The 230,686-nt window shown below is 45.3% G+C and carries 196 protein-coding genes and 1 tRNA gene (2 of these 197 cut by a window edge); 89 read left to right on the plus strand and 108 right to left on the minus strand.

Annotated elements, in window-relative coordinates; all coding sequences use genetic code 11:
* From V7S65_RS19445 to V7S65_RS19465, 5 genes are all read right to left on the minus strand, one after another.
* Positions 1-45, minus strand: the 5' portion of a protein-coding gene (locus V7S65_RS19445) for a HesA/MoeB/ThiF family protein (protein ID WP_336387859.1). 1,041 nt of this gene lie to the left of the window's left edge; 45 of the gene's 1,086 nt are visible here — the first part of the coding sequence; the start codon lies at positions 43-45; the stop codon falls past the left edge of the window.
* Between the two features lie 117 nt (positions 46-162).
* Complete coding sequence (locus V7S65_RS19450) at positions 163-705, minus strand: GNAT family N-acetyltransferase (protein ID WP_143313563.1); 543 nt, start codon at positions 703-705, stop codon at positions 163-165.
* Between the two features lie 132 nt (positions 706-837).
* Positions 838-2,106 carry a serine--tRNA ligase gene (serS, locus tag V7S65_RS19455; RefSeq protein ID WP_079469724.1) on the minus strand — a complete coding sequence of 423 codons (1,269 nt, stop codon included), beginning with the start codon at positions 2,104-2,106 and terminating at the stop codon, positions 838-840.
* A gap of 38 nt (positions 2,107-2,144) precedes the next feature.
* On the minus strand, positions 2,145-3,812 hold the full coding sequence (locus tag V7S65_RS19460; protein WP_336387858.1) for an NAD+ synthase: 1,668 nt from the start codon (positions 3,810-3,812) through the stop codon (positions 2,145-2,147).
* 34 nt (positions 3,813-3,846) lie between these two features.
* Positions 3,847-4,533, minus strand: coding sequence for a porin family protein (locus tag V7S65_RS19465; RefSeq protein ID WP_111576976.1), 687 nt, complete (start codon positions 4,531-4,533; stop codon positions 3,847-3,849).
* Positions 4,534-4,606: 73 nt separating this feature from the next.
* Between V7S65_RS19465 and gldB the strand changes: the two genes are divergently transcribed.
* Entirely contained in the window at positions 4,607-5,641 is a 1,035-nt protein-coding gene (gene gldB, locus V7S65_RS19470; protein WP_079469726.1) for a gliding motility lipoprotein GldB, read from the plus strand.
* 31 nt (positions 5,642-5,672) lie between these two features.
* On the opposite strand, the gene apaG is transcribed toward gldB, so the two are convergent.
* From apaG to V7S65_RS19495, 5 genes are all read right to left on the minus strand, one after another.
* Positions 5,673-6,059, minus strand: coding sequence for a Co2+/Mg2+ efflux protein ApaG (gene apaG / locus V7S65_RS19475; protein ID WP_079469727.1), 387 nt, complete (start codon positions 6,057-6,059; stop codon positions 5,673-5,675).
* Between the two features lie 72 nt (positions 6,060-6,131).
* Positions 6,132-6,395 (minus strand): DUF4157 domain-containing protein, encoded by a 264-nt coding sequence (locus V7S65_RS19480; protein ID WP_200817233.1) that lies wholly within the window; start codon positions 6,393-6,395, stop codon positions 6,132-6,134.
* Between the two features lie 50 nt (positions 6,396-6,445).
* Positions 6,446-7,390, minus strand: coding sequence for a DUF5777 family beta-barrel protein (locus V7S65_RS19485; protein WP_336387857.1), 945 nt, complete (start codon positions 7,388-7,390; stop codon positions 6,446-6,448).
* A gap of 12 nt (positions 7,391-7,402) precedes the next feature.
* Entirely contained in the window at positions 7,403-7,951 is a 549-nt protein-coding gene (locus V7S65_RS19490; protein ID WP_079469730.1) for a YceI family protein, read from the minus strand.
* A 17-nt stretch (positions 7,952-7,968) separates the two neighbouring features.
* Positions 7,969-8,340 (minus strand): hypothetical protein, encoded by a 372-nt coding sequence (locus V7S65_RS19495; protein WP_336387856.1) that lies wholly within the window; start codon positions 8,338-8,340, stop codon positions 7,969-7,971.
* A gap of 129 nt (positions 8,341-8,469) precedes the next feature.
* Between V7S65_RS19495 and V7S65_RS19500 the strand changes: the two genes are divergently transcribed.
* Together V7S65_RS19500 and V7S65_RS19505 are read left to right on the plus strand one after the other, a co-directional pair.
* On the plus strand, positions 8,470-9,750 hold the full coding sequence (locus V7S65_RS19500; protein WP_111576981.1) for a UDP-N-acetylmuramoyl-tripeptide--D-alanyl-D-alanine ligase: 1,281 nt from the start codon (positions 8,470-8,472) through the stop codon (positions 9,748-9,750).
* Between the two features lie 120 nt (positions 9,751-9,870).
* A complete protein-coding gene (locus V7S65_RS19505) occupies positions 9,871-13,215 on the plus strand; it encodes a carboxypeptidase regulatory-like domain-containing protein (protein ID WP_227024422.1) in 3,345 nt (1,114 codons plus the stop codon).
* Between the two features lie 694 nt (positions 13,216-13,909).
* On the opposite strand, the gene mce is transcribed toward V7S65_RS19505, so the two are convergent.
* A complete protein-coding gene (gene mce / locus V7S65_RS19510; RefSeq protein ID WP_079469734.1) occupies positions 13,910-14,311 on the minus strand; it encodes a methylmalonyl-CoA epimerase in 402 nt (133 codons plus the stop codon).
* 132 nt (positions 14,312-14,443) lie between these two features.
* Here mce and V7S65_RS19515 point away from each other — a divergent pair, with 132 nt between their 5' ends.
* From V7S65_RS19515 to V7S65_RS19550, 8 genes are all read left to right on the plus strand, one after another.
* Positions 14,444-15,637, plus strand: coding sequence for an IscS subfamily cysteine desulfurase (locus tag V7S65_RS19515; RefSeq protein WP_336387855.1), 1,194 nt, complete (start codon positions 14,444-14,446; stop codon positions 15,635-15,637).
* A 173-nt stretch (positions 15,638-15,810) separates the two neighbouring features.
* On the plus strand, positions 15,811-16,551 hold the full coding sequence (gene gldF / locus V7S65_RS19520) for a gliding motility-associated ABC transporter permease subunit GldF (protein ID WP_079469736.1): 741 nt from the start codon (positions 15,811-15,813) through the stop codon (positions 16,549-16,551).
* A 21-nt stretch (positions 16,552-16,572) separates the two neighbouring features.
* Positions 16,573-18,276: a gliding motility-associated ABC transporter substrate-binding protein GldG gene (gene gldG, locus V7S65_RS19525; RefSeq protein ID WP_079469737.1), complete on the plus strand. Its 1,704-nt coding sequence runs from the start codon at positions 16,573-16,575 to the stop codon at positions 18,274-18,276.
* Between the two features lie 125 nt (positions 18,277-18,401).
* Positions 18,402-19,355: a TerC/Alx family metal homeostasis membrane protein gene (locus tag V7S65_RS19530; RefSeq protein ID WP_336387854.1), complete on the plus strand. Its 954-nt coding sequence runs from the start codon at positions 18,402-18,404 to the stop codon at positions 19,353-19,355.
* 57 nt (positions 19,356-19,412) lie between these two features.
* Positions 19,413-21,917, plus strand: a complete 2,505-nt coding sequence (locus V7S65_RS19535; protein WP_336387853.1) for a bifunctional UDP-N-acetylmuramoyl-tripeptide:D-alanyl-D-alanine ligase/alanine racemase — start codon at positions 19,413-19,415, stop codon at positions 21,915-21,917.
* Between the two features lie 60 nt (positions 21,918-21,977).
* Positions 21,978-22,631: a lipoprotein signal peptidase gene (locus V7S65_RS19540; protein WP_079469739.1), complete on the plus strand. Its 654-nt coding sequence runs from the start codon at positions 21,978-21,980 to the stop codon at positions 22,629-22,631.
* A gap of 663 nt (positions 22,632-23,294) precedes the next feature.
* Positions 23,295-26,153, plus strand: a complete 2,859-nt coding sequence (locus tag V7S65_RS19545; protein ID WP_336387852.1) for a TonB-dependent receptor — start codon at positions 23,295-23,297, stop codon at positions 26,151-26,153.
* Between the two features lie 73 nt (positions 26,154-26,226).
* A complete protein-coding gene (locus V7S65_RS19550) occupies positions 26,227-27,156 on the plus strand; it encodes a sulfite exporter TauE/SafE family protein (protein ID WP_336387851.1) in 930 nt (309 codons plus the stop codon).
* Here V7S65_RS19550 and V7S65_RS19555 read toward each other — a convergent pair.
* The 7 genes from V7S65_RS19555 to V7S65_RS19585 form a co-directional block, all read right to left on the minus strand.
* Positions 27,139-28,128, minus strand: a complete 990-nt coding sequence (locus V7S65_RS19555; RefSeq protein ID WP_111576987.1) for a 2-hydroxyacid dehydrogenase — start codon at positions 28,126-28,128, stop codon at positions 27,139-27,141. The genes V7S65_RS19550 and V7S65_RS19555 overlap by 18 nt on opposite strands.
* Before the next feature lie 87 nt (positions 28,129-28,215).
* Positions 28,216-29,616, minus strand: a complete 1,401-nt coding sequence (gene fumC / locus V7S65_RS19560) for a class II fumarate hydratase (RefSeq protein WP_111576988.1) — start codon at positions 29,614-29,616, stop codon at positions 28,216-28,218.
* 52 nt (positions 29,617-29,668) lie between these two features.
* Positions 29,669-30,445 (minus strand): enoyl-CoA hydratase/isomerase family protein, encoded by a 777-nt coding sequence (locus V7S65_RS19565; protein ID WP_336387850.1) that lies wholly within the window; start codon positions 30,443-30,445, stop codon positions 29,669-29,671.
* Positions 30,446-30,488: 43 nt separating this feature from the next.
* Entirely contained in the window at positions 30,489-31,664 is a 1,176-nt protein-coding gene (locus tag V7S65_RS19570; protein WP_079469745.1) for a S41 family peptidase, read from the minus strand.
* A 26-nt stretch (positions 31,665-31,690) separates the two neighbouring features.
* On the minus strand, positions 31,691-32,437 hold the full coding sequence (locus V7S65_RS19575) for a porin family protein (protein WP_336387849.1): 747 nt from the start codon (positions 32,435-32,437) through the stop codon (positions 31,691-31,693).
* Positions 32,438-32,533: 96 nt separating this feature from the next.
* On the minus strand, positions 32,534-33,364 hold the full coding sequence (locus V7S65_RS19580) for a hypothetical protein (protein ID WP_111576991.1): 831 nt from the start codon (positions 33,362-33,364) through the stop codon (positions 32,534-32,536).
* A 93-nt stretch (positions 33,365-33,457) separates the two neighbouring features.
* Positions 33,458-33,877: a cobalamin B12-binding domain-containing protein gene (locus V7S65_RS19585; RefSeq protein WP_079469748.1), complete on the minus strand. Its 420-nt coding sequence runs from the start codon at positions 33,875-33,877 to the stop codon at positions 33,458-33,460.
* A gap of 93 nt (positions 33,878-33,970) precedes the next feature.
* On the opposite strand from V7S65_RS19585, the gene V7S65_RS19590 reads away from it, so the two are divergent.
* The 3 genes from V7S65_RS19590 to vapC all read left to right on the plus strand — a co-directional run bounded on the left by V7S65_RS19590 (position 33,971) and on the right by vapC (position 36,339).
* Positions 33,971-35,641 carry a glutamine--tRNA ligase/YqeY domain fusion protein gene (locus tag V7S65_RS19590; protein WP_111576992.1) on the plus strand — a complete coding sequence of 557 codons (1,671 nt, stop codon included), beginning with the start codon at positions 33,971-33,973 and terminating at the stop codon, positions 35,639-35,641.
* Between the two features lie 96 nt (positions 35,642-35,737).
* Positions 35,738-35,932: a type II toxin-antitoxin system VapB family antitoxin gene (locus tag V7S65_RS19595; protein ID WP_111576993.1), complete on the plus strand. Its 195-nt coding sequence runs from the start codon at positions 35,738-35,740 to the stop codon at positions 35,930-35,932.
* Positions 35,929-36,339, plus strand: coding sequence for a type II toxin-antitoxin system VapC family toxin (gene vapC, locus V7S65_RS19600; protein WP_336387848.1), 411 nt, complete (start codon positions 35,929-35,931; stop codon positions 36,337-36,339). Before V7S65_RS19595 ends, vapC begins: the two co-directional genes overlap by 4 nt.
* Before the next feature lie 62 nt (positions 36,340-36,401).
* Here vapC and gltX read toward each other — a convergent pair whose 3' ends face one another.
* Positions 36,402-37,931, minus strand: coding sequence for a glutamate--tRNA ligase (gene gltX / locus V7S65_RS19605; RefSeq protein WP_336387847.1), 1,530 nt, complete (start codon positions 37,929-37,931; stop codon positions 36,402-36,404).
* A gap of 147 nt (positions 37,932-38,078) precedes the next feature.
* Between gltX and V7S65_RS19610 the strand changes: the two genes are divergently transcribed.
* Complete coding sequence (locus V7S65_RS19610) at positions 38,079-38,702, plus strand: polysaccharide deacetylase family protein (protein WP_079469752.1); 624 nt, start codon at positions 38,079-38,081, stop codon at positions 38,700-38,702.
* A gap of 52 nt (positions 38,703-38,754) precedes the next feature.
* Here V7S65_RS19610 and V7S65_RS19615 read toward each other — a convergent pair whose 3' ends face one another.
* The gene (locus V7S65_RS19615) at positions 38,755-39,669 is read right to left on the minus strand and encodes a hypothetical protein (protein WP_336387846.1); all 915 of its coding nucleotides are present in this window, start codon (positions 39,667-39,669) and stop codon (positions 38,755-38,757) included.
* A 104-nt stretch (positions 39,670-39,773) separates the two neighbouring features.
* Here V7S65_RS19615 and V7S65_RS19620 point away from each other — a divergent pair, with 104 nt between their 5' ends.
* From V7S65_RS19620 to V7S65_RS19640, 5 genes are all read left to right on the plus strand, one after another.
* Positions 39,774-40,544 carry a TatD family hydrolase gene (locus V7S65_RS19620; protein WP_336387845.1) on the plus strand — a complete coding sequence of 257 codons (771 nt, stop codon included), beginning with the start codon at positions 39,774-39,776 and terminating at the stop codon, positions 40,542-40,544.
* Positions 40,545-40,585: 41 nt separating this feature from the next.
* Entirely contained in the window at positions 40,586-41,623 is a 1,038-nt protein-coding gene (locus tag V7S65_RS19625; RefSeq protein ID WP_079470075.1) for an asparaginase, read from the plus strand.
* A 144-nt stretch (positions 41,624-41,767) separates the two neighbouring features.
* On the plus strand, positions 41,768-42,460 hold the full coding sequence (gene aqpZ, locus V7S65_RS19630; RefSeq protein ID WP_079469755.1) for an aquaporin Z: 693 nt from the start codon (positions 41,768-41,770) through the stop codon (positions 42,458-42,460).
* A gap of 90 nt (positions 42,461-42,550) precedes the next feature.
* Positions 42,551-42,637: transfer RNA gene (locus V7S65_RS19635), tRNA-Ser, on the plus strand.
* A gap of 243 nt (positions 42,638-42,880) precedes the next feature.
* Positions 42,881-43,630 carry a hypothetical protein gene (locus V7S65_RS19640; protein ID WP_336387844.1) on the plus strand — a complete coding sequence of 250 codons (750 nt, stop codon included), beginning with the start codon at positions 42,881-42,883 and terminating at the stop codon, positions 43,628-43,630.
* A 42-nt stretch (positions 43,631-43,672) separates the two neighbouring features.
* Here the strand turns inward: V7S65_RS19640 and V7S65_RS19645 are convergent, their stop codons facing one another.
* The 6 genes from V7S65_RS19645 to V7S65_RS19670 all read right to left on the minus strand — a co-directional run bounded on the left by V7S65_RS19645 (position 43,673) and on the right by V7S65_RS19670 (position 47,487).
* Positions 43,673-43,981: a DUF3817 domain-containing protein gene (locus V7S65_RS19645; RefSeq protein ID WP_079469757.1), complete on the minus strand. Its 309-nt coding sequence runs from the start codon at positions 43,979-43,981 to the stop codon at positions 43,673-43,675.
* Between the two features lie 2 nt (positions 43,982-43,983).
* Positions 43,984-44,448 (minus strand): hypothetical protein, encoded by a 465-nt coding sequence (locus tag V7S65_RS19650; RefSeq protein WP_336387843.1) that lies wholly within the window; start codon positions 44,446-44,448, stop codon positions 43,984-43,986.
* 54 nt (positions 44,449-44,502) lie between these two features.
* Positions 44,503-45,420: an AraC family transcriptional regulator gene (locus V7S65_RS19655; protein WP_111576999.1), complete on the minus strand. Its 918-nt coding sequence runs from the start codon at positions 45,418-45,420 to the stop codon at positions 44,503-44,505.
* A gap of 49 nt (positions 45,421-45,469) precedes the next feature.
* Positions 45,470-46,021, minus strand: coding sequence for a GNAT family N-acetyltransferase (locus V7S65_RS19660; RefSeq protein ID WP_336387842.1), 552 nt, complete (start codon positions 46,019-46,021; stop codon positions 45,470-45,472).
* Positions 46,022-46,224: 203 nt separating this feature from the next.
* Positions 46,225-46,614, minus strand: coding sequence for a type VI secretion system tube protein TssD (tssD, locus tag V7S65_RS19665; protein ID WP_079469761.1), 390 nt, complete (start codon positions 46,612-46,614; stop codon positions 46,225-46,227).
* A gap of 180 nt (positions 46,615-46,794) precedes the next feature.
* A complete protein-coding gene (locus V7S65_RS19670; protein ID WP_079469762.1) occupies positions 46,795-47,487 on the minus strand; it encodes a helix-turn-helix transcriptional regulator in 693 nt (230 codons plus the stop codon).
* A gap of 282 nt (positions 47,488-47,769) precedes the next feature.
* Here V7S65_RS19670 and V7S65_RS19675 point away from each other — a divergent pair, with 282 nt between their 5' ends.
* The 5 genes from V7S65_RS19675 (at position 47,770) to V7S65_RS19695 (ending at position 51,369) form a co-directional block, all read left to right on the plus strand.
* Entirely contained in the window at positions 47,770-48,348 is a 579-nt protein-coding gene (locus V7S65_RS19675) for a Crp/Fnr family transcriptional regulator (protein WP_159454287.1), read from the plus strand.
* A gap of 71 nt (positions 48,349-48,419) precedes the next feature.
* Complete coding sequence (locus V7S65_RS19680; RefSeq protein WP_111577001.1) at positions 48,420-48,830, plus strand: ester cyclase; 411 nt, start codon at positions 48,420-48,422, stop codon at positions 48,828-48,830.
* A 636-nt stretch (positions 48,831-49,466) separates the two neighbouring features.
* A complete protein-coding gene (locus V7S65_RS19685; protein ID WP_079469765.1) occupies positions 49,467-50,351 on the plus strand; it encodes an AraC family transcriptional regulator in 885 nt (294 codons plus the stop codon).
* A gap of 113 nt (positions 50,352-50,464) precedes the next feature.
* Positions 50,465-51,094 (plus strand): class I SAM-dependent methyltransferase, encoded by a 630-nt coding sequence (locus tag V7S65_RS19690; RefSeq protein ID WP_227024424.1) that lies wholly within the window; start codon positions 50,465-50,467, stop codon positions 51,092-51,094.
* Positions 51,095-51,120: 26 nt separating this feature from the next.
* Positions 51,121-51,369 (plus strand): hypothetical protein, encoded by a 249-nt coding sequence (locus tag V7S65_RS19695; RefSeq protein WP_079469766.1) that lies wholly within the window; start codon positions 51,121-51,123, stop codon positions 51,367-51,369.
* Here V7S65_RS19695 and V7S65_RS19700 read toward each other — a convergent pair whose 3' ends face one another.
* Complete coding sequence (locus V7S65_RS19700) at positions 51,370-51,987, minus strand: redoxin domain-containing protein (protein ID WP_336387840.1); 618 nt, start codon at positions 51,985-51,987, stop codon at positions 51,370-51,372.
* 363 nt (positions 51,988-52,350) lie between these two features.
* Between V7S65_RS19700 and V7S65_RS19705 the strand changes: the two genes are divergently transcribed.
* Genes V7S65_RS19705 through V7S65_RS19720 form a run of 4 tightly spaced genes read left to right on the plus strand, consistent with a single transcriptional unit; the run spans position 52,351 to position 58,742 of the window.
* The gene (locus V7S65_RS19705; protein ID WP_079469768.1) at positions 52,351-53,259 is read left to right on the plus strand and encodes a bestrophin family protein; all 909 of its coding nucleotides are present in this window, start codon (positions 52,351-52,353) and stop codon (positions 53,257-53,259) included.
* Positions 53,260-53,313: 54 nt separating this feature from the next.
* Entirely contained in the window at positions 53,314-54,777 is a 1,464-nt protein-coding gene (locus V7S65_RS19710; protein WP_111577003.1) for a DUF3375 domain-containing protein, read from the plus strand.
* A 4-nt stretch (positions 54,778-54,781) separates the two neighbouring features.
* Positions 54,782-55,372: a DUF4194 domain-containing protein gene (locus tag V7S65_RS19715; protein ID WP_079469770.1), complete on the plus strand. Its 591-nt coding sequence runs from the start codon at positions 54,782-54,784 to the stop codon at positions 55,370-55,372.
* Complete coding sequence (locus V7S65_RS19720) at positions 55,353-58,742, plus strand: ATP-binding protein (protein ID WP_079469771.1); 3,390 nt, start codon at positions 55,353-55,355, stop codon at positions 58,740-58,742. Before V7S65_RS19715 ends, V7S65_RS19720 begins: the two co-directional genes overlap by 20 nt.
* A gap of 78 nt (positions 58,743-58,820) precedes the next feature.
* Here the strand turns inward: V7S65_RS19720 and V7S65_RS19725 are convergent, their stop codons facing one another.
* Entirely contained in the window at positions 58,821-59,201 is a 381-nt protein-coding gene (locus V7S65_RS19725) for a winged helix-turn-helix transcriptional regulator (RefSeq protein ID WP_336387839.1), read from the minus strand.
* Between the two features lie 117 nt (positions 59,202-59,318).
* Here V7S65_RS19725 and V7S65_RS19730 point away from each other — a divergent pair, with 117 nt between their 5' ends.
* The 6 genes from V7S65_RS19730 to V7S65_RS19755 all read left to right on the plus strand — a co-directional run bounded on the left by V7S65_RS19730 (position 59,319) and on the right by V7S65_RS19755 (position 66,041).
* The gene (locus tag V7S65_RS19730) at positions 59,319-60,329 is read left to right on the plus strand and encodes a zinc-dependent alcohol dehydrogenase family protein (protein WP_336387838.1); all 1,011 of its coding nucleotides are present in this window, start codon (positions 59,319-59,321) and stop codon (positions 60,327-60,329) included.
* Positions 60,330-60,543: 214 nt separating this feature from the next.
* The gene (locus tag V7S65_RS19735) at positions 60,544-61,935 is read left to right on the plus strand and encodes a cytochrome ubiquinol oxidase subunit I (RefSeq protein WP_079469774.1); all 1,392 of its coding nucleotides are present in this window, start codon (positions 60,544-60,546) and stop codon (positions 61,933-61,935) included.
* A gap of 3 nt (positions 61,936-61,938) precedes the next feature.
* Complete coding sequence (gene cydB / locus V7S65_RS19740) at positions 61,939-62,973, plus strand: cytochrome d ubiquinol oxidase subunit II (RefSeq protein ID WP_079469775.1); 1,035 nt, start codon at positions 61,939-61,941, stop codon at positions 62,971-62,973.
* A gap of 268 nt (positions 62,974-63,241) precedes the next feature.
* Positions 63,242-64,204, plus strand: a complete 963-nt coding sequence (locus V7S65_RS19745; protein ID WP_336387837.1) for a helix-turn-helix transcriptional regulator — start codon at positions 63,242-63,244, stop codon at positions 64,202-64,204.
* A gap of 75 nt (positions 64,205-64,279) precedes the next feature.
* Positions 64,280-65,311: a DJ-1/PfpI family protein gene (locus V7S65_RS19750; RefSeq protein ID WP_336387836.1), complete on the plus strand. Its 1,032-nt coding sequence runs from the start codon at positions 64,280-64,282 to the stop codon at positions 65,309-65,311.
* Between the two features lie 49 nt (positions 65,312-65,360).
* Entirely contained in the window at positions 65,361-66,041 is a 681-nt protein-coding gene (locus V7S65_RS19755) for a GyrI-like domain-containing protein (protein ID WP_336387835.1), read from the plus strand.
* Between the two features lie 35 nt (positions 66,042-66,076).
* Here V7S65_RS19755 and rnc read toward each other — a convergent pair whose 3' ends face one another.
* Genes rnc through V7S65_RS19770 form a run of 3 tightly spaced genes read right to left on the minus strand, consistent with a single transcriptional unit; the run spans position 66,077 to position 68,320 of the window.
* Positions 66,077-66,796: a ribonuclease III gene (gene rnc / locus V7S65_RS19760; protein WP_079469778.1), complete on the minus strand. Its 720-nt coding sequence runs from the start codon at positions 66,794-66,796 to the stop codon at positions 66,077-66,079.
* A gap of 10 nt (positions 66,797-66,806) precedes the next feature.
* On the minus strand, positions 66,807-68,060 hold the full coding sequence (gene fabF, locus V7S65_RS19765) for a beta-ketoacyl-ACP synthase II (RefSeq protein WP_079469779.1): 1,254 nt from the start codon (positions 68,058-68,060) through the stop codon (positions 66,807-66,809).
* A gap of 23 nt (positions 68,061-68,083) precedes the next feature.
* Entirely contained in the window at positions 68,084-68,320 is a 237-nt protein-coding gene (locus tag V7S65_RS19770; RefSeq protein WP_012788038.1) for an acyl carrier protein, read from the minus strand.
* Between the two features lie 450 nt (positions 68,321-68,770).
* On the opposite strand from V7S65_RS19770, the gene V7S65_RS19775 reads away from it, so the two are divergent.
* From V7S65_RS19775 to V7S65_RS19790, 4 genes are all read left to right on the plus strand, one after another.
* On the plus strand, positions 68,771-69,859 hold the full coding sequence (locus tag V7S65_RS19775) for an efflux RND transporter periplasmic adaptor subunit (RefSeq protein WP_111577008.1): 1,089 nt from the start codon (positions 68,771-68,773) through the stop codon (positions 69,857-69,859).
* 78 nt (positions 69,860-69,937) lie between these two features.
* On the plus strand, positions 69,938-73,069 hold the full coding sequence (locus V7S65_RS19780) for an efflux RND transporter permease subunit (protein WP_079469781.1): 3,132 nt from the start codon (positions 69,938-69,940) through the stop codon (positions 73,067-73,069).
* 78 nt (positions 73,070-73,147) lie between these two features.
* Positions 73,148-74,437, plus strand: coding sequence for a TolC family protein (locus V7S65_RS19785; RefSeq protein ID WP_336387834.1), 1,290 nt, complete (start codon positions 73,148-73,150; stop codon positions 74,435-74,437).
* Between the two features lie 220 nt (positions 74,438-74,657).
* Positions 74,658-75,248, plus strand: a complete 591-nt coding sequence (locus V7S65_RS19790; protein WP_079469783.1) for a family 16 glycoside hydrolase — start codon at positions 74,658-74,660, stop codon at positions 75,246-75,248.
* 78 nt (positions 75,249-75,326) lie between these two features.
* On the opposite strand, the gene V7S65_RS19795 is transcribed toward V7S65_RS19790, so the two are convergent.
* Entirely contained in the window at positions 75,327-75,551 is a 225-nt protein-coding gene (locus tag V7S65_RS19795; RefSeq protein ID WP_336387833.1) for a hypothetical protein, read from the minus strand.
* 24 nt (positions 75,552-75,575) lie between these two features.
* Positions 75,576-76,226: a hypothetical protein gene (locus V7S65_RS19800; protein ID WP_336387832.1), complete on the minus strand. Its 651-nt coding sequence runs from the start codon at positions 76,224-76,226 to the stop codon at positions 75,576-75,578.
* A gap of 459 nt (positions 76,227-76,685) precedes the next feature.
* Between V7S65_RS19800 and V7S65_RS19805 the strand changes: the two genes are divergently transcribed.
* The 4 genes from V7S65_RS19805 to V7S65_RS19820 all read left to right on the plus strand — a co-directional run bounded on the left by V7S65_RS19805 (position 76,686) and on the right by V7S65_RS19820 (position 83,721).
* Positions 76,686-78,509 carry a type VI secretion system Vgr family protein gene (locus V7S65_RS19805; protein ID WP_336387831.1) on the plus strand — a complete coding sequence of 608 codons (1,824 nt, stop codon included), beginning with the start codon at positions 76,686-76,688 and terminating at the stop codon, positions 78,507-78,509.
* A gap of 11 nt (positions 78,510-78,520) precedes the next feature.
* Positions 78,521-78,706 (plus strand): hypothetical protein, encoded by a 186-nt coding sequence (locus tag V7S65_RS19810; protein WP_133256116.1) that lies wholly within the window; start codon positions 78,521-78,523, stop codon positions 78,704-78,706.
* A gap of 15 nt (positions 78,707-78,721) precedes the next feature.
* Positions 78,722-82,582: a PAAR-like protein gene (locus V7S65_RS19815; protein ID WP_336387830.1), complete on the plus strand. Its 3,861-nt coding sequence runs from the start codon at positions 78,722-78,724 to the stop codon at positions 82,580-82,582.
* Positions 82,583-82,653: 71 nt separating this feature from the next.
* Positions 82,654-83,721, plus strand: coding sequence for a hypothetical protein (locus tag V7S65_RS19820; RefSeq protein WP_336387829.1), 1,068 nt, complete (start codon positions 82,654-82,656; stop codon positions 83,719-83,721).
* Between the two features lie 54 nt (positions 83,722-83,775).
* Here V7S65_RS19820 and V7S65_RS19825 read toward each other — a convergent pair whose 3' ends face one another.
* Complete coding sequence (locus tag V7S65_RS19825) at positions 83,776-84,453, minus strand: carboxypeptidase-like regulatory domain-containing protein (protein WP_336387828.1); 678 nt, start codon at positions 84,451-84,453, stop codon at positions 83,776-83,778.
* 216 nt (positions 84,454-84,669) lie between these two features.
* Between V7S65_RS19825 and prs the strand changes: the two genes are divergently transcribed.
* From prs to V7S65_RS19850, 5 genes are all read left to right on the plus strand, one after another.
* Complete coding sequence (gene prs, locus V7S65_RS19830) at positions 84,670-85,602, plus strand: ribose-phosphate diphosphokinase (protein ID WP_111577016.1); 933 nt, start codon at positions 84,670-84,672, stop codon at positions 85,600-85,602.
* Between the two features lie 157 nt (positions 85,603-85,759).
* Complete coding sequence (locus V7S65_RS19835; RefSeq protein ID WP_227024427.1) at positions 85,760-86,158, plus strand: GNAT family N-acetyltransferase; 399 nt, start codon at positions 85,760-85,762, stop codon at positions 86,156-86,158.
* Positions 86,159-86,291: 133 nt separating this feature from the next.
* Positions 86,292-89,813 carry a SusC/RagA family TonB-linked outer membrane protein gene (locus tag V7S65_RS19840; protein WP_336387827.1) on the plus strand — a complete coding sequence of 1,174 codons (3,522 nt, stop codon included), beginning with the start codon at positions 86,292-86,294 and terminating at the stop codon, positions 89,811-89,813.
* An 11-nt stretch (positions 89,814-89,824) separates the two neighbouring features.
* Positions 89,825-91,315 carry a SusD/RagB family nutrient-binding outer membrane lipoprotein gene (locus V7S65_RS19845; protein ID WP_336387826.1) on the plus strand — a complete coding sequence of 497 codons (1,491 nt, stop codon included), beginning with the start codon at positions 89,825-89,827 and terminating at the stop codon, positions 91,313-91,315.
* 110 nt (positions 91,316-91,425) lie between these two features.
* Positions 91,426-92,142 (plus strand): DUF2490 domain-containing protein, encoded by a 717-nt coding sequence (locus V7S65_RS19850; RefSeq protein WP_336387825.1) that lies wholly within the window; start codon positions 91,426-91,428, stop codon positions 92,140-92,142.
* A gap of 12 nt (positions 92,143-92,154) precedes the next feature.
* Here the strand turns inward: V7S65_RS19850 and V7S65_RS19855 are convergent, their stop codons facing one another.
* The 3 genes from V7S65_RS19855 to V7S65_RS19865 all read right to left on the minus strand — a co-directional run bounded on the left by V7S65_RS19855 (position 92,155) and on the right by V7S65_RS19865 (position 97,008).
* Entirely contained in the window at positions 92,155-92,643 is a 489-nt protein-coding gene (locus V7S65_RS19855; protein WP_079469795.1) for a YcxB family protein, read from the minus strand.
* A gap of 20 nt (positions 92,644-92,663) precedes the next feature.
* Positions 92,664-93,164: a hypothetical protein gene (locus tag V7S65_RS19860; RefSeq protein ID WP_079469796.1), complete on the minus strand. Its 501-nt coding sequence runs from the start codon at positions 93,162-93,164 to the stop codon at positions 92,664-92,666.
* 547 nt (positions 93,165-93,711) lie between these two features.
* A complete protein-coding gene (locus V7S65_RS19865; RefSeq protein ID WP_336387824.1) occupies positions 93,712-97,008 on the minus strand; it encodes a vitamin B12-dependent ribonucleotide reductase in 3,297 nt (1,098 codons plus the stop codon).
* A 326-nt stretch (positions 97,009-97,334) separates the two neighbouring features.
* Between V7S65_RS19865 and V7S65_RS19870 the strand changes: the two genes are divergently transcribed.
* On the plus strand, positions 97,335-98,090 hold the full coding sequence (locus V7S65_RS19870; RefSeq protein ID WP_079469798.1) for a geranylgeranylglyceryl/heptaprenylglyceryl phosphate synthase: 756 nt from the start codon (positions 97,335-97,337) through the stop codon (positions 98,088-98,090).
* Between the two features lie 82 nt (positions 98,091-98,172).
* On the opposite strand, the gene V7S65_RS19875 is transcribed toward V7S65_RS19870, so the two are convergent.
* Both V7S65_RS19875 and V7S65_RS19880 read right to left on the minus strand, forming a co-directional pair.
* The gene (locus V7S65_RS19875) at positions 98,173-98,901 is read right to left on the minus strand and encodes a LytR/AlgR family response regulator transcription factor (protein WP_079469799.1); all 729 of its coding nucleotides are present in this window, start codon (positions 98,899-98,901) and stop codon (positions 98,173-98,175) included.
* A gap of 91 nt (positions 98,902-98,992) precedes the next feature.
* Positions 98,993-100,021 carry a sensor histidine kinase gene (locus V7S65_RS19880; RefSeq protein WP_079469800.1) on the minus strand — a complete coding sequence of 343 codons (1,029 nt, stop codon included), beginning with the start codon at positions 100,019-100,021 and terminating at the stop codon, positions 98,993-98,995.
* 222 nt (positions 100,022-100,243) lie between these two features.
* Here V7S65_RS19880 and dxs point away from each other — a divergent pair, with 222 nt between their 5' ends.
* The 3 genes from dxs to V7S65_RS19895 all read left to right on the plus strand — a co-directional run bounded on the left by dxs (position 100,244) and on the right by V7S65_RS19895 (position 104,538).
* Complete coding sequence (gene dxs, locus V7S65_RS19885) at positions 100,244-102,169, plus strand: 1-deoxy-D-xylulose-5-phosphate synthase (protein ID WP_336387823.1); 1,926 nt, start codon at positions 100,244-100,246, stop codon at positions 102,167-102,169.
* 82 nt (positions 102,170-102,251) lie between these two features.
* Entirely contained in the window at positions 102,252-103,298 is a 1,047-nt protein-coding gene (locus V7S65_RS19890; RefSeq protein WP_336387822.1) for a flavin reductase family protein, read from the plus strand.
* 133 nt (positions 103,299-103,431) lie between these two features.
* The gene (locus tag V7S65_RS19895) at positions 103,432-104,538 is read left to right on the plus strand and encodes a PAS domain-containing protein (protein ID WP_159454292.1); all 1,107 of its coding nucleotides are present in this window, start codon (positions 103,432-103,434) and stop codon (positions 104,536-104,538) included.
* On the opposite strand, the gene V7S65_RS19900 is transcribed toward V7S65_RS19895, so the two are convergent.
* The 12 genes from V7S65_RS19900 to V7S65_RS19955 form a co-directional block, all read right to left on the minus strand.
* Entirely contained in the window at positions 104,539-104,916 is a 378-nt protein-coding gene (locus V7S65_RS19900) for a hypothetical protein (protein WP_079469804.1), read from the minus strand.
* A gap of 147 nt (positions 104,917-105,063) precedes the next feature.
* The gene (locus V7S65_RS19905; RefSeq protein WP_336387821.1) at positions 105,064-105,777 is read right to left on the minus strand and encodes an HAD-IIB family hydrolase; all 714 of its coding nucleotides are present in this window, start codon (positions 105,775-105,777) and stop codon (positions 105,064-105,066) included.
* A gap of 120 nt (positions 105,778-105,897) precedes the next feature.
* A complete protein-coding gene (locus V7S65_RS19910; protein ID WP_336387820.1) occupies positions 105,898-106,611 on the minus strand; it encodes a pirin family protein in 714 nt (237 codons plus the stop codon).
* A 176-nt stretch (positions 106,612-106,787) separates the two neighbouring features.
* Positions 106,788-107,198, minus strand: coding sequence for an OsmC family protein (locus tag V7S65_RS19915; protein ID WP_079469807.1), 411 nt, complete (start codon positions 107,196-107,198; stop codon positions 106,788-106,790).
* 160 nt (positions 107,199-107,358) lie between these two features.
* Complete coding sequence (locus tag V7S65_RS19920; protein ID WP_336387819.1) at positions 107,359-108,006, minus strand: NAD(P)H-dependent oxidoreductase; 648 nt, start codon at positions 108,004-108,006, stop codon at positions 107,359-107,361.
* A gap of 41 nt (positions 108,007-108,047) precedes the next feature.
* Positions 108,048-108,575, minus strand: coding sequence for a YceI family protein (locus tag V7S65_RS19925; RefSeq protein WP_079469810.1), 528 nt, complete (start codon positions 108,573-108,575; stop codon positions 108,048-108,050).
* Positions 108,576-108,610: 35 nt separating this feature from the next.
* Entirely contained in the window at positions 108,611-109,483 is an 873-nt protein-coding gene (locus V7S65_RS19930) for a pirin family protein (RefSeq protein ID WP_336387818.1), read from the minus strand.
* Positions 109,484-109,586: 103 nt separating this feature from the next.
* Positions 109,587-110,495, minus strand: a complete 909-nt coding sequence (locus V7S65_RS19935; protein ID WP_111577029.1) for a helix-turn-helix domain-containing protein — start codon at positions 110,493-110,495, stop codon at positions 109,587-109,589.
* Positions 110,488-111,282: a segregation and condensation protein A gene (locus V7S65_RS19940; protein WP_079469813.1), complete on the minus strand. Its 795-nt coding sequence runs from the start codon at positions 111,280-111,282 to the stop codon at positions 110,488-110,490. Before V7S65_RS19940 ends, V7S65_RS19935 begins: the two co-directional genes overlap by 8 nt.
* Positions 111,283-111,404: 122 nt before the next feature.
* On the minus strand, positions 111,405-112,349 hold the full coding sequence (locus tag V7S65_RS19945; protein WP_336387817.1) for a DUF3078 domain-containing protein: 945 nt from the start codon (positions 112,347-112,349) through the stop codon (positions 111,405-111,407).
* A gap of 89 nt (positions 112,350-112,438) precedes the next feature.
* Positions 112,439-112,867 carry a large conductance mechanosensitive channel protein MscL gene (gene mscL / locus V7S65_RS19950; RefSeq protein ID WP_336387816.1) on the minus strand — a complete coding sequence of 143 codons (429 nt, stop codon included), beginning with the start codon at positions 112,865-112,867 and terminating at the stop codon, positions 112,439-112,441.
* A 76-nt stretch (positions 112,868-112,943) separates the two neighbouring features.
* Positions 112,944-113,690, minus strand: coding sequence for a PPK2 family polyphosphate kinase (locus V7S65_RS19955; RefSeq protein ID WP_079470079.1), 747 nt, complete (start codon positions 113,688-113,690; stop codon positions 112,944-112,946).
* Between the two features lie 118 nt (positions 113,691-113,808).
* On the opposite strand from V7S65_RS19955, the gene V7S65_RS19960 reads away from it, so the two are divergent.
* Positions 113,809-114,696: a DMT family transporter gene (locus V7S65_RS19960; RefSeq protein WP_336387815.1), complete on the plus strand. Its 888-nt coding sequence runs from the start codon at positions 113,809-113,811 to the stop codon at positions 114,694-114,696.
* An 86-nt stretch (positions 114,697-114,782) separates the two neighbouring features.
* On the opposite strand, the gene frr is transcribed toward V7S65_RS19960, so the two are convergent.
* On the minus strand, positions 114,783-115,346 hold the full coding sequence (gene frr, locus V7S65_RS19965) for a ribosome recycling factor (RefSeq protein ID WP_079469817.1): 564 nt from the start codon (positions 115,344-115,346) through the stop codon (positions 114,783-114,785).
* Between the two features lie 107 nt (positions 115,347-115,453).
* Positions 115,454-116,596: a glycosyltransferase family 4 protein gene (locus tag V7S65_RS19970; RefSeq protein ID WP_336387814.1), complete on the minus strand. Its 1,143-nt coding sequence runs from the start codon at positions 116,594-116,596 to the stop codon at positions 115,454-115,456.
* Between the two features lie 162 nt (positions 116,597-116,758).
* Here V7S65_RS19970 and V7S65_RS19975 point away from each other — a divergent pair, with 162 nt between their 5' ends.
* Positions 116,759-117,595, plus strand: coding sequence for a transketolase (locus tag V7S65_RS19975; protein WP_079469819.1), 837 nt, complete (start codon positions 116,759-116,761; stop codon positions 117,593-117,595).
* An 80-nt stretch (positions 117,596-117,675) separates the two neighbouring features.
* Here the strand turns inward: V7S65_RS19975 and V7S65_RS19980 are convergent, their stop codons facing one another.
* Together V7S65_RS19980 and rbfA are read right to left on the minus strand one after the other, a co-directional pair.
* Positions 117,676-118,899, minus strand: a complete 1,224-nt coding sequence (locus tag V7S65_RS19980) for an FtsX-like permease family protein (RefSeq protein WP_079469820.1) — start codon at positions 118,897-118,899, stop codon at positions 117,676-117,678.
* Positions 118,900-118,942: 43 nt separating this feature from the next.
* Positions 118,943-119,323, minus strand: a complete 381-nt coding sequence (rbfA, locus tag V7S65_RS19985) for a 30S ribosome-binding factor RbfA (RefSeq protein WP_079469821.1) — start codon at positions 119,321-119,323, stop codon at positions 118,943-118,945.
* 197 nt (positions 119,324-119,520) lie between these two features.
* Here rbfA and V7S65_RS19990 point away from each other — a divergent pair, with 197 nt between their 5' ends.
* Entirely contained in the window at positions 119,521-121,353 is a 1,833-nt protein-coding gene (locus V7S65_RS19990; protein ID WP_111577033.1) for an ABC transporter ATP-binding protein, read from the plus strand.
* Between the two features lie 216 nt (positions 121,354-121,569).
* On the plus strand, positions 121,570-123,084 hold the full coding sequence (locus V7S65_RS19995) for a glycosyltransferase (protein ID WP_111577034.1): 1,515 nt from the start codon (positions 121,570-121,572) through the stop codon (positions 123,082-123,084).
* A gap of 76 nt (positions 123,085-123,160) precedes the next feature.
* On the opposite strand, the gene V7S65_RS20000 is transcribed toward V7S65_RS19995, so the two are convergent.
* Together V7S65_RS20000 and ileS are read right to left on the minus strand one after the other, a co-directional pair.
* Positions 123,161-124,204 (minus strand): TraR/DksA C4-type zinc finger protein, encoded by a 1,044-nt coding sequence (locus V7S65_RS20000; protein WP_111577035.1) that lies wholly within the window; start codon positions 124,202-124,204, stop codon positions 123,161-123,163.
* A 6-nt stretch (positions 124,205-124,210) separates the two neighbouring features.
* A complete protein-coding gene (gene ileS / locus V7S65_RS20005) occupies positions 124,211-127,537 on the minus strand; it encodes an isoleucine--tRNA ligase (RefSeq protein ID WP_336387813.1) in 3,327 nt (1,108 codons plus the stop codon).
* Positions 127,538-127,794: 257 nt separating this feature from the next.
* Between ileS and V7S65_RS20010 the strand changes: the two genes are divergently transcribed.
* Complete coding sequence (locus V7S65_RS20010; protein ID WP_079469825.1) at positions 127,795-128,259, plus strand: PepSY-like domain-containing protein; 465 nt, start codon at positions 127,795-127,797, stop codon at positions 128,257-128,259.
* 726 nt (positions 128,260-128,985) lie between these two features.
* Here V7S65_RS20010 and V7S65_RS20015 read toward each other — a convergent pair.
* Positions 128,986-129,837, minus strand: coding sequence for a hypothetical protein (locus V7S65_RS20015; RefSeq protein WP_336387812.1), 852 nt, complete (start codon positions 129,835-129,837; stop codon positions 128,986-128,988).
* A 141-nt stretch (positions 129,838-129,978) separates the two neighbouring features.
* On the minus strand, positions 129,979-130,941 hold the full coding sequence (locus V7S65_RS20020) for a helix-turn-helix domain-containing protein (RefSeq protein ID WP_336387811.1): 963 nt from the start codon (positions 130,939-130,941) through the stop codon (positions 129,979-129,981).
* 118 nt (positions 130,942-131,059) lie between these two features.
* Here V7S65_RS20020 and V7S65_RS20025 point away from each other — a divergent pair, with 118 nt between their 5' ends.
* The gene (locus tag V7S65_RS20025) at positions 131,060-132,730 is read left to right on the plus strand and encodes a hypothetical protein (protein ID WP_336387810.1); all 1,671 of its coding nucleotides are present in this window, start codon (positions 131,060-131,062) and stop codon (positions 132,728-132,730) included.
* 123 nt (positions 132,731-132,853) lie between these two features.
* A complete protein-coding gene (gene gyrB / locus V7S65_RS20030; RefSeq protein WP_079469829.1) occupies positions 132,854-134,836 on the plus strand; it encodes a DNA topoisomerase (ATP-hydrolyzing) subunit B in 1,983 nt (660 codons plus the stop codon).
* 86 nt (positions 134,837-134,922) lie between these two features.
* On the opposite strand, the gene V7S65_RS20035 is transcribed toward gyrB, so the two are convergent.
* Complete coding sequence (locus V7S65_RS20035) at positions 134,923-136,143, minus strand: tetratricopeptide repeat protein (RefSeq protein WP_079469830.1); 1,221 nt, start codon at positions 136,141-136,143, stop codon at positions 134,923-134,925.
* A 5-nt stretch (positions 136,144-136,148) separates the two neighbouring features.
* Entirely contained in the window at positions 136,149-137,477 is a 1,329-nt protein-coding gene (locus V7S65_RS20040) for an AAA family ATPase (RefSeq protein ID WP_336387809.1), read from the minus strand.
* A 288-nt stretch (positions 137,478-137,765) separates the two neighbouring features.
* On the opposite strand from V7S65_RS20040, the gene V7S65_RS20045 reads away from it, so the two are divergent.
* The gene (locus V7S65_RS20045) at positions 137,766-138,224 is read left to right on the plus strand and encodes a hypothetical protein (RefSeq protein ID WP_133256120.1); all 459 of its coding nucleotides are present in this window, start codon (positions 137,766-137,768) and stop codon (positions 138,222-138,224) included.
* A 315-nt stretch (positions 138,225-138,539) separates the two neighbouring features.
* Complete coding sequence (locus V7S65_RS20050; RefSeq protein WP_336387808.1) at positions 138,540-141,764, plus strand: TonB-dependent receptor; 3,225 nt, start codon at positions 138,540-138,542, stop codon at positions 141,762-141,764.
* An 81-nt stretch (positions 141,765-141,845) separates the two neighbouring features.
* Here the strand turns inward: V7S65_RS20050 and V7S65_RS20055 are convergent, their stop codons facing one another.
* Together V7S65_RS20055 and mfd are read right to left on the minus strand one after the other, a co-directional pair.
* Entirely contained in the window at positions 141,846-142,550 is a 705-nt protein-coding gene (locus V7S65_RS20055) for an SIMPL domain-containing protein (protein ID WP_079469834.1), read from the minus strand.
* A gap of 191 nt (positions 142,551-142,741) precedes the next feature.
* Entirely contained in the window at positions 142,742-146,113 is a 3,372-nt protein-coding gene (gene mfd, locus V7S65_RS20060) for a transcription-repair coupling factor (RefSeq protein WP_111577043.1), read from the minus strand.
* 165 nt (positions 146,114-146,278) lie between these two features.
* On the opposite strand from mfd, the gene V7S65_RS20065 reads away from it, so the two are divergent.
* Entirely contained in the window at positions 146,279-146,998 is a 720-nt protein-coding gene (locus V7S65_RS20065; protein ID WP_079469836.1) for a ferredoxin--NADP reductase, read from the plus strand.
* A 172-nt stretch (positions 146,999-147,170) separates the two neighbouring features.
* On the opposite strand, the gene V7S65_RS20070 is transcribed toward V7S65_RS20065, so the two are convergent.
* The 4 genes from V7S65_RS20070 to dtd form a co-directional block, all read right to left on the minus strand.
* On the minus strand, positions 147,171-148,598 hold the full coding sequence (locus V7S65_RS20070; protein WP_336387807.1) for a glycine--tRNA ligase: 1,428 nt from the start codon (positions 148,596-148,598) through the stop codon (positions 147,171-147,173).
* 69 nt (positions 148,599-148,667) lie between these two features.
* The gene (locus V7S65_RS20075) at positions 148,668-149,609 is read right to left on the minus strand and encodes a YihY/virulence factor BrkB family protein (protein ID WP_111577045.1); all 942 of its coding nucleotides are present in this window, start codon (positions 149,607-149,609) and stop codon (positions 148,668-148,670) included.
* A gap of 43 nt (positions 149,610-149,652) precedes the next feature.
* Complete coding sequence (locus tag V7S65_RS20080) at positions 149,653-149,982, minus strand: nucleotide pyrophosphohydrolase (protein WP_336387806.1); 330 nt, start codon at positions 149,980-149,982, stop codon at positions 149,653-149,655.
* A gap of 37 nt (positions 149,983-150,019) precedes the next feature.
* Entirely contained in the window at positions 150,020-150,472 is a 453-nt protein-coding gene (gene dtd / locus V7S65_RS20085; protein ID WP_079469840.1) for a D-aminoacyl-tRNA deacylase, read from the minus strand.
* 98 nt (positions 150,473-150,570) lie between these two features.
* Here dtd and V7S65_RS20090 point away from each other — a divergent pair, with 98 nt between their 5' ends.
* From V7S65_RS20090 to V7S65_RS20105, 4 genes are all read left to right on the plus strand, one after another.
* Entirely contained in the window at positions 150,571-151,041 is a 471-nt protein-coding gene (locus V7S65_RS20090) for a hypothetical protein (RefSeq protein WP_336387805.1), read from the plus strand.
* An 81-nt stretch (positions 151,042-151,122) separates the two neighbouring features.
* Complete coding sequence (locus V7S65_RS20095) at positions 151,123-151,578, plus strand: hypothetical protein (RefSeq protein ID WP_336387804.1); 456 nt, start codon at positions 151,123-151,125, stop codon at positions 151,576-151,578.
* A 127-nt stretch (positions 151,579-151,705) separates the two neighbouring features.
* Entirely contained in the window at positions 151,706-152,104 is a 399-nt protein-coding gene (gene arfB / locus V7S65_RS20100; protein WP_346805668.1) for an alternative ribosome rescue aminoacyl-tRNA hydrolase ArfB, read from the plus strand.
* 78 nt (positions 152,105-152,182) lie between these two features.
* Positions 152,183-153,718, plus strand: a complete 1,536-nt coding sequence (locus tag V7S65_RS20105; RefSeq protein WP_336387803.1) for an oligosaccharide flippase family protein — start codon at positions 152,183-152,185, stop codon at positions 153,716-153,718.
* 1 nt (position 153,719) lies between these two features.
* On the opposite strand, the gene V7S65_RS20110 is transcribed toward V7S65_RS20105, so the two are convergent.
* Positions 153,720-154,361 (minus strand): MBL fold metallo-hydrolase, encoded by a 642-nt coding sequence (locus V7S65_RS20110; RefSeq protein WP_079469845.1) that lies wholly within the window; start codon positions 154,359-154,361, stop codon positions 153,720-153,722.
* Between the two features lie 61 nt (positions 154,362-154,422).
* Here V7S65_RS20110 and V7S65_RS20115 point away from each other — a divergent pair, with 61 nt between their 5' ends.
* Complete coding sequence (locus tag V7S65_RS20115) at positions 154,423-157,830, plus strand: hypothetical protein (RefSeq protein WP_079469846.1); 3,408 nt, start codon at positions 154,423-154,425, stop codon at positions 157,828-157,830.
* A 165-nt stretch (positions 157,831-157,995) separates the two neighbouring features.
* On the opposite strand, the gene V7S65_RS20120 is transcribed toward V7S65_RS20115, so the two are convergent.
* From V7S65_RS20120 to V7S65_RS20140, 5 genes are read right to left on the minus strand one after another with little or no spacing between them, the layout of a single operon-like run.
* Positions 157,996-158,667, minus strand: coding sequence for a DUF1361 domain-containing protein (locus V7S65_RS20120; RefSeq protein ID WP_336387802.1), 672 nt, complete (start codon positions 158,665-158,667; stop codon positions 157,996-157,998).
* Positions 158,668-158,686: 19 nt separating this feature from the next.
* Positions 158,687-159,049 (minus strand): diacylglycerol kinase family protein, encoded by a 363-nt coding sequence (locus tag V7S65_RS20125; protein ID WP_079469848.1) that lies wholly within the window; start codon positions 159,047-159,049, stop codon positions 158,687-158,689.
* Positions 159,050-159,057: 8 nt separating this feature from the next.
* Positions 159,058-160,377, minus strand: coding sequence for a cell envelope integrity protein CreD (gene creD, locus V7S65_RS20130; RefSeq protein WP_336387801.1), 1,320 nt, complete (start codon positions 160,375-160,377; stop codon positions 159,058-159,060).
* Positions 160,378-160,431: 54 nt separating this feature from the next.
* Complete coding sequence (locus V7S65_RS20135) at positions 160,432-160,728, minus strand: winged helix-turn-helix domain-containing protein (protein WP_079469850.1); 297 nt, start codon at positions 160,726-160,728, stop codon at positions 160,432-160,434.
* An 8-nt stretch (positions 160,729-160,736) separates the two neighbouring features.
* Entirely contained in the window at positions 160,737-161,375 is a 639-nt protein-coding gene (locus V7S65_RS20140; RefSeq protein WP_111577049.1) for a hypothetical protein, read from the minus strand.
* A 136-nt stretch (positions 161,376-161,511) separates the two neighbouring features.
* On the opposite strand from V7S65_RS20140, the gene V7S65_RS20145 reads away from it, so the two are divergent.
* Positions 161,512-164,019, plus strand: coding sequence for a DUF5686 family protein (locus V7S65_RS20145; RefSeq protein ID WP_111577050.1), 2,508 nt, complete (start codon positions 161,512-161,514; stop codon positions 164,017-164,019).
* Between the two features lie 10 nt (positions 164,020-164,029).
* A complete protein-coding gene (locus V7S65_RS20150) occupies positions 164,030-164,422 on the plus strand; it encodes a hypothetical protein (protein ID WP_113965270.1) in 393 nt (130 codons plus the stop codon).
* Between the two features lie 17 nt (positions 164,423-164,439).
* Here V7S65_RS20150 and V7S65_RS20155 read toward each other — a convergent pair whose 3' ends face one another.
* Positions 164,440-165,621, minus strand: coding sequence for an aspartate aminotransferase family protein (locus V7S65_RS20155; RefSeq protein WP_336387800.1), 1,182 nt, complete (start codon positions 165,619-165,621; stop codon positions 164,440-164,442).
* A gap of 92 nt (positions 165,622-165,713) precedes the next feature.
* Here V7S65_RS20155 and V7S65_RS20160 point away from each other — a divergent pair, with 92 nt between their 5' ends.
* The 3 genes from V7S65_RS20160 to V7S65_RS20170 are packed head-to-tail and all read left to right on the plus strand — an operon-like array spanning position 165,714 to position 166,602.
* A complete protein-coding gene (locus V7S65_RS20160; protein WP_336387799.1) occupies positions 165,714-166,253 on the plus strand; it encodes a gamma carbonic anhydrase family protein in 540 nt (179 codons plus the stop codon).
* Positions 166,254-166,296: 43 nt separating this feature from the next.
* On the plus strand, positions 166,297-166,446 hold the full coding sequence (locus V7S65_RS20165) for a hypothetical protein (protein WP_159454294.1): 150 nt from the start codon (positions 166,297-166,299) through the stop codon (positions 166,444-166,446).
* 9 nt (positions 166,447-166,455) lie between these two features.
* Positions 166,456-166,602, plus strand: coding sequence for a hypothetical protein (locus V7S65_RS20170; RefSeq protein ID WP_159454295.1), 147 nt, complete (start codon positions 166,456-166,458; stop codon positions 166,600-166,602).
* Here V7S65_RS20170 and rsgA read toward each other — a convergent pair whose 3' ends face one another.
* The 5 genes from rsgA to V7S65_RS20195 form a co-directional block, all read right to left on the minus strand.
* Positions 166,603-167,538 carry a ribosome small subunit-dependent GTPase A gene (rsgA, locus tag V7S65_RS20175; RefSeq protein WP_079469856.1) on the minus strand — a complete coding sequence of 312 codons (936 nt, stop codon included), beginning with the start codon at positions 167,536-167,538 and terminating at the stop codon, positions 166,603-166,605.
* Between the two features lie 91 nt (positions 167,539-167,629).
* On the minus strand, positions 167,630-168,640 hold the full coding sequence (locus tag V7S65_RS20180) for a vWA domain-containing protein (protein WP_336387798.1): 1,011 nt from the start codon (positions 168,638-168,640) through the stop codon (positions 167,630-167,632).
* Between the two features lie 29 nt (positions 168,641-168,669).
* The gene (locus V7S65_RS20185) at positions 168,670-169,665 is read right to left on the minus strand and encodes a hypothetical protein (RefSeq protein ID WP_111577052.1); all 996 of its coding nucleotides are present in this window, start codon (positions 169,663-169,665) and stop codon (positions 168,670-168,672) included.
* A 24-nt stretch (positions 169,666-169,689) separates the two neighbouring features.
* Complete coding sequence (locus tag V7S65_RS20190) at positions 169,690-170,556, minus strand: DUF58 domain-containing protein (RefSeq protein ID WP_079469859.1); 867 nt, start codon at positions 170,554-170,556, stop codon at positions 169,690-169,692.
* A gap of 60 nt (positions 170,557-170,616) precedes the next feature.
* Positions 170,617-171,618, minus strand: coding sequence for an AAA family ATPase (locus V7S65_RS20195; RefSeq protein WP_079469860.1), 1,002 nt, complete (start codon positions 171,616-171,618; stop codon positions 170,617-170,619).
* Between the two features lie 245 nt (positions 171,619-171,863).
* Between V7S65_RS20195 and V7S65_RS20200 the strand changes: the two genes are divergently transcribed.
* The 4 genes from V7S65_RS20200 to V7S65_RS20215 all read left to right on the plus strand — a co-directional run bounded on the left by V7S65_RS20200 (position 171,864) and on the right by V7S65_RS20215 (position 173,863).
* Complete coding sequence (locus tag V7S65_RS20200) at positions 171,864-172,202, plus strand: hypothetical protein (RefSeq protein WP_079469861.1); 339 nt, start codon at positions 171,864-171,866, stop codon at positions 172,200-172,202.
* A 9-nt stretch (positions 172,203-172,211) separates the two neighbouring features.
* Positions 172,212-172,874 (plus strand): peptidylprolyl isomerase, encoded by a 663-nt coding sequence (locus tag V7S65_RS20205; RefSeq protein ID WP_079469862.1) that lies wholly within the window; start codon positions 172,212-172,214, stop codon positions 172,872-172,874.
* A 101-nt stretch (positions 172,875-172,975) separates the two neighbouring features.
* A complete protein-coding gene (gene gcvH / locus V7S65_RS20210; protein ID WP_079469863.1) occupies positions 172,976-173,356 on the plus strand; it encodes a glycine cleavage system protein GcvH in 381 nt (126 codons plus the stop codon).
* Between the two features lie 114 nt (positions 173,357-173,470).
* A complete protein-coding gene (locus V7S65_RS20215) occupies positions 173,471-173,863 on the plus strand; it encodes a VanZ family protein (RefSeq protein WP_111577053.1) in 393 nt (130 codons plus the stop codon).
* 69 nt (positions 173,864-173,932) lie between these two features.
* Here the strand turns inward: V7S65_RS20215 and V7S65_RS20220 are convergent, their stop codons facing one another.
* The 3 genes from V7S65_RS20220 to prfA all read right to left on the minus strand — a co-directional run bounded on the left by V7S65_RS20220 (position 173,933) and on the right by prfA (position 176,667).
* Positions 173,933-174,538, minus strand: coding sequence for an OmpA family protein (locus V7S65_RS20220; protein ID WP_227024429.1), 606 nt, complete (start codon positions 174,536-174,538; stop codon positions 173,933-173,935).
* Positions 174,539-174,838: 300 nt separating this feature from the next.
* Entirely contained in the window at positions 174,839-175,432 is a 594-nt protein-coding gene (locus V7S65_RS20225; protein WP_079469865.1) for a hypothetical protein, read from the minus strand.
* Between the two features lie 170 nt (positions 175,433-175,602).
* Entirely contained in the window at positions 175,603-176,667 is a 1,065-nt protein-coding gene (gene prfA / locus V7S65_RS20230; protein WP_079469866.1) for a peptide chain release factor 1, read from the minus strand.
* Between the two features lie 97 nt (positions 176,668-176,764).
* On the opposite strand from prfA, the gene V7S65_RS20235 reads away from it, so the two are divergent.
* Positions 176,765-177,910, plus strand: a complete 1,146-nt coding sequence (locus V7S65_RS20235) for an amidohydrolase family protein (RefSeq protein WP_336387797.1) — start codon at positions 176,765-176,767, stop codon at positions 177,908-177,910.
* Positions 177,911-177,919: 9 nt separating this feature from the next.
* Positions 177,920-179,026 carry a mechanosensitive ion channel family protein gene (locus V7S65_RS20240; RefSeq protein ID WP_079469868.1) on the plus strand — a complete coding sequence of 369 codons (1,107 nt, stop codon included), beginning with the start codon at positions 177,920-177,922 and terminating at the stop codon, positions 179,024-179,026.
* A gap of 225 nt (positions 179,027-179,251) precedes the next feature.
* Here the strand turns inward: V7S65_RS20240 and V7S65_RS20245 are convergent, their stop codons facing one another.
* The 3 genes from V7S65_RS20245 to V7S65_RS20255 form a co-directional block, all read right to left on the minus strand.
* Positions 179,252-179,746: a thioredoxin domain-containing protein gene (locus V7S65_RS20245; protein ID WP_079469869.1), complete on the minus strand. Its 495-nt coding sequence runs from the start codon at positions 179,744-179,746 to the stop codon at positions 179,252-179,254.
* A 10-nt stretch (positions 179,747-179,756) separates the two neighbouring features.
* Positions 179,757-180,125 (minus strand): MerR family transcriptional regulator, encoded by a 369-nt coding sequence (locus tag V7S65_RS20250; protein ID WP_227024430.1) that lies wholly within the window; start codon positions 180,123-180,125, stop codon positions 179,757-179,759.
* Positions 180,126-180,414: 289 nt separating this feature from the next.
* A complete protein-coding gene (locus tag V7S65_RS20255) occupies positions 180,415-181,386 on the minus strand; it encodes a M23 family metallopeptidase (protein ID WP_079469870.1) in 972 nt (323 codons plus the stop codon).
* 350 nt (positions 181,387-181,736) lie between these two features.
* On the opposite strand from V7S65_RS20255, the gene alaS reads away from it, so the two are divergent.
* Together alaS and V7S65_RS20265 are read left to right on the plus strand one after the other, a co-directional pair.
* Positions 181,737-184,358: an alanine--tRNA ligase gene (gene alaS / locus V7S65_RS20260; RefSeq protein ID WP_336387796.1), complete on the plus strand. Its 2,622-nt coding sequence runs from the start codon at positions 181,737-181,739 to the stop codon at positions 184,356-184,358.
* Positions 184,359-184,751: 393 nt separating this feature from the next.
* Entirely contained in the window at positions 184,752-185,774 is a 1,023-nt protein-coding gene (locus tag V7S65_RS20265) for a PDZ domain-containing protein (RefSeq protein ID WP_336387795.1), read from the plus strand.
* A 1-nt stretch (position 185,775) separates the two neighbouring features.
* On the opposite strand, the gene V7S65_RS20270 is transcribed toward V7S65_RS20265, so the two are convergent.
* The gene (locus V7S65_RS20270) at positions 185,776-187,158 is read right to left on the minus strand and encodes an aldehyde dehydrogenase (protein WP_336387794.1); all 1,383 of its coding nucleotides are present in this window, start codon (positions 187,156-187,158) and stop codon (positions 185,776-185,778) included.
* Between the two features lie 104 nt (positions 187,159-187,262).
* On the opposite strand from V7S65_RS20270, the gene gatB reads away from it, so the two are divergent.
* Positions 187,263-188,714, plus strand: a complete 1,452-nt coding sequence (gene gatB, locus V7S65_RS20275) for an Asp-tRNA(Asn)/Glu-tRNA(Gln) amidotransferase subunit GatB (RefSeq protein ID WP_336387793.1) — start codon at positions 187,263-187,265, stop codon at positions 188,712-188,714.
* 68 nt (positions 188,715-188,782) lie between these two features.
* Entirely contained in the window at positions 188,783-189,934 is a 1,152-nt protein-coding gene (locus V7S65_RS20280; protein ID WP_079469876.1) for a TlpA disulfide reductase family protein, read from the plus strand.
* Between the two features lie 76 nt (positions 189,935-190,010).
* Here V7S65_RS20280 and V7S65_RS20285 read toward each other — a convergent pair whose 3' ends face one another.
* The 8 genes from V7S65_RS20285 to V7S65_RS20320 all read right to left on the minus strand — a co-directional run bounded on the left by V7S65_RS20285 (position 190,011) and on the right by V7S65_RS20320 (position 208,982).
* A complete protein-coding gene (locus V7S65_RS20285) occupies positions 190,011-191,639 on the minus strand; it encodes a RagB/SusD family nutrient uptake outer membrane protein (protein ID WP_200817235.1) in 1,629 nt (542 codons plus the stop codon).
* A gap of 12 nt (positions 191,640-191,651) precedes the next feature.
* A complete protein-coding gene (locus tag V7S65_RS20290) occupies positions 191,652-194,783 on the minus strand; it encodes a SusC/RagA family TonB-linked outer membrane protein (RefSeq protein ID WP_336387792.1) in 3,132 nt (1,043 codons plus the stop codon).
* 619 nt (positions 194,784-195,402) lie between these two features.
* Complete coding sequence (locus V7S65_RS20295; protein ID WP_336387791.1) at positions 195,403-196,818, minus strand: SusD/RagB family nutrient-binding outer membrane lipoprotein; 1,416 nt, start codon at positions 196,816-196,818, stop codon at positions 195,403-195,405.
* Between the two features lie 11 nt (positions 196,819-196,829).
* Positions 196,830-199,910: a SusC/RagA family TonB-linked outer membrane protein gene (locus V7S65_RS20300; protein WP_336387790.1), complete on the minus strand. Its 3,081-nt coding sequence runs from the start codon at positions 199,908-199,910 to the stop codon at positions 196,830-196,832.
* Positions 199,911-200,616: 706 nt separating this feature from the next.
* A complete protein-coding gene (locus V7S65_RS20305; RefSeq protein ID WP_079469881.1) occupies positions 200,617-202,029 on the minus strand; it encodes a RagB/SusD family nutrient uptake outer membrane protein in 1,413 nt (470 codons plus the stop codon).
* A 29-nt stretch (positions 202,030-202,058) separates the two neighbouring features.
* A complete protein-coding gene (locus tag V7S65_RS20310; RefSeq protein ID WP_336387789.1) occupies positions 202,059-205,151 on the minus strand; it encodes a SusC/RagA family TonB-linked outer membrane protein in 3,093 nt (1,030 codons plus the stop codon).
* Positions 205,152-205,630: 479 nt separating this feature from the next.
* On the minus strand, positions 205,631-206,320 hold the full coding sequence (locus tag V7S65_RS20315) for a hypothetical protein (protein WP_079469883.1): 690 nt from the start codon (positions 206,318-206,320) through the stop codon (positions 205,631-205,633).
* A gap of 253 nt (positions 206,321-206,573) precedes the next feature.
* Complete coding sequence (locus V7S65_RS20320; RefSeq protein WP_079469884.1) at positions 206,574-208,982, minus strand: efflux RND transporter permease subunit; 2,409 nt, start codon at positions 208,980-208,982, stop codon at positions 206,574-206,576.
* Positions 208,983-209,172: 190 nt separating this feature from the next.
* Here V7S65_RS20320 and recO point away from each other — a divergent pair, with 190 nt between their 5' ends.
* Positions 209,173-209,910, plus strand: a complete 738-nt coding sequence (gene recO / locus V7S65_RS20325; RefSeq protein WP_079469885.1) for a DNA repair protein RecO — start codon at positions 209,173-209,175, stop codon at positions 209,908-209,910.
* Here the strand turns inward: recO and V7S65_RS20330 are convergent.
* The 4 genes from V7S65_RS20330 to rsfS form a co-directional block, all read right to left on the minus strand.
* On the minus strand, positions 209,882-210,706 hold the full coding sequence (locus tag V7S65_RS20330; RefSeq protein WP_336387788.1) for a UDP-2,3-diacylglucosamine diphosphatase: 825 nt from the start codon (positions 210,704-210,706) through the stop codon (positions 209,882-209,884). The genes recO and V7S65_RS20330 overlap by 29 nt on opposite strands.
* 107 nt (positions 210,707-210,813) lie before the next feature.
* Entirely contained in the window at positions 210,814-211,449 is a 636-nt protein-coding gene (locus V7S65_RS20335; RefSeq protein WP_079469887.1) for a LutC/YkgG family protein, read from the minus strand.
* Between the two features lie 8 nt (positions 211,450-211,457).
* Positions 211,458-213,485 (minus strand): ATP-dependent zinc metalloprotease FtsH, encoded by a 2,028-nt coding sequence (ftsH, locus tag V7S65_RS20340; RefSeq protein WP_079469888.1) that lies wholly within the window; start codon positions 213,483-213,485, stop codon positions 211,458-211,460.
* 76 nt (positions 213,486-213,561) lie between these two features.
* Positions 213,562-213,966 (minus strand): ribosome silencing factor, encoded by a 405-nt coding sequence (gene rsfS, locus V7S65_RS20345; protein WP_079469889.1) that lies wholly within the window; start codon positions 213,964-213,966, stop codon positions 213,562-213,564.
* Between the two features lie 158 nt (positions 213,967-214,124).
* Here rsfS and V7S65_RS20350 point away from each other — a divergent pair, with 158 nt between their 5' ends.
* Positions 214,125-214,868 carry a biotin--[acetyl-CoA-carboxylase] ligase gene (locus V7S65_RS20350; protein WP_079469890.1) on the plus strand — a complete coding sequence of 248 codons (744 nt, stop codon included), beginning with the start codon at positions 214,125-214,127 and terminating at the stop codon, positions 214,866-214,868.
* Positions 214,869-214,871: 3 nt separating this feature from the next.
* Here the strand turns inward: V7S65_RS20350 and V7S65_RS20355 are convergent, their stop codons facing one another.
* Positions 214,872-216,440 (minus strand): glycosyltransferase family 39 protein, encoded by a 1,569-nt coding sequence (locus tag V7S65_RS20355; protein WP_336387787.1) that lies wholly within the window; start codon positions 216,438-216,440, stop codon positions 214,872-214,874.
* Between the two features lie 345 nt (positions 216,441-216,785).
* Here V7S65_RS20355 and V7S65_RS20360 point away from each other — a divergent pair, with 345 nt between their 5' ends.
* Entirely contained in the window at positions 216,786-217,724 is a 939-nt protein-coding gene (locus V7S65_RS20360; protein WP_336387786.1) for a helix-turn-helix transcriptional regulator, read from the plus strand.
* An 87-nt stretch (positions 217,725-217,811) separates the two neighbouring features.
* Positions 217,812-218,804 carry an aldo/keto reductase gene (locus V7S65_RS20365; protein WP_336387785.1) on the plus strand — a complete coding sequence of 331 codons (993 nt, stop codon included), beginning with the start codon at positions 217,812-217,814 and terminating at the stop codon, positions 218,802-218,804.
* Positions 218,805-218,849: 45 nt separating this feature from the next.
* On the opposite strand, the gene V7S65_RS20370 is transcribed toward V7S65_RS20365, so the two are convergent.
* The 4 genes from V7S65_RS20370 to V7S65_RS20385 form a co-directional block, all read right to left on the minus strand.
* A complete protein-coding gene (locus V7S65_RS20370) occupies positions 218,850-219,188 on the minus strand; it encodes a translation initiation factor (protein ID WP_079469894.1) in 339 nt (112 codons plus the stop codon).
* A gap of 20 nt (positions 219,189-219,208) precedes the next feature.
* Complete coding sequence (locus V7S65_RS20375; protein WP_079469895.1) at positions 219,209-220,090, minus strand: diacylglycerol/lipid kinase family protein; 882 nt, start codon at positions 220,088-220,090, stop codon at positions 219,209-219,211.
* 10 nt (positions 220,091-220,100) lie between these two features.
* Positions 220,101-220,952 (minus strand): carboxylating nicotinate-nucleotide diphosphorylase, encoded by an 852-nt coding sequence (gene nadC, locus V7S65_RS20380; RefSeq protein WP_111577067.1) that lies wholly within the window; start codon positions 220,950-220,952, stop codon positions 220,101-220,103.
* Between the two features lie 136 nt (positions 220,953-221,088).
* Positions 221,089-221,502 carry a DUF4783 domain-containing protein gene (locus V7S65_RS20385; protein ID WP_336387784.1) on the minus strand — a complete coding sequence of 138 codons (414 nt, stop codon included), beginning with the start codon at positions 221,500-221,502 and terminating at the stop codon, positions 221,089-221,091.
* A gap of 293 nt (positions 221,503-221,795) precedes the next feature.
* Here V7S65_RS20385 and gpmI point away from each other — a divergent pair, with 293 nt between their 5' ends.
* The 3 genes from gpmI (at position 221,796) to uvrC (ending at position 226,072) form a co-directional block, all read left to right on the plus strand.
* Positions 221,796-223,319: a 2,3-bisphosphoglycerate-independent phosphoglycerate mutase gene (gpmI, locus tag V7S65_RS20390; RefSeq protein WP_111577068.1), complete on the plus strand. Its 1,524-nt coding sequence runs from the start codon at positions 221,796-221,798 to the stop codon at positions 223,317-223,319.
* Positions 223,320-223,673: 354 nt separating this feature from the next.
* Positions 223,674-224,258: a hypothetical protein gene (locus V7S65_RS20395; protein ID WP_079469900.1), complete on the plus strand. Its 585-nt coding sequence runs from the start codon at positions 223,674-223,676 to the stop codon at positions 224,256-224,258.
* Positions 224,259-224,260: 2 nt separating this feature from the next.
* Positions 224,261-226,072: an excinuclease ABC subunit UvrC gene (uvrC, locus tag V7S65_RS20400; RefSeq protein WP_079469902.1), complete on the plus strand. Its 1,812-nt coding sequence runs from the start codon at positions 224,261-224,263 to the stop codon at positions 226,070-226,072.
* A 9-nt stretch (positions 226,073-226,081) separates the two neighbouring features.
* On the opposite strand, the gene V7S65_RS20405 is transcribed toward uvrC, so the two are convergent.
* The 5 genes from V7S65_RS20405 to porL all read right to left on the minus strand — a co-directional run.
* Positions 226,082-226,675, minus strand: coding sequence for a DinB family protein (locus V7S65_RS20405; RefSeq protein WP_079469903.1), 594 nt, complete (start codon positions 226,673-226,675; stop codon positions 226,082-226,084).
* A gap of 66 nt (positions 226,676-226,741) precedes the next feature.
* Positions 226,742-227,317 (minus strand): Crp/Fnr family transcriptional regulator, encoded by a 576-nt coding sequence (locus tag V7S65_RS20410; RefSeq protein ID WP_336387783.1) that lies wholly within the window; start codon positions 227,315-227,317, stop codon positions 226,742-226,744.
* A gap of 75 nt (positions 227,318-227,392) precedes the next feature.
* Positions 227,393-228,418 (minus strand): type IX secretion system ring protein PorN/GldN, encoded by a 1,026-nt coding sequence (gene porN, locus V7S65_RS20415; protein WP_079469904.1) that lies wholly within the window; start codon positions 228,416-228,418, stop codon positions 227,393-227,395.
* A gap of 21 nt (positions 228,419-228,439) precedes the next feature.
* On the minus strand, positions 228,440-229,978 hold the full coding sequence (gene porM, locus V7S65_RS20420) for a type IX secretion system motor protein PorM/GldM (RefSeq protein ID WP_079469905.1): 1,539 nt from the start codon (positions 229,976-229,978) through the stop codon (positions 228,440-228,442).
* 55 nt (positions 229,979-230,033) lie between these two features.
* Positions 230,034-230,686, minus strand: the 3' portion of a protein-coding gene (porL, locus tag V7S65_RS20425; RefSeq protein WP_079469906.1) for a type IX secretion system motor protein PorL/GldL. Its footprint extends 91 nt past the window's final position; only the last 653 of its 744 coding nucleotides appear in the window; the start codon falls outside the window, past its right edge; its stop codon occupies positions 230,034-230,036.

Consider the following 230,686-nt stretch of genomic DNA (forward strand, 5'->3'; position numbering starts at 1 on the left):
GGAGCCAAATCCTTCCAGTCGTGTTTGCCTGTCATATCTGTCCATACTGCTTCATTTAGACCTTAAAATTAATTGTATTCGGGAGAAATTTTACGGGTGTTTTTCCGGGAGAAGGGGAATCCGGCCGGGAGCCGCGGTGCAGGTGATCAGGCCATGTGCCCGTCAGCGTTTCAGATCCAGGTACATGGTTACCAGGTCTACATAGTTGCCGTTTTTCTGCATAATACCATTGGGCAGGCGGCCACATTCCATGAAGCCGAAATTGCGGTATAGCTGCATAGCCTTTTCGTTCGTGGAAAAAACATGCAGGTAGATCAGGCGTAATGCGGCGCGCGATTCTGTCCAGCGCAACATGGCGGTGAGCAGGCGCCGGCCGATACCCATATTATTCCATTGCTTTTCCACGGCAATACCTATTTCCGCGGTATGCGCCTTTTTGTGTAAACCGGTATGGTTTACGTTGATAGAGCCAATGATCTGGTCCCTTACAATAGCTACCAGCAGGAGCTGATTGGGATTGTCGGTATACGACTGGATATAATCCTCTTCAGACGCAATATCCAGCTCCATTGATTCGCTGCGGGTAAAGAGCAGGTAATCCGTTTCCCGGGTCAGGCGCTGGAAACTGGCCAGCAAGCCTGCTGCATCATTGTGTTCGGGAGGGCGAATGATGAGTTCGTCGCCGGTGGGCAGGAAATGTTTCATAATAGAATACCGGGTGGAAATTACGAATTCCAAACGACGAATGACGGATTTCAGGCAGCTGTCAGCGGATATCATTCCGTTTACAATCTCCCTGCGAATCCGTCATCCGTTAAAGATTATCCGTAATAGTGCTTATATCTTGTGGCTGCCGAAATAGCTCTGCAACACGGTCGGTATCTGTATACCTTCCACGGTCTGGTTGTTTTCCAGGAGGCAGGCCAGGATACGCGGCAATGCCAGGGAGCTTCCGTTCAGGGAGTGCAGCAGCTGCGGCTTACCATTGTTTTCCTTGAACCGTATTTTCATACGGTTGGTTTGGTAAGCTTCAAAGTTGCTCACAGAGCTTACTTCCAGCCATTTCTGCTGGGCAGCGCTGTATACTTCAAAATCGTAAGTGATGGCAGAAGTAAAGCCCATATCGCCGGCGCATAAACGAAGAATGCGGTAAGGCAGCTCCAGCTGGTTCAGCAACGCTTCTACGTGTGCTACCATTTCATCCAGCGCTTCGTAAGATTTATCAGGATGTACCAGCTGCACAATTTCTACTTTATCAAACTGGTGAACACGGTTCAAACCACGTACATCTTTACCGTAAGAACCGGCTTCTCGGCGGAAACAAGGCGTATACGCGGTCATTTTCACCGGCAGGTCTGTATCTTTTATGATCTCATCACGGTAAATATTGGTCACCGGTACTTCTGCAGTAGGAATGAGATAGTAGTTATCCGCGGTAGCATGATACATCTGGCCTTCTTTATCCGGCAGCTGGCCGGTGCCATAGGCAGATGCTTCATTTACCAGGTAAGGCGGCGCATATTCCGTGTAGCCGTTGGAGGTATTGTAATCCAGGAAGTACTGGATCAGGGCGCGTTGTAAACGGGCGCCCCTGTTTTTGAAAACAGGGAAACCGCTGCCGGTAATTTTGTTACCCAGCTCAAAGTCAATCAGGTCGTACTGTTTGGCGAGGTCCCAATGCGGAACGGCGCCTGCATACAGGTCAGGAATTTTACCCCCCTTGCGGATTTCCACGTTTTCTTCCGGTGTTTTACCAGCAGGAACCATGGCAGCGGGCAGGTTCGGGAGTTTTACCAGGGCATCCTGCAATGCCTTTTCGGTGGCATTCAGCTCTTCATTCACGGGGCCGAGGCGGTCTTTCAAAGCCGCTACAGCAGCACGTTGCGCTTCGCCTTCTTCCTTTTTCCCCTGGGCCATCAGTTTACCGATTTCTTTGGATAAACTATTTACCTGGGCCTGTGTTTCATCGTATTCGAGGGTTAACTTCTTACGCTTGTCGTCCAGTGCCAGCACTTCTTCCACTACTTCCAGCTCCTTGAAATTCTTAAATGCCAGGCGCTCCAATACCAACTCTTTATTTTGACGTATAAACGGTACTTGTAACATGTTGTATGATCAAATTTTAGCAAATATATTAAAATAGCTTAACTCAGGTACTTCCCTACAATCGGCACTCTGCGGCCTACACCAAAGGCTTTGGAGGATACCCGTATAATAGGGCAGAATTGATTTCTCTTGTATTCATTCGTATTTACCATCTTTAAGGCCCGCGAAACCAACGCGGCATCAAAGCCCTGAGCAACTATTTCGCGCGGTCCCTGACGGCGCTCTATATACTGATAAAGTATCCTGTCGAGGATGGCATAATCCGGTAAACTGTCGCTGTCCTTCTGATCCGGCCGCAGCTCTGCAGAAGGCGCCTTATCAATAATATTGGCCGGTATAATTTCTTTCTCCCGGTTAATATATCTTGCCAGTGAATACACCTGCATCTTATACACATCTCCCAAAACACTCAATCCGCCCGCCATATCTCCATATAAAGTACCATAGCCGGTAGACAGCTCACTTTTGTTAGACGTATTCAGCAGGATATAACCAAACTTGTTGGATAAGCCCATCAGCAGGTTACCCCGTATACGGGACTGCGTATTTTCCTCCGCCACATTAAAAGGCAATCCTTTGAAATAAGGCTCCAGTGTGGTTAAGAACGTTTCGTAAATGTCGTTAATGCGGATAATATCATACGGGTTATCCAGGTTTTTGGACAACGCCACAGCATCATCTACAGAGTGACTGGTAGAGTAGGGAGAAGGCATCAGGATGGCCCGTACATTTTCTTTGCCCAACGCATCGCAGGCAATAGCCAGTGTAACGGCGCTGTCGATACCGCCTGAAGATCCCAGAATGGCCTTTGTAAAGCCCATCTTGCCAAAATAATCCCGGATACCCAACACCAGGGCATCATAGATGCGATCAATGTTATGGTCAAACACCAGCTCGGTGAGTGGCGTAAAATCAGCAGGTTTCACCGGCGGCAAGTGGCTGCCAACCAGCTTTTCCAGCTCCATACCATCCATTGCTTCTTCAAAGTAAGGAAGCTCCTTGGCAATGTTACCCTGCGCATCATAAATGAGGGAACCGCCGTCAAACACAATCTCCGTTTGAGAACCCACAGCATTGCAGTAATACATCGGGATCTTATACTTCAATACATTGGCGAGAATAATTTCTTTCCGGTCCTCATCATGATCATAATCAAACGGAGAGGCAGAGAGGTTAATCATCACATCCGGCTCCTGTGCAATCAGCTGATCCATCGGGCAGATACGGTACAGGGGATTATCTCCCAGGTTCCAGATATCTTCACAGATGGTCACTGCCAGCTTCTTCCCTTTAAACGGAATGATATTCCATTCGTAAGACGGCTCAAAGTAACGGTACTCATCAAACACATCGTAGGTAGGCAGCAGGGTTTTATGTACCACCTGTTTTACTTCGCCTTCGTATAAAAACCAGGCGGCGTTAAACAGGTCTTTCCCTTCCCTTTGCGGGTTACGGGCAGGGCCACCTACCAGCACCGCGATATCTTTGGTATGCGTTTTTATAACATCTATCGCGTGATAGCATTGTGCAATAAAATCTTCAAATTCGAGGAAATCGCGCGGGGGATAACCGCATACGCATAATTCTGGAAACACCACCAGGTCAGCACCCTGGGCCTTTGCCGCATTAATCCCGTCGATGATCTTTGCTACATTCTTTTCAAAATTGCCAATATGATAATTCTGCTGTGCCAGTATAATATTCATGGTAAAAATATTCGATTCAAAAAAAGTGGGAAAACTAGAAGAATACACCCAGCCGGAGTGCAAAGCTATTCATATTTACCCTTCCGTCGTCCCATTTGCCGTTACGGGTTACATCCACAAAACCGTTCTGGTAGGTAATGCCGGCCATCCCGGTAAGATTGGCGCCCAGCGGGTATTCTATCCCTGCTCCCAATAACATCCCGATGTTGATACGGTTCATTTCCGGTAAGATATTCACCTTATCATAGGTTTGCCCCATAGACACTACATCTGCGCGGCCGGTTATCGGGAAATCGAGATAGGTGCCAAACTGCCCCCAGAAACCAATACCACCTTCATCCGGCGAGGTTTTCAGCTTCAGGGCCAACGGTATTTCTATATAGGTAAGCTTCATATTATATTCAGCAGGATTGGCTTTATAATCGCTCAAACCCTTACCAGCATCATATTTCAGCTTACTGCCGGCCAGTAATACCTGGAACCCCGACGAAAATGCGTAAGTGCCTTGTTCGTTCAGCTTAAAATCGGCCATCAGACCGAAGTTCAGCCCGGCTTTGGCGCTGTTCCTGTTTACCCCCGATTCCTGTGGCTTCAGGATGGAAACCATCGGGCTCACCGTAAACCCAAGCTTCACTTTATCCCTGAAAGAATTACCGCCATATTGAGCCATTCCAGTTTTCGCTACTCCTATTATCGCCAGTAAAAAGATGATCTTCTTCATAGATGATGCTAATTCTTAATTTTTTATAATACAAGGTAAATAATAATTTTACCTTAGATGAGTTTTAAGAGTGATGCAAAGTTACATTAATAAATATACCCTGCTGATAAGTTGCGTGGTAGCCCTGCTGGGCACCGCAGCCTGTAATTCCGGTAATAAAGCGCCGGATGTTAGTCATATAGCCATGAACGTTAGTTTGTCGCGTTTCGACTCTGCCCTGTTCACTATTGATACCAACAATATACAACCCGGACTGGCAAAGCTGCATGAAGCATACCCGGTATTCCTGCCCCTGTACATTACGGATATCCTTAACCTGGGCGCGTATTCCGACAGCAACGCAGCGGTACTGCAACAACTGCACCTGTTTTTAACCACGCCGGATTTCCGGCAGCTGGAAAAAGCTGTATCCGCCAAATACGGCAGTAATTCAACATTGCAATCAGAACTGGAACAAAGCTTCCGGTACGTCAAATACTATATCCCGTCTTTCCATCCGCCTAAAGTGGTCACTTTTATTTCCGGTATCGCCAACTATGGCGCTATCACCGTAGATTCCATCCTGGGGATTGGTTTGGATATGTATATGGGAGAAGACTTTCCACCCTATGCCCAAATCCCTGATTACCCGGATTATATGGTTCACCGTTTTGCTCCTCAATACATTACCACCAATTGTATGCAGGTAATCCAGCAACAGCTGTATCCCCCTGCACGTAAAAACGGTAACCTGCTGGAACAGATGATGGAAGCCGGCAAGCAACAGTATTTCCTGGATAAAGTATTGCCGGAAACACCGGATACTATCAAGCTGGGATATACGAAAAGCCAGCTGGACTGGTGCCGGGAAAACGAGCGGATGATCTGGCAGTTTTTTGTACAGAATAACCTGGTGTATTCCAGCGACTGGCAGCAGATCAATCATTTTATTGGCGATGGCCCATCTACACAGGGGATGCCCGAGGGTGCGCCTGGTAAAATTGCCAATTTTGTAGGATGGCAGATCATAAAAAAGTATATGAGTGAGCACAAGGAGATGACCTTGCAGCAATTAATGGAGTCAAAAGAAGTGACGGAGATCTTCAAAGCCTCGAAGTACAGGCCCTGACAAGAGAATTACAGGCTAAACGAAAACGGAATTAATTCAGCTTAAAAGGAACGACCATCTGGAACTCAGGAATTTTCACTTCCAGTATTTTCTTGTCCAGCTGGTTTTCCATTTGATAAGTACCGTACATCTTGCCGATCTCAGTCCGTAGATTGGATCCCGAGACGTACTGATAAGTTTCACCCGGCGCCAGCAGTGGTTGAACACCCACAACACCTTCTCCTTCTACTTCACGGTGTGTGCCATTGGAATCAATAATGTACCAGTGACGGCGAAGCAGTTTGATCGGGAAAATGTTGTTGTTCTCAATGGTAATACGGTAAGCAAACATGAATTCGCTTCCAATAGGATTTGAATAATCCGGCTGGTAGAATGTTTCCACGCTGATGGTGATGCCCTCTGTTACCTTCTTAACCATAAAATCAACCTTTAACGTAAAAATAAGAAAAATAAAACCAGTGACTGGAAAATTTCTGACTTTAACGATTCTTTAGACTATTTCAACATCATCCAGTATAGCGGGATCTTCCTCTGAGGCCCTGGCAGCCACCTCTAATGCGTTGTTATAGTAGCCTCTCCGCAGGTATTCAGACAAATATCTCCATAAAAAGCCAAAAAAGCCCAGATGCTGGTATTGTTTGATATGACAAGCTTCATGCCGCATCCAGGCTATATCCGCTAAAAAGCGCTCCCGGGACGCTCCATGCAAATGGATAGTGCGTCCCAGGACCATGGCTACAGACTGCACCCGCATGAAGCGGGCGGCTATTTTGGCTAACCATGAATTTTCACGTATGCGGCATTTTATTTTTTCCAATCTTTCTTCCCGAATAACGTAAATCTACGGGAAATATTGAAACCCCACCGGAATTGACCCTGTAACCAGGAAGTAGTGGTTTCAGGAATAAACTGACTTTCCTGTATGGCAGTGGAATTGGTAAAAGTAATGCTGAATACGTGCCCACCGGTTTCTATTTCCAGTCCAACGGCCAGCGGGTTGTAAAAAGAGATACCCCGGGCAGATTTGAAATAGTCCTTGCTTTCCTGGGAACGGAACGGATAATAGTATTCTGCCAGGAATCCCATTCTTTTGCTGAGCTTCAATCTGCCGGCGGCTCCCAGGGCAAACATATTATTCATGTCCATGTATGCCACATGGTTACGGTGTACATAAGTAGGCGACAGGGTAAGCGATAACTTATCGCCAAATTTCCTTGATACAATCGCCTGGGCTACATACATGAGCCGGTCGGCGCCATCCTCGAAATAAGCCGCCGACGTTTTATCCGTGGCAGAAGGCATCCCGCTGATCACCGCATTGCCAAATACCGCCAGCGATAATGGCACATGATTGTCGGTGGTTTGCTGTAAAAAGCGGTACTTCACCAGCCCTTCGTACAACTGCTGCAAATCCCCGCTGCCTTTAGTCCGGCTGATACCCACCATCAGGTTGTCGCTCACGCCGTATTCAAAAGCAATGCGGATATCCGTAGAATTATCCGTACCGAAAAATGTTTTGGTACCGCCAAACTCACCGCCGGCATCGCCAAAGCGGTGTGTAACGCGAAAGTCCAGTTCATGCTTGCGCAGCATTTCAGTCGACTGCCCCTGCACAATGCGGGTACTTTTATACGTATCCCTCACTTTGGTATGACCGGTGGCCGTAGAATCAAAAAGTTTGTCGAGGCCCTGTGCATGTGCAAATACAGAGAGCACGCAGCATAATAAGATGGTTGATATATACTTCATGGATTGATGTTATTATTTACTGTAAGGTGTATAAACTGCATTCACCGTAACGGCTACCACTTCGGCTACATTCTGTATTACCAGGGACGGTATTTTTATACCGTGATCGGCTACACGTACATTAAAGGTGGATGCAACGGTAAGCGTTGTGCCCTGGGTAGTAATAGTGCCTTTGGCAGTGTAGCTTTTTTCTATCCCGTGAATATTCAGTGTGCCCGTAACCGTTACCGGGTAAGTGCCGTCTTTACTGAATTCCGGTGATTCATTGATCTTTCCTTTGAACTCCGCAAACGGGTATTTATCACTTTCCAGGTAATTTTCGTTGAAGTGCTCCTGCATCAGCTTCTTCTTAAACTGGAAAGAACTGATAGGCACTTTAAAGAAAACTTCCTTCGTTTTTGTATTGAGTGCAGAAGCGCCCTTATCTGTTTTTGCTTCTATATCTTCCAGTGGAGAAGACGAAAAAAAGGATAAACGGGTGTTTTTACAGGAGTAAACATCCTGTGCAGATGCGGCAACAGCCGATATTACGGCAACTGCAAAAAGCAATAAGTATTTCATGTTTATCTTTTTTCAGGTTATTGATCCGGAAGTCCTTTTGCGATCCAGCAGGCGATAGAGTCCTTTAAGCCCTGGCTGAGTGCAGGAAAAGACATCGATTGTGGCATATCTGCCTGTGGGCCGGTAACACGGGCTTCAAAAACAGCGCGGTTGGTGTTGATATACGCTTTCAACCTGGCTTCAGTGGAAAAATCTGCCACTGCGGGGGAAAAACCGCCCGGATGGCAGCCACGGCTGGTACAGTTAGCCTGTATGGTAGCAAAAACGGTGGCTGTTGTGATATGGGCCGCATCGCAGTCTAAGCCGCCGCTTACCGGCGCAGGGGCCTGTTCATTTTTACAGGCGGCCAGCAGCACGCAGGCCAATAAAAAAAGCTTGTTCCTTGTCATTGGTTTTTCAAATTTGATTGCAGATAGAGAGTACGGGATGATGACAGAATTGGTTGCTTTCACAGGCAGATAAAATTCTGCTATATTACATGATTAACCACTTATTTTTGTACCAAATAAGATCCGACCGTGAATATTGAACAACTATACAGCATCTACGAGCAGCATCGCTCCGTACAAACAGATACCCGTAAACTGAAAGCCAACGATATTTTCTTTGCGCTGAAAGGAGGCAACTTCAACGGTAATGAATTTGCAGCCCGGGCGCTGGAATTGGGCGCCGCCTTTGCCGTGGTAGATGAAGCAGCTTATTTCACCATGCCGGACAAAATGATGCTGGTAGACGATGCCCTCACCGCTTTACAGCAATTGGCTTTACACCACCGCAAACAATTAAACATCCCGTTCCTGGCCATCACCGGTACTAACGGTAAAACCACTACGAAAGAACTGATCAACGCGGCATTGTCTGCCGGGTTAAAAACATATGCTACTGTTGGCAACCTCAACAACCACATCGGCGTACCCCTTACTATTTTAAGTATCCTCCCCGGTGTGGAAATTGCCGTGGTGGAAATGGGCGCAAACCACCAGAAAGAAATAGCCGGTTATTGTGAAATTGCATTGCCTACCCACGGTATCATTACCAACATCGGGAAAGCTCACCTGGAAGGCTTTGGCAGCGAAGAAGGCGTTAAAAAAGCCAAAGGGGAACTGTATGATTTTTTACGCGCCAACAACGGAACCGTTTTCGTATGCAATGATTATGATTACCTTCTTGAAATGGCACACGGCATCCCGGAAATTATTACCTATGGCAGCAGCGAGGCCGATTACGTAGGCGAAGCCATCGCCGACAGCGCATTCCTGGCCGTGGAAGTACGGGGCAGCAGCCAGGTAGGATTTATACAAACCCAACTGGTAGGCGCTTATAACTTCCCCAATGTAATGGCGGCTGTAGCAGTAGCCAGCCACTTTAACGTGCCGGAATCAGCTATTGCACCGGCCATTGCACATTATACACCTTCCAACAACCGCTCACAGGTAATAAAGCAGGGCAGCAATACCATTATCATGGATGCATATAATGCCAACCCTTCCAGCATGAGAGCCGCTATTGAAAATTTTGCCGGCATCCAGGCCGATAAAAAAATACTGCTGCTCGGCGCCATGATGGAACTGGGAACAGACAGCGTTAAAGAACACCAGGAACTCGTAAACTTACTGGAACGTTCACATTGGGAAGCAGTGGTATTAGTTGGCGGCGACTTCAAAAAAGTAACCCACCCGTATATCTTCCTGGAAAATTCCACGGAAGCCGGAAAATGGCTGCAGCAGCAACAATACCAGGATGCACATATACTTATTAAAGGCTCCAGGAGTACCGGTATGGAAAAAGTGCTGGCCTGATAAATAAAGCGATTCAGTGAGTTGACAGGAACCGTTCAAAATATTTGTTAACGATTTCATAATTGTATTATTTTTAATACTTCAATCTGTCATTTGAACTTTACCAAAATCTGAATCGCAATGCACAAAAAAATCTGGCATTCCCTTATTAGTATGCTTTGCTGCGTGCTAATAATCCCTGCTGCCCTGTTTGCCCAGGAAACAACCGCCGACATAGCCGGTACTATTCTAAGTAAAGAAGGTCCGGTTCCCGGCGCCAGCATTACAGCTATCCACGTGCCTACCGGCACAAAATATAACACCGTTTCACGGAAAGACGGCCGTTATAATTTACCCAACCTCCGCGTTGGTGGCCCCTACACCCTGTCTGTTTCCTACATCGGCTTCAAAGACGAAAAGCGCGACAACATTTTTCTTTCACTGGGACAGGATTTCAAATCAGACATCAACCTGCAATCCAGTACCAGCACGCTCACAGAAATAGTGGTTACTTCTGTTAGTCAGAACAAAGTGATTAACAGGGCCCGCACCGGTAGCCAGGAAGTGATCACCCGCTCGCAGATGGACCGCCTGCCAACTATCAGCAGGTCCATGCAGGACTTCACGAAACTCACACCTTCTGCCAACGGACTGAATATCGGTGGCAGAAGCAACCAGCTGAACAATATCACCGTTGATGGCGCCAACTTCAACAACTCATTTGGTTTGCAGGCCACACTTGGCTCCCAGACATCATCCCAGCCCATCAGCCTCGAAGCGCTGGAGCAGATCCAGGTAAACGTATCTCCATATGATGTAAGACAGGGTGGCTTCTCAGGCGCCGGTATCAACAGTGTTACCAAAAGCGGCACCAACACGTTCAAAGGTGCCGTTTACACCTACATTCAAACACCCGGATTACAGGGACTGAAAGTAGGCAACGCTACCGTTCCAAAACCCGACTTCAATTATAACCTGCGTGGCTTCAATGTAGGCGGTGCCATCATCCCCAACAAATTGTTCTTCTTCGTAAGCGCTGAACAGGAAAGAATTAAAGCGCCCGCTACCAGCCTCGTAGCCAACAAACCCGGTGGAGTGGCCGGTGGTAACGTATCCCAGGCCGTAGCAGATACACTGGATGCACTGAAACAATTCCTGATAAGCAAATACGGATATGATCCCGGCGATTACCAGAATTATACCTACCGCACGCAAAGTGATAAAGTAACTTTTAAGGTCGACTGGAACGTAAATGAGCACAACACGTTTACCTTTAAATACAGTTACCTGAAATCATTTAAAGATATTCCCGCCAGCAACAGCGGCGCTCCCGGTGGCGGTGCTGTTGGAAGTGGCCGCCAGCCCAGCGCTACAGGTCTTCCTTTCAGCGGAAGCGGCTATACCATCAACAACAATTTCAACATCTTCATTGCTGAACTGAATACCCGCATCGGTAACCGTGCCTCCAATAAACTGCAGATCGGCTACTCCGCCATGCGCGATTTCAGAAATGCTTTGTCACAAAGCAATTTCCCGCTGGTAGATATTATGAACGGCCAGGGCGCCAGCTATACCGCCTTCGGTTATGAGCCGTTTACCTACAACAATAAGCTTAATACCGATGTATACCAGCTGTCTGATATCTTCACCATGTACAAAGGGAAGCATGAAATCACGATTGGAACGCAGAACTATTATAAAACATTCGTGAATGGCTTTGCGCCGAACTACAACGGTAACTACCGCTTTAATACACTCTCCGATTTTTATGCCAGCGCCAACAGCAACCTGGCAACGGCTTCACGCTACGCAGTGTCTTATGCAACTACCAAAGACGGCTCCTTTCCATACGCAAAAATCAACATGCTGGAACTGGGCGCGTTTATCCAGGATAAGTGGAGTGTTACCAACTTCTTTACCTTTACCTATGGCTTACGTATAGACGTACCAGTTATAGGCAGCACTTTCTCCAAAAATGATTCGCTCGCTGCGCTGACTTTCAGAGATGGTGTGAAGATAGATGTGGGCCAGGCGCCAAAAACAACACCGCTCCTGTCGCCGAGAATTGGATTTAACTGGGATATTACGCATGATGGCAAAACACAGCTCCGTGGTGGTGCTGGCTTATTTGCCGGTCCGCCGCCCGCTGTTTGGCTGAGCAACCAGGCGGGTAACAATGGTGTACAGTTCGGATCGTTTGTAGCGCAAACAAGTGCTACGGCGCCTACCATTCCTTATCCCTTCAGCTCCGATCCCAATACTTACAAAGTGGGCACAGAAGGAAAGCTATCTTATCAATATAATATAGCCGTTACCGATAGGAACTTTAAATATCCGCAGGTATTAAAAGCAACACTGGCGGTTGACCGTCAGTTGCCGTGGGGCGTAATAGGTACCCTGGAATTCAACTATTCCAAAGATATCAACGCTGTATATTTCCAGAACGTAAACCTTCCCACTGCAGGGTTCCAGCTGGATAGCACCCCCGATCACCGCACACGCTATAATTCTTCCAAAATATACGCAGGCAACAGCCTGAGCAATCCGAATATCAGCGATGCCATCCTGATGCGCAATACCAATAAAGGCTATTCGTATTTTGCTACTATCCAGTTACAGAAAAATCTGCCTAATCTTTACCTGAGTGCGGCCTATACTTACAGCAAGTCGCGCAGCGTAAATGATGGTGGCAGCATTGCACAAAGCAACTGGCGCGACCGCCCCGTTGCCGGCGATCCCAATGCCAATGCACTGGGCTACTCCAATTACTACATGCCGCATCGTGTAATTGCAGCCGCTACCTACCGCTTTACATGGGCCAAACATTTCGCTACATCTGTAGGCGTAGTGTATGAAGCCGCTCCAAGTATAAACGTACTTTACAGCAACACTTCCTATACTTACAACGGCGACGTGAACAACGATGCATCCGGTGGTAACAACGACCTGATCTACATTCCAAAAACCAGGAACGATATTAAACTGGTGCCGGTTGGTTATGGTGACAAAACCTATAACCCCGCTACCAATGCAGATAAACGCACTGCAGATATCATCTGGAATCAGCTCGATAATTTTATTAAACAGGATAACTACCTGAGTGGTCACCGCGGACAATATGCAGAACGTAACGCCGTGGTATTACCATTCGCCAAACGGATGGACCTGAATATTACGCAGGACATCTTTGTATTCAGCGGCAAAGAGAAAACAAAACACACCCTGCGTATCAGTTTTGATATTATCAACTTTGGTAACTTCCTGAATAAACGCTGGGGTATTTCCAAAATCCCGAACCTGCCTTCTTTCCTGAAGTACGAAGGACAATACAAAGATGCTTCGGGCAATGCTACTGCAGCAGCAGCTTACTCTTTCCCTTACCTGGATGCGGCGAACCAGATTCCGCTCACCAGTTCATGGAGAGACAATACCGGCACCATTTCCAGGTGGCAGGGCCAGCTCGGTATCAGGTATATGTTTAACTAACGCGAATTTTGTCTTTCCCAGGATTAGACTGATTATACTGCTTCCTGGATTTTATTTTGGGGATTTTAAAAAGATGAAGGGAGATAAAAGCGGATCTATGCTTTTATCTCCCTTCATCTTTTTAAATCAAAACGTAATCAAATCAGTGTAATCACGGTTAATCAGTCTAATCCTGCTCCAAGATAATTTAACATCGCCTTCGGCGATCTTCCGCAAAATTTTTTGCACAGAAAAACAATTTATTGAAGTAATTGAGCGTTAATGAAATACAGAAAGAAACATCTGTACTATCCTGCCTGAAGTAATTTCCCTGATATTTTTGAAATTGATCCCTCTATTTATGTAGAAGTGGCTTTAAAAAAAAGACCTGCAAGCTAAAAAACCCGCAGGTGTTCATAACCTATGCCAACTTTAGAGTAATCGTTAAAACTTAAACTGTTAATAATCTATAAAGCCTAAGTCTTGTAATATTTTGAGTATTGATGTTTTTTCTATTTTGTATATAAGAGATAACGTAATGGAAAATGTATTTGTTCAAAAAATCCTAAAAATTATTTTGGTCTTAACATTTTGGGCCCTTCTTTCCGGGGTGTTTCTCTATTACTTACGGATGATAAATTCCTTTGGATTGCTAAAATGGAAAAAAAATTAAAAAAAATATTATTATTTATATTTTAAATATATAAGTAAATGCTTACTTGATATCCTGACAAATTTCTATCAAAACCCCGTTACTATGCTTAGGATGCAGGAAACAGATCAGTTTGTTATCGGCTCCCTTTTTAGGCGTTTCCTGCAATAAGACAAACCCTTCTTCCTGTAACCGTTTCATTTCCGCATAAATATCCGTTACCTCAAAAGCGATGTGATGCATCCCTTCTCCTTTTTTATCCAGGAACTTTGCAATAGCACTGTCTGGTCCTGTTGCCTCCAGCAACTCTATTTTGGTTTCGCCCTGCCGGAAAAAAGCCGTCTGCACCTGTTCACTATCCACCTCTTCCTGCTTATAACACGGAGTGTTCAGCAGCTTTTCAAAAAGCGGAATGGACACAGATAATTTATTAACGGCAATGCCTATATGTTCTACCCTGAGCATGTTTACAGCTGTTTAACAGCTGCACGGAATCGGTATCCGTACAGCTTTTTCGGAATATGCTTAACCCGGTAAAAATAGAACTTATGTCGTAAATTTGTTAGGCCCGGATTTTAATATAAACAGAAAGACATTATGCTACAGCTGCCCGTTTACCTCGATAACAATGCTACCACGCCCTGCGACCCCAGGGTAGTAGCTGCTATGTTGCCCTATTTCACCGAAATATTTGGGAACGCAGCAAGCCGCAGCCACCCGCTGGGATGGGCTGCAGAGGAAGCGGTAGACAATGCCCGTGAACAGGTAGCCAAACTGATTGGCGCCACACCCAAAGAAATTATCTTTACTTCCGGCGCCACAGAAGCCGTTAACCTCGCCATCAAAGGAGTATATGAAACATATACCACCAAAGGCAATCATATTATTACCGCCGTCACCGAACACAAAGCAGTAATAGATACCTGCAAACACCTCGAAAAACAGGGCGCAAAGGTAACCTGGCTTCCGGTAAACCACGAAGGACTTATTGACCTCAGCGAACTGGAAGCGGCTATTACGCCCCAAACTATCCTGATCAGCCTGATGTACGCCAACAACGAAACCGGCGTGATCAACCCTGTACGCGCCATCAGCGATATTGCCCGGAAACATGGGGTATTGTTTATGACAGACGCTACCCAGGCAGCAGGAAAAATTCCGGTAGATGTAAACAACGACGGCATAGACCTGCTTACCCTCAGCGCCCATAAAATGTACGGACCCAAAGGCACAGGCGCTTTATACGTCCGCAGACGCTCGCCCCGCGTAACGCTCACCGCGCAGATCGACGGAGGCGGCCACGAAAGAGGCATGCGCTCCGGCACCCTGAATGTGCCCGGTATAGTAGGACTGGGAAAAGCATGCGAGCTGTGCATGGAGGAAATGGCTGCCGACACGCAACGCATCCTCCCCATGAGAAACCGGCTGGAAAAGGCTTTGCTGGAAATAGAGCAAACGTATTTAAACGGAGCCCCCGGCCAGCGCCTGCCACATACCTGTAACCTTTCGTTTAAATACGTGGAAAGCGAAACCCTCATGATGGGCTTTAATAAAAAGATCGCCCTATCCTCCGGATCGGCCTGTACTTCGGCTTCCCTGGAGCCCAGCTATGTGCTGAAAGCAATGGGCCTCAGCGACGACCTCGCGCACGCCTCCCTCCGCTTTGGCCTGGGACGGTTTACCACAGATGAACAAATAGATTTTACCATCCAAACCATTACCGACGCCGTTACCCAGCTGAGAACCATCAGCCCCATATGGGAAATGTATAAAGATGGCGTGGACCTTTAAGTCCACCTTTACTCCGGGGCAACGTCGTGGATGCTTCGTAGATGCCTCGTAGATACGTCGTGGATACTTCGGTATAAAGCCCCTTAAAAACCTCCCATACAATAGCCGGAAAGGTAATAGCGTTTACCCTATATTTGTATCTTTACTAATATCCTAATCCTTACAAACTGTTCATGCTAGCCATCTTTAAGAAAGAGATCAACCAGTTTTTCAGCAGTGTTACGGGCTATGTAGCCATCATACTGTTTTTGCTGGCGAATGGATTAATGTTGTTCGTGTTTCCGGAAACCAGCTTACTCGATACCGGGTATGCCAACCTGGATCCGCTGTTCAACCTGGCGCCGCTCATTTACCTGCTGCTCATTCCAGCCATTACCATGCGCTGCTTCGCAGATGAATTCAAAACCGGTACAATGGAATTACTAAGCACCAAACCACTCACCGGCTGGCAGATTGTAATGGGCAAATTCTGGGGTAGCCTGCTCATTGTAGCTATCTCCCTGCTTCCTACTATCGTTTATTATTTTGCCATAAAACAATTAAGTGTAGATAACCAACTGCTCGATACCGGCGGTATTATCGGTTCCTATATCGGCCTGTTACTACTGGGAGCAACGTTCACGGCCACCGGCATCTGGTCTTCTTCCTTAACCAATAATGCCATGATTGCCTTTCTCATCGCACTGTTTACCTGCTTTATACTTTACAACGGCTTCGATGCCGTTAGCAAAATACCGGCCTTCAGCGGTGGAGCCGACTACTACCTGCAAATGGCAGGGATCAAATTTCATTATGCCTCCATCAGCCGCGGCGTAATAGATAGCCGTGATATTGTTTATTTTATCAGCATCATTGGCCTGATGCTCTATCTTACTAAATTATCCCTGCAAAGAAAACTCTGGCAAAACGGTTAATAACCGTCCTTACTAAACAACATGGCTACACGAAAAAAATACATACAACGTGCAATAGCAGTAATACTGGTACTCACGGGCATCAATATAGCAGCAGCTTACTTTCATGGCAGATGGGATCTGACAGCAGAAAAAAGATATACCCTCACCGCCAGCACCCGGCAAATGCTCCGCAAACTGGACAGCCCGGTGGAAATCGAAGTATTCCTCAAAGGCGACTACCCCGCCAGCTTCCGCCAGCTGGCACAGTCTACGTCAGAACTGCTGGAAGAGTTCCGTGAATACGGAAAACAAAACCTCCGGTTTACATTTATCAATCCGGGACAGGGCCTTACAGACTCTGCACGCATGAAGTTCCTCGGTGAACTCACCGCACAGGGCATCATGCCTTTTAATATGAAGGTACAGCAGGAAGCCAACGACGGCTTCGCCGAGAAGCTGATCTTTCCCGGCGCACTGGTGCATTACAAAGGCAAAACAATAGGAGTGAATCTCCTGAAAAACCAGGGCGGGCAAGATCCCCTGCAAACTATGAACAGCTCGGAAGCCTTGCTGGAATACCAGTTTGCCTACGCGATCCACAAATTGCAGGAAAAAGAAAAGCCACTCGTAGGGTATATGCTGGGCCATGGCGAATCGCTCGGCGCCGAAGTATACGACGCACTGAGCACCCTTCAAACCAGCTATGGGCTGGATACCCTCACCCTGCAGGCAGCATCTTACATACCCCGCGATTTTAATGTCATTCTCTTTGCCAAACCCGCAGGCGCCTTCTCGGATGCAGATAAGTTCAAGATAGATCAATATGTAATGAACGGGGGCAAGGTGCTGTGGTTCCTCGATGAATCCAGCGCCAGTATGGACAGTCTTCATGAACATCCTGAATTTTTTGCGATGGATCGCGGACTGAACCTGGAAGATCTCCTCTTCCGCTACGGTGTGCGTATCAACCAGGACCTGGTGCTGGATCTGCAAAGCGATGTAGTGCCGCTGGTAGTGGGCAATGTGGGCAACCGGCCGCAGATACAGCCCATGCCGTTTCCTTATTTCCCGATGCTGATGCCTACCAAAGCGCATCCCATTGTAAAAAATCTGGATATGGTGCTGAGCCGCTTTGTAAGTTCTATCGATACCATAAAAAACGACGCCATCCGCAAAACCATACTGCTCACCACTTCCAGGAACAGCCGTACTACGCGGCTGCCGGCGCAGGTGAGCTGGGACATCGTGAAAACGCAACCCAATCCGCGGGAATACCGCCAAAAATACCTGCCCACAGCCGTTTTGCTGGAAGGGAAGTTCACCTCCCTGTTCCGCAACCGGGAAAACCCTGATGCGGTGAATCAGCTGTTTCACGCATCCGGGCAGTCTTTCAAAGAATCCGCTGATACTATCAACAAAATGATTGTGGTCAGCGATGGCGATGTAATTGCCAATGCCGTATCCCGCAAGGAAGGCCCGCTGCAAATGGGCATCAACGAATTTAACCCGGGCTTTGCCTTTGCCAATAAAGAGTTTTTTCTCAACTGCCTGGAATATCTCAGCGGTAACAGCGGTATCATGGAAGCCCGGAACAAGGAGCTGACACTGCGTTTGCTGGATGGGGAAAAAATCCGGCAGGAAAAAACCAAGTGGCAGGTGATCTGTTTCCTGGTGCCCGTTGGACTGGTTTTATTATTTGCAATGGTATTCCAGTTTATACGTCAACGTAAATTTACTGAATAGCCTGAAGTGCTGTAAGCCACTGGCTTTCAGGGCTTATAGCAGTGGATACTTAATGGAAATGGCAACCTTAAACCGGAAACCTAGCTGCCGTTTTCCTATCTTTGCTGCTCATAAAATGCAATCACGTGGGAAAAACAGAGGTAACATATCTGGTATTTTTTATTGTGATCATCCTGGCGTTAGTATTTGACCTTGGCTTTTTTAGTAAGAAAAATACAAAGACAAGCCTCAAAACAGCGCTGTGGCAAAGCATTTTCTGGGTAGTTTTATCTATGCTCTTTTTTGGGTTCATGTGGCTGGAAGACGGCGCAGAACCCGCCATCAGCTTTTTGAGCGCGTACCTGATGGAGAAATCCCTGTCGATAGATAATATCTTTGTGTTTGTACTCATCTTTAGTTTTTTTAAGATAAAAGAAGAGTACTATTCCCGGGTATTACTGATAGGTATACTGATGGCCATTATTTTCAGGGCCATATTTATCTGGCTGGGAATTGCGCTCATACAAAAGTTTGAATGGATATTATACATTTTCGGTGCGTTTCTCATTTACACCGGTATTAAAATGTTTATCACAAAAGATGATGATGAATTTAAACCGGAGGAGAATGCGATTTACCGTTTTATGAATAAATACATGCGGGTAACCACGGAAGAGCCGAAAGGCAGGTTTGTGATCCGTAAACATAATAAGGCATATCTTACTACGTTATCACTGGTTGTAGTGATGTTGGCAGTAACAGATATCTTATTTGCGGTAGATTCTATTCCGGCTGTATTTGCCATATCACGTGATCCGATGGTAGTATATACCTCTAACATATTTGCGGTTTTGGGACTCAGGTCCCTGTTCTTTTTACTGAGGGGAGCGGTAGATAAATTTGAATACCTGCCCCAGGGTATTGCCATCGTCCTGGTTTTTATAGGACTGAAAATGCTGGCTGAGTATTTTTTGCACAAGCACGATATTCAAATACCGGTATATGTATCATTAATAGTGATAGTGCTATGCCTGGGAGGTTCCATCCTCTATTCTCTCTATCATCAGAAAAAAGAAGTACCGGAAGGAGAAGCGAAGTAAAAAGCAGCGCAGACATTAGTTTTGCAGCAGCTAAGTGATTATTCAAACCTGATAAACGTGTATAACGCAGCAAGCATCAACAAGACTTTGAAAGGGGAATTGTTGCAAGAGACCGGATTTTCTGAAATTGACCATCTTTTATTGGACAGCAGGAAGCTCAGCTTCCCCGAAACATCTCTGTTTATTCCATTGGTTAGCCCGCGGCGCAACGCGCATCAATACATTGAAGAATTGTACCGCAAAGGGGTAAGTAATTTTGTAGTGAGTGAACCAGTGCCACTGGAGAAGTATCCTAAAGCCACCTTCATTCTCGTAAAAGACACCCTGCAGGCGCTGCATGCACTGGTAGCCTTTCACCGGCAGCAGTTCCACATACCCGTTATTGGCATCACCGGCAGCAACGGCAAAACCATTGTAAAAGAATGGCTGTACCAACTGCTGGAAAAGGATTACAATATTGTTCGCAGTCCTAAAAGCTATAACTCCCAGATAGGAGTACCGCTTTCTGTATGGCAAATGAAACCGGAACACCAGCTGGCCATCTTTGAAGCCGGTATTTCACAACCCGGTGAAATGGTGAACCTCGAAAAGATTATCCGCCCCACCATCGGCATCTTCACCAACATCGGGGAAGCCCACAGCGAAGGGTTCTTAAATATCCGCCAGAAAATAAATGAAAAGCTGGTGCTGTTCGCCAAAAGCGATATTCTCATTTACTGTAAAGACTATCTTGCCCTCAATGAGTGTGTGCTGGCCTTTCACAACCAGGTAGGCAAAAAGGAAAACCAGGAAGGCGGACCGGAATTATTTTCCTGGTCACGGAAAACAGATGCCGACCTCCGGGTTACCAATGTGGATAAACTGGATAACCATACCCGCATAGATGCCCTCTACAAACAGGAACCACTGCATTTCCAGATCCCTTTTGTGGATGAAGGCTCTATCGAAAATGCCATTCACTGCCTGGCACTCATGCTGTACATGGGCAAGGAGCAATCCGTTATCCAGCAACGGATGGATCAGCTCAGCAATATTGCCATGCGCCTGGAACTGAAACAGGGGATCAATAACTGCTCCGTGATTAACGACAGTTACAGCCTGGATCTCGGCTCCTTAACCATTGCGCTCGACTTCCTCCAGCAACAGCAGCAGCACGCCACCCGCACCGTTATCCTCAGCGATATCCTGCAAAGCGGTAAAAGCGATGCCACCCTGTACGAAGAAGTAGCAGACCTCCTGCAAAAGAAAGGCATCAATAAATTAATTGCCATCGGTAAAAATATAGGCCGGGAGAAAAAAAGCTTCCAGCAGATAGAAGGACTGAAAACACAGTTCCTCACCACTACCGACGAATACATACAACAATTCAATGCGGATGACTTCCAGAATGAAACCATCCTGGTAAAAGGCTCCCGCATCTTCCAGTTTGAGCGCATCGGCAAACTACTGGAACAAAAAGCGCATCAAACCATCCTGGAAATCAATCTCACCGCTATTTCCCATAACGTAAAGCTGTACCAGTCGCTGCTAAAGCCCAACACCAAATTAATGGCAATGGTAAAAGCGTTCTCCTATGGCAGCGGCAGTTTTGAAATAGCCAATCTCCTCCAGTTTCACGGAGTAGACTACCTCGCAGTAGCCTACGCAGATGAAGGGGTAGAGCTGAGAAGGGCCGGCATTACCATGCCTATTATGGTCATGAACCCCGAACCCGCCAGCTTTGATGCCATCCTCCACTGGAACCTGGAGCCGGAAATCTATTCCATGCAGATCCTCCTGCAGTTTATGGAAGAAATCACCACAGCAGGTAAAACGGAATTCCCTGTTCATATAAAGCTCGACACCGGTATGCACCGCCTGGGCTTTGTGAAAAGTGAAATTGCCGAGCTGGCACAAATACTCACCGCCACCCCGCTGATGAAAGTACAATCCATTTTCAGCCACCTGGCAGCCAGTGAAGATCCCGCCAAGGATGCCTTTACGCAGCAGCAGGGCCGGTTGTTTTATGATATGAGCCATGAGCTGCAAAAGGCACTGGGCTATACCGTGATCCGCCATATTGCCAACAGCGCCGCTATCAGCCGCCATCCTGATCTGCAGCTGGATATGGTACGCCTCGGCATCGGCATGTATGGAATCGACAGCAGCAACGGGATCCAGGACCAGCTTCGCAATGTAAGCACCCTGAAAACAACCGTGGCCCAGCTGAAACACCTGGTAGCCGGCGATACCGTGGGTTATGGCGCCAAATGGGAAGCCAAAGGCCCCGCAGTAACCGCTACCGTACGCATTGGCTATGCCGATGGCTATCCCCGCAGGCTGGGTATGGGCGTTGGCAAAATGTTGGTACGGGGCAAACTGGCGCCTGTGGCCGGTGTAGTGGCTATGGATATGCTCATGCTCGATGTAACAAACATCCCGGATGTAGAAGAAGGGGATGAAGTCATTGTTTTTGGCCAGGACTTGTCCGTACAGGACCTCTCCAACTGGGCTGAAACCATTCCCTATGAAATATTAACAGGAATTTCACAGCGCGTAAAAAGGGTATATTTCCAGGAATAATGATATTGCAGGCTTCGACTTTGAAATAAACTATTATTTTTGATAAAATTCTAATATCAGTTGAAATATCGTCACGTAGTATTTATCGTTATCCTGATCCTGGTTATTGACCAGACACTGAAATTCTGGATCAAAACGCATATGTTTATGCAACAGGAGTTTGTGATTTTCCCCAATTGGTTCCGGATCCATTTTATTGAAAATGAAGGAATGGCTTATGGTCTTAAATTCGGAGGCGACTTCGGGAAGATTCTTCTTACCCTGTTCCGCCTGGTGGCTGTAGTGGTGGGTTTTGTGTACATGAAAAAGCTTATCAAAGAAAAATACAGCACGGGCCTCCTGATTTGTGGATCCCTGATCCTGGCAGGAGCAGCCGGCAACCTGATAGATAGTATGTTCTATGGCCTTATTTTCAACGATAGCATAGGGTATGAAGTATCGAAGTTTATGCCTGCCGGCGGCGGTTACGGTAGCTTTTTACACGGCCGCGTGGTGGATATGTTGTACTTCCCCATTTACGAAGGTTACCTGCCTAAATGGGTGCCGTTTAAAGGCGGCGACTACTTCGTGTTTTTCCGCCCGGTATTTAATGTAGCTGATGCAGCTATTTCTATCGGCGTAATCACTATCCTGCTGTTCCAGAAACGGTTTTTCGGAAAACATATGCAGCCTAAAGCCGTTGAACATCCCGTGGCAAAGGATCACGTAGTTTAAATTATTATCTTACTTATATGTAAAAGCGTTCGCCGGTGGTGAACGCTTTTTTTATGCCGGGCCCTGCTGGTATTTTTATGGGCTTAGGGAGATGACAAACAAAATATCCGTCTTTCATTTTGTCGATTATTCGATTTTTTCCGGAAAATGCCCAAAAATAGAATTTGCCAGGCATCTGCAAATACCCCTAAGTGTATGGGGAGTGTATGGGAAGTGTATTGTGAGTGTATGGGGAGAGTATGGGAACAGTATAGGGACTGTATGGGGACTGTATGGGGACTGTATAGGGAATACGACACATAGACGACTCCTAAGTATCCAAGAAGTATCGGAGAAGTATGCGATAAGTAACAGGGGCATATTCATTCAATGCTGCAACAATTCTTCTTCAAAAAAAAACACAGCCCGCAAACCCTTCACCCTGAAGAGGTTATAAGTTCAACTGCGCTCCTGGCCGCAGTTCCCGGCCCTGCTTTTTCCAAATAATCCCCCCATTTGCTTTGAAATGAAAAATACCCGGATTATATTTGTCTACTAATTCTATAGACTATATGATAATCGTTTTTACAAATCATTCATTTTCAGCACGATGTTGCGGCACGGCATCGTAAAAGGTCCCCTTATCATTTTTTATCATTCCAGAATCAATAATGTTTACAGCACATGCAAAAGTTTTTAATGCTGGCAAAATACCTGTTTTTAATTTTGGTATTCAGTCCGGTACTGGTACACGCTCAACTTAACGGGTCTTATGTAATTCAGGGTAAAATTACAGACGATCACGGGGTAGCGCTTCCCGGTGCCTCTGTACAAATCAAAGGCACTTCATTTGGCGCTCAAACAGATACCACCGGCCGCTTTGAAGTTACCACCAACTCCAAATTTCCGCTGAAGCTGGTAATCAGGCTCATAGGCTATCAACCCCAGGAGTTTGAAGTAAAAAGCAGTAGCAGCAAACTGGCCATCCAGTTATATACACAATCACTGCTGGTGAATGAAGTAGTAGTGTCCGCTTCCCGTCAGCAGGAAAAAATGCTCCGGTCGCCGGTAGCCATCGAAAAGCTGGACATCAGGGCGCTGAAAGAAACCCCTTCGTCTACTTTCTACGACGCCCTCGGTAACCTGAAAGGCGTACAAATGACCACTGCGGGCCTTACCTTCAAAGTATTCAACACCCGTGGCTTCAACGTTCCCAACAACTTCCGCTTCATGCAGCTGGTAGATGGTGTGGATAACCAGGCCGCTACCCTCGGCGTACCGCTGGGTAACGCCATCGGCCCCACGGAGCTTGATATTTCCAGCGTGGAAGTTACCCCCGGCGCATCTTCCGCCCTGTATGGCATGAACGCCATCAACGGAATGTCCAACCTCATCACTAAAAACCCCTTCCAATACCAGGGCGTAAGCGTATACCAGAAAGTAGCCGTAAACCACGTTGGCGACGACGGTGGCGCCAAATTACTCACGGAAACGGCTGTACGCTATGCACAGCAATACTCTTCCTGGTTTGCATGGAAAATTAACCTGAGCTACATGCAGGGTACCGACTGGTACGCTGACAGCCATAACGACTTTTCCCCGCAATCCAAAGCCAACCCCGACTTTCCACAACTCAGCGGCGCTAACAACATCGCCAACGACGCCTGGAACAAATATGGCGATAACTCCAACCTCCAGGTAATTGATAAAGACGGACGCGCTTACAACGTGCACCGCACCGGCTACTGGGAAAAAGATATCGTGGGCGACTTTACCGTTAAGAATAAAAAAGCCGACGTTTCTTTCAACTTCCGCTTACCGCACAAACTGGAACTGTCTGCTTCCTACCGCTACGGCGAAATGGACGGCTTCTTCCAACGTGGTAACCGTATCGGCCTCAGAGGCGTAACCGTACAAAACGGTAAACTGGAACTCGTACACCCCGACTTTACCGTGAGGTCCTACATCTCCATTGAAAATACCGGCGATTCCTATAACATGAATCCCCTGGCTGACAACCTCGAAAAATCATTCAAAACAGATAAAAAATGGCTGTCTGATTATACTTCCGGCCTGAACAACGCGCTCACCGCAGGTTCCGACCTGGTGGCCGCACACGCCGCTGCCCGCGCCTTTGCAGACGCCGGCAGATGGACACCTGGCACCCCCGCATTTGATGCACAGGTAGCCAAAATAAAAAGTATCAACGACTGGGATATTTACCCTACTTCCAAAAACCCTGAAAACACCAGTGGCGGCGCCGCTCTCCTCCAGAAGAGCCGCTTCTACCACACGGAAGGTACCTGGAACCTGCGTAAATACATCCACTTCGCAGATGTATTGGTAGGCGCGGATTACCGCACTTACGAAATTATCCCCGATGGCAACAACTTCGTGGATTTCTCCCGCCCTGCCGACAAACGCAATGAGCCAGGTGGTAAACACATCTGGTACGGCAAATACGGTGGCTTCGCACAAATCAGCAAAACGTTCTTCAACGACGCATTAAAGCTCACCGGCTCCCTGCGCTACGATAAAAACGAACAGTTTGATGGTAAAGTAAACCCACGTATCGCGGCAGTTTACAGCATCAAAGACAAACATAACTTCCGCCTCTCCTGGCAAAACGGATTCCGCTTCCCATCACTGTTTGAAGCTTACTCCTTCGTAAACAACGGCCAGGTAAGACGTGTAGGCGGACTCGCTTTCATTGAAGAAGGACTCGGTTACTTTAAAAACTCTTTCCTCACCAGCTCAGTAGATGCATTTGGCGTAGCAGTAAATAAAACCATCAACGCCGAGCACATCTCCAAAGATGCCGCCGCTGCAAAAAATGCAGGCATATTAAAAGTAGCGAACCTCGATCCCATCGTTCCGGAACAGATCACTTCGTTTGAAGCCGGCTATAAAGCAGTACTGCTCGATAACAAACTCTTTGTCGATGTAGATGGCTACTATAGCTCCTACAAACACTTCATCGGTCAGATTGAAGCTGTAGTACCTAAAACAGGTAACGTTAACAATCCCGATCAAACAGTGCTGAACCAGATGCTGGATAAGTCTTTACAGAATCGCTACCGCGTATGGACCAACAGTAAATCCACTGTAAACAACTACGGATTCGCAGTGGCTGTTACCTACGATCTGTATAAAAACTACACCATCAGCGGTAACGCCAACTACAACAAACTGGCGCAGGATAAAACAAAAGATGATGCGTTGATCCCCGGCTTTAATACACCAGACTGGTTCACCAACGTAAGCTTGGGTAACCGCAACGTGTACAAGAACATCGGCTTCAACGTGGTTTGGCACTGGCAGAATACTTTCTACTGGCAGAACCTCTTTGGTAACGGCGACGTGCCTTCCTACAACACAGTAGATGCACAGATCACCTATCGCGTACCAAAAATCAAAACATCCTTTAAACTGGGTGCTTCCAATATTCTCAACTCTAAATACTTCCAGTATGTAGGCGGTCCAACCATCGGTGGATTATACTACCTGGCGTTAACATACGACAACGTTTTTCAGAGGAAATAATAGTTGCTGAGATACAGGGGTGCAGTAATATAACTGCATCCCCTGTTTTTAAAAACTACATAAAATAACTGGTATGACTACACGAACAACAGCCGTTGCAGGCACCGTCACCGAAAAGCCGCAGTCCTCCTTCAAATGGTGGCAGATCGCTGTTGTATCGTTGTTACTGGCTACCGTACTCATTGCTCTCTATTACTACGAAGTACCAGACGCCGTACAGGGAGATGTACGCCGGTTCTTTCACTCTCTTTTTACAACAGAGCTGCTGTTTTATATTGTAGTGGGGTTATGCGCACAACTGGTAGATGGCGCGTTGGGTATGGCTTACGGCGCTACCTCCTCTTCTTTATTGCTGGGACTGGGCGTATCTCCTTCAGTAAGCAGCGCCAGTGTACACGTGGCAGAAGTATTTACCACCGGCGCATCGGGATTCGCACATTTTAAACTGGGTAACGTTAATAAGAAACTGTTTTTGTGCCTGCTGATCCCCGGAATGATCGGAGCCATCTCCGGCGCCTATCTGTTATCCGACAAGATTGACGGAGATGTAATAAAACCCTTTATCAGCGCATACCTGCTGGTACTCGGCATTATCGTGATCCGGAAAGGCATCCAGAAAAATAAAAGAAAAACCAAAACAAAAAGACTCGGACCGCTGGCTTTTGCAGGCGGATTTATGGACGCCATCGGCGGCGGAGGCTGGGGCCCCATTGTTACTTCCACCTTGTTGAGTAAAGGCCGTACCGTACATTATACCATTGGTTCTGTAAATGCAGCAGAGTTCTTTATTTCACTTTCCAGCGCCGCCACCTTCCTGATCTTCACGGGTATCTCCAGCTGGCAGGTAATTGTAGGCCTGGTAATCGGCGGGGTGATCGCTTCTCCGTTTGCAGCCATCCTGGTGCGGAGAATAAAGCGCAAACCATTGATGATTATGGTAGGCGTCCTCATTATAATACTGAGCCTGCGTACAATTATCGCTACCCTACTTCACCTCGTTTAGCAATACGCCTTCTTTTTCAAAACTACGTATATTGCTCAACGTTACCTCTGCTATCTGTGTGAGCGCTTCTTTTGTAAAAAAGCCCTGGTGGGCGGTTACCAGCACATTCGGGAAAGTGGTTAATCTTGATAATACATCGTCCTGGATAATACTTCCGGAGAAATTCTGAAAAAACAGGTGTTCTTCCTGCTCATACACATCTATTCCAAGCGCGCCTATATGGCTGTTTTTAAGCGCTGCTACTACTGAAGCAGTATCTATTAATCCGCCACGGCTGGTATTGATCAGCACTACGCCCATTTTCATGGACGCAATGGAGTTTGCATTAATCATATGCCGTGTACTCTCCATCAGCGGGCAATGCAGCGATATCACATCCGACTGCGCAAAAATAGTATCCAGCGATACATACTTTACACCTAACTCCACCAGCTCTTCGTTTTCATAAATATCATGTGCATACACCTTACAGCCGAAGCCCAGCATAATCCTGCAAAACACTGCGCCTATGTTACCCGTACCCACTACGCCGATCGTTTTACCAAAGAGATCAAAACCTTCCAGTCCGCTCAATGTAAAGTTGCCATCACGTACACGATTATACGATTTATATATTTTCCGGTTCAGTGCCAGGAGTAAGGCCACCGCATGTTCTGCCACCGCATGCGGCGAATAGGCAGGTACCCGCACTACTTTAATCCCTGCTGCTGCGGCGGCTTTCAGATCTACATTATTGAAGCCGGCGCAACGTAATGCAATAAGACGTACCCCTTTTTGCTGAAGCTCGTTGATGACGGTCGCATTCACTTTATCATTCACAAATACACAGATCACCGCTTCATCTTTTATCAGGGCAGCATTATCTTCATTTAACTGCGCCTCGAGGAAACGGAAACGGTGCGCTCCCTGCTGGTTGCTCTGGTTGAAGTAATGAATATCGTATGGCTGCGCGCTGAAAAAGAGTATATCCATGATCGTTGGGCTTGTTTGCATTGAAGGTAACAAAAAAAGAGCCCCGTTATTAGCGGGACTCTCTTCTTCCATAAATATGATCTGTTATTACTTGATTTCTCCTACCATGTGTGCAGGCACTACCCACTCATCAAATTCAGCCGGGGTTACATAACCCAGTTTCACGGCCATTTCTTTGAGGGTAGTTCCTTCCTTGTGGGCTTTCTGCGCAATTTCAGCTGCTTTGTAGTAGCCAATTTTGGTATTCAGTGCAGTTACCAGCATCAGGGAGTTTTCCACATGTTTTTTGATATTGGCTTCAATAGGTTCGATGCCTTCCGCGCATTTATCGTTGAAGCTTACGCAGCCATCGCCGATAAGGCGTGCAGAGTGCAGGAAGTTGAAGATCATTACCGGCTTAAATACGTTCAGTTCAAAGTGACCGTTGGAACCGCCGATACTGATGGTAACATCGTTACCCATTACCTGGGCCGCAATCATGGTGAGGGCTTCACACTGGGTTGGATTCACTTTACCCGGCATGATAGACGATCCCGGTTCATTGTCGGGAATATGAATTTCGCCGATACCTGCGCGTGGGCCTGAGCTGAGCATGCGTATGTCGTTGGCTATCTTCATTAAACTCACAGCAACTGTTTTCAGCGCGCCATGTGCTTCCACAATGGCATCGTGTGCTGCCAGGGCTTCAAATTTATTTTCTGCAGTAATAAAAGGCAACCCGGTTAACAGGGCAATATTCTTTGCCACGTTTTCAGAATACCCTTTAGGCGTATTGATGCCGGTGCCTACCGCAGTACCACCCAATGCCAGCTCGCTCAGGTGAGCCAGTGAATTGTTGATCGCTTTCAGGCCATGATTCAGCTGGGCTACATAGCCGCTGATTTCCTGTCCCAGTGTAAGCGGCGTAGCATCCATGAAGTGGGTACGGCCAATTTTTACTACGTTTTTAAACGCTTCTGCCTTTTTCGCCAGCGTATCGCGGAGCTTTGTAATACCGGGAATGGTTACTTCCTGCAGCATTTTGTAAGCAGCGATGTGCATAGCAGTAGGGAAGGTATCGTTGGAGGACTGCGATTTGTTCACATCATCATTCGGGTGAACAAATTTGTCCTTATCAGTAAGCTGACCGCCATGAATTACGTGAGCGCGGTAAGCCACCACTTCGTTTACGTTCATGTTAGACTGGGTACCGGAGCCTGTTTGCCATACTACCAGCGGAAACTGGTCGTCCAGTTTACCTTCCAGGATTTCATCGCAAACCTGACCAATCAGATCACTTTTTTCCTTAGGCAGTACACCTGCTTCGAGGTTGGTGATAGCTGCCGCTTTCTTCAGGTAAGCGAATGCCTTGATAATTTCCTTCGGCATTTTGTTGATATCCTGTGCGATCTTGAAATTTTCAATGGAGCGCTGTGTTTGAGCGCCATAATAGGCATTTACAGGCACTTTGACCTCGCCCATTGTGTCTTTCTCTATTCTGAATTCCATGACTTAAACTTTTAAGGCTACAAAAGTACGGCTTTACGGGTTGGGCAGCAAGCTATTCCCCGGTAAAATTCGCCTGTCTTTTCTGAATAAAGGCGGCGGCGCCTTCCTGCAGATCCTTTGTAGCGAAGCAGGCCCCGAATTCTTTCAGCTCCATCTCAAAGCCATCCTGGTCCTTATCCAGTGCGGCATTAGCGCATTTAATTACACGGGCTACTGCCAATGGCGCTTTTGTTTGTATTTTTTGTAAGATGGAAGCGGCTTTGGGCAGCAATTCTTCGGGCTTTAAAACATGGTTTACCAGTCCCCATGCCTGTGCCTCAGCGGCATTGATCATATCCCCGGTGAGCATCAGTTCCAGGGCTTTCCCTTTTCCTATCAGCTGCGTAAGGCGCTGGGTGCCACCATAGCCGGGAATGAGCCCGAGGTTTACTTCCGGCTGGCCAAATTTTGCATTTTCGCTGGCAATCCGGAAGTGGCAGGCCATCGCCAGTTCGCAGCCCCCGCCCAGTGCAAAGCCGTTTACCGCAGCTATGATGGGCTTAGGGCTGTTTTCTATACGCTGGAAAATTACATGGCCTTTCTTGGCCAGCTCTTCTCCCTGTTTATCTGATAAAGTAAGGAACTCGCTGATATCTGCACCTGCCACAAAAGCTTTATCACCTGCGCCGGTAATAATGGCGCCCTTGATTTGCCGGTCGCTGTATATTTCATCCACAGCCAGCGCCAGATCAGCCAGCACCTGCTGGTTGAGGGCATTCAGCTTTTCCGGGCGGTTGATAGTGATGGTGAGGATATTGTTTTCCAATTGTGTGCTTAACGTCTGATACATGTGCCGTATTTTAGTTTATCAATATTAAGCAATATTCAATAACCTAACGAATCAGCCCGATAGCCGCCTCCAATTGCTTATCCCGCCCGGTTTCCAGGGAGGCAGCATCATATTTCACTTCTACATCCGGTGGAAATCCGACCCCTTCATAAATCTTCCCATCGCGGTATTTCAGCATCAGCGACGAAGTATATACCAGGTTGATATAATCAGTGGAGAACTGCCCGCCATTGTAATATATGTTGCTGGTCAGCGGGCCATTGGCGCCCCAGGTGCGTTCCCCTACAAAATGTCCGTTGGGCAGCGATTTCACGGCCATAGTGGTCATTTCCGCCATGCTTACAGACCAGGCGTCAGCCAGCATCACAATAGGCGCCGTAATATTCCGTGCGCCTGCCTGTGGCGTTACAAAAGCCGGCGCCCACGGCGAATAATCCAGCCGGCCATTGCCCTGCTTGGAGCGGGTATAACCAAAATCCAGCTGCTTGTCGATCATTCTTCCCAATAAAAAATTAAGATCTGCCAGATCTCCGCCGCCATTACCGCGTACATCGATGATCACTCCTTTAATGTTGGCAGTATTTTTCAGCTTATCAAAGAAATACTGCTCTACTGTTTTCACACCGTTGGCGGTATCTGTGTTATACAGTGTTTTCAGGTTAAATCCGCTGAAAAAGAAATACAGGATGTCCTGGTTGATAGTACCGGAAACCGCTACATACTGCGCGGTTGTACCCACATTGGTAAAGCCTCTCACAGCGCCGGCATCAAGATACCCACGTGGCACATCGTTGTAGAAATGGAAGATGCTGATAGGATCATGATAATCCGGGCTGGCCACTTTACGCTGGTATGCCGGATTAATACTGAAAGAATCCGCTAACCAGGCATCTTTGAATGTAAGATCGTAGTGGGAGTCCACCAGGCCGGCGGTCATCTCCTTAAAATAAGTATATCCTTTTCTGACATCTGTTGAATCATTGAGATTTAATTTTGCAAACAGCGGTTTATACTGTTTATACACCCGGTCCCAATCGGTGGTATCTATATCCCAGAACACATAGTTATTATTCATTCCGTTCCAGTAAGAATCAAATACTTCGCTGAAATTTCCGGAGATGGTGTTGGCAGGATCGTTTATTTCGGGTAAGTCTTTGCGGCAGGAAGCGGATACGCATACTGCGATCAGGGCAATAATATATACATTAAGATGTTTCATCTCAGTAAGATTAACTGTTAACAAATTTATTCTGCGGAAGAACCGTGGAAGATGTTTCGGATGTTAAACATGCATCCGGCCTGGAGCACGTAAGTATCGTTGTAGCGGGGGATCTGGTTGATCATGTAATTTTTCTGCTGATCCGATAACCCGTAATAATAGCGGGCTTCTACAAAGAAACGGTATTTCTGCTGCAGCCGGTATTCTATACCGGCGCCTGCCAGCAGCCCGAGCTCAATACGACGATCACGGCGGCTGTCGAAGGAATACTTCTCATCATATTTGTAAGCCTGGTTAAACTGCAAATAATCGTACACCTGTTCATTGTCCGGGATCTCCGGGCCATCGTCAAAAACGTTGGCCATTGCGCCTTTAATGCGGTCGCTCATCCAATAGGCGGCATAACCACCGGCATTAAAAAATCCTCTCAGTTTACTGCCTCCGAAAGAGAAATGCGCCATCAATGGCAGCTGGATATAACTGTTGGTATTTTTTTGATAAATACCTTCAAAGAAATGATCCCTGCTTTGCTCATAATTTTTCTGAATGTAAGAAGGATCGGCTTCAATGGCGAACCAATCGTTGAAATGGTATTGAATAGGAATCCCTACTACAAACCCACCCAGGTCATCATACTTTGTAAAGGCCCTGTACCCGGTGCTGGTATGCAGGTAGTTCCGGTTGTAGCCTCCTGAAATCCCGACTTCAAATTGCGCATGGGCGCCATACGCGCACAGGAATAGCGCGACGAATAAGCATAGTTTCCGTTTCATATGGTTCTTATTTTGGTGATAACTGCTGTCGACAAAAAAAAACCGGAACTAATTTTACAATTAGTTCCGGTTTGCCAAAAATAGCGGATATATTTCTTAATAATTTACTTCAAACTCTGCTTTGCCGTTTTTCATCTTCATATAGTGTCTTTTTCTCTTTACTTTAAAGTAATCGATACCGCTGAAATTATATCCGAGGGTAACGAACACCATATTTGCCTCTAGGTTCTTATAAGGATAAACGGAGTTACCGGCTTTATCTTTTGTTTTAAAGTCCTGGTTAAAGAAATTCTGCGGGTAGTATTGCACTTTCAGTCCGAAACCGGGGTTAATGCGGAACCCGGCAAACAGGGATGGCATCAGCAGCGGCGTACGGTCGCTGAACCATTCATTGAATTTATGGACCTTATCGCCATCTACAAATTGTTTCTCTTTATAATTAACAGCCATATCTATTTCTCCACCGGCAAAAAAGAAGAAGCTGCCGGAAGTAACATCGCCGATCTTTATCCCTACCGGAATACCGATGGTATATACGCGCTGCTTCAGTTTCAGGGAGTCGGCAGGTTTTGAGATCAGACCAATATTTTTAATGTTGATGCCTGTAAACACACCAAAGTTTTTGGAGAAGTCTTTATTAAAGTTAGAGCCCACATTAAAAAAGAGGGTAAACCGCGGGATATTGCGCATGTGCTCCCCGTTTTCTTTCATAGAAGCAAAGGACAGCAGGGGACCGTCGCCACCGTGGGTTACGTATATCCCTTCCCGGTGTTTGGGATATTTTCCGAAAATGATGGAAAAAACGGTTTTTGCGCCGGTGGTATCGGCGGGGGCAGCAGCATTGGCTGAATCTTTTTTATCCTGGGCAAATGCACTACAACACAACGTCAACAGTAGCAGGAATAACGGGCATAACTTACATTTCATAATACGGGTGTTATGGTTTTTTAGATATTTGGTGGACTATTTCCACTAAAGACGACCCGGTTCAGAAAATGTTACGGCAATAGGGAAATATTTTTAAAAATTCCTGTGACTGGCCACCCAGCCGGTGATATACTCGGAAATATCTTTGGTATTGGTGCCGGGAGGGAACAGTTTTCCTACCCCCATTTCCTGCAGCGTTTCCATATCGGCATCGGGGATAATACCGCCACCGGTAAGCAGTACGTCGTTCATACCCTTTTCTTTCATCTGGGCAATGATCTTGGGGAATACGGTCATATGGGCGCCGGAGAGGATGCTGATGCCAATAGCGTCCACATCTTCCTGCAGGGCGGCATTCACCACCATTTCCGGGGTTTGGCGTAAGCCGGTATATATTACCTCCATTCCGGCATCCCGCAGTGCTGCCGCAATTACTTTTGCGCCCCTGTCGTGGCCATCCAGGCCCACTTTAGCTACCAATACACGAACAGGACGATTTAACGGGTTGACCATACCATTATCATATTAAGGAAGTAAATGTACGAAAAAGCAGAAAGCTTAAGCTCTCGGCTTTTTTGTACATTTGCCGTCCAAGATAAAATCATTATGAGCGAAGAAAGATCCCTCAACTTTATAGAACAAATTGTTGAAGAAGACATAGCGAACGGCGTTAATGACGGAAGGGTACTGACCCGTTTTCCGCCGGAACCCAATGGCTACCTGCATATAGGTCATGCCAAATCCATTGTGCTGAACTTTGGACTGGCCCAGAAATACAATGGGAAAACCAATCTCCGCTTCGATGATACCAACCCGGTAACAGAGGATACTGAATACGTGGATTCTATCAAAGAGGATATCCGCTGGCTGGGATTTGAGTGGGAGAAGGAATTGTATGCCTCCGACTATTTTGAACAACTCTACGCATTTGCCGTAAAAATGATAGAAAAAGGACTGGCCTATGTAGAAGATGCCAGTGCCGATGAAATTGCCGCTGCCAAAGGTACCCCCACCGTACCCGGCACCCCCACGCCGGCCAGAAGCCGCTCTGTAGCGGAAAACCTGGACCTGTTTGAACGGATGCGCAAAGGTGAATTCAAAGACGGGGAAAAAACACTCCGCGCCAAAGCAGACCTGGCTTCGCCTAACATGCACATGCGCGACCCGCTCATGTATCGCATTAAACATGCCCATCACCACCGTACCGGCGACAAATGGTGCATCTACCCGATGTATGATTTTGCGCACGGACAAAGCGATAGCATCGAACATATTACCCATTCCATTTGTACACTGGAGTTCATTCCGCATCGCCCGCTGTACGACTGGTTCATCAAAGAACTGGACATATTCCCCAGCCGCCAGTACGAGTTTGCCCGTTTAAACCTCACTTATACGGTGATGAGTAAACGAAAACTGAAACAACTGGTGGAAGAAGGTCATGTAAACGGATGGGACGATCCCCGCATGCCTACCATCAGTGGCCTGCGCCGCCGCGGTTACACTCCCGCCAGCATCCGCCAGCTCTGCGAACGGGTAGGCGTACAGAAACGTGATAACATGATTGAACTCGGCCTGCTGGAATTCTGTATCCGCGAAGAGCTGAACAGAACCGCCAACCGCGTAATGGCAGTACTGGACCCGGTAAAACTGGTGATCACCAACTACCCCGAAGGACAGGTAGAAGAAATGGCCGCCGACAATAACCCGGAAGATGAAAACGCAGGCTCCCGTACCCTGCCTTTCAGCAATACCCTGTACATTGAGCGGGAAGACTTCATGGAGGCGCCTCCTAAAAAGTTCTTCCGCCTCGGCCCCGGCCTGATGGTACGTTTGAAAAATGCCTATATCATCAAAGGCGAAAGCTTTGAAAAAGATGCCGACGGCAACATCACTACCATTTACGCCACCTACCTGCCCGAAAGCAAAAGTGGCGGCGACCAGAGCGGCTTAACCGTTAAAGGCACCATTCACTGGGTAAGCGCAGCACATGCTGCCACCGCCGAAGTACGGATTTACGACCGCCTCTTTACCGTGGAAAATCCACAGGCAGAAGAAGCCGACTTCAAAACGCTCATCAACCCGGATTCGCTGCACGTCATCAAACAGGCGTATGTAGAACCAGGTTTGCTGAAGGCTACTCCCGGTGAACGTTTCCAGTTCCTGCGCAAAGGTTACTTTGTAGTGGATAAAGACAGCACTTCTGAAAAAGTAGTGTTCAACAGGACTGTAACGCTGAAAGACGCATGGGCTAAGGAAAGCGCCAAAGGAAAATAAATATTTTTTTAAAAAATAGTGAAGGCCGGGCAGTTACTGTCCGGCCTTTTTATGTGTATTATTATATGTATTTTTATTTATAGTAAATCACTTTATATGGCTAAAACCAATATAGATTTAGATGATAAGCTGATCAAAGAAGCGATGAAGCTTAACAAGGGTAAAACCAAAGAGGAAGTGGTAAACGAGGCGCTGAGGAAATATATTCTGGGAATCAACCAGCGCAAATTTTTAGACCTGAAGGGAAAGATTGAATGGGACGGAGATTTAAACGAAATGCGAGGTAAATGATGCAACCACTACTCTTCGACACATCCGTATGGATTGATGCTTTACGGCGGAAAGAAACGCCACAAACCAATCTGTTAACTCATTACCTCGATAATGATTATGAAATTCCGCTTATTCCCATTGTTGTGCAGGAGTGTTTACAGGGAATAAGAGATGATGCCCAGCACCATAAAGTAAAAGAAACATTCCGCCGTTTTACAAGACTGGAAATAGCGCCTATGGCTGTCGCTATGGGCGCCTCTGCATTATTCCGCTCACTCCGCAAAAAAGGTGTTACTATTCGTAAAAGCAACGATTGCGTAATCGCTTTTTATGCATTGAGCTTTGATCTGGAAGTGGTGCACAACGACAGCGACTTTGAGCTGATCAGCACGCACTCGGAATTAAAAACCTGGAAAAATAACTAAATAATTAAGGCTAAGCGACTCTTCATCGCTTAGCCTTAATCTATTTGAAACTAATAACAATTCTACTTAAACGCCTCCAGTCCCTTTGCAATCCTGTTACGGGTTTCCGCTACACCGAGCGTAGCCACAATATCAAATACAGGAGGGCCGAATTTACCACCGGTCAGCATAATACGGAACGGCAGTTGCACATCTCCCATTTTAAGATTCTTTTCAGCAGCCAACGCTTTGAACGCGGCTTCCAGATCGGCTGCAGGAGCGGCAGACAATGACTCCAGCTGTTCAGACCATGCATGGAAAAATGCTTCTTTATCGGCATTCCATTTTGGTTTCACTGCAGCTTCATCATAGCTGTCAGGGCTTTGGAAGAAGAAAAATCCATGATCCCATATTTCATTTACAAAATAGCAGCGTTCTTTTACTAACCCTGCTACGGTAGCTACATAAGCCGGATCGGCAATAACGCCCTTTTCGTCCAGCACGGGCTGGAACAAGGCTGCCAGGCTTTCATTGTCTTTGTGATGAATATACTGATGGTTAAACCATTTGGCTTTTTCAAAATCGAATTTAGCGCCGGCCTTATGCACACGTTCCAGGGAGAACTTCTGAATCAGTTCATCCAGGGAGAAAATTTCCTGTTCAGTACCATCGTTCCAGCCCAGCATAGCCAGCATATTAATAAATGCTTCCGGCAGGAAACCGCGTTCACGGAAACCTTTCGTTACTTCTTTGCTCACAGGGTCTGTCCAGTTCATGGCGTATACGGGGAAGCCTAAACGATCGCCGTCGCGTTTGCTCAGTTTACCATTGCCATCCGGTTTCAGGATCAGTGGAAGATGCGCCCATTGCGGCATATCCGCTTCCCAACCCAGGAACTTCCACAGCAGGAGATGTACCGGCGCCGATGGCAGCCACTCTTCTCCGCGGAAAGCATGGGTGATTTTCATGAGATAGTCGTCTACTACCACAGCAAGGTGATAGGTAGGCATACCATCTGCTTTCAGCAAAACTTTATCATCTACCTGCGAGGTATGAAAGGTTACTTCTCCACGAACCAGGTCGGTAAAAGTAATTTCTTCATTGGCAGGCATATTTATGCGGATCACATGCGGCGTATTCTTCACCAGCAGTTCCTGTACTTCTGCATCGGAAAGTGTAAGGGAATTACGCATTTTTGCCCGTACAATATGGTTGTACTGGGGAGAAGGATTCTCCGGCGTTTTCAGGCGCTCACGCATACTTTCCAGTTCTTCCGGGGTATCGAAAGCGTAGTAAGCATGCCCGGCTTTTACCAGCTGTTCTGCATATTGACGGTATAAATGCTTACGCTCACTCTGACGGTAAGGCGCAAACGGTCCGCCTGCTTCCGGACTCTCATCAGGAGTAAGGCCGCACCAACGCAAGCATTCATTGATATACTCTTCCGCTCCGGGAACGTAACGGGTTTGGTCTGTATCTTCTATACGCAGCACAAAATCGCCTTTATGCTGCTTCGCAAATAAATAGTTGAACAATACAGTGCGTACACCTCCAAGATGTAGGCCACCAGTAGGACTGGGCGCAAAACGCACTCTTACTTTTTTGTGATCCATAGGCCGCAAAGATAAGGATTTAGCTTTTAGGTGGGAGTTATTGTACCGGAGATATTGGGAGATTAAAATTTTTTAATACGAAGTCCTGCTAACAGACATTAAGTATATTGCGGTACTAAAGCTCATCGCTAAAAAGCCAAAGGCTATATGTTCTATCTTACTAAAACTCCCGGCATCCTGAAAGCCTTATATAAAAGCTGTGTCTGGAATCTGTCTCCGGCAGGTAATAAGGTATATCTTACTTTTGATGATGGCCCGCATCCGCAGGCAACGCCCTTTGTGCTGGAGCAACTGGCAAAGTTCAACGCCAAAGCTACTTTTTTCTGTATCGGGAAAAACGTGGTGGAGTATCCCGCTATCTATCAGCAGATCCTGGAAGCAGGGCATACCACCGGCAATCATACCCATAACCATCTGAACGGGTGGAAAACCAACACCGAAAAATATCTTGAAAACGTGCTGGAAGCGGCAAAATATATTGCCTCCCCGTTGTTCAGACCACCCTATGGCAGGATTACTCCCTTCCAGATCCGTCAGATCAGGAATAAAATTCCGGGCGCTAAAATTATTATGTGGGATATCCTCAGTGGTGATTTCGATACGCAGATCAACGGGGAAGCCTGTGTGCAGAACGTAGTATTCAAATTGCAGCCGGGATCTATTGTGGTATTTCACGACAGCACCAAAGCCTGGGACCGGCTGGAGTATGCGCTGCCGCGGGTGCTGGAGTATTGCAGGAAGCAAAAATTTGAAGTAGCAGCAATCTTATAATTATAATAACTGTTGCTGATAAATGAGTTTATCAGCAACAGTTGAGCAGGTTTTATAACTTGATCTCTTTGGTTTTATCTCCCACTGTAATCGTAACAGGATCGGTACATTTACCATTTCCATAATCAATTACCCCGGTTACTTTATCAAATTCAACCTTCAGTTTCCCTTTAACGAAATGCTGGCAATCAAATATTTTTACCAGTGCTTCCTGTGTTGTAAAAGTGGCTGTAACACCGGTTACAGGACCTTTCTCATAAGAAATGCTGGCATTTCCTTCTACAGTAAACACGTCATCAGACGGATTTAACAAGGGTGTTACCGGGTCAAATCCTGCTGTTTGCTTAATGGTTTTCTTACTGGCGTAGTTGATCACAACAGTATCGCTAAGCGTTACTTTTCCGCCGGTTAATTCAGTGGTATACTGGATACCGGTTGTTGGGCTGTAGCTAACGCCACTGATGGTAAACAGTCCTTCTACGGATTTGCCGTTGATTTTATAACCATCGGGCTCCACCCGGATGATAGAAGCAGGGCTAAATAACGGACCGCTGAAAGTAACATTCAACACGCCGCTACGGCTCACACCATAATTGTCGAGGCACGACTGTCCAAAATCGATCTTTACTTTTTTGGGCCACTGGTCAGGATTGGTGGCATCCAGTAGCTCAGCTACCGGGCAGGAGGGCGAGGTGGTAACAGCCAGCGCATTGTTTATATTATCCGCCTTGCGGGCAGTAAACAACCCTTGTGTAATGGCTACTTCTGCCACGGTTTCAAAAAGTCCGCTGTACATGGCGCTGGCAGCCGCTTCGTGTTGCGCAGCAGCAATAGTATTATTATCTGATTGGTTATTCGGCGCCGTATCTGTGGTTACTTCTTTCTTACAGGCAAAGAAAATGGTGACTACCGCCACGCTGGTGAAGGTCCACGCCAGCACACGATTTGTACTGAAATAGCTTTTCATAGTTTAGGTTTTATTAGCAATTAGGTTTTTCGGTCTTTACCTTTGTAGTAATAAAGATACTGCTTAAATATTAAAGAAATTACAAATTTAATAAAATAATTATTATGCTTTGGATAGATACCCACACGCACCTTTATTCTGAAGAATTTGAGGCAGACCGGGAAGAGATGGTAGCGCGTGCCTTAGCAGCGGGGGTAGATAAACTGTTTTTGCCGAATATAGATGAGAGTTCTATCGAAGGGATGCTGGCGCTGGAGGCGAAGCACCCGGATCATATTTATGCGATGATGGGGATACATCCCTGTTATGTGAAAGAAGCCGTAGATGAGCAGCTGGACTTAGTAAAAGCCTGGTTACAGCAGCGTTCTTTCAAGGCCATCGGGGAAATAGGACTGGATTTTTACTGGGATAAATCCCTGCTTATCCAGCAATACAAGGCTTTCCAGGAGCAGCTGATGCTGGCGCGGGAGTATGGGCTGCCGGTATCCATCCACAGCCGGGAAGCTACACGGGAATGTATCAACGAAGTAAAAGCTTTGCAGGACGGCCGTTTAAGCGGGGTTTTCCACTGTTTTTCGGGTACCCTGGACGAAGCAAAGGAAATCATTGACCTGGGCTTTTACCTGGGCATAGGCGGGGTAGTTACTTTCAAGAAATCCGGTTTGGATAAATTGCTGGAGGAAATAGACCTGGCGCACATCGTAATGGAAACAGACGCTCCCTATCTGGCGCCGGTTCCTTATCGCGGTAAACGCAACGAAAGTGCGTACCTCCCGCTGGCAGGTGAAAAGGTGGCAGATATAAAAAATCTAAAAATTGCAGACGTTGCAGATATAACAAGCAGCAATGCCCGGAAATTATTCAAAATGCTCTAACTGTTTAGTGAATACCTTTGCAGGCAATGGCTAATAGCACAATGAGTAAAATTCTGATTATTTACACGGGCGGTACTGTAGGTATGATCTACGATGATAAAACCAAAGCACTGCGCCCGATCGGCTTCAATGAAATAAGGAATAATTTACCGGAACTATACCGGATGGGCATCGATTTTTATGTGTACGCATTTAATCCGCCTATAGATTCATCAGACATGCAGCCGGAGATATGGGTGGAACTGGCCAGTATTATTGAAGACCGGTACGACCGGTACGATGGCTTTGTAATCCTGCACGGCTCGGATACAATGGCCTTCACGGCATCTGCCCTGAGCTTTATGCTGGAAAACCTGTCGAAGCCCGTTATCTTAACCGGTTCCCAGCTTCCCATCGGCAAAATACGCACAGATGCCAAAGAGAATATTATTACGGCAATGGAAATAGCCTGCAGCCGGCATAATGGCACTACCATCTCTATGGTACCGGAAGTATGTATTTACTTTGATTTCTCCCTGTTCAGAGGCAACCGTTCCAAAAAATATAACGCGGAAAAGTTTGAGGCATTCTATACCATGAACTATCCTCAGCTCGCGGAAGCCGGCATCGATATTAAATTCAAGCACCAGTTTATTTTACCGCCACCTACGCTACCACTGAAGGTGCATAAGGAACTGGAAACAAATATCACCGTACTGAAATTATTCCCGGGCATTACCAGGAGAGCGGTAGAAGCCACGCTTGGCGTATCCGGTTTGAAAGGTGTGATCATGGAAACCTTTGGTAGTGGTAACACCAATACACAGCCCTGGTTTATTGAAAGCATTAAGAAGGTGATCGATCACGGCGCCATCGTAGTAGATATCACTCAATGTGACGGGGGCTCTGTGGAGCTGGGCAAATATGAAACCAGTCAGCACTTAATGGAAATTGGTGTAGTGAGCGGGCATGATATGACCTTTGAAGCAGCGGTCACCAAATTGATGTTTGTATTGGGTCAGGGCTTGTCTGTGGCCGATGCAAAGGTAATGCTGGAAACGTCGCTGCGGGGTGAATTAACGCCAATCGAAGTATACTAAATATCTTTTTCCGGAAGCTTATACAGGCGGGAGATACAATCAGTTGTACTTCCGCTTTTTTTTTATCTTGAATATTTAAGGTAAATTTAAATATCACCAAATTCTCTTTCCCCATTTTCTATTCACCACAAAATTCATTATTCTATGGGAGTTTCCTTATCACAGAAATGCATTGCTGAATTCTTTGGCACTTTTGTCCTGGTATTTATGGGTTGCGGCAGCGCCGTGTTAGCCGGCACGCACGTAGGGTTTCTGGGTATCGCTTTTGCATTTGGATTATCAGTTGTGACGATGGCTTACGCAGTAGGTCACATTTCCGGATGTCATTTAAATCCGGCTATTACTATTTCCCTGTGGTCTACAGGCAAAATATCCGGTAAAGATGCAGGCGGGTATATTGTAGCACAGATCATCGGAGGTATTGTAGCTGCTGCACTCCTGTATTTTATTGCGCAGGGAAAAGCTGATTACAGTCTTGCTGCCAACGGCCTCGGCGCCAATGGTGTGGAAGATGGCTCACCAGACCACTATTCGCTGATCAGTGGGTTGATTGCTGAAATTGTCCTTACCGCCATTTTCCTCGTGGTAGTTCACGGCAGCACCAGTAAAAATAATGGCAACAGTGCATTTGCCGGGTTGGCGATTGGTCTCTGCCTGACCATGATCCATATCGTAGGCATCCCGGTTACAGGCGTATCCGTAAACCCTGCGAGAAGTATCGGACCGGCTCTGTTTGTTGGCGGCGGCGCTATTTCCCATTTGTGGGTGTTTATTGTAGGCCCCATTGTAGGCGGGCTTCTGGGCGGAGGAATATGGAAGCTGTACGATAAGAATTAAACTTTTTTTTGAAATATAAACTAAAGGATTATCTTTGCAACCCTGAATTGGAAAATCAACCCTTCCGTTTGTTCAGGAAAAGATAATCACGGAGAAGTGCAGGAGTGGTTGAACTGGCACGCCTGGAAAGTGTGTATAGGTGAAAGCCTATCAAGGGTTCGAATCCCTTCTTCTCCGCAAGCTTTAAAGCTCTGGTAACGCAAGTTATCAGGGCTTTTTTGTTTTATGTCCTACGGTAAATAAATACCTGCTTTCAGGGATAATCCCGTTTTAGATTACTACTACTTTTGTATAATACTTTATTGCCCTTAATTATGACAGATAAAGAATTTTTAAAGTCTATATACAATATTTCCATTCTATTGAGAGAATCAATTAACGAAGCTTAAATTAAAAGCCCTCTTTTCAAAAGACAGATATATGAAGTACCTGCTCATTTTACTGTTGCTTATGGTAACGCAGCGCATATTTGCCCAAAGCATTTGTGCTGTTGATGATTTTTCAAGGGGTTACCATGATAAAATTTTTATTGGCGATACTTCTCAGCCAACTGGAGATACCTTGCTGCTAGCCAATGATGGCGATTCGCTGGTAATGAGTAAAGAAGATTGGGATAACATTACTAAATACTATCCCGAACTCCTACACCAGGATTTTCCGGAAAGCCCTGGTCTGTTATATGCGGCTCATAGCAGACAGTCGATTTATTTTGACAGTGAAGCGGGTAAAGATTGGTATTACCAGGTGTATGGCTTCTTTTTAAAGCGGCAAAATGGCGCCGCTAAATATGCCGTTACAAGAAAAAAACTAGATAACCTGTTTCGATTCCTTAATACGCTTTATGGGCGGTTGCACTGCCCCTTTGGTACTTACTATGGCCATAGGGAAGAACGAATATCGGGCTATGTAGAATATAGCGTATACCTATACACTTTGTATGAAAGCAATAGTACAATACAGGGCAATATTGCAGCGCAGAAAAAACTTTATATCGCCATGTTGCGGCAAGTGATTGCTGATGAGATGGAGGTAGACAACGATGCTGTAGATTGTGCCATGGGCCGTAAAAAGGAACTGCTGGCTTTGGTAACTCAAATTGACCGGCTAATTACGGATAAATTTTACCTGAGGCAGGCACAGTCTTTTCAGTATGCTACTTATAATTATTGATTTTACCAATCCATCGTAACAACAGGACATCTTATCTAAACTTCACGCCATCATCCGCGACAAAATAACCCTGTCCACATAAAACGTTCCGAAAGGAATAATACACGCCAGTAAAACCTTCCAGGTAGTAGTGCTGAATTTCCACTTATAAGCAATTCCCACACTCAGTGTGTTCAATATAAAGAACAGAAACAATATCCCATGTACCGGTCCTATTGCCTTCACCAGGGAAGGATCATGATATACATACTTCAGCGGTACTGCGATACCAGTTAGTATCAGCAGGGAAATTCCTTCTAAAAAGGCGATCAGCCGCAATCTTCCGATTTTTGTATTAAAGAACTTCAGCATAGTTAAAATGATCTTATGTATGGCCGGTTCGCCAGTGGAGAGAACGGCCATGGTATTGCAATGAAAATAATAATGAGCGCGAGGGAAAACCAGATGGTCATAGTACGGAACTTTACCGTAGCAGTACCCTGCCGTTTGGCCACGGATGAACCGATAGTTATAAACACAATGGCGATCGTCATCAATACAATATGTATCAATCCGAAAAACAGGAAATCAAACTGCCGGATGGCTTCATGAAAATGAGATCTGAAATAAGCCACCACCGGGCTTTTAAAGTACAGCACATAACCAATTGCCAACTGGATATGTGCAATAGTGGCGGTGCTATGTCTTACCAAATCATCCCGCCGTGTAAATATATTCTTGTGGCGCCATCCGCGTATACCACGGTAAACAGCGTATAAGAGACTTATCACCACCGCCCAGCGGAATAGTGAATGTGCGAATAACAAAAAGAAATACATGCCTGCAAAGCTCTGATTAAAAGCATTGGGCTGTTAGGACAAATAAGGGGAGTTTTAGGATAATTCAATCTTCCTGCGGAAGTCGGTAGGCGTAATGCCTTCATACTTTTTAAAGAGCCGGGTGAAGTACGACTGATCCTCAAAACCCACTTCCTCCGCCACTTCACTGATGGCGAGATCACTTTGGCTCAGCAGTACTTTTGCTTCCAGCACGATGGCCTCATCGATCCACCGCGCAGGTGATTTAGCGGTAACGGCTTTCACCGATTTGTTTAAATGATTCGGTGAAATATTCAGCAGGGCAGCATAGTCCGTTACCAGGTGCCGCGTCCGGATATTGGTAAATACCAGTTCCTTAAAACGGTTGGTGATATTGATCGCGGCTGTTTGATGACTATCCGTCAGTGGTTTATAAAGCTGCTTCACCTCAAACAGCAATGTAGTCAGGTATGGCTGGATAATTTCAGGATTACGCAGCCCGTTCCGGCTGTAATCAAACAACAGGCGCTTGAAAAGATGCACCACAAATCCGGCGGTTTGCTTATCGAGACTCACCATCGGGTTACCCCATACTCTTAAAAATTCAAATGCTTTCAGTGGCTCTTGTGTATTGTATTTCCCGGTAAGGATATCGGTATGAAAATTACACAGATATCCCTTGTTCACTTCGCCGCTTTTAAAGGAAAAAACCTGACCCGCCGGCACAAACAACATTTCATTTTTGTGGATCGTATATAATTCACTGCCAATTTTCATACTGGCTTCTCCACTGGTAATAAACAAACAACTATGATTGGTTGACCGGGAAGCGGGTACAGACTGCGTTACCAGCCGGTACATATCTTCCACTTTCACAATAAAAAACTTATCAAAATCAGGTCTTAATATGCTGTCAAGCTCCTTCCTGGGTTGCATAAACCTGGCAGTAAATGAATCCGGACCATATACCTTTATTCCTTTTTTCACCGGCATGATCAATTTTCTTTTACCTTGAAAGATAGTGCTTCCGGAGCAGAAGACATTATGCCGGCCGGGTGAGTGAGTAACACAAAAGCCCCGTCAGGTCTTCTTCCTTTTCAAGTTTTTCTCTCAATGCCTGATCTGTTTCAAAGTGATTGCGTTCCAGGAGTTTGATGGATTTCTCATTCCCATCAGCGAGGAAGGCCGTAATTTTCCGAAGATGTAATTGTTCAAATCCAAACTTTATTACTACCGGAATCACTTCCTGCATAATGCCTTTTCCAAAGAAAGCCGACTGAAGTTCATATCCTATTTCAGCCTGCTCCAGCTCAGGTTCCATGTTCCAGTAGCAGATGGTGCCAACGAGGTGATCACTTTCTTTGGTAGTAATTATCCAATACAGCGATTGGTTGGCGGCAATGTTGGCCTGGACCTTTTCAATAAACTGCCGGGCCTCTGCAACTGTAGTGGTAGCAGACCGGTTCAGGAACTGGTTCACACGCGGATCCGACCGCAGAATGGAAAGGGCTTCGTCATCATACAATGCAGGAGCCCTCAGGATAAACCGCTCGGAAACAAGCGTCGGAAAAGGGTTAAAATTAAGTACTGGCATACGCGTAAATTAATCATTATTCAGTTGTCCGATCTCATGCGGGAAAAACACCAAAGGGACGGTGGCGCTCTGTGGATAAAAATAATAAACCGGTGAAAGAAACACGGATGAAACGGCCATCCGGCGAACAGGTACAACCCGCATGTAACGGGTGTTCATGCAGGTTGTTACTTTTTCTTAAAAAGATGTATAACGGGGTAGTGCTATGCAGGCCACGGATTCTGGTAAGTGGAATTATTTAATTTCACCTCCCTCGATGACAAGGTCAGCTGTATTTGCAGGGGTTGCTCATTGGCGGAATTAAACGTCTCTTCGTATTCTACACAATAGGCGTCTGTAAACTTCAGCTCTTTGAGCCTCGACATGGAATCCCGCCGGAAAAAGGTAATACTGCCGTTTTTCGTCTGGGTGTTGGAAATCATCCAGTCAAACAAACTGGTTTCACCGGCAGACTCAATCAGCAGGTTAATAGTGCCTCCTTTGGGGCGGGCGGCAGGTTTCCCGTTATGATCTGTATTTTGGGTAAATGAAAACCTGCATTCCAGGATGTTCATTTCCTCCCCGTCGATGTTGAGAACAGCTTTAAAAGACATAATTAATCTGGTTAACAGGTCCGTTGCAAGGCACAACAGACAGGCACAAAAATATGGTATACAGAATGAAAATACACATTTCTGTTTACATGCCGAAAAATTGAGGGTTATTTTTGAGGAAAGCCGCCGGATATTGCAGGGACGGGCCTTTCAGCCAGCCTTTGATATACTGTTTAATATCTATATAAGATCAAATGCCTGGGCAAAACTGGTCAGGTCGTAGCTGGATTGTGCCCCGATCTTTGCTTTGATATTCCGCCGGTGCGTAACGGCAGTCTTTTCCGAGATCCCTGCTTCCTCGGCAATTTCAATAGCGCTGAGGCCCAGGGCCAGCAGCCGCAGGATTTCTTTTTCCCTTTTGGTAAGGGAAGCAAAAATATGCTGGTTGCGGCGCAGGAAGTTATTTTCTTCCAGCAGGCGGTTCACCTTACTGGTAACGTGGTGCAATGGATCAATGGGAATGACGCAGGTAATTACATGCGTAGGAACCCCTTCGGCATCCCGCATAAATACCCGTGTAGAACCCAGATGCCAGGTCCAGTCCCGCGAAGCCGTAGTGCGTACCTGCTGGAAAAAGGTAACCGTTATGTTGGCTGCTGCCGGCGCATCCAGCATATTGATGATCTTTGGAAGATAATCTGCTACATCGTGTGGGTTAAAGAAGGTGTCGTAATACCTTGCGCCCATTTCCTGCAAGGCCTCCAGCGTAATATCCAGTTCCCGGCAGCCCCGCGGCGACATATACTCCACGTAGCTCTTTACCACATTCATTACTATCACCACTACGGGAAGCTCCTGATCAATGGCCTTTAAAGCGTTCAGCTTCTCTTCCAGCCCTGATCCGTCATTATTAAATGCAGCGTGCTCAATCATGTACGTGATATAAAATCGTGTATAGGAATCCTCTGTGATGTTGGTTGACTACTTACTTTAGTGCTCTTTCTGGTAGCAAATGTAGTAAAAATAAGAAAGGGTCCCATCACAAAGAAGAGACCCTTTTTTGGGGATAGAAAATACGGTGATTGACTAAATCAGGTGGATGACTTTATATATAATAAGGTAAAATCAGATTATTTTCACAAAGATATGTTAAAGCTAAAGGGAAACAAATACCTACATGTGAGTATTTTTGAAAAAATAAATGACCTTCCTGTCATGAAATCCAGCCCGGAACATTTCCTTGAAAGCCTCTCGTACATTGCTCCCCTTAGCCATGAAGCAATGGAATTATTTGCCGCGCATACCACTTTACAAATGGTAAAAAAGGGTGACTACCTGTTGCGCGAAGGACAACGCTGCCAATACATATGGTTCATTGAAACCGGCGCCTGCAGAGCCTTTCAGCATCATAATGAAAAGGAGATCAACACCGGTTTCTACTTTGAAAATACATTCCTCACTAACCTGAACAGCCTGCGAAACAACGTTCCAGCCGATTACAATATACAAACTATAGAAGCCGGTACCTTATGGCAATGGCATAAAGACGATCTGTTTTCACTCTATCAGCAATCCCCCGAAATCACCGCCTTTGGCCGCCAGTGGCTGGAACATCTGTTCATTGAACAGGAAAAACACAATCACTGGCTTAAAAGAAACAGCCCGGAAGAAAGGTACCAGTCAATACTAAACAACCAACCCGAACTCCTGCAACGTGTATCTCTTACACAACTCAGCTCTTACCTGGGCATCTCCCGCGAAACCCTCAGCCGCATCCGCCGCCGCTTACCCTGAACTATTATGTGACGTTTGACACAATCGCTTTATAGCATGGCAGCTACCTTTATCCGGTAAAACTAACGGTCATGACTATACAAGAACAGAAAGATTTCATCACACAGTACATTGCCACCACCTGGAACCTCGGTGATACCAGCCGCCTGGAGCAATTCCTGCATCCGGACTATGTGGATCATTCATTGCCGCCGGCACTACCCGCCAACGCCACCGGGCTAAAACAATGGATTGCATTAACGCATGAATCCTTTCAACCCGAAACAATTATAGAAGACCAGGTAGCCGAACCTGGTAAGTGTATGATAAAAGTAACCATGCGCATGAAACACATCGGACTATGGCGGGGAATAAGCGCCACCGGCTTAACAGTAAGTATTCCCGGCTATCGTTGCTTTCGATTGCAGGATAACCGGATCATTGAACATTGGGCTTTAATAGACGGAAATACACTCGAAAAAAAACTTACCTCCCAACCTTAAATACGCCGTAGGCCCATACCCGTTATAAACATCCAATGATGATTTGTTGCTCCCCTTCCACAGGCAACAAATCATCATTGGTAACCCGGTAATAAAACGTGAAGTGGAATAAAAAATGTAAGCGGTCCGTCTGTGAAAAGACATACAATGAAAAATCCAGGTGTTACGGCCGGCTATGTTCCCTTCCGGAACCACTGTAAAATCAACTATCCGCGCATCCGGATCGTTGATTCCAACAGCCGGCTCCTTCCGGTAATATTCATCTCCCCATTACAATATCACACCGGCTGTAACCCCTGGAAATAATTTTAAACAGTATCCCTTACAGATACTTTTCATCACAAAAAGGCTTGTGTTACACAAATATGCCTCTTATTCAAACATATACTTAATACTTTTTTATCTTTTAATTATACTTTGATAGTCAAATTCATGATAAAATAAGTGTAATAATAACACCTATATAACCAGATCGCCCGGTAGTTAATACTATTGGTAAAAAAGTAAAAATTGTATTTTACGACTGATAACCTTACATTTATAATGCTTTTTTAGCAACCAGGTCATATAAATCAACAGTTAATACGTTACATTCCACTTCAGGGCTTCCGGTATGTTATAAAAACTATGCTCATTATGAAGAGTAAATTATTAAGGGAAATCACTCCTCTTACGCAAAGCGACTGCTTTACGTTGTTTGCCCGGGAGAAAAAAGTATTCGATTTCCCGTTGCATTACCACGACGAATTTGAGTTGAACTTTATCCAATACGCCAGTGGCGCCAAACGGATCATCGGGGATCATATTGAAGAGATCGGCGACCTTGAACTGGTACTGGTTGGTCCCAACCTGCAACACGGCTGGTTTGCCAACAACCATGAAGGCGGCAACGTTAAAGAAATAACCATCCAGTTTCACCGGGACCTGTTTGACGATAAGTTCCTGCAGCGCAACCAGATGAACTTTATCAAAAACATGTTTGAACGCTCCCTGCGGGGCATCCTCTTCTCTACCGAAACCACCCAGCAGATCATGCCCCGCCTCATCCGGCTGCCACAGCAACAGGGCTTCGATTCCGTGCTGGAACTGATGTCTATTTTGCACGACCTGTCTATCAGCCGGAATATGCGCATCCTGTCGGATTCTACTTTTGGCAACACGGAAACCTTCTCCTACAACAGTCGCCGCGTAGAAAAGATCATGACTTACCTGAATGCCAACTTCGATAAAAGTATTTCACTGGGAGAAGCGGCCAGGCTCGCGGCCATGACAGAAGTGGCTTTCAGCCGCTTCTTTAAAGCCAAGATCGGCAAAACCTTTGTGGATACCCTCATAGAAATCAGGCTGGGACACGCCTCCCGGCTGCTGATAGAAACCACGCACACCGTGAATGAGATCGCTTATAAGTGCGGTTTTAATAATATCTCCAACTTCAACCGCATCTTCAAAAAGAAAAAAGATTGTACACCCAAGGAATTCAGGCTGGCCTATACTTCCTCCGGAACAAGAACTTTCGTGTAGCGCTGTTAGCAGGTAAAATGTAACATTAACACATCAGGAATATGGTGTTACCGGCTACAGCAGCTATTTATATGCCCTGTTTTGCATATATATAAGGGTTAAAATCTCTAAAAATGCCGGTAAATGCGTACCTTTGCGCCTTCATGCAGACTTCTACTTTATTAAAGCCGAATTGCTACGTAAATGATGCCGGGTTTGACTGGTTGTATCCTGAAAAAATACAGCAACTATCAAGACGGCACTGGACGCCACTCAGTATTGCTAAAGCAGCAGCCCGTTTTCTTGCAAATGAACCCGGGAAGAAAATTCTGGACATCGGCAGCGGTGTCGGGAAATTTTGCCTGGTAGGCGCCCGTTTTTACCCGGAAACCAACTTTTACGGTATTGAACAACGGGAAGAACTCTATCAATATGCCCTCGAAGCAAAGGCTGCCACACAAACCAGGAACGTGAGCTTTATTCACGGCAATTTTACGCAGGAAGATCTTTCTGCGTATGATGGCTTTTACTTCTATAATTCTTTCTTTGAAAACCTGGTAGATCAGGATCAGATAGATAACAAGGTAGAATATTCAACAAGTTTATATAATTATTACAGCCGCTTTTTATTTAAAAAACTGGAAAGCAGTGCAAGCGGCACAAGACTCGTAACATACCACAGTCTTGAAGATGAAGTACCTCCCTGTTACCAGATGGTGGATGCTTCTACGGATTTAATGCTAAAAATGTGGATCAGAAGATAGGACTAAGTAATACAAAAATTAATACAATGACTACAGACGGACATGCTTTAGAGATCATAGCACAATTAGGCACCATAACGGATTACCAGCAGGCAGACCAGTTACTGGCCACCGTAAAAAAGGAACATGCCGCTTTATATAAAGAAATCTTCACCTCCCTCCAGGAAAAAATAGAAAGCTTGTCGCCATTGGAATGTAACAGTTTACAATGGAGCATTTACCGTTATGCACTGATGCATGTACGTAAATGCACAACAATGGAACCAGCCTGCTGATCAGGCGCTGATGGCCAGCTTTTTGCCAATGGCAGCCACTACGGCTTCCGGCGAAAATTCTTCCTGTAAATACAGATCAACAAAATCGTAACTGATTTCCAGTGAAGGCGTAATAAGATATGCTGCCGGCACAGGTACGTCTGCATTGACACCGGAAACAAAACCCCAGATCGGGTCTGATTCCCTGTAAATGCCTGCTTTCCTGGCTATGCGGTATTGTGCGTCATGCACTACATCAAAGGGCAGCGTCTCCGGATATACTGAAGTGAACTGCTTCTTATCTTCACTGGATAATACCAGCAAACGGGCTCCGGCCGCAGTAATAGCCGCATGGCTTTCCTTCAGCCGCTCTATCAGCTGATCCGCGTAATTGTTCCAATGCCAGGAATAAAAAACCACTACCAGCGGCTGCAAAGTAAGACTGTGCAACGACGCGCCGGAATGAGCATTATTCAGCAACGGACCCGCGTTGATCACACGCGCTTCTTCAATAAAAAATTCGGGGAAAAAGCTACCTGCTTTTAATGGGTTAATCTTTTCCCTGTTCCTCACAGGGCTGGGGAAGTTTTCCGGTGTAGGCTGCGGTAAGTAATCGGCGTATCTGTATAGTGATGACATATTAAAGGCTTTTATAATGGCTGATAAAATGGCCGCTGTTATAGGTTTGGTGAATATCTTTTGCTTTCGTAGAACAAATATAGGGAGAATATTTCAATTACCCTACTATTCCTATAGACTATTAGGTGTATAAAGTCTAAATAATTGGTTCCTAATAACTTTGATTGAAAAATATTTTTCCGGGGAGATGAAAATAAGGGGATATTTAGACCAGTGCTAAACATTCAAAGCGTGTACCCGTTATTGTTATAAAGTCATGGAAAACCGTGGCAACCTGTCTTTAAAAAAATGAATAAAAATTTGCCAGGATAAACCCGGATGACATAATTTACAGGGAAGCCATAAAAGAATAAATAACGACATATGCTGCTGAAACACAGACTATCACTCGGCCAGATCTTCTCCTTTACCTGGAAGGTAGACCTCATGCTGCTGGGATGTTGTACCCTGGTATATTTCCTCGACTCACGCTGGCTGGCAGCACATATCAACATTCCTATAGCCGTATCTACCGTACTGGGTACCGCCATTGCCTTCTTTATCGGCTTCAATAACAACCAGGCATACGACCGCTGGTGGGAAGCCCGCAAAATATGGGGCGCACTGGTAAACGACTCCCGCACCTGGAGCCGGTCGATGCTCAATTACCCCTCCCCGGATGCTACCCCCGAAACCAAAGCCCTCGTCCGTCACATGATTTACCGGCACCTCGCCTTTATCTATGCACTCAAAACCGTTCTCCGCAAACGGCCGGACGACTACTACACCCGCTACCTCACTACCGAAGAAATTGAAGAAGTACAAAAACAAAGCAATATCCCCAATGCCATCCTCAACCTCCAGACCCGCGACCTGCAACAACTCAGGAACTCGGGCAGTATCGATGGCTTCACTTTTATAGAGCTGAACCAGATCCTGGTAAAACACTGCGATTCCATGGGCCAGTCTGAACGGATCAGGAATACCGTATTCCCTCCCAGCTATGTGTATTTTACGCAGATGTTTATCTGGTTTTATGTGATCATGAATACATTGATGATGACGGAATCCATCGGCGCATGGGCCATTCCCTTCGGATGGATGTTCGGCTTCGTATTCCATGTAACCCACCTGAACGGCATCACCCTCATGGATCCTTTTGATTTCCAACCCCTCGCCATTCCGCTCGACAGCATCGCGCGGACCATCGAAATCAACGTGATCCAGCTGCTGGGAGATGAACCGGTACCCGCACCGGTACTGCCGCGGCAGGAAGGTCTTTACGTAATGTAAGCCCACAGGGAAACGTATTTACTTTGTAATACGTAATTCCTTATTTTTACACCTATGACGTATGACCAATTATGTAATCTATATGCCCAGTCAGTTACCCTCAAGATACTACGGGCACGTAGCGCGCCAATGATGCTGTCATTTTTTCATTACACATTCAAGGAAAAGAACCATACTACCATTTCCAATGTGGAACTGGTAACCCGTTTGTCCGATTACCTCGGCGTAACCGGCTACCAGGCCACAGATGATGAAATAGACGCTACCAGCCTGCTGGAACATGATGATGTGAAAGCCAGGAAATATATCGATCAATGGAGTAATAAAGGCTTCCTCCGCAAATATCCCGACGACGACGGACTGGATATCCATGAGCTGAGCAGCGACATGGAAAAAGTAATGCACTGGGTATCCACCCTCCAGAAAAGAGAATTTGTGGGCACAGAAAGCCGCTTCAAAGACATCTTCTCCAAACTAAAAGAACTGATTGACCAGAGCAATAAAGACCCGGAACAAAGGATCCAGGAACTGGAGAAAAAGAAATATGAAATAGAACAGGAAATAAAAGCCATCACCATCACCGGTAAAGTACAGGTGTTTGATGATACCCAGATAAAGGAAAGATTTTACGACGTCAACCGCATGTCGCGCGAACTCCTGAGCGATTTTAAAGAAGTGGAACAAAACTTTGAACAGATCACCCAGGAAATTTATCGCAAACAAAGCGAAAAAAATATCGCCAAAGGTGCCCTGCTGGCTTATACCCTCGATTCCTTCGAAGCCCTCCGCCAGAAAGACCAGGGGAAAAGCTTCTACTCCTTCTGGCAGTTCCTCATGGATGAAAACAAACAGGAGGAGATGCGGGAGCTGATCGAAAAATTGTACCTCCTGCTGGAAGACCGGAACATCGAATACAAAAATGACCGCTTCTTAAAAAAACTCAAACAATTCCTTCACGCCTCCGGTAAAAAAGTAATTGATGCCAATAAAAAGCTGAGCGATAAACTTAGCCGCGTACTCAGTGAAAATAATCTCACCGATCGCAGGAAAGCCGTGGAACTCATCAATGATATCCGGCAACTGGCCTTTCAATCGCTGGAGCAGCCACCCGGTGAGGAATTTTTTATAGAGATAGAAAGCGATCCTGAATTAGACCTCCTCGACCGCTGGGATATGGCAGACGAGAAAAAACCCAACGTAGAGGTGGAATTCCCCGAAGGGATGGGTGGCACTGAGTTTGACGACAATGACCTTAATGCATTATTTAACCATTTTAATATAGATCGCGCCCTGCTGGAAGACCGCATTTCCACACAACTGCAAAATAAAAAGCAGGTAAGCCTGAAAGAAATGGTAGAAATTTACGGCGCCGAAAAAGGGCTCACGGAACTCATTACCTATTTCTCTATCGCCAGCCAGTCGGCACACCATATCATCCTGGAAACCCCGGACCCGGTGATGCTGGGCAGCCGCACCATCAATATGCCGATGGTGCTGTTCACAAATTCACAAAACTAATATCATGGCCGAGAAAAATATATCTCCCTTTGCACACGTGTTTCTAAAACTCATGCAGGGACCTGTATACGAAGAAGATAAATCTTACTGGAAAGACCTGCTGGGATGGCAAACAGAACTCAGCAAATACCTGCAGCAAACAGGTCTGCAACTGGTGGTAAATGAAGCCGACGGATTTGCACGTATCGTACAACCGGAAGCAGATGAAACCAATGAGAAACCACTGCCACGCCTCATGCGCAAAACGCGGCTTACCTACGAAGCCACGCTGCTGTGCATAGTACTCCGCGAGGCCCTCGATGAATTTGATATCCAGGGCAATGGCACCCGTCTTTTTATGACACAAAAAGAAATCAAAGAAAGACTCGCACTCTTCTTCAAAGAACGACACAACAAATCCAAACTACTGAAAGATCTCAACAAACCCATCAACAGCCTCTTAAATGTAGGTGTGCTGAAAACTACCCGGGAGGACGCTGCCAATAAGGAACTGCATCAATACGAGGTAAAAAGGATTATCAAAGCACTGGTGAATAACGAGAAACTGGAAGAAATAAAATCAAAATTAAAACTGCATGTCCACCCTGTTCAATAGTGATTCAAAAGAAAGTGGATTCCGGTTGCAATATTTTGAAATATACAACTGGGGAACCTTTCACAATAAAATATATCGCGTCAATACCAACGGTAATACTTCCCTGCTCACCGGCGCAAACGGTAGCGGTAAAACCACCCTCATCGATGCACTCTTAACACTGCTGGTACCCGCCGGTAAAAGATTCTATAACCAGTCGTCCGGTACAGAACAACGCCGCGACAGAGGAGAAGAATCCTATTTCTGGGGCTACTACGGTAAAACTTTCTCCGAAGAATCCCAGCAGTCAAAAACAGACCAGCTGCGTCATAAGGAAAACAACCCTTACTCCGTACTGCTGGCCTATTTCTACAATGCCGCTACCATGCACCAGATCACGCTGGCACAGGTAAGATGGTACTCCGGGGAAATGAAACGGCAATACATCGTTTCTCCACATAAACTTAATATCAACGACCATTTCGGTAACGGAAAATTTGATGTAAAAGGCGACTGGAAAAAAAGACTGCGCCTCGAATTTCCGAAAACAGAAATCACCGATAGCTTTAAAGAATACGCAGCCCTGTTCAGCAACATCTTCGGACTGCGAAGTGAAAAAGCCCTGTCTCTCTTTAACCAAACCGTTGGTATCAAAGTACTCGGCGATCTGAACACGTTTATCCGCGGACAGATGCTGGAAGAAACAGACAGCGAAAATGAATTCCTGAAACTGCGCGAAAACTATGATAGTTTGCTCACCAGTCACCGCGCTATTCAGAAAGATGAAACCCAGCTGAAACTGCTGGAACCCATCATCGAAAACCGCGCTTCCTGGCAACAACTACAGGACAGGAACCGGGAATTGCAAATGCTCCAGGACATCCTGCCCTCGTGGTTTAATAAACAGGAAAAAGATATCCTGGAAAGAGAACTGGAATCTTTACAGAAAGAACAACAAACAACTACCCGCAGTCTCACCGCTATCAATGAACAACTTCAGTCGCTTCACCTGCGTAAAGACGAACTGATAGCCCAGAAAGCCAACAACAGCGTGGATGAACAACTGCGCTCTATTGAAAAATCCATCCATTACGAACAAAAAGCCTTAGAGGCCAAGCGTAATAAGATGGAAGAATACAACATGCTCACAGACCGGCTGGAACTCGCTCCCAATCCGGATGAGCAACAGTTCCACGAAAATATTACCGGCGCCGAACAGATGAAAACAGCGCACGATAAACAGCTGGAAACATTACAGGAAGAAATTTTTCATCACAAAAGCAGCCTCGCCGCTGAAAGATCACAGGTATCAAAACTGGAAGAAGAAATAGATTCCTTCCTCCACCGGAAAAATAATATTCCCTATGAGCTGATCCGTATCCGTCAACAGCTGGCAAATATGCTGGATATCCAGGAAGATGACCTGCCGTTTGCCGGTGAATTGATCAAAGTAAAAGACGCAGAAATCCATTGGGAAAGTGCTATTGAAAAAGTATTGCACAACTTTGGCCTGCGCCTCCTCGTGCCGGAAGAATATATCCTGGACATCAACCGGTACATCAATTCCAACAACCTGCAAACCCGCCTCGTATACCACAAAGTAGAAGAGGAGAGTTATACCATGTTGCGGATGCCTTCTGAAAAAGAAAGCCTGTTACAAAAGATAGATATCAAACCCGGCACCATCTTCAAAGAATGGCTGCAAAACCAGCTGCTTGATCAGTTTGATTATACCTGTACCGACGACATGACCGTGTTTAACCGTTGCCGGAAAGCAGTTACTTCCAACGGACTAACGCGGCAGGCTACACGCCATGAAAAAGATGACCGTCCTAACCGCTCCCAGAAAAACAATTATGTACTGGGATGGAACAATAAAAACAAATTACGCCTGTTAAAAGAAGAACAGGATGAATGCAATAACAACATCGAAACACTACAGCATAGCATTTCCCAGCTGGAAGACAGCAGGAAAGCCATCGCCAATATCAATGCGCTGCTGAACGCATTGCTGTCGCTGCGCAACTACAGTGAAATCAACTGGCAAACTCATGCCGGCGTCATTGAATCGTTCGCGCGTGAAAAAGCAACGCTGCTAAAAACCAGCGACAAATACCAGGCGATCTGTGATCAGCTGGACGAAATTACCTTGCAGATACAAAGCAAGGAAAAAGAGAAAGAAGGAACGCTCCAGGAAAAAGGCCGGCTGGACGATAAAGCCGCAGAGAAACTACGTCACTTCAATCAACTGAAGGTTAATAAACTGGACGATGTTTCTCTCCAATACATACTGGAATATCTTACTGACCTGTCGCTGACCGAACCGGCGGAAACAACCCTTGAGCTGGCATCCTACCGCAAACGGGCAGATGATAACATGAAGGCAACCCTGCACGACGCCATGCGCCTCACCGCGGAAAAAGAAGCAGAAATCACCCGGCAGCTGGCAGCATTTGTAATGCCGCCAAAATCTATCCACGATACTTTCCCGGACTGGCTCGGTGATGTAACGGATCTGCAGCCACATGTGAAATACCTCGACGAATTTACTTCCCTCTATGAGCGGATTAAATTCCAGCGGCTCATTGAGCATAAAGAACGCTTCCGCAAATACATGGACACCAGCATGCTCAATGCCATCACCAACTACCGGGCATGGATATACGGACAGGAAGACGTGATCCGCGAAGTAATGGAAGATCTCAATGAACCATTACGCAACATCACCTTCAATAAAAACCCGGATACCTACCTCCAGCTGGAATGCCGCCATGTACGCGATGTGGAGATCCGTAACTTCAAAGAGAAACTCAGTAACGCAGTACCGGACTCTTATAAATACCAGCTCGAAAAAGATGAAGCCTACGGCGACCAGCTGTTTGAAAATATCAAACTGCTCATCACCGAGTTGCAGCAAAACGAAGCATGGCGCCGTAAAGTAACGGATGTACGCAACTGGCTCGACTTCGGTGCAAAAGAATTTTATGTGGCCGATAATAAGGCGTTCAAATATTATGAGGATACTGCCAGTCTTTCCGGTGGTGAAAAAGCACAGTTCACTTACACCATCCTGGGAGCAGCCATTGCTTACCAGTTTGGTATCAATGAAGCTAACCGCCAGCACCGCAGCTTACGCTTCATCACAGTGGATGAAGCCTTCAGCAAACTGGATCCTGAAAAGAGTCACTACCTCATGGAATACTGCGGACAGCTGAACCTGCAGTTACTGGTAGTAACGCCGCTGGATAAACTGAATATCGCAGAACCTTATATACATGCCTGTCACTTTGTAGCGAATAAAAATAAACGTGATTCGGTGGTGTATAACTTTACGATGGAAGAGTACCGCGACAGGAAGAAGGAGTTTGAATCAATGGCTGTGATGTCGTAAGCGGCAACACCGCGCAATAAAAAGGCTGATACATCATCAACAGGTGTATCAGCCTTTTTTATGTATTTTAAATTGGCGTTACGCCGGCATGCCTGGTTGTCCTGCCAACACCGGCTGGCATTGCGGCTCCCGTCCCATTTGCCTGGCGCCCCATTCACTCAGCAATGTAATAAACGGCAGCAGTTCCCGGCCCGTATCTGTTAGCTGGTATTCCACGCGTGGCGGCACTTCCAGGTACACATGCCGGGTTATCAGCTCATCGTCTTCCAGTTCACGCAATACCTGTGTGAGCATTTTAGGGGTTATACCGGTCATGATTTTACGTAGTTCTCCATATCTCCTTACCCCATTTCTCAGGTGATAAATAACACGTCCTTTATGCTTTCCGCCAATCCGTTGAAAAGCGTAATCAACCGCACAAATCGTATCAGTATGAATATTTTTTCCGGATTTCTTCATTTTTCTGGTATTGATTATCAGCAATAGTATCCATCTGGTACCTACATTCCCAAATGGTGCATACTTGTCTTATATGAAGTTAGGGGGCAATTTTGTGAAAGAAAAAAAATAGTTCTTATGAAAGCAATACAACAAGTGGCATTCGGACTGGAAAGTTTACAGCTTAAAGAAATACCTACACCCACACCCGGCCCCGGTGAAGTATTGGTAAAAATAGAAGCCGCGGCACTCAATTACCTCGACGTAGCCCTCGCTACCGGCACCTATAGCAAGGAGTTGCCGCTACCCCGCATTCCCACTTCTGATGGCGCCGGCGTGGTAGAAGCTATCGGCGATCAGGTAACCAAATGGCAACCGGGCGACCGCGTAGCCATTCATTACAACCAGCTCTGGCAGCATGGCCATGCCACCGCCGCTACCAATCATATCAGAACAGGCGTAAGCACGCCCGGCCTGCTGGCAGAATATGCCGTGATCCCTGAATATGCACTGGTGCGCACTCCTGCCAATTTAACCAGCGTGGAAGCCGCTACATTGCCCATTGCCGGCGTTACCGCGTGGACGGGCCTGATGGGCTACGCCGGCATCAAAGCAGGACAAACAGTGCTCACACAGGGCACTGGCGGCGTATCTCTTTTTGCCATGCAAATCGCATTGGCAGCAGGTGCGAAGGTGGTTGCCACCAGCAGCCATCCGGATAAGCTGAAGAAATTACAGGAGCTGGGCGCCCACGAAGTGATCGATTATAAAAAATATCCCAACTGGCACGAAGAAGTAAAACGTATCACCGGTGGAGAAGGCGTGCATGCTACACTGGATATTGCCGGTGCCGCCACCATTGTTAATTCTGTTAAGTCGGTAGGATTCAATGGCTTTGTGGGCCTGGTAGGCTTTATTGAGGGCGCGCAGCTGCCAATAGACTTGTTTACTGTAGTAGGCAGCTATATCAGGTTGCAGGGTTATTCTGTAGGCAGCCTGAAAAGTTTCCAGGAGCTGGCTGCTGCGGTGGAAATAAATAATATCCATCCGGTAATAGACAGCGTATTCCCTGTAAGCGAAGCGCAGGAGGCATTTAGATATATGGGTAGCGGTAATTATTTCGGGAAAGTAGTAATAGAAATGAAGTAAAGTGGCTGACATATAAACGTCCTGCGCATCGGCAGGACGTTATACCAAGTAAACCATTACACTAAAATTATTGTTTCAAGATAGTAAAAACAAGTTGAAAACAGGGTTATTTACTTGTTAAGGTGATGATAACATTATATTTTTATCAATACATGACAAACATCAGTTTCATGGATATCTTCACCTGCTACCTTTGCATCAATAATCGAACATTATGCCTTCAGTAGAAATACTATCCAGAATACAGTTTGCGTTTACCATTGCCTTTCACTACATCTATCCTCCGCTGAGCATAGGGCTGGGCCTCTGTCTTGTGATCATGGAGGGCCTGTATCTTAAAACAGGTTTGTCGCTTTATAAAGACATTACGCGATTTTGGATTAAGATATTTGCGTTGATCTTCGGGATCGGTGTAGCCACCGGCATTGTAATGGAATTTGAATTTGGCACCAACTGGGCCACCTATTCGCATTACGTAGGTGACATTTTCGGAAGCGCCCTGGCAGCGGAAGGCATCTTCGCCTTTGCCATGGAATCTGCCTTCCTGGGGGTATTATTATTTGGCTGGAACCGTGTTCATAAAGGGGTTCACTTCTTTTCTACCTGCATGGTGGCGCTGGGTTCTATCTTTTCTGCATTGTGGATCGTTATTGCCAATTCCTGGCAGCAAACGCCAACAGGTTACCGTATAGAAGGACATGATCTGCAGGCACGCGCAGTAGTTACGGATTTCTGGGAAATGGTGTTTAACCCTTCTTCAGTAGACCGGTTTTCACATGTGATCATCGGTTCCTTTCTCGCAGGCTCTTTCCTGGTGATGAGCGTTGCCGCCTGGTACATCCTGAAAAACCGCTCTGCCAAACATGCACAAGCCATGTTTAAAGTAGGTTTGGGCGTAGCCGTAATAGCAGCACTGATGCAGCTTTTCACCGGTCACCGTTCCGCTCATTATGTGAGCAAATATCAACCCGCCAAACTGGCCGCTATGGAAGGCCATTACGATAGTTCTGCGGTAGCACCGATGTACATTGTGGGTTGGGTAGATAACAAAAATGAAAAGACAACCGGTATAAAAATACCCGGAGGACTTTCTTTCCTTACGCATGGCAGCTTTTCCGCCCCGGTAGAAGGGCTCAGGGCTACTCCCAAAGCAGACAGGCCCGGCGCAGTGAACTTTGTGTTCCAGATGTATCACATTATGATCTCTATCGGCATGATACTCATAGCGCTTACACTCCTGGCCGTTTTCCTTTTATGGAGAAAGAAGCTGTTTAACCAGCGCTGGCTGATGATCATATTTGCATGGGCAGTGCTGCTGCCGCAAATAGCCAACCAGGTTGGATGGTATGCCGCCGAAGTGGGCCGCCAGCCCTGGGTGGTGTACAAGCTGTTGCGTACATCCGATGCGCTGTCGCGTAAGGTAACGGCCGACCAGGTAATGTTTTCACTGATATTATTTACGCTGGTATATATGCTGCTGTTTACGTTGTTCATCTATTTACTAACCCGGAAAATACAGCATGGACCGGATGTTTCAGAGAATGCGGAAATTGAATACGACGGCTATTATCACGATAATATAACTTACCATCCTACTAAATTATAACTCATGGAAACAATTCTCGGACTGGACCTTCCCACCTGGTGGTTTTTAGTGATTGGCGGATTGATCACCGGTTATGGTGTGCTGGATGGCTTCGACCTGGGTGCCGGTGCTTTGCACCTGTTTTTTAAAAAAGAAGAAAGCCGGCGCCTGGTGCTGAATGCGATAGGACCGGTATGGGATGGGAACGAAGTATGGCTGGTAATTGCCGGTGGTGCATTGTTTGCCGGGTTCCCGCTGGTATACGGCGTGGTATTATCTACCTTCTATATTCCCTTTATGTTATTCCTCGTAGCCCTCATCTTCAGGGCTATTTCAATAGAATTCAGAAGTAAGGAAACCTGGCTGTGGTGGCGCAAAATGTGGGACATCAGTTATACTGTGTCCAGCACCGGCATCACGCTGTTGCTGGGACTGGTACTGGGCAACCTTATTCACGGCCTTCCGATTAATAAGGAACATGAATTTACCGGTACGCTGCTCACGTTTTTTAATCCTTATGCGATACTGATTGCTTTTACCACCTTGTCGCTGTTCATGCTGCATGGCTCTATTTACCTGGTGATGAAAACGGAAAACAGGCTGTACACCAGGCTCACAGTGATTGTGAACAACTGCAGCAAGTTCTTCATTCTCTGCTTTATTCTAACGTCAATGGCTACCCTTATTTATGTGCCGCACATGACCTTGCAGTTTAAGTCACATCCCCAGCTGTTCCTGTTGCCGATGCTGGCTGTGCTGATCTTGTTGAATATCAAAAGAAATGTAGATGCCCGCAGGTATTATACTGCTTTCCTCTATTCTTCCATTATCACGGCCTGCCTGCTCATCCTGTTTGCCGTAGGGTTATATCCCAATATTGTGATATCTACCACTGATCCGGCTTATAGCATCAGCATTTATGCAGCGGCGTCTTCTGTTAAGTCGTTGAAAATTATGCTGCTCATTGCAGCCATAGGTACCCCGATGGTAATTGGATATACTACTTTCTTATTCTGGACATTCCGGGGTAAAGTGAAGCTGAACGAAATGAGCTATTAGATATCAGAAAGGTTAACAGCCATTGACTAAAAAAACAGGTCCCCGCAAGAAATTGCAGGGACTTACCATTTAACCTATATTCTGTACTGTAGCATTGTGTTGATGATCTCCCGAAAGTCGCCAGTTGTCGTTTTCCCGGTATCCTATCTTTTATCAGGAGATTTGTATATTTAAGACCGCCTGCTTTGATAAAAGTTTAACCGGTTTAAAAAAATTTCTGAAAATAATTCCGGGAAGCCGAAATTAGTACCCAGAATTGATTCATTCCATGAACCGTATCGACCGGCTTACCGCCATTCTCATACAATTACAGGGTAAAAAAATAGTAAGGGCCTCCGAAATTGCCGACCGCTTTAACATCAGTTTAAGAACGGTATACCGGGATGTAAAAGCCCTGCAGGAAGCCGGCGTGCCTATTGGTGCGGAGGCTGGTACCGGCTATTACATCGTGGAAGGATATCACCTGCCCCCTGTAATGTTTTCCAAAGAAGAGGCGGCGGCACTCCTTACCGGGGAAAAACTGATGGAACAGTTCAGTGACCACAGCAACCGGAAACAGTTCAGCCTGGCAATGGAAAAAATCCGTTCCGTACTCCGTGGAACAGAAAAGGACTACCTCGAATCACTGGATGAAAACATCGCCGTACTGCGGTACCGCCCTATGGTCACGGACGCGGCCGAGTTCCCCAACCGGTTCCTCACTGACATTCAACAAGCCCTGGGCATGAACCAGGTGATCAGTATGGAATACTTTTCTTTCCAGGAAGAAGTGGCCACCCGCAGGGAAGTAGAGCCAATAGGCATTTTTCATAGCAGCGCCAACTGGCACCTGATCGCTTTCTGCCGGCTCCGGCAGGGTTACCGGGATTTCCGGGTAGACCGTATCCGCAAATTAACCGTGCTGCCGGCCACTTATAAGAAAAACAAACACCTCTCTTTGCAGGACTACCTGGAGCAACAGCGCAGCAGCCACAGCGAAAATACCTATCTCATTAAAATAGCGGTAGACAATGATCTGATGCGGTATGTAAGAGAGCAGAAGTACTACTATGGCCTTATGGAAGAAAAGGTAGTGGGCGATAAAACAGAGCTTACCTTCCTGCAATCCTCCCTGAATTATTTTGCCAGGTGGCTCATTATGTTTGGAAGCCGGGTGGAAGTGCTTCAGCCTGAAGAGCTCAAAACCGCTATCGGAGAGCTTGTAACAGAACTCCACGGACATTATTTATAAATTTTGGAATGCTGCTGACATAAGGTTGTCACTCCCTGGCTGTTCTTTTGTACTGTGATCAAAAACAATACAAATATGAATAAGCTCAGCAATTGCTATGTATTCCTCTTCGACGGCTACTCCGATTGGGAACCTGCCTTGACCATGTATGGCATAGGAAGCTTTACAGATACCAACATCGTTACCTTTTCGTTTACCGGCGAAACTGTTACTTCCGGCGGACATCTGAAGATACAGCCTCATACAAGTCTCGATGAGGCATTGAAAGCGGATATCGACCTGCTGATTCTTCCTGGTGGAGAGGCAATGGAAAATGGCTCCAATGCGGCAATCATTCCACTTGTTAAACAACTGCTGGCACAGCAAAAAACAATTGCAGCTATCTGCGGCGCCACCGTGCTGCTGGGGCAACACGGCTTCCTGGACAATATTGCCCATACCAGCAATCACCCCGAAGTATTAAAGCAACAGGCGCCCACTTATAAAGGCGCTGATAAATACCTGCATGAACCCGCAGTAGCTGATAAACAGATTATCACTGCCAGCGGCACCGCAATGATCGCATTTGCCAAAGCCATCTATCAGCATTTTAATTTACTGGAGATAGACCCCCTGAAGTTCTGGTTTGGCTTCTTTGATCATACAGCTGTTCTTCCGGAGATGTTATCCGCAGTGCCTTTCCATTTCTTCTATCAGCGCTACGAAACTAACTATGCCGGTATGCTGTCCCTCGTACGCACCGCTATTAAAGACGTATACCAGGAAGCCATCAATGCCGGGCTGGAAATATGCGGCGCTCCCGAATGGCACTACCGCAACTTCGACGGGAAACCGGATACGGTATTCACCCTGGATATCGGCCTCCCGGTAACAACAGTGAAACCTGTTTCAGCGCCGTGGCACTGCGAAACACTACCAGCCTTCAAATGTGTAAGCATGCACCACAAAGGCCCCTGGGAGCAGCTCATCACTACGTACGAACAGCTGTTTACAGGTATCGGTATGCTGGGCCTGCCCGTAACCGGCTACACGCGGGAACAATACCTGCGCTATAATTTTGAACAACCGTCGCAAAATATCACCAACATACAGATTGGTGTGCTTTAACCGGTATAAACATCCCCCGGTACTCCCGGTGGATTTTAACTCTTAAACAATGAAAGCCTATATCATCATGGGATGGCTGTTGCTCATCACCTTTGCTTTTGATATACAATTAACACTGAAAAATATGAGTAAACTGGATTTAACAAAGGAATTTAAACAGTACTATACCGCTGCTTTAGTACCTGAAGTGGTTACCATAGAAAAGGGACTGTTTGTAACTGTCACAGGTAAAGGTGATCCCAATGGTCCCCTGTTCGCTGAGGTAACTGCTGCCCTGTATGCAGTGGCATATGGCATTAAGTTCAGCAGCAAGCAAAAGGGCCGCGACTTTACCGTGAGCAAGCTGGAAGGCTTCTGGTGGGTAAATGGCGATTATGCAGATCCGCGGCAGGCGCCGCGTGATCAATGGAATTACGAACTGGCCATCAGGATGCCAGACTACATTACCCGTCAGCAATTTTCAGAAGCCGTGCTTGCTGCGGAGAAAAAGAAGAAGTCTGTTTTTATCAGGCAGGTGGATTTAAAACATATAGAAGAGGGACTGAGCGTACAGCTAATGCATATTGGTCCCTATAGTGAGGAGCCGGCATCGTTGAAAAAGATGGATGACTTCATGCAGCAGCAGGGATTGCGCATGAATGGGCGGCATCATGAAATTTATTTGTCTGACTTCCGGAAAACTGCGCCGGAAAAGCTGAAAACGATATTAAGACACCCGGTGAGTAAGTAGTTGATGAGGGGCAGAGCGCATCTTGCTAAAAACAGTTAGTCGGTTAACCCCAGCTGTATAATGGCTTGTTGTGCGGCGATCTGGCTGGCATCTTTTTTATTGAAGGCTTTGCCGCTGCAGATGAGTTCCCCGTCTACCACAGCGCCTACGGTGAAGATGCGCCGGCCGTTGTCCATCTGTTCTTCGAGGAGTTCGAATTCCAGCGTTTTACCATTTTTATTGGCCCAGCCGTATAATTTGTTTTTGTGGTTCATTTCCACGGTTTCCAGCAGTTCCATGTCTATATAAGGCATGATAATGCGTTTATGCACAAACTGTTGGGTTTTATTATAGCCGCGGTCGAGGTATACAGCACCTACGAGGGCTTCGAGGGTATTGCCGAATATCTGGCTTATTTTGAGAAAGCTGTTGTATTTGTCGTAGATGGTGAGCTTGCGTAAGCCCATCTTGATAGCGATATCGTTCAGTTGTTGCCGGTTAACGATCTTGGAGCGCATCTCTGTTAAATATCCTTCTGTTTTATAGGGATATTTTTTAAAGAGGTAGTCACCCACAATGGCGCCGAGAATAGCGTCACCGAGGTATTCCAGCCTTTCGTTGCTTTCCAGGAATTTTTCTTTACTGGAACGATGGCTCAGGGCCACTTCATAAAGGGCAAAGTTACCAGGCGGGAAGCCCAGCAGGTTGTGCAGCTCTTTATATAAGTGCCTTTTTTTGGAAACTAGTCGATATAAAAAACCTGGCAGTAAACTCACACAATCAAGATCAAGGAACAAATTTTTTGAAAATCACGGAAGCATTATGTCCGCCAAACCCAAAGGTGTTGGACAATGCAGCGTTTACTTCTCTCCTTTGTGCGATATTAAAAGTAAAATTCAGTTTCGGGTCTAACTGCGGGTCGTCAGTAAAGTGGTTGATCGTAGGAGGAACTATGCCATCGAGGATAGACATAATTACGGCTATGGATTCAACGGCGCCGGCAGCCCCGAGTAAGTGCCCTGTCATGGATTTTGTAGAGCTGATGTTCATTTTATAAGCATGCTCTTCAAAAACGCGCTGAATGGCTTTTACTTCGGCAATATCTCCCAACGGAGTGGAAGTACCGTGAACGTTGATGTAATCGATTTCGTTGGCCTGCATTTCGGCATCTGCCAAAGCGTTCCGCATTACATTTAAAGCGCCCAGTCCTTCCGGATGTGGAGCGGTGATGTGATATGCGTCTGCAGTAGCGCCGCCGCCGGCTAACTCTGCGTATATCCTGGCGCCTCTTTCCTGTGCGTGTTCTAACGACTCCAGTACCAATGCGCCAGCTCCTTCACCCATTACAAAACCATCGCGGTCAAGATCAAAGGGTCTGGAAGCAGTTTTTGGGTCTTCATTCCTTTCTGACAGGGCCTTCATGGCGTTGAAGCCGCCAACACAAGGCTCATTGATCACATTTTCCGATCCGCCGGTAATCACCATATCGGTTTTGCCGTAACGGATGCTGTACATTGCCTCAATAATGGCATTGGTAGCAGATGCGCAGGCTGATACAACGGAAAAATTAGGCCCCCTGAAACCGTGACGGATAGAAATATACCCGGCTGCGATATCAAGAATAAGCCTCGGAATTAGAAAAGGACTGAAGCGGGGCGTACCATCCCCTGTATGGAAATCTCTCAGCTCGTGACTGAAATTGATCATACCTCCAACACCAGTGCCCCATATCACCCCAACACGATCAGCATTGATCTTGTCTTTATTGATATTGGCGTCCAGTATCGCCTGATCTGCGGCAATTACAGCCGTCTGTGTAAAGGGGTCCATTTTACGGGCCTCTTTTTTGTCCAGGTAGTTAGCAGGATCAAAATTTTTCAGTTCGCAAGCAAAACGGGTTTTGAACTTGGAAGCATCAAATTGCTTGATATAATCCGCGCCGGATACACCGTTCGTCAATCCGTGCCAAAAATCGGCTACAGTATTGCCGAGCGGTGTAAGAGCGCCTAAACCTGTAACGACAACTCGTCTTGGTTGCATTAAAACAATTCTGATTAGTAGGATTATTTTACATGTTCTTCCAGGTAAGCAACTGCCTGGCCAACAGTAGTAATAGTTTCAGCTTGTTCGTCAGGAATGGAGATGTTGAATTCTTTTTCGAATTCCATAATCAGTTCTACCGTATCCAAAGAGTCAGCGCCTAAGTCATTGGTGAAGCTGGCTTCAGGAGTTACCTCGGCTTCGTCAACGCCCAATTTGTCAATGATGATCTTTTTAACTCTTGATGCAATGTCTGACATAATTTTAAGTGTTTTTGGTTTAAAACTTGACTGCAAAAATATAATTTTTATTGAATTGCCAACAGATAGCCCGAATTTTAAGGACGCTCTAACCGGGTCAATCCTACCAAACCCAATACAGTAAACATATTCATAGCTTTGTTAATAAAAGAATTTATATATTTTTGATACTGGTTGGATTACAGATTTGCATATTTTACCACAAAAGTCGCCTTTTTCGGGACAATTACGCCATTCTCTGAAATCCAAAACATATAAATCTTAAAATATCTCCATTCAACCGGCTATTTAGCCACTTATCTAAAGCATTAACGCTATTTAACAGTTGCCCGGAGCATTCAGCCTCCTCAATGCGTAAATTTGTCCGGCTTGTGAGATAGTATCCCTTTAGGAGCCTGTTTCTCTGTTATGAATCAGTAGCAAAAGTTAGAAAAACACATATAAAAAGATATGGCCATCACCAAAAAGACCGTTCGCACAATAGTTATATTGGCCGCAGCCGGTATCGTCATTTTCCTCGTTTATAAGAAAATAGCCGGCAACAAATCAGCCGGAGAGCCGGCTGCTGCCGCATCCGGCGCAAAAGGAGGCGCTTCCCGGCTACTGCTTACAGACGCCTGGATCGTTAAAACCTCCCGGCTCGATCAATCTATTGAAGCAAGCGGCACCTTGCAAAGCAATGAAGAAGTAGAGGTGAAACCGGAAATTAATGGCCGCATCATACACCTTTATTTTAAAGAAGGAACCACCGTAAGAAAAGGAGACCTCCTGGTTAAACTATATGATGAAGACCTCAGAGCACAGCTTCAGAAGCTTAAATTACAGCAACAACTGGCCAAAACAACCCTGGAACGCCAGGAAAACCTCCTTAAAATAAATGGTATCAGCCAGCAGGATGTGGATGTAACCCGCAACCAGGTGAGTGCCTACGGCGCTGATATGGAATATACCCAAACCCAGCTGCAGAAAACAGAACTACGCGCCCCCTTCAGCGGTAAACTCGGTTTACGTAACGTAAGCGAAGGCGCCATCGTGTCTTCCCTTACCATTATTACGACCCTCCAGCAGATAGATCCGCTGAAAATGGACTTCTCCGTGGCCGAGAAATACCGCAATGCCATTAAAAACGGTGACCAGGTGAACTTTTTAGTATCCGGTGATAATAAAGAATATAAAGGCAGCATTTATGCCATCGACCCTAAAATAGATCTTACCACCCGTACTGTAAAGCTCCGGGCTATCGTTCCTAATAATAACGGTATCCTCTTCCCCGGTTCTTTCGCCAAAGTAAAAATTCTGTTGAAAGACCTCCCGGATGCCATGCTGATACCGTCCCAGGCCGTTATTCCCGGTACCCGTGATAAAAAAGTAATTATCGCCGATAAAGGCCAGGCCAAGTTTGTAACAGTAGAAACAGGCATCAGAACCGAAAGCAGCGTACAAATCACCAGTGGCCTTCAACCTGGTGATACGGTTATTATCACTGGTATTCTCCAGCTGAAACCAGGCATGCAGTTGAAGTATAATAAGATACAATAATAGTTTTCCCAACGGCACCGTCCCCGGCAGTACCACTGCCAACAGGAAACCCGGCAGGAAAATCTGAAAATAATTATCATGAGTTTACCTTCATTATCTCTCAAACGCCCGGTATTTGCTATCGTGATGAATATCATTATCGTGATATTCGGCCTGGTGGGCTTTACTTTTCTGGGGGTAAGGGATTTCCCGGCGATCGATCCGCCTATCGTGAACGTGCGCACCTCCTATGCAGGCGCCAACTCCGATATCATCGAAACACAGATCACCGAACCATTGGAAAAACAAATCAATGGTATCGCAGGGATCAAAAATATTTCCTCCAGCAGCAGCCAGGGAAGCAGCAACATCACCGTGGAATTTGAACTGGGGCAAGACCTCGAAGGCGCTACCAACGACGTGCGTGATAAAGTATCACAGGCATTGCGCCAGCTGCCACCCGATATTGATGCCCCTCCCGTTGTATCCAAGCAGGACGCCAACTCCGATCCGATCATCTCCATGACGGTGCAGAGCAACACCCGCAACCAGCTGGAAGTAACGGAATACGCTTCCAACGTACTCCTGGAAAAACTGCAAACCATTCCCGGCGTTAGCGCCATACAGATATGGGGAGAAAAAAAATACGCCATGCGTATCTGGATGGACCCCGCCAGGTTATCGTCTTACAGTCTTACCCCCGGCGATGTACAGGCCGCCCTGTTACGCGAAAACGTGGAACTTCCTTCCGGTAAAATTGCCGGTAACGCCACCGACTTTACCGTGCGTACCTTCGGGCGGCTGGTATCTGAAGACGATTTCAACGGCCTGATCATCAAAAATGTAAACGGCAGCGAAATACGTATCCGTGACATCGGCCAGGCAGTGCTGGGACCCGAAAATGAAGAAACCGTACTGAAAGAATCAGGCAGCCCGATGATTGCACTCGCCCTCATCCCGCAGCCCGGCTCCAACTACGTAGCCATTGCAGAAGAATTCTATAAAAGATTTGAACAACTGAAAAAAGATATCCCGGAAGATTACTCCGTGAATATTGCAATGGATAACACCCGCTTCATCACACAATCCATCGATGAAGTAGAGGAAACCCTGATAGTAGCACTGGTACTCGTAATTATTATCGTATACCTGTTCTTCCGCGACTGGCTCATGGCGCTCCGTCCGCTGATAGACATCCCGGTATCTTTAATCGGCGCCTTCTTTATTATGTACGCCTGCGGCTTTACCATTAATATCCTCACCCTGCTGGCTATTGTACTGGCCACCGGCCTCGTGGTGGATGATGGTATTGTGGTAACGGAAAATATTTATAAGAAGATAGAACAGGGGATACCCCGTATGAGGGCGGCCCGCGAAGGATCTGAAGAAATATTCTTCGCTGTAATCGCTACGTCGATCACACTGGCCTTTGTATTCTTACCGATCATCTTCCTCCAGGGATTCGTGGGACAACTGTTCCGTGAGTTTGGTATCGTGGTGGCCGGCGCAGTAATCATCTCTGCCTTTGTATCACTCACGTTAACGCCTGTACTAAACGTTAAACTCGGACGTAAAACACATACCCACTCCTGGTTCTATACCAAAACAGAACCTTTCTTCCGCTGGATGGAAGATGGTTATAAACGCTCACTGGAATCGTTTATGCGTTTCCGTTGGGTAGCCGGGCTAATCATTACCGGCTGCCTGGTAATGATTTACTTCCTCTTTAAAACACTTCAGTCGGAACTGGCGCCACTGGAAGACCGCAGCACTTTCCGCCTGTCTATTACCACACCGGAAGGAACCGCGTTCGACTACATGGACAATTACGTGGATAAGCTTACCAAGTTCATGATGGATTCCATTCCTGAAAAGAAGATCATCCTCAGCGTAACCTCTCCCGGCTTCAGTGGCTCCGGTGCGGTAAACACCGCCTTTGCCAACGTGATGCTCACGGATCCGCATGATCGTACCCGCTCGCAGAAGGATATTGTGAATATGGTAAACCGGAGTATGAACAAATTTCCGGAGGGTAAAGTATTTGCCATTGAATCCCAAACAATCCAGGTGGGCCGCCGCGCCGGGTTACCCGTATCTTTTGTGCTGGAGCACATCAACTTCGACAGTCTTACCAAGGTATTGCCTAAGTTTATGGAAGAAGTAGGCAACAGCCCCGTATTCCAGGGAACGGATGTGGATCTGAAATTCAATAAACCGGAACTGCGCATACATATCAACCGCGATAAAGCAACACAACTTGGCGTTTCGGTACAGGATATCTCCTCCACCTTACAGCTGGCATTGAGTAACCTTCGTTATGGTTATTTTATCAGGAATGGTAAACAATACCAGGTAATGGGACAGGTGTTCCGCGCCGACCGTGATGATCCGATGGATCTGCAAAACCTTTATGTACGCAACTCCCGCGGTGAAGCCATACAGCTTGATAACGTGGTAAGTATTGAAGAAGAAACCAGTCCGCCGATCATTTATCACTTTAACCGTTACAAATCCGCTACCGTATCTGCCGGACTGGCGCCGGGCAGAACCATCGGCGATGGCATCAATGAAATGTACCGGATCTATAATAAACTGCAAAAGGAAACCGTGCTGAATGAATCGTTTAACACGGCTTTGTCCGGCTCTTCCCGCGACTATGCAGAAAGTGGCTCCAATACTATGTTTGCGTTAGGACTGGCACTAGTACTCATTTACCTGGTACTGGCCGCACAGTTTGAAAGCTGGGTAGATCCGCTGATCATCATGTTAACGGTGCCGCTGGCATTTGCAGGAGCATTATTGTCGTTATGGTTATTTAATCAAACCTGGAATATCTTTTCGCAGATCGGTGTAATTATGCTGATAGGATTGGTAACAAAGAATGGCATCCTGATCGTGGAATTTGCCAACCATCAGCGTGATACCGGGATGGCAAAAGCTGACGCTGTAATCCATGCGTCGTCGATGCGTTTGCGTCCTATCCTGATGACGAGTCTTGCCATGGCGCTGGGCGCGTTACCTATTGCGATGTCGCTCGGTGCAGCCGCCACCAGCCGTATTCCGCTGGGGATCGTTATTGTGGGTGGAATCATCTTCTCCCTGGTGTTAACTTTATTTGTAATCCCGGCGATGTATACTTTCCTGTCGCGCAGAGGCAAAAACAATAATACCGACGAGGAAGATGAAATGGAAAATGATGAGGAAGCACAGGTAGCAGCAGCACACGCCTGATTATAACAGATTTGAATGATCACGATTATGCTATTTATGATGAAAAATATAAAGAAGTGTTTTTTCTTACTCCTTTTAATGGTAAGCTCAGGTGCGTTAAAAGCACAGCAACAGGTACTTACCCTTGAACAGGCGATAGACGTGGCGCTGAAAAACAACTTCGATATCCGTTTAGCCAGAAATACAGCAGAGTTATCTGCTAACGACTACGCCTATGCGAATTTTGCATTTGTACCCCGCCTGAATGCCACAGCAGGGACTACCTGGAATAGTACTGCCACCAAACAGGAGTTTGTGAACGGCACCAAACGCGATACCAGCGGCATTAAGGGCAACAATCTCACCGGCAACGTAACCCTCAGCTGGACGTTGTTTGACGGTTTAAAAATGTTCGCCACCCGCAATAAAATAGCATCTATCCGCGACCTCGGCGAGCTGGCTATAAAAGACCAGGTGCAGAATTCTATCTCCACTATCATCGGCGGATACTATAACATTGTACAACAAAAGCAACAGTTGAAAGCCCTCGCGGAGCAGATGTCCATCTCCGAAGAACGGGTAAAATTATCTGACGCCAAATTCAGTACAGGGCTTGCGCCTAAAACAGATCTCCTGCAATCAAAAGTAGATCTGAATGCGCAGAAGGCATTATATATCCGCCAGCAAACGCTGATAGAGCAAAGCAAGTCGTTACTAAATCAGTTAATGGCGGTTCCCGCCGGCGCTACCGGTTACGACGTGGTAGATTCCATTCCGTTAAACAGTGGTCTTTCTTTTGCGGTGTTGCAACAAAATATTGCCAACAACAATACCGCTATTAAAGTACAACAACAGAACGTAAATGTTTCTGCACTCACGGTGAAGGAACGTAAAGCAGATTATTTCCCGGTAATATCCTTCAATTCAGGATATAATTATAACCGGAATACCTCCAATGCTGCGTCCAATGCTTTCAGTCCGCGGTTCAGCCGGAATGCGGTTTTTAACTACGGCTTTACTGCTGCTATTCCTATCTTCAATGGATTTAATGTAAAAAGACAGGTGCAAAATGCGCGGATAGACTTTGATTTCCAGAATATCACACTGGATAACGTAAAATCCCAGGTAGACCTCTCATTGAACAACGCATTCAAAGATTACGAATACTATAAAAAACAGGTATCGCTGGAAGAAGAAACAAACGATCTTGCGAGGGAAAATGCGATGGTAGCGTTAGAACGTTTCAAACAGGGCGTATCCACTATCCTTGAAGTAAAAATAGCGCAACAAAGCCTGGAAGATTCCTATTACCGGCTTATACAGGCGCGTTATAACACCAAACTTGCTGAAACGGAACTGGGCCGTTTGAATGGCGCATTGTTGCAATAATCTACTTTTTTTATATCTGAAGCGGATAAGTCAGGGAGATGTATCCCGCTTATCCGCTTCTTTTTTTAATCCTATCGCCAACTGTACGGGCATGAACAACCATTTGTATCATTAACGAACATATTTAATAATAGAAAATATAAAAAATACTACCACTCAAAGTCAATCTATCCGGCATGGTTTTGCAAACATCTCTTGCGGATTATAAAACAGGATACACATGTTACGTTATGTTATGCTCACTTTAAGTGGTATTATCGGCTTCGCCCACATATGCGCAGCACAGGAATTACAGGCGGTAAACCGCACTGTAAGCGGTGACGCTGTTATTCATTTGAATGAAGCGCCGGGCGCAGGAATAGCCTGGATTAAAAATAAACAATTTGCCAATGGCACTATTGAGTTTGATGTGAAAGGGAAAAATGTTTTACAGCAAAGTTTTGTAGGCATTGCTTTCCACGGCGTAAACGATTCCACTTATGACGCTATTTATTTCAGGCCCTTTAACTTCCAGGTTCCGGAAGCCGGCAGGAGAAGTCATGCTGTACAATATATTTCGCTTCCTGCAAACGACTGGCCGTTTCTAAGAGAACAATATCCCGGAAAATATGAGCATGAGGTAAACCCGTCTACAGATCCCAACAAATGGTTTCATGTAAAAATAGTAGTAACGGATACGGAGGCAACTGCCTATCTGAACGGCGACAGATGCTTAACAGTTACATTACTCAGCAAGCAAAAAAACGGGATGATAGGGTACTGGGTTGGCAATAACTCCGGCGGCGACTGGAAGAATCTAACAATAAACTAAGACTGTTGATTGATAAGTTAGAAGTCAGGGCTTTGAGAACGCGGGTTCTTAAAGCCTTTTTATTTGAGGGTTTATATCTCAGTTACATAGAAAAGTGCGCAGCTTGGTTTCCACATAAATTCCTTCTGAAAAAGTGTCTACGGGATATACTACTTCCATCTCTGTATAAGCATCCTGGGGTATACAAAGATGGAGAATATTAAGTCTTACCAGGAGTTCATGAGCCGCATCAGCATCACGGCTAACAAGCTCCTGCTGTTCTTTAAGGATCTGTAGCATCTCCTGGTAATCTCTGTCAGTCATCTTATAAATTTATCAGTTAAAAGATCAAACCTCCTCAAGTTGTTCAGCATTATTGTCCTTTAATGGAACGTGTCCCTGCCAGTATACATCCTTGATAGGGTTAAAGTAGCCTTTGATACAATTTGGGTTACGAATACAGATCTGTATGTGATTCTTGTTCTTAAACCCTGCATTAGGATACAGCTCATCACCCTCCATAAAAACGCTTCTGACAGAATCATAAGGCAATAAATTTTTCATTTGCCTGTCGATATGCAGATTCTCAATTACTGCACAATCGAGATTCCTTAACAATAAATCCTGCGATCCCTTTGCATGCATATTCACAGGCAGCGTTTTTTTGTCATTCACAACAGCTTTAAACAATGCGTGATAAGACTCCCGTACAAGATTCAAACAAGTTGTATCCAGAAGATCAAGACAGAATTTCAAATCAATCACGGCTCCCAATACCGCCGGCGACCGGATCACTTTATTTCCCGGAGGATTGCATGCGTAATCGTATGCCCGTTCATAACTATTCTCCCAGAAATAGCATCCGCTTCCCAGCCAATCGTATGGTTTACTGCTGGGACTCATTCTAATACTTCCTGTTACCAATGCGTCTCTTACTTTTTCTTCACAACCGTGAAAACCAAGCACCAATCCGGGTCGTGTTGCGTGAATCATTTCCATGATAGATTAACATGAACAATAAATCATAGAACAAGATTACACTGAATGATTAGATCAGCTTAATCCTGCTCCCTGCAACATACATTTACTACGGATGGAACACCTGTTGTTGTGAAAGTATTGCCGGATAACAAACCAACTAACAACATAAAAGAAAACATCAGTCCACAATTTATTTCTTTTCAGATAAAAATAAACACAGTCAAAAAAATATTTTTATTTTCTTTCAAAAATAAAAATACAATGAAACACAATATTGATAAGCATTATATCACAATGACATAAAATTTTAACTATTAAAAACGATATGATAAAAATAATTTTTAGGTAGGAATCTTAATTATTTTTTCATCAATTAAAATTAATTACATAATTTAGTTTTCACGTTTGTTATCAGCTAATAACTTCAAGTTAACTCCTCACCAAAACATATCCTCAACTCTTTCAATTCACTTAGTCATGGCACTGTATACCACAACAACCATATCAATTGGCGAACAACAATTCAGTCAGTTTCAGTTTTTACACCTGAAACAATACATGAGGCAACATCATGAATTTGAGATAGGCATAGGATACGATTGGCTATCTCAGTATGGATCAAATGCTGTTGCAGCGGGCAGATCATTACTGGGAAAAGAAATCAGCATATGTATCCGGCCCGTTGAAGTGGATGGAATGTTTATCCCGTTGTTATTTAACGGGATCATTACCGGCATCAATGCAGGAAAAGAAAATAATGGTAATGCAGGTAGTTGTATACTTCATGGCAACAGTCCCACAATACTACTTTCCGGTAGTCCACATATACAATCTTATGAGCAGCTGGCCTTATCATCCATTGTAAACACCGTTATAAAAAATTGTTACCCCTTTGCCCTGCCTCCACAGGTGAACCCCGCTTTTACACAACCGCTGAAGTATATTGTACAATACAAAGAAACAGGATTTGATTTTCTCCACCGGCTTTCCCAACGCTATGGAGAACACTTCTTTTATAACGGGCAGCAAATTTTCTTTGGTCAGTACAGTCCTCAAAAAAACAATCTGGTGCATCAGAAAGATCTGATCGATTTTCAGCTGGAATACAAAATTATACCCATCCATCAAACGTTTCAAGCGTATGAGTACAGGTTACATAGGATCCTGGAAGAAGACAGTCGTGAGATAGCTTTCAGCAACATCAACCACCACTCGCATCAGGTACAATCATTAAGCGAAAAACTGTATCCGTATAAAAACAGTTATAAAGTTCCATATGTATTTGGCAGTAATGCTGCTGCAGAACTTTCTGCACTTACACGCCATTTTTACAAAGGACGAATAGCCGGTCTGGTTTCCATAAAAGGCAGTAGCCGGAATACCGGTTTGCGTATAGGAGATATAGTTAGTATACAGGAAGATCTATCTAACCGGGAAGATTATGGTGAATTTGTGCTTACGATGCTGGAACACCACTGCAACGGAAACGGCGACTATTACAATACGTTCGAAGGCATTCCTGCTGATATAACGGCACCCGTTATGAACCTGGAGAACATTCCCCGTTGCGAAGCCCAAAGCGCCATTGTAACCGATAACCATGATCCCAAAGGACTTGGGCGTGTCCGGGTAAAATTTGTCTGGCAGCAGGGAAGCTCACCCTGGATCAGGCTTCATCAGCCACATGGTGGCGCCAACAAAGGGTTCTATTTTATTCCTGAAATAAATGAAGAGGTATGGGTGGATTTCGAAGGCGGCAATCCAGAAGCACCTTACGTTACCGGTTGCGCCTATAATGGGAAAGCAGCTCCCGGACTCGGAGATCCGATGAATAATATCAAAGCGATTAAAACCCGTAGTGGTCACATGATTCGCCTCGACGATACAGATGGCGATGAAAATATTATCATCACCGATAAAGGCGGCAATACCATCATGATGGATACCAGGAGCCAGAACATTTCGCTTTCAGCACCGGAAAAAATAAATATAACTGCCAAAAATATCCGCATTAATGCTATTGAAAATGTCAGTATCAATGCCGGAAATAACATCAACCACTCTGCCGGCATGGACATACTTCAACAAGCCGGCAACTGTCTCTATCAATATACAGTGAACGATTATCACCTGACAGCAACCAATATCACCAAGATGGCACGGGAAAATATAAATGTGCAAGCACGGGAAATAGATAAGCATGCAGAAGAAATAAACATCGACAGCTCAAAAGAAAATATGCAGATCAGTTCAGGAAAATCTGTCAATATAAAAAGTACAGAGAAGTCAAAATTATTCTAAAACACCAACACATGCGTAATAACCCCGCAGGATGCGTGCTGATCACCTGCAAAAAATACATAGAAACCGGAAAAAGTATCCGCTGGCATAGTTCCGGAGATCTGTTTCTTCATTCCGGTAAATCTGTAGTCATCAATGGCAAACAGAAAGGTATAAAATTTCATAAAGCCGCCGTCATTCATAATCCTGAAAAATAAAACTGTATTAAAAAGATGGCAGACCAACACTTTGTAGTACAGGGAGCTTTATGCAAATGTAGTTTTGGAAGTACTCCCGCTAAAATACAGGTTTCCACAGGCGCCGAATACATGAATGATGCAAGCGGGAATTCCAAACCGGTTGCCGGCTCCAACGAAACAGGAAACCCGTTTATACCCGGTACATTTGGTGCATGCACACTAACGCGCAAGCCCTGCATTCCGAATATTACCCAATGGCGGAACGTATTGCCTGGCATTACACTTTCCAATGGTGGAAAAATACTAACGGAAAACAGTACCGCTGTCTGTACTGTATCAGGAAGTTCCTCTGTTTGCATTATCCATCACGGACAAACAGCTTTCGTTACTCATCACAGCGTTTCTGAAAGTGAATATACTGCTGCACCGGCACTAAATCCGTTAGCTGCCACCCGGCCGAAGCGCAGGGAGTTTCCTGCCCTACGTGCAATTACTTTACATATTGAGAAGCGCAACCCTCCGGCGGATTTTAATAGTGAGAAGGAGGATAACATTCCCGTCAGGATCAATGAGCCTTTATTATTTGAGGTTGAAAGCTACTATAATTGTAGCTCTCCGGACGAATCAGCGGTACAATGGAAAATATTCAATCATCACGATTATAGCAGCAGCATTGCATCATTCGAATCATCCGGTTCCCGGTTACCATTCTCATTTAGTGCCAGCGGCAATTACCGGGTACTGGCCTTCGGAAAGGAGCAAACAGATAGCATCGCTTACATAGATATACATGTGGATAACAACACACTTAAAGAGAAATTCATTATTAATGGAATGTCTCATAAATCCGGCCGTCTGCAGAGTGGGATTCCGGTTTGTGCAGAAGCAGTATACAAGATAACTCCTCCAACCGAGGCAGAAAGAGAGCTGGTGTCTATGCGGGTAACTGATAATAGCAAAAACACAATTGCCATATCTGATAGTGACAAAATCTGGTTCACACCCACCAATGCCTCTGCCACTTATATTGTTTCCGCCACCATGTACAGTGAGATACATTCACAGGTAGTCAGCAAAGAAATCCAAACCCCAAACAGCGGTGCCATATCGGTGATCAACCGGGCCTCAGTACATGTAGTGAGGCCCCGTACAAACATGCATTTTCAGGTATCAGAAATGATGCGTACCATACCACAGCCTGTACCTGTAACGGCTATCCGATGGCTCCTAAACGGCAGTCCCATAGGCACAGGGCCGGCCATCACAGTCAATGGCGACATTCATCTTATTGTTCCCGGAAAGTATACGATAGAAGTATCCGTGAGCATTGCGGAAAAAGAGGGTATTAGTAATCAACATGCCGCCTGGCACTTTGAAGTAAAAAATAATGAAATATTAAAGATACTCGTCCAGAATGGGAGTACGAACTGGATTATCGGAAAGTATTATACCCTTTCTGCGCAAACACTAATGGAGTATGATGAAACATTGGATGGGCCTGTTCTCTGGAATCCTTATGGAGCTCATTCCAATACAGTATCAGATGCCTTTGCTTCACAGGAGGGCGGATTCATTATCAGTGCGCGCTTGGGTAATTCTCAAAAAACGCTCCCGGTAAATGCAGTAAAAGCAAAGATTATCCGCTGGTGTTTTACGGATGAACAATTAATTTATAAATCGTACGCAGGTTGGCGGGAGGTAGTGCGGGCAGTTATCAGCAGTCGGGAAGCGGCAAACGAAAACATACCCCTTCATCTGTTACAGATAAATCCGGCGAATTGTATTCATCATGTAAAGGATCTTGGAATAGTAACTTTCAATGCCGAAGGGCAGGTACAACTCGATATCAGCACAAAAAGTCTGAAGCCACTGTTAACTAACACCGGTTTTGAATGGGATACATTCCGCCTGTTGTTTGCAATACCTATATCAACCAACTGCATCCGGTTTGCTGATATGAAAACGATTACCTGCGATGGAACTCAATATTGGGTACCGCAAATGCAAAGTAATAAGCGTATGCAGGAAAAAGGAACGTACCTGGAACTCAATATAAAACGGCGTGTAGTAGCTGTACACTTTTACGACCAGCAGCATCATCCTGCTTATAAAGTTTATAAGTACGGCCAGCAGTTCAGCATGCACGTACAAACTACCAATCTTACAGGAGAAGAATTAATTTTTGAGATATGGGAAAACAGGTATCAGACAAAAGATAAGTACTGCTTCAGCGGTAAACTTTATATAAATGAATATGGAACAGCAGACGCAGAGATAGACTCAAACCGGCTGAAAGCAGGAAGCATCCTGGAAGATAGCTTTCTCCGCTGCTTCTATGTAGTGATAAAGTCTCCTTCAGATAAGTACTTCTATCCACATGAAATAGCAGATAAAAATATCCTGAACCCGGACAATATCAGTTACTATCAGCATATAAAACTATCAAACTGGTTTGACAAACTGCTCAACAGGCACTCCAGGAAAAATGCCCCGGTAGTGCTGGGCGAGCAACTGGCAACAAATGAGCCTGATATCCAATGCCCGGCATGTAATGAGACGGTTACTACTGAACAACTGGCTAAAATATTCACCCACGCAACCATGCCCGCATTACAGACGGCAGCTGCCACCTACAACAGTTTTATGGAACAAACCGGGATGAACACCTGTTGGAATAAGGCACACTTTTTTGCACAGGTAGCCATTGAAAGCGGCGGATCTCTGAACATCAAAGAAGGAGAAAGCTTCAATTGGTATTGGGAAGACCTGGATAAAAATTTCCCACCTTTCAGAACAGCAGCAGGTAAAATAAAGGCGAAAGCATGGGGCAGAGCAGTGAGAAAACCGGCTCATCCCGGCGTAACGAAGGAAAACCAACAACATATTGCTGATTATGTATACGGCCCCGATTCCGTAAAGGGGAAGACGTTAGGAAATATACAAAAAGGAGATGGATGGAAGTTCCGCGGACGGGGACTTATCCAGCTTACCGGCCGGGCAGCTTATGCTTACGCAAACAATTTTACGCAGAAAGAAAAGGCTGAGATCCTTCTCCATCCGGACCTGGTGGCTACGGATATAAAAATAGCCGTACTCTCTTCAATGGCTTTCTGGAAGTGGAAAGGACTGCATCTCGCTGCTAACGGTAATACAGAAGTAACCACCAAAATAAGCAGGGTGGTGGGATTGGATGCAGTTTCAAATGGTAAAAGCTCACATGCAGAAAAGAAGCATTTCTTTGACACAAATTCATCTGTTTTATTCCGGGTAAACAACTGCCGGCATAGGAAAATATCCAGTGGTGCATTGAACAGGTACATTGTTAAAATAGATACTTTCAGTTACACAATGGTAGAACAAAATGCCACTTCCCATCAATATAAGTACGACCTGTACAACGCCGGTACGCTTGTTAAAACATTCCTGTTGCACAAAAATAGAAACGGCCTGTTGCCATTCCCGGAAACTGGCCCCAACTGGGGAAGATATGGCACCAGGGACGGGGGCGATGATAATTATATAGCGCCTGGTATTGCTGCAGCCTTATTTGGTTTTTTCTATTCATTGCCGGGAAACGGCTATAAGGACAAGCTATATTTTAATGATATCTCTGCCGGGGATAAAAGGAATATAGGACATAAGGGACATATAAATGGTAATGATATCGACATCAGATATCCCGGGAGTTCAAACAGGAAAGGAGCGGTATTGTGGACGGAGGCAAAGCAGGCATATGGTAGTGAAAGAGAGTTTTTGAAAGTGTTGGAGAACATACTTAAAATAGCCGGGAGATGGGGATTTAAAAAGAATTACGCGTATAAGACAGGAATTAAAAACACCACAGGCATGTCTACAGATATTCACAAAAATCATTTTCACATAGGTCTCCGATAATCAACACAATTTATATGAGAAACACATCCATACTGTCAATAACTATTATGGCATACTTAACAAGCTGTCAAATGCAAAACAAAGCTGCATCAACTCCGCCGATAAAAGACAGTATTCTTCCCACAGGAAAGGTATATGATATGAATATAGAGGAAATAAAAAAACAGATGCATTTGCAATCCCGTATAGAAGCATCAGAGGATAATAGCTACCCCATCTACAATTACACAATACACGATGTAGAGATAGCCTTACCTATTATCGCTGAGGGATTAAAAGAAAAAGGGTTCATTCAACTGGAACAACCTGTATTTGAGGAGAAGATAAAAACAATATTCGGAAATATATTTCACGGAAATAATCATAAAGTAAAACTGAGAACGAAGTTCAATACCATTTTCGTTGATTCAACATCCACAAATGAGGATGAGTTTGACTATACAATAGAGAATGTTTTCGTTTCCAAAGAATATAAGTTTATTACCTGTGTACCCTTAATTGGAGATTTTGTTGAATTCACGGATAGCAATCATTATAAAATAGAAATCAATCCTCCTTTAATCGCGCGCAACAAATACCTCTTCAACAACAGCCAATCAGATCTCGCTTACCTTCTCGCTGAAGATACACTCTTCCTCAAAACGCTGGTCAAATCATTTGGCTATACCAAAGAAGAAAAAATAAACACGCTGGCAATGAACGACTACCTGGATCTTGATAACAATCATATGCCAACAGTAGGAGAGATCATCTTTGTAAAAAACACAGAAGGCGTATTAGAAATAAAGCAGGAACTACTACAATGGGTTTCGGATCATACCCACGCAAATGATAACACATTGCTTCTGGCGCTGGCGCAATACGCCTATTCTTTATACAACAACAGCAGCAACAACATCTTCACCAATAATCCCTTCGAAATATTTTGGCTGGAGGAAAAAAGAAAAATTGCGGCTTATATCGCCAATATCTATGAACCGCTTCATCACAGGCTTGCTCCTCAAAATCCCGGGATGTGGCCGGTTTCAACGGTGCTGGAAAATATACTTAACGAGGATAAGGGTCTGGCTGATTTTCTCAAACAGCATCGCTATTTTTCATTGCCTGCGTTAAAACAGGAACTGGAACCGGCCGATTAAATACATTACTTCCTAACTACTACGCCGGGGAATTATCCCCGGCGTAGCTATCATTTAAGGTTCTTTCTTTTCTATCTTCTGTTTCTGATACTCTTCAAACGATTGTTTTATATAAAGTAACAGATCATAATCGGAAGCTGAATTTAAAAACTGGTATCCCGGTCTGTATTTATACATAAACGAATCCAGTTCCGGACTCTGTAGCTTAGTCATTCTTCCCACCAGCTCCGGAGAGTAGCGATAATCAATGAATTTTTCTTTCTCCCAGTAAAGCAGCTGTTCATGAAACTGTTCTTTTCTTTTACGCACTTTACTCGGCACTAGATAACTTAAAGCCGTAATAGGGTTTGCCGGTAAGGTTTTAAGTACATCCATAGCACCCGGCTTACGGTAGTCAAAGTAGCGCCCATACTCATCCCGCAGCGCCATAGAGTCGTTGCGGTAGTTCTTACCACGTATATTTACACCCTGCAGTTCAAACAACCGCTTCTGCATATACACGTCCTGGGAAGATGACATTCCCGGAACAAGCATCATTTTCGGCGTATAGCTCAACATGGAAAATTCAAGGGTATCCCCCGGCATGGCTTCAATATAAAAACGGCCACTTTCATTACTTAATGTGCCCGTCATGGTCCTCTTGTTAACAATAGAAACAAAAGGTAATCCCGTTTTGGAATCCTGATCCGCCACCATACCGGACAAACGCACCTGTGCGAAGGTTCCTTGCATGCCAATGAAAAAGAAAAAAAACAGTGCTCCGATATATGCTGTAATACGAATCATGAATATACTAATCCTTCAAATTTAATGTTCCACCCGCAAATGAAAAGTTAAAAAACAGGGGAAATGTAAGTGCTCAACGGCAAAATTATTAATTATCAACATTATAAATATCCCCCTAATCACTTATTTTTACGGTTATCAGTCATTTATCTTGTAAAAGTCATGCCACAGAAAATCATCTTTGCTACCCAACATTATCAGTATCTAAAAGACCGGATCCTGGCAATTACAGGCTCCACCTGGGAAAATGGGGAATTAGACATACGTGATTTTCCCGATGGGGAACATTATCACCGCATTTTGAGTAATGTCAGCAACAAAGAAGTGATTTTGCTCGGCGGCACCATCGACGATAAAGAAACACTGGAATTATATGATCTGGCCAGTGGCTGTATCCAACTCGGAGCTTACTCCCTGACTATCATCATCCCTTTCTTCGGATATTCTACGATGGAACGCGCCGTGAAATATGGCGAAATTGTAAAGGCTAAAACACGCGCTGTACTGTTTTCATCTTTACCTAATACCTCCCGTGGCAACAGGATCGTGATGATTGACCTGCATGTGGATGGCATTACCTGGTATTTTGAAAACGATGTTCGCCCGGTACACTTATATGCCAAGGAATTTGTTATGAATACTGCGATGGAACTCGCAGCCGGAAAGCCTTTTGTACTGGCCAGCACAGATGCCGGCAGGGCTAAGTGGGTAGAATCCCTCGCCAACGACCTGCATGTACCGGCGGCTTTCGCCTTCAAACGCCGCCTCTCCGGCGATGAAACCGCCATTACCGCTATCAGTGCCGACGTAAAGGATAAAACAGTGATCATCTATGATGATATGATCCGCACCGGTGGATCACTTATCCACGCTGCACAATCTTATCGTGATGCGGGTGCCGGAAATATCTTTGTTATCACCACCCATGGCATCTTTGCGGGAAATGGTTTCGAAAAAATCAAACAATCCGGACTCATTAAAAAGGTAGTCTGCACCGATACCCACCCCAATGCCATCACCATCAACGACGATATGTTGCTCGTAAAATCAGTCGATCAGCTGATCGTCAATTATTTCCAGTCGCAACACTCCTGATCTTCCTGTTGGCAGGCTATTTGTCACCCAGACACTTGTGAACCATGTAGCGGTAATTCCTGCAAATCGAAATGGCATAACGGGCCATCTGCAAATCTGATAAATAATTATGCTTGATTTTCGTATAATCGAATACGGTAGTTGTGACTACCACACTATGACAGACCTTCGTAACGAGGTGCTTAGAAAGCCGCTGGGGCTCACATTTTCAGCCGAACAATTACAGAAAGAAATCAATGATATCTTCATTGCTGGCTTTACACAAAAGGATGATCGTGAAATACTCGCCGGTTGTTGTATTCTCACTCCTGTCAGTGAAAACACGGTACAGTTAAGGCAAATGGCGGTATCACCCCGCTTACAGGGAAAAGGTATCGGCAGAGAAATTGTAATATTCGCAGAACAATACGCACGTAGCAACGGCTTTGATGAATTAACCATGCACGCCCGGAAAGAAGCCACTGGATTCTATCAGAAACTGGGATATAAAATCTGTGGAGAAGAATTTACAGAGGTGGGCATTCCGCACTACGAAATGAGGAAAAACCTGAATTAATTATTTTTTTGCTTCTGCAACCCATTGTAGAAGGCGTTTTGATTGTATTGTTATATTGATGGATAACCAATATAACAATAGACAGCATAGGAATCCTGTCAAAAAATTTTGTAACCAAATCTTTCATAATACGATGAGAAGCCATGTACTAGCCTGGTCGGGGCTGTGCTATGCCTTTTTCTGCTATACCTCCAGCAGCGCATACGCAAAACCCGAAGGGTATCTCACAGCAAAACAGCTGCAAGCTGATACCACTGTTCCGGTAGTGATTAAACCCGCTGCTGCTGATACCAGTGTTAAACCTAAACAGGATACCACGGTCCCTGTAGTTATCAAGCCAGCCACCGATTCCACTGTTAAACCCAAACAGGATACTTCCAAACCGGTAACTGATACTACCAAAACCGCTGTAGCTAAACCGAAAGAGGATACCGCACTCATCCTTCCTCCGGATTCTGCTACTGCAAAAAGTGAAGTAGGAAAATTCCAGCTTACAGGATCAGTGAAAGATGATAAAGGAACTCCTATCCCCGGCGCCATCATCCGGAACAAAACATCTAAACTAAATGCACAGGCAGACCCAACTGGTGAATACACCATCAAAGCAGCCATACGTGATACCATACTCGTCACAGCTCCTACCTTCGGTGAACAATCTATCCCGGTAGAAAAAAGAGGTGAACTCAATGTTACACTGGTTCCCTCCAGTGCTACTAAAAAAGTATTGGGAGAAGTAGTTGTTACAGCGCTCGGCATTAAAAAGAATCCCCGCTCTGTAGGCTACGCTATACAGGAAGTAAGCGGCAATGCTGTACAGGAAGCAAAAGAAGTAAACTTTGTAAACGCCCTCACAGGAAAAGTTCCCGGTGTACAAATCAGCTCAAACACAGGATCCATGGGCGGCGCCAGCAAAATCACCATCCGTGGTGTAAAATCAATCCTGGGTGATAACAATGCCTTCTTTGTACTGGATGGTGTACCCATGATAAACAACGTAACAAACGATCCCGGTCAGCAAAACGGCGGTGGTGGTTACGACTACGGTAGCCCCATGCAGGATATCAACCCGGAAGACATCGAAAATATTTCCGTCCTGAAAGGTGCAGCTGCAACGGCCCTCTACGGAAGCCGCGGTGCTAACGGCGTTCTTCAGATAACTACCAAAAAACGTCCGGACACAGAAAGAGGAATCGGCGTTACTTATAGTCTTAATGCTCAGATAGACCAGGTAGCTGTACTGCCCAATTACCAGAACACATACGGTGGCGGTAGTGCAGGAAAATTTGATACCCTGTATTACAACCAGCATCCGGAAGGCTTCCTGAATGAACAGGCAGCTACTTACGATGATAACAATGGCAAAGGACGCTATGACCTCATGCCGCAATACGCAGTGGATGAGTCATGGGGGCCAAAACTGAACGGCCAGATCGTTCGCCCTTACTGGTCATGGGATAAAGAAAAAAACAATCCATACTTCGGTCAAACCGATACCTGGTCACCACATCCAAATAACGTAAAAGACTTTTATAAAACAGGTTTTACACTCACCAACAATATTTCAATGGCAGGCAGCGACGATAAAGGAAGCTTCCGCTTGTCATATGGAAACATGGATCAAACCTTTGTACTCCCCAATGCCACCAACAAAAGAAATAATCTCTCTTTCAACGGTAGCTATGAATTAACAAAGGGAGTAAGGGCTGTAGCTTCCATGAACTACACCTCCTTAAAAGTAAAAGGCCGTCCGGGTACCGGCTTTACCGGCCCCAATCCTACATTGCAGTTTACTATGTATGGCCAGCGTCAGCTGGATATAGAAAAGGAGAAAAGGTATAAATACGATGATGGCTCCCAAATTACCTGGAACCGCCGGGCATGGGACAATCCAAATATCTCCTCCAGCAACGGACCATACTGGAACCGTTATATGGATTATGAAACAGATAGCCGCAACAGGCTCTTTGGATCTGCAGGACTGGATATAGACGCCACAAAATGGCTCTCCTTCTCCGGCCGCGTATTTATGGATGATTATAGCACACTCGAAGAAGAAAGAACAGCAAAAGATTATGCGATAGGCGGATATATCAAACGCGTGAGAAGCAACCGCGAAATGAACTACCAGTTAACAGCAGATATCAAAAAAGATTTCGGCACAGATTTCCAGCTGAATGCAACAGTGGGTGGAAACGTGATGCATCGTAAATGGACCGTTACCGGTGGAAGCACCGTAGGCGGATTGATTACTAAAGATGTGTACAACCTGCTCAACTCCGCACAACCGGCACAGGCCATAGATCAGTACTACGAAAAACAGATCAACTCCGTTTTTGCTACTGCCAACCTGGGCTACAAGAACCTGTTGTTCCTCGACCTCACTGGTCGCAGCGACTGGTCCTCTACACTGGTAAAAGGTAATAACCAATATTTCTATCCATCAGCTTCCCTTTCTTTTGTTTTTTCAGACCTGCTGAAAGAATGGAAATGGTTGTCATTTGGTAAATTAAGAGGTAGCCTCGCCGCAGTAGGTAACGATGCAGATCCATACCGGATCTATAACACATACGACTTCATTCCTCCTTTTGGCAGCGACCCGGTTATTCAGTTCTCTCCAACATTATACAATGAAGACCTGAAGCCGGAACGTACTACGGAAGTGGAAACAGGCTTGGAACTAAAATTCCTGGACAATCGTATTGGTGTTGATTTCACCTACTACAGACGCGTTACCAAGGATCAGATCATTACGCTGGCATTGCCCACAGCAACCGGCTTTACCGGCGCCTACGTAAACGGCGGTAGTGTGGAAAATAAAGGTATTGAAATAGGTCTGAACCTGAACCCCATCCGTCTGAAAAATGGCTTCCGCTGGGATATCAGTGCCAACATTGCCCGCAACCGGAACAAGGTACTGAACCTGGATATTGCACAGTATAACACCTCGCTGGACTTCCTGACTATCGGCACCGACCGCCGTACGCAGAAGGTATCCGTAGTAGGTCAGGTAGGAGAACCACTGGGAACCATTCGTGGTACCGACTATACTTATCTTAACGGCCAGAAAGTTGTAGACGCACTTGGACGTTATGTACCCAGCACAATCAAACCTATCGGTAACGCCTATCCCGACTATGTAGGCGGTGTTACCAATACCTTCTCTTATAAAGGTATTTATCTGTCGGCACTGGTTGACTTCCAACACGGTGGCGATTTCTTCTCCTACACTAACCTGTACGGAAATAAATCCGGTCTGCTGGAAACTACCGTAGAAAATGGCATTCGTGAAAATGGTATCATCGTTCCTGGTGTTACTGCGGATGGTCATACCAATACAACAAAAATCAGCGCACAAGACCATTTCAACTACAACGGTGGAAATGTAATCAGTAAAGCTAACCTGTATGATGCCAGCTACATCTACCTGAGAGAAGCCAAAATTGGTTATAACCTGCCGGAATCATGGTATAAGAAGATAGGAGCCCAGGCCGCCCGCCTGTCTCTCTATGGCCGTAATCTGTGGCTGATCAAATCCAACGCGCCGAATGTAGATCCATCCAATATCCTCAATTCCGCTTCCAATGTGCAGGGAATTGAAGGTGGTGCGCTGCCATCACTCCGGTCTTATGGATTAAACCTGAATGTATCATTCTAAATTTTGTGAAGATGACTAAAAAGATTTTTAAATATAGCAGCATCCTGTTCTTGTTGGCTTCACTGGCAGTTACCAGCTGTAAAAAGTTGGATGATATGAACACTGATCCGACCAGACCAACTACCGCTTCACCGGCAAACCTGCTTACAGGCGCCCAGAAAAGCACGATGGACATGCTTTACAGCGGATTACAAAACGGCTTCATCGCTATGAACTATGCGCAGTTCTGGACTGGAAACTCCAGAACAAATGATAGCCAGTTCAATTTGGATGAAGGTAATAATGCCGCTTTCTGGAATACATTATATCGTATCTCGTTGCATAATCTCGACGACCTGGTTAAGCAAAACACTGCTAACCCGGGACTGCCTGGTGCAACTAACCAGAGTGCCATCGCCAAAATTACCAGCGCCTGGATCTACCAGATTCTGGCAGATACCTATGGAAACATTCCATACACAAAAACCTTCCAGGGTAGTAGTAATATTACTCCCCAATACGATGATGCCCAAACCATTTATAACTCCCTGCTCGATACCCTGCAGGCACAAATAAATGTGCTGGATACAGCACAGGTAAGCTTTGATACCGGGGATATTATCTATAAGGGAGATGTGGGAAAATGGAAAAAACTGGCAAATTCACTGATGCTCAGATTGGCCATTCGTATGGTAGATGCCAACCCGCAAAAAGCCAAACAAATCATTGAAGCGCATTACAAGGATGCCATTAGCGACAACGGGGAAAATGCAGAGTTCGAATATCTCAGTACGGCACCCAATAAGTTTCCATATAATGAGTCTGAGCGCGCTATCATCGATTTCTCCGTAAGCGCTACCCTGGTAGACTACATGAAAAGTGTAAATGATCCACGTCTCAGCATCTATGCCCGCCCATCCACTATTAGTGATACTATTTTAGGTATGCCTTATGGCTCATCCGCTTCAAATCCGGACAGGCTTCCTATAGACAACTACTCGTTTCCCGGCACACAGATCTATAGCGCAACAATGCCGGGTATCCTCATGGGCTATGCCGAAGTGGAGTTTATCCTCGCTGAAGCCGCGGCCAGGGGGATGAGTGTGGGCGACGATGCTGCTACACATTACGCAAAAGGCATCACCGCTTCCATTAACTACTGGCGCACGCTTACCAACAATGCAGATATTACCGACGCCACCATTCAGGCATATATAGCAAAAGTACCTTACGTGGCAGCCGACTGGAGAAATGTGATTGGTACACAAAAATGGCTGGCACTTTATCCGCAAGGCTTCCAGGCATGGTTTGAAAGAACCAGGTTGCATTTCAGCAAACCCGGCGGACAACCATTATTCATTGCTCCGGTATCAGGTTCTCTGGACCCAAGCGTAACAATGGTGCCTTACCGGTTAACTTATCTGCAATCCGAACAAACACAGAATAAAGCCAGCTATGAAAAAGCAGCTTCCGACATCGGTGGCGACAAGAAAGGCACCAAACTGTGGTATAACAAATTCTGATACAACAATCAACTATAGCTAAACAACAATCTACCGGCGCCTGCATCTGCAGGCGCTTTCTTTTTTTATCCCTATTTATTTATCTTTAGCCCCACCTATATTCAGCGATTATGAGGAAAGTACTGTTAACAATAGCCCTGATGGCTATTGCCCGTTTTGTATCAGCACAGGATGTGACACATGCATACCAGAATTGGTATACCTATTTCGGCACCATGAAAATTAACAGCAAATGGGCGGTTCCGTTTGATGTGCAGTTACGTATCAGGGATGGTATCAGTAACAAAGGTCAACTGCTCATGCGCGGCGGTCTGCAATATTCTATTAACAAACAGGATCATATTTTACTGGGATACGCCTACGTACCAACCTATAATGCTACCAGCAATACATGGCTGCCCGAACAACGCATCTTTGAACAATATATCCATAAAGCAAAAAAACTGGATATGACGCATCGCGTCCGGCTGGAGCAACGCTGGGTATCACAACCTTCTGCGCCAGGGGATCCACACGCTATCGGCAACTGGAAATACGGCAACCGCGCCCGCTATTTCAATCGCACACAACTGCCTGTCCGTCATAAAAAAGCAGCCACGCCATTCTATGTGGCCTTACAGGACGAAATCTTTTTGAATCTCTGGGGAAATGATATCAGCAACCTGCTGTTCGATCAGAACCGCTTCCTGGTGGCCTTTGGATATCAGTTCAATGCCAACCTCAAAGCAGATATAGGCTACATGAACCAGCTGATCCAGGTTACCTCAGGCGCTAAAACCATGAACCACATCCTGCATTTCAGCGTATTTCAGAACATCAACCTGTAACGCTGCAAACCATTACTGGTAATTACTAAATTTCGATTTGAGTATTCCCGCGAAATTGCGGTAGGCTTCCTCTGTCTGGAAAGCACTGGTAGGAATGAGAAAGAAGGTTTTCTTATCACGATAGAGGAAGAAGAATTTTTCAGTTTCCACTACCCGGGAAAAATTACTCCAGCTGATATTCCGCGGATGGTCACTCCCGCGGGTGGTAATCAATAACCCCTCGTCAGAATACTTCAGATGTATACTGTCTTTAAAAGTAGCTGCCTTATTGTAAATGGAAACGGGTAACAGGTACCAGAATACCCAGCCAAGCACCAATATCATGATAACAATACCAGTGAGTGCACCAGTGGTAACAACGCTGAAAAAATAACCCGTTAAAGTAGCAAGTAATAAGATGATAAGGGTATTGCGGAAGACTTTAATCTCGCCTCTTCGCATAAAATGATAGCGCAATGCATGCAACACATCCCCTTTATCGTAGTTAAACTCTAAATGCATTATCGCCTGGCAAAACTATTTTATCTGTTAACTGAAATCGACATAGGATTATCCATTTCATCACGCACAGTAACAGGTGCTTCCTTCTTCCGGCCGCGTTTTACATTAGACAGATCGTCCTCGCTGAATCCGGGGAAGTTCTTCTTGATGAACAGAAAATATTGTTGCAAGGTTTTTGGATCTACCTTGAAAGGGAAAGCCAGCTCCTTACCACTTCCTTTGAGGAAGTCGTTTGTATTTAACTTGGTTTCGTTTTGTAAGTACCACTTGTATAAATCCACAATAGCTTTCTCCAACTCTGCTTCATCCACTTTCTCTGTTGTCTCTACCCGCGGAAACATTAACACAAACTCTTCTACCCTTACAGGTTTTGCATTATTTGTGTTTTTGGCGTTATTACGGTTATCGTTGTTGTCTCCGTTTTTATCACCATTATTATCTCCGTTCTTGAAACCAGTGCTGGCATTTGCTGATGCGGCTGCGGCCAAAACTACCAACAGCATTAACAACAGCTTTTTCATAAGGTGTCAAATTTTCGAGTCTAAAAATACAATTATATTTTGAGATTTCTAGTAGATTCCAAAATATGCGTAAAAACCCCTAAAAAAACAAAAGCAATGGGCGAACCATTGCTTTCGAGAGTCATTTACAGTGCATGATGAATCATGCGGTGTAGGAATATTTGGTTTTTCATAGGACAGTAACCATAATAAAAATTAATACAATAACAAATATAATAAAATTATATCGTGAGTCAGGCGAAAGATTAAATATTAGAAATAATAAAATATTTCGAGATGTTTTTTAAAAAGACGCAATAAAATCAATCTTTTTAGAAAAAAATCAAATAGAAAAATACGTGATAAAGAATAAGGACTTAAATATCGTCCGGAGAAGAGAAGAAAAATCGGGCGTTTTTTGAAAAAAGTAAGGGCGCCTAGAAAAGCGCCCTCAATTTGTTACTATCCTATGAAAACCCTATTTGAATACAAAGGTAAGGGCATGTTATTTTTCTTTGAAATTTTAGAGGCTAAATAACATATCATTAACAAGAAGTTGCAACATCAATCAGCTGCAACCCATGCTGGTACCGCAATTCAAACATTTATAGCAAGTTCCCGAACGTACCGTGATATGCCCGCAGGTATTACACGCAGGCGCATCACTTTGCATACTTTTCAGGTAATCCTGTGTACCGCTTTCCTGCTGAAACGCAGTAGCCGCCTGCTTTTTGGGAACACGCGGCGCAGCCTGCCCGCTATTACTTACCCGCCCCGGCAACGGAGCCTCCACGTCCTCATCCGCATCCCCTTCACCCGTATTACCAGGTGCGTCAAGCACATGCACCAGGTCCGTACGCCCCAGATACTCGTATCCCAATACCCGGAAAATATAATCAATCAGTGAGGTGGCCGATTTAATATTCGGATGATCTACCATCCCGGCCGGCTCAAACCGCGTAAATACAAACTTATCTACAAACTCCTCCAGCGGAACCCCATATTGCAAACCCACAGAAACTGCAATGGCAAAACAGTTCATCAAACTCCGTAAAGTAGAGCCCTCTTTCGCCAGATCAATAAATATCTCTCCCAACGTACCATCATTATATTCTCCGGTACGCACAAAAATCACCTGGCCCCCCACATTCGCCTTTTGCGTGAATCCTCCCCGTTTGGATGGCAAACTTTGCCGCTCTACAATCCTCGACAACTGACGCTTCAATGTTGTGTCCCTGCTGGCCAGCATGCGCTTGTTCACTTCTTCCAGCAACTCATCTATCGTCAGCTGCTGCAGATCCTGCCCGGTTGCAGGCTCGGTTACAGCCTCCGCCTTTTTCTTTTTATCGCTCTTGTTACTCAAAGGCTGACTTAACTTACTGCCATCCCTGTACAAAGCACAGGCTTTCAACCCAAGCTCCCAGCTCAGCTTGTAGGCGTCCGCAATTTCATCCACAGTCGCCTCGTTCGGCAGATTAATGGTTTTGGAAATAGCCCCGGAAATAAAAGGCTGCACCGCCGCCATCATCCTGATATGGCCATGCGCATGTATGTATCTCTCTCCATGCTTGCCGCACTTATTGGCGCAATCAAACACCGGCAAATGAGCCTCCTTCAGGTAAGGCGCGCCCTCCACAGTCATTGTTCCGCACACATAATCATTCGCCGCCTCTATCTGCTCATCCGTAAATCCCAAAGCATGCAACAGGCTGAACTCAAGACTGTAATATTCCTCCGCCTTAAATCCTAACCGCTGCAAACATTCTTCGCCCAATGTGTAAACATTAAATACAAATGATATATCAAAAGAAGAAGAAACAGCAGTATCCAGCTTCTTCAGCTCTTCTCCCATAAACCCCTTCTCACTCAGCGACTGATGATTAATATAAGGCGCCCCGGCAAAATTGCCGGTACCCTTTGCGTAATCCACAATCGCCTTTATTTCATGGGAAGAATATCCCAGGTTTTGCAACGCCGTAGGGATAGACTGGTTAATAATCTTAAAATAACCGCCACCAGAAAGCTTTTTGAATTTCACCAATGCAAAATCAGGCTCCACACCAGTCGTGTCACAATCCATCACCAGGCCGATAGTACCGGTAGGTGCAATCACCGTTGCCTGCGCATTGCGGTAACCATATTGCTCTCCCAGCTTCACCGCCTCATCCCAGGCCTTAGTGGCCGACTTTAATAAATAATCCGCGCAATACCGCGCGTCAATGCCTTTGGGTCTTATTTCCAGTCCATCATATGCGTCAGATGCATCATATGCCGCCGCCCGGTGATTCCGCATCACCCGCAACATATCCTCCCGGTTTTCCTCATACCGTGGAAAGGCGCCCAGGTGTGCAGCCATCTCCGCAGATGTTTTGTAGGCAATCCCCGTCATGATAGCAGATATTGCCCCCGATATGCCACGCGCCTCCTCACTGTCGTACGCAATACCACTCACCATCAGCATGGAACCCAGGTTAGCATACCCCAGCCCCAACGTGCGATACTCGTAACTGAGCTGCGCCACCTCTTTAGATGGAAACTGCGCCATCAGTACGGAAATTTCCAGCACTACTGTCCATAATCTCACGGTATACTCAAAGCCCGGCACGTCAAACAGGTTCTTTTCATCATTGAAAAACTGCCTGAGGTTCACAGAAGCCAGGTTACAGGCTGTATTATCAAGAAACATATACTCCGAACACGGATTGGAGGCGTTAATACGCCCGCCCTGCGGACACGTATGCCACTCATTGATAGTAGTATCATATTGAGTACCGGGATCTGCACAGCGCCAGGCGGCATAGGTAATCTGGTCCCAGAGATCCTTTGCCTTTACCGTTTTCACGGTTTTACCGGTACTCCTGGCCTTCAGCTCCCATTCGCCATCTGCTTCCAGTACCCGGAAAAAAGAATTCGGCACCCGCACCGAGTTATTGGAATTCTGACCGGATACTGTTTTATATGCATCTCCCTCATAATCAGAAGAATACCCGGCGGCAATCAGCGCTGCCACCTTCTTTTCTTCCTCAACTTTCCAGTTCACAAATTCCATGATCTCCGGGTGATCAAGATCCAGGCACACCATTTTTGCCGCCCTCCTGGTGGTACCACCCGACTTAATAGCTCCCGCTGCCCGGTCACCGATCTTCAGAAAGCTCATTAATCCACTGGAAGTTCCGCCACCACTAAGCTTTTCCCCATCTCCCCGGATATGCGAAAAATTAGTACCAACGCCGGAACCATATTTAAAGATACGCGCTTCCCGCATCCATAAATCCATTATTCCGCCTTCATTCACCAGGTCATCATTTACACTTAATATAAAACAGGCATGAGGCTGAGGCCGCTCATAAGCAGAGGTAGACTTTTCCAGGGTACCCGTATGCTGCTCCACATAATAATGCCCCTGCGGCTTACCTTTAATACCATAGCTCTCAAATAAACCGGTATTGAACCACTGCGGGGAGTTAGGCACACACGACTGGTTGAGCATGCTGTAGGTCAGTTCCTCATAAAATACCCGGGCATCTTCTGCAGAAGCGAAATAGCCGTATTTTTCTCCCCAGGCACGCCAGCAGTTGGCCATACGATGTACCACCTGTTTCACAGAAGTTTCCCTCCCTGAAGTTCCATCAGCCTGTGGCACCCCGGCTTTGCGGAAATATTTCTGCGCCAGGATGTCGGTAGCAATTTGCGACCAGGCTGCCGGTACTTCCACGTTGTTCATTTCGAATACTACGTCGCCACCAGGATTACGGATCACAGAGGAGCGGAGCTCATACGTAAACTGATCGTAAGGACTCACACCTTCTTTCGTAAAATGGCGGGAAAACGCAAGCCCATTCTTACTATTGACTGGATTTTTCATGCCCGTAAATTTTTCTTAGATGATATAAATGAGTTAGTATAGCGGAGTACTCTAAAATTAATTTTAAAATGCCTGGAGCGACTCATTTATTTTGCACAGATTGTGGATAATTGCGCAAACAGTTTGCCAACACGTTTGTTATAGAGCCAAAAGAAATCCGGCTTAAAATTTGTCATTAACAAAACGTTCACAGTTCTGTCACACATAATCAGCTAGGTATCATGAAGTTCATGAATAGAAAATGAATTGAATGCATATTTATTTAGCAATGTGTGTTATTAATAAAAATATTATACATTTGCGACAACCGGAACAATGCGCTATTGATGTACAATAACATATACACTTCGTTCATCGAAAGAAAGGCTAAAAAGGAAAAGGCATTCGCGGTTTTAATTGATCCGGATAAGGTGACACCTGCCGGAATCATAGAGATTGCTGATAAATGCACTGCTGCCAAAGTTGATTATATCTTCCTTGGAGGTAGTCTGGTGATTTCTGATCACCTTGATGAATGCGTACAACAGCTGAAAGCCAGCTGCAACATTCCCGTTGTATTATTTCCCGGAAGCCCTTCTCAGGTATCAAAATATGCCGATGCCTTACTCTATCTGTCTGTAATTTCCGGCAGAAACCCCGAATTACTGATCGGTCAGCATGTAGTATCTGCTGCTGCCGTGAAGAAAAGCGGACTGGAAGTAATTTCAACCGGTTACATGGTAATCGACGGCGGAGCACCCACAACTGTTTCTTATATCAGTAACACCATGCCTATCCCGGCAGACAAGGCAGATATTGCCATGTGTACCGCAATAGCAGGAGAAATGCTGGGAATGAAAGTGATTTATATGGATGCCGGCAGCGGCGCCCGTGTACCTATCACAGAAAGTATGATCAGCCGGGTGGCCAGCCAGGTACAGGCTCCTATTATCGTAGGAGGAGGTATCAGGGATGCAGAAAAGGCTTACCTGAACTGTAAAGCAGGCGCGGATATTCTCGTAGTAGGTAATGCTATTGAGAAAGATCTCTCTCTCATCAAGGAACTGGCAGATGCGGTGCATTCTGTTCCCGTGAAAGCATAAAACAGATTTGACTTAAAAGATATAAAGCGAATGACAGCAGATATCCTGCTGTCATTCGCTTTAATAGCTGATCGCCAAATGCTTACAGGCTCATCATTTCTTTAAACTTCACTGCCTGTCTGCGGCTTACTTCAATTTTTTCGCCTCCGCGCATTTCCAGCAACAGACCGCCATTAAAATAAGTATCAATTTTCTCGATCATCCGCAGATTCACAATATGTTTACGGTTTGCACGGAAAAAAGTACGCTCGTCCAGTCTTTCTTCCAGCGCATTCAATGATTTGAGGATCAAAGGTTTGTTGGTTTCAAAATATACCCGTGCATAGTTCCCCACACTTTCAAAAAGCCGGATCTCCTGCAGCTTCACAAACCAGCACCTGTCGCCATCTTTCACAAAAACCTGGTCATTCTCAGACAATAAATTACGGATACCACCGGATGCCGCCAAACGGTCCTTTTCATCCTGCTGATGCAGTTTGTGGATCGCATCTGCCAGCCGCTTGGGCTCTACCGGCTTTAACAGGTAGTCCAGCGCGTTGTACTCAAATGCTTTCAGCGCATACTCATCATATGCAGTAGTGAAAATCACCTGTGGTGTTTTTTCCAGCTCTGCCAGCAAGTCAAAGCCCGTTTTATCAGGCATCTGAATATCCAGGAACAGTAGGTCGGGATGAAGCGTTTCTATCTTTTCTATACCATCCTTCGCGTTCACAGCTTCTCCTACCACCACTATTTCCGGGTGATCTGCCAGCAATTTCTTTAACTCACTCCTGGCCAGGCGTTCATCATCTATTATCAATGCTTTTTTCATTGGCAATATGAAGTTTGGTTGATGATTTAATTGATTTAAAAATAATAGCTATAACCAGTTTATCCGGCTACAGCAGTTTATAACAAGTGATTTAGAGCAAAGGCATCACTACAGTAGCTTCTACCGTTTGCTCATCTTTATTCCTGATTTCAAAGGAAGCCCTGCTTCCAAACAAAAGGCTCAACCGCTGCCGGGTGCTTTGTAATCCAAAGCCATGCCCGTTCATATTGTTTTCTACAAGCTGACCGGTGTTTTCAATGGTAATTACATGCTGCATACCCTTCAGGGAAGAGTGAATATAAACGAACCCGCCCCTGATGATCCGGGAAATCCCATGTTTAATGGCATTTTCCACCAGCGTTTGCAACATCATAGGAGGTACTTGTAACTCCAGCGTATCCGGGTCAATCTCATACTTTACACTCAAACGCTCCTCAAACCGGATATGTTCCAATGCAAGGTAATCCTTTACTATATTCAATTCGTTTTCCAGACTCACCGTTTCCGCCTTCTCCGTTTGCATAGAGCTTCGCAGGATATTGGAAAGCTCTGTGATGGCAGTTCTTGCCCGTTGGGGGTTTTCATCTACCAGCGCCCGGATACTGTTCAGTGCGTTAAAAATAAAATGCGGATTCAGCTGCGCTTTAATCGTTTTCAGCTCCAGCTCCTTCACAGTAGCTTCCAGCTTTAACTGATCCACCTGCGACCGCCGGTTCCTTTCAATGTAGTGCCATATGAAATATAGAAACCACCAGATGGTAGTGATCAGGAAAGAACCTACAATCCCCACCTGGATGGGCGTATCCGATAAGTGCAACAGGTATATCCCAAAAAAGTAATATCCAATATACGATACCAGCCCCGATCCCGTCATTAACCCGATGAACAGCAGGATCTGGTTCTCAAAATTATAGTTCACCCACGCAAACCGGTGAATCAGGTTACGGAAAAAATGAGTGGCTATAAAACCGAATAACACAAAAATTACCAGATTCAGATAATAAGCCGCGTCCGGAGACGTTTTTCTGTAAACAGAAAAGGCGAAGAAAACATTGATCAGAAAATATGCCGACCACCCCAATATCTGGCACCACCAATATTTGTTTATTTGTTTAAACATTCAATCAAATTAGTAAACTTCACCTATATTCCAAAAATACCCTACAGCGCCCCCTGCAGAAACCTAAATGTTATAAATGGTGAATCAAAAAAGGTAAATGGCAGATGGCTGTATCTGAATGGCGAAATATCACGGAACTGTCCTATTTTCCTGTCATACTTACACTATTTACCACATATTTTTATGTATTTTTGTTACTTCATATAAACCCTGAGCCCAATTATGAATATAAAGGCAGGTCAACTGTTGAGCCAGATAGAATATCCCGCTGATTTGCGAAAGCTGAATAAAGAACAGCTTCACCAGGTATGTGAGGAGCTGCGTCAATACATTATTGACGTAGTAAGTGTGCATGGTGGCCACTTTGCGGCCAGTCTTGGTGTAGTGGAGCTGACAGTCGCTTTGCATTACGTTTTTAATACTCCTTACGATCAGCTGGTATGGGACGTGGGCCATCAGGCATACGGCCATAAAATTCTCACCGGTCGCCGGGAAACATTTCCTACCAACAGGAAATATAAGGGCCTCAGCGGATTTCCTAAAAGAGATGAAAGCCGCTACGATACCTTCGGCGTAGGACACTCATCCACTTCCATCTCCGCAGCACTGGGCATGGCAATGGCCTCCCATTATAAAGGAGAATTCGACCGCCAGCATATTGCAGTGATCGGCGACGGCGCCATGACCGCAGGTATGGCCTTCGAAGCCCTCAACCACGCCGGTGTGGCAAACGCCAACGTACTCATTATCCTGAACGATAACTGCATGTCCATAGATCCTAATGTGGGCGCGCTGAAAGAATACCTCACAGATATCACCACTTCCCCCACCTATAACAAGGTAAGGGATGATGTGTGGAACCTGCTGGGCAAATTACCTGTAGGAAAGAAATTTACCCGCGACATGGCCTCCAAACTGGAAGCCAGCCTAAAAGGCGTGGTGTCAAAATCCAGCAACCTCTTCGAAGCACTGAAGATGCGCTACTTTGGCCCCATCGACGGACATAACATCACCAAACTGGCGGATACCCTCCAGGATCTGAAAGATATTCCCGGCCCGAAACTGCTGCACATCGTTACCACCAAAGGTAAAGGCTATGCACTCGCAGAAAAGGACCAAACCACCTGGCACGCGCCGGGTCTCTTCGATAAAATTACCGGCGAAATATTCAAAAAACCGGTCACCAGCCCGCAACCTCCCAAATACCAGGACGTTTTTGGCCATACCATCATTGAACTCGCAGAACAAAACGATAAAATTATCGGTATCACCCCCGCTATGCCTTCCGGCTCCTCCCTCAAATTTATGATGGAGAAAATGCCGCAAAGAGCCTTCGACGTGGGCATCTGCGAACAACATGCGGTTACCCTCTCTGCCGGCATGGCAACACAGGGCATGCGCGTTTTCTGTAACATCTACTCTTCCTTCTTCCAACGTGCCTTCGATCAGGCCGTACATGATGTAGCCATCCAGAAACTACCCGTGATATTCTGCCTCGACAGGGCGGGACTCGTAGGAGAAGACGGACCTACCCATCACGGCGCCTACGATATTGCCTATATGCGCAGTATCCCCAACGTGATCATCAGCGCGCCCATGAATGAGGAAGAAATGCGCAACCTGATGTACAGCGCACAACTGCCGGAAAATGATATGCCTTATGTAATCCGCTATCCACGCGGACAAGGCGTAATGCCGGAATGGCGTACACCGTTTAAAGCCATCAAAGCAGGTACCGGCCGCAAAATCCGCGACGGAAAAGATATCGCTATCCTCTCCCTCGGACATACCGGCAACTTCGTGGCTGAAGCATGTAAAGAATTGATAGGAGACGGATTACAACCCGCTCACTACGATATGCGCTTTGTAAAACCATTGGATGAAACCATGCTGCACGAAATCTTCCAGTCGTTCGACAAAATAATTACTGTGGAAGATGGTACCATTGTAGGTGGTTTCGGCAGCGCCGTTATCGAATTCATGGCAGCCAACAACTATAAGGCAACCGTTAAAAGATTAGGTATCCCCGATAGAATTGTGGAACATGGCAAGCCGGAAGAATTATACCGCGAATGTGGTTATGATGCTGCTGGTGTTGCACGCACCACCAGGGATATGCTGAAAGAAAAAATTACCGTCACTATTTAATAAAAGAATTTAGTTATTTAGCTATTTGAATATTTGATTTCCACAGAAATTGAATATTTAAATAGCTAAACTTTTTTATACCATGTATTTTCAGCTCAGGATAACGGAGATCATACGCGAAACACCCGGTACTTATACTTATAAGCTGGAAAATACATCGCCGGAACCACTGGAATACATCGCCGGACAATTCCTCACCTTTCTCATTGCACTCAACAATAAAGAATACAGACGTTCTTATTCTTTCAGCTCCACACCAGGCGTGGATTCCTTTCTGTCTGTAACGATCCGCGAAAAAGAAAACGGGGAAATATCACGTCACCTTATCCATACCTGGAAAGTAAATGATATCGTTACCGCACTGGAACCTTCCGGCCGGTTCACTTACGAAAAATCGGGCGTTGCGGAGAAAGACATTTTCCTTCTGGCTGCAGGAAGCGGTATAACGCCCGTATTTTCGCTGCTGAAACAGATATTAACAACGGAGCCCAATGCCCACGTTAAACTGATTTACAGCAACACCACCCCCGAAAGAACCATCTTTTATGAAGCATTGCTGACGTGGCAAAAGCGTTACCCGCAGCAACTGGAATGCATCTGGCTTTTCAGCAACGATCCGGATAGTCATCATACCTACAGAAGGCTTAATAATATTTTACTGGAACAACTGGTAAATACCCATATTCGTTACCACCGGGAAGATTCGCAATTCTTTCTTTGTGGCCCTCCCGATTATATGCGCACTATCCTGCTCACGCTTACCTTCATGGGCTTCCGGGAATCACAGCTCCATAAAGAAAACTTTGTGGTGAATACAGATACCCGGATCGCCAAAACACCATTGCCGCAGGATCACGACCTGAAACAGGTAATCATCCGCTACCGCAATGCAGAATACAAACTGGCTGTTCCCGGTAACCAAACCATTCTGAACTATGCATTGGCAAACGAAATATTGTTGCCCTACAGCTGCAAAGGCGGCGTATGTGGTTCCTGCACGGCACAGTGTGTGAGTGGTAAAGTATGGATGCCGGTAAATGAAGTCCTTACCGATAAAGAACTCGCCGAAGGTCTCGTACTTACCTGCGTTGGATATCCCGCAAGCGACGAAGTGATCCTTGAATTATAAAACCATATAATGTAAAAAATATTATCAGTCATAACGATCTGATATTATTTTTTAGTTGCTAAAATTTTGGCTAAATTATGAGGAAAATCAGGTGATGCGAAATGCCCCGATAAAGATTACTTGCTTATCGCTTTTGCTTGTTGTTATCTTTATTAACAGCTATCTCCTGTTTAAAAACGGTTTTCAAACATCTTCATTACTACTGTCACTCAGTATACTAACGCTTTGCAGTGTATTTGCCCTGCTGATTGTCGCCACATTCTTATCAGACAAACGTCCCCTTCAGTTCGAACATCTTTTTAATGAATATCCGATCCCCATGTGGATCTATGAAAAAGCCACCATGCGCTTTTTATCTGTTAACAATGCTGCCGTAGAAAAATACGGGTACAACAGGAAAGATTTCCTGAACCTAACGTTAAAGGATATACGTAATGAAGAAGATATACCACTGCTGCTGGAAAATGCTGCAGAACGGTGCAATGGAGATGAATACAGGGGCATCTGGAAACACCGTAAAAAAGATGGCACCAATTTTTTTGTAGAGATCTACTCCCTTCCCGCGGTATACTACGGAAAAAATGCCCGCTTCATCATGGCCAAAGACGTGGATGCACAAATGAGGGCCGCCAAAGAAGCGCGTGAACTGGGCATTCGCTATGAACTGCTTGCGCAGGCTACAAATGATGCTGTATACGACAAAAACCTCGTAACAAATGCCGTTACCTGGAACCACGGACTACATAATCTCTTCCATTATAACAGCCATGATGAAACCGACCTGGTGCAGTGGTGGCAGGATAATATACACCCCGCGGATCATGCCAGGATCATTTCTTCACTTGATAGCTGCAAACGTGCACATCTGAACTACTGGTCGGAAGAATACCGCTTTAAATGTGCAGATGGCAGCTATAAATATGTGGTAGACCGTGCATTCATCATGTACGAAAATAATATCCCATATCGCATGATAGGGATGATACAGGATATCGACAAGCTCGTAAAACAAGCCAGGCAACTGGAAGAACAAAATGAAACACTCAAGGAAATTGCCTGGATCAATTCCCACGAAATACGCCGGCCGGTAGTATCTATACTCAGCATTGCCGGCTTATTCGATAAAAGCAACCAGGACCTGCATCTCAACACCCAGCTCATGGAATGGCTGCATGAATCCACCCTTCAGCTGGATGAAATCATTCATAAAATTGAGCATAAGGTAAAAGCTCTCCAGTAATCACACCTCGTAAGGTATAAATTGATTGAAGTCTTCCTTTAACGACATATATAATTTCCGGAAAATTTCCATACGATGTTGTATGGTCTGAAAGTCATCGATAGGACGGTCGTCATGCACTACGGTTACCGGCGCGTTGGCTACTCTTTTAGCGCACTGCTTGATGTCGTGATGCATTTCATCAGCTACTTCACGTTGCCGCAGTAAACGGTTTTCAAAATGTTCAACCTGTGTCATTACATCCCGGGAAGCTTTGCTGAGCGCGATTTGTTCCAACCGCTCCCGCATCATTTTTACTTCAGTTCTTACTTCATTTACTTCTTCTTTCCAGGAATTCAGCTGCTGGTGCAGCTCTTCAGTGGGAGTTGTGATTTCCATGGTGTATTGATTTATCAATTTAAATGATGATTAAAAAACTATTCATCATACCAAACGCTGTTGTCAATATCCATATTAATTTACCAGAAAAGACCTATTCTAAGGTACAATCTTTTTCTGTTCCACCCCTCACTTTTGCACTTCTTTTTACAGATAAATGCCAAACTCAGGAAAAAAACTCATCGCTTCCAGGATGCCGCCTGCACCTGCCCGCTGCGCCTGCAATACATTCGACATTCCTGCAGTGCGCGCTATTAATTCGGGCTCCGAATCACCTACTACCACTCCTTTGAATCCGGATTCATACATGGAATAATCATTCATAGAATCTCCGGCCACCAGCACCTTTTGATGAGGCAGTGCCAGCACCTGCAATAATTGTTTCAACGTAAACCCTTTATTTACACCGGCAGGTAATATATCAAGGTATTTTCCAGCAGATAAAACCAGGTCGCATTGCAGCGATGCCGCTATTTCACGGGCGCCTTCAATATCAGTGCTATCATTATAATAATAAGAACAACGGTACTGCTGATGTGCGTCCTGGTGCAGTAATCCTCTCACTGTTTTCAATGTCTCTCTCACATGATCACCAGGCCATTTGGCCGCAATGTGCGATTGTACCGGCTCCACCGCCGTTAATGTAGGCAGGTGGGTAACAGTAGCCCCTACATCTCCAATAATATATTCGGGCCGCGGCAAAGCATTATTCTCCAGTAACGACAATACACTTGGTATGCCCCGGCCGGTTACAAACACCAGCTGTATATCTTTTTGTTGCTGCAATAAACTGTATAATTGTTCTTTATCTGCTGCTGTACCTCCTAAAAATGTACCGTCCAGGTCTGTGGCTAATAACATGTGTTGTAGTGGCTTTTAATGATTTCAATGAATGCGGATGCCGATAAAAATATAAAAAAAAGACCAGCCGTAACGACTGATCTTCTTTTAGATATAACGGGTTAGTATATAACGATGTGATTAGTTCAGCATTGGTACATCTATCAGCAAAAACTCTGCCGGTTTGATTACTTCAATACTTACTTTGTCATATTCAGATAACCCGATTGCATCACGTGTTGCTAATGTTTCTTCATCTACTTTCAATTCTCCGCTGAGCAAAAACAGGTAAGTACCTATGTTGGGCGCTTTCGCTGCAATGTCCAGTGTTTTACCGGCTTCATATTTACCTAATGTAAACCAGGCATCCTGGTTCAGCCACAGGCCGTTGGCATTTTTATCCGGTGAAATCACCACCTGTAAAGCGTTTTCACGGGCGGCAGGATCAAATGTTTGCTGATCATAACGGGGCGTTACATTTCTATCTCTCGGTATCACCCAGATCTGCAGAAAGCTTACCTCCTCCGTTTTAGACGCATTAAACTCAGAGTGTACCACACCTGTTCCGGCACTCATAATCTGTACATCATTTTTACGGATCACTTCTTTATTACCGGTGTTATCGCTGTGCGCCAATTCACCATCCAACACAATAGATACAATTTCCATATTATCATGCGGGTGAGCGCCAAAACCCATTCCACCTTTTACCGCATCATCATTCAACACACGCAGTGCGCCAAAGTGAATCCTGTTTGGATCATAATAGTTAGCAAAGCTGAAAGTATGGTGGCTCTTCAGCCAGCCGTGGTTGGCATATCCCCTGGTATCTGCACGATGAATAACTTTTTTCATAACTAAATCTCCTTTGTTTTAACACTACAAATATCGTTATAAACAAAGCGGTGGAGAATGGATCATATGTTGAAAAGCGTGGACAAAAAAATACGGATTTCTCTATGCACTACCCGCGTGAAAAAACGGTATGCATATGAAAAATCCGTAAAGCAGTAACGATGCCTGGTAACTATTTACACCAGTTTCGCATCTGTAGTAATGGTAGCATTCAGCACTTTGCTCACCGGGCAGTTAGCCTCAGCATCCGCTACAAATTCAGCGAATTTGGCGGCATCCAGGCCCTCTACGCTGGCGGTTACTTCCAGGTGGCTGGTAGTAATAGCACCGTTATCTAAAGTGATTGTGCATTTGGTATCAATGTTACCGGGAGTAAAACCGGCGCCAGTGATCACAAAGCTCAGTTTCATGGTAAAACAACCGGCATGAGCTGCGGCAATCAGTTCTTCAGGGTTAGTACCAATACCATCTTCAAAACGGCTGCTGAAAGAGTACTGGGTCTTGTTTAATACAGTTGACTGGGAAGTTAAAGTGCCTTTACCTTCTTTACCGGTACCTTGCCAATTGGCAGATGCAAATCTTTTCATGTTAAATTTTTATTTTTTTCCTGTTAGAAAAATCAGTGCGGAGGCCCAAATTACAAATTAATCGGCAATAAAAAATGCCGGAGCTTCCTGGAACATAAAAGCGCATAAAAAAGCCGCACAGTTTCCTGTGCGGCTGTACATGGTTCCTGTCAATTGATTCCTATATCATTTCTACCAATTCTGCAATTGGCTTACGTACTTTCCTGGCATGTTGCATCACATCATCGGGCGCTCTGAATCCTATCGCAGCAACTACTACAGCAGCCAGGCCCTTCTCTGTAAGTCCTAATACCCTGTTGTATCCGGCAGCATCAAAGCCTTCCATCGGACAGGCATCAATGTTTTCCACAGCTGCTGCCGTAAGCAGGGTGCCTAAAGCAAGATAGGCCTGCTTTGCACTCCATACAGCTGTTCCTTCTGCACCTAACCGGTTAACGGTTCCCTTCACTACTCCTGAAAAACCTGCCAGTTGTTCAGGAGCTATGTTACGCGTTTCCGCCACATTATTCATATAGTCATCTACGTGGGTTTCGTTCAGATCGGTATACCTCGCAAAAACGATCAGATGCGATGCATCCGTAACCTGCAACTGTCCGTTGGACACTGCTTTCAATTGCTCACGTACGGCAGGGTTCTCTACTACCAGGATCTTATACGGTTGTAAACCGTAGGAAGAGGCAGAGAGTCTTGTAGCGGCCAGTAATTTCTCCAGCTGATCTGCACTCAGTTTCTTAGCCGGGTCAAATTTCTTAACGGCATAACGCCATTCCAGTTTATTCAGAATATCCATTTCATTTTTATTGAGCATTACCCGCTACAGATTATGATCTGTAACGGGTAAACACTATCTTATTGTTGTTTTACCATTTGCACGCTGGCCAGCAGCTTTACTTCATCACTCAGCAGCAAACCGCCGGTTTCAGTAGTAGCGTGGAAAGTAAGACCAAAATCTTTACGGTTAATTTTACCGCTCAGTTCAAATCCTGCTTTAGTCTGACCATAAGGATCTACCACTTCGCCGCCAAATTCAACATTCAGCTCTACAGGACGGGTATTGTCGCGGATGGTTAAATCACCTACCAGCTTAAATGTATCGGCATCTATTTTCTTTACTTCTTTAGACACGAATGTGAGCTTAGGATACTTTTCTGCTTCGAAGAAATCTCCTGCCTGCAGGTGAGCATCACGCTGCGCATTCTGCGTGGAAATACTGTTGATGTCTGCTTCAAATGTAATGTTGGCAGTGCTGAAATCATTATCAACGGTCTGCATGGTACCATCAAATTTTGCAAACTGACCGGTTACAGTCGTAATCATCAGGTGCTTTATTTTAAATTGTACGTCACTGTGTGAAGGATCAATTTTCCAGGTTGTCATATAATTTTGTTTTTTTAGTATTATTAAATGCTTAATTAGTTTAAAACTCCCATTTTACCGGCGTTGTAGTCATCTATCGCCGTTCTGATTTCATCTTCCGTATTCATCACAAACGGACCGTAAGCAAAAATTGGCTCATCAATCGGTTCGCCGCTCAACACCAGCATGGCAGTATCTTTCAGCGCGGTGATGATTATTTCAGTACCCTCTTTTTCAAAGAGTGCAGTTTCTACTCCTTTGAGCGGCTGACCATTCACATCTGCTTCTCCCCGGAATACTACTGCTGCCGTGTTAAAATTTTCCGGTATGCTTAAAGTGATCTTATCATCTTTTTTCAGATGGATATCATAAACATTCACCGGGGAAAAGGTACTGGCAGCGCCTTTCACGCCATCATATTCACCTGCAATTACTCTCACATATCCTTCTTCACTTACTTTTATCACAGGTATTGCTGCTTGGGTAAGGTTCTGATAGGAGGGAGGATTATTTTTAAATGCTTTGGGAAGATTTACCCATAACTGGGCAAACTCTGCTTTCCCGCCTTGTTTGCTGAATGCATCACTGTATTTTTCTTCATGTAAGATGCCGCCGGCTGCTGTCATCCACTGCACATCACCCGGAAACAACAAACCATGACTACCGGTAGAATCCCGGTGTTCCAGTTCGCCCTGGTATACGATGGTAACGGTTTCAAAGCCTTTGTGCGGATGTTCGCCAACACCTTTGGGTCTTACACTCGGTGGGATGTAGTTGGGAGCTGCATAGTCCATCATGATAAAAGGACTGATCCTGTTACCTTCAGAACGGGTACCGCCCGGTAAGGTACTCTGTACCCTGAATCCATCACCTACCATGTGTGGTGCGGCTGCAATTATGATCTGGCTTACATGTTTTCGTGTTTTCATATTGTTTGCCTCCTTAAGACAACACAAAAGTACATGTTGCAACATCCATTAAGAATGGATAAAACACTCCTAGTGATGGACTTTTTTTAAAATTCCGGAAAATTCAGACAGAAGGGCCTACAGAAGTGCGGGAAGCCTCTTTAAATTCAGAAGGACTCTGGTTGGTATACTTCTTAAAAAAGCGGCTGAAATAGTGCGGGTCATCAAAACCCAGCTTGTAGGCAATTTCTTTGGCAGTAAGGTCTGTATTATACAAATACCGCTGCGCTTCCAGGATCACCCGGTTACGGATATGCTCCCCGGCAGTAATACCGGATAATTGCTTGCTGATTTCATTCAACAGCACAGGTTTGATATGTAAAAGGCCCGCATAATCAGATACGGTTTTTAATTCCTGGTATTTTTCCTCTATCAGGTTTTTAAATTTCAGGAAGATGGAACTATTGTGAGCAGCATGCTGTTCAGGGGTAATGGCCACATTCTCTCCCTTTATGCGGGAAGCCAGTACCAGGAAATAACGCAGCAGTCCGTGCAGGGCCATTTCGTATTCAGGTTCGCGCAGGGTTAATTCTTTCATCATCAGGCGCACAATAGCGTCAATATCCTTCTCCTGTTCATCATCAATATGAATAACGCTGCTGAACTGGCTATTGAAAAACAACCCGGAATTAATACCGGATACCTGCGTCTGATCTTTTAAACACATGAAAGCATCACGAAATGCAATCATGTATCCATCTATTTTATCGGTTGCCTGCAGGTTATGCACCTGGCCGGGAGCTACAAAAAACAACGTGTTTTTCTTTACCTCATGCGTCACTGCATCAATGGTATGCAACAGCTTACCTTTCTTAATCCAGTAAATGGTGTAGAAGTCGTGCCGGTGCGGCACGCCGATCTGATCAAAAAAACTGTTGCCTAATTCACAAAGACCAGACACCACAAATCCCGGATCTGCATGCGAGTATTCCGGTAAGGAAACAATCCCGATATTTTCACGTTTCTCAGCCATCTATTAAGGTTCCTGCAGTTTCCTCCTCCCTCTCGGAAGGATCAATGTATTCAATAATAAAGTTATTCCTGCCTTCTCCCACCATAATCCCCATATGCTTCATCTGCACCAGTTCCAGCATACTGAGGAACAGGAAAATGGCATGTACACGGTCTTTACAGTGATCGAATATTTTTTCAAAAGATAAAGTACGTTCCGCCCGCGCCAGCTCTTCCATATACATTCTGGAGCCTTCCATCGTATAGTCGTACTTGTATACTACATGCTGGGGCTTATTATCGCGCTCTTTCATGCGCTGTATTACCTTTTCAAAGGTTTTTGTCAGCTTGAAGAGCGTGAGTGTCTGTACTTCGGTACCTTCACTGGTCACTTCCCCGATCTCCGCCAGTTCCTTTGCAATATTTCCACGCTTTACAGACAGCATACGGTCTGCTTCCATTTCCGCCAGTTCCGCGGCTGCCAGCTTGTATCGCTTATATTCAAGGATCTTGTCTATCAGCTCCATGCGGGGATCAATCTCATTTCCCTGCTCATCCAGCTCCTTGCGTGGCAGCAACATTTTGGCCTTGATACGCATGAGGGTAGATACAAAGAGAATGAATTCACTGGCCAGCTCAATATTCAACGTTTCAATATGATGGATATAATCCAGGAAGTCCTGTGTGAGAGTATTAATAGGGATATTGTAGATATCCAGCTCATCACGTTCAATGAAGAACAGCAACAGGTCGAAAGGACCTTCAAATTGCGGTAATTTGATCTTATAGACAGGTGCTTGTTCGCTCATTAAAGATTTTTTTAAAAAGATATCGCACAATTGCACGGAGTCATTAAATGCCCGGTTCAAGATAACCGGCTGCTTGGCTCCATGCCGCTGTGCGATATCAAAAATAACAAAATTCCGGCGAATCAGAACTTGGCAGCAAAGCCAACCCCTATCACCTGTTTTATTTGCAGACGAGGCCCCATTACACCAGTTTCCTTATTCTCAAATACTTTTACATCATCATCATATATCATATCTACGGTCAGCAGGGCGGAAATCCACTTATTAACCTTCAGTTCCAATGCGTTGGTAAAAAACACATCGATATTTCCCGGGTTATGCCTGTAATCGGAAAATAAATCCAGCCGGCCTTTGTAAGTCATGTTTTTGGCAAAAGTCTTTATATAGTTGGCAGACAGGTAGGCGCCTATTTCATATTTAAAATGCGAGCCCGTATCCACTCCATAAGCACCCTGTTTAGAGAGTACGTCATCCATTACAAACACAAAACGGGAAGTAATCGGCGACAGGAATAAAGAAAATGATTTGTCAGGTTTATAGTCAAAACCCGGCGACACCAGCACATAAGCAGGAGAGAAGAATTTTGAGGACAACTGTGGCGTAGTATCTGAAGGATACAAATAACCATTGGTGAATTGCGTACGCAGATTCACTAACCCGCTTAAATACCAGTTTTTGCCGATATCATAACCATACTTGGTTGTCAGGTCAATACGGTCATCATTCTTGCGCCCGCCCAAACTCGTGGTGTTAATATAGCCATATGCGAGGTCGGCCACGTTGTCCCAGGAATGTCTTCCGTTTTTATAAAATGCCCAGGCAAAAAGATTGGACCCAAGGGAGAAAGCAAAATTATCGCCACCCGCAGCCCAGTTACTTAATGATCCCTGATTGATATTGACGTTAATGTTCATCCCTTTTTTCCATAATTTGGGAATGGTGTCATTAGCGTCTTTCTTGATTTTATCAGAAGCTTCTTCTCTCGACTTCTTCATCCAGTCATTTTGCGCGTGCACGGCCGTAAACAATAGCATACAGCAGGCAATGGATAAAGTATTTTTTTTCATCAATTTGTGTTTAAATGAGTATACGTAATAAACCATCCCACTTCTTCCGGGAAGGAAAAACGGGATGGTAAGGGTATTTTTAAAAAAATTTATCTGGATTTTTTCAGTTCATCACGAATTTCCATGAGCAGTTTTTCCTGGGTAGACAGTTCGGCCGGGGCAGGGGCTTCTTCTTTTTTCTTGGTAAGCTTATTCATAAATTTTACCAGCAGGAAAATACAGAAGGCGATAATAAGGAAATCAATCACGCTCTGTATAAAAGCGCCGTAAGCAAATACCGCTACGCCCTTGGCTTTCGCATCTGCCAGCGTGGCCACCTCTCCCTTACTTGTGTCCAATACATAAAAGACGTCATTAAAATTCCTTCCTCCGGTAAATACCCCAACGAGAGGCATCAGGATATTATCTACCAGAGATGTAACAATCTTTCCAAACGCACCACCTATGATCACACCCACAGCAAGATCCATTACATTGCCTTTCATGGCAAACTCCTTAAACTCTTTGATGAACGACATAATGCAAGGTTTTTATTGGTTAAAATAAGTGAACAAAATTAAAGTATAATACCCGAAGACGTTAATTATTAGGTTATTATTTCTTTAGCCGGGGGTATTTCATCTTTAATGATTTCAGTGTATCCCTTAACGTTAGCGCAATCAGGTATTCTTTATACCAGTTCTGATCTGCCGGTACAATCAGCCAGGGCACATAATTACAGCGGTTGATGGCGTCTTCATACGCATCCATATATTTATTCCACAACTTTGCTTCTGCCAGGTCATTTTCGTTATACTTCCACATTTTCCGGGGGTCTTCGGTTCGTTCCATCAGGCGCTGCTGCTGGGCTTCCTGTGATACATGCAGGTAACATTTTATGATGTGTGTATTATTATGAACCGTTAGCAACTTTTCAAAATCATTGATGGCCTCCATCCGTTTAAAAGCCATTTTATCGTCAATCCACTTATGCACACGTTGTATGAGAATATCCTCATAATGTGAGCGGTTAAATACCTGGATCATGCCTTTACCCGGCGCATGCTGATGTACCCTCCATAAAAAATCATGTTCTGATTCTTCTGTGGTGGGTGCTTTGAAAGAGTGTACTACGCAACCCTGCGGATTCAAGGTACCTGTAACATTCTTTATTACGCCGTCTTTCCCACTGGCGTCCATTCCCTGCACCACCAGCAATACACAGTGCTTATGCTGTGCATACAGCAGGTTTTGAAGTTCATCCAGTTCTTCCAGAATTTCCCGGGTTACCGCCTTTATTGTTTCTTTTTCCAGCTTTTTGGGAGCCGATGTGCTGATAGCTGACAATTTGATTTTACCCATGTAGCGCATTCTTATAAATAAATTTAACAAAATAGGGACAGAAGTGTTGCATTAACACGATTTATATTTTGCTGAATATGAAGGATACCTGCACCTTTGTACTCGAAAAATAAAAGATATGCAGCAACGTTTCGCCCATTGGGGAGTGTTTATCCTGTTATCACTCACCTGGGGCAGTTCCTTTATATTGATGAAAATAGGTCTGGAATCATTTACATCCTACCAGGTAGCCAGCTTAAGACTGGTAGCTGCCGGCATTGCACTTTCTCCTTTTTTACCAAAGGCATTCAGACAAACACCGATAAAAAAGCTTCCCATTATTATATTGTCCGGTATCCTGGGTAACGGTATCCCGGCCTTTCTGTTTTGTTTGGCCGAAACGGAAATCGACAGCTCTCTTGCAGGTATACTTAATGCCTTAACACCATTGATGGCCTTACTGTCCGGGATTATTATCTTTAAAAGTCCATTTAAAAAAGCGCAGCTCACCGGCATTTTCGTAGGGCTGGCAGGGGTAGTGTTATTGTTCACCGCCAAAGGTATCAATACAAATGGCCACTGGTATTATGCGCTGCTGGTAATTCTGGCTACCGTAAGCTATGGCGTCAATATTAGTATGGTACATCATAAGCTGCAGGGTTTCAGTTCGCTGCAGTTGGGGTCTATTGCTATGTTCTTTTGTGCCCTGTTCACTTTCCCTATTTTGTGGTGCAGTAATTTCTTTCCACAGTTTTCACAACCGGATGCGCCCTGGCGGTCGCTTTCAGCGGGCCTGGTACTGGGGGTGATGGGAACCGGGGTGGCAGCTGTACTCTTTTTCCTGCTCATCAAAAAAGCGGGATCCATGCTGGCCTCAATGGTAGCATATGCGTTACCGTTAGTAGCAGTAGGGTGGGGATTAGTGGCGCATGAAACAATTACCTGGGTCCAGGTGGGGAGCATGGGTATTATTCTGCTCGGTGTGTACCTCGTAAACAAGGCTAACAAAGTGGCTCCGGCAAAATAAGCCACTGCTAAAAAAAGCAGCGGAGATATTAACCGGATCAGTATCCGTTAATATCTCCGCTGTTATATTTTCAGGCTATAAAACTCTTAAATAGCCATAATTTCTTTCTCTTTTACTTCGCAGTGTTTATCAATCAGCGTAATGTGCTTGTCGGTTAATTGCTGGATATCGGCTTCTGCATCCTTGGCAGTATCTTCACTTAAACCGTCTTTCTGCAATTTTTTAACTGCTTCAATAGCATCCCTGCGGATATTCCTGATGGCTACTTTTGCCTGTTCGCCTTCGTTATTCACCTTTTTCACAAATTCTTTCCTGCGTTCTTCGGTTAATGGCGGGAGGAATAAACGGATGATAACCCCGTCGTTTTGTGGATTGAGACCAATATTAGATGCAATAATGGCTCTTTCAATAGGCTGCAGCATGTTTTTTTCCCAGGGCTGAATGGTCAGGGTACGGGCATCTGCAATGCTTACGTTAGCTACCTGGTTTAGTGCAGTTGGTGCGCCATAATAGTCAACAAAGATACCATCCAGTATTTGCGGATTGGCTTTCCCGGCTCTGATTTTTGTAAGTTCCAATTCCAGGTGCCCGATAGCTTTCTTCATCGAGTCCGCTGCCTCATCAATGATAAGCGTTAGATCATCTTGCATAACATAAATAGTTAAGTGCGTGCAAACCTACAGGTTTTCTTTTAATCGTCAAAGCAACGCCCTGATAATGGAAGTAGAAATGCTTACAAATAACCACAACAAAAGGATTATTTATCTTGTAATACACCCTCTGTTGTAACACGCAATATTTTGGTGGCTTCTTTTGCTGTTGCCGCTGCTGGCTGTACTACCGGTTCCGGTATGGCTTTCGCAGCCAGTTTCTTCCGGCGTGCCAGGTATAATATTCCTGTAAAAAAGGTAGCAGAACCTATTACAACCATTAACAACCAGGTAGCGCCCATTCCCTGCAGCACAAATGCACCAAGTATGTAGGTAGCATTAATGGCTACGGAAACCAGCGTGGTTTGCCTGTGATTGAGTTTCAGGTCCAGCAGGTAGTGATGGATATGGTTTCTGTCGGCAGAGAAAGGAGATCTTCCCTGTAACATACGGACAGCGAATACGCGTAAAGTATCAAATAAAGGTACGATCAGGATGGCAAAAGCCACAGCTGGTGTAGCTCCGATTGGCATCTTACCGGCCGGGTTACCTGCCACATCAATGAATTTCAACACCAGCACTGCATTTACCAACCCTATCAGTAAGGATCCCGTATCACCCATAAAAATGCGGGCGGGGGAAATATTATATATAAGAAAACTGGCCAGCCCACCTGCCAGTGCAAAACCAATGACTGCATAAGTGATTTCACCTACATGCAGAAAATAAGCCCCCAGTACGGCACTTACCAGCAATCCGATGCTGCCGGCATGACCATCTACCCCGTCTATCAGGTTGAAAGCATTGATTACCACAATGAAAGTGAAATAGGTCAGCATCAGGCTGATATTGGGAGGCATGGCATAAATACCCATGAAGCCATACATGCTTGTAATCTGCAGATTGCCCAGGTAGATAATAGCGAAAGACGCCGCCAGCTGCCCGATTAATTTCTTTAACGGAGACAGCCCTACGATATCATCTTTCATACCTACCATGAAAATGATAAAGAACGCCGCCATCATGTATTGAAATGGCGAATTGGCTAACGCAGGTACGCAGATAGCAGTGGCAATTATAAATCCGGAGAAAAAACCGATTCCTCCGAGCGTTGGTATACGCTGTTTATGCGTCTTTCTTTCGTCCGGTTCGTCGTATAAATGCTTTAATTCCGCCACTCTGATCAGTATTGGAATAGAAAAATAGGTAACAACAAAACTTAGGACGGTAGCAATTAATACATTCTCCATTAGTGGGGCTTAATTGTGCAAAGATATTAATTTCAACGAAATGTGAAAAGAAACGTTAAAAAAATCAACTTTTTTAATACTTTGAGATCGCAAAAAAACATTCAACAGCCACAAATTCTACGAAATTCTATTAGTTTTGCGGCACAAAAATTAACAACTATCATGCCACAGCTCAAAGATATTGCTACTCAGGTAAGGAGAGATATTGTACGAATGGTACATGGCGTTCAAAGCGGTCACCCCGGAGGTTCATTAGGTTGCGCCGACTTTCTGACTGCATTGTATTTCAAGGTAATGGATCACAAACCGGAACCTTTTGATATGGATGGTAAGAACCAGGACTTGTTCTTCCTGTCTAATGGACATATTTCACCAGTGTTCTATAGCGCACTGGCCCGTTCCGGCTACTTCCCCGTACAGGAACTGAGCACTTTCCGTAAGCTGAACTCCCGCCTGCAGGGCCACCCCACCACCCACGAACACTTACCGGGCGTACGCATCGCTTCCGGCTCCCTGGGCCAGGGCATGAGCGTGGCAATAGGCGCAGCGCTCGCTAAAAAACTCAATAACGATAAAAATCTGGTATTCTCCCTGCACGGAGACGGTGAGCTGGAAGAAGGACAAATATGGGAATCCGTAATGTTTGCTCCTCATCATAAAGTAGATAATCTTATCATCACCGTTGATCTGAATGGTCAGCAAATTGATGGAACTACAGATGATGTTGCCGGCCTCGGTGATGTAGGCGCTAAATTCGAAGTATTCGGATGGCTCGTTCTGCACATGAATGGTAACGATATGGATGATGTTGTTGCCACACTGGAAAAAGCCAAAAGCCTTACCGGTCAGGGTAAACCCATTGCTATTATCATGAAAACCGTTATGGGTCAGGGTGTTGACTTCATGGAAGGCCACCACGAATGGCATGGTATCGCTCCAAGTGATGAACAACTCGCCAAAGCACTGGCGCAGTTACCAGAAACATTAGGCGACTATTAATTGTAGTTACTTAAAAATATTTAAAAAGGAGGAGCATGAATTCATGCTCCTCCTTTTTAATATTTTTAATCAGGTCCTTATCAGGTGGCCTTCAGTGTAATCGCTTCCACCGCCGCTCTTCTCGCCGGATACCAGCTGGCAGCCACACCTATCACTATAATCGTAACAAACACCAGCAGGAAATCTGCCGCATGCATACTCACTGGGTATGAATCCACCAGGAAAGAGGTTCCCTCCAGCTTAATAATACCAAAATGCTGTTGCAACACACAAAAGGTGATGCCCAAACCAAAGCCCAGCGCGGTTCCTATCCCTGCAATGATCAGTCCTTCTGCCAGGAAGATGCGCATAATCAATGATTTACGCGCACCCATTGCCTTCAGGATCGTAATATCTTTTTGCTTTTCTATCACCAGCATGTACAAAGAGCCAATCATATTAAAAGCGGCAATGATCATAATAAAGCTAAGTATCACGTATACCGCCCACTTCTCCGTTTGCATAATGGCATACAGCGATTGATTCTGCTCATACCGGGTTTGCACTTTGTAATGGCTCCCCAGCAACTTTTCAAGTTGCACTTTCAGTTCTTTATCGTTTATCCCTGCCCGTGTCCCGATTTCCAGCGACGACATCTCATCGTCCCCCATCTGCAACAGGCCCCTTAAAAATTCAATGTTTGTAATAACATACTTGCTGTTAAACTCCTGCTGAATAGCAAAAGTTCCGGCAGGATACAAAACGCCATTGTTCAGCGCATCCTCGGGGGTTACAAAAGCATTCACATTCCTGCGGGGAAGATATACCGTAACAGGTGCAATACTATGCACTACATCCACGCCCAGCGCGCCTTCCAGCTCTAACCCCAGCACCGCCCGGTAAGCCACACTGTCGCCGGTATCAAAACGTCCCCGGATAATGTTGCTTTTCACATCCGTAACATAATTGTAACTGCTGTCAACGCCCTTCAACACTGCAATCGTAGGCTCGTCACCGTAGCGCAGCACCGCCTTCTCTTCAATTACCCGGGAGAAATGGGCCACACCCGGCACCGCTGCTATTTGCTGCAGCTGCGCAGGCGTAAGGATAATTGTTTTACCAGTAACCGGCGCAATCTTCACCGCGGGATAAAAAGAGGAGTAAAGGGATTTTACCAGGCCCTCAAAGCCGTTGAATACACTCAGTATCACAATCAGGGCGCCTGTCCCAACTGCAATTGCCGCCACACTTACCCAGGCAATGATATTGATAGCATTGGTAGATTTTTTTGCCCGGAAGTAACGGGAAGCAAATTGCCAAACCATGTATTTGTAGAATTACGAATGAAGAATAACGAATCCGTAACCCTTATTTCTTGCCGTCCTTAATGTTGGCGTCATCTTCCTTGATCTTCTTAAACAATTCTTCCATCTTAAACACATAGTCAAGGGTATCATCCAAAAAGAAGCTCAGCTCGGGGATTCTGCGCAATTGTTTACCTAATCCTATTCCGAGTAACTTCTTGATTTCACCCATTCTTTCCTTGATCCGCTCCAGCATCTCAGAAGGAGCTTTGATCTGGAACATACTCAGGTATACCTTCGCTTCCAGCAGGTCTGGGGTCATCTTCACGGCAGCAACAGATATCATTCCCCCATCCACCACGTTAAATCCCAACCGCTGAAAAATACCACTCAGCTCCTGCTGCACAAGTTGTCCTATTTGTTTCTGCCTTTTAGTTTCCTGCATCTCATTCAGTTTTAATCGTTAGTAAAACAGTCTGCGTACGATAATAACATAATTACCCCGCCCCGCCAAACCATAACCGGCTGCCAGCAGCCCGTCAGTTGCGAAATTAACCATTTCCGGCAAAGAATAGCCGCATTTACACCCCCTCATACCTTAATTATGCTATTTTTGCCAGCAAGTTAAACAGACTACCAGGAATGAAGACATTCAAGCGATTACTAAGATTTGCCACACCTTTGCACCATTATCTGCCCGAATATGTGATATATACTTTTATAGGTATCATATTCGGTATGGTCAATTTTGCGATGCTGATTCCACTACTGACCGTTATTTTTAACCAGGTGGGAGAAATTCCCCAGGCACTGCCGGAACCACATTTCACCTTCTCTATTAACTACTTCATTGACCTGTTCAACTACTATTTCTACAATTTCATCAGGGCCAGCGGCTCCAAACAAAGCGCCCTGTACTTTGTTTGTGCAGTGATAGGCGTGTGTATCGTGATCGCCAACTTTGGCCGCTACATGAGTGCCAGGGTAATGGTACGGCTTAAAATGACCGTCCTGTCCAGGCTACGTATACGCCTCTATGAAAAATTCACGCAACAATCATTATCATTTTACAGCGATCAGCAAAAAGGAGATCTGCTTTCTTCCATGACCAACGATGTACAGGAAATTGAAAACAGTGTGATCAACGCCATACAAACACTGCTGCGCGATCCATTCATTATAATCGGCTACTTCGCAGCGCTGTTCTATCTCTCTGTAAAACTCACCCTGTTTACCATCGTATTCTTTCCTATCTCCGGTTTACTGATATCGTATGTCTCCAAAAAATTAAAGCTAAAAGGTAAATTCAGCCAGGACCTGCTGGGAAAAATCCTTTCAGTAACAGAAGAAACACTGAGCGGTATCCGGATCATACAATCCTTTACTGCAGAGCGTTTCATGAAAAATAAATTCGGTGAGGTAAACACCCGGTTTGTGAAAGTGAGTAAGTCGATGTACAACCAGCGCGAACTGGCTTCTCCTATTTCTGAAATACTTGGGGTAATCGTTATCGTTATCCTCGTGATCTACGGAGGAAGCCTCGTATTATCAGGCAGCGAACTGCTTACCGGCGCTACCTTCATGACCTATCTTGTTTTCTACTCACAGATCATGCAGCCTGCAAAAAACGTATCTACTTCCATTACTACTATACAAAAAGGAATGGTGGCCAGTGAAAGGATTTTCAAAATTCTTGACGCACCGGTTACCATCCATGAAAAGCCTGATGCGCGCGCTGTGAGCGGGTTTAATAGCAGCGTGGAATACGATGATGTTTCCTTTAAATACGAACAGCAATATGTGCTGAAGCACATCCGGCTTACTATTAATAAGGGGCAGATGATAGCGCTTGTTGGCCGCAGTGGTGCGGGCAAATCCACGATGGCCGATATTTTACCACGCTTCTATGATGTAAATGAAGGTGCCATTCGTATAGACGGTACCGATATACGCGACCTGAAAGTACACGACCTCCGCAGCCTGATAGGCGTTGTATCGCAGGAAGCCATTCTCTTTAATGATACAGTACTGAACAATATTGCCTTTGGTCAGCCAAAGGCCGACAGGGAGGCCATTATAACCGCTGCAAAAATTGCCAATGCACATGAATTTATTGAACAGCTGGACAACGGTTATGACACCATTATTGGCGACCGCGGGCTGAAACTCAGCGGGGGCCAGCGTCAACGCCTTACCATTGCACGCGCTATTTTCAAAAATCCTCCTATTCTCATATTGGATGAAGCCACTTCCGCACTGGATACGGAGTCCGAAAAACTGGTACAGGCAGCGCTGGATAAGCTCATGCAAAACCGCACCACCATTGTAATCGCACACCGGTTGAGTACCATACAACATGCCAGTGAAATCATTGTAATGGACCAGGGAGAAATCAAAGAACGTGGTACCCACGATGCATTGCTGAAGCAGCATGGCATCTATCACAAACTGGTGGAAATGCAGGAATTTAAATAAAGGAATCCTAACGTTAAAGCATATACGCAATATTGCACGTTCCGCTCAAAAAGTGGAACGTGTTGCGTTTTATCCATCTCCACATGGCTTTCCATAACATTTTCTTCTTCCCAAAAAACCGTAACAGGTACGGTTTTTGTTATTGAAGCGCCCTGACAATGCCAACACCAGCTCTTTGCAGCACTTATTTTTTAACCTTTAACATAGCGAACTCCTATGATATCTATCGTAATTCCTGTATTAAACGAAGGTGCTACCATACGCCAGGTTATTAAAACCGTAAAGAAAACAACCCGGAAAATTGAGATCATTGTGGTAGATGATAATTCTACAGACAACACAGTGGAAGAGGCGATGAAAGAACATGTGAGAGTGATTACCAGCAGCCAGCGCGGAAAAGGAATATCTATGCGTGAAGGTATGATGGCTGCCAAACATGATATTATTGCCTACGTAGATGGCGACATCCTGACTTACCCCGACAATATTATAGACCTATTAACTGGTCCTATCGAAAAAGACGAAGCTGACTTCGTCAAATCCTACTTTGAAAGGCAGGCAGGCAGGGTCACCCAATTGGTGGCCAAGCCACTGCTGAGTATATTATTCCCTGAGATTGCTCATTTCCAGCAGCCACTCAGCGGTATGATTGCAGCACGCAAATCTTTCCTTTCCCGTGTGCATTTTGAAAATGATTATGGCGTGGATATCGGCCTGCTGATAGATATGCATCACCTGGGCGCGCGCATCACAGAAGCCAATATCGGGAAGGTGGAAAATGCTATGCAAACCTGGGAACAGCTGAGCAAAATGTCGAGAGAAGTTTCCCGCACCATTCTCCGCAAGGCGGAAAATATACCACAGGAAAACCTCGAAACACTGGGAAATATTAACCTGATCCGGGAGCAAATGGAGTACTCTATCCTGGAATCTATTGATAAATTACAGAAGATGGTCATCTTCAACCTCGACCATGCGGTGTTTACACAAGATTACATGCAATGGGCCGCAGTGGCCTTTGGGCAGGAGGAAGGATTACAGGAAATTGAATCTGCCGGGCATAATGAAGTAACTACATTACATTTAAAAGCTACTCTTTTTGAAGGCCGCAATATTGCAGAACTGCTGGAAGTAGCCGATGCTATTCCATTGGTACCCGGCATCCGCGAAATAGTGCGTGAACTGAAAAAAAGAGGCTATGCTGTTGGTCTTATCACCGATGGATTTGGTACTGTGGCCCGTCATATTAAGAATCAGCTGGGAATGGATTTCGTATTTGCCAATAAGCTGCATCTGGTGAACAGCGTGGCTACCGGCGAGTTTACCATTGCAGATTATTTCATGAAAGGAGCCGAGTATTCCCGTAGCAATATGTATCCTTATATCGCACAGCAATATCATATTAATACACAGAATATCATTTATGTGGGAGATGGAAAACGGGACAGCAAATTATTAACCGAGGCCGGCATCGGCGTTGCTTTTTGTCCACAGTATCCTGGCAATGTTGTAGAAAAGGTTGCCGATAAAATCATCAGTGGTTTATCATTAGCGCCATTGCTGGATATTGCGCAGGCCAGTCCTGCGAAGTTTGGAATCAAGCTACCGGCTATCAGTAAAAAGCAGGCGCGTAATATTGGAGTGGGCAGCCTGATAGGATTAGCCGGAGCAGGATTACTTTACCTGGCCGTACGGCAGATGCGTAATAAAAAAGAGATGGCCGCCTGTTGATAATATCATTCAGCTATAAAACGAAAAGGCGCAGCGGATAACCGCTGCGCCTTTTCTGTCTTAATAATTATTAAGACTATTTACTTTTAGCCAGTTTGGCTTCAATGCTCAAGGTGGCGTGAGGAACTGCTCTGAGGCGTGCTTTATCTATGAGTTTACCGGTTACGCGGCAAATACCATAGGTTTTGTTTTCAATACGCATCATTGCTTTTTCCAGGTGATCGATGAACTGGATCTGACGGCTGGCCATCTGGTTCAGTTGCTCTCTTTCCTGGGAGCCGCTGCCATCTTCCATACTCATGTATTTGTTCTCTGTATCGTCAGTACCTGCCTCGTCTTTACGGGTGATCAGGCCTTGCAGATAGATGAGCTCCTTTTTAGCTGATTCCAGCTTCTTTTGGATCAATTCTCTAAACTCCTGCAGGTCTGAATCACTGTATCTGTATACAGGACCAGTAGGTTGCGCTGGTTGATCCAGCACTGACTTGGTGAATTCAGGTTGGTAAGTTACCAGGGTAGCTTTTCCACCTTTTTTCTCAGATTTTTCAGTTTTTTCGGGTTTCTCGGATCTTTCCGCCTTTACTGACTTTTCAGCCTTAACAACAGGCTTTTCCGCTGCTTTTTTTGTGGATTCTTTTTCCTTAGCAACTTCTACCTTAGTATCTGCTTTCTTTACTGCCATCGTTTTAAGTTCTTTTTCTTCTGACTTAGAAATAAATGGTTTCTCTTTTCCAGCGGAAACACTTTTCGTTACCACTTGCTGCTTTACAGCAGGCTCTTTTTTAACGGTCGATTTCGCAGGTACAGCAACTTTCTTGACGGATGATGTTTTACTGTTTGGTAAGGCAGAGGCCTTTTTCACTGCTTTTTTAGGCGCCGGAGCGGCTTTTTTGGCAGTGCTTTTAGCTACCACGGCTTTTCCGGCTGCTGGTTTTGCTGCTGTTTTAGGAGCCGCCTTTGCAGGGGCTGCTTTTGCAGCTGCTTTCTTTGGAGCAGGCGCCGCTTTCTTTACCGGAGCAGGTTTAGCAGCTTTCTTCGCTGGTGATGCCTTTGCTACAGTCTTCTTAGCCGGAGCCGCCTTCTGGGTCGTTTTACTAGCAACCTTCTTTTTTGTTGCCATGGGGGATTAGCTTTTTTTGTTAACTAATACATTAAATTTAAGGTCGTTTACCTCTATTTCTGTACCATCTTGTAATCGCTCCACTAATTCCAGGCTATCTGCCAAAATTTCCGTGCAAATATAATCATTATAGTTCACAATGGCCGACTTGAGCGTATCCACACTTTCAACTGTTACGTCAATTCTGTCAGTCAATGCAAAATCACTATCCTTACGGATTTTTTGTATCCGGTTTACCAGTTCCCTGGCATTTCCTTCATCCTGTAACTGGGGAGTAATAGTAATGTCGAGCGCTACCGTTAAGGCGCCTTTATTAGCTACTGTCCATCCCGGAATATCTTCGGAAATGATCTCAACGTCAGAGAGTTGGATTTGCAACTGCTCTCCCTCTACAACCAGATTGAAATGGCCGTCGCGCTCAATGGTGGTAATTTCTGCCTCTGTAAACGCGCTGATCGCGGCTGCTACAGATTTCATCTTTGCTCCCATTTTACCACCGAGGGACTTGAAGTTAGGCTTAATCTTTTTCTTGATAAAACCCTCCGTTTCCGTAAGATAATCAATCCCTTTGACATTGACCTCACTTTTTATCAGGTCGGCTACCAATTCTATTTGCTCTTTCATTCTGCCATTTGCCACCGGAATTAAAATCTTCTGCAAAGGCTGACGAACCTTAATGTTCACCTTTTTACGCAAGGATAATACCAGCGAGGAAATATCCTGCGCCAGCTGCATCCTTTCTTCCAGATCAATATCCACCGCACCTTCATTTATCACAGGAAAATCAGTGTGATGGATGGAAGCTGCCTTGCTAAGGCCACTCACACTGTTCAGGTTGTTAAATAACCAATCGGTGAAAAATGGGGAAACCGGGGCCATCAATTGTGCAATTTTTTCCAAACATTCGTATAATGTCTGGTAAGCACTGATCTTATCATGCTCATAGTCCCCTTTCCAGAACCGGCGACGGCACAAACGCACATACCAGTTGCTCAGCTGCTCATCCACAAAACGCTCTATCGCTCTGCCGGCCTGCGTAGGCTCATAATCATCAAAGCTGCTGGTCACATCTTTTACCAGCGTATTCAATACGGAAATAATCCAGCGGTCAATTTCAGGACGTTCTTCTAAAGGAATATATGCTTCCCTGAAAGTAAACTTATCAAGATTTGCATACATAGCAAAGAAGTTGTATGTATTGTACAGGGTGCCAAACAATTTACGCTGCGCTTCACCTATACCTTTTACATCAAACTTTAAACTATCCCAGGGTGAAGCATTGGTGATCAGGTACCAACGGGTGGCATCTGCTCCAAACTTTTCAATGGTTTCAAACGGATTCACCACGTTGCCGAGGCGTTTACTCATTTTCTGCCCCTTCGCATCCAGTACTAACCCGTTGGAAACTACTGTTTTATACGCCACGCTATCAAACAACATAACGCCCAGTGCGTGTAAAGTATAGAACCAGCCACGGGTTTGATCCACTCCCTCAGCAATAAAATCGGCCGGGAAAGCCTGTCCTTTATCTACCAGCTCTTTATTTTCAAAAGGATAATGCCACTGTGCATATGGCATCGCGCCGCTGTCAAACCAAACATCCACCAGATCAGGTTCACGACGCATTGGCTTGCCTGATGGGCTCACCAGGATAATATCATCTACATATGGCTTATGCAGGTCCAGGATGCCCTCATGGAGATAGGACTTGTTCACATCTCCGCCCAACACCTGGTTTGCCTTTCGGATTTCTGCATTCAGTTCCTCAATACCTCCGATACAGATTTCTTCTGTACCGTCTTCTGTACGCCAGATAGGCAACGGCGTACCCCAGTAACGGCTACGGCTGAGGTTCCAGTCCACCATGTTCTCCAACCAGTTGCCAAAACGACCGGTACCGGTGGATGCCGGCTTCCAGTTGATCGTTTTATTCAACTCTACCATCCTGTCTTTTACCGCAGTGGTTTTTATAAACCACGCATCCAGCGGGTAATACAATACCGGCTTATCAGTACGCCAGCAATGCGGATAGGTATGTTCGTACTTTTCTACCTTAAATGCACGGTTTTCTTTCTTCAGCTTCACGGCGATATCCACGTCTACATCTTTGTAATCGGGATCATCTTTATAATTCTTTACATATCTGCCTGAAAATTCACCAACATTCTCTGTAAACTTACCGGTTCTGTCTACCAGCGTTAAAATACCAATACCATATTTCTTACCTACCCGGTTATCATCCGCGCCAAAAGCAGGAGCAGTATGAACGATACCTGTACCATCTTCTGTAGTAACAAAGTCACCGAGGATTACACGGAATGGGTCGCCTTCTTCCGGCTGGGCAAATGGTAATAACTGTTCGTAACGGATATTTTCGAGCTGACTGCCCTTAAAGCTGGTCAGTATCTTCCACGGAATCACTTTATCGCCTTCCTGGTATGCCGCAAAGTCGCCGTTTTCTCCTTCTGCCTTAAAATATTTACCCAGCAGCACTTTAGCCATTATAACATTTACCGGCAGGTGAGTATATGGATTAAAAGTGTTTACCAGTACATATTCTATATTGGCACCTACCGTTAAACCCAGATTTGACGGTAAAGTCCACGGGGTGGTAGTCCAGGCCAGGAAAAATACCTCGTCTGATCCAGCCGCATCAAAAAGAAACTGAGAATTACTTGCTTTTTGGGCCTTAAACATTGCCACAACGGTAGTATCCTTTACATCCTTATAGGTGCCCGGCTGATTCAGCTCATGGGAGCTCAGACCGGTACCGGCCGCAGGGGAGTAAGGCTGGATACTTACACTTTTATACAGGAATCCTTTTTTATAAAGCGTTTGAAGACACCACCAGAGTGTTTCAATATAATTGTTCTCAAAAGTGATATATGGATCTTTCAGATCAACCCAGTATCCCATTTTCAGGGTCAGGTCATCCCACATATCTTTATATTTCAATACCTCCCGGCGGCAGGTATCATTATATTCAGCAACAGAAATCTTCTTGCCTATATCTTCTTTGGTAATCCCTAAAGTTTTTTCAACACCCAGTTCCACCGGCAAACCGTGGGTATCCCACCCACCTTTACGCTTTACCTGGTAACCACGCATCGTTTTATAGCGACACACCAGGTCTTTTAATGTACGTGAAATAACATGGTGAATACCCGGTAAACCATTGGCGCTTGGAGGTCCTTCATAAAAAACAAAAGGAGTGGCGCCTTCGCGCACTTCCACACTTTTTTCAAAAGTCTGGTGCTGCTCCCAGTGTTGCAGTATATCTTTCTCTATCTGAGGTAAATTCAACTGGTTATATTCCTGATATTTGCTGGACATAAAACAATTCCCCGCCCTTTGATGTTATTTAGACAATAATTGATTAAAATTGTGCGAAGTTAAGAAAATACGCTGGCTCCTAAATGGCCATCTTTGCTAAAAACTGTGCTTTTTGAATATTTTTTATTGTTTTTTTTGTAATTTGCAATAAAGAGTATCTAAACTGCGTTTTTGGCATTGTTTTAGCTAACTAGCCAGGAAGAAATTAGAAAAACCTAGTAGTTAATTTTAACCCAACGGAAAAAACCATATCAAATATGAAAAAGTTGACGTTAATATTTTGCGCGGTTCTATTCACTTCCGGCATAACTTTTGCACAGCAAAAAAAATCAGTTAAAAAAACAAAGATAGTTGCCAAAGCGGTGCAAGCACCTGAGGCAGTTAAGAGTTCTTTTGATCAGAATTTTGCGGGAACAGCAGCTGCTAAGTGGACAAAGACAAGTGCAGGACATTGGACAGCAAGTTTCCAAAAAGACAACATAAACACAATTGCAGAGTATGATGCGGATGGCAAATGGGTTGCCACAAGAAGCGCTTATGATGCTCAAAATCTTCCGGAATCAGTGGCTGGTACACTGAAAACAAAATATCCGGCAGCAACCATAAAAGATGGCTGGAAAATTGAGAGATCAGATGTAGCTTCATACTACAAAATCAATATTCAGGATAATGGTACGGACAAGGCAGTGTTGCTGAATGAAGCTGGTACCATCACTGAATAACACAAACAAGTATTTCATAGGTATAGGGATAAATAGGACAGACCCTGCTCTTTTGGGCGGGGTTTTTTATTTGTTATGACTCCTCACATCTGTTTTTCTCACTCCCGCATTTCCCAACATGTGAATTTTTTCCAACGGTAGAACCTGCAAATTCCACACCCCGTAAATCGGAAACCTGTAAAGCTCAAACTGCATTTAACAAAAAGGATGTAAAGTTAATCCTGTATCATTAGTACTACCTGTAAGGTCCTGCCAGGCTGGCGCCATTATAGGATAAGCCGTAGATAAGCCGTAGATAAGCCGTAGATAACTTGTACCTATAGAGATACGGCTTATCGATGACTTATCATCATTTCATCTCCGGGTATAATCCGGGTTATTATCCAATAGACCTGCTTTTGCACTTGCAGCACTATTTCCTACTACATTTCAGAAGAATACTTTTCCCAAACAAAAAAAGTCGCCCGCAGAAGCGAACGACTTTATAAAATCTGGTAGAAACTTTTCTGGCATATTGCACTTCAATGGTGTTTGATATTCATGCAAGTATGATTTATGGCTTTACTTACTTTTGCCAGCCAAGCTTCTTCCAAGGTCAAATCTGATAAGGAAGCTTATAGGAAACGCAAATGGATATCTGCCTATCGTGTTACAAAGAAACACCTATATTTTATCTTCCGTTTTTCAAATCGGGAAAACAAATGATCGAAAAGGGAAAATACCGGCTCATTTGCCGGACTTCAAACTTCTTTTCAGCGCCCGGGAAATGGTAAACCAGTAAAACCGGGCTAACCGCCCCTGGTAGAAATACTTCAAAACCTGCTTGTACTCCCCCTGGAAATGCAATACAGACATCGCCTGGGCCTTTCCATCGGTGGCCTTGCAATACACTGCTTCCCCCTTTAATTTAATCGCCTTCCTGTTGCAAAAAGACTGGTAAACGCCATTCTCGCTATAAACAGAAGAAATGTTATGGTCAATACCCAGCGAGCTGCCGACGGCATTGGAATTCAAGTAGGGAATACCCTTCTCTTTTACCCACATATAGAGCAGGGTCATGTCTGAAATAGCCGTTCTTCCTATCTTTTCCTGCTGTATTTTGTAATGCCTCGCCAGGAAATGATCTTGTTTATTTCTCTTATAAACCTCCAGCAGGTAATCAGTGAAACTATTGATCAGCGCTTTATTCCAGAACGAAAAATGCGGGGAAATCTGGTGTTCGCTACCTTCTCCGTAAAAACCTTCACTGCCAATAAATACACCTTGCAAGGATGTATCTTCCCGGATATGCTGCAGGTTATTCACCAGGTAAATATCTGAATCAGAAAGAATAAAAGTATCCTCATTTTTATGAGCTTCCGCAATAGCGAAGTAACGGGCGAAACAACTTACTTCAAACTCAACCGAGTTGACACTATAGTGTTCATAAAGAGACAGGAATTGCTCATATCTGGTGTTGCCTTTCAATTGATCAGGACCAATTACGGTAAGATTCAGGCTCAAACGCCGGGCTTTTCTTTCATATAACTTTAAATAGATAAGATCCCTGTTTTCATATATATAAATGTCATTCAACATATGTACTATTTTATCATCTGTTTTAGGCATAAACAGATGACTTAAAAATCATATAAATATAGTTACGTTATTTTTAACGCAGAGATATTTCCCTTACAGGGAAAGCATAGCAGTGACGTAGAAGTAATGAAGTAGCTGTGTTTAACGCAACAGCAGTTCGCAGGGCTTCAGCCCTGTGTGCTTTTTAAAGGCAGTAGAGAAGTGGGAAATACAGGAATATCCCATCAGCATGGCTACTTCAGAAACAGACATCCCTTTTTCATACAAAAGCCCTTTGGCCTTTTCCATTCTTTCCTTCTGGAAATAATCATATATAGTGGTACCATACATGGCTTTGAAGCCTTTCTTCAGGTAACATTCGTTCATGGCTACCCGGCGGGCGAGATCCCTGATGGTAATAGGAGAGTCCAGTTGTTCCAACAGGATACCCCGGGCGTTTTCTATTTTTTCGCGGTCTTCCAGATGAGTGAGGAAGCGGCAACCATAGCGTTCGTCGGTATCATTCTGCATAAACTGGTCGGAGCTGTATAATAACAGGTCCAGCGCGCGGCTTTGCAGGAATATATTTTTCAGGATGCCCTCGTAATCATGATGCACCATTGTTTCCAGTACGGATTTGGACTTCGTACAGGGCTGGATGGTTTTCACAAAAGGTTTGCGGGACTGATTCTCAAATAAAGAAAAGGTAGTGGTGCCCTTTTGCAGCGACTGGATAAATGCAGGCTGGAAGCGAACCGTGATCAGGTCTACCGATGGTATCCTGTCATTGCAGGCTTCCTTCTTGCCTTCCGAGCAAAGCTGATCAGTACAGGAAGGATTTTTACAATATTTACTGCCGGCAACACAATACCGCAGCTCAATGGCGGCAGATTGTCCCCTTTTGGCGGGCTGGTAAATAACCATCGCCACATCTTCAACAGGTAACGGTTTATCGTAGGTAAAACGTTGTAACGTAAAATCAAGACAGTCAGGTACTGACACACTATCCTGCTCCGCCAGCTGTAACTGGTCGCTCATCGCGGGCTGCGGAATGGCTAAAGACAATATTTCCTGTATTTCTTTCACTTTATCTGTTTTTAAACGCCGTGCTGTTATAGAAGTCACAAATTTAGGGATTCGTTTTTTAAACAAATACGTTTTGACAATACAGTTACAAACCCACACCTACTTTTCCCCTTGAAAAAGCCCACTTATTGGTATAAATTTCGTTTATGCTTCCCTGATGGCAAAAAATATCCGCAGACTGGTAAAGATCATACTTATTGTAGCCGGTGTACTTACCTTATTGGTGTTGGGTACCGGCTGGTATCTTAATCAACACTGGAATAAACTGCTGAAACAGGAGCTTCAGGGCTATGTAACCGATCTGTCGGACAGTCTTTATACCGTTAAGTTCGAGGAACTGCACCTGGACGTGCTTTCCGGCAGTATAACTATTAACAAAGCCAGCATGACGGCCGATTCCGTTGTTTATCAACGCCTGTTGTCGCAACAACGGGCGCCGGCCGATATTTACACCATCAGCGTGGACCGGCTGGAACTTAAATACTTTAAGCCCTGGCGCTATTTTTTCGGGAAAGACCTCAACGCTGGTATCCTCAAGGTAACCAGCCCCAGTATCATTATGGATCAAAACGCCACCGTGAAAGATACCAGCACCCCGAAAACAGCCTACCAGAATATCTCTGCCAAAATGAAATCCATTTTTATAGGTAAGCTGGTACTGGACAGCACCAACTTCAAATATATTTTTACCCGGAAAGACTCGTCCCGGGTGATTCATCAATTCCACAATCTGAGTGTACAAATCAATGATTTCCTCATAGACTCGGTAGCCCTGGATGATCCCACCCGTTTTTTATATGCCCGCAATTACGAAATAGGGATGAAGGACTATATGAACAGAACCCGGGATAGCCTTTACTGGATGTATGTTCGCGGAATCCGGTATGACGCAGCCCAACGCACCGTGAATATTAGCCAGTTTGAATTGCAATCCCGTTATGATAAAGCCGCCTTCCAGAAAAAGACCGGCGTGCAGCAGGACCGGTTTGAAGTGGTATTTAACGATATCAGCCTGCGCAACCTTAATCCACGTCTTTTATTACAGGAGCAGCAGATCTGGGCTGAGCGGGCAAATATCCAGAGCGGAAAACTGGATATTTACAGGAACCGCATGATGCCTATGCCTCCCGGCAATAAACTGGGTCAATATCCCCACCAGCTGCTGGCTAAGCTGAAAATCCCCGTGAATATTGATACGCTTACCGGCAATAACATCGATATCCGGTATACAGAATTGAGCCCGGTTACGGAACAAACCGGGTATATCAATTTCAGTCATGTACACGGTTTGTTCCGTAACATCACCAATATTGATAGCATGGTAGCCAAAAACAGGCACCTCACAGCCGATTTTGATGCAATATTTATGAAAAGCGGTAAACTAACCGCCCGGTTTGATTTTCTGCTGAACGATAAAGGCGGCAGTTTTGGCGTTTCCGGCCGGCTGAATAACATGAACGGCAAAGATCTGAACGTTATCACCCAGCCAATGGGGAAAATCGAGATCAGGTCGTGCGATATCCAGGATCTTACCTTTAATATTAATGGAGATGAGCGAAGGGCGAAGGGCCATGTAAAACTGCTGTACCAAAATCTTAAAATTGCCGTTTTAAAGCAAAATAAGGATCACGATGGATTTAAACGCAAAGGGCTCATTAGTCTCGTAGCTAACGCATTGGTAATCAATTCAGAGAACCCATCCAAAAATGAAAAAGTCCGTACCGCGGATGTTGCTTACGCCCGGGACATCCAAAAGTCCTTTTTTAACCTGGTGTGGAAAACTTTATTTACAGGCGTAAAAGACATTGCTGGTGCAGGAAATCTCTAGTGGAAAAAATGATGGATCCTCACCACATAAAAACAGCCCTTCTTTTGTGGAAATAAGGCTTATTTTTCGTATTTTTGCATGATTGTCTACCGATTTTATTTCTAATAGATTTTACACCAACATATGAGCGAAGAATTAGTGCAAGCACCCAGCCCCAGCAGCAACGGATATGATGCAGGGAGTATACAGGTATTGGAAGGACTGGAAGCCGTTAGGAAGCGTCCGGCCATGTATATCGGCGATATTGGCGTCAAGGGTCTCCACCACCTTGTTTATGAGGTAGTAGATAACTCTATCGATGAAGCATTGGCGGGGTACTGCAAAAACATCGATGTTACCATCCTGGAAGATAACTCCATCCGTGTAAAGGATGATGGCCGTGGTATTCCAACCGGCATTATCCCGAAGGAAGGCCGTTCTGCCCTGGAAGTGGTAATGACGGTACTCCACGCCGGTGGTAAATTTGACAAGAATACCTACAAGGTGTCCGGTGGTTTGCACGGTGTGGGTGTGAGTTGCGTAAACGCATTGAGCGACAGGCTTTATGTAACTGTAGAACGTGAAGGCAAATTATTTGAACAGGAATTTCATCGTGGCGCGCCACAGTATCCTGCACGTGAAATAGGTACCAGTGAAGTAACCGGAACCACCATTCACTTTAAACCCGATGGTGAAATCTTCAAAGAAACCACCTACAACCGCGAAATACTTGCTGGTCGTTTGCGTGAGCTGTCTTACCTGAACCGTAAAATCAAGATCACTTTAACCGACGAACGTGAAAAAGATGAAGAAGGTAACTTCTTCTCTGAAACTTTCTACAGTGAAGGTGGTATCCGCGAGTTTATCCAGATGCTCGACAAAAATGGCCGCCGTAACCCGATATTGCTGAATCCAATTTATGTAGAAGTACATGAGCCGGTTTCAAATGTAGCCGTAGAGGTAGCACTGGTATACAACGACGCATTCAGTGAGAACATTTTCTCCTACGTAAATAATATCAACACCATTGAAGGAGGTACACACGTAGCCGGTTTCCGCCGTGCTATCACCCGTGTATTTAAATCTTATGGTGATAAAAATAAAATGTTTGAGAAGTCGAAGATCGAAGTTACCGGCGACGACTTCCGTGAAGGACTGAGCGCTATTATCAGCGTAAAAGTTCCTGAACCACAGTTTGAAGGACAAACCAAAACCAAGCTCGGTAACTCCGATGTAATGGGTGTGGTAGATAGTTCTGTTGCCGGAGTACTGGAGGCATTCCTGGAAGAAAATCCGCGTGAAGCAAAGCAGATCATCAATAAGGTGGTATTGGCTGCGCAGGCCCGTGAAGCCGCCCGTAAAGCACGTCAGCTGGTACAACGCAAAAGCGTAATGACCGGTAGCGGCTTACCAGGTAAACTGGCCGATTGCTCCGATAACGATCCTACCAAATGTGAGCTGTACCTTGTCGAAGGAGACTCCGCAGGTGGTACCGCCAAACAGGGACGTAACCGTAACTACCAGGCCATCCTGCCACTCCGTGGTAAAATCCTCAACGTGGAAAAAGCAATGGAGCATAAGATCTACGAGGATAATGAAATCAAAAATATCTTTACTGCACTGGGCGTTACCATTGGTACAGAAGAAGATGATAAAGCACTGAACCTTTCCAAACTGCGCTATCACAAGCTCATCATCATGACGGATGCCGACGTGGATGGTAGCCACATTGCCACACTGATCCTGACCTTCGTTTTCCGTTATATGAAAGCAATGGTTGAACAGGGTTACGTGTACATTGCGCAACCACCACTGTATCTCGTGAAAAAAGGTAAAGAACAAACTTACGCCTGGACAGAAGAACAGCGTAAGGAAGCGACCGTAAGGCTCGCTGGCGGCGGTAAGGAAGACAGCGTAACCATTCAGCGTTATAAAGGTTTGGGTGAGATGAACGCAGAACAGCTGTGGGATACTACCATGAACCCTGAACACCGTACCCTGAAACAGGTAACCATTGAAAGCGCCGCAGAAGCTGACCGCGTATTCAGTATGCTGATGGGTGATGAAGTTCCTCCACGCAGGGCATTCATCGAATCACATGCGAAGTATGCTAAGATTGATGCTTAATTACGTATATACGTTATAGTTATAAACAAAAAATCCTGCCGTTTCAGCGGCAGGATTTTTTGTTTTATCATCTGAAAATAATCTCTTTATCCTTCTCTCGTAAGAATATAATTTGCCAACACCTGGTACAGGAACACACCTATCAGCATAGCAGTAACAACTATATTGAAGGCATCATTAATAACAAATGCCAACACAGTACCCAATACGCCCAACAATGCCAGCCCTGCGGTATACCACGTAATAATCCGGCGGTTCTTTTTGCTTTCAGGTATATAAAATCCCGCAGCCGGCAGCAACATAATACCACTGCAAAGACACAATGCCAACAATCCCTGCAGATGCGAGAACAGGAACGCCGCACCTGCTGCTAACGATACACATAACAGGATCCCTACTACATTAGACACCTGTGTTTGTTCTTTGCTCAATGCGTATCTGCCGTATGGATTCAGGCGCAGGAACAGGTTACTCACCGGCGTAATGAGCCAGGTAGAAAGCGCCAGGAACGCCAACAGTACGTATACCGGGAAGAATACCCTGCTGGCGATTTGTGTGAGTATAAAGATGGCAATGATAATGATCCATTGTGTACGCGCTTTTTGCCGCGCCATAAAAAAAGCATAGTTCAGGAACTGCCGGTACAGCCAGTACCTGGCTTTCATGGCTTGCACCATACCCTGCCGCGCCCATTCATTATTAGGGTCCAGTTTCAACGACTCCCTGAAATGCTCCAGCGACTTCCGGTGATCACCGGCCTCCAGCCACTTCTGGCCGAGGTTGGCGTGGGTATAGGCATTTTCGGGATTGTGCTCCAATGCCTCATGCAAATTGGAAAATGCTTCTTCCTTTTTGCCCAGCCGGAACAACGCATGGGAACGGAGATTAAGACAGGCTTCATCTTCCGGGTTAATAGCCAATCCCTCTTCCGCCTTGTGGAGCGCGGCTTCATATTCTTTCCTCGACAACAAAATCTGGCTCCACATGGCAAAATAATTCACCCGGTAAGGGTTTATAGCCACTGCATTGCTGATGGTCCTGATAGCTTCGTTAAATTGATTCTTTGCAAAAGCGATCCTGGACAACAGGTACAGGAAACGATCATCGTATGGCGCAAAGCTGAGGGTATTGCTTGCTATCTGGGATGCTTCTGCCGTGTTGCCTGTTTCCAGGTAACAGATCGCCAGCAGGTACAATCCGTCGGTATCGTGGGCATTGGTGCTCAGGTGCTGACGTAATGCTGCAAAGGCATCTTGGAAGCGGCCTTGTTGTACTAAAATCTGAGCGCGCTGAATTAATACAGCCATAAACGTTATTTCTTAATATCCAGGTATTTCAATACATCATCATAAAGACCGGTTTCATTTGAATACAGCGCATAATTACGGGCAGTATTAAACCATTCCCTTGTGGTGGGTTTATGTATTTTGGCGGCTTTTAATAATTCCTTCTGTGTAATGGGCTGTGGTACGCCTTTCTGCAAGGCTTCCAACAGTTTCTCTTCTATCGCAATATCCACAATCGCTTTAAGGTCGGCGCCGGAGTAGCCCGGAGTGGCCTTTGCCAGGGCGTTGTAATTAATATCGCTTACCGGTTTATTGCGTAATTGTAACTTCAGGATTTCTTCCCTGCCTTCCGTTTCCGGTGGCGCCACAAAAATGATCCGGTCGAAACGGCCCGGGCGGCGGAATGCAGGATCCAGGCTCCACGGAGCATTGGTGGCGCCAATAATGAGAATGTTCTCATTGCTGGCGGCAATACCATCCATTTCTGCGAGGAACTGATTAATAATATGCGTTGCGCCCGACTGCCGGAGCGCTGTACGGTTAGCGCCTAGTGCATCTACCTCATCAAAAAACAAAACACAGGGCTTACTCTGACGGGCCAGCTCAAACAAGCTATGCAGATTTTTTTCACTGGTACCCACCCACATGTCCAGCACATCATGAATGCCTACATTTATAAACTCCGCCTGTATTTGTCCTGCGGTGGCTTTGGCCAGGTATGTTTTACCGCATCCCGGAGGGCCATACAGCAAGATACCGCCACCGGCTTTTTTTCCATAGGCTTTATAAAGATCTGGGAACTGCAGGGGCTTGATGATCTTCAGATCTATTTCCTGCTTTTCTCTTTCCATACCACCTACATCTGAAAAATTAATTTCAGGTTTTTCCAGCATGAACAGGCTCTCACTTTCTTCTTCTTCCTCATCTTCTCCGTTAAAGGAAACAGATGGTTGTTGCGCTACCCTGAAAAGCCCGTCCAGCGCTTCATCACGGAAGCCCGGATTTATTTGCAGCAAATGCTGATATATTTCTTTGGCAGACGGCATAGATTGTTCCTTCACCAGGATGCGGCAATGCAGCAGCAGCGCATCAAAATGGTCCGGCTCCCGGTTTTCCAGTTGTTCCAGTACCACAATGGCAGCAGAATATTTATGCTGATGATAAAAGGTGCGCGCCAGGCCAAGCTGTGCAGCAGTATTAGAAGACGACAGTTCCAGTACTTTTCTGTATTGTTCTTCTGCGGCAGTATATTCATAATCCTGCAGCAGTACCTGCGCCAGATGCATACGTAAAGGCACATTCTCCGGTGAAAACTGCACCGCCTCCTGTAATTGCTTTATTACTTCCGATGACATAATGTGCTTCTTTTAATTATTCAGTAACCCCGTAATAATACGCAATTCGGCCGCAAAAAAAGTGTTAATTGTGCCTAAATCCCCACGTCCATCAAAAATATACTCCTCATTCTATCTATATATATTTTATTTAATTAATAAATATTTATATATATTGCAGCCATATTATCCCTATGCCAACAGAACCTAACCAGTATCCTATGTCAAATTAACTAATGGCCGGCTGCACAAAAGCGGCCGGCAATGGTTTCGTTTCGTTAAAAAACGGCATGCCTAAACTATAATGTTATGAGAATGAAACTCTTAATGGTAGCCGTTATTGCTGCTTTAGGAACGATCCTTTGTTCCTGTGATAAAAAGACCGAAACAACACCAGCCAGCAGCTTCTACTTTAAAATGGATGGCGTTAAATACCAGTCAAATGCCACAGAAGCATACCTTACCGATACTGTATATGCCGGCAAAAAGACCCTGGTGATAGATGGTGTTACCAATAACTTCGGCCATCATATGGAGCTGATGATCACTTTTCCGGATTCACTGAAAGCGGGTACTTATATAGAAGATGTGGAAATGTCGCTGATGAATATCCAGGAAAAAGAACCGGGTTACCTGAGTAAAAATATCAAAGTAATTATAACGAGCATTAATAGTAAACACGCGGAGGGGACATTCTCCGGTGTATTAATAAGTGGTGAAACAGAAAAACCTTTAACGGACGGGACTTTTAAAGTCGAAATTTATTGAACACATTTGATGAACTTTCTCACATGCCCCTCCTTTAAAGGCGGGGCTTTTTAATTCGTACGTACGTTAAGGTTATATTATTTTGTTTGTTGTTTACCCTGAGTTAACAATTAATTCCTATCTCATTTTAGCGCACTGTTAACATTAAAGTTAAATCGAACTCCCATTTCTGATAGTATTTAAACACTAAATAGCCCTAAACGGCTCCTTTTTAGGATGTTTTAGGCACTTCTTAACAATTCCGTAATGATCTGTTAACATTCTGGTTGCATCAGACTGTTTCCTTTGCACCTGTAAATACTTACAAAACAGTTTATGAAATCATTCTTTACGCTATTAGCTAGCTTCATTGTAATTCTATGTTACAGCGCGAACGCACAGGTGACCACTTCCGTTATATCGGGTAAAGTATCCGATCCGGGTGGACAGGCCATTCCCGGCGTTACAGTAGTAATAGTAAATAACAGCACCGGCGCCAAATCAGGCGTACAAACCAACACTGATGGCCGTTATAATCTGCCTAACCTGAATCCAGGCGGCCCTTACACTATCACTGTTTCATTCATTGGGTATAAGAAAGAAGTAAAATCAGATGTTAACCTCGGACTGGGAACCACCAGTTTCAACTTTAAATTACAGGAAGAATCCACTGCACTGAGTGAAGTGGTGGTAACAGGTAATGCCGGTGCAGGCAAATCCGGTACCAGAGTAGGACAGGAGCAGATTAAAGCGCTCCCTACACTGAGCCGCAGCCTGCAGGACCTTACCAAAGTAACGCCGCAGAGCAACAACAACTCCTTCCTGGGCACCAACTACCGTTACAATAACGTAACTGTAGATGGCGCTATCAACAACGACGCCATTGGTTTCAGCCCTTCACTGGGTGGACAAAGCAACACCAGCGGTCAGCCAGGCAGCAGCACCCGTACCAACCCGGTATCTGTAGATGCCATCCAGGATATACAGGTGTTACTGGCTCCCTTCGATGTGAAAGTTGGTAACTTCCTCGGTGGTAGCGTAAATGCCGTAACCCGCAGCGGTACCAACGAAGTACACGGTTCCATCTACGGATTTGGCCGCAACGCTTCTATGGTTGGTAAAAACAACGCCGGCGACGGTTCTAAATTACCAAGCGATTTTCATGAGTACCAGACCGGTGTTCGTCTCGGTTTCCCCATCATCAAAAACAAATTATTCTTCTTCACCAACGAAGAAATTACCCGCCGTGTGGATCCGGTGATCCTCGGTGCAGGTTCTACTGATGGCGGTGGCATCTTAACAGAAAAAGACGCTGCTGATATCACCGCATTGATGAAAACATACGGCGTAGATCCGGGTACCGCAGGTAACACCAGCATCTATTCCAACTCTAATAAATTCTTCAACAGGATCGACTGGCACATCAATGGAAAACACCAGTTGTCTGTTCGTAACAACACCATCACTTCCGAAGCTACCAACCTGGAACGCGATCAGCAAAACTTCCGTTTCAAGGGCATCGACTTCAAACAGGTAAATAACCAGACCTCCACTGTAGCTGAACTGAAAAGTAACTTTAACAGCGGTTTCTCCAACAGCTTGATTCTCGGTTACTCCAATGTACACGATTACAGGGATCCACTGTCTGATCCGGCTACACCACAGATCCAGATTAAAGGAAGAACACCAGGTTCTACCATCTTCCTGGGTACCGACCGTGAAGCCAGTATCTTCAACATGAAACAAAAAACATTTGAAATAACTGACAACGTAACCCTGTTCAAAGGAAATCACACTATTACCCTCGGTACACACAATGAGTTTTACAACATCACCTATGGTTTTGTAAACTCCTGGAATGGCCGTCTGGATTACAACAGCGTTGAAGACTTCCTGGCTAACAATCCTGCACGTGTACGTGGTAACTATAACTACACCAACAACTCCCGTGATTATATCATGGCTAATCCTCCTGCCCAGTTCAAAGCAAACCTGCTGAGCGTTTACGGACAGGATGAAATCCAGCTGACTGACCGTTTCAGGATTACTCCAGGTATCCGTTTGGATTACACAGGTATTCCCAACAAACAGCCGTTGAGTGATAAAACAATCAAATCACCGGAAGATCCTAATTACGGCACCACTTACAACTATACCAAACCAAAGGATATCAAAAATGACTTCCTGAATAATGTGCAGATCTCTCCGCGCTTAGGATTCAACTACGATATCAAAGGCGATAACAGCCTGGTACTGCGTGGCGGTTCCGGTTTATTCACCGGCCGTATTCCTTTCGCATGGGTTGGTTATGCTTACTATAACAATGGTGTTACTTACGGCGCTTACGATCAGAAAAGTAGCAAACCATTTGTTAACGCACCGCTGCCTGCAGCAAAACCATCCCAGAATGGTATCGCAGACTTCGCCTCTCAGAACGGTGTAGACGTTAAAAATGCTGCCGGCGCTACACAGGTGGATATGATCGACAACAACTTCAAAATGCCGCAGGTATGGAGAAGCAGCCTCGCATTGGATTACACCACCCACGACCAGTGGAAGTTCTCCATCGAAGGTATCTATACCAAAGTAATCAAGGATCTGATGTTCCAGCAGGTAAACCTGGCGGATAATCCAACTTACTTTGCATACGATGTAAACAAGCAACAGCCTATCTACACCGGTTCTAAAATCAATCCTTTATATACTAACGCTTACCTGTTATCCAACACCGATAAAGGTTACCGTTACAGCATCACCGGCCAGGTATCCAAAACATTCCCTTTTGGTTTGAACTTCATGGTGGCTTACACTTACGGACAGGCAAAAGATATCACCAATGGTATCCGCAACTCGATGGAATCAAACTGGCAGCTGAACCAGGCGCTGAATCCTAACAATCCAGGACTGGCTTACTCTAACTTTGACATCCGTAACCGTATCGTTGCTACCGTTGCTTACAAACAGGATTGGGGCACTAAAGGCAAATGGGTATCTAACTTCTCTGCCTTCTTCAATACCTCTTCCGGTACACCGTTCTCTTATGGTTTAGTGAATGCTACCATCAACGGTACACCACAGCAGGTGAGCCTCACCTACATCCCGAAAGATGTGGCTGAAGCAACCAACTTCTTTACCGATAAAGCAGGCGGACCAACCGCTGCTCAACAGGCAAATGATTTCATGAACTATGTTAACAGCAATAGCTACCTGAGTGGCCGTAAAGGTCAGTTCACTGAACGTAACGGCGGCCGCACACCGTGGAACACACAGGCCGACTTCCGTTTCGCGCAGGACTATAACTTTAAAGCAGGTAAGAAAGTACATACCATCACGTTAACTTACGATATCGTGAACGTTACTAACCTGTTGAACAAAGACTGGGGTATTCAGTACTTCACACCTAACACCTTTAACTCAATGGCGAGTGTTGGTTTGAGCCCTACCGGTAAAGTGGTTAACAATTATCCTACTTATACTTTCAGTAAACCAGGCACTCCATACTCAAAAGATTTCTTTGCATCGCGTCACCAGATGCAGCTGGGCCTGAGATACAGCTTCTAATTCAGCTTGTCTTAATAAAACGTAAAAGAGGTTGTTCCATACGGAACAACCTCTTTTTTTGGTATTACATCTCCAGTGTAATTATTTAATAGCAAACACTGCTCTTACTTCTGCACGGATCTTAATGGTTTTGAAATCAATATCAGAAGCTGCTTCTGCACTATCTGCTGATTTAGCCATGTAGTTACTCATCATAGGACGAACATCAGAATAATTATCTGTATTCATTTCCTGAATTTCGATCACACCATCTGTTTTATTACCAATAGCGGAAAGCATATACTCTGCTTTTTCTTTCGCAGCCTGTAGCGCCTTAATTTTTACTTCCTTACGGTAAGCTTCCATTTTGCTGGAAGAGTAAGAGGCTATCCTGGCATTTTCAATACCTTCTGCATCTACTGCGCCGAGGATTTCATTGATTTTATCCAGCTTGCTTAATTTAAGACGGTATTGTTTGCGCGCCATAAATTCCTGCGGATCTTTCTTCTTCCTTAAAATCTCAAAGTTGTTACCATATACATTTTCAATGGTGAAATCGGCTTTCGGAATTCCTGCGTCAGATACGGCTTTCTGCAGTTGTTTTTCGAGTGTGCTGATTTCCACTTTGGTTTTTCCTTTAAGATATTCTCTTAAAGAGATGTTGAAATAAATTTCGTCCGGTGTGATTTCCATTTCTGCGGATCCGTTTACTTCAATCTTCTTTACCGGAGGCTGCTTATCTGTTTGCTGTGCAAAAGTGCTCAGTGCAAAAAATAATCCTGCTGCTAATAACATTACTTTTTTCATGTGTCGATGTTTTCTATTGTTAAAAAAATTAGTGTTTGTTGTTATTTACACCCTCATGATGCGGGGTTAAAAAGTGTTTCCACAAAAGGGGATTTATAAAATTTTGTTAATGCAATAGTTACAGAAATAGAATTATACATTTCATATTAGTTATGAAACGATTACAAAGGAATTATGTTACAGGGGAAGAATTATTTCCGGCTATCAGTCATAGCTTTCAGGAAGTCGTACAGGTCGTTCATATGACGGATACGGGAAGCCACCAGCATAAAGTTTTTACCAACCTGTTTTAGTTTGGCGTTGTTGGTACGGGTTTGTATATACGTTAATATATGATTGAACGTAGGGGATTCGAAGTAAGGAGAATCCGGGTTATTGATAAAGTAGCAACGCAGGTTTTCTTCTTTCAGCATCATTTTCTCGAAGCCGAGCTGTATGGCCATCCAGCGGCAGCGGATAGCGGTGAGCAGGTCTTTCACCGGTTCCGGCATGGGGCCGAAGCGGTCTATCATATCATTGGCGAAAGCCTGTAATTTGCCTTCTTCCGTGATGTTATCCAACTCCTGGTAAAGGTTAAGTCTTTCCTGGATGCTTTCAATATAAGTATCGGGGATCAGTATTTCCAGGTCTGTATCAATGGTACAGTCGCTCACGAAATCTTTCTTTTCTTCCAGCTGATCTTTAAACAGGTCGCGGAATTCATTTTGTTTCAGTTCCCGGATGGCCTCGTCCAGGATTTTCTGGTACATATCAAAGCCTATTTCGGCCATGAATCCGCTCTGTTCACCACCCAGCAGGTTACCGGCGCCACGGATATCGAGGTCGCGCATGGCGATCTGGAAACCGCTGCCCAGTTCACTGTGTTGCTCCAGCGTTTGCAGGCGTTTCCGGCTATCGGAAGGCAGCGTGCTCATAGGCGGCGCCAACAGGTAACAGAAAGCCTTTTTATTACTGCGGCCTACACGGCCACGTAACTGATGCAGATCACTCAACCCGAAATGATGAGCGTTATTAATGATGATGGTATTGGCGTTTGGAATATCCACACCACTTTCCACTATGTTGGTACACACCAGCACATCGTACTTGCGGTCAATGAAATCGAGGATCACTTCTTCCAGCTGATGCCCTTCCAGCTGCCCGTGCGCGGTAGCGATGGACAGATCGGGGCAAAGTCCCTGTATGAGGCCCGCCATTTCTTTCAGGCCCTTTACCCTGTTGTGGATAAAGTAAACCTGTCCGCCTCTCTCGGCTTCATAATAAATAGCTTCGCGGATCAGGTCCTGGTTAAACACCTGTACTTCCGTTTCAATGGCCTGGCGGTTTGGCGGCGGCGTATTGATTACGGAGAGGTCGCGGGCGCCCATCAGTGAAAACTGGAGCGTACGCGGTATAGGCGTTGCCGTTAGTGTAAGGGTATCTACGTTATGTTTTATCTGTTTCAGTTTTTCTTTGGCAGAAACACCGAATTTTTGTTCTTCATCTACCACCAGCACGCCAAGGTCTTTAAACTTCACTTCCTTGCCCAGTAAGGCATGCGTACCGATAATGATATCGATCTTTCCTTCTTCGAGGCGTTTAAGCGTTTCCTTTTTTTCTTTGGAAGATTTAAACCTGTTGAGGTAATCAACAGTGCAGGGAAAGTCTTTCAGGCGGTCTGCAAATGTTTTATAGTGCTGGAAAGCGAGGATGGTAGTAGGCACCAGTACGGCGGCCTGTTTACCATCAACAATGGATTTAAACGCTGCGCGGATGGCGACTTCTGTTTTACCGAAACCTACATCTCCGCACACCAGCCTGTCCATTGGCGCCGGCGATTCCATATCACGTTTCACATCCGCGGTGGCCTTGCTCTGATCCGGCGTATCTTCATAGATGAAAGACGCTTCCAGTTCAGTTTGCAGATAGGTATCCGGCGTATGTGCAAAGCCTTGCTGGGCTTTACGTACGGCATACAACTGGATCAGGTCTTTGGCTATATCTTTTACCTGCGTTTTGGCTTTCTCCTTCAGTTTATCCCAGGCATCGCTGCCCAGTTTATTCACTTTAGGTTCCACGCCTTCTTTGCCGGTGTATTTACTGATTTTATGCAGGGAGTTGATATTTACATACAACAGGTCGTTGTTTTTGTAAATAATGCGGATAGCTTCCTGCATTTTACCACCTACTTCAATTTTCTGCAAGCCGCTGTACATTCCCACACCATGATCGATGTGTGTTACAAAATCGCCCGACTGCAGCTCCCGCAAGGTTTTCATGGTAATTGCCTTATTCTTGTTGTAGGCTTGCTTTACCTTGTACTTGTGGAAGCGCTGGAAGATCTGGTGATCCGTATAACACGCCAGTTTCAGCGAATGATCAATAAACCCGCTACTGATGGCAACAGGGATAGGGAAGAATACAAAATCTGCTTTGAGGTCCTCGAAGATACTACGCAAACGTTCCAGCTGACGCGGATTGTCTGAGAATATAAAGAGGGAGTATTTATTGCTGTTATGTTTACCGAGATCTTTGATCAGCAGATCAAACTGCCGGTTAAACACGGGTTGTTCCTGTGTATCGAAGGCGATGAGCTGTGGCTGGTAACCGTTGTCTGTAAGCCAGTCTTTGTTACCAAAAACAATCGTTGGCTTTTGCAACAGTTGTTCCAGCAGTGGCGCCGCTTTCACAAAGTCTTCTTCCTTCAGCACCATTTCTTCATCTTCATCCACTTTCACTTTCTGACCGGTGAGCAGGAAATCATCCAGCCGTTGTTCCATTTGTTCTATCACACCTTTTACATAGGAAGGATCTTTCATCCATACTACGGTATTGGCGGGAAGGAATTCGGTGAGTGGTGTTTTGCTGTGGTCTGCCGCATGGGTGTCCATGTTGGCGATCAGTGTTACCTGTGTGAGTTTGCGTTCACTGAGCTGTGATTCCGGATCAAACAGGCGGATAGAATCTATATCTTCTCCAAATAATTCAATACGGTAAGGCTTTTCGTTACCAAAGGAATAGATATCAAGGATACCGCCCCTTACGGCATACTGACCGGGTTCATACACAAAATCGGTGGCGTGAAAACCCCAGCCGATGAGTTGTTCCAGCAGTGGATCTACTTTCAGTACATCGCCTACTTTCAGTTGTACCATGTTGGCGCTGAAAGCCTGGTTACCGGCTACTTTCTCCCAGAGTGCTTCCGGATAGGTGACCAGGATCTTCTTCCTTACGGTATCTCCGGAAAGCTTCATGAGTGCTTCTGTACGGAGCATACTATGGCTGCCGTTGATTTCATGAAACTGACCAGCTTTCTTAAAAGAGTCGGGGAAATAGAAAATATCCAGTGCCTGGCTGAGTTGCTCCAGGTCGTTATGGAAATAGGCTGCCTCCTCCCTATCGTTTAAGATAAAGAGATGGTTTGCATCTGCATGCGCCCAGGTGCTGACTGCCACAAAATTTATTGCGCTTCCACTAATGGAGGAGAGCTGAAAGTATTGTGGGGTGGGTGATTGTATCCCCTTCACCAGCGACTGCAGGCGCGCATCACGTTGAAATAGTTGTAATACAGCCTGTAAATTCATGAAGAATGCAAAGGTACGAAGATTTACCGATTTTGAAATTTGATTAGAGAAGATATTTAGAGAAGGCAGCTCTGCTTCTCCATAACAAAAAAAATAAATAAGAAAATATCCCAATAGCAGAATGCCAAATTTTCACTATATTCAATAAGACCAAACTCAACTTCCATGCTGGACCTATGGCATACCGGAATCGTAACTAAGTTGGTGGATGAAACCCACAATACGCGCCGTTTTTGGATACAGGTACCGGACATGGAACGGTTTGATTTCAAACCGGGACAGTTTGTAACCCTGGACCTTCCCATCCACGAGAAAAAAAACAAACGCTGGCGTAGTTATTCCATTGCCTCCCATCCGGACGGTACCAATGTAATTGAGCTGGTGATTGTTTTGCTGGAAGGAGGATTAGGGAGTACTTACCTGTTCAATGAAATAAAAGTAGGGAGCGAACTGCTGATGAGAGGACCACAGGGCGTTTTCGTACTGCCGGAACCGTTGGACAAAGAGCTATTCCTTATCTGTACAGGCACTGGTATTGCGCCGTTCCGGTCTATGGCACATTACATTCAGTTGCATGGAGTGCCGCATGCGCCTATTCACCTTATTTTCGGCGTCCGTTATCAGCACGACCTGCTCTATGCCGCTGAAATGGAACAATTAGCCACTACGCTGCCCAATTTCAATTACATTCCTACTTTATCACGCGAAGAAAACTGGAGCGGCCGGAAAGGCTATGTGCACAGTATTTATGAAGAACTGCTGCAGGATAAGCGCCCTGCCAATTTCTTTCTTTGCGGCTGGAAAGCCATGATCGACGAAGCAAAGCAACGGATCCAGGCAATGGGGTACGACCGGCATGATATCCACCAGGAGTTGTACGGTTAATCCTTTCTTTTCTAAAAACGAAATCCCACAGTATTTTTCACCGTTACTGATGGCAGCGCAATTTGCGCCGGCAGGGAACTATAAATAAAAAGGGCTGCAACAGTTATAAGTATTCGTATAGGCATAAAGGAGTGCTTATACTAAATACAACGGTTGTAGCCCTTATATATTACTAGAGGATTTTACTTAATACCAGTGCTTTCACTTCAGACAGCGGAATGCGTTCCTGCTCCATGCTATCGCGGTGACGGATGGTAACCGTACCATCTTCTTTCGTCTGATGATCGATGGTTACGCAGAAAGGTGTACCAATGGCATCCTGGCGGCGGTAACGTCTACCGATAGCATCTTTTTCTTCGTAGAAGCAATGGAATGCCTGTTTGCAATCATTCATCAGTTCTCTTGCTACTTCCGGTAAACCATCTTTTTTTGTCAGTGGGAAAATGGCCAGTTTCACAGGCGCCAGTTTAGCAGGCAGTCGAAGTACTACGCGGCTATCTTGTTTCTCCGCAGTGCTCAGATCCTCTTCTGCATAAGCATTACAGATAGTGAGCAGGAACATACGATCCAAACCGATAGAAGTTTCTATCACATAAGGAACATAGTTCTGATTGATTTCTGTATCGAAATATTGAATTTTCTTCTTGCTGTATTCCTGGTGTTGTTTCAGGTCAAAATCAGTGCGGGAGTGGATACCTTCCACTTCTTTGAAGCCGAATGGGAATTCGTATTCAATGTCCACGGCGGCATCTGCATAGTGCGCTAATTTGATATGGTCTTTGAAATGATATTTTGCAGGATCGATGCCGAGGCTCAGGTGCCACTGCATACGTTCTTCTTTCCATTTCTCATACCATTCCTGCTGGGTGCCGGGGCGTACAAAGAACTGCATTTCCATCTGCTCAAATTCACGCATACGGAAAATAAACTGGCGGGCTACGATTTCATTTCTGAAGGCCTTACCAATCTGCGCAATACCAAACGGCACTTTCATTCTGCCGGTTTTCTGTACGTTCAGAAAGTTTACAAAGATACCCTGGGCCGTTTCCGGACGCAGGTATATTTCGCTGGCTTCGTCTGTTACGCTACCCAGCTGGGTGGAGAACATCAGGTTAAACTGACGCACATCGGTCCAGTTGGAAGTACCGCTTACCGTGCACTTTATTTTGTTGCTTTCTATCAGTGTTTTAAGACCTGCGAAGTCATTTTCCTTCAGCAGTTCATCCATCTGTGCCAGAAGGGCATTGCCGGCTTCCTGTGGTAGTGTTTCTGCATAACCTTCAATCAGGTGATCTACCCGGTAGCGTTTATTACTATCCTTGTTATCGATCATCGGGTCGCTGAAATTATCCACGTGTCCGGATGCCTTCCAGGTAGTAGGATGCATAAAGATGGCGGCATCGATCCCTACGATATCCTCGTGCAACTGGGTCATGCTTTTCCACCAGTAATCCTTAATGTTTTTCTTCAGTTCTGAACCATACTGACCGTAATCGTATACGGCGCTGAGTCCATCGTAAATTTCGCTGGACGGAAAAACAAAACCATATTCTTTACAATGCGATATGATCGCCTGGAATTTATTCTGATCTGTAGACATAGTGGCGCAAAGATAAAGGGCTATTTTGAAAATACGTATGCGATTATTAAATAATTTATAAGCTGATGATTACCCTTCCTGAACTACCTCCGGCTCGTGAGGAATTTCAATTTGTTTGATCCAAACCGCATAATCATTGGGATAAATCTGTGCGCCGAAATATTGTACATAATTGCGGGTAAATACAGCCCCGAAATACAGGATAGCTGCGGAATAGTATACCCATAACAGGATAATAACAATGGATCCGGCGGCGCCATAAGTAGAGCTGACCCTGCTGGCGCCGAGATAATAACCGATCGCAAACTTACCGATCATAAAAAGGATAGCGGTGGCAATGGCGCCCACGCGTACATCTTTCCATTTGATCCGGGCATCGGGCAGCACTTTAAAGATGATAGCAAACAAGGTAGCGATCACTATAAACGGCACTACAAAATCGGCCAGCGAGAAGAGGATGCCTGATGTAATCTTCCCTGGAAGAAAACTCACCACAAGGGCGGAGAATAATTCCACCAAACCGTTGATGGCCAGCGACACCAGCAAAATGAACCCGAGGCTTACTACCAGTGAAAAAGACAACAACCTGTTCAGTATCATCCGCAACAGGCCATTTTTTTTAGGCTTTGATTTCAGCCGCCAGATGAAGTTAATAGAGTCCTGGATTTCCGCGAACACCCCGGTGGCACCAATGATCAGCGTAATGAACCCTACCATAGTGGCCCAGCTCATATCGCCGGAAAGGGAAGCATTTTTAATCATGGCCTGTATCTGTATTGCCGCATCATTACCTACCAGCCCACGGATCTGGCCGTAAATATTTCCTTCGATGGCGTCTCTCCCCAGGAACAGGTCGCATAAATAGATAATAATGATCAGCATGGGAGCCACGGAAAAGATGGTATAATAGGCCAGTGCGGCACTGAGCTTCATTACTTTATCATCTAGAAAATCAATACCGGACTGCTTCAGTACCTGCCAGATGATTTTAAGCTTGCTCGGTTTTTTCATAGCAGCATTTTAGTAACAGTAAACAAAAAGTATGCAGGCTGTATTATGATTTTAATTTAGGGTTGTTATGATGCCGTTGCGCGTCGCGGATATTCTTCTTCTCAAAATTCTTTTCCAGGGCTACCGTCATATCAATACCGGTTTGATTGGCAATACAAAGCAGTACCCACATCACATCAGCCAGTTCATCTGCCAGCAGCTTTTTATTATCGCTTTCCTTCGACGACTGATCGCCGTACTTACGGGCCATGATACGGGCTACTTCTCCCACTTCTTCCGTGAGGATAGCCATGTTGGTGAGCTCACTGAAATAACGTACACCGGTGGTATTGATCCAGTTATCAATTTTTTGCTGGACTTCCTGAATGGTCATGGATTAGTTTTTATTTATTAAAGATAATGGATTGACCTTATTCCCGGTTGTGCGAATCTATGATGATCGTAACAGGACCATCATTTAACAGCGCTACTTTCATATCAGCACCGAAAATTCCCCGTTGAATGGTGGTGCCCATATCCTGTTCCAGTTGCACGATCATTTTTTCGTACAACGGGATGGCAACATCCGGCTTACTGGCACGGATATACGAAGGGCGGTTTCCCTTTTTGGTAGAGGCATGCAGGGTAAACTGGCTTACGAGCAAAATATCGCCGTGAACATCTTTCACGGATACATTCATTACTCCTTCATCGTCGTTAAAGATCCGGAGATTCACTATTTTGGCACTCAGCCACTGAATATCTTCTTCCGTATCAATATCTTCAATACCCAGCAGCACCAGCAGGCCCGTCTGGATTTCACCGGTTACGGCGCCGTCTACTGTAACGGACGCGGAACTGACGCGTTGTATAACTGCTCTCATGGATTTTCATTTAACGCCGGAAAATTAAGGCAAATCGTTTGTATCTGTAACTTTAGGACAGGTGCATCGTTTTAATTTTTACCAAAATCACTCAATATATGTTCAGGCCCCTTACCTTTTTACTGTTATTAGCGGTATTGATAACAGCCTGTAACGATGATAAACTGGCGGATCCCTGTGAAGGAATATCCTGTGAAGGCGACACCCTGCATCTCGCCTTTGCAATGATCAGGCTGATGGACCCTGCTAATAAACAAGACCTGGTGTATGGCCCGGATGCCACTATATCACCAGACAGTGTTAAATATAAAGGTCCGGGGGATGCCACGTTTATCCCCATTGAACAAAGGCCGGGCTGGACGCCGGAAAGGCAGATAATAGAACTTCCCCTGCAAGAACCGGTATACCTGTATATAGGTAAACCTGGAAAAGACACGATTATTAAGGTTACTTATCAATTCACCAAAACCTGCTGCAGCCCTTTGCTTTCACAGGTGATACTGAATGATAAAACAGTAATAAAGCTGGGGGCCAGTACCTATGTATACAGGATACCACTGGATTTTTAGTCTTATGTTCTTCCAACGATTCATGTATCTGTAACATATCACTCGCTACTTACGTTTAACGATCACCAAAATCATCGTTCTATGACCCGTATCTGTTACCTGTTTATCAGCATACTTTTATTCGCAGCCTGTTCCACTTCTTCAGAGAAAAATCCCTGTGAAGGTGTTGTGTGTGATTATATGGCGCCTGTTTGTAAATTCAAACTGGTAGAACCCGGAACCGGCCGTGATCTTGTTTATGGCCCCTATGCCCACATACCATTGGATAGTATCAAAATTCTTATGCAGGATACTGTCATACAGGTGAAACAGGTGATAGACACACCCCGTAATACCGCTGTGTTATATTTTTATGTGATAGGTCCTCAAACCCTGCGGGTTGGCCGGCCAGCTAAGACTACCCTGGATAAATTGAATTTCCTGACAAGATCAGTTGGCTGTTGCGGTACTGAAATATACAGTTTGCAGTTGAACGGCAACCCCGTTCCTGTGCCACGGGATTCTGCCAATACTTACCTGATCCCTTATAATTTATAAATGTCGTGATAAGCTGCTGGCATTACCGGCGGAAACCGCTGCCGCCGGTAAAAACAGCGCGTATTCGCCGTAATTTGTAATAAATTGCGCTTCCTGAGACATTTTTTATATTATAAATTAAATCAAGATGAATATCAATGTGACCCCCGAAATCACGTTCCGCACAGCCCGCAGCGGTGGCAGCGGAGGACAAAACGTGAATAAGGTGGAAACGATGGTGGAAGGCTATTTCGATATCATGGCTTCCGCCCTGTTAACCCCGGAACAAAAAACGGTGCTGGTGGAGAAGTTACAGAACCGCATCAACGCAGACGGCCTGCTCCAGGTAAAGTCCCAGACTGAACGTACCCAGCTGGGCAACAAACAGGAAGTGATCACCAAAATGAATGACCTGATCAGCAAGGCGCTGATACCGCGCAAAAAGCGCGTACCTACACGGCCGTCCAAAGCCGCCAGGGAAAAACGCATCCAGTCGAAAAAAAGGCATTCCGATAAAAAGCAGCAACGGAGAGGGGGATTTGAATAAACACAAGCCACCGGCCAATCCTCACAAATCCGCGATTCGTAATCCGTAATTCGTAATTTGCGTCAAAATATTTGGGAATTGAGTATTAAGAACCTGGCAGGACAAACGGTATTTTACGGATTGAGTAACATAGTGAGCAAACTGCTCAATTATTTCCTTACTCCCTTTTATCTGACCATCTTAACCCGTGCATCATTCGGGGAGATGTCCAACGTATACGCCTATATACCGTTTGCCAATATTGTGCTGACTTATGGCATGGAAACGGCCTTTTTCCGTTTCGCCAAAAAGGAGAACAAAGCGCATGTACTGGGTACTTCCACCATTTCCCTACTGCTTTCCACTATCAGCATTACCATTTTACTGCTATTGCTGCGATCGCCGGTCATTAATTCCTACGCCGGGGAGCTGGCGGGCCTGAACGGGCATCCCACCTACTATACCTATGTAGTGCTGCTGATGGCTTTTGATGCGCTCACAGCCATTCCTTTCGCACAGCTGCGGCTGGAAGGACGGCCCATGAGATATGCCGCGATTCGTATAGCCGGAATAGTTACTACCATCTTTTTCAATATTTTCTTCCTGGTCATTTGTCCGAAACTCTATGCCGCCGGCCATCACTGGCTGCCGGACCTCCAAAGCGGCAGCGATCAGACCGGTTATATTTACCTGAGCAATATGCTGGGCAGCGCCATTACGCTGGTACTGTTTCTCCCCCAGATCCGCAAAATAGAGTGGAAGTTTGATGCCGGTTTATGGAAACAAATGATGCACTACGCCCTTCCGCTGATCGTAGTGGGAATGGCGGGTATGGTCAATGAAACGTTCGACAGGGCCTGGTTTTTACCCCAGTTCCTCCCGGGCGATAACATGGAGGCCAAAAAAGAAGTAATTGCCCTATACAGTGCCAATTATAAACTGGCCATCCTGATTACCATGTTCATACAGGCATTCCGGTTAGGGGCGGAACCCTTTTTCTTTAAACAGGCGGAAAGCGGCGATCCGAGGAAAATGTATGCCCGGATCATGAAGCTGTTTGTGATCATGCTTTGCTTCATGTTCCTGTTTGTGAGTCTTTACCTGAATATCTGGAAAGCCTTCCTGCGCGTGCCTTTCTACTACCAGGGGATGCGTATTGTGCCCGTATTGCTGCTGGCCAACATGTTCCTGGGCATTTATTACAATCTCACTATCTGGTTTAAGCTCACCGATCGTACCAAAACCGGCGCGGTGATTACGATCATCACTGCCGTGCTGGCCTTCCTGCTCAACTACTGGTGGATACCGGTGATGGGCTACTATGGCGCTGCTCTGGCCACTATGGTGTGCTATTTTGTACAGATGGTTATCTGCTATGTATGGGGGCAGAAGTATTACCCCATCCCTTACCATCTCCCTAAATTAATTACCTACATGGGGCTGGCTACAGGCATTTACTATGTATTCAACTGGCTTAACTCGACGGTGCTGTCGCCGAAAGATATTTACGCCCTCAAACCCCTTCCTCTCGCAGTGGCAACGGCTTTCTTTGCTGCCTATGCCTGGTTCATTTTCCGTATGGAGAAGAAGGAGTTTGCCCGTTTACCGGTAATCGGGAAGTTCGTTAAAGTATAAGCTAATCCACCAGGAAAGGATTGTGTTTCTTTTCAAAACCGATAGTGGTGGCTGGTCCGTGACCCGGGAACACCCTTACCTCGTCCGGCAATACAAACATTTGTTCACGGATACTTTTCAGCAAGGTGGCATGATTGCCTCCCGGAAGATCGGTACGGCCAATACTCTGGTAAAACAGCACATCACCGCCGATCACAAAATGCTGACCGGGGCAATAGAAGGCTACACTCCCCGGAGAATGGCCAGGGGTAAACAACACCGTTAGTTCATCGGTGCCAAAAAGGATCTTTTCCCCTTCTGCCAGGTAGCGGCCTGCCTCGGGGGAGGGATCAAACGGAATGTTGTACATCCCTGCTGCCCGCTGGGAATTGTCCAGTACCGGCTGTTCCAGTTCATGAAACTCCGGGCGCACTTTATACGTATCTGATACGAGCTTATTACCGAATATATGATCAAAGTGGCAGTGCGTATTCAATAATCTTATAACATTTAACCCGTGTGTTTGTATATATTGTAATAATTCTTTTCTTTCGTCCTGAAAATAACACCCTGGGTCTATAATTATACATTCCTTTTTTCCGTTAATAAGCAGGAAAGTGTTTTCTTGTAGTGGACCAAAAGTGAATTGTTGTATTTCAATCATTGTAACCCGATTTTTTTAGGCTAATTTTAAAACAGATCACAATATTATCAATACTTTCTGTATGAACAGATTTATTACCCGGTTATTATTCCACGGTACCCTATTACTTGGAACGATAGTATCCCAGGCCCAGACCAATACAGTAGAATTCGGACAAAATCGTGTGCAGTTCAAGAACTTCAAGTGGAGATACTATCAAAGCCGGCATTTCAACACCTATTTCGCCCAGAACGGGCTGGAACTTGGTAAGTATGCCGCCCAGGTAGCCGAAAAGGAATTACCCCAGCTGGAACAGTTCATGGAATCCAACCCCAGACAGCGTATTAATATTGTGGTTTACAACTCTTTCGGGGAAATGAAGCAGTCCAATATCGGTATTGGCGTGGATTGGCAGAATACAGGAGGGGTGACCAAACTGGTGGGCAACAAAATGATCGTTTATTTCGACGGTAACCACGAAAACCTCCGCCGCCAGATCCGGCAGGGGATAGCCCGTATCATGCTGGAAACACTGCTGTTTGGGGAAGATATCGGCGAATTTGCCGGTAATGCCGCCCTGATCGACTTCCCAAAATGGTTCACCGATGGCTTTATTGGCTATGCCGCCGAAAACTGGACCGCCAAACAGGATGAAGAACTAAAACTCATCATCATGTCCGGCAAGTACAGCAACTTCAACGCCCTCGCTTATGATCATACCCTCCTGGCAGGTCAGGCGTTCTGGTACTATGTGGAAAGCAAGTACGGCAAAGATGCCGTGCCTTACCTCATGTACATCACCCGTATTAACCGCGGACTGAAAAAAGGCTTTGAACAGGTACTTAACCAAACACCCAAGAAAGCCACCAAAGACTTCTTTGTATTTTATCAGAAAAGATTCCAGGAAGATAACCGCAGAAGAAAGACTTCTGCCAAAGGCCGTACTATCGTAGCCCAGGAAATTACGCCCAAAGCCGATTACTACCGCTTTAACCCGAATCCTAAAAATAATTCCTACGCGGTAGTTGAGTTCAAAAAAGGAGTATACCGCGTACAGATCCAGCTCGGCTGGAATAAGCCCAAGGTATTGCTGCATAGCGGTGTAATGCAGCTGGCCAACCAGGTAGATCCAAACTATCCACAGATGGCATGGAACACCAAAGGCAACCGCCTGGCCGTTGTATACGAGCATGAAGGCAAAACAAAACTGATGATCTATGACCTCATCACCCGCACGACTATACGCCAGGAACTGAACCAGTTTGACCGGATCATCGACTTTAAATACATGCCGGTACAGGAAAATACCCTGTTACTGTCTGCCGTGAAAAACGGGCATACCGACATCTTTACCTATAACATCAGCAATTCTAAAACAGACCAGATCACAAATGACGTGTATGATGACCTGGACCCGTCTTTTGCCGCATTCCCCGGCAAAAGCGGTATTCTCTACTCTTCCAACAGGCCCGGCCCCAAAGGAAGAGGAAGCGATACCTCCCTGCTGAACCACCCGTTCAATATCTTCATGGTGGACAACTGGAACCGGAGCTCTGAAAAGCAGATCACCCAGCTGACCGACCTGCAGTACGGCAACGCCAAACTGCCCATGCAGTACAATACCACTCACTTTACCTTTGTGTCCGATGCCAATGGTATCCGTAACCGTTATGCCGGTTTCTTCAAGTCGCAGGCTGATGGCGTGGATTCCCTCTTCTATGTAGGCTCTGAAATTCTTCATAATCCCGACCAGGAAGAACTGGATTCAGCAATGGCAGCCTATGGCTCTACCGCCCCGGATTCAGTAGAAGCCATCACCATCACCAAAGATTCTACCTATACTTTCCCTATTTCCAACTATCCTTACGGCATCCAGGAATCGAGGATTACCGGGGAAAAGGGAGAAGTATCGGAAGTAGTGCAATATGCAGATATCAAACGCCTGATGAAGCTGAAGGTAGATACCGTGGTGTTGAAGAAAAGGAATATAACGGCAAAAAACACCAATTTCAGGAAAGCACAGATGCATGCGGACAGTTTACGTTTAGGCTTGCCTACCTACCTGGCGCCGTCAAAAGATACGAGTACACATCCCAATTTCTTCCAGAACGAGTTTGGTAACGAGCCGGCCGATACCAGCAACAACGCCGTTACCGCAAATGAACCGTCGCTGTTTGAAAAAAGAAGAGACGAGGAGTCGACCCTGAAAAAGTCGAAACTGTTCCCGTATAAATTCAAATTCGCCTCCGATTACCTGATCCTGCAACTGGATAACTCCATCCTGGTAAATAAATACCAGCCATTTACCGGTCCGCCAAGCGGCCCTATCCGCCTCACCGACCCGGTGAACGGGTTAATCCGCATCGGGGTAAGCGATTTGTTCGAAGATCTGAAATTCAACGGCGGTTTCCGCATTCCTTCTTCCCTGCAGGGATCGGAATATTTCTTTACGGCCAATTACCTGAAGAAACGCTTTGATTATAAATTCACTTACTATCGCAAAGTGGATAAAGGCAGTGGATTTGTTATCCGTGACCAAGCTGGTAATGATTCCGCTTTTATTTCTACCAAAATGATCACCAACATTTACCAGGGCGAAATAAGATATCCTTTCGACCAGGTAAGGAGTATCCGTTTATCAGCAGGCATACGTACTGATAAACTGGTGATACAGTCGGAGAACAAAGAAGCGCTGATAGCTCCTGATTACAAGGAAACCTACGCGTTAATGCGCCTGGAATACGTATACGACAATACGATCAACCCGGCTATTAATATCTGGAATGGTACCCGTTATAAAATTTATGGAGAAACCAATGCACAGCTGACCAACGGCGGATTGAACGAGTTATTCAATCCGGGTCTTTCTGCTGCAGCACAGGGCAGGTTTACCTATAACATGGGAGTGGATATCCGCCATTATACAAAAATTTACCGCAACTTTATCTGGGCTACACGCTTTGCAATGGATATGTCGTGGGGCACGCGCAAACTGCTGTATTACCTGGGAGGTGTGGACAACTGGCTGAATCCGCAGATCAATACAAAGAACCCGGTAAACCTAACAGAAAATTATGCTTTCCAGACGTTAGCTGAAAACCTGCGTGGTTACAAGCAGAATGCAAGAAATGGTAATAATGTGATGTTGTTGAATACAGAACTCCGTTTACCGGTATTTGCCACTTTCATCGACAAGCCTATCAACTCTGCATTCCTGCGCAATTTCCAGGTTACCTCCTTCATTGATATCGGTACCGCCTGGAATAAAAAGCTGAGCTTTAAAGATGCCAATTACACCACTTATGACGATGGTCAGGGTGTAACTACCCGTATCAAAGAAGGTTTCCTCGGACCCTTTGTAGGTGGTTATGGTTTTGGTGCACGTACTACCATTGCCGGTTACTTCCTCCGTGCGGATGCTGGCTGGCCTGCAGTAGCGTTTTTCAGAGGCAGCCCGATCTGGTACTTTGGTATGGGCGTTGACTTCTAAGCGGAGGCCTTCGGGCCTAGATTATAGGATTTTTGGATTTTTTATAAAAGAAGAAGGGAGAAAGAAGTGAGTATTCACTTCTTTCTCCCTTCTTCTTTAAAATCAAATATGATCAAATCAAAAAATCAGTGTTCCATTGCAATCGCCGAAGGCGATCTCTCCGCACTACGCATGTTGCTTTTTCACCAGCGGGTACATCAGGCTCAGAAATATTCCCATACATATGGTAAAGGCCCAGGCATGCCGGTTTTCCACGGGATGCAGGAAAATATCCCTCATGTCTCCCAGCAGGGTAAGCGGGTCTTTCACAATATCCCAGCTGTTATAGCGTAAATACCTGCCGATATATACACCCATTCCGCAGAGAAACATTACCGGGAAAGTGAATAACCATGCCGGCCAGCGGCTATGGCGGTTGCCCCACAATTTTTCCATGCTACGGATAGACATATAGCCGAACATCATACCATTCCAGGCGAAAGAGAAAATCACAAACAGATCAAACCACAATGGCACGCCGCCGTCGAACAAATGGAACAGATCCGTGAGGATATAGGGTGCGTTGGGAATAAACAGCAACCATACAATGAAGCAGCCGTACCAGTTATACCGGTTCTTAATTTGCGCCGGGTGCTTTTCCATCCAGCCGGTGATAGCGAAAGGAATAAAGGCCAGGAAAAGGTTCCAGATCAGCGATACCCGCAGATAGCTACCGGTATGCATTACACGAAAAAAGAGCAACGCCATACTGAACAGTACAGATGTATACAGGGTGTATTGGTGCCGCGACCGGCCTATACGATGTTGTAATAAACGGATGGTTCTCATCAATTGCATATGGTTACTTTTAGACAAATTAAAATATGTAAGGAATAAATATGACAGCCCCGATAATAACGGCTGCTATGGCCGCTACCAGTACAGCGCCGGCCGCTACATCCTTGATGAATTTCACTTTGGGATGCAGCTGCGGCGAAAGATGATCCATTATTTTTTCTATAACTGTATTAAGCATTTCTGTAATCCACACCAATGTAATGGCGAGAATGATCCAAATCCATTCCGGCGTTGCTATTTTATACCAGCAACCGGCTGCCACCACCACAATTGTAGCGAGGGCATGAATACGCGCATGTGGCTCACTGCGCAGGAAAGCGGCAATACCACTAAATGCGTATCCGAAGCTGGCCAACCGTTTGCTGATATAAGAGTTTCCCATGTTTGTTTTTATTGCTGGATATTGGTGTTTTTCTGTCCTAATTTATCCCATTTGATAGTGGTGCTGAAATACATGATCAGGGCGAGGATGATAAAGAGTCCTAAGCTTCCCATGAGCAGCGCCTGATCTTCTGCACTGATAATCACATAAATGAATCCATAAAGGATAGTAAGTGTAGCCCCTATGCCGGCTGCAATGCGCCTGCTTTTAAAGGCAGCAGCCGTATATGCAATAATCAGACCTATTGTGAGCACACTGGCAATAACATAAGCCATCATAAAGTTAATTTGTTCTGAGATAGAGATGAGCAGGGTATAAAAAATACAAAGGGCTAACCCGATAAGGGCATATTGCAATGGATGAAGGGCGCGGCGTTGTGATAGCTCAATAAAATAAAAAACAAAAAAAGTTAACCCAATGATCATGACGGCATACTTTACCGCCCGCATAGACATCTGGTAGCTTTCGGCAGGCATAAACAGCTTAATCCCGAAATCAGCGGAGTGGATGTTAAACTTTTTGCCTTCCCAGCTTTGGGGATAGTTGCGGTTGAGGTGCTGGACCTGCCAGGTAGCAGCAAAACCTTTTTCATCCACCCTGCGGGTTTTCGGGGGAAAGGCTTCGTCAAATCCGGGATCGGTCCAGCTGGAGTTAATACCTACCGTGGTTGTTTTACCAACGGGAGAGAAGCTGATCCGGCCGGAGCCCTTTATACCCAGCTCCAGGGAGAAGTTACCGCCCAGGGCGTCGCCGGGGGTAACTGATACCGGTGTTTGGATCCCGTTATCAAACAGGTCCTTGCTGACCAAACCGGGGTTAAACGCATAGGATTTACCATTCCACATCATCTGTACCTGGTTCCCGATGCCGCGTAAATCGCTGATGCCAATGAGTACTGACGCATGTTCCCAATCTAAGGCGGAAGGAGGGATATTAAGCGACAACAGCTCATCGCGGTTAAATGTGCCACTCAGCTGCAACCTGGCGTTGTATACGGCTACATTGAAAATACCGCGGTGTAATTTCTCCGGTAATAACTCCCCGTTGATCCGTAAGCTATCCGGCAGGAAATACACGTAGGTTGCTTCGCTGGTTCCTGGTTTATACGGAATGGCCAGCACCGGTCCTGTAATATTCTGTTCGCCTCCCCAGCGGCTGCCGATTTCCTGGGTGGCTTCATTTTGCCGGTCGCGGCGTTCCCAGATGATGTTTTGAATCAGGGCCGCCGGCACGAGTAGTATCAGCATTAATACAAAAATGATAATCGCTTTAATAGCGTAGGCGTAGCGGTCAAAGAAAGAAGGAGATCCGTTTGTTGAAGGTTCCATATTTTTTATTTTTAGAAAGCACTTTGTATTTCAAAGTAAAAAGGCAAAAAAAATTTATTTAGTGAATTTGATCATATGCTCAAGTGCCGCGATATGGCCTTTGAAAGCTTTTTCGCCAGCCGCGGTGATAGCATAGGTCGTATTGGTTTTCCGGCCAATAAAGCCCTTATGCACTTTGAGATAGCCGTTTTCTTCCAGTGTATTGAGATGCGATGCCAGGTTACCATCGGTTACTTCCAGCATCTGTTTGAGATCGTTGAAATTTACTTCCTCGTTCACCATCAATACACTCATAACGCCCAGGCGTATACGGCTCTCGAAAATCTTATTTAAGTTACCTATCGGGTTCATGCGATTGATTAAACTGTCCCTTTCCGTTCATATTTCCACCACATCAATGTTCCATAAATGATGTGCAGTAAACCGAAACCTATAGCCCAAAAATAAAGACCGTAGTTCAAATAGAAAAGATTAAGTATACCGAGAACAACTTCACAGATTCCCAGGTACCTTACATCCGGCAAAGTATATTTGCTGGCATTGATAATGGCCAACCCGTAAAATACCAGGCAGGTAGGAGCTATCAGTCCTTCCAGGTGATTAAATAATAAACCCGCTATAAAAGCACCACCTGCTGCCAAAGGAATCGCTGTATTGATCAGCACCTTCCGCGAGGTTAAATCCCAGATGGGTAAATTATTTTTTCTCGCTTTGCGCCAGGTGAAAAAAGTGCCCGCTATCAGTGCCGCCGCTAATACAGAGAATCCCAAAACAATTAACCGGTACTTCAGCACGATGAAATCTGCATGATTATGTACCCCCGTGGTGTTCCACCTGAAATAATATTCATTCAGCCACATATTGGCGATAAATGCCCCGATCAGGCCGCAGATACCGGCGGAGATACCGCTTAATCCACTCAGCGAAATGAAACGGCTGCTGCGTTCCATCATCCGCTTAATGTCTGTTAATGCCTCCAGATGTTGTTGGTCTGTCATACAAAAAAAGTACTTTGCAATACAAAGCTAATAGAAAAATCCGAATCACAAAATATAATTTTTTGTTATAACTGCGTTACCTAAAGGATAGTGATTGTCCAGAATCGCAATAAATAATATAATATTGTTGTCAGATATGGTTGGCTGGAAAAGAATATTAGCAATAATCATCGGCGTAAGCGGTTGGGGTTCGGGTTTGATGGCGCAGCAGTACAAGGTTAGTGGAGTGGTCAGAGACGCGCACTCACAGGAAATCATTCCGTTCGCCACTCTTCAGTTTGTGCATACCCAAACAGGTATGGTTAGCAACGCGGAAGGGAAATACCTGTTCGAACTAAATGTTATCCCATCAGATTCATTACTGGTAAGGGTAATGGGATATAACATCCTTAAACTGCCGGTTAACAAAGAACAGAAAGAACAGGTCATCAACTTTGAGGTAACCCGCTCAGATGTTTCCCTGAAAACATACGAGGTGAAAGCCAACGTAAACTGGGCACTCATTCTCCTTAAACAGATTGTTAAGCATAAACCGGAGAACAATTATAATCGCCTTGATAACTACAAATACGAGGTGTATAATAAACTGGAGCTGGATATGAAGAATCTCAACAAAGAGAAACTTGGGAGAAACCGCTTCACCAAACCCTTCGCGTTTATTCTTGATAACATAGACAGTACTTCTGAAGACAAACCTTTTCTGCCTATATTCCTCACGGAAACATTGTCGGATTACTACTTCCAGTCGAACCCACGCAAAACGAAAGAAATAATCAAAGCTGCCCGGACCTCCGGTATAGATAATGAAAGCGTAACCAAATTCCTGGGTGGGATGTATCAGAACGTAAATGTTTACGACAACTTCATCCCGGTATTCGATAAACAGTTTGTAAGTCCCATTCATCACAACGGCGCCTTCTATTACGATTACTCCATTGCAGATACGCAATACGTGAACAGCCAGCGGTTTATTAAACTAAACTTCACGCCTAAACGCAAAGGAGAAAATACTTTTATAGGTGATATCTGGGTACATGATACCACCTATGCCGTACAAAAAACTACGCTGTCGGTGCCCCGCGACGCCAACATTAACTTCGTCCGCAAAATCAGTATGGTACAGGAATTCCGGCAACTGCCCGACAGCTCCTGGTTCCTGTATAAAGATAAATTTATTGCCGACTTCTGGGCGCCAAGCCCCAAGCCGGGGAAAACGTTTGATTTCATAGGTCGTAAAACCACGACTTATGATGACGTAGTAACGAATGATACCGCCGCGACCAACATCTTCAGTAATAAAAAATTTCCTGAAAATGTGGTGGTGCTGGATAGTGCAAGGGCCCGGAAAGATTCTTTCTGGATGGACAACCGCCCGGAAAATCTCAGCAAAAACGAAGAAGGCATCTATAAAATGGTGGATACCCTCCAGAAAATGCCGCTCTTCCGGAGCTATTCAAACACCATCCGGTTCCTCGCTACCGGCTATAAACCTTTTGGCCCTATTGAATGGGGACCTTACTATTACCTGTTTTCCCAAAACAGGCTGGAAGGCTTCCGTTTAAGACTGGACCTCGGTACCACTCCACAGTTCCATAAAGATCTGTACCTGTATGGCTACCTGGCCTATGGCTTCTCAGATCATGTTTATAAAGGGAAGATGTCTGCTCTGTGGCTGCTGAAAAGACATCCGCGTTCCTATCTGTATGCGTCTTTCACCAAAGACCTGGACAATGGCACACACTACTACGATGAAGTAGGTACCGATAACATCTTTACCCTTGCCATCCGGAAAAATGGCGTGCCGCAGAAATTTTTAATGGTGAATGAAAAACGCTTTGAATTCTTCAAAGAATATTACAGCGGTTTCTCCCACCAGATATCACTGACGCACAAACAGGTAAGACCTTACGAGCCGCTGCCTACCGCTGCGTTTTATCCGAAAGCGCCCAATGGCCGCGATCCGCTCACCAGCATGGAAGTAGAACTGAAATTCCGCTACGCCTTCCATGAACAATTCCTGGAAGGAAACTATTACCGGATCAGTTTGGGTAGCAAATACCCCATCGCAGAACTGAAATTTGCTGCCGGCATACCCGGCATAGCCAACAGCGGACAGCAATATCAGCGCCTCACACTCAGCGTATCAGATTATGTAAAGCTGCCGCCTTTCGGCTCTTTCTACTATAACGTTTTTGGCGGTAAAATTTTTGGTACTGTGCCTTATACTTCGCTTGAAGTACATCCCGGTAACGAAATTTACTACTATAATAAGTATGCTTTTAACATGATGAACCGTTTTGAGTTCATCAGCGATCAATACGCGGGCTTTAACGTAGAACATACCATTGGCAATGGTATCTTCGGTTATATCCCATTAATTAAAAAACTGAAATGGCGCCAGTTCTGGACTGCCAAAGGCGTAATAGGTTCCTTGTCTGAATCCAACAAACAACTGAACCTCAACAACGGTTTTGCATTCAAAACATTACAGGGGGATCCGTATCTCGAATTGGGTACCGGTATAGAAAATATTTTTAAATTCCTGCGGGTAGATTTTATCTGGAGAGTAACACCGGATGTAACACGGGGAGAACCTGCCAACAAACGTTTTGGCGTATTCGGTAGTTTCAAATTACAGTTTTAACCTGCTGCTCATGAAAGATGTAACACATACCCCGCTGTTTGAATGTATACTGCGGGGAGAAATAGACGGCAGCTCTTACGATCTGGAAAATGACTATCAATGCATCAAAATGCAATTAGATGGAGCAGAGAAAAAATTACAGTTAAGATTTATTAATGATGACTATAAAATCATTCTCGAATTTCATCAAACCACTATTACCTGTTTCACCATTCTCCCCGAAAAAAGCAACGGTAGCACTTCGCTGACAAGCTTCTACCGGGGGCAGTTTAAGTTTAACAACAACCTTCACGAAATAACCGCACAAGGCAAATACTATTACTATTTATCTTTCCTCGGAAACGATGCCATAGAGCTGTTTGCCAAACGTGTTACCCTTTCTTTAAGCCGGCTGAATTCCTGAATAAAAGCGAACAGGTACTATATATTATCGGCTGCTTCGCAGATGACGCTGCACGCCCATTTAATTTCTTCGGGGGTAATAATCAGCGGAGGCACAATGCGCATACATTCCGCAGCGAAGAGGAACCAATCCGTGAGTACTCCTTTATCGATGCAGTAATCAATTACTTTTTTATTTACCGGGAAGCTTTCAAACTCTACTGCTATCATTAATCCTAATGAACGCACCGATTTAATAGCCGGATGTTTCAGATGATCCAGGAATAACTGCCCCTTTGCATTCACATCTTTCAACAAGTCCTGGTCCAGCAGCGCCTGGAAGCCTGCACGGCCTGCGGCGCAATTTACCGGGTGGCCGCCAAAAGTGGTGATATGGCCTAATACAGGATTGTTGGTCAGCGTCCACATAATTTCACGGGAAGCGATGAACGCGCCCAAAGGCATGCCTCCGCCGAGGGCTTTACCAAGCAGTAATACATCGGGCACAATCCCAAATTGTTCGAAAGCCCACAGCGTACCATTTCTCCCAAAACCACACTGAATTTCATCCAGTATCAACAAGGCGCCGGTAGCGGAACATTTGTCTCTTAATGCGTGTAGCCATTCCCGTTGTGGCACGATTACGCCGCCTTCTGCCTGTACACTTTCCGCAATCACGGCAGCAGTTCTTTCAGTAATCAGTTCCAGTGACTCAAAATTATTATACTCCAGGTGTTGAATACCCGGCAACAAAGGCCGGTAGGCGTTGCGCCAGTATTCATCCCCGAGGATACTCAGCGCTCCTTGTGTGGAACCATGATAACTACGGTTAAAAGCAGCTATTTCCGGGCGGCCGGTATACCGTTTGGCCAGCTTCATGGCGCCTTCCACGGCTTCAGCTCCTGAATTGGTAAAGTATACGCAGTTTAACTGTTCCGGAAGATGTTGGGTAAGCAGGCTGGCAAAGGCCACCTGCGGCGATTGTACAAACTCGCCATATACCAGCAGGTGCATATATTGCTGCGCCTGTTCCTGTATAGCCTTTACAACAGCAGGATGGCAATGTCCTACGTTACACACACTGATACCGGCAATAAGGTCGAGATACCTTTTTCCGTTTACATCCCACATATACATGCCTTCCGCTTTCACGATCTCCAATGCCAGAGGAGCGTCGGAGGTTTGCGCTACGTGCTGCAAAAAAAGTTGCCTGTTATTCATATCACTAAACTGCTCTGTTCTTTGCGAAGTTAGAAAACAACTGCTAATTAGTAATTGTTATATTTGTAACATAAGCACTAAAGCATTTAATTATGGCGCACATTATTCCACTGAACGGAGTTACTCCTCAAATTCCTGAAGACTGTTACGTTGCCCCCAATGCTACCATAGTAGGGGATGTAGTAATGGGTAAAGGTTGCACGATATGGTTCAACGCTGTTGTTCGCGGCGATGTAAACAGCATCCGCCTCGGCGAAAATGTGAACGTACAGGATGGTGCGGTGATTCACTGTACTTATCAGAAAACCAAAACGATTGTGGGCAATAATGTGTCTATTGGCCATAATGCCATTCTGCATGGCTGTACTATCGAGGATAATGTGCTGGTAGGAATGGGCGCCATTGTGATGGATAATGCCCGTGTAAGCAGCAACAGCATCATTGCTGCCGGCGCTGTTGTACTGAGCGATACGCATGTGGAACCAGGCACCATTTACGCCGGTGTGCCTGCCCGTAAAGTGAAAGATATTGATATGGCCCTCATCAGCGGGGAAATCAACCGCATTTCCAAAAACTACAGCATGTACGCGTCCTGGTACCAGAACGCAGAAGAAGTAAAAGCGCCTCAATAATCATCTTACAAAAAAATGTTATATTGCAGGCAAATATCCTCCTATGAAAATACCCGTATGCCTGCTGATATTGGGAAGCATCCTGTTTGCCAGCTGTTCATCGCAGAAAACAGGATGCCCTGCCTCCAACTACTACACGAAAGAAATAAAGCAACAAAACCGTAAGGCAGGCAAACAAATGCGCCTGTTTTAAACCTATCCTATGCGCAAAGTTATCCCACTGGCCCTGATGGCCATCATTATAGGCTTTACTGCCTGCAGAACACAGAAAAAAGGCTGTCCGCAACCCAAACGGAACTGGGGAGCAGAAAAAGTGCTGGACGAATTGGGTAAACCCGGAAAAGGCTGATCAGTACTGTTCTTCCTCAATGGTTTCCAGGATGGTAGCATAGCTCACATACCTGTCTACATCAATATGCCCTTCCTCTACGGCTACTTTCACCGCACAGCCGGGCTCATTGATATGCAAACAGTTATTAAACTGGCATTGGGCTATATAAGGCTGCATTTCAAGGAAATAGTGGGAGAGTTCCGGCTTTGGAATATCCACGATTCCAAATTCCCTGACGCCGGGGGTATCTATCAAACAACCGCCAAAAGGCAGGTCGTACATTTCAGCAGAAGTGGTAGTGTGTAATCCCTTACCACTCCAGCCGCTCACCGCTTTGGTACGCAGGTCGAGGCCAGGCATCAGCACATTGATCAGGGAAGATTTACCCACACCGGAATGGCCGGCCATTAAAGTGGTTTTATCTTTCAGCAGCGCCCGCACGGTATCTACACCGTTGCCGTTCGCCGCAGAAATCAGTAATACCTGGTAGCCGATACTGCTGTACAGTTCTTCCAGTTCTTCAAACTTTTCGTTTTCCTTCTCTTTATAAATATCCTGTTTGTTGAAAACCAGTATCACCGGGATGTGATAGGCTGCCGCAGTAACCAGGAAACGGTCGATAAAGCCCTGCGAGGTCCGGGGTTCCTTTACGGTGCACACCAGCATCGCCTGATCCATATTAGCCGCTACAATGTGTTTTTTGTTTTTACCGTGGGGAGAACTGCGCACTATATAATTCTTCCGGGAGCCTATTTCGGTTATCATGGCATTTTTGGCGTTGGCATCGCTGTCATCTTCCACAATTTCCACTACATCGCCTACAGCGATAGGGTTGGTAGAAGTAATATCTTCATTCTTTTTGAAAATACCTTTCATCCTCGCCTGAAATGTTTCACCAGTGGCCGTTTTAACCACATACCAGCTTCCCGTTGATTTATATACTGTTGCTTGCAATACGTTTGGATATTTATAAGATCACCAAAGGTACGCGAATTTTGTTTTACGGAGGATGTATGCGGAGGGGAAGGCTTTCCCCTCCGTTTATTTATGGCAGGCTCTTGAAAGCCGTATACCGCAGCACTACTTCCAGCAGGATGCAGCCTAACGCAATCATCGCCAGCAGGAAGAAATGTTCTGCAAAACGTTTATAGGAAGTAATTTCCACCTTTGTTTTTTCCAGCTGGTCAATTTCACCGTAGATGTTCTTCAGATCGTCTGTATTGGTAGCCCGGAAATATTTACCACCGGTTTCTTTTGAGATCTTTTTCATCAGTGGTTCGTCGATCTGCACATCCTGCATCACCATCTGCACGCTGCCATCAGACATCGGCATAGGAAACGGCGCTTTACCGATGGTACCCACGCCAATGGTGTATACACGGATCTTGAATGCCTTGGCTATTTCCAGCGCGGTGAGCGGATCTACCAGGCCGGTATTATTCACCCCATCTGTAAGGAGGATGATCACTTTACTTTTAGCATGACTGTTACGCAACCTGTCTACTGAAGTAGCGAGCCCCATACCGATAGCGGTACCATCCTGCAACATGCCGCTTTTCACCTGCATGATCTGGTTTTTCAGCACGGCATGATCGGTGGTGATCGGGCATTGCGTAAAGCTTTCGCCGGAAAATACCACCAGCCCGATACGGTCGCTGATGCGTTTATCCACAAAGTCGGAGGCCACTCTCTTTGCTGCCTCCATACGGTTGGGCTGCAGGTCTTCCGCCAGCATACTGCCGGAAATATCAATGGCCATTACAATGTCGATCCCTTCGCTGTCGATGCTTTCAGAGGTATTGGAAGTTTGTGGCCTTGCCAGTGCTACAATCAGTGCAATCACCGCCAGGATACGCAGCACCAGTAACAAAGGTCTGAAACGTACCTTCCAGGATACCGGCAGTCCTTTCAAACCTTCAATGGAAGATACCATCATTACACTTTGCCGGCCCTTGCGCCGCGCAAAGTACCAGTATATCAACACCGGTACCAGCAGCAAAAGCCACAGGAAAACCGGGTAGGCAAATTCAATATTTTTCCAGGTTGAAAAATTCATCAATTTTTTAATTAAGATCCATGCTGACTTTATGCTTTCTCCAGAGTGGCATCAGTACCGGTTTCTTCTGCCGCACCAGTTTTCGGTTTGGTCCACTCCAGGATTTCTTCGGCCTTCTGCATACATTCCTGGTGTTCATCTGCTGTTGGCTGCAATTTGGCAAACTTTGCCAGATCCGCAATCGCCAACAGGGAACGCAGTTTGTCTCTTTGCTGGTTCAGCTTAGTCACCGGTTTAATATTCTGCAGTAATTCCTCGCTGGTTTGCTCCAGTGCAGCAATGCTGAACTGATGCTCAAAGTAGGTACGCAGGATATCTGTTAACCGGGTATAGTATTGTTTAATATCTCCCTGTTGCCATACCTTCTCTTCCTTCAGCGCTTTCAGCTCCTGGATGGCAATTTCGTACGGGGAAACGGTTGGTGTTTTTATAACCGGTTCCGGTTTTTTACGGGTACGGAGATACCATATCAGGCCGCCGATGATCAGCACAGCTGCGGCGCCTATTACAATATACAGCCAGTAGTCCCAGATACTCCAGGCTACGCCTTTTATTTCCTTAATAGGTTTGAATGCTTTCGTAGTATCAACCGCCACGGTATTTACATCTACGCCGATGGGCAGTGTAACGGCTGAATCGGGAGTAGCGTTGGCGCCGCTGAAAACTTCAAAACGCATGGGAGGAATTTCCCAATGGCCGGAGTCGAAACTGGTGAGGGTAAAAGTCTGATGAAGGATATGCTGATCCTGGTTTACCAGTGTATCAAGATTGGAGCGGGTTACCACTTCAAAATGGTCCAGTGAATCGGGTAATACCGGGAAGAGCACTTTAAAGTTAGCGTCCTTAAACTGTTGCGCTGTCAGCGTAGCGGTAAGCTGCAGTTTTATCTGCTCACCTATCCTGATACTGTTGGTATCTGCTTTGGCGGTTACATCCACGGCCTGCTGTGCCAGCAGGGAGAAAGGAAATAACAACCCCAGTATGCAACATAAAAATATACGCCTTATAACTTCTTGTTTATACATGTTTAATTTGCTCTCCTTTAAATCTTATGCCCTGTTCAGGAAAAATGTTTGCAGTGCTTTCACATAGTCCTCGTCGGTACGTACGCTCACTAATTCTGCGCCACTTTTCATAAAGGCATTTTTGCAATATTGTGAATGTTGCAGGAATTGCTGTTCATAATACTGGCGCACGCGGCGGTCGTTGGTATCCACCCACTGTGTAGCGCCGGTTTCAGCGTCTGCCACCTGGATCAGTCCTACCGGGGGCAGATCTTTATCCCGCTGATCGTATACCTGTACGCCTACTACATCGTGCCGTTTGGCGGCGATGTTCAAGGCATCCTGGTAATTTCCGGATAAGAAATCGCTCAGCATAAAAACGATGCTGCGTTTTTTTGTAGCGTTGTTAAAGAAACGCAGGGTTTCTTTAATATTGGTTCCTTTTCGTTTAGGCGTAAACGATAGTAGTTCACGGATGATGAAAAGAATATGCGATTTACCCTTTTTTGGCGGAATATATTTCTCCATCCCATCGCTGAAAAAGATAACGCCCACCTTATCGTTATTTTTGATGGCAGAAAAAGCGAGTACAGCGCACAGTTCCGTGATCAGGTCACGTTTATCCTGTTTTTTGGTGCCGAAGGAAGAGCTTTCGCTCATATCCACCAGCAGCATTACGGTAAGTTCTCTTTCTTCTTCAAAAACTTTTACGAAAGGATGGTTGAACCGTGCTGTTACATTCCAGTCGATAGACCTCACATCATCACCAAAATGATAATCCCTTACTTCGCTGAACGACATACCGCGGCCTTTGAAGGCGCTATGGTACTCTCCCGCAAATATGTGGTTGGTAAGCCCTTTCGTCTTAATCTCTATCTGCCTTACCTTTTTTAATATTTCAGCCGTATCCAATGGGAAAAATTTTGAGTTACGAATTACGAATAAATGCCCGGTCCGGCAGCTTTTCAGCTGCTATGGTACTTCTACTGCGTTCAGGATTTCACTCAGGATATTTTCGCTGGTAACATTTTCCGCTTCTGCTTCATAGGTTAATCCTACACGGTGGCGCATAACGTCGAAGCATATATTGCGTACATCTTCCGGAATCACATAGCCGCGGCGCTTCATGAAAGCGTAGGCTTTGGCTGCCCAGGCCAGGTTGATGCTGGCTCTTGGCGAACCACCGTATGCAATCAGCGGTTTCAGTTTATTGAGTTTGTATTCTTCCGGGTTACGGGTTGCAAAAACAATATCGAGAATATATTTTTCGATCTTCTCATCCATATACACTTCCCTTACCAGTTTACGCGCTTCGAGGATATCGGAGGGATGGATAATGGGACGGATAGGAGCGGAGAGTTCCGGGTTCAGATTTTGACGGATGATCTGTTTTTCTTCTTCTTTGGTAGGATAACCAATCACCACTTTCAGCATGAAACGGTCTACCTGTGCTTCGGGCAGGGTGTAGGTACCTTCCTGCTCAATCGGGTTCTGGGTGGCCAGTACCAGGAAGGGCTCGTCCAGTTTGAAAGTAGTATCGCCGATGGTGATTTGTCTTTCCTGCATGGCTTCCAGCAAGGCACTCTGTACTTTTGCCGGGGCGCGGTTGATCTCATCTGCCAGGATAAAGTTGGCGAAGATGGGACCTCTGCGTACTACAAACTCATTCTTCTGCTGGTTATAGATCATGGTACCTATCACATCCGCAGGCAACAGGTCAGGCGTAAACTGGATACGGCTGAATTTTGCGTTGATAGCGGACGACAGGGACTTGATCGACAATGTTTTTGCCAGACCGGGTACGCCTTCCAGCAGTACGTGGCCCTGGGCCAGCAAACCGATGAGCAGTCTCTCCACCATATAACGCTGGCCAACAATTACTTTACCTAACTCCATTGTGAGCAGGTCCACGAAGGCGCTTGCCTGGTGAATCTTCTCATTCAGTTGCCGGATGTCGGACGATGTATTTTCCATGCTAATAATTTTTCAGGTGTGCTAAAATAAACATTCTCTGGTCAAATAAAACTTATCACTATGTGAATGGGCCGTTAAAATGCTGTTAAACTTGCCACTATGGCTCATTTCCGGCTAATAATCATTCAATGGCGCTGCCTAAATTAATAAAGCCCGGCATATTTATATAATATTTTTCCCTATAACGTACCTTTGCGGGGAATAAGCCGTTGGCAAAACGCCAACAATTTAAAAGCAACAGTAATATGGAAGATTTTGAGAAGCGCTGGAAACCGGTAGAAGATATGCTTACCGAAAGGTTTGGTAAAAAGCCCAATATGGAAGCTATTCTGTTCCTCATCGGCGTAAATGAAATAAATAATTTAAAGAAGAAATATACCAAAGAACAGAAACAGGACCTGATGCACGTGGCAGTATGCACGCTGCTGAGCCAGAGTGGCTACTTTGAGCTGGATGGCTATGATAAAGACGGATGGCCGCATTTCAAGGAGTTACAACCCGTTCCAAAAATGGAAATGATGGAACAGGAAACCTTTCTGAAAGAACACGTAATTGCTTACTTTGCCGGTCATGAAGAAGCCTAATACACCTTTATGAAGAAACTGCTACTCCTTTGTACCCTCTTTTTGCTGATTGTTGGCCCGGGCATTGCCAAAGACCGGAAAGTAAAAGTAACGACCCCTTATGGCACCATGATCATCCGGTTGTATGATCAAACCCCGAAACACCGGGATAATTTCATAAAACTGGCCAGGCAACACTTTTACGACAGCACGTTGTTTCACCGCGTTATCCTGAACTTTATGATCCAGGGCGGCGATCCGGATTCCAAACACGCCCATCCCGGCGATACGCTGGGCAACGGCGATGTGGGTTATACCATCCCACCGGAGTTCCAGCTGGACTTATTCCATCGCAAAGGCGCACTGGGGGCGGCCCGGGAAGACCGGCCCGACAAAGCCTCTTCCGGCTGCCAGTTTTACATTGTGCAGGGTAAAGTGTTTACCGATGAACAACTGGATAAACTGGAGCAAACAAGACTTAAAGGCCGCAAAATACCAACGGATCAGCGGCAGGTATATAAAACAGCAGGTGGCAGCCCGCACCTCGACCAGAACTATACCGTGTTTGGCCAGGTGATTAAAGGCATGGACGTGATCGATAAAATCGCCGCACTTAAAACCGACAGTCACGACAGACCACTGCAGGACATGCCCATGAAGATCCGTGTCATGAAGAAATGGTTGATCTTCTAAATAAAAAAAATACCATGTCCGGGGAAAGTCAAAATTTAGGATAGCTTCCCGTCAAAATCATAATAGTTTCTGTATTTTTACGGCTCAAAATCAAACTTGATATGAATTTTCCGTCAAATCTGCGTTACACAAAGGATCACGAATGGATTTTATTAGAAGGTAACGTAGCTACCATCGGTATAACTGAATTTGCACAACGCGAATTAGGCGATATAGTTTTCGTTGATATCAATTCATTGAACAAGCCAGTAAACGCCGAAGAAGTATTTGGTACAGTAGAAGCAGTAAAAACAGTATCTGATCTGTTTATGCCGGTTGCAGGCACCGTTAGTGAAGTGAATCCCGCACTGGATGGCTCTCCGGAGCTGGTAAACCAGGATCCTTATGGTGAAGGCTGGATGGTGAAAGTAACCGTTAACAACCCCGCTGATGTAGAAGGTCTGCTGGATGCTGCTGCTTACCAGGCGTTGGTAGGTGAATAATTCCGACCAAAATAATCTTTTATATAAGAAAGGACAACAGGCTACGTTATTGAACGGTCAGCCTGTTGTCCTTTTTACTAGCAGTACAGTAACCCGTTAATTAAAAAAAGGATCATGAAACTCCTGAGATATTACATGCCAGCTATTCTATGGATCATCCTGATCCTTGTTTTGTGTACCCTGCCCGGGAAAGATATTCCCTCCAACTCATTTTTTGACAGAATCCATTTTGATAAGTTTGTTCACTTCGGCCTGTTTGGAGGCATCGTTTTATTTCTGAGTCTCGGTATCTACCGGCAAAAAAAACACATCTCTGCGGGCACCCTCGCATTGCTGGTGGTATGTGCAGCCGGTTATGGTCTTGCAATAGAGTTTATCCAGGAATACTGGGCCATTGGCCGCAGCTTTGATATGTATGATGTGGTGGCCGACACCCTGGGCGCTATCGCCGGCGTATGGGTATTTAAAATTGTCAGATCCCTGTTCTTCAACAACCTGGATAAATAAAAAATCCCCCCTGTAACCAGGGGGGAATGTATATCTGCTTATGAGAAATAAGTGTTCTTAATATTTTTATTACTGTTGACCAGCTTCTTTCTTCGCGTCATTTTTCATCTTATCATTTGCGAAGATAGAGAACTCACAACGACGATTGGTAGCGCGGTTAGCGTCTGAATCATTTGGCACTTTAGGCTGTGATTCACCATACCAGAATCCCTGGATACGGCTCTTGGCAATACCCTGTGCTTCCAGATAAGCCATTACACTCTTGGTTCTTCTTTCAGATAAACCCATGTTGTACTCATCTGTACCCTTGTCGTCGGTATGACCTTCCACACGTACATAAGTGTCAGGATACTTATTCAGGATAACAGCCAGTTGCTTGATATTGTCCTGTGCTACAGCAGACAGGTTAGACTTATCAAAACCAAATAACACACCTGCATCAAATGTTACGTTGATACCTTCACCCACACGTTCTACAGTCGCATTTGGTACTTCTGTTTTTATTTCCTGTGCCTGTTTATCCATTTTTTTACCGATCAAAGCACCACCAGCACCACCTAATGCAGCACCAATAATAGCTCCTAATGCGGTATTACCGGCTACTTTACCAATTACAGCGCCAGCGGCAGCTCCGCCACCAACACCAATTGCAGCACCTTTTTTAGTATTGTCCATGCTCTGCCAGGTTTTACAACTGAACAACATGGTTGCAGACAAGACCAAAGCTACCAGAACATTGATTTTTTTCATCATAATAAATTTAGACATGAAGGTTTTTTAGCATTAATTCCGTTGACAAAACTAATTGAAAAACTTGTACGCAAATAGTTTGCCAACTTGATTTAGCGTACACAACATATTGATCAGTAGAAATAAACAGGCAATAAAAAAACTGCAGGCATAAATCACATAACAATAATTGCGCATACAAAGGTAACGCGTACGACTATACAACAATCGAAGTGGCGAAAAAGATTAGCCAAGCAGATTTTTTAATAACCCGCCGATACCGCCGGCATCGCCAGCCTGTTGTTGCTGTTGCTGCTGCTGGGCTCCGTTTGATAACAAGCTCTTTAAATCATCCAGGTTAACCTGTCCGTCGCCATTTTTATCGAGGCCGCCGGAAAGGCTACCCAGTATACCGTTCAGGTTAAGTCCCTGTGCGGAGCCACCGGTAAGTGAGTTCAGGATACCATCCAGGCTGAAACTGCTATTGTTGGGATCTTTTGTTTTATTTGCCAGGGAGCCTAATACCGTTGGGATCAGGGTAGCAGCCAGCTGTGTGGCCGTACCTTTATCCAGGTTGAATTTCTCCAGGAGTGTTCCGATAAAGTTGTTGGAGATATTTCCTACCACAGGATTAGCGGCAGAGGTATCACTACCGGCGCCACCCAGCAAAGACAACACACCTTCCGTGTTGCCACTGGCCAGTTCCTGCTGCAAACCTGTTGCGATAGAAGAAGTGGCAGCGCCTATTACGGCTTCATTCTGTTCGTTAGGAATAGCAGGGTTGTTTACCACAGTACCCTGGGCATTCTCGCGGACAAGGTCCATTAATTGCTCTAACATTTGATGATAATTTAGGGGGAAGAAAAGGTTTTCCTTTAGTGCTACGGCTTGTGACCGCTGACTAAATGTAGGATATTTTGTGTGATTACGAATTAACCTGCAGAAAATTTGTGGAAAGATAACAGCACAGGGATAGCCGTCACTTTCCACAAATTTAAAACCTGTAATTATTAACTGCCCTGCTTCAGCTTCTCCGCGTTTTCTGCAAACTGGAGAGCATCTATCATATCTTTAATATCTCCATTCATAAAGGCGTCCATATTGTATACGGTCATACCAATACGGTGGTCCGTTACACGCCCCTGCGGATAGTTGTAGGTACGTATTTTAGCGGACCGGTCGCCGGTAGATACAAGGCTTTTACGCTGGGAGGCAATGGCATCTTCATGCTTGCGCACCGCTGCTTCGTATATGCGGGTACGTAACATCTTCATTGCAATTTCACGGTTAGAGTGCTGACTGCGTCCTTCCTGGCACTCCACTACCACACCGGTAGGGATATGCGTTAACCTCACGGCCGATTCAGTTTTATTTACGTGCTGACCACCCGCACCAGAGGAACGGAAGGTATCCATTTTAATATCAGCTTCTCTTACATCCACATCCACTTCTTCTGCTTCCGGCAACACCGCTACGGTAGCCGCCGAAGTATGCACACGTCCGGAAGCCTCTGTAGCCGGTACACGCTGTACCCGGTGTACGCCCGATTCAAATTTCAGGGTACCATATACATCATCACCGTTTACTTCCATCACTATTTCCTTATAACCACCCGCAGATCCCGCATTTTCACTCAGCAAACTGGTGGTCCAGCCCTTGAGCTCACAAAAACGGAGATACATACGGAACAGGTCTCCCGCAAAAAGACTCGCCTCATCGCCACCGGTACCGGCACGTATTTCAAGGATGGCATTCTTTTCATCCTGTGGATCTTTTGGTATCAGCAGGTTGCGGATCTCTGCTTCCAGGGCTGTTTTCTGCTCCTGCAATTCTTCCGTTTCGGCTTTGGCCAGTTCACGCATTTCATCGTCGCCACTGTCCAGCACTTCTTTGTTAAATGCAATATTATCCAGCAATTTACGGTAGGCATCATATGCCTTCACGATCTTTTCCAACTGCCGGTATTCCTTGCTGAGCTGACCAAACTTCTTGTTATCACTAACAACCGCCGGGTTGGTAAGCGCCATCGATACCTGCTCGAAACGACCTTTTATAGCTTCCAGTTTGTCTATCATAATTATATTTGACTTTTGAGTACCCTTTCCAACCGGAAATGATACTGCCAATCGGGTTGCAAAATTAACACCATTAACTTAATTAAACAGCAGGTAATTGAAACAGATCAAATTAAAGGGAAAAGATATATTTAACGGTACGCATCTGCTGGGGCCCGGAAAAGTATTGATATTAACTGAAGATGGCGTAGTGACGGGCATTGTAGCCGAATCTGACGCCGGCGGCGATGTCAGGGAACTGGATGGAATACTATGCCCGGGATTTGTAAATACCCATTGCCACCTGGAATTATCCCACATGAAAGGGGTAATTCCGGAAAAAACCGGCCTGCCGGCATTCCTTACCCAGGTGATGCAATCCAGGAACCAGGCTACCGGCGACTATGACGCTGTTATAGACAAGGCCGAACTGGAAATGTGGGAAAGCGGCATCTCCGCAGTAGGTGATATCTGCAACAGCACCGCCACGCTCGTAAAGAAACAGCAGGGCAGAATGTATTACCACACCTTTGTGGAATGTATGGGCGTAGCGCCCGCAGGCGCTAATAGCCGCTACCAGTATAGTATGGACGTACTGGCATCGTTCCGGGAGATCAATGGCTCCCATCACAGCTGTTCCATTGTGCCGCACGCTCCCTATTCGGTTAGCAACGCCCTGTTCGGGCTACTGGCCGGTACACCGCACAACGCACCGGTATCTATCCACAACCAGGAAACACCGGCTGAAAATGAATTGTACCAGCAAAAAACAGGGGAGTTCCTTTCTTTTTACCAGCACTTCGGCATGGATATCAGTGGCTTCCAACCTACCGGTACCAACAGCCTGGAAGCTTATCTGCCTTATTTCTCCCGGAATAAAATCTTGCTGGTACATAACACTTTTACCTCTGAAGCCGATATCCGTTTTGCACAGCAGCAACCCGTGGAAACCTGGTGGTGCCTTTGCCCGCAGGCGAACCTGTACATCGAAAACCGCTTACCGGATATTCAACAATTCCGGCAGCAGCAATGCAATATCACGCTGGGTACCGACAGCCTCGCTTCTAATCATCACCTGTCTATCTGGGAGGAAATAAAAACCATCCGTCAGTATTTTCCGGAGATTCCGTTGGAAGAAATATTGCAATGGGCTACTTTTAACGGCGCAAAGGCCCTGGGCATACAGGACACCTATGGCAGTTTTAACACCGGCAGCAAGCCAGGTGTAATATTGATTAACCAGGAAAGCAGTAGAATTATTTAGCTGTAACTTATGAACGAGTTTTTAAACAAAGTAATTTTAGACAACCCCGTACAGGATTACCTGATATTGATCGGCGTTTTATTGTTTGTATTTATTATCAAACGGTATATTTCAAAAGGACTCGCCACCATCCTGTTCCGGCTGGTAAGACACTGGTCGCCGCAAATTGAAGAAAAAGACTTTATCAGCCTGTTACTGCGGCCCCTGGAATATTTTTTCCTGTTGGTCACCTTCATGCTCACCATCGACCGATTTACCTTTCCGCAGGTTCTTAATGTTCATATCTATAATAAGGCAACGCTGCATGATGTTACCAATACCTTACTGAGCCTGGCGCTGAGTATGAGCATTATCTGGATCATGCTGCGGCTGATCGATTTCATTGCCCTGGTACTGGAAAAGAAAGCCGATCTCACAGAAGATAAAACCGATAACCAGTTCATTATTTTCTTCCGCGATTTTTTCAAGGCCATTATATTTATCATGGGCGCCATTGCCTTCATCCGCATCCTTTTCGGACCGGGGCTGGTAGAAAAGATCATCGCCGGTTTGGGAATAGGTGCGGCCGCCCTTGCATTGGCAGCGAAGGAAAGTATAGAAAATCTGATCGGCTCCTTTATTATCTTCTTTGACAAACCATTCCGTGTAGGCGACAACGTTAAGGTGGATTCCTGGCAGGGGACTGTAGAAAAAATTGGTTTACGCAGTACGCGTATCCGTACACTGGAGAAGACTTTCGTTACGGTTCCCAACAAAAAAATGGTGGACAGTATCCTGGATAATCTTTCCCTGCGTACCCAGCAACGCGTGGCTTTAAAGCTGGAACTGGGAACGGATACGCCGGCAGACACGCTGCTGTTATTTTTACAGGATGTACGGCAGATGCTGAACAACAATTCTAACGTACTGGAAAATCCTACGGTAAACCTGAATGATTTTACCAAAGATACTTACGTGATCCAGATCATCTTTAACACGTATATTATTGATGGCGCCCAGTATAATGCGTTAAGAGAAACGGTGAACCTTGGTGTAATCAAACTGATGGAGGCGCGTGAACTCAAGCTGCCTACTACCTCTACAACCGTTACGCTGAGCGACCTGCGGGCGGAGTAAAAGATCGCCTTCGGCGATGGAAATTGTCTTGGAGCAGGATTACGCCGATTAACCGTGATTTCATTGACTTTACTTTTGGGATTTTTTAAAAGATTAGGGGAGATAGAAACGAAAATATTCGATTCTATCTCCCCTAAATATTTAAAATCAAACCTGATCAAATCAGCGTAATCACGGTTAATCGGCGTAATCCTGCTCCAAGACAATTTCCATCGCCGAAGGCGATTATTCCTTTTCCTTCTTCGTGCTGCTCAGCAGAATGCGGGAAATATCAGCTTCTATTGATTCTTTCGGCGCACCTACAATACGGCCTTCTTCTTTACCATCTTTAAATACGATGATGGTAGGTAATTTCTTTACTTTATAATCTACCGGCGCATCTGTTTGCAGTTTTTTATCTGCAGCAAACATTACAATCTGTTCGTCAGGGCTGCCGCCGGTGATCATTACTTTATATAACGCTGGTACTACCTCGCGGCTGGTATTGTCCCAGGTACCCATTACCACTACCATATTGAAGTTGGCGCGGTTGGTTTTAATATAGTTCAGCATATTGTCGTTAGGCTGGTAGCTGTTTACACCTTTGTAGAACCACGTTGCGGAGGTGTCATTCATCAGTGTTTTCATATCTATCTTGCCCTTCAGTACTGTTTCGTTCTGTGCCCATGCCAGGGATGAGAATAACAGGCCACCACCCAGTAGTAATGTTTTCAATCGCATAATGTTGTTTTTATAATTGATCTTTCAGTTCCGTTAAGAAACCACGTACCTTTAGCAAAGCCTGTACCATTTCAAAATTACGGGCGGCCAGCTTATGATCTTCTTTCAGTTTTTGCTTGGCGCCTTCTATCGTATATTTTCGTTCCCGCAGTAAATGGTAGATTAATTTAAGGTGGTGAATATCTTCCTGCCGGAAAAGGCGGTCGCCCTTCCGGTTCTTTTTAGGTTGCAGTATATCAAACTCATTTTCCCAATAACGTATCAGCGACGTATTCACCTTAAACATGGCTGCAACCTCACTGATCGAATAATACTGTTTATCCAATACCAATTTATCCAATTCCATAATCAGATCCGGGTCCTCCGATAACTCTTTCAATGATTTACGCCCCCGTTTTTTCCCAGGTATGGTGGTTGCTACGGCAGCTTTCTTGCTGCTGGCCTTTGCTTTTACTTTAACTGGTCTTGTTACCGCAGCTTCTGTGGGATGCGGTACTCCAGATGTCGAAAAAAGGTCTAGCTGGTGCATCGTAGTAAAAAACGAGGTGACAAATATCTTTTACAAAGATGAAGTTAAGCTTTTAGCTTGTAGCTTGTAACATTCAGACCTCATTTTTTGGGTTTAGACAACTTACGGAAAGCCCGCAACTAACTAAAAGCTAATAACTTTAGTCAAACGACTGGTTTCCCGACCTGGCCATTTTAAGCATCCGGTCAAACTGTTCCGGGGTAAGATCATTAAAGAAGAAATACACCGGGTCTACCTTATCCCCGTTTTTAATGACTTCGTAATGGCAGTGCGGTCCGGTAGATTTGCCGGTGCTGCCTACCCAACCCAATACATCGCCGCGTTTCACTGCCTGTCCGGCTTTTACTTTCATGCGGAGCATGTGGCCGTAGAGGGTTTTATAGCCATATCCATGTCGTACTATCACGTGGTTGCCGTAACCCACATCACTCAGGCTGGCCTCTTCGATAACACCGTCGCCGGTGGCATAGATAGGCGTGCCGCTGGGCGCCGCAAAGTCGAGCCCCGCGTGGTATTTCATGGTTTTATAAATAGGATCGATGCGGTAACCAAAACCGGAGGCAATATGTTTAAGATCTTTATTGGAAACCGGCTGGATGGCAGGAATAGAGGCCAGCATCTGCTGTTTGTTCTTCACCATCTTATCAATTTCGTTGTAAGATTCCTCCTGCGCCTTTACACGGTTATTGAGTTCTTTCAGGAGTACGGAGGTAGAGGCGATAATCTCACTGCTGGCAAAGGATTGCAGCTGGGCGGCTTCTTCATCCCGCTTAACTTTACCCATCCGGGTACTGTCCGGGATAGGAGATGCTTCAAATATAACCCGGTAAATTTCATTGTCACGGTCTTCCAGCTCGGCCAGTTTTCCCTTTACTTCCCGCATCCGGCCCTGCAACGCATCATATTTTTCTTTCATGCCTTCAAGGTCGCGGCGAAGCGATTTCTCTTTTGGAGAGTCAACCAGCCGGTATGCCACAGAAAGAAAAATAGCCCCGGTTACGATAGCCGCAGACACAAACCCCAGTATTCTCAGGATTTTTACCCGCAGAGAAACCACGAGCTTCTCGTATTTTAATGTTTGGGTATTATAAAAATATTTAACCTTCTTCATGCACCAGGGTGTACTTTATGCGCCATAGTGCAGTGAACGCTATGACAGCCGATTTATTTCACGAGGTACAAACTTATGGATGGGTATCGTTGGCATTTCTTTTCCCACTTAACTATTTTTGCCGGGTAACACAACCTGTTTTGCATAATCATACAGGTTTCGATATTTTTGCACTCCCTTTAACACGGCGGGAAAATAAGGCGCACAAACCTACTGTAATTAGATTAAAACATCAACCTTTTGATTGTCAATTTTCTAACTACTTCATAAGGGCTTGAAATACAACTACAAGCCTCTAACCGGTTATGGCTTATAAGATATAAAATACATATTAATTCGTATCAATATTTATGACAGCATCCGAAATAAGACAGCAATTCCTGGACTTTTTTGCGTCAAAAGGGCACCAGATTGTCCCATCTGCCCCTATCGTTATTAAAAACGACCCCACCCTGATGTTCACCAACGCGGGTATGAACCAGTTCAAGGATTACTTCCTGGGCAACAGGGTGCCTCCTAACAAAAGGGTGGTTGATACGCAAAAGTGCCTGCGGGTAAGCGGCAAGCACAACGACCTGGAAGAAGTAGGCATTGATACTTACCACCATACCATGTTTGAAATGCTCGGTAACTGGAGCTTTGGCGACTATTTTAAAAAAGAAGCCATTGCCTGGAGCTGGGAACTGCTCACAGAAGTATATAAAATCCCTAAAGACAAGCTCTACGTGACTGTTTTCCAGGGAGATGAAAAAGAAAACCTGCCAAAAGACCAGGAAGCATACGACTTCTGGAAAGAACATATCGCAGAAGACCGTATCCTGCTGGGTAATAAAAAAGATAATTTCTGGGAGATGGGTGATACCGGTCCATGCGGCCCCTGCTCAGAAATCCATGTAGACTGCAGACCTGCAGCAGAAAAAAATCTGGTTGACGGTAAAACCCTGGTGAATGCCGACCACCCACAGGTGATTGAAATATGGAACAACGTATTCATGCAGTTCAACCGCCTGAAAGATAAATCCCTGGAACCACTGCCTGCCCAACACGTAGATACAGGTATGGGACTGGAACGCCTCGTAAGAGTGTTGCAGGATAAAACCTCCAACTATGATACGGACCTTTTCATGGGTACCATCCACACCACAGAAGGACTTACCGGTAAAAAATATGCCGGTACTGATGATAAAAAAGATGTAGCCTTCCGTGTAATTGCTGATCACATCCGCGCAATTTCCTTTACCATTGCCGACGGGCAGCTGCCATCCAATACCGGCGCCGGTTACGTGATCCGTCGTATTCTCCGCAGGGCGGTTCGTTACTATTTCTCTTTCCTCGATGTGAAAAAGCCTTTGTTGCACGAACTGGTACCCGTACTGGCTGCACAGTTTTCGCATGTATTCCCTGAACTGCAACAGCAGGTGGATTTTGTGAAGAAAGTAGTGTTCGAAGAAGAAAACAACTTCCTGCGTACCCTGGAAAGCGGTATCCGCCGGATCGAAGATTTTATCCAGCACGCTGCCACCAAAGCAGTTGATGGAAAAACAGCTTTTGAACTGTATGATACCTACGGTTTTCCTTATGACCTCACCAGCCTGATAGCCGCAGAAAATGGTTTTTCTGTAGATGAAAAAGGCTTTGATGCTGCCATGAAGCAACAGAAAGACCGCTCCCGCGCCGCTACAGAACTGGATATGGGCGATTGGGTAATACTCGACGAAACACCCAACTCCGTTTTCGTAGGCTACGAACAACTGGAAAGCACTACCAAACTGCTGAAGTACCGCACCGTGAAAGCAAAAGGTAAGGAGCAGTTCCAGCTGGTACTGGGCCAAACGCCTTTCTACGCTGAAAGCGGCGGACAGGTAGGTGATACCGGCACCCTGCACTTCGGCGATGAAGTAATTCATATTACCGACACCAAAAAAGAGAACAACCTCACTATACATTTTGCAGATAAACTGCCCGCACAGCCCGATGCGCCTGTAAAAGCCGCCGTAGCCAAAGATAAGCGCCATAATACAGAGCGCCATCACTCGGCCACGCACTTACTGCACGCAGCATTGCGCCAGGTATTGGGCACACACGTGGCACAGAAAGGTTCATTGGTAAATGCAGATGCCCTGCGTTTCGACTTCTCGCACTTCGCCAAAGTAACCGACGAGGAACTGGCGCAGATAGAAGCCATTGTGAACGAAAAGATCCGCGAAAATATCCCGGTAGTGATCCGTGAGCTTCCAAAGGAGGAGGCCCTGAAACTGGGCGCAATGGCTCTTTTTGGTGAGAAATACGGCGATACTGTACGCGTAGTGATCATAGACCCCGCCTATAGTGTGGAACTTTGCGGTGGTACACATATCAGCTCAACCGGCGAATTGGGCCAGTTTAAATTTGTTTCAGAAGGAGCAGTGGCCGCCGGCGTACGCCGCGTGGAAGCCGTAACCGGCTCCAAGGCAGAAGCCTTCGTTAACGAGCAACTGCAGCAACTGAAAGAAATTAAAGCCGCCCTGAAAAATCCGAAAGAACTCGTGAAATCCATAGAAACACTGATCCAGGATAAATCTTCCCTGGAAAAACAACTGGAAACACTGGAACTGGAAAAAGTACGGGCACTGGCAGCAGTAATACGCCACCAGGCAGAAAACATCAACGGCGTTAACTTCCTGGGCCAGGTAGTGAATGTAGGCAACGCGGAAGGACTGAAACAACTTTCTTTCCAGCTGAAAAACGAGATCCCGGATCATGTGCTGCTGTTTGTTGCCAATGTTGGCGGCAAAGCCAGCGTGGCCCTCAGTATTGATGAAAAACTGGTGGCGTCCAAAGGATGGGAAGCGCCAAAGATCATCAAAGAATACATTGCTCCGCTGATCAAAGGTGGTGGCGGTGGCCAGAAAACCTTTGCCACAGCAGGCGGACAGGAAACAGACAAACTGGATCAGGTAATTGCTGCGGTAAAGAAACTACTCACAGCATAAAATAATGCTCACAGCATAAAAAGATGAGGGCTGGCCAAAAAGTCTATTGGGCTTTTAGGTCAGCCCTCTCTTTTTACCCCGTTCATATAATTTATTTCATTCATATATGTAGACATAGTGCATGGGGAGTGCATTAACAGTGCATTAATAGTGCATGAGGAGTGCATGCTAACAGTATAGATAGTGCATGGATGATCCATGACATACGCAGGTCCGGGGCATTGGAGATACATCCGGAAGGCAAGAGCGGCTCCCCCATCAAATAATAAAAAAATATGCTGTAAAGCGTATTTCTTTTGCCCCCAAACCATACATTTTAACTTTTTCTTTCCTGGCACGCCCTTTAATTTTGCCGCATTAGTTTAAATTTAATCAACAAAACACCTAAGCACCATGACCAGGTTACTGCAAATCCTCACTATAGCGGGTTTTTCCTGCTTCACCATGAGCGCGGTATCTGCGCAAACGAAAGACACTTCCAAAAATCAGCTGGGAGAGTTTGATGAAATTGTAATCAAACATAAAAGCGACAAAGACGGTAAAGTGACCGTGGAAATCAAAAACGGCGATGTACTCATCAATGGCCAGAAACTGGACCAGTACAGTAACTCCGACCTTACCGTTTTCCGCAGGAAGATCACGCCGCGCGATGGCAACGCCCTCACGTTTGACAGCAACAGTTTACAGGGAGGCAGCTTTGATTTGTTTAACGACAACGATGAAGACAACGATATAGAAATGCCGGTAATGAACAAAGCCATCCTCGGTGTGATAACTGAAAAAGTGGCAGCCAGCGGCGTTACGGTAAAATCAGTAGCAAAAGGCACCCCAGCTGATAAAGCAGGCATAAAAACCGGCGATATCATTGTTTCTGTAGATGATAAAAAGATCAATGAACCGGCAGAATTATTTGAAGAGATCGGCAAACATAAACCGGCAGACAAAGTAACGGTAACGTACATACGTAATACCAAAACAAACAAGGTAGCGGTTACCCTCGATGAACGAAAAGAAATGGATAATGGCTGGACCATGCATCCACCTTTATCTGCACTGCCAAAGAACGGACCAAGATCCTTCTCTTTCCCTATGCCGCGTGGTTTCCAGGGATTTGGCGACAACTGGGATAACAACGAAAAACTGGGCCTCCGCGTACAGGATACCGAAAATAATGAAGGCGCACAGGTAATTGAGGTGGCTCCTTCTTCTGCAGCCGCAGCAGCAGGTTTCCAGAAAGACGATATAGTATTGGAACTTGCCGGGATACCGGTTAAAAATGCAGCAGAGCTATCTAAAGCATACCGTGAAACACAGGCCAAAGTGAAAGGTGATGCACCGGCAAAAATCCGCCGGAATGGATCCGATAAAACGCTGATAATTAAATTGCCCGTGAAACTGAATAAGGCGGATATATAGCCTATTTCATTACCATCTTCATCATCTTCAATTTATTTTTAAACGGCGGATACTTCATTGGAACATCCAGCCAGGTAGCCGTTTTCAGCATACCTTTCTGATGGGTAAAAGTATCAAAGCTGTATTTGCCGTGATACTTTCCCATCCCGCTGTACCCTGCGCCACCAAAGGGTAATTCAGGATTGGTGAGATGAACCAGCGCATTATTCACGCAACCTCCGCCAAAACGCACCTGTTCTATCAGTGCCTTCTCCGTTTTCTTACTCTTTGTAAAAACATACAACGCCAGCGGGTAAGGCAACTGCTTAATGGCCTCTATGGCCTGCGGCAGGCTGGCGTAGGTAAGTATAGGCAACACGGGACCAAATATTTCGTCCTGCATCACCGGGTCCGTCCATTCCACATCTTCCAGCAGGGTAGGGGCTATGTAAAGCTGATCCCGGTTTGTTTCCCCGCCGTGCAGTATGTGGCCTTCGCCCAGGTAGCCGGCCACCGTATCAAATCGCCTGGCATTGATAATACGGGCATAATCATCACTGCGGGAGGGATCTTCCCCGAAAAATTCTGTTATCGCCGCTTTCAGCGCAGCTACCAGTTCATCCTTCACTTTATGGTGTACCAGCAGGTAATCCGGCGCTACACAGGTTTGACCGGCATTCCAGAACTTACCCCACACTATTCGTTTAGCCGCCACCGTTACATTCACTTTTTCATCTACCACACAAGGCGATTTACCGCCCAGTTCCAGCGTAACCGGCGTGAGGTGCGGCACCGCCATTTCCAGGATCTTCTTGCCCACCGGGATACTCCCCGTGAAAAACACATGATCGAACCGGAAGCTCATCAGGGTAGGAATCACCTCTGTTCCATCCCCCTCTACTACCGTAATATAGGCCGGATCAAAAGTATCTTTTATCAGCGCAGCGGTTACCGCCGCAGTATGCGGCGCCAGCTCCGACGGCTTAATAATGGCACAGTTACCACCGGCAATGGCCCCCAGTAAAGGGCTGATAAGCAACATAAACGGGTAGTTCCAGGGGCCAACAATGAGGGTAAGCCCCAACGGCTGCTTATATACCCGGCTGCTGCTGGGATAGGTCACAAAAGGAGAGGTAACCGGCTCGGGCTCCATCCATTGCTTCAGCCCTTGCAGGATATAACTGATTTCTTCATACAAAAATCCTATCTCACTACCATAAGACTCCAGCGGATGCTTGTGCAGATCAGCATGCAGGGCAGCGGTGATTTTATCTTCAAACTTCTTAATCCCGTTCTTCAAACGCTTTAACTGCGTTTTGCGGAAGGAATAAGAAAGTGTGGCGCCAGAGTCGAAATAAACCTGTTGCGCCTGATAAAGCTGACTTGCCTGGGCCTTGCTGATCATAGGGAAGAAATTTTGATGTGTATCTCAATTTAGGGATTTATTGGCACCAAATAGCCTGAAATCACGGTATTATTTGAATATATTTGTGGGAATCAGTACGGAAAATGAGCGATATATACAGCAAATATGAAACAGTGATCGGGCTGGAAGTGCACGCCCAGCTGCTTACCGAAAGTAAATTATTTTGCAGCGACAGTGCAGCTTTTGGCGGCGCTCCAAATACGCATATCAGTCCCATTACAATGGGCCACCCGGGCACCTTGCCCCGCATGAACCGCAAAGCGGCCGAATATGCCATCAAACTGGGTCTTGCCTGTCATTGTGAAATTGAAAAGGACAATTATTTTGCCCGTAAGAACTACTTCTACCCGGATCTTCCAAAAGGATACCAGGTATCCCAACATACGGCTCCCATCTGTAAAGGCGGTTATATTACCATTATTACAGATGCCGGCACCCGCAATGTACAGCTGAACCGCATCCACCTGGAAGAAGATGCGGGTAAACTCCTCCACGACCAGGACCCTGACAACAGCTACGTGGATTTAAACCGCGCAGGCGTTCCCCTCGTGGAAATAGTAACCGAACCAGACATGCATAACAGTGAGGAAGCATACGCCTACCTTACCGAAATGCGCCGCCTGGTACGTTACCTCGGCGTATGTGATGGTAATATGGAAGAAGGCAGCATGCGCTGCGATGCCAACATTTCGGTTCGTCTGAAAGGCAGCACCACCCTGGGTACGAAGGTAGAGGTGAAAAATATGAACTCTATCCGCAACGTAAAACGGGCCATCGACAACGAAGTAAAAAGACAAATAGATCTCATAGAAGCCGGTGGCACCCTGGTACAGGAAACACGCAGCTTTGACGCTTCCAACGGCAGCTCGTTTTCCCTGCGTTCCAAAGAAGAAGCAAATGATTACCGCTACTTCCCGGAACCAGATCTGGCGCCATTTAAGCTAACAGATGAATTCATTAACAGCGTACGGGCCACATTGCCCGCACTGCCGGAAGAACTCATCCGTAAATACACCACCGATTTTGGCCTGCCGGAATACGATGCGCGTGTTATCTGCGATGATAAATCCACGGCCGACTATTACGAAAGTTTAATTGCCGTTACCTCGCAATATAAAGCCGCTGCCAACTGGATGCTGGGCCCTGTTAAATCCTGGCTGAATGAACACTCAGCAGAAATCAGTCATTTCCCGGTAACACCACAGGCATTGGCAGCGTTAATTACGCTTACAGATGAGGGAAAAGTCAGCTTCTCCATCGCCTCTTCCCGCATATTGCCGGAAATGATCCAAACACCCGCAGATCATCCGATGGACATCGCCACCCGCCTGAATTTATTACAGGATAACAACGCCGACAACATTTCTCCCATTATTGATGAAGTGCTGGCAAAATATCCGGATAAAGTAGCGGCCTTTAAAAGTGGCAAAAAAGGGCTGATGTCGCTGTTCGTAGGAGAGGTAATGAAATTATCCAAAGGCAAGGCTGATCCGCGGCTCACCAATGAATTGCTGGCAGAGAAGCTGAAAGGCTAAAACAGCATTGGAAATATTTATCCTATATTGAGTGGTATCCGTCAGATGAATGTTCAAAAAATAGTAGCATGAAAAAATACTTATTATGGATTTCCGCCGCCGCTTTCCTCGCAGGATGCGCCGGGCAAACGGAAAAAGGTGAATTTAAAATAGAAGGACACCTGAGCAATTTACCATTAGGTTCTGTATTACTGGAAGAACTGACACTGGACAATGTGAAAGTGGTGGATTCTACCAATGTAAAAGATGCCAGTGGCAAATTCACGCTGAAAGGAATGGTGCCCGAACAGGGACTGTACCGCGTACGCTTTGAAAATGGCAAATTTATATTACTTGCACTCGATGCCGGCGATATGAAAATAGATGGAGATATAGATAAACTGGAAGATGTAAAGATCAGCGGTTCCGAACCAACTGCCGAACTCCAACAGTTTATGAGCGATATCAGCAAACAGTCTATTGCACTCACAGAAGAAATGCGTAGCCTGGATAGTCTCCACGCTGTGCTGCCCGATAGTGCATTCCAGCCCAAAGTAGCTGCTTTTCAGAAAAAAGAAAAAGAATTTGAAAACGGCTTTTTCCTCATGGCAGATAAAACAAAAAATCCAGCCACCGCAGTATTTGCGATCAGCCAGGTGAGGAACGGAGAAGAGATTGTTGCACACAAACAGGTGATCACCAATCTTGCTACCCGTTTTCCAAAAAACACTTTGGTAAAAAGCATGACAGATAAGATCCTGGAACTGGAGAAGAATCAGGGCTCCGGCGGCGATGCAGCCGGTGGAGAAGAACCATCTGCTATAAAAGTAGGCCAGGTAGCTCCCGACTTCACCCTTCCCGATCCATCCGGCAAAATGATCAGTCTCAGTTCTTTCCGCGGTAAATTTGTACTGGTGGATTTCTGGGCCAGCTGGTGCGGTCCATGCCGCCAGGAAAACCCGAACGTGGTGAAAGCTTATCAGCAATACAAAGGAAAAAACTTTACCATTCTCGGTGTATCACTGGATAAAACAAAAGATAAATGGCAGGAAGCTATTAAAGCAGACGGACTGGTATGGAGCCATGTGAGCGATCTCAAATTCTGGGATTCTTCCGTAGTACCTTTATATGGTCTTAATGCTATTCCAACCAATTTCCTGCTGGATCCGCAGGGAAAAGTAATTGCCTCCAACCTGAGAGGACCTGCACTGGAAGCGAAGCTACAGGAAGTGCTGAAATAATATAATCGTCTACATAAAAAAAACTCACCGGCATTACACCGGTGAGTTTTTTTGTTATTATAGGTTAAGGCAAGGTTTAGTATTGTGGATTCTGTGCATTCTTCAAAGCAGGATTTGCAGAGATCTCAGTTGCCGGCAGCGGCCAGATAAACCGGTAATCAGCATACTTGATGCTACCGTAACTGGACGGTGTTACCGGTCTGGTAACGGTGTTGTAATTGCTACCGTCATCTTTCAGATCATCAACAATCACTTTTGCAGGGATACCACCTGTTCCATACTTTGCATCCAGTGCAAGACGGGTAATATCCGGCCAGCGGCGACCTTCACCCGCAAACTCTACGCGACGCTCATCCAGTACTGCCTGGATCATGTCGAGCGGAGCAGTAGTGATGCGGTTAGGACTGCCTTCAGGTAAAGAACGGTTGCGAACAGCATTGTATAACTTGAACGACTGTACGATATTACCTGCGCGTGCATAAGCTTCAGCTGCATTCAGCAATACTTCTGCATAACGGATCATCGGCGCCCAGTCGGACTTATTCAGATAATCACGGTATTTATAATTGAAGTAGAAATTCTGAACCGGCTTACCACCTGATACAGTAGCCTGTTTTACCTGCAATAAAACACGGCGCATGTCATCGCCTGCCCAGAAAGAGGCGTTGTACAGATTCGGGCTGGTGGCTACCAGGCCACGGCCTTTCTGATCAGAAGGACCAAACATCGCTGCCAGCGCACCGTTGGAACCTCCGTTGGTGATTGCACTGTTAGCGATAGAGAAAATAGATTCTGTATTATTATCTGCTTTTGTGAATGGACCATCAGGACTATCAGTGAGTTTATAACCTTTCACCGGGCTCACAAATGGCGCGCTTTGATCTGCACCCAGCTTCGCTGCTTCTGTGATAACACCCTGCCAATCGGCCATATGGAGCTTAATCCTTGTTTTCAAAGCAATAGCTGCTCCTTTGGTTGCCCTGCTGATAGGATTGGCTGTAGTAGGAAGCAGGTTCGCTTCTGCAAAATCCAGATCCGCCAGTATTTTGGTATAGTCTTCTTTTACCGTACCACGGCCCACTTTCAGCGCTTCCTGTATTTCAGCCGGTGTGCTGACAGGCATATCTCTGTAAGGAATCCCAACTTGTGCACCCGCACCATCTGCATACGGACGGCTGTAATGAATCACCGCTTCATGATGCGCCAGCGCACGCAGAAAACGGGCTTCACCTTCCAGCTGCAGCGCTTTAGCCTGCGAAATCACGTTGCTGGCAGCGGCTTTCCGCACACCATCAATGAGCGTATTGGCCTGGTTGATCAGTGCATAAAGGTTCACCCACATCTGCACATTATTGGCAGAAGTAGGACTGTAACTACCTTTGTAAGTGATATCATAAAACGTAGCCAGGTTCACCATATCTTCTCCGCGCATTTCATCCTGCTCTATGGCAGCGGCACCGAAAGGATAGCCACGGCCTAAAGTATAATCATCATTATAACTTCCCAGCGCAGCTGTATTATACATACCATTTGCAGCGAGTTCGATAGTAGACGAATCCGAAAATACGGCGTCCTGCGGCAAGGCGTTCTTTGGTGATAATTCCGTGTATTTTGAACAGGACACAGCACCCAGTGATAACACCAGTAATCCTGCTGCTACTGCTTTCATGCTTCTGTTATATTTATATGCCATTGTATTTCTCATGTTCATTATTTTTTATAATCCTACGTTAATACCAAAAGTATAGCTGCGGGGAACCGGGTTGGTGTTGTAATCCAAACCTGGTTGCGTGTTAGCTCTTGAATCCACATAAGTGTTTAATTCAGGATCAAGACCGGAATACTTTGTGATGATGAATGCGTTCTGCACCTGTGCATAAACGCGGATGCTGCTCAGCTTAATTCTTTCCAGCATAGCTTTAGGCAGGGTATAACCCAGGCCAATGTTCTGCGCACGGATAAAGCTGCCATCTTCCAGGAAACGGCTGTTAACGTTACCACTCTGCAGGATAAAGTTATCTGCACCCAGGTACAGTTTAGGCACGTCTGTTACCTGGCCCGGAGTAGTCCACCTGTTTAAAATTTCTTTACCGTTGTTCAGGAACTTCTGGTTGTTCAAACCTTCCTGGCGGGTTACGCTGTAAACCTTGTTACCACCGGAGAAAGAGAGGAACAGGTTAAAGTCGAATCCTTTGTAATTAACGGTATTGTTCAAACCACCATAATAGGTTGGAGTAGCATTACCGAGGATTTTTTTGTCGGAAGATGATAATGCTTTTGCTGAAGTAGATACATCTTCAGGTTTTGAAGCATTGTAGGCATAATAAACACCTTTTGATGCATCACCCTGTATAATGGAACCATCTGCTTTTTTCCACAATGGGTTACCGTTTGCAGGATTCACACCCATGGATTCGTAACCATAAAAAGCACCCATAGATTCACCTACGCGGGTAATGTTGTATGGATAAACGATATCTGCATTATCTACCAGTGCAGTAATTTTATTTTTTACAAAAGAGATGTTGAAGGAAGTAGTCCAGGAGAAATCACCACGCTGAATATTAGTACTGTTCACTGTCAGCTCATAACCTTTGTTATACATTTTACCCACGTTGGAATAAAATACATTCGGTTTGGTAGCGCTTGGAACACCTAATGACGGAGGCAGCGGAGATGCCAGGATCATGTTGTCAATATCATTCCTGAAATAATCAGCCGTTACGGTGATCCTGTCGTGGAATAATCCCAGATCCAGCCCGATATTCATTTTTTTGCTGGTTTCAAAAGTCAGGTCCGGGTTGTATACCTGATTGAAAGCAATACCCAGTAAGGATCCATACAGTGCTGGTTTGTAAGTACCGGCATAAGGATATGCACCGATATCCACGTTACCTACTTTAGCATAACCGCCACGGATCTTCAGGTTGCTGATCAGGTCGGCGATACCACCTTCCTGGAAGAAATTTTCCTGTGAAGCTCTCCAGCCTACGGAAACGCCCGGCAGTGTTACATCCTGTTTGCCGATAGGCAGGGAAGAAATAGCATCTCTGCGAAGGGTTGCAGATACCAGGTAGCGGTCTTTGTAGCTGTAGTTAGCTCTGATAAAGTACGACTGGAATGCGCGTTCCACCAGTGTACCACCCACCGTTTGGGTACCGGTGCTGTTGTCGATCAGGTTATCAGTACCAAAGAAAGGGCTGATCAGGTTAGTACCCTGCGCATAGAAACTTCTTTCTCTGGTTTTCTGATTTTCTGTTCCGATCACCGCGCCTACATTATGTGCGCCGATAGTTTTGTTATAGCTTAAAGTGTTTACCCAGTTATAACGGAAGCTTGGAACAGACTGCTGATAGATAATACCATTGGTACCACGGCCATCGCCATGAATCGGGTTCCAGTACTGGTAATCTTCCCCATTCATATAGTTTATACCGATCTGCGTTCTCAGGTCAAAATCTTTCAGAATTTTTACACTGGCAAAAGTATTACCGGTAAAATTCAGGTTCTTGTTACGGTAGATGTTATGATCCAACACATATTTGATGTTGGTATAGTTATCAGCGATAGTGGCTTTATTAGCGCCGCTACCGAGTGTATTGGTGTTGCTGAGATTATAGGTACCATCATTCCATTGTGCAGGTACGTTAGGTAAAGCACGGATAGCATTGGAAAGATTGCTGGAAAGTCCGTTCTGGCTAACGTTCAGACCATTGTTGGTAATGTGCGAAACACCGGCATTTACGCCTACAGTTACTACATTAAAAGCTTTCTGTTCCACTTTCAGGCGTACCTGGTATTTCCGCTGATCATTACCAACAAGAATACCTTTCATATCGGTATATCCGAGGGAAACGTAGTAGTTGGTTTGATCATTGGCACCGCTTAATGACAGCGCATGATTCTGTTGGAACCCTGTTCTGGTCACAATTTTCTGCCAATCGGTATCGTAAAAACCGCCATCAGGATTTGGTGTAGGGAAAGCATCCGGTGTAGCTGTTGGCTTGGCGTTCAGCTTTTTCTCATTAGCGATGGTTACAAATTCATCTGCATTCAGCAGATCAAATAATTTGGAAGGCTTAGCTGCAGCCATCCACATATCGTATGTGAGGCGTGGTCTACCGCTTTTACCTCTCTTGGTAGTTACCAGGATAACGCCGTTAGCGGCCCTGGAACCATAGATTGCAGTAGCGGCGCCATCTTTCAGCACTTCCATGCTTTCGATATCATTTGGATTGATATCACCCAGCGGGTTATTGGAAGTAATAGTACTCTGGTTGCCGGTGATGTAAGGCACCCCGTCAATTACATACAACGGATCGGTGCCACTGCTGATACTGTTGGTACCGCGGATGCGGATACGTGCAGGCTGGCCCAGTATACCGCTGGACACAGTAGCCTGTACACCTGCTACCTGTCCGGATAACTGACGATCGATGCTGGATGCGGCCACATTTTTCAGCGTGGCTCCTTTGATGCTGGATACAGAAGCCGTGAGGTTTTTACGCTCAATAGTACCGTAACCAACCACCACTACTTCGCTCAATCCTTTCAGATCGGCAGCCAGTTGGGCGTTTACGATAGATTTACCGGTAATACTTTCCTGTTGGGCGGTATAACCTACAAAAGAAAATTCAATGGCAGTCGCCTTCTCACCAACGTTGAGCTTAAACTCTCCATTGGAGGCCGTCATGGTGCCGTTGGAAGTACCAACAATTTTCACTGTAACCCCAGGCAGCGGAGATCCATCTTTGGAGTCTGTCACCTTACCTGTGATGACCCTGGTTTGGCCAAGCGCCTGCAGCGCGGTAATAGCCGCAAATAACCAGAGAAACAATCCTTTCTTCATAAGCGATTTTGATTTGAAAAAATAAATGTAATACAGACATGTCCAGGCATAGCATGGCCATTTAGCGCAAGGCTATTATTATATAACAATAAAGACTAAACGAAATAACAATGTTGCTTTGCGGAAATCTTCGCAAAGCACAATTCTACATAAGCAATCTAAAAATCATAAGCAATCCTAACATTATAAAAACAAGTGAACAAGAGTACAGCAGTGGCACGCCACTGAATAATCAGATAATTTTATACAGATTGCCATTTCATTTTCTGTGGTCAACAGAAAACGACTCCGTTCCTGCGTGAACAGCAGGATGGGCAACTATTGAATCTCATTAAATTAGATGGAAAATCTGGCCGTAAGCCGCTCCCCATAAGCAAATATTCCCGTTATAAATTCCCGATAAGCAAAAAAAATGTATTCGTTGTTATGTTGTATTACTCTAAATAAACCTTGATTCTCCGATTTTGGCTTCATGAAAATTTTCATGACGGGAACAAATATAGGGAAACATTTCAAGTAAAAAATAACATTTTAGGGGTAAATGAAGATAAGCATAAAAAAAGCGGTTGTCTCTTTGCAGAGACAACCGCTTCGTATTATTAGTTAAATGAAATACTGATTATTGTTTGGTATCCCACCAAACGCGATCTGTAAGTTTGCCTGGTTGTTCAGGCTGTGCGTTTGTTTCATTCTCTGAAGCTGGATACACCCATCTGCGTGGGATGGTAGTGATACCCTGGTATGCATTCTGCACAACAGTGAGCTTAGGGAAATTAGTTCTGCGCCAGTCGTTGTATGATTCAAGAGACAGATAGTTAGAAATATATTTCTGTGTCATGATCACCTCGTAAGCATTGGCAGCAGTAAGTGTGCATTTAGCAGTGATATAAGCCTGAACCGCAGCGCTGGCCGGATTCAAACCGCATCTTTCCATATGCGCTTCCACTGCACTTTTAAGAACAGGTTGAGCTGCAGCAAAACCAGCGGTCAGGAAAGTAGCTTCTGCTTTGATGAACAGCTGTTCATCATAAGTAGCTAAATACACTGACTGATCAGCAGCAGCAAAGAACTTACCTACACCTGAAAGTGAATCAATGTTAATCTGGTCTTCGCCTATTATTCTGCCTCTGTAACCAGTGCCTAATTTAACCGGATCTACCATTACTGGCAACCTGGGATCATTTGTTGATTGCAGCAAAGTGAGGAAAGTAGATGATACTGCAACGCTACCCCATTTCACTGTAAACTGGTTCCAGGGGGCTTCTGATCCGGATTTGGTACCAAATGTAACACCTGGATTGAAACTGGCATCAGGGAAAGCCTTTGCCAATGCTGTTAAGGCAGCTTGTGCCTGTGTGGCAGCCACTTTACCAGGTGCATATGTTAAACGTAAAGCAAAACGGGCTTTCAGGAAATAAGCAAACGCCGTCCACTTTTCAGGATCGGAACCATATATCAGATCTTTATCACCAACTGATCCGGAAGCATCTTCCTGTGCCAGCAGTGCGATGGCATCATCCAGTAAAGTATTAATGCTGGTGTAAATGCTTTCCTGCGTATCATACTTTGGCTTTAAATTTCCAAAGCCTGTGAATCCCTGTGAATAAGGTACTGCATTCCACAAGTCGGTAGCAACAGCCATATTATAAGCCATTAATACCTTTCCTATACCAGCGGCATGCGGATGACTAGCTGTGGCAGCCTGGTCCTGCAGGATCTTCAGGTTGTTCAGGATCTGGGGATACATGTCAAAAGACCAGGTATTATCTACATCGGAAGCTGTTACTTTATAAGTATCCCATTCCGGTGCATTTTGGTCATAACCCAGTTGTTGTGTCCAGAAAGCGGCAGTTCTGGCAGGATAACCACCCGCAATATTAAATGCGGTAGTTAATTCAACACCGCCCACCAACAGGGCGTCAGTTACGTTCGTGGCTGCAGCCGGGTCATTGTTTACATCCAGGAATTTTTTACATCCTGAACCCCCTAACATTACACTTCCCGCTATAATGGATATAATTATCTTCTTGTTCATCATTACTCAGTTTAGAAAGTTAACTTCAAAGTTGCGTTGTAAGATCTGGTGCTTGGTGAAACGTAGTGATAGAAACCACCGGAGTTACTACCTGCTCCATAAGTACTCAGTTCAGGATCTGAACCGGTAAAGTGTGGAGTGTAGATCCACAGGTTACGGCCTGCAACAGAAACCATTGCCGCTTTAAATGGAGTACGTTTTAACAACTTTGGACTAAAATTATAGGCCAGTGTAACATTTCTCAGTTTTACAAACGTTGCATCCTGGATCAGGTTTTCATAAGTATCACCCCATGCCTGCCAATAAGGCTCATTAGTTTTAATGGATTTCGTGTTTTGTTTACCATCGGCAGTTACACCGTCATATACCTTTGATCCGTCGCGGCTGCTGGTAAGACCACTGGTACCGTAGAAGGTCATATAGTATTCATCAAAGTTGATCACCTGACCACCAAAACGGCCGTCGAACGTAAACGACAGGTTGATACCTTTATAAGATACGCTGTTGGTTACACCACCAATCCATCTTGGTTGAGTATTACCAATATCAAAAGAGGTACCATCATCCTGGATAGGATAACCGTCATCATCGATCAGCAGTTTACCCTGGTCGTTCCTCTTGTAACGTGAACCTCTGATAGTACCATAAGGCTGACCAGCTACCAGGTATATACCCGGAGTGGTGAAACCGCCTATCTGGATAGAAGTTACACCTTCAGTCAGCTCATTGATCATGGCTTTGTTCCTGGAGTAGTTAGCAGAAATATTCCAGTTGAAATCTTTACCCCTGATTGGGTTAGCATTTAAAGTTACTTCCAAACCTTTGTTGGTGATCTTACCTGCATTGATTACTGCCTGGGTATAACCGGAACCAGCAGATACTGCTGTCTGGAATATCAGGTCAGTACTAACCTTATTATAGTAGCTCGCTTCCAGGCCAATACGGTTGTCTAACCATTTTGTTTCCAAACCAACTTCAAATTCTTTAATCCTTTCTGGTTTCAGATCAGGATTACCCAACACATTATTCTTGGAGAAACCATTTACACCATTGAAAGGAAGATCCAGTGAACCACGAAGACCATCACCAACTACTGTTTTATTAAAAGGTGTTGCTACCTTATAAGGGAGTGCATCATTACCAATAGCAGTGTAAGCCACCCTTACTTTACCAAATGATAATACTTTGCTATCTTTTAATCCTTCCAGTTCAGAGAATACAAATGCACCGGTAACAGAAGGGTAGAAGTAGGAGTTATTCTTAACCGGCATGGAAGATGACCAGTCATTTCTACCAGTTAAGGTTAATGACAACATACGGTTATATTCCAGGACTGCCTGGCCGTAAATACTCACCCTTCTTCTGTCGTAGAAAGTTTTCGTAGATGTTACAGACTCCGCACTGGTAATATCGTAGAAGCCAGGTACGGCTAACCCGATACCTTTTGAAAACTGATCGGTATAGTGTTCAGAAATGATGTTATTACCTACCATTACGGTCAGATCGAATTTATTAAATTCTTTTCTGGCGGTAGCGTAAAAGTCGTGGTTGATCTGTTTGTTGTTGATGATTTCATTGTACATACGACCATTCGGGAAAGTACCAAATGAGCCGATTGCCTCATGAAATATACGTTCATCTGTATAAATATCCGCACCAATTCTTTCTGTTAAAGTCAGCCAGTTTAATGGAGTATATACCAGGCTGAAGTTAGGAATGAAGCGGGATACATTCAGTTGCAATCCGGTATTGGCAGCAGTCCAGAAAGGGTTATTGGCATTCACCTTATACATATTCTGTGACTTATCTACCGGGTTCTCATATGGTAACAGGTTGTAACTTACCGGGGCAGTGTAAAGGTTAGCCAGGTAAGAAGTACCACCACTACCGTTACCTTCCAGCAAACGGTCGTTACGTGAATCGATGTAGCTGATACCCGTAGTTGCTGTTAACTTATCGGTAAGATGGGTAGAGAAATTTGCGTAAAAGGAATTACGATAAAAATCAGTACCGGGAGCCACACCTTCCTGTCTTAAAGAAGAGTAGGACATCAGGTAATTAGATTTATCTGTAGATCCATTCAGGCTGATGTTATTATCCCAGGTAGTGCCTGTTTTAAAGAACGCATCACGTGGATCGTAGGTAACAGCTGGCTTACCGTCAACTTTTAAGGTATCCATTTTAGCGCCCCAGGAACGTGAAGTAGGACGGGTTCTTCCATCCCAGAATACTCCACCGTTACCTTGTGACCAACCGGTCTGAAACTCAGGCAGTACCACTTTATCAATGTTCAAGCTGGAACCCACTGTGAGGCTGAAAGATTTACCTTTCAAACCAGCACCGGTTTTAGTGGTGATGATGATCGCTCCACCAGCAGCCCTGGAACCATACAATGCCGTTGCAGAAGCACCCCGGAGAACGTTTACAGACTCAATAATATTAGGGTCAATGTCGATGCCCCTGTTAGGAGTAGTACCACCCGCCAGTACAGGATCATCGTCAGAATCACCGGCTCCAATCTGATCATTATTGATCGGGTTACCATCTACTACAAACAGTGGTTGGTTATTACCGGTCAAAGAGGCACCACCACGAATAACGATACGGGTACCACCACCCGGAATACCGGAAGTGTTATTAATTTGTACACCGGCAATTTTACCCTGCATACCATTCAGGAAGTTTACTTCCTTGGATTGCACGATATCATCACCTTTTACTTCCTGGGTAGTATAACCCAGGGTGCGTTTTTCGCGTTTAATACCCAGCGCGGTAACTACTACCTCACTAAGATCTTTATTGTCGGCGCCAAGTGCAACATTGATAGTGCCTTCAGCTCCAACCGGTACTTCTTTAGATGCGTAACCAATAAAAGAAAAAACAAGCACGGAACCCGCGGGAGCTTCGAGTTTGTAAGAGCCATCGTTGGTGGTTAGGGAACCTTTACCTGTACCTTTAATTCCGACAGATACACCAGGGAGTCCGGAGCCGTCTTTGGCATCCGTAACCTTGCCGCTGATTAATTTTGTTTGTGCATAGGCTTGCACAACACTGATGGCCACTAGCAACCATAAGAGTAGTCCTCTTTTCATAAGCAATTTAGATTTGAAAGATATTGTCAGTTAACTAATAAAAATGGGGGTGCCGTACTCATTTATCCCAAAGGTTAATTCCGTAAATCCGTTTTCCTCATAACCCATCGTTCCTTATTCGTATTTTTCTCAAAGCAAATTCCAGTTTCTCTCCTCTATTTTCTTCCTAAACTATATCAGAAACTGTTTCCGGTATAGATTTGAAATGGCGGTTAAATCCACACAAGCACCAACTAATTAAAATTTTGTTATTTAGATTCTGTTTTAGATTCTGATACGTATTTGTTAAATATTGTTTAAATTCTACTGCAATATAGGAAATTTAAAAAATACTAGTGCAAAACCAGCTTTTTTTTAAATCTGTTCCGGAATATATCCCAACAGCCATCTTCACCTGAGAATCGTATTTATAAGCTAGTAATTATAATAAATATAATATATAATTATTTATCTTTCAAATATATTATACTCATATAAGTACCCAGCAAAAACCGGTTGGTTATTATATTATATAATGATATACATGCTATCAGTCTGATCATATATATATCGCAATGCTGCCCGCAGCCAGAGCCTGTTTTGCCTGATCCTTCCTAAAATAAATCACTTGATAATTATTCCGCTCTTTTTTTTCTTATCCAGTAGGCATCTGCTCAAATAAAAAAAGGTGCCTCCGCGGAAGCACCTCTCTTGTCATATAATAATATTAATTGGAATAACCCTGGTTCTGTACCATATTCGGATTTGCATCCATCTCGGCCTGCGGAATAGGGAAAGCTACGCGGAAATCACTCGCCTCCGTAACCCTTGTGCTCAGCGCGTTGGCATCTCTGATATTACGCTGTCCATTCTTCCGGAACAGATCAGACATACCCAAACCTTCACCCACCAGCTCCAATCTTCTCTGCTTAATAATTTCAGCTTTGATATTTGCAACATCAGTAAAAGGATCCAGTCCACGTTTAGCTCTCAGCATATTCACATCATCCGTTGCTTTCTGCAGGTTACCCAACTCAGCATAAGCTTCTGCACGATTCAGCAACACTTCACTGATTCTCAGGATCTTTACGTTTACAAGACCTACCTGTCCTGTTGCTTCATTACCCGAAAATTTCATCAGGTAGTTACTGCCATCAAGATTCTGAACCAGCTCATTACGAACATCCTTTGGATCCAGCAATTCCATAAAACCATCTGTGAGCCTGATATCTCCATACCCACCTAATTTAGCAGGTACATACATATAACCGAAGTTATTGGAGCCGGCACCATCTGGTGTCAGGAAACGCAGGGAAAAGATTTCTTCCGAACCGGCGGCATCCAGGTTGAATGCTTTCGCCACTTCAGACGCTTCATATAAGGAATACTTCCCGATCAGCTTATCAGCTTCGTCAATAGCCAGCTGCCAGTCGCCCTTATACAGGTAAGCACGGCTCAGTAATGCAGTTGCTGCATCCTTTGTAGCATTAAACACATTCGCGTTTCTGTCTTCGGATTTACCCGCAGGAGCAGTTTGCTGCGCCACTTTCAGATCGCTGATAATAGCCGCATAGGTTTCAGCCAGCGTACTGCGACCAGGTTTATAGTTTGCAGGAGCATCCACCGCTTTTGTTACCAGTGTAATACCGGTATTGGGCTCATTGATTTTTGCTGCTACGTTGGTGTAAGGTCTTGTGTACCTCCTGGCCAGATCGAAATTTGCCAATGCACGCAGAAAATAGGCTTCTCCACGGATGGTACTGGTCTTTTCAGTTTCAGGCATTTTATCGATCAGTACATTCGCCTGGTTTACCACTCTGTATGCATTCAGGAATGTATTGGTTTGCGGCGCCAGCAATGGTGTATAGTTCAACTGGAATTCTGTAATAAACCGGTTGGAGTTCTGGGAAGTGATCTTCATATCATTACCGCCCAGGTCAGACACGATCATGAAGTCGCGGCCATAGTATTCCAGCGTTTGCATGCGCTCATACATTCCGTTTGCAAGAATACGTGCGTTCCCTTCATTTACCGCATCCCCTTCATTCAATGAGGACTGCGGATTCTGATCCAGCTTGGAGCAGGCTGAAAACAAACCAGCCGTAGCCAATGCTAATATGGAGAGTTTTGTATATTTCATAATTAACTTAAATTTTTGATGTTACTTCATTACAGTCCCACACTAATACCAAACGTGATCACTCTTGAAGTAGGATAACGGTAAAAATCAGTTCCCGCATTTGTAGTAGCCGGAGATGCAGTGCTGGTTGGAGAAATCGGGTTGGTGCTCATATCCGGATCCCATCCTTTATATCCTGTCAGCGTAAATAAGTTCTCTGCCTGCGCATATACTCTCAATCCCTGCATTTTCAATCTGCTCAAAGTACTTTTTGGAAGATTGTAACCTAATGAAAGGTTTCTCAGCCGCACATAGGAGATATCTTCCAGGTAGCGGGTAGAGGAAGCATTGGAGTTGGTACCATTACCCCAGATTACTTTAGGTCTGTCTGCAATATCGCCTGGTTTTTCCCAGTGGCTGCCGGCATCTTTCGCCTGGTTTCCGGTGGTGTTGTTACCATCGCTTTCCAGGAAGGAACGGTTATAGTTGTAAGCTTTGTTTCCTGCGCTGAAAGTGATGAACACAGACAGGTCGAATTCTTTGTAAGTGAATTTATTGGTGAAACCGCCTGTGATTTTAGGCAGTGCCTGGCCAACATATTTTCTAACTGCTGAATTGTAATCGGAAGTTGGTTTTCCGTCGGCGCCTTCCCAGGTAGCAGCACCGGTAGCAGGATCAACACCTGTCCAAACCGGCATATACCAGGAACCAAATGGCATCCCCACTTCAATCCGCTGACGGGAACCCGCCGGAATGAACTGCTGACCGCCCAGAGACAGTATCCTGTTTTTCAGGGTAGCGAAGTTCAGATCTGAAGTCCACTGGAAGTTTTTAGTAGACACCGGGATACCACCCAGTGTTACTTCAAAACCCTGGTTCAGCATCTTACCTACGTTCATCGTCATTACATCAAAACCGCTGGTCATGGATAATGGCAGTTGCATGAGCAATGCGGAAGAGCGTTTGTCGTAATATCCAACGCTACCGTATAAACGTTTTTTCAGTACACTGATATCCAATCCCACATCATACAGGTTTTGTTTTTCCCAGCTCAGCGCCATGTTGCCCGGCTGTTTCAGATAAGCAACTGATCCGCCATCATAAGCACCTACAAGGCTATACAGGGGTTGATAAGGATAATCTCCCAAACCTTCTGCATTACCCATAATACCATAGCTGGAACGCAGTTTCAGATCGTTCAGCCAGGAGATGTTTTTTGTAAATTCTTCTTCTGTAATACGCCATGCAGCACCAACAGAGTAGAAATTACCATAGCGGTTGTCTTTAGGGAAACGGGAAGAACCGTCTCTTCTGAAACTACCACTTAAGAAATACTTTGATTTATAGTCATAGTCTGCTTTCGCCAGTATGCCCTGGAAAGCATAAGATGTTTCATCACCGGCCATGTCAAAGTACTGGGAACCCGCATCCGGCACCTGTGCCTGACCATTGGGAAAACCATTCTTTGCACCATAGTTCCACACACGGTTCTGGAAGGAATATTCATTACCTGCCAGTAAACGGAAACTGTGATCTTTACCCAGGTTGAAGTTGTAAGTCAGTAATTGCTGGGTAGTGTACAACGCCATGTTGGTATTCACATTGTACATATAACCGCCATAGTTGCGTCCATCGTAAGAATCCGGAGATGTCCATTGCTTTTCGCGGATGTTGGTCAACTCTGCATTACCCTTTACCACGAAACGTAACCCGTCAATAATGTTATAGCCCAATGCAGCATTAAAGACTGTTTGGGTATTATTGCTTCTGTTATAGTTACTGTTTACAGTGCTCACGAAGTTACCCCCGCGTAATACCGGGCGGTAAGAGGAGGGAATATCCGCAAAACCAGCCCAGGACGTGGTGCCTGGCTGACCAGCAGTATATCCGTTATAAGGATTTCCGTTCTCATCACGGGAAGGGATAAACGGAGAATTGGCCAGTGCGCCCATCAGCGGTGAAGAGTAGCTGTTACCTGCACTTGCACTTCTCTGATCAGTATAGCTGCCGTTTACCTTTACGCTCAGGTCAAATTTTTCGTTGAACTTATGATCCACATTCAAACGGCCACTATACCGGCTGAAATCAGAGCCAATCAGGATACCCTGCTGTTTGAAATAATCGCCGGAAGCATAGAACTGTGTTTTATCATTTCCGCCGCTGGCGTTGATACCGTAGGATTGAGTTTTACCCGTGCGGAAAGCTTCGTCCATCCAGTCGGTGTTGATATTTGTGAGACTGTTCGGACGATTCGCCAGGATCTGTTCTGCAGTGAAAAGTGGTGTACCGTCTTTTTTGGTCGCATTTTTCATAGCCTCCCGCTGATATGCCAGCAGTTCAGTAGCGTTCATCATATCAATTGCATGCGACAGGTCCTGGAAACCATATTTGGCATTGAAATTAATTCTGCTCACCCCTTTCTTACCGGTTTTGGTAGTAATAACCACCACACCGTTAGAACCACGGGAACCGTACAATGCTGTGGCAGACGCATCTTTCAGGATGGTCACATTTTCAATGTCGGCAGGGTTCAGGTTAGCAATTACATCCTGGGAAGGCGTGTTCTGGGTAAAATCTCCGGAAGAAATTATTACGCCGTCTACTACATACAGCGGGCTGTTGCTCGCAGAAATAGAACCGATACCACGGATACGTACCTCCGTTTTTGCACCAGGCTGACCGGAGTTAGTTGATACCGCAACACCAGGCGCGTTACCCTGCAGCATCTGGTTTACATCAGGCAGTGCAACGTTGTTGATCTTTGCGCCATTGATGCTGGATGCGGCAATGGTAGAGTTGATCTTCTTTTCCACGGTGTAACCTGTTACCACTACTTCATCCAGACTTTTGGAATCTGTTTTCAGTTTTACATTCAAAGTGGCAGCAGTACCTACCGGCACCTCTTTTGCTTCAAACCCAATAAATGATACGATCAGTGTGGCATTGGCATCCACCTGGATAGTGTAGACCCCTTCGGGATTCGTTGCGGTTCCTTTTGTGGTGCCTTTAATCTGGATGTTGGCACCAGGAATAGCTGAGCCATCTGCGGCATCAGTGACTCTCCCTGTTACTGTGCGGCTTTGCGCATAGACCTGCCCGCCCAGAAATAGCACGGACAAGAGGAGAAATAGTACTTTCCTCATAAGCATGATTTTGTTTCCTTAACCTTAAAAAATAATCCTCATTATCAAGACCCGTAAGCCTTAATTCAATTGGTTCCCGTTAAATAAGCAGTTGGTGAAATTGTGATTGGATACTTAAAGCTGGAGTAGGTAAAACGGTACAGTGATATTGACCATAAATTAAACAATTGACCTCTTCTCTTGCAATTTATTCAATAAATCGCAAGCAGAAGTAATCAACTTCTTCCTCATAAGCAGTTTCCTTAGCAAATTTTCAACCAGCCTCAAATATAATAATTCTTAACAAAAAGTTAAGCTTGGAAAGTTCCCGATAACGTTTAGGTAACATCTTTTTAACGCCTCATTAACATATAATTTTAATAACTAATACGTAAGGGCATAAAAATGAAACAAGCGGCAAGAATACCGCCTGTGCTCATCAACCAAAATCTAAATCGAGATTAAAGTTGCCCCGCATAACTGCGGGGCGAATGTTTTTATCAGGAAAGGGTAAGCGGATATGTTTTTAACAGCTCCAGCAATACCATAAAGAGATCATCATTGCGATGATTAAACCGGTATTCACACTCTTTCAGGTGTAAATAAGCAGTATTCCGGTTCAGCCCCTTGAACTTAGCCAGGCGATGCTTGGTTAAGCCCCAGAAAGCATCCACGTCATCCATCTGATGCGTGTCGGAAGTTTGCCCCAGCCGGTATAAGCGGTACTGACCGAGATCTACCAATCCATTGAACCGGCGCAAACGTTCTGTAGCCACCTGCGTTTCCAATACGGAACGCCCGCGGGTAGCTGCATGAATCATTGACCGGCTTACGTCCGGGAGAATTTCGGTGTGTAACCTGTCTGAGGATCTGCAGATGCCGAAGATTACCGGCTTAACAATCCGGTCTACTTCCGGCTTTACCGCCACCAGCGTGTCGCTGTCGTGGTCGGAGGTAAGGTCACTTTGCCGGGGTTCGTACGTTAACACGGGAACGGGCACAGGATGCTGCGTTTCACAGTATCGCGCAATCTGGTGTCGTAGCTTCTTCAGGTAGCTGTTAATAGTTACCCTGCTTACACCGCTGATATTCGCTATCTGGGTCGCAGTAAGATCATCGGCAAACAGCCGCAGGATCTCCTTAAATTTGCGCTCGGATAAATGAGCGCCCTTTAAGTACTTATTTTTCATGAACTATGTGGTTAGAATGGCGTATTAAACCTCATACTTTTTCATTATAATACCCCCCCTTTTTTTACAAGCGGCTATAAGGGTATGTGAATGCTGCCCACTAGATCATTTCAGCTTTATTTTTTGTCCATTTTAGCTAAATATTTAGCATCCACTGCGGTTTCCTGACACTAAAAAGCCACCGGGGCAAACAGAAAGCATGAAAAACACGCCCTGTCCGCCCCGGTGGCCCTGATATTATTATCTTTATAAACTACTCCTGATCACTGATCCCCAACTCTTTTATGTCAATATCTTCTTCCTCATCCAGCGGCTTCCACAACTCTTTCTTCTTCGCTTTCTTCAACAATGCCTTTTCCATCCACAACAGCAAAGCCGGCAAAATGGTCAGATTCGTAATCATCGCTATCACCAGTGTCAGGGAAGTGAGCCAGCCCAATGCTTTCGTACCGCCAAATTCTGAAAAACTGAAAATCATGAAGCCGGCAAACAGGATGGCAGATGTATAAATAATACTCAACCCTGTTTCATGGATCGTTTGCTTCACTGTAGCACTGATATCTAAATCATGACGCGGCAACTCCTGTTTAAAATTAACCAGGAAACGGATCGTAACGTCAATGGCTATACCAAGCGCCACGCTAAATACCAACACTGTAGATGGTTTCAACGGAACGCCTATCCACCCCATCACACCGGCAGTAACCACCAGCGGAATCACGTTCGGAATCAATGATATGATGAGCATCCTCCACGAACGGAACAGGTACAGCATACAAATCATAATTAACACGAAAGCAAGGATAACGCTCTCCATCAGCCCGTTAATAATGAAGCGGGTACCCTCCTGGAAAATCACGCTGGTACCGGTAAACGTAACCTTGTAATGCGCCGTATCAAAAATGGCGGTTACCTTAGGCTGTAAGGAATCCAGCAATACCGGCAGTTTCTGCGATCCCACATCTTTCATATTCACACTCAGCCTGGCCACCTGCCTGGTACTGTCCATAAAGGAAGAAACCAGTTTTGAAAAAGTAGAAGCCGGCCCGGCAGTATTCCCGCCCTTCATGCGCAGGTAAGGCGCCAGGAATCCCAGATCAAACTGATTAGGCACTGCAAAGTTGGAGCTGTCTCCATTATAATACGCCTGCTTGGCAAACTTAATCCCTTCCACTACCGACAACGGACGGCCGAAATCAGGCTGTGCGGCAATCAGCTGTGTCAGCTCATCCAGCTTATTCAGCGTTTGCAGGTTGATCACACCATTCTTCTTTTTCGTATCCACTGCAATTTCCAGCGGCATCACCCCTTTGAAATTCGTTTCCAGGAACTTCAGATCCGTATACAATTTATCAGTATGCGGAATATCATCCAGCATATATCCTACAGATTGCAAACGCCCCATTCCCACAATGGCCACTATCACCAGCGCAACAGTTACCCCATATACCCACGGCCGGTACTTAAACACCAGCGTAGTCAGAAAATCAAGTATCGCCCCAAAGAAACGGTTATCCAGGTAAGTAGTATGCTTGCTCTTTGGCGCAGGTAAATAACTTAAAACAGATGGCAGGAAAATAAAAGAGATCAGGAAGATGAACATGATATTCAACCCCGCTACTACACCAAACTCTTTCAGAAGAGCACTGTTGGTAAAACAGAACACTCCAAAACCAATGGCAGCGGTAAGATTGGTAAACAGGGTTACGATCCCCATCCGCTGTATCATATGCACCAATGCCCTCGTTTTATTGGCGTCTTTGGCGTATTCCGTATGGTATTTACTCAGGAAGTATACGCAGTTGGGAATCCCTATCACCACTATCAGCGAAGGGATAATTCCGGTAAGCAGGGTAATTTTATATCCCATCAGGACAATAGTGCCCACTGACCAGATTACGCCGATAGCCACTACAATCATCGACATCAATACGGCGCCAAATGAACGGAAGAACAGGAACAGGATCAAACCGGTTAACAGGAAAGATATTTTCAGGAACAGCTTCAGTTCATCTGCCACCTTAACGGCCATGGCTGTACGAATAAGGGGCAAACCACTCAAATGTACTTCTGTATGCTGTTTCTCCTGGAAAGCATTGGCCAGCTTCGTGATCTCGTTCACTACTGCCGTACGTTTCGGGGAATTAAACACATCCTTGTTTACATAAATAGCCATGAGGTAAGCATGGGTATCCGGGTTGTACAGCAATCCCTTGTAAAAAAGGAGCGTGTTAAAAACACGGGATAAACTATCAATCACCACCTGGTTCGTCAAATCACCCTGGAAAAGTAAATTAGCCTCCAGCTTCTGCGTGCTGTCGTTCTTCACCAGGTTGATAGCCATCGGCACACTCATAATATTCTCCACCGCAAACACATTCTTCATGTCCTTGTTCAGCTGAACATAGTCCTTGAAAAAATCTGCCTGGAAAAATTTATCCGTTTGTACAGCGAGCATAAGCACATTTCCATCTCCACCAAACTTCTTCTTGAACTCCTGGAATTCAAGAAACTTCTGGTTATCGTGAGGTATACTGGACACATACTCGTATGACATTTGTACCTTACTGGCAAAATAACCCATCACGCCGGTACCGGCAAGCAGTAAAAGAAGAAGCAATAATCGATATTTTAGCACAAAGCCTGCTAAACGTTGCCACATAAGGATTTCCTTTTTAGTAATGGGCGTAAAGGTAATTAAAATAGCTATTAGCTGTTAACAGACCGCGATGAGCTGACTCCTTTTAGCTGCCAGCTGTCAGGTTTTAGCTTTTAGCCGTTCAATCCCTTCGTTTGTGTAACTTGCATTCCGGTTTCTTTCACTAACTGCTAACAGCAAAAGCCAGGAAAAATTGCTTCACAAAACACGCGGCATCGTATTACGCACGGTAAAGTATGGCGACACCAGCCTGATCGTGAGTATATTTACTGAACTCTTCGGGGTGCAATCGTATATTGTGAACGGCGCCCGTTCTTCCAAACCCAAAGCTGCCAAAGGAAATCTGCTGCAACCCGGTAATATCCTGGAGCTGGTGGTATATCACAACGAAATTAAAAACCTCCAGCGCATTTCTGAATACAAACTGGGATATCTGTATAACGCTGTACACCTGAATGTGGTGAAAAATACGGTGGCCCTTTACATGATAGAACTCCTGCAGAAATGCCTGAAACAACCGGAGCAACAAACCGATCTCTATTTCTTTACAGAAAATATCCTGCAGCTGCTGGACATCTCCGGCCTGCCGGTGGTGGCAAACCTGCCGTTATATTTTACGCTGAAAATGGGGGAGCACCTGGGTTTCCGGCTCAATGGAAGATTTTCTGAATATACTCCTTATCTCGATTTGCAGGAAGGCACCTTCTCTGACCTGCCGCCACACCATGCCCATCACCTCGACACGCACAGCAGCGAATTAACAGACCAGCTGTTTCAATGCACAGCTGTAGAGCACCTGGCGGCGATTACGATGAATAAAGAAAGAAGAAGAAAATTACTGTATGCGTACCTGGAATTTTTCCGGCTGCACTTACCCGATTTTACGGAGATGCATTCCCCGCCTATTTTACATGAGATTCTGGATGCCTGATCTGCTGCCCCAGCCTGGCGGCCTTTGCGCCATCTTCTGTAAAAAACTTCAGGTCTACCGTATTCCCATCAAAAACAGCGTAGGAAAAATAATTCAGCCAATCACCCAGGTTGATATACCTGCTGCCATCGGATAAGGGAATATCGAGGGGCAGATGCCTGTGTCCGTAGATAAAATAATCGAAATGTTCTTTTTGCAGCACTTCTTTGCTGTAGATAGCCAGCCACTCATTTTCCGCTCCCAGAAAGTGTTCCAGCTCCTGCCCGGTGGCAGAGCGGCTTTTACGGCTGAAATAGTTGGCAAGTGCAATGCCCCATGCCGGGTGGATAGCAGAAAACATCCAGCGGCAAAACGGGTTCCTGAAAACTTTTTTCAGCATCTTATAACCGTGATCGCCGGGGCCCAAACCATCACCATGGCCTATATAAAACCGTTTAGTGCCAATGGTATAGGTTTGCGGCTCATAGTACACCGGGATATTCAGCTCTTCTTCAAAATATCCATCCATCCACATATCATGGTTACCAATGAAAATAGAGATCCCGATCCCTTTGTCGCTTAGTGCTGCCAGCTTTCCTAAAATGCGGGTATATCCCTTGGGAATAACATGTTTATATTCAAACCAGAAGTCAAAGATATCACCTACCAGGAAAATATGCTGCGCGTCGGGTTCCACCTGCTCCAGCCATTGCAGGAGCAGCTTTTCACGCTCCCTGCTGGCGGCAGGATTGGGAGCGCCAAGATGAAAATCGGAGGCAAAATATATTTTCTTATTGGCCGGTAATGCAATATCCATTCTTAAAATTATGAAGCTTTTAGCTTTTAACAGTTAACCTTCAGTGAAAGAAACGATACATCGCCCAGGCACTGAAAGTTAACAGCTAAAGACTAAAAGCCATTTATTTATTCGTCTACTAAAAATACGTATACTTCTTTGGGACCATGAATCCCTACCACCAGTGTTTTCTCGATATCTGCGGTACGACTGGGCCCTGTTGCAAAGGATATTGCCGATGGGATATCGTTGCCGTATTTATCTTTCAGCTTATTAAGCGCATCCTTCAGGTCAAATACCAACTGGTGCGTATAGGCTACCACGATATGCACTGGTGCATATACCGGTAAGGCCCTGCCACTGGGTTGTGCGGAACTCAGCACCAATGTTCCGGTGCGGGCTACCAGGTATTCACAATCCGTGATGGCAGCATCTGCTTCGTGCATAGTGCCCTGGTTCAATACTGGTAATTCCTGCTGATGAATTATTTTCAGCAGGGCAGGAGTCTGACAAAACACATTGTGCCATTCTTTGTGTTCACAAAGCGCACGAAGGCTATCCATCAACTCACCTTTCCCTGTACAGTAAACAAACTTTCCCTGCAACCGGGTAAATTCTTCTGCAAACTTTAATTCCAGGCTCTCGTTCTCGGTTCTGAAAACAGACGAGTTGCCCTCCGAATTCGGGAAGGGCAACTGTACTGACTGACTTAACGCATTCCGTACTCTCTTCAGAATATTTTCCTTAGCAGGAGAAATCTTCATATCACTATTTACGCATTAGCTGGTGATGGAGAAGGATTGATGATATCTGACGGATGTACTCCTTCAGTAGGAGCGCCTTCTTTACCCAGCTGGTGTTCTTTGTGGGTATCGTAAGGACGTTTACCGATCAATCTTTCCAGGTCGGCCTGGTATAAAACTTCTTTTTTCAGCAGTTCTTCCGCCAGTGCCTTCACCTGATCCATTTTGGATGTGAGCAGGTTTTTAGTTCTGATATAAGCGGTGGCAATCAGTTTCCTTACTTCATCGTCAATCATCTTGGATGTTTCTTCTGAGTAAGGTTTGGTAAATGACTGATCACTGTTCGGATCGTAGAAAGATACGTTACCAACTTTATCGTTCATACCGTACACGGTTACCATTGCATACGCCATACGGGTAATTACCTGCAGGTCGTTTTGTGCGCCGGTAGAAATTTTACCAAAAACCAGTTCCTCTACTGCGCGGCCACCGAGGGTCATGCAGATATCATCGAGCAACTGTTCGGTGTTGTACAGATATTGTTCCTTCGGAAGATATTGAGCATAACCGAGCGCCGCTACACCACGGGGAACGATGGTTACTTTCACCAGCGGGTTAGCATGTTCCAGGTGCCAGCCGCAAATAGCGTGACCAGCTTCATGGTAAGCAATTACTTCTTTTTCTTCCGGAGAGATGATTTTGTTTTTCTTTTCCAGACCACCAATTACACGATCAATCGCGTCATTAAAGTCGTCCATTTCCACCTGCGTTTTGCCTTTACGTGCAGCAATCAGTGCCGCCTCGTTACATACGTTGGCAATATCAGCGCCTGCGAAGCCTGGCGTCATGGAAGCCAGTTTTTTCACATCCAGGTTGGGAGAAGTTTTGATAGGCTTTAAGTGCACTTCAAAAATGGTTTCCCTTCCAGCCAGATCTGGTTTATCGATAGAGATCTGACGATCGAAACGACCCGGGCGCAACAAAGCGCTGTCCAGTACATCGGGGCGGTTGGTGGCAGCCAGGATAATGATACCGCTGTCTGTTCCGAAACCATCCATTTCTACCAGTAACTGGTTCAGGGTGTTTTCACGTTCGTCGTTACTCATCATTACATTCTTACCTCTTGCACGGCCGATCGCATCAATTTCATCGATAAAGATGATACATGGCGCTTTTTCGCGGGCCTGTTTAAACAGGTCACGTACACGGCTGGCACCCACCCCTACAAACAGTTCCACAAAGTCGGAACCGGACATAGAGAAGAAAGGCACCTGTGCTTCACCTGCCATGGCCTTTGCCAGGAGGGTTTTACCGGTACCCGGAGGGCCTACCAGCAGGGCGCCTTTAGGAATTTTACCTCCCAGGGCAGTATATTTTTTAGGATTCTTCAGGAAATCCACAATTTCCATTACCTCTACTTTCGCTTCGTCCAAACCGGCTACATCGTTGAATGTAATATTCACACGGGTACCTTTGTCGAACAGCGTAGCTTTGGATTTACCAATATTGAAGATGCCACCAGGACCTCCGCTGCCACCGGCAGGGCCGCCCATCTTACGCATCAGCAATATCCACAAACCAATGATCAGGATAATTGGCAACAGCAACTGGAAGATAGGTTCAAACCAGCTCTGACGCTCATCATAAGAGATCTTCACCTGGTTTTCCACCGGAACACCTTCCTGTGCTTTATCTATATCCTTTTTAAAACTTTCTTCGCTACCAATAGAAAAACGGAAGTGAGGACCGGGGTTCTCTCCGCCAAATTTACTTTTGTTAACGTCTTTAAACTTGGCCTCTTTAAGATGGTCATGTTTTATGTAGACTTCTACATATTTTTTATTTACAACAACCAGCTTATCAACATCTCCCGGTTTCAGATAATCAATCTGAAATTCCTGGAAACTGATTTCTTTGGTTGGGGATCTCAAATCAAAAAAGTTCATTGCGAGCAGGGCTACGCCAATAAAGGCATACACCCAGTATATATTGAACTTCGGTCCTTTCTTAGGTGATTTCTCTGAACCCTTGTTGAAGTTATTGCCTCCTTTTTCCATAATCTTACGCTCCTTTACGGATGTTTATTGCAATCAGAATAATATGAATAATTAAATTCTAAAACAACTGTTTTGTTCAGTCTTCTGTGTGGTCCATCCTGTCCGCGTCGCTCCACATTTCTTCCAGATTATAGAACTTCCGGTTTTCGGGTTGGAAAATGTGTACTACTACATTCACATAATCAACCAGAACCCAGTTTTGAGAACTAAATCCTTCGTGTTTGTACGGTTCCTCTGAAGTATGCTTCTCCACCTCCTCTGACACATAATCAGCAATGGCTTTCACCTGGGTGCCGGAATTGGCTTCACATATTATAAAGAAATCGGCCACGGCTTCAGGAATCTGGCGTAGATCCAGGGACACGATATTTTCCCCCTTCTTATCCTGTATGGCCTTTATGATGGTGGTAAAAATTTCACTTTCTCTGGTCAGGCGTTGCTGCGCCTTCTTTCTCGTGCTCAGAACGGTTAAGGGTGCCAATAAATCTCGTTTTTGTTAAAAATAATCTTTAATTGTCAAAGTTACTAAACAAGCAGTAATATAAGATGTTTAATATCCGCCGCGGGAGGCCTGAAAATGTTAATTAAATAATAAAATGAATTACTTTTCGGGCCGGATACAGACTAAAAAAGATTCATGTGATAGGACACCCGTTTTATATATTAGACGAGATAGACAGCACCAATAACTATGCCATGCAGCAGGTAAATTCCGGCCAGGTGACATCAGGCACAGCCTGGTTCACCAGCAACCAAACAGCCGGAAAAGGTACCCGCGGGAAACAATGGCTCGCTCAACCCGGAGACATCAGCGCCCTCACAATTGCCCTTCAACCGGCTATGTTACCGCTTTCAAGGCAGTTTATGCTCAGCGTGGCAGTAGCCCTCGGAACCACCGATTTCTTCACTTCCCATGCCGGCGACGAAACCATCATCAAATGGCCAAACGATATTTATTGGCGTGACAGAAAGGCAGGTGGCATCCTGATTGAGAATGTATTGCGTGGAAATATATGGCAATATGCCATTATCGGCATCGGGCTTAACATCAACCAGGCCGCCTTCCCCCCTGAATTGCCCAACGCGGTTTCCCTCCGGCAAATTACCGGCAAAACCCACCAGGCGGCAGACCTGGCCAAAGAACTATGCACTTTCCTTGATAAAAGGATCCGGCAGCTGCAACCCGCCAATTACGAAACCCTGCTCGCTGAATATACTTCAAGGCTCTTCCGCTGGCAACAACCCGGGCTATACCGCAAAGACGGGGAAATTTTTGAAGGCATCATCCGCGATGTACTGCCGGATGGGCATCTCTGCCTGGAAAAAAACGGAGAGATATTACAACTGGGCTTCGGGGAAGTGGAGTTTATTATTACGCGGTAATAGCTATTTACCGGAGTAAACATTTTGCTCTTCACGCAAAGCCTGCTTCAGCGCTGCCGGCAGCTCCGGTGAAAGGTCCGACAGCAACCAGGCGCCGGCGCCCCACTGGTATTCCCTGGACAAAGTATCCTTCATAACACCGGTTTGCTGCAACCGGCCTATCATTTTCATATAGGCGCCTTCCGGCTTCTTACCGATTTTAACAATGTAATGGATGGTATCCATCTCCCGGAACCAGAAAACATAATCCGCATCCATTGCATTGGCCAGCGGAATATTTCTTCCCCTGTTATAATAATTCAAAGCTCCGGCCTCCCCGTAGTTGTCGCAGATCAACAAGGTATATGGCTTCTCCGCTTCCGGTACCTGCTGCCAGGTTTGCCACGACATATCTGCGAGGTCGCGCCAGCCAAGCATATCCGCAAAATCCTGGGGAAGGATATGATCCTGCCCGTCTTCCCAGCGCAGCAAACCCAGCGACCGGAATTTGCCGGCCTTTTCACTGATCTGCACCGGTTTCATCACCGGGAAAATAACATTCACCAGCAACCCAAAAGGCACTACTATCAGGGCCACCCAAAGTAACCGCAGGTAACGCGTCCAGTCGTGGGTGAAAATCCGCTCCCAGTATACACTTCCGAATGCCAGTAACACCGGGTACAAACCAACGGAATAATAACTTTTTGCACGCAGGTAAGTAAACAACAGCATCGTTAACGCGTAAATACCGATGATAACCCTGTAAGTCCGGAACGACGGCGAAATAATTAACCCGATAACAGCTGCTACTACAATAAAAGCGCCTCCCACAAAGAACTTCAACTGATCTCCCAGAAAAGAAATACGGCTTACGTGTACCAGCTGGCTTTCACTCAGTTCCTTCATATGATGCAACACCGGCATGCCATGCTGCAACTGCCAGATGATATTCGGGGAAATGACTACCACGGCTACTGCCATTCCTATGTACAGGTATTTATTTAAAAATACTTTCCGGTGTGACGACAACAGTAAGGCGCCCGCCATTCCGAGTAACAGGAAAATAATATTGTACTTGTTAAGCACCCCCACGCCGGTAACAACACCCATCCATAATAACCATTTATTGTTCTGTGTTTGCAGCAACTGCATCAGGCACCAGAACAACGCCGTCCATGCCAGGATATCAAAAGAATTAGGCTGATACAGGATGTTCATGCGCGACAAACCTGAACATAAAAATGCCAGTGCCGCCAGTACCTGCGCAAACCAGCCGCCACCCAGCTTTTCCACCATCTTCCATACCAGTAGCATTGTGAGTGCACCATATAACGCGGGAAAAAATTTTATCCAAAAGAAGCTATTGCCCAACCATTGTATTACTAAAGAATTGAAAGCAGTAAGCGGAGGTACCGATAAATATCCTGCTGCGAGGTGATTGGCCATATCCAGGTGCAGGTACTCATCCCGGTGAAGCTCGTAATACGGGCTTAATACGGCGTACTGGAAAACCATCTTTATAATAATAAATGATAATAACAACCATAAAGAAGTGCGTCGATAGCCTGGTTGTCCGGCAGCGGGATGTATCATATGCACTAACAAAAAATTTTACTCATTAAAAAAAACGGAAATACCTGCTGATGTTGCAATGTATTTCCGTTATAGATTTTAAAATTTCTTGTTCAGTGGCATATGTGGCAGGCTGCTCTACATAGCGATCATCAGGGCTTGATGATAACAAGATTTTGGTTGATAAAGGCGTTAACAAATTGTGAAATTTTTTCTGATTAATCAAAAATGAAATTGCAACTATGTTTCATTTATAAAAACAAGCAGCTACCAGTAAGGGTTTACACACATCGCATGCGGATAAAAGTTAACATACACAGGTGAATTACCAAAAGATTTTAACATAGAATTGTTTAAATTTGGTGTATGCCTTCAAGTAAAAACAGCTCCATTACGTTCAGAACTTTCAATGAATTTAACGACGACCTGCTATTATACACGCACAAGGAGGTAACTCCCAAAGCACCGTTAAATGGCAGTTTTACGGTACATGAAAGATCTGATTGCCCCTGCATGGATGAAGTGAGAGCCAGCAGACGGGACTATTATAAGATCAGTTTCTTCACCAAAGGTTCCGGTATCTTTACGCTCGGCGATAACCGTTACGAGATCGATAGCCCTACCTTACTTTTTATTAATCCTTACGAATTAAAAACATGGCACGCCACCTCGGATGAGCAGGAAGGCTACAACTGCCTGTTCACCGACCTGCTGTTTGAATCACAGCCTAATCACCAGGAAAACCTGTTGCAACACCCGCTGCTGCAGCTGGGAGCGAAGGCTGTGTTCACCTTAACAAAAGAACAGGTCGATTATCTGCAATCCATTTTCAGACAGCTGGTAAAAGAATACCGCGAGAATGCCGCCTTTAAACAGGAAGCGATCCTTATTTACCTGAAATTGCTGATGCTGGAGGGTAAACGCCTGTCGGCCCAGGTAAACGAACCCAAACGCCAGTTAACAGCTGCGCAGGCGCTCGCACACCGCTTTACCGACAAACTCGAAAAACAGTTTCCGATTGAATTTACCCATAATCAATTGGCGCTGAAAACGGCCAAAGAATTTGCACAGGTATTAAATACACATCCCAATCATCTGAATGCGTGTGTGAAACAGGCCACCGGCCGCACTGTGAGCGAACATATCCGGCAAAGAATGCTGCTGGAAGCACGCCTGCTGCTCATGCACACCGATTGGCAGATTGCTGAAATAGCCTGGTGCCTGGGATTTGAAGATCCCGGTAACTTTACGCACTTCTTTAAAAATCACAGCGGCGTTTCTCCACATCTTTACCGGGCGCAGTAATACTTTGATATTTACAATTAATTGTTTGCTTCTTGCAATTCCGGGCCTGTACCTGCACGTACATTTGTATCACTAAATTTTAACAATATGCAGTACAGAAAACTAGGTAAAACAGGCGAATCAATTTCCGCAATAGGACTGGGTTGCATGGGCATGTCGTATGCATACGGCACCGCACAGGATTTTAATGAAACAGAATCACTGGCTACACTGGAGCTGGCACTCGAGCTGGGCGTTAACTTCTGGGATACCGCAGATATGTATGGCCAGGGCGCCAACGAAATCCTGCTGTCAAAAATACTTGCAACTAAAAGAGATAAAGTTTTCCTCGCCACCAAATTCGGATTCAGGTTTAAAGAAGATGGCACCAACTATTTTGATGGTTCTCCTGAATATATGAAACAAGCGGTGGAAGCCAGTTTGAAAAGACTGAAGGTAGATGTGATTGACCTTTATTACACCCACCGGATAGATGAAAATATTCCCGTAGAAGAAACAGTAGGCGCTATGGCCCAGCTGGTAAAAGAAGGTAAGGTGCGCTATCTCGGACTATCCGAAGCCAGTGTGGACTCTATTAAAAGAGCCCATGCTGTTCATCCTATCGCCGCGCTGCAAACAGAATACTCCCTGTTTACCCGCGATGTGGAAGATGGTATTCTGGCTGCTACCCGTGAACTGGGCATCACCCTGGTGGCTTACAGCCCGCTGGGAAGGGGTCTTTCCACCGGCGCCATCAATAGCACAGGTGCTTTGAAAGATGGCGACTTTCGCAAAAACCTGCCTCGTTTCCAGGGAGAAAATTTTGAGCAGAATTTACAAACGGTCAATGCGCTGGAAACTTTTGCCAAAGAAAAAGGAATTACCGCCGCACAGTTATCACTCGCATGGTTACTGGCACAGGGGGAAGATATAGTGCCTATTCCGGGAACAAAACGCAGAAAATATTTACAGGAAAATGCCGCTGCTGCAGAAGTGAATTTATCAGCAGATGACCTGACGGCCATCGATGGTATTTTACGCAATAACGCCATCGCCGGAACACGGTATACAGAAGGAGGAATGAAACTGGTAAACAGATAGGAGGGATCGCCTTCGGCGATTGTAAATCACCGAAGGCGGTCTGCATTACTTAGTACGCTTATAACCCCAATCCAGCAGCCACTTCACTACTTTCTCCTTATAATCTCCCTGGATCAGGATTTCACCATCTTTCACACTGCCGCCGGTGCCGCATTTCGTTTTGAGTTCTTTACCAAGCTTCTCAATATCTTCTTCTTTACCAACAAAACCGGTGATGAGCGTAACTACTTTACCGGCGCGTTGTTTTTTATCTAACGTTACTCTCAGTATCTGTTCTGCAGGTGCAAGTGTTTCTGTTACTTCTTCCTGCTCTGGCTCCAGTGAGAAGTTTGGATCGGTGGAATACACGATTCCATTGCCTGGTGTATTTTTCTTTTTCGACATCTCTCTAAAATATTTAAAGGTTATTCGTTTACCACTATATTGATTGCCTCTGTTTGAATACGGATGCGTACCACGCCGTTTTCGGTGAGCGGTACTGCGTCGCCGTCTACCTGCAAATATTGCAATGCGCTGCTGCTGATGGTGATATCCTTGCCTGTATAATGTTTCAGGTATCTTGTTTGATCAATGTTACCCATCAGGGAAAAAATACTTACCGGTAACAGGCTCAGAATGCCTACCGGTGGCATTACGCAAAGATCGAGTTGTCCATCGAAAACACTGGCTTTGGGAGCCAGTTTAAATTCATAGCCAAACTGGTTGCCATTGGCAACCGTTAAAAGAAATGCTTTTGTTTGCAACACTTCCCCATCTATATCGATCCTGTATTCTGCCGGTTCATAGCTGTTAAAACTTTTCAGCACCAGTTTCGCATAACCGGATAAACCACGTTTGGTATTATGCCGGAACTGTTCTGCAATAAGCGCATCAAATCCTACGCCGGCATTGCTGAGAAACAGGTGCTCATTGGCATAGCCTACATCGATGGCGCGTTGTTTATTGGCAACAACAAGACTTAACGCTTTATTCACATCCAGCGGAATTTTCAATGCGCGCGCAAGGCCGTTGCCACTGCCTAACGGCAGGATGGCCATTGCGGTGTTGCTTCCTACAAGTCCCTGTGCTATTTCATTGATAGAACCATCGCCGCCTACCGCCACCACGGTATCTACGCCGTTACTAACAGCTTCCCTGGCCAGGTCTGCACCGTGGCCAAGATACGCCAGGTAGGCAGTGCTTACCTCATACTGATCGGCAGGCAGATGCCGGCTGATAGCGCTTTCCAATCGTTTTTCACGGTCAGTGCCCGCTTTGCGGTTGATGATAAATAGAATCTTCTTCAAAAAAACTGTTTTATAATATAATCGCCTTCAGGCTCAGATCCAGGCTCACTGCATGGTGTATAATAGCGCCCACAGAAATATAGTCTACTCCTGTTTTTGCATATTCCTCAAGGGTGTCTATTGTGATGCCTCCGGAGGCTTCCGTTTCAAAACGTCCGTTAATCAATGCCAGTGCTTTAACAATATCTGCAGGGGCAAAGTTATCCAGCATGATCCTGTTCACCTGGCCTACGGCCAGCACTTCTTTCACGTCGTTGAGGTTACGTGTTTCCACTTCAATTTCGAGGGGCAGGTTACGCTCTTTCAGGTATGCAACGGTATTGGTAACGGCAGCAGTGATGCCACCGGAAAAATCAATGTGATTATCTTTCAGCATCACCATATCATACAATCCCATCCGGTGGTTAACGCCGCCACCTATGCGAACTGCTTCTTTTTCCAGCATTCTGAAGTTGGGAGTAGTTTTACGGGTATCGAGTATGCGGGTATGATATCCTTTTAGTTTTTCCACGTACCGGTGCGTTAAGGTGGCAATGCCGCTCATTCGCTGCATGCAGTTCAGCACCAGCCTTTCGCCCATCAACAGGGTATGTACGGCGGCTTCCACTTCAAAAGCTGTTTCACCGGCCTTCATGGGGTCGCCATCTTTTTTATGGGGTGTAAAAACAGTAAACATATCCAACCATTTAAAAATGGCTTCCGCCACTTCCATTCCGGCCAGGATACCATCTTCTTTAATTTTCAGCACCGCTTTCCCTTTGGCGGTGGGAGGGATACAAGCCATCGTGGAGTGGTCTCCGCTTCCGATATCTTCTGCCAGTGCGCTTCTGATAAACGCATTCAGCGCTGCTTCATCTAACATAATTGATTGTATTATCTGGTGTTCACGCAAAGATCGGTGCTTTGCTTCTGAGCGCGAAAGATAGCTCAAAAATAAAAAGTGCCCCGCAATAAATTGCGGGGCACCATGGTTTTTCAACTAATTTATGTTAGCATCTTTATTTATTCTCAAATCTAAGTTCGTTCAATACCATCGTTCCTCCTTTCTTCTGCAGGAAAAAAGAAACCCTGTAAGTACCGCTGCCGGTAGTCATATTGCCAATACCAAAACGGGAGTTATCACCGCCCTGATGCACCAGTTCAAATGATTTAACCTGGTTCTTTGAAAAGAAATCTTTCAGAATTATTTCGGCCTGTGCCTTACTGTAAGAATTTGATTTTCCGGCTATATTGATCTCTACGTTATTATCGAGGTAACTGGCTAAACCGCTTACATCGCCTTTTTTGAGTGCTGCCACCACATCATCGAACGGGCCGGCAACAGTGATTTCAATTGACCTGGCTGATAGTTTTTGTGTTGTAAAAGCACCTCCCAACAACATAATCCCCAGCACCATCAATAGCTTCTTCATTGTCAGTTTTTTTATTAAAAATGTGATTTTCTCCAACTCAAATTAAAAGCGAAAACTATGCCAAACACCCTGCAAATCAACAAAATCACATTATCGTGGTAGCTATTAAGCCGTAAGCAATAACGGTAAGATAATATGTGTTTCATTTTGAATAATTAGAATACGAAATCTATATGGAGATGCCTGTAGCACTTATTTTTCGCGGAAGTTTTATTTTTGTAAAATATTTAAACCCTTTATAAGTACTTTCACCCTCTCGAGTGAATTTATATTAAACTATAACCAGATAGGATATGGAAAAGAAAAGAGCCATTCTCGTAATTATGGACGGATGGGGCGAAGGTAAAGTTCCTACAGCCGATGCCATTGCACATGCAAAAACCCCTTTTGTAAGCAGTTTATACAAGCAATATCCGCATAGCCACCTTATAACCTGCGGGGAAGCGGTTGGTCTTCCTGACGGGCAAATGGGCAACTCTGAAGTAGGTCACCTGAACATCGGCGCCGGCAGAATCGTATACCAGGAACTGCAAAGGATCAATGTAGCCATCCGCGATGGCGAAATGGCCCAGAACCAGATCCTGCTCGACACCCTGGCACATGCTAAAAACAATAATAAAGCCCTTCACCTGATTGGCCTCGTAAGCGACGGCGGTGTTCACTCTCATATTGAACACGTAAAAGCACTCGCCACCATCGCCCAGGCACACGGACTTGAAAAAGTATATATCCATGCCTTTACCGATGGCCGCGATACCGACCCGAAAAGTGGATTAGGCTTCCTGGAAGATCTTTCCGCCCACCTGGAAAAAACCACCGGCAAAATCGCTTCGGTTACCGGCCGCTATTATGCAATGGACCGCGATAAGCGCTGGGAAAGGGTAAAGCTGGCCTATGACGCCATGGTAAACGGTATCGGCACACCTACACAGGACCTCTTCACCGCCGTGAAAGCATCCTATGCTGAAGGCGTTACAGACGAATTCATTAAACCTATCATCGTAACTGATGATCAGCATAAAGCCATTGCTACCATCCAGGACGGTGATGCCGTGCTTTGCTTCAATTTCCGGACAGACCGCTGCCGCGAAATTTCACAGGTGCTTACCCAGGAAGCCATCCCGGATTTCGGTATGAAACCGCTAGATATCTACTACACCACCATGACAGATTACGACCGTACCTATAAAAATGTACATGTCATCTTCGAAAACGATAACCTGAACATGACCCTGGGTGAAGTACTGGCGAAAGACCATTGCACACAGATCCGTATAGCTGAAACAGAAAAATATCCACACGTATCCTTCTTCTTCTCCGGCGGACGGGAAAAAGAATTTGAAGGAGAACGCAGGCTGATGGCGGCATCTCCAAAAGTTGCCACCTACGACCTGAAACCCGAAATGAGCGCCAATGAACTGGCAGACCTCATCGTTCCGGAACTGCAGGCGAAATCCGCTGATTTCGTAGTGCTCAACTTCGCCAACGCAGACATGGTAGGACATACCGGCGTGTTTGAAGCTGTAATCAAAGCCGTTGAAACTGTAGATCATTGTGTGGAACGCGTGGTAACCGCTGCCCTTGCAAGCGATTATACCGTTTTCCTGACTGCGGATCATGGTAACGCTGACTTCATGATCAATGCCGACGGTTCTCCCAACACTGCCCACTCACTGAACCTGGTGCCTTTCTTTATTATCAATAAAGATTTCAGAGGCCCGGTAAAAGATGGTAAACTGGGTGACATTGCACCTACTATCCTGCATTTCATGGGATTGGAGATTCCGAAAGAAATGACCGGTAATCTGCTGGTGTAGGCCCAGGAAGAAGTCGCCTTCGGCGATTGTCTTTTTCAGGATTACTTTTTGGATTTTATAAATGATTTAGGGAGATATAAGCGGATATTCGCTTTTATCTCCCTTCTTCTTTTCAAAGTCGCATATGATCAGTCTGGTCCCCGGCGATCCTCTCCCCATTTTCCCCGGTTTATTTATTCACCCCTGTAACATTTGGTTTATCACCTCCGTTTAACAAGCGTTACCCACGAAAAATATCAGCTCAACACGCTGATTTACATATTTTTAGTGCTCTCGACAGATTTGCTCATGCATCGATGCGCCGTTTTTACGGCGCATTTTTTATGACCCATATTTAAGTATTAATTTTGCAGCATGAAAAAATACAGGCAAGCAACCGCTTTGTTTACCATGATTGGCTTAATGGCCTGTAACCTGGCAAATAAACCATCAAAAAGCAACACGCCAGATAAGTTCATAAAACTGCCGGAGTACTTCGGCCAGGAGGATGCCCATATACGCACAGGCGGCTTTATACTACATAAATCCGTGACACTCAATGGCAAAACAGATACCATCAGCATTCCCGGCAGCGACAGCGCCACAGTACACGACCTGTTAAAGCCCTTCACTGATGCAGACCTAAATAAGCCCTCCCTCCGGGACGAATATGATACCTCCGGTTTGTATGATCCGTTTTCCGGAAGAAGATCACTGATCTATAAATCCAAAGGAAAACAAACCAATCCTTCGGAAATAACCCTCGAACTGGATAAACATGGCAACATACAACAGGTAAACATCCACTCTTATACCAGTAACATGGTGTATGAATTCCGGCAGGATCTGCACTACCAGCAAAACAGGCAGGTTCGGATGACTACCTATCAGAAAATTGCTTTCCTGTCGCCAAAAGAACTTGAAGTAAATGTAACGATCGCACCAAAAACAGGGATGTAAACATGACAGCAGCGGAGTTTCAGCAAATATCACATACCATACCGGGAGATGCCGGTATCTACAAATACTACGATGAAGCAGGCACCCTCCTGTATGTAGGGAAAGCCAAAAGTTTGCGCAAAAGGGTAAGTTCTTATTTTGTAAAAAATCATGACAACTATAAAACCCGCAAACTGGTTGAACATATCCATCATATTGAGTTCACCATCGTTGACTCTGAGCAGGATGCTTTCCTGCTGGAAAATTCTCTCATCAAACAATTCAAGCCCAGGTATAATATCAATCTGAAAGATGATAAAACCTATCCTTACATTGTTATCAAACATGAGTCTTTTCCACGGGTATTTTTCACCCGCAACATTATCAAAGACGGATCCGACTACCTGGGGCCATTCACGTCCGTAGGGCGGGTGAGGGAAATACTGGATGTGATCAAATACAATATCCCTCTCCGTACCTGTAACCTGAACCTGTCAGAAGAAAACATCCGGAAGGGGAAATTCAAAGTATGCCTGGAATATCACCTGGGTAACTGCAAAGGCCCCTGTGAAGGACTGCAAACACAGGAAGACTACCGCGAAGGACTGCAGCAGGTAAAGAACGTGTTAAAAGGTAATCTTACCCCGGTAGTAAATCTGTTCAAAGAACAAATGCTGGAGCATGTGTCGAAGATGGAATTTGAGAAAGCGGAAATCATGCGGAAAAAAATAGAAAGCCTGGAAGATTATTCCGCCAAATCCACCATCGTAAACACCCGCATGGGTAATGTGGATGTGTTCTCTATTATCAGCGAAGGTAATCATGCCTATGTAAATTATCTGCGCATCCTGAACGGCACCATTGCGGATACTAAAACCGTAACGCTGGAAAAACAACTGGAAGAAAGCGACGAGGAAGTACTGGCTTATGCTATTGCCTATCTCCGGGAAGTATTCAAAAGTATCAACCTGGAAATCGTAGTACCGTTCCCGTTAGTATACCCGGAAAGCAATGTTACCGTTACTGTTCCTAAAGGGGGCGATAAAAAGAAACTGCTGGAATTGTCTGAAAAGAATGTGAATTATTTTAAAGAAGAATTATACCGTAAGAAGATCCTGCACCTGGAAGGTAAGTCGGACATGGAGCGGAAACAGGTGCTATACCAATTGCAGGCCGACCTGGAACTGCCGGTACTACCGGAACACATCGAATGCTTTGATAACTCCAACTTCCAGGGTAGTTACCCGGTAGCCGCCTGCGTAGTATTTAAAAACGGTGTTGCCTCCAATAAAGATTACCGGCACTTTAATATTAAAACGGTGGAAGGGATCAACGACTTTGCTTCCATGAAAGAAGTTGTTTTCAGGCGGTATAACCGCCTGCTCGCAGAACAGCAACCCCTTCCTCAGCTGGTGATCATCGACGGTGGTAAAGGCCAGCTGGGCTCCGCTATGGAAAGCATCCGGGAACTGAACCTCATAGGCAGCATGACCGTGGTGGGACTTGCTAAAAATGAGGAAGAAATATTTTTCCCGGGAGATTCAGAAAGTATCAAACTGCCCTATAACAGCGAAAGCCTTAAACTTATCCGCCGGGTGCGTGATGAGGTACACCGTTTTGGTATTACCTTCCATCGTCAGAAAAGAAGTAAAGGCACCTTTAAAAATGAACTGGAAAGCATTAAAGGCATCGGTGAAAATACGGCTACACAGCTATTGAAAACATTCCGCTCTGTAGCCAAAATCAAACTGCTCACACAGGAAGACCTGGTAAAAGAAGTAGGCGCCGCCAAAGCAAAACTGATCTGGGATCACTTCCATAAAGAAGAAGCATAACATTAATGGCTATACGACCTTTTCTGCCTGCTGCATACTGCCAATAGCCCGTTCCGCCTGCAATATATGACGACGAATATGTGCGGTTAAAAAACAAAATGTATCGCCGGCAGATAATTTTATAAAACGCGACAGGGAAGTAGGTACTTTCAGCTGTTGGATGTTTACTTTCTCCGCGCGCAGTAATAAATCTTCCATCCGTTCCTGTTGCTGAATAAATTCCTGCAATACAGCTGCCACGTCCGGCTGAACGGATGGCAGGTGTCCTTTGGGGGATTTCATGCGGGAACGCAAACTCCCATCTGTTCCAGGTTCCATGAGACGGGTAAACCATGCACCGATCCAACTGCTGCGGAAAAGGGGAGCAGGCCGGCTGTTACGCTGTTCTCCACGGGTAATAGCCTGGTCCAGGGCCGGCAAATAAAAACGGCCATAAGTATTCAGATGCTCCAGGCATTGTACGGCACTCCACCGGCCAGGGCCGGGTGTATGTTGTAAAACAGCATCTGGTTGTCCGCCGAAACGGCTTTCTGCCTTGTATTGCAGGGCCACATTTTTTCTCCGCAATTCCTGCAGCAGTTCATCACTATTTCCACGATTCATGTTGTGTATGATTTAATACAAAACTAGGCGGGTTGGAGGTAAAAAATCTTTGCGCAGATCAACATTTTATAGTTTCACGGTACTTAATAATTTGCTGAAAGTAGCGGGGTCGATCCCGAGGTAGGAGGCGAGGTACTTATGCGGGATCAGCTGCAACACATGCGGGCTGCGGGTAAGCAGTTTCCTGAATTTCTGTTCTGCAGTGAAAGACAGTAATTCATTATTCCTTTCCAATACGCCGGCCATTGCGGCAACAGTTCCGAGGCGGACCCATCTTTCTATAACGGGATATTCGAGGGTAAGCCGGTTAAAGTCGGTGTATGACATCCGCAGGAATTCGCTGTGTGTGAGGGTTTCCAGGTACCAGGGCGACGGTTGCTGGAGCTGGAAAGAATCCAGTACACCGGAGAAAGATCCGGTGTAGGTAAATACCAGCGTGGATTCCTTGTCGCCTTCCAGGGAAAACACACGCTGTACGCCGGCAGTTACGAAGTAGAGATACTTTTCAATTTCCCCGGCAGCGGTCATCACTTCCCTGCGTTTAAATTGTACAGGATGCCAGCAGGCCGCCAGTGCCTCCCATATTGGATCCGGGAGGGGCATGATCTGGAAAACGGTTTTATGCAGCAGCTGAAGAGACATACGGAAAGATAAAAAAAGAAAGGCAATCAGCATAACTGATTGCCTTCCCGGTATTGATCGGTGATCATTATTTGATTAGTACTGCCAGAGGTCCTGCTCTTTATTAAAGATACGGTCGTGAATGGCCTGTCCTTCCAGGAGGCGCATGGTACCGTCTTTAATGTAGTCTTTGATCTCGCGGTTGTAGGTATTATTTTCCTTTACTATGTAGCTGCCAAAGAAGCGCATTTCAAAAAGGTCTTCCCAGCTGATAGTGGATGCATCGTTATTCTGGTTGTACACGTCATGTTTGGCCAGGATAGCGCGGCAGTCCGGATAATACACCCAGAATAAAGGAATGGATGCGCGAATGCTGCCATCTTCATTTATACGGGATACCATAGGAGCTATACCCAGTATACGAACTTTGAGGGCGGAAGCTTCTTTGTCGAATACCCAGACTTCTTTTATTTTGTACTGTTTAATGGTACGCGCATCAAAGTCGTCGCGGGTAGTCACCATTTTCTCTTCGCCGGTTACCGGATCTATACTGCGTACGGTTCTTTCTTCCCCTGCGAGTTTAGTTTGTATTTCGGAGTAGGGCATTACAGTGGTAAAGCGGTCGTCGATAGCGTTGAAAGCTTCGATCTCTTTATTCTTGATAGCGTCGAGCAAAATATTGATGAACAGCTGATTGGTACCAGACTCATCTTCCACATTGTATTGGAAGGGGAGGTTGATCTTTTCCCTGATATCGATTACCTGCCATACACGTTTTTCCCAGAACCGGTCATCCTCGCGGATGTAATCGTAGGCAATTGGTGTACGTTCTCTGGCAAGGTTTCTTTCCACCACACCATCCACTCGCAGTGATTTGCGTGGAGTGTCTACCAGCGGGGCTGATATCCCATCCGTACGCAGAGAAGCAGGAGGAGCAGAAGAAGGAGGAGGAGGCGTTACAGCATTCCCGGTAGCCGGGTTTACTACGCTATCCTGTGGTGTTGCTGTAGTAGCAGTTCTGCGGCGTGTTGTACCACCGCGGCGTTGCGCATCAGCAGCTGTTGCCAGCATTACCAGCAAAAGAGTGCACCAACCAATTCTGTTAAATATTACTGCTCGCATAATTCAGTAATTAATGGACCGTTAGTTTAATTTAAATATAGTACTCGGCATGGAACGAACCACATTATCCGGGCCTTTCACTTTTACGTTTTCAAAGAAAACCTCATCGCCTGGGCGCAGTGAACGGATGGATGCAGCTACGTTTCCTGGGAAATAAGCAGAAGTAGCATCGCCTTCCTGGTATTCTTTGCCTTTTGCAGAGATACCTACGCGGTAACCGATTACTTCATATTTCACGCCTTCAAATTCAAAATCTTCAAGGTCGGCGCGTAAGCCACCCTGTACTTTAAAGTCAGCTGCTTTCATGCTGCCGCCTTTATTAACTCCCACTTTCAACACCGGATCCGGAACACGTTTTACACGGAATTCTTTCTGGCCGAGTGATTTGGTTTTACCATCGATGTTAGCGACTACGTTAATCACTGCTTTGCCTGGCTGGCTAACAGTTACGAGGTATTCGCCGGAACCGCGTTTGGTCATATTACCACCTGATATAGAAGCAGACACCTGTTCGGCAGGTACACCCGCAGCAGAAATCGAGATAGGATTCTGCAGGCCGATATACAGCACGTTCATTTTATCTGCGGAGATGGAGGTAGCAGAAGCACCTACATTATAAGTTTCGGTAAAGGAATAGGATTCAGGAGCGCCACCAGTTGGGCTAGGTAAGGTAATAGACCCGGTAAGTGTTTTTTCACCAATGCCGGAAACAGGAACAGTATATACTCCTAAACCTTCATGTGCTTCAATGGTAGTACCATTTACAACAATAGTCGGATTAACCGTAGTGCTGTAAGCACCCACTGCGATGTTGGCAGTTAAGGATTGTCCTTCCATCAGGTTTTTGGAATTCAGGGAGATAAAAGGTCTTACTTTATCGAATTTGAAAGTATTCGCATCAATCTGACGGAACAGGTCATCGATAATGGCAGACTCAGAGTTTTTGATATCATTCTGGAATTTACCCAGGATGGTTACTGCAGCGATAGTAGGCACCATGTTGAAATGGTAGGTAGTCCATGATTTAGGACCGCCGCCATGTTCATCATTTGATTTACCTACTTCAATTTTCAGTGGTAAAGTTTTTGCGAATTGATCTTTCTTTTTAGGATCAACGAAAGTGAGCAATTGGTTACGTAAATCTTTCAGTTTAGCTTCCAGTTCGGGACCTTTCTTCATATTCTCCATTACCCTTGTAGGAGCATCCAGGCCGGCTTTATCCTTGATTTCGCCATGTTCATCAAAACCGCCACTTTCTGTAATGATGGTTTTCTTTAAAGATTCAACATAGTCATACATGCTGGCGGATATTTGTTTCACCTGTTGGGCTTTTGCTCTGAGAGGTGCTGTTTTTTCCGCATTATCCTTCATCTGTGCATCAAATTGTTTGTAGATGAAGTCATTCTTGTCAGCTAAGGATTTATTTGAAGTATTGATTGAATTATTTACGATACTAAAAGCGTTCAATATTTCAGCAGAGACGTTCAACGCCAGCATGGCCGTCAAGACCAGGTACATGATGTTGATCATCTTCTGCCTAGGATCTTTAGGTAGTGCCATAGTTTGTTTTCAGATTTAATTGATATGTGTTAATTCAGAAACTATTAGCGTTACCTTATCTTCCTCCGTGCATAGCGCTCAGCATATTACCATAAATTGAGTTCAGGTTGCTGAGGTTTTTAGCGAGCAGGGAAATTTGTTCCTGTGTTTTCTTGGCATCTTCAATGCTGCCACTCATAGCACTGGAAGCATTCTGCAGGTTGCTGTAGAATGAATTCATTGCTTTCAGGTGGTTGTTGGTGTCCTGGAGTTCCAGTTCGTAGATAGCATTGAGGGAAGCCAGATTTTTAGTCATACCCTGCATCTGTACATGGAAATCTTTAGTAGACTCTGATGCACTGTTGAAAGAAGATACGGCAGCAGCGGCAGTAGTGTAAGCATTTGCCACATTACCAATAGCGCTGGCAGCTTCTCTTGTTTTCTGTGTGTAATCTCCGGTAGCAGCTACTACATCGCTGATGTCTCTCATCTTGTCAACGGTAGTACCCAGTTTCTGGAAGTTTTCGCTTAAGCGCTGCAGGTTAGCAGGTGTGATGTCTGCTTCCTGGAGCATTTTGTCCAGGCCGGCTACAGCTGGACTTCCTGCTACCGCTACCACCTGGCCTTCAGTGTGTGCGCCGGTATCAGGTACAAAAGCGTAAACGAAAAAGATGAGCGCTTCAACACTCAGACCCAGGATCAGAGCGATGTCAGCTCCGCGCCAGTGCT

It is taken from the genome of Chitinophaga sp. CCNWYY40, assembly GCF_037483205.1.
Taxonomy (GTDB): Bacteria; Bacteroidota; Bacteroidia; order Chitinophagales; family Chitinophagaceae; genus Chitinophaga; species Chitinophaga ginsengisegetis.

Excerpts from the sequence above, each read along its gene's own strand:
- V7S65_RS19485 (WP_336387857.1), bottom strand. The coding sequence starts at position 7,390 with ATGAAGTATATATCAACCATCTTATTATGCTGCGTGCTCTCTGTATTT.
- V7S65_RS19890 (WP_336387822.1), top strand. The coding sequence starts at position 102,252 with ATGTATTTTCAGCTCAGGATAACGGAGATCATACGCGAAACACCCGGT.
- V7S65_RS19575 (WP_336387849.1), bottom strand. The coding sequence starts at position 32,437 with ATGAAACGGAAACTATGCTTATTCGTCGCGCTATTCCTGTGCGCGTAT.
- gldB (WP_079469726.1), top strand. The coding sequence starts at position 4,607 with ATGCAAAGTTACATTAATAAATATACCCTGCTGATAAGTTGCGTGGTA.
- V7S65_RS19595 (WP_111576993.1), top strand. The coding sequence starts at position 35,738 with ATGGCTAAAACCAATATAGATTTAGATGATAAGCTGATCAAAGAAGCG.
- V7S65_RS20145 (WP_111577050.1), top strand. The coding sequence starts at position 161,512 with ATGGTTGGCTGGAAAAGAATATTAGCAATAATCATCGGCGTAAGCGGT.
- V7S65_RS20365 (WP_336387785.1), top strand. The coding sequence starts at position 217,812 with ATGCAGTACAGAAAACTAGGTAAAACAGGCGAATCAATTTCCGCAATA.
- V7S65_RS20125 (WP_079469848.1), bottom strand. The coding sequence starts at position 159,049 with ATGGGAAACTCTTATATCAGCAAACGGTTGGCCAGCTTCGGATACGCA.
- V7S65_RS20170 (WP_159454295.1), top strand. The coding sequence starts at position 166,456 with ATGCGCAAAGTTATCCCACTGGCCCTGATGGCCATCATTATAGGCTTT.
- V7S65_RS19465 (WP_111576976.1), bottom strand. The coding sequence starts at position 4,533 with ATGAAGAAGATCATCTTTTTACTGGCGATAATAGGAGTAGCGAAAACT.
- V7S65_RS19565 (WP_336387850.1), bottom strand. The coding sequence starts at position 30,445 with ATGTATCAGACGTTAAGCACACAATTGGAAAACAATATCCTCACCATC.
- V7S65_RS20395 (WP_079469900.1), top strand. The coding sequence starts at position 223,674 with ATGAAAAAATACAGGCAAGCAACCGCTTTGTTTACCATGATTGGCTTA.
- V7S65_RS19945 (WP_336387817.1), bottom strand. The coding sequence starts at position 112,349 with ATGAAAAAAAATACTTTATCCATTGCCTGCTGTATGCTATTGTTTACG.
- V7S65_RS20305 (WP_079469881.1), bottom strand. The coding sequence starts at position 202,029 with ATGAAATATACAAAACTCTCCATATTAGCATTGGCTACGGCTGGTTTG.
- V7S65_RS19705 (WP_079469768.1), top strand. The coding sequence starts at position 52,351 with ATGCTGCTGAAACACAGACTATCACTCGGCCAGATCTTCTCCTTTACC.
- V7S65_RS20160 (WP_336387799.1), top strand. The coding sequence starts at position 165,714 with ATGGCGCACATTATTCCACTGAACGGAGTTACTCCTCAAATTCCTGAA.
- V7S65_RS19880 (WP_079469800.1), bottom strand. The coding sequence starts at position 100,021 with ATGTTTAAACAAATAAACAAATATTGGTGGTGCCAGATATTGGGGTGG.
- V7S65_RS20315 (WP_079469883.1), bottom strand. The coding sequence starts at position 206,320 with ATGAAAAATAAGTACTTAAAGGGCGCTCATTTATCCGAGCGCAAATTT.
- V7S65_RS20410 (WP_336387783.1), bottom strand. The coding sequence starts at position 227,317 with ATGTCTCTTCAGCTGCTGCATAAAACCGTTTTCCAGATCATGCCCCTC.
- V7S65_RS20050 (WP_336387808.1), top strand. The coding sequence starts at position 138,540 with ATGAAATCATTCTTTACGCTATTAGCTAGCTTCATTGTAATTCTATGT.
- V7S65_RS19775 (WP_111577008.1), top strand. The coding sequence starts at position 68,771 with ATGGCCATCACCAAAAAGACCGTTCGCACAATAGTTATATTGGCCGCA.
- V7S65_RS19450 (WP_143313563.1), bottom strand. The coding sequence starts at position 705 with ATGAAACATTTCCTGCCCACCGGCGACGAACTCATCATTCGCCCTCCC.
- V7S65_RS19905 (WP_336387821.1), bottom strand. The coding sequence starts at position 105,777 with ATGTTATTAGCCACAGACCTGGACGGTACATTTTTAGGAGGTACAGCA.
- V7S65_RS20110 (WP_079469845.1), bottom strand. The coding sequence starts at position 154,361 with ATGATTGAAATACAACAATTCACTTTTGGTCCACTACAAGAAAACACT.
- V7S65_RS19745 (WP_336387837.1), top strand. The coding sequence starts at position 63,242 with ATGAACCGTATCGACCGGCTTACCGCCATTCTCATACAATTACAGGGT.
- V7S65_RS19845 (WP_336387826.1), top strand. The coding sequence starts at position 89,825 with ATGACTAAAAAGATTTTTAAATATAGCAGCATCCTGTTCTTGTTGGCT.
- V7S65_RS19545 (WP_336387852.1), top strand. The coding sequence starts at position 23,295 with ATGCAAAAGTTTTTAATGCTGGCAAAATACCTGTTTTTAATTTTGGTA.
- V7S65_RS19850 (WP_336387825.1), top strand. The coding sequence starts at position 91,426 with ATGAGGAAAGTACTGTTAACAATAGCCCTGATGGCTATTGCCCGTTTT.
- porM (WP_079469905.1), bottom strand. The coding sequence starts at position 229,978 with ATGGCACTACCTAAAGATCCTAGGCAGAAGATGATCAACATCATGTAC.
- V7S65_RS19770 (WP_012788038.1), bottom strand. The coding sequence starts at position 68,320 with ATGTCAGACATTGCATCAAGAGTTAAAAAGATCATCATTGACAAATTG.
- porN (WP_079469904.1), bottom strand. The coding sequence starts at position 228,418 with ATGCGAGCAGTAATATTTAACAGAATTGGTTGGTGCACTCTTTTGCTG.
- gldG (WP_079469737.1), top strand. The coding sequence starts at position 16,573 with ATGGCTACACGAAAAAAATACATACAACGTGCAATAGCAGTAATACTG.
- V7S65_RS20280 (WP_079469876.1), top strand. The coding sequence starts at position 188,783 with ATGAAAAAATACTTATTATGGATTTCCGCCGCCGCTTTCCTCGCAGGA.
- V7S65_RS19730 (WP_336387838.1), top strand. The coding sequence starts at position 59,319 with ATGAAAGCAATACAACAAGTGGCATTCGGACTGGAAAGTTTACAGCTT.
- V7S65_RS20240 (WP_079469868.1), top strand. The coding sequence starts at position 177,920 with ATGAACGAGTTTTTAAACAAAGTAATTTTAGACAACCCCGTACAGGAT.
- V7S65_RS19620 (WP_336387845.1), top strand. The coding sequence starts at position 39,774 with ATGCTTTGGATAGATACCCACACGCACCTTTATTCTGAAGAATTTGAG.
- V7S65_RS20185 (WP_111577052.1), bottom strand. The coding sequence starts at position 169,665 with ATGTATAAACAAGAAGTTATAAGGCGTATATTTTTATGTTGCATACTG.
- prfA (WP_079469866.1), bottom strand. The coding sequence starts at position 176,667 with ATGATAGACAAACTGGAAGCTATAAAAGGTCGTTTCGAGCAGGTATCG.
- V7S65_RS20215 (WP_111577053.1), top strand. The coding sequence starts at position 173,471 with ATGAAACTCCTGAGATATTACATGCCAGCTATTCTATGGATCATCCTG.
- V7S65_RS20245 (WP_079469869.1), bottom strand. The coding sequence starts at position 179,746 with ATGCGATTGAAAACATTACTACTGGGTGGTGGCCTGTTATTCTCATCC.
- V7S65_RS20015 (WP_336387812.1), bottom strand. The coding sequence starts at position 129,837 with ATGTTGAATGACATTTATATATATGAAAACAGGGATCTTATCTATTTA.
- V7S65_RS19990 (WP_111577033.1), top strand. The coding sequence starts at position 119,521 with ATGAAGACATTCAAGCGATTACTAAGATTTGCCACACCTTTGCACCAT.
- V7S65_RS19585 (WP_079469748.1), bottom strand. The coding sequence starts at position 33,877 with ATGGTCAACCCGTTAAATCGTCCTGTTCGTGTATTGGTAGCTAAAGTG.
- V7S65_RS19975 (WP_079469819.1), top strand. The coding sequence starts at position 116,759 with ATGCCACAGCTCAAAGATATTGCTACTCAGGTAAGGAGAGATATTGTA.
- V7S65_RS20040 (WP_336387809.1), bottom strand. The coding sequence starts at position 137,477 with ATGTCATCGGAAGTAATAAAGCAATTACAGGAGGCGGTGCAGTTTTCA.
- gpmI (WP_111577068.1), top strand. The coding sequence starts at position 221,796 with ATGGAAAAGAAAAGAGCCATTCTCGTAATTATGGACGGATGGGGCGAA.
- V7S65_RS19860 (WP_079469796.1), bottom strand. The coding sequence starts at position 93,164 with ATGAAAAAGCTGTTGTTAATGCTGTTGGTAGTTTTGGCCGCAGCCGCA.
- V7S65_RS20150 (WP_113965270.1), top strand. The coding sequence starts at position 164,030 with ATGAAAGATGTAACACATACCCCGCTGTTTGAATGTATACTGCGGGGA.
- V7S65_RS20090 (WP_336387805.1), top strand. The coding sequence starts at position 150,571 with ATGTTCAGGCCCCTTACCTTTTTACTGTTATTAGCGGTATTGATAACA.
- V7S65_RS19750 (WP_336387836.1), top strand. The coding sequence starts at position 64,280 with ATGAATAAGCTCAGCAATTGCTATGTATTCCTCTTCGACGGCTACTCC.
- V7S65_RS19685 (WP_079469765.1), top strand. The coding sequence starts at position 49,467 with ATGAAGAGTAAATTATTAAGGGAAATCACTCCTCTTACGCAAAGCGAC.
- V7S65_RS19660 (WP_336387842.1), bottom strand. The coding sequence starts at position 46,021 with ATGCCAGTACTTAATTTTAACCCTTTTCCGACGCTTGTTTCCGAGCGG.
- V7S65_RS19795 (WP_336387833.1), bottom strand. The coding sequence starts at position 75,551 with ATGACTGACAGAGATTACCAGGAGATGCTACAGATCCTTAAAGAACAG.
- V7S65_RS20310 (WP_336387789.1), bottom strand. The coding sequence starts at position 205,151 with ATGAGGAAAGTACTATTTCTCCTCTTGTCCGTGCTATTTCTGGGCGGG.
- V7S65_RS20045 (WP_133256120.1), top strand. The coding sequence starts at position 137,766 with ATGAGAATGAAACTCTTAATGGTAGCCGTTATTGCTGCTTTAGGAACG.
- mce (WP_079469734.1), bottom strand. The coding sequence starts at position 14,311 with ATGCTCAGGGTAGAACATATAGGCATTGCCGTTAATAAATTATCTGTG.
- V7S65_RS19640 (WP_336387844.1), top strand. The coding sequence starts at position 42,881 with ATGAAGTACCTGCTCATTTTACTGTTGCTTATGGTAACGCAGCGCATA.
- ileS (WP_336387813.1), bottom strand. The coding sequence starts at position 127,537 with ATGTCCAGCAAATATCAGGAATATAACCAGTTGAATTTACCTCAGATA.
- prs (WP_111577016.1), top strand. The coding sequence starts at position 84,670 with ATGCCACAGAAAATCATCTTTGCTACCCAACATTATCAGTATCTAAAA.
- V7S65_RS19810 (WP_133256116.1), top strand. The coding sequence starts at position 78,521 with ATGCGTAATAACCCCGCAGGATGCGTGCTGATCACCTGCAAAAAATAC.
- apaG (WP_079469727.1), bottom strand. The coding sequence starts at position 6,059 with ATGGTTAAGAAGGTAACAGAGGGCATCACCATCAGCGTGGAAACATTC.
- V7S65_RS20095 (WP_336387804.1), top strand. The coding sequence starts at position 151,123 with ATGACCCGTATCTGTTACCTGTTTATCAGCATACTTTTATTCGCAGCC.
- V7S65_RS20285 (WP_200817235.1), bottom strand. The coding sequence starts at position 191,639 with ATGAGAAATACAATGGCATATAAATATAACAGAAGCATGAAAGCAGTA.
- V7S65_RS19790 (WP_079469783.1), top strand. The coding sequence starts at position 74,658 with ATGTTACGTTATGTTATGCTCACTTTAAGTGGTATTATCGGCTTCGCC.
- V7S65_RS20295 (WP_336387791.1), bottom strand. The coding sequence starts at position 196,818 with ATGAACAAGAAGATAATTATATCCATTATAGCGGGAAGTGTAATGTTA.
- V7S65_RS19805 (WP_336387831.1), top strand. The coding sequence starts at position 76,686 with ATGGCACTGTATACCACAACAACCATATCAATTGGCGAACAACAATTC.
- V7S65_RS19610 (WP_079469752.1), top strand. The coding sequence starts at position 38,079 with ATGTTCTATCTTACTAAAACTCCCGGCATCCTGAAAGCCTTATATAAA.
- V7S65_RS20165 (WP_159454294.1), top strand. The coding sequence starts at position 166,297 with ATGAAAATACCCGTATGCCTGCTGATATTGGGAAGCATCCTGTTTGCC.
- fumC (WP_111576988.1), bottom strand. The coding sequence starts at position 29,616 with ATGGAATTCAGAATAGAGAAAGACACAATGGGCGAGGTCAAAGTGCCT.
- V7S65_RS20025 (WP_336387810.1), top strand. The coding sequence starts at position 131,060 with ATGGCAAAAAATATCCGCAGACTGGTAAAGATCATACTTATTGTAGCC.
- V7S65_RS19490 (WP_079469730.1), bottom strand. The coding sequence starts at position 7,951 with ATGAAATACTTATTGCTTTTTGCAGTTGCCGTAATATCGGCTGTTGCC.
- nadC (WP_111577067.1), bottom strand. The coding sequence starts at position 220,952 with ATGTTAGATGAAGCAGCGCTGAATGCGTTTATCAGAAGCGCACTGGCA.
- V7S65_RS20065 (WP_079469836.1), top strand. The coding sequence starts at position 146,279 with ATGCTGGACCTATGGCATACCGGAATCGTAACTAAGTTGGTGGATGAA.
- tssD (WP_079469761.1), bottom strand. The coding sequence starts at position 46,614 with ATGTCTTTTAAAGCTGTTCTCAACATCGACGGGGAGGAAATGAACATC.
- V7S65_RS19720 (WP_079469771.1), top strand. The coding sequence starts at position 55,353 with ATGTCCACCCTGTTCAATAGTGATTCAAAAGAAAGTGGATTCCGGTTG.
- V7S65_RS19725 (WP_336387839.1), bottom strand. The coding sequence starts at position 59,201 with ATGAAGAAATCCGGAAAAAATATTCATACTGATACGATTTGTGCGGTT.
- V7S65_RS20385 (WP_336387784.1), bottom strand. The coding sequence starts at position 221,502 with ATGAAGAAGCTATTGATGGTGCTGGGGATTATGTTGTTGGGAGGTGCT.
- V7S65_RS19495 (WP_336387856.1), bottom strand. The coding sequence starts at position 8,340 with ATGACAAGGAACAAGCTTTTTTTATTGGCCTGCGTGCTGCTGGCCGCC.
- frr (WP_079469817.1), bottom strand. The coding sequence starts at position 115,346 with ATGCAAGATGATCTAACGCTTATCATTGATGAGGCAGCGGACTCGATG.
- V7S65_RS20180 (WP_336387798.1), bottom strand. The coding sequence starts at position 168,640 with ATGAATTTTTCAACCTGGAAAAATATTGAATTTGCCTACCCGGTTTTC.
- V7S65_RS20360 (WP_336387786.1), top strand. The coding sequence starts at position 216,786 with ATGCCTTCAAGTAAAAACAGCTCCATTACGTTCAGAACTTTCAATGAA.
- V7S65_RS19925 (WP_079469810.1), bottom strand. The coding sequence starts at position 108,575 with ATGACAACCTGGAAAATTGATCCTTCACACAGTGACGTACAATTTAAA.
- V7S65_RS20155 (WP_336387800.1), bottom strand. The coding sequence starts at position 165,621 with ATGAATAACAGGCAACTTTTTTTGCAGCACGTAGCGCAAACCTCCGAC.
- V7S65_RS19550 (WP_336387851.1), top strand. The coding sequence starts at position 26,227 with ATGACTACACGAACAACAGCCGTTGCAGGCACCGTCACCGAAAAGCCG.
- V7S65_RS19865 (WP_336387824.1), bottom strand. The coding sequence starts at position 97,008 with ATGAAAAATCCAGTCAATAGTAAGAATGGGCTTGCGTTTTCCCGCCAT.
- V7S65_RS19940 (WP_079469813.1), bottom strand. The coding sequence starts at position 111,282 with ATGAGCGAACAAGCACCTGTCTATAAGATCAAATTACCGCAATTTGAA.
- mfd (WP_111577043.1), bottom strand. The coding sequence starts at position 146,113 with ATGAATTTACAGGCTGTATTACAACTATTTCAACGTGATGCGCGCCTG.
- V7S65_RS20140 (WP_111577049.1), bottom strand. The coding sequence starts at position 161,375 with ATGACAGACCAACAACATCTGGAGGCATTAACAGACATTAAGCGGATG.
- V7S65_RS20220 (WP_227024429.1), bottom strand. The coding sequence starts at position 174,538 with ATGGACAATACTAAAAAAGGTGCTGCAATTGGTGTTGGTGGCGGAGCT.
- V7S65_RS20300 (WP_336387790.1), bottom strand. The coding sequence starts at position 199,910 with ATGAAAAGAGGACTACTCTTATGGTTGCTAGTGGCCATCAGTGTTGTG.
- dxs (WP_336387823.1), top strand. The coding sequence starts at position 100,244 with ATGAATATAAAGGCAGGTCAACTGTTGAGCCAGATAGAATATCCCGCT.
- V7S65_RS19680 (WP_111577001.1), top strand. The coding sequence starts at position 48,420 with ATGACTATACAAGAACAGAAAGATTTCATCACACAGTACATTGCCACC.
- V7S65_RS19645 (WP_079469757.1), bottom strand. The coding sequence starts at position 43,981 with ATGCTGAAGTTCTTTAATACAAAAATCGGAAGATTGCGGCTGATCGCC.
- fabF (WP_079469779.1), bottom strand. The coding sequence starts at position 68,060 with ATGCAACCAAGACGAGTTGTCGTTACAGGTTTAGGCGCTCTTACACCG.
- V7S65_RS19855 (WP_079469795.1), bottom strand. The coding sequence starts at position 92,643 with ATGCATTTAGAGTTTAACTACGATAAAGGGGATGTGTTGCATGCATTG.
- V7S65_RS20070 (WP_336387807.1), bottom strand. The coding sequence starts at position 148,598 with ATGTCTACAGATCAGAATAAATTCCAGGCGATCATATCGCATTGTAAA.
- V7S65_RS19670 (WP_079469762.1), bottom strand. The coding sequence starts at position 47,487 with ATGATTGAGCACGCTGCATTTAATAATGACGGATCAGGGCTGGAAGAG.
- V7S65_RS20265 (WP_336387795.1), top strand. The coding sequence starts at position 184,752 with ATGACCAGGTTACTGCAAATCCTCACTATAGCGGGTTTTTCCTGCTTC.
- V7S65_RS19505 (WP_227024422.1), top strand. The coding sequence starts at position 9,871 with ATGCACAAAAAAATCTGGCATTCCCTTATTAGTATGCTTTGCTGCGTG.
- V7S65_RS20225 (WP_079469865.1), bottom strand. The coding sequence starts at position 175,432 with ATGTTAGAGCAATTAATGGACCTTGTCCGCGAGAATGCCCAGGGTACT.
- ftsH (WP_079469888.1), bottom strand. The coding sequence starts at position 213,485 with ATGGAAAAAGGAGGCAATAACTTCAACAAGGGTTCAGAGAAATCACCT.
- V7S65_RS19840 (WP_336387827.1), top strand. The coding sequence starts at position 86,292 with ATGAGAAGCCATGTACTAGCCTGGTCGGGGCTGTGCTATGCCTTTTTC.
- V7S65_RS20205 (WP_079469862.1), top strand. The coding sequence starts at position 172,212 with ATGAAGAAACTGCTACTCCTTTGTACCCTCTTTTTGCTGATTGTTGGC.
- V7S65_RS19785 (WP_336387834.1), top strand. The coding sequence starts at position 73,148 with ATGGTAAGCTCAGGTGCGTTAAAAGCACAGCAACAGGTACTTACCCTT.
- V7S65_RS20330 (WP_336387788.1), bottom strand. The coding sequence starts at position 210,706 with ATGGATATTGCATTACCGGCCAATAAGAAAATATATTTTGCCTCCGAT.
- V7S65_RS20335 (WP_079469887.1), bottom strand. The coding sequence starts at position 211,449 with ATGAAGATTTCTCCTGCTAAGGAAAATATTCTGAAGAGAGTACGGAAT.
- V7S65_RS20080 (WP_336387806.1), bottom strand. The coding sequence starts at position 149,982 with ATGACCATTCAGGAAGTCCAGCAAAAAATTGATAACTGGATCAATACC.
- V7S65_RS19580 (WP_111576991.1), bottom strand. The coding sequence starts at position 33,364 with ATGAAATGTAAGTTATGCCCGTTATTCCTGCTACTGTTGACGTTGTGT.
- creD (WP_336387801.1), bottom strand. The coding sequence starts at position 160,377 with ATGGAACCTTCAACAAACGGATCTCCTTCTTTCTTTGACCGCTACGCC.
- V7S65_RS19780 (WP_079469781.1), top strand. The coding sequence starts at position 69,938 with ATGAGTTTACCTTCATTATCTCTCAAACGCCCGGTATTTGCTATCGTG.
- V7S65_RS20405 (WP_079469903.1), bottom strand. The coding sequence starts at position 226,675 with ATGAATCGTGGAAATAGTGATGAACTGCTGCAGGAATTGCGGAGAAAA.
- V7S65_RS19835 (WP_227024427.1), top strand. The coding sequence starts at position 85,760 with ATGACAGACCTTCGTAACGAGGTGCTTAGAAAGCCGCTGGGGCTCACA.
- V7S65_RS19995 (WP_111577034.1), top strand. The coding sequence starts at position 121,570 with ATGATATCTATCGTAATTCCTGTATTAAACGAAGGTGCTACCATACGC.
- V7S65_RS19700 (WP_336387840.1), bottom strand. The coding sequence starts at position 51,987 with ATGTCATCACTATACAGATACGCCGATTACTTACCGCAGCCTACACCG.
- uvrC (WP_079469902.1), top strand. The coding sequence starts at position 224,261 with ATGACAGCAGCGGAGTTTCAGCAAATATCACATACCATACCGGGAGAT.
- V7S65_RS19515 (WP_336387855.1), top strand. The coding sequence starts at position 14,444 with ATGCTACAGCTGCCCGTTTACCTCGATAACAATGCTACCACGCCCTGC.
- V7S65_RS19915 (WP_079469807.1), bottom strand. The coding sequence starts at position 107,198 with ATGAAAAGATTTGCATCTGCCAATTGGCAAGGTACCGGTAAAGAAGGT.
- alaS (WP_336387796.1), top strand. The coding sequence starts at position 181,737 with ATGACAGCATCCGAAATAAGACAGCAATTCCTGGACTTTTTTGCGTCA.
- rbfA (WP_079469821.1), bottom strand. The coding sequence starts at position 119,323 with ATGCAGGAAACTAAAAGGCAGAAACAAATAGGACAACTTGTGCAGCAG.
- V7S65_RS20255 (WP_079469870.1), bottom strand. The coding sequence starts at position 181,386 with ATGAAGAAGGTTAAATATTTTTATAATACCCAAACATTAAAATACGAG.
- V7S65_RS19570 (WP_079469745.1), bottom strand. The coding sequence starts at position 31,664 with ATGAAACATCTTAATGTATATATTATTGCCCTGATCGCAGTATGCGTA.
- V7S65_RS19710 (WP_111577003.1), top strand. The coding sequence starts at position 53,314 with ATGACGTATGACCAATTATGTAATCTATATGCCCAGTCAGTTACCCTC.
- V7S65_RS19690 (WP_227024424.1), top strand. The coding sequence starts at position 50,465 with ATGCCGGTAAATGCGTACCTTTGCGCCTTCATGCAGACTTCTACTTTA.
- V7S65_RS20075 (WP_111577045.1), bottom strand. The coding sequence starts at position 149,609 with ATGAAAAAACCGAGCAAGCTTAAAATCATCTGGCAGGTACTGAAGCAG.
- V7S65_RS19870 (WP_079469798.1), top strand. The coding sequence starts at position 97,335 with ATGTACAATAACATATACACTTCGTTCATCGAAAGAAAGGCTAAAAAG.
- gltX (WP_336387847.1), bottom strand. The coding sequence starts at position 37,931 with ATGGATCACAAAAAAGTAAGAGTGCGTTTTGCGCCCAGTCCTACTGGT.
- V7S65_RS20200 (WP_079469861.1), top strand. The coding sequence starts at position 171,864 with ATGGAAGATTTTGAGAAGCGCTGGAAACCGGTAGAAGATATGCTTACC.
- dtd (WP_079469840.1), bottom strand. The coding sequence starts at position 150,472 with ATGAGAGCAGTTATACAACGCGTCAGTTCCGCGTCCGTTACAGTAGAC.
- V7S65_RS20010 (WP_079469825.1), top strand. The coding sequence starts at position 127,795 with ATGAAAAAGTTGACGTTAATATTTTGCGCGGTTCTATTCACTTCCGGC.
- V7S65_RS19555 (WP_111576987.1), bottom strand. The coding sequence starts at position 28,128 with ATGGATATACTCTTTTTCAGCGCGCAGCCATACGATATTCATTACTTC.
- gyrB (WP_079469829.1), top strand. The coding sequence starts at position 132,854 with ATGAGCGAAGAATTAGTGCAAGCACCCAGCCCCAGCAGCAACGGATAT.
- vapC (WP_336387848.1), top strand. The coding sequence starts at position 35,929 with ATGATGCAACCACTACTCTTCGACACATCCGTATGGATTGATGCTTTA.
- V7S65_RS19820 (WP_336387829.1), top strand. The coding sequence starts at position 82,654 with ATGCAAAACAAAGCTGCATCAACTCCGCCGATAAAAGACAGTATTCTT.
- V7S65_RS19735 (WP_079469774.1), top strand. The coding sequence starts at position 60,544 with ATGCCTTCAGTAGAAATACTATCCAGAATACAGTTTGCGTTTACCATT.
- V7S65_RS19590 (WP_111576992.1), top strand. The coding sequence starts at position 33,971 with ATGAGCGAAGAAAGATCCCTCAACTTTATAGAACAAATTGTTGAAGAA.
- V7S65_RS20290 (WP_336387792.1), bottom strand. The coding sequence starts at position 194,783 with ATGAAGAAAGGATTGTTTCTCTGGTTATTTGCGGCTATTACCGCGCTG.
- V7S65_RS19825 (WP_336387828.1), bottom strand. The coding sequence starts at position 84,453 with ATGCAAGGAACCTTCGCACAGGTGCGTTTGTCCGGTATGGTGGCGGAT.
- V7S65_RS19480 (WP_200817233.1), bottom strand. The coding sequence starts at position 6,395 with ATGCGGGTGCAGTCTGTAGCCATGGTCCTGGGACGCACTATCCATTTG.
- V7S65_RS19715 (WP_079469770.1), top strand. The coding sequence starts at position 54,782 with ATGGCCGAGAAAAATATATCTCCCTTTGCACACGTGTTTCTAAAACTC.
- V7S65_RS19675 (WP_159454287.1), top strand. The coding sequence starts at position 47,770 with ATGAAATCCAGCCCGGAACATTTCCTTGAAAGCCTCTCGTACATTGCT.
- V7S65_RS20035 (WP_079469830.1), bottom strand. The coding sequence starts at position 136,143 with ATGGCTGTATTAATTCAGCGCGCTCAGATTTTAGTACAACAAGGCCGC.
- V7S65_RS19875 (WP_079469799.1), bottom strand. The coding sequence starts at position 98,901 with ATGAAAAAAGCATTGATAATAGATGATGAACGCCTGGCCAGGAGTGAG.
- gcvH (WP_079469863.1), top strand. The coding sequence starts at position 172,976 with ATGAATTTTCCGTCAAATCTGCGTTACACAAAGGATCACGAATGGATT.
- mscL (WP_336387816.1), bottom strand. The coding sequence starts at position 112,867 with ATGTCGTTCATCAAAGAGTTTAAGGAGTTTGCCATGAAAGGCAATGTA.
- V7S65_RS20000 (WP_111577035.1), bottom strand. The coding sequence starts at position 124,204 with ATGGCAACAAAAAAGAAGGTTGCTAGTAAAACGACCCAGAAGGCGGCT.
- V7S65_RS20370 (WP_079469894.1), bottom strand. The coding sequence starts at position 219,188 with ATGTCGAAAAAGAAAAATACACCAGGCAATGGAATCGTGTATTCCACC.
- V7S65_RS20055 (WP_079469834.1), bottom strand. The coding sequence starts at position 142,550 with ATGAAAAAAGTAATGTTATTAGCAGCAGGATTATTTTTTGCACTGAGC.
- V7S65_RS20320 (WP_079469884.1), bottom strand. The coding sequence starts at position 208,982 with ATGTGGCAACGTTTAGCAGGCTTTGTGCTAAAATATCGATTATTGCTT.
- gldF (WP_079469736.1), top strand. The coding sequence starts at position 15,811 with ATGCTAGCCATCTTTAAGAAAGAGATCAACCAGTTTTTCAGCAGTGTT.
- V7S65_RS19920 (WP_336387819.1), bottom strand. The coding sequence starts at position 108,006 with ATGCTCAATAAAAATGAAATGGATATTCTGAATAAACTGGAATGGCGT.
- V7S65_RS20195 (WP_079469860.1), bottom strand. The coding sequence starts at position 171,618 with ATGGAAAATACATCGTCCGACATCCGGCAACTGAATGAGAAGATTCAC.
- V7S65_RS20270 (WP_336387794.1), bottom strand. The coding sequence starts at position 187,158 with ATGATCAGCAAGGCCCAGGCAAGTCAGCTTTATCAGGCGCAACAGGTT.
- V7S65_RS19935 (WP_111577029.1), bottom strand. The coding sequence starts at position 110,495 with ATGGCTGAGAAACGTGAAAATATCGGGATTGTTTCCTTACCGGAATAC.
- V7S65_RS20135 (WP_079469850.1), bottom strand. The coding sequence starts at position 160,728 with ATGAACCCGATAGGTAACTTAAATAAGATTTTCGAGAGCCGTATACGC.
- cydB (WP_079469775.1), top strand. The coding sequence starts at position 61,939 with ATGGAAACAATTCTCGGACTGGACCTTCCCACCTGGTGGTTTTTAGTG.
- V7S65_RS19695 (WP_079469766.1), top strand. The coding sequence starts at position 51,121 with ATGACTACAGACGGACATGCTTTAGAGATCATAGCACAATTAGGCACC.
- V7S65_RS19755 (WP_336387835.1), top strand. The coding sequence starts at position 65,361 with ATGAAAGCCTATATCATCATGGGATGGCTGTTGCTCATCACCTTTGCT.
- V7S65_RS19970 (WP_336387814.1), bottom strand. The coding sequence starts at position 116,596 with ATGGAGAATGTATTAATTGCTACCGTCCTAAGTTTTGTTGTTACCTAT.
- V7S65_RS19815 (WP_336387830.1), top strand. The coding sequence starts at position 78,722 with ATGGCAGACCAACACTTTGTAGTACAGGGAGCTTTATGCAAATGTAGT.
- V7S65_RS19910 (WP_336387820.1), bottom strand. The coding sequence starts at position 106,611 with ATGAAAAAAGTTATTCATCGTGCAGATACCAGGGGATATGCCAACCAC.
- V7S65_RS19955 (WP_079470079.1), bottom strand. The coding sequence starts at position 113,690 with ATGGGTAAAATCAAATTGTCAGCTATCAGCACATCGGCTCCCAAAAAG.
- aqpZ (WP_079469755.1), top strand. The coding sequence starts at position 41,768 with ATGGGAGTTTCCTTATCACAGAAATGCATTGCTGAATTCTTTGGCACT.
- V7S65_RS19960 (WP_336387815.1), top strand. The coding sequence starts at position 113,809 with ATGCAGCAACGTTTCGCCCATTGGGGAGTGTTTATCCTGTTATCACTC.
- serS (WP_079469724.1), bottom strand. The coding sequence starts at position 2,106 with ATGTTACAAGTACCGTTTATACGTCAAAATAAAGAGTTGGTATTGGAG.
- V7S65_RS19615 (WP_336387846.1), bottom strand. The coding sequence starts at position 39,669 with ATGAAAAGCTATTTCAGTACAAATCGTGTGCTGGCGTGGACCTTCACC.
- V7S65_RS19650 (WP_336387843.1), bottom strand. The coding sequence starts at position 44,448 with ATGTATTTCTTTTTGTTATTCGCACATTCACTATTCCGCTGGGCGGTG.
- arfB (WP_346805668.1), top strand. The coding sequence starts at position 151,706 with ATGAATATCAATGTGACCCCCGAAATCACGTTCCGCACAGCCCGCAGC.
- V7S65_RS19460 (WP_336387858.1), bottom strand. The coding sequence starts at position 3,812 with ATGAATATTATACTGGCACAGCAGAATTATCATATTGGCAATTTTGAA.
- gatB (WP_336387793.1), top strand. The coding sequence starts at position 187,263 with ATGAGCGATATATACAGCAAATATGAAACAGTGATCGGGCTGGAAGTG.
- V7S65_RS19930 (WP_336387818.1), bottom strand. The coding sequence starts at position 109,483 with ATGAAAACACGAAAACATGTAAGCCAGATCATAATTGCAGCCGCACCA.
- V7S65_RS19980 (WP_079469820.1), bottom strand. The coding sequence starts at position 118,899 with ATGGTTTGGCAATTTGCTTCCCGTTACTTCCGGGCAAAAAAATCTACC.
- V7S65_RS20115 (WP_079469846.1), top strand. The coding sequence starts at position 154,423 with ATGAACAGATTTATTACCCGGTTATTATTCCACGGTACCCTATTACTT.
- V7S65_RS19900 (WP_079469804.1), bottom strand. The coding sequence starts at position 104,916 with ATGGAAATCACAACTCCCACTGAAGAGCTGCACCAGCAGCTGAATTCC.
- V7S65_RS19625 (WP_079470075.1), top strand. The coding sequence starts at position 40,586 with ATGAGTAAAATTCTGATTATTTACACGGGCGGTACTGTAGGTATGATC.
- V7S65_RS19800 (WP_336387832.1), bottom strand. The coding sequence starts at position 76,226 with ATGGAAATGATTCACGCAACACGACCCGGATTGGTGCTTGGTTTTCAC.
- V7S65_RS19655 (WP_111576999.1), bottom strand. The coding sequence starts at position 45,420 with ATGCCGGTGAAAAAAGGAATAAAGGTATATGGTCCGGATTCATTTACT.
- V7S65_RS20120 (WP_336387802.1), bottom strand. The coding sequence starts at position 158,667 with ATGCAATTGATGAGAACCATCCGTTTATTACAACATCGTATAGGCCGG.
- V7S65_RS20355 (WP_336387787.1), bottom strand. The coding sequence starts at position 216,440 with ATGATACATCCCGCTGCCGGACAACCAGGCTATCGACGCACTTCTTTA.